This is a genomic window from Paenibacillus sp. OK060, assembly GCF_900101205.1.
GTDB classification, from domain to species: Bacteria; Bacillota; Bacilli; order Paenibacillales; family Paenibacillaceae; genus Paenibacillus; species Paenibacillus marchantiae.
In genome coordinates, this window is sequence record NZ_FNFR01000005.1 from 1 (window position 1) to 230,686 (window position 230,686).

At 46.9% G+C, this 230,686-nt stretch carries 203 protein-coding genes, 2 tRNA genes, 1 other RNA gene, 1 pseudogene and 2 other annotated features (1 of these 209 cut by a window edge); of the genes and pseudogenes, 22 read left to right on the plus strand and 185 right to left on the minus strand.

Annotated features, from left to right (window positions below; all coding sequences use genetic code 11):
- Window positions 1-170 (plus strand): IS3 family transposase (locus tag BLS14_RS18635; protein WP_143021565.1); only part of this gene is annotated, 170 nt, incomplete at its 5' end.
- Between the two features lie 130 nt (window positions 171-300).
- Here BLS14_RS18635 and BLS14_RS18640 read toward each other — a convergent pair.
- Window positions 301-783 (minus strand): NucA/NucB deoxyribonuclease domain-containing protein, encoded by a 483-nt coding sequence (locus BLS14_RS18640; RefSeq protein ID WP_079696176.1) that lies wholly within the window; start codon window positions 781-783, stop codon window positions 301-303.
- A 112-nt stretch (window positions 784-895) separates the two neighbouring features.
- Window positions 896-2,044, minus strand: coding sequence for a sensor histidine kinase (locus tag BLS14_RS18645; protein WP_090953417.1), 1,149 nt, complete (start codon window positions 2,042-2,044; stop codon window positions 896-898).
- Window positions 2,045-2,347: 303 nt separating this feature from the next.
- Between BLS14_RS18645 and BLS14_RS18650 the strand changes: the two genes are divergently transcribed.
- Together BLS14_RS18650 and BLS14_RS18655 are read left to right on the plus strand one after the other, a co-directional pair.
- Window positions 2,348-2,536: a DUF6199 family natural product biosynthesis protein gene (locus BLS14_RS18650; protein WP_053784205.1), complete on the plus strand. Its 189-nt coding sequence runs from the start codon at window positions 2,348-2,350 to the stop codon at window positions 2,534-2,536.
- A gap of 144 nt (window positions 2,537-2,680) precedes the next feature.
- Window positions 2,681-3,883, plus strand: a complete 1,203-nt coding sequence (locus tag BLS14_RS18655) for an MFS transporter (RefSeq protein ID WP_090953419.1) — start codon at window positions 2,681-2,683, stop codon at window positions 3,881-3,883.
- 72 nt (window positions 3,884-3,955) lie between these two features.
- Here BLS14_RS18655 and BLS14_RS18660 read toward each other — a convergent pair whose 3' ends face one another.
- The 24 genes from BLS14_RS18660 to pyrR form a co-directional block, all read right to left on the minus strand.
- Window positions 3,956-4,285, minus strand: a complete 330-nt coding sequence (locus tag BLS14_RS18660) for a DUF1904 family protein (protein ID WP_063567881.1) — start codon at window positions 4,283-4,285, stop codon at window positions 3,956-3,958.
- 171 nt (window positions 4,286-4,456) lie between these two features.
- Window positions 4,457-4,579, minus strand: a complete 123-nt coding sequence (locus BLS14_RS18665; protein ID WP_079696179.1) for a sporulation protein YjcZ — start codon at window positions 4,577-4,579, stop codon at window positions 4,457-4,459.
- Between the two features lie 116 nt (window positions 4,580-4,695).
- Window positions 4,696-5,376 carry a hypothetical protein gene (locus BLS14_RS18670; protein ID WP_176854624.1) on the minus strand — a complete coding sequence of 227 codons (681 nt, stop codon included), beginning with the start codon at window positions 5,374-5,376 and terminating at the stop codon, window positions 4,696-4,698.
- A gap of 171 nt (window positions 5,377-5,547) precedes the next feature.
- A complete protein-coding gene (locus BLS14_RS32660; RefSeq protein WP_157258415.1) occupies window positions 5,548-5,718 on the minus strand; it encodes a hypothetical protein in 171 nt (56 codons plus the stop codon).
- An 81-nt stretch (window positions 5,719-5,799) separates the two neighbouring features.
- Window positions 5,800-7,356, minus strand: coding sequence for a hypothetical protein (locus tag BLS14_RS18675; RefSeq protein ID WP_072734467.1), 1,557 nt, complete (start codon window positions 7,354-7,356; stop codon window positions 5,800-5,802).
- Between the two features lie 238 nt (window positions 7,357-7,594).
- Window positions 7,595-8,017 carry a hypothetical protein gene (locus BLS14_RS18680; protein WP_063567878.1) on the minus strand — a complete coding sequence of 141 codons (423 nt, stop codon included), beginning with the start codon at window positions 8,015-8,017 and terminating at the stop codon, window positions 7,595-7,597.
- Between the two features lie 139 nt (window positions 8,018-8,156).
- Window positions 8,157-8,354 (minus strand): hypothetical protein, encoded by a 198-nt coding sequence (locus BLS14_RS18685; protein ID WP_063567877.1) that lies wholly within the window; start codon window positions 8,352-8,354, stop codon window positions 8,157-8,159.
- A gap of 187 nt (window positions 8,355-8,541) precedes the next feature.
- Window positions 8,542-9,774 carry a beta propeller repeat protein gene (locus BLS14_RS18690; protein ID WP_090953422.1) on the minus strand — a complete coding sequence of 411 codons (1,233 nt, stop codon included), beginning with the start codon at window positions 9,772-9,774 and terminating at the stop codon, window positions 8,542-8,544.
- 23 nt (window positions 9,775-9,797) lie between these two features.
- Entirely contained in the window at window positions 9,798-10,166 is a 369-nt protein-coding gene (locus BLS14_RS18695; RefSeq protein WP_072734468.1) for a hypothetical protein, read from the minus strand.
- A 243-nt stretch (window positions 10,167-10,409) separates the two neighbouring features.
- Window positions 10,410-10,483, minus strand: a tRNA-Ile gene (locus BLS14_RS18700).
- Between the two features lie 56 nt (window positions 10,484-10,539).
- A tRNA-Met gene (locus BLS14_RS18705) sits at window positions 10,540-10,613 on the minus strand.
- A gap of 71 nt (window positions 10,614-10,684) precedes the next feature.
- Window positions 10,685-10,849, minus strand: a complete 165-nt coding sequence (locus tag BLS14_RS32665; RefSeq protein ID WP_162842468.1) for a hypothetical protein — start codon at window positions 10,847-10,849, stop codon at window positions 10,685-10,687.
- 132 nt (window positions 10,850-10,981) lie between these two features.
- The gene (locus BLS14_RS18710; RefSeq protein ID WP_063567874.1) at window positions 10,982-12,436 is read right to left on the minus strand and encodes an ABC transporter substrate-binding protein; all 1,455 of its coding nucleotides are present in this window, start codon (window positions 12,434-12,436) and stop codon (window positions 10,982-10,984) included.
- 21 nt (window positions 12,437-12,457) lie between these two features.
- Window positions 12,458-13,321, minus strand: coding sequence for an ABC transporter ATP-binding protein (locus BLS14_RS18715; RefSeq protein WP_063567873.1), 864 nt, complete (start codon window positions 13,319-13,321; stop codon window positions 12,458-12,460).
- 2 nt (window positions 13,322-13,323) lie between these two features.
- A complete protein-coding gene (locus tag BLS14_RS18720; protein WP_090953424.1) occupies window positions 13,324-16,230 on the minus strand; it encodes an ABC transporter permease in 2,907 nt (968 codons plus the stop codon).
- A complete protein-coding gene (locus BLS14_RS18725; protein WP_072734471.1) occupies window positions 16,230-17,345 on the minus strand; it encodes an efflux RND transporter periplasmic adaptor subunit in 1,116 nt (371 codons plus the stop codon). The genes BLS14_RS18720 and BLS14_RS18725 overlap by 1 nt, the downstream gene beginning before the upstream one ends.
- Complete coding sequence (locus tag BLS14_RS18730; protein ID WP_240321573.1) at window positions 17,308-18,246, minus strand: ABC transporter ATP-binding protein; 939 nt, start codon at window positions 18,244-18,246, stop codon at window positions 17,308-17,310. Before BLS14_RS18730 ends, BLS14_RS18725 begins: the two co-directional genes overlap by 38 nt.
- Before the next feature lie 271 nt (window positions 18,247-18,517).
- Window positions 18,518-19,159 carry an orotate phosphoribosyltransferase gene (gene pyrE / locus BLS14_RS18735; protein ID WP_062326374.1) on the minus strand — a complete coding sequence of 214 codons (642 nt, stop codon included), beginning with the start codon at window positions 19,157-19,159 and terminating at the stop codon, window positions 18,518-18,520.
- Complete coding sequence (gene pyrF, locus BLS14_RS18740; RefSeq protein ID WP_064636479.1) at window positions 19,156-19,896, minus strand: orotidine-5'-phosphate decarboxylase; 741 nt, start codon at window positions 19,894-19,896, stop codon at window positions 19,156-19,158. Before pyrF ends, pyrE begins: the two co-directional genes overlap by 4 nt.
- A gap of 112 nt (window positions 19,897-20,008) precedes the next feature.
- The gene (gene carB, locus BLS14_RS18745) at window positions 20,009-23,227 is read right to left on the minus strand and encodes a carbamoyl-phosphate synthase large subunit (protein WP_090953427.1); all 3,219 of its coding nucleotides are present in this window, start codon (window positions 23,225-23,227) and stop codon (window positions 20,009-20,011) included.
- Between the two features lies 1 nt (window position 23,228).
- Entirely contained in the window at window positions 23,229-24,371 is a 1,143-nt protein-coding gene (gene carA / locus BLS14_RS18750; RefSeq protein ID WP_053784194.1) for a glutamine-hydrolyzing carbamoyl-phosphate synthase small subunit, read from the minus strand.
- Window positions 24,372-24,777: 406 nt separating this feature from the next.
- Entirely contained in the window at window positions 24,778-26,082 is a 1,305-nt protein-coding gene (locus BLS14_RS18755) for a dihydroorotase (RefSeq protein WP_072734473.1), read from the minus strand.
- 126 nt (window positions 26,083-26,208) lie between these two features.
- Window positions 26,209-27,120 (minus strand): aspartate carbamoyltransferase catalytic subunit, encoded by a 912-nt coding sequence (locus BLS14_RS18760; protein WP_090953848.1) that lies wholly within the window; start codon window positions 27,118-27,120, stop codon window positions 26,209-26,211.
- A complete protein-coding gene (gene pyrR, locus BLS14_RS18765; RefSeq protein ID WP_072734474.1) occupies window positions 27,120-27,683 on the minus strand; it encodes a bifunctional pyr operon transcriptional regulator/uracil phosphoribosyltransferase PyrR in 564 nt (187 codons plus the stop codon). Before pyrR ends, BLS14_RS18760 begins: the two co-directional genes overlap by 1 nt.
- A gap of 703 nt (window positions 27,684-28,386) precedes the next feature.
- On the opposite strand from pyrR, the gene BLS14_RS18770 reads away from it, so the two are divergent.
- Complete coding sequence (locus tag BLS14_RS18770; protein ID WP_090953429.1) at window positions 28,387-31,062, plus strand: YhgE/Pip domain-containing protein; 2,676 nt, start codon at window positions 28,387-28,389, stop codon at window positions 31,060-31,062.
- A 153-nt stretch (window positions 31,063-31,215) separates the two neighbouring features.
- Here the strand turns inward: BLS14_RS18770 and BLS14_RS18775 are convergent, their stop codons facing one another.
- The 9 genes from BLS14_RS18775 to BLS14_RS32670 all read right to left on the minus strand — a co-directional run bounded on the left by BLS14_RS18775 (window position 31,216) and on the right by BLS14_RS32670 (window position 37,919).
- The gene (locus BLS14_RS18775) at window positions 31,216-32,517 is read right to left on the minus strand and encodes a DUF6080 domain-containing protein (protein ID WP_090953431.1); all 1,302 of its coding nucleotides are present in this window, start codon (window positions 32,515-32,517) and stop codon (window positions 31,216-31,218) included.
- 24 nt (window positions 32,518-32,541) lie between these two features.
- A complete protein-coding gene (locus BLS14_RS18780; protein WP_231952438.1) occupies window positions 32,542-32,862 on the minus strand; it encodes a DMT family transporter in 321 nt (106 codons plus the stop codon).
- Window positions 32,849-33,139, minus strand: a complete 291-nt coding sequence (locus BLS14_RS18785; RefSeq protein ID WP_090810048.1) for an EamA family transporter — start codon at window positions 33,137-33,139, stop codon at window positions 32,849-32,851. Before BLS14_RS18785 ends, BLS14_RS18780 begins: the two co-directional genes overlap by 14 nt.
- Before the next feature lie 26 nt (window positions 33,140-33,165).
- Complete coding sequence (locus BLS14_RS18790; RefSeq protein WP_079696187.1) at window positions 33,166-33,798, minus strand: HAD-IB family hydrolase; 633 nt, start codon at window positions 33,796-33,798, stop codon at window positions 33,166-33,168.
- A 32-nt stretch (window positions 33,799-33,830) separates the two neighbouring features.
- The gene (locus BLS14_RS18795) at window positions 33,831-34,745 is read right to left on the minus strand and encodes a decaprenyl-phosphate phosphoribosyltransferase (protein WP_371121651.1); all 915 of its coding nucleotides are present in this window, start codon (window positions 34,743-34,745) and stop codon (window positions 33,831-33,833) included.
- A gap of 184 nt (window positions 34,746-34,929) precedes the next feature.
- A complete protein-coding gene (locus BLS14_RS18800) occupies window positions 34,930-36,183 on the minus strand; it encodes an LL-diaminopimelate aminotransferase (protein WP_063567860.1) in 1,254 nt (417 codons plus the stop codon).
- Between the two features lie 109 nt (window positions 36,184-36,292).
- Window positions 36,293-37,276: an RluA family pseudouridine synthase gene (locus tag BLS14_RS18805; protein ID WP_090809957.1), complete on the minus strand. Its 984-nt coding sequence runs from the start codon at window positions 37,274-37,276 to the stop codon at window positions 36,293-36,295.
- A complete protein-coding gene (lspA, locus tag BLS14_RS18810; RefSeq protein ID WP_024628399.1) occupies window positions 37,269-37,763 on the minus strand; it encodes a signal peptidase II in 495 nt (164 codons plus the stop codon). The genes BLS14_RS18805 and lspA overlap by 8 nt, the downstream gene beginning before the upstream one ends.
- 9 nt (window positions 37,764-37,772) lie before the next feature.
- Window positions 37,773-37,919: a hypothetical protein gene (locus tag BLS14_RS32670; RefSeq protein ID WP_157258414.1), complete on the minus strand. Its 147-nt coding sequence runs from the start codon at window positions 37,917-37,919 to the stop codon at window positions 37,773-37,775.
- Window positions 37,920-37,983: 64 nt separating this feature from the next.
- Between BLS14_RS32670 and BLS14_RS18815 the strand changes: the two genes are divergently transcribed.
- Window positions 37,984-38,721, plus strand: a complete 738-nt coding sequence (locus BLS14_RS18815; RefSeq protein ID WP_090953432.1) for a TraR/DksA C4-type zinc finger protein — start codon at window positions 37,984-37,986, stop codon at window positions 38,719-38,721.
- Window positions 38,722-38,733: 12 nt separating this feature from the next.
- On the opposite strand, the gene BLS14_RS18820 is transcribed toward BLS14_RS18815, so the two are convergent.
- The 37 genes from BLS14_RS18820 to BLS14_RS19000 form a co-directional block, all read right to left on the minus strand.
- A complete protein-coding gene (locus BLS14_RS18820; RefSeq protein WP_063567857.1) occupies window positions 38,734-39,090 on the minus strand; it encodes a DUF5665 domain-containing protein in 357 nt (118 codons plus the stop codon).
- Between the two features lie 229 nt (window positions 39,091-39,319).
- Window positions 39,320-42,418 (minus strand): isoleucine--tRNA ligase, encoded by a 3,099-nt coding sequence (gene ileS, locus BLS14_RS18825; RefSeq protein ID WP_090953434.1) that lies wholly within the window; start codon window positions 42,416-42,418, stop codon window positions 39,320-39,322.
- Window positions 42,419-43,012: 594 nt separating this feature from the next.
- Window positions 43,013-43,304, minus strand: a binding site (T-box leader).
- Window positions 43,305-43,362: 58 nt separating this feature from the next.
- On the minus strand, window positions 43,363-43,872 hold the full coding sequence (locus BLS14_RS18830) for a DivIVA domain-containing protein (protein ID WP_063566974.1): 510 nt from the start codon (window positions 43,870-43,872) through the stop codon (window positions 43,363-43,365).
- Between the two features lie 241 nt (window positions 43,873-44,113).
- Window positions 44,114-44,896, minus strand: coding sequence for a YlmH family RNA-binding protein (locus BLS14_RS18835; RefSeq protein ID WP_063566975.1), 783 nt, complete (start codon window positions 44,894-44,896; stop codon window positions 44,114-44,116).
- Window positions 44,897-44,912: 16 nt separating this feature from the next.
- Window positions 44,913-45,182: a YggT family protein gene (locus BLS14_RS18840; RefSeq protein WP_301290087.1), complete on the minus strand. Its 270-nt coding sequence runs from the start codon at window positions 45,180-45,182 to the stop codon at window positions 44,913-44,915.
- Window positions 45,183-45,189: 7 nt separating this feature from the next.
- On the minus strand, window positions 45,190-45,657 hold the full coding sequence (locus BLS14_RS18845) for a cell division protein SepF (protein ID WP_063566976.1): 468 nt from the start codon (window positions 45,655-45,657) through the stop codon (window positions 45,190-45,192).
- Window positions 45,648-46,349: a YggS family pyridoxal phosphate-dependent enzyme gene (locus tag BLS14_RS18850; protein WP_072734481.1), complete on the minus strand. Its 702-nt coding sequence runs from the start codon at window positions 46,347-46,349 to the stop codon at window positions 45,648-45,650. The genes BLS14_RS18845 and BLS14_RS18850 overlap by 10 nt, the downstream gene beginning before the upstream one ends.
- 6 nt (window positions 46,350-46,355) lie before the next feature.
- The gene (gene pgeF, locus BLS14_RS18855; protein WP_072734482.1) at window positions 46,356-47,249 is read right to left on the minus strand and encodes a peptidoglycan editing factor PgeF; all 894 of its coding nucleotides are present in this window, start codon (window positions 47,247-47,249) and stop codon (window positions 46,356-46,358) included.
- 51 nt (window positions 47,250-47,300) lie between these two features.
- Window positions 47,301-47,654: a YlmC/YmxH family sporulation protein gene (locus tag BLS14_RS18860; RefSeq protein ID WP_063567037.1), complete on the minus strand. Its 354-nt coding sequence runs from the start codon at window positions 47,652-47,654 to the stop codon at window positions 47,301-47,303.
- Window positions 47,655-47,889: 235 nt separating this feature from the next.
- A complete protein-coding gene (gene sigG, locus BLS14_RS18865; protein WP_063566979.1) occupies window positions 47,890-48,672 on the minus strand; it encodes an RNA polymerase sporulation sigma factor SigG in 783 nt (260 codons plus the stop codon).
- A gap of 111 nt (window positions 48,673-48,783) precedes the next feature.
- Window positions 48,784-49,506: an RNA polymerase sporulation sigma factor SigE gene (gene sigE, locus BLS14_RS18870; RefSeq protein WP_017687308.1), complete on the minus strand. Its 723-nt coding sequence runs from the start codon at window positions 49,504-49,506 to the stop codon at window positions 48,784-48,786.
- Window positions 49,507-49,517: 11 nt separating this feature from the next.
- Window positions 49,518-50,498 (minus strand): sigma-E processing peptidase SpoIIGA, encoded by a 981-nt coding sequence (spoIIGA, locus tag BLS14_RS18875; RefSeq protein ID WP_090953850.1) that lies wholly within the window; start codon window positions 50,496-50,498, stop codon window positions 49,518-49,520.
- 253 nt (window positions 50,499-50,751) lie between these two features.
- The gene (gene ftsZ, locus BLS14_RS18880; protein WP_063566980.1) at window positions 50,752-51,864 is read right to left on the minus strand and encodes a cell division protein FtsZ; all 1,113 of its coding nucleotides are present in this window, start codon (window positions 51,862-51,864) and stop codon (window positions 50,752-50,754) included.
- Between the two features lie 150 nt (window positions 51,865-52,014).
- On the minus strand, window positions 52,015-53,298 hold the full coding sequence (ftsA, locus tag BLS14_RS18885) for a cell division protein FtsA (RefSeq protein ID WP_063566981.1): 1,284 nt from the start codon (window positions 53,296-53,298) through the stop codon (window positions 52,015-52,017).
- 293 nt (window positions 53,299-53,591) lie between these two features.
- Window positions 53,592-54,359: a cell division protein FtsQ/DivIB gene (locus tag BLS14_RS18890; protein ID WP_063566982.1), complete on the minus strand. Its 768-nt coding sequence runs from the start codon at window positions 54,357-54,359 to the stop codon at window positions 53,592-53,594.
- A 58-nt stretch (window positions 54,360-54,417) separates the two neighbouring features.
- Window positions 54,418-55,701 (minus strand): UDP-N-acetylglucosamine 1-carboxyvinyltransferase, encoded by a 1,284-nt coding sequence (gene murA / locus BLS14_RS18895; protein WP_063566983.1) that lies wholly within the window; start codon window positions 55,699-55,701, stop codon window positions 54,418-54,420.
- 17 nt (window positions 55,702-55,718) lie between these two features.
- On the minus strand, window positions 55,719-56,624 hold the full coding sequence (murB, locus tag BLS14_RS18900) for a UDP-N-acetylmuramate dehydrogenase (RefSeq protein ID WP_063566984.1): 906 nt from the start codon (window positions 56,622-56,624) through the stop codon (window positions 55,719-55,721).
- Between the two features lie 148 nt (window positions 56,625-56,772).
- Window positions 56,773-57,882, minus strand: coding sequence for an undecaprenyldiphospho-muramoylpentapeptide beta-N-acetylglucosaminyltransferase (gene murG / locus BLS14_RS18905; protein ID WP_063566985.1), 1,110 nt, complete (start codon window positions 57,880-57,882; stop codon window positions 56,773-56,775).
- A gap of 7 nt (window positions 57,883-57,889) precedes the next feature.
- On the minus strand, window positions 57,890-58,987 hold the full coding sequence (gene spoVE / locus BLS14_RS18910; RefSeq protein WP_090953437.1) for a stage V sporulation protein E: 1,098 nt from the start codon (window positions 58,985-58,987) through the stop codon (window positions 57,890-57,892).
- 48 nt (window positions 58,988-59,035) lie between these two features.
- Entirely contained in the window at window positions 59,036-60,457 is a 1,422-nt protein-coding gene (gene murD, locus BLS14_RS18915) for a UDP-N-acetylmuramoyl-L-alanine--D-glutamate ligase (protein ID WP_072734483.1), read from the minus strand.
- Window positions 60,458-60,460: 3 nt separating this feature from the next.
- Window positions 60,461-61,429 (minus strand): phospho-N-acetylmuramoyl-pentapeptide-transferase, encoded by a 969-nt coding sequence (mraY, locus tag BLS14_RS18920; protein ID WP_064636441.1) that lies wholly within the window; start codon window positions 61,427-61,429, stop codon window positions 60,461-60,463.
- Window positions 61,430-61,441: 12 nt separating this feature from the next.
- Window positions 61,442-62,854 carry a UDP-N-acetylmuramoyl-tripeptide--D-alanyl-D-alanine ligase gene (murF, locus tag BLS14_RS18925; RefSeq protein ID WP_090953852.1) on the minus strand — a complete coding sequence of 471 codons (1,413 nt, stop codon included), beginning with the start codon at window positions 62,852-62,854 and terminating at the stop codon, window positions 61,442-61,444.
- On the minus strand, window positions 62,854-64,341 hold the full coding sequence (locus BLS14_RS18930) for a UDP-N-acetylmuramoyl-L-alanyl-D-glutamate--2,6-diaminopimelate ligase (RefSeq protein WP_090953439.1): 1,488 nt from the start codon (window positions 64,339-64,341) through the stop codon (window positions 62,854-62,856). Before BLS14_RS18930 ends, murF begins: the two co-directional genes overlap by 1 nt.
- Window positions 64,342-64,471: 130 nt before the next feature.
- On the minus strand, window positions 64,472-66,436 hold the full coding sequence (locus BLS14_RS18935) for a stage V sporulation protein D (RefSeq protein ID WP_090953441.1): 1,965 nt from the start codon (window positions 66,434-66,436) through the stop codon (window positions 64,472-64,474).
- A gap of 93 nt (window positions 66,437-66,529) precedes the next feature.
- Window positions 66,530-68,860 carry a penicillin-binding transpeptidase domain-containing protein gene (locus BLS14_RS18940; RefSeq protein WP_090809942.1) on the minus strand — a complete coding sequence of 777 codons (2,331 nt, stop codon included), beginning with the start codon at window positions 68,858-68,860 and terminating at the stop codon, window positions 66,530-66,532.
- Window positions 68,861-68,910: 50 nt separating this feature from the next.
- Window positions 68,911-69,339, minus strand: coding sequence for a hypothetical protein (locus tag BLS14_RS18945; protein ID WP_063566991.1), 429 nt, complete (start codon window positions 69,337-69,339; stop codon window positions 68,911-68,913).
- A gap of 27 nt (window positions 69,340-69,366) precedes the next feature.
- Entirely contained in the window at window positions 69,367-70,317 is a 951-nt protein-coding gene (gene rsmH, locus BLS14_RS18950; RefSeq protein ID WP_063566992.1) for a 16S rRNA (cytosine(1402)-N(4))-methyltransferase RsmH, read from the minus strand.
- Between the two features lie 18 nt (window positions 70,318-70,335).
- Window positions 70,336-70,773 carry a division/cell wall cluster transcriptional repressor MraZ gene (gene mraZ / locus BLS14_RS18955; RefSeq protein WP_017687291.1) on the minus strand — a complete coding sequence of 146 codons (438 nt, stop codon included), beginning with the start codon at window positions 70,771-70,773 and terminating at the stop codon, window positions 70,336-70,338.
- Between the two features lie 275 nt (window positions 70,774-71,048).
- Window positions 71,049-72,314: an adenosylhomocysteinase gene (locus tag BLS14_RS18960; RefSeq protein ID WP_063566994.1), complete on the minus strand. Its 1,266-nt coding sequence runs from the start codon at window positions 72,312-72,314 to the stop codon at window positions 71,049-71,051.
- Window positions 72,315-72,359: 45 nt separating this feature from the next.
- Window positions 72,360-73,991, minus strand: coding sequence for a bacillithiol biosynthesis cysteine-adding enzyme BshC (gene bshC, locus BLS14_RS18965; protein ID WP_090953443.1), 1,632 nt, complete (start codon window positions 73,989-73,991; stop codon window positions 72,360-72,362).
- A 155-nt stretch (window positions 73,992-74,146) separates the two neighbouring features.
- Window positions 74,147-75,910, minus strand: a complete 1,764-nt coding sequence (locus BLS14_RS18970; RefSeq protein WP_063566996.1) for an ABC transporter ATP-binding protein — start codon at window positions 75,908-75,910, stop codon at window positions 74,147-74,149.
- A 17-nt stretch (window positions 75,911-75,927) separates the two neighbouring features.
- Window positions 75,928-76,809, minus strand: coding sequence for an ABC transporter permease (locus tag BLS14_RS18975; protein ID WP_371121656.1), 882 nt, complete (start codon window positions 76,807-76,809; stop codon window positions 75,928-75,930).
- Between the two features lie 47 nt (window positions 76,810-76,856).
- On the minus strand, window positions 76,857-77,789 hold the full coding sequence (locus BLS14_RS18980; RefSeq protein WP_063566998.1) for an ABC transporter permease: 933 nt from the start codon (window positions 77,787-77,789) through the stop codon (window positions 76,857-76,859).
- A 189-nt stretch (window positions 77,790-77,978) separates the two neighbouring features.
- On the minus strand, window positions 77,979-79,676 hold the full coding sequence (locus BLS14_RS18985) for a peptide ABC transporter substrate-binding protein (protein WP_090953445.1): 1,698 nt from the start codon (window positions 79,674-79,676) through the stop codon (window positions 77,979-77,981).
- Window positions 79,677-79,827: 151 nt separating this feature from the next.
- A complete protein-coding gene (locus tag BLS14_RS18990; RefSeq protein WP_063567000.1) occupies window positions 79,828-80,202 on the minus strand; it encodes a DUF3397 domain-containing protein in 375 nt (124 codons plus the stop codon).
- Window positions 80,202-81,164, minus strand: a complete 963-nt coding sequence (locus BLS14_RS18995; RefSeq protein ID WP_090953448.1) for a ketopantoate reductase family protein — start codon at window positions 81,162-81,164, stop codon at window positions 80,202-80,204. The genes BLS14_RS18990 and BLS14_RS18995 overlap by 1 nt, the downstream gene beginning before the upstream one ends.
- Before the next feature lie 144 nt (window positions 81,165-81,308).
- Window positions 81,309-81,959 carry an RsfA family transcriptional regulator gene (locus BLS14_RS19000; RefSeq protein WP_063567002.1) on the minus strand — a complete coding sequence of 217 codons (651 nt, stop codon included), beginning with the start codon at window positions 81,957-81,959 and terminating at the stop codon, window positions 81,309-81,311.
- Window positions 81,960-82,276: 317 nt separating this feature from the next.
- Here BLS14_RS19000 and BLS14_RS19005 point away from each other — a divergent pair, with 317 nt between their 5' ends.
- Window positions 82,277-82,513 (plus strand): DUF2626 domain-containing protein, encoded by a 237-nt coding sequence (locus BLS14_RS19005; RefSeq protein WP_053781237.1) that lies wholly within the window; start codon window positions 82,277-82,279, stop codon window positions 82,511-82,513.
- A 181-nt stretch (window positions 82,514-82,694) separates the two neighbouring features.
- On the plus strand, window positions 82,695-83,774 hold the full coding sequence (locus BLS14_RS19010; RefSeq protein ID WP_090953450.1) for a coiled-coil domain-containing protein: 1,080 nt from the start codon (window positions 82,695-82,697) through the stop codon (window positions 83,772-83,774).
- Here the strand turns inward: BLS14_RS19010 and BLS14_RS19015 are convergent.
- Both BLS14_RS19015 and BLS14_RS19020 read right to left on the minus strand, forming a co-directional pair.
- Window positions 83,766-85,046 (minus strand): extracellular solute-binding protein, encoded by a 1,281-nt coding sequence (locus tag BLS14_RS19015; protein ID WP_090953452.1) that lies wholly within the window; start codon window positions 85,044-85,046, stop codon window positions 83,766-83,768. The genes BLS14_RS19010 and BLS14_RS19015 overlap by 9 nt on opposite strands.
- 221 nt (window positions 85,047-85,267) lie before the next feature.
- Window positions 85,268-86,602, minus strand: a complete 1,335-nt coding sequence (locus BLS14_RS19020; protein ID WP_024628438.1) for a PhoH family protein — start codon at window positions 86,600-86,602, stop codon at window positions 85,268-85,270.
- Window positions 86,603-86,755: 153 nt separating this feature from the next.
- On the opposite strand from BLS14_RS19020, the gene BLS14_RS19025 reads away from it, so the two are divergent.
- Complete coding sequence (locus tag BLS14_RS19025) at window positions 86,756-87,451, plus strand: YhcN/YlaJ family sporulation lipoprotein (RefSeq protein WP_064636421.1); 696 nt, start codon at window positions 86,756-86,758, stop codon at window positions 87,449-87,451.
- 7 nt (window positions 87,452-87,458) lie between these two features.
- Here BLS14_RS19025 and BLS14_RS19030 read toward each other — a convergent pair whose 3' ends face one another.
- The 6 genes from BLS14_RS19030 to BLS14_RS19055 all read right to left on the minus strand — a co-directional run bounded on the left by BLS14_RS19030 (window position 87,459) and on the right by BLS14_RS19055 (window position 93,232).
- Entirely contained in the window at window positions 87,459-87,911 is a 453-nt protein-coding gene (locus tag BLS14_RS19030) for a pyridoxamine 5'-phosphate oxidase family protein (protein ID WP_063567005.1), read from the minus strand.
- A gap of 99 nt (window positions 87,912-88,010) precedes the next feature.
- Window positions 88,011-89,072 (minus strand): LCP family protein, encoded by a 1,062-nt coding sequence (locus tag BLS14_RS19035; protein WP_063567006.1) that lies wholly within the window; start codon window positions 89,070-89,072, stop codon window positions 88,011-88,013.
- Window positions 89,073-89,162: 90 nt separating this feature from the next.
- Window positions 89,163-89,459, minus strand: a complete 297-nt coding sequence (locus BLS14_RS19040; RefSeq protein ID WP_053781242.1) for a YlaH-like family protein — start codon at window positions 89,457-89,459, stop codon at window positions 89,163-89,165.
- Window positions 89,460-89,770: 311 nt separating this feature from the next.
- Window positions 89,771-91,612: a translational GTPase TypA gene (gene typA / locus BLS14_RS19045; protein WP_063567007.1), complete on the minus strand. Its 1,842-nt coding sequence runs from the start codon at window positions 91,610-91,612 to the stop codon at window positions 89,771-89,773.
- Between the two features lie 177 nt (window positions 91,613-91,789).
- Complete coding sequence (locus tag BLS14_RS19050; RefSeq protein WP_063567008.1) at window positions 91,790-92,284, minus strand: hypothetical protein; 495 nt, start codon at window positions 92,282-92,284, stop codon at window positions 91,790-91,792.
- A 288-nt stretch (window positions 92,285-92,572) separates the two neighbouring features.
- The gene (locus BLS14_RS19055; protein WP_063567009.1) at window positions 92,573-93,232 is read right to left on the minus strand and encodes a TerC family protein; all 660 of its coding nucleotides are present in this window, start codon (window positions 93,230-93,232) and stop codon (window positions 92,573-92,575) included.
- Between the two features lie 105 nt (window positions 93,233-93,337).
- Between BLS14_RS19055 and BLS14_RS19060 the strand changes: the two genes are divergently transcribed.
- Entirely contained in the window at window positions 93,338-94,039 is a 702-nt protein-coding gene (locus tag BLS14_RS19060) for a TerC family protein (protein ID WP_090953454.1), read from the plus strand.
- A 130-nt stretch (window positions 94,040-94,169) separates the two neighbouring features.
- Here BLS14_RS19060 and thiI read toward each other — a convergent pair whose 3' ends face one another.
- The 6 genes from thiI to BLS14_RS19090 all read right to left on the minus strand — a co-directional run bounded on the left by thiI (window position 94,170) and on the right by BLS14_RS19090 (window position 99,094).
- The gene (gene thiI, locus BLS14_RS19065; RefSeq protein ID WP_090953456.1) at window positions 94,170-95,414 is read right to left on the minus strand and encodes a tRNA uracil 4-sulfurtransferase ThiI; all 1,245 of its coding nucleotides are present in this window, start codon (window positions 95,412-95,414) and stop codon (window positions 94,170-94,172) included.
- 6 nt (window positions 95,415-95,420) lie between these two features.
- On the minus strand, window positions 95,421-96,569 hold the full coding sequence (locus tag BLS14_RS19070) for a cysteine desulfurase family protein (protein WP_090953458.1): 1,149 nt from the start codon (window positions 96,567-96,569) through the stop codon (window positions 95,421-95,423).
- 174 nt (window positions 96,570-96,743) lie between these two features.
- Window positions 96,744-97,505, minus strand: coding sequence for a lytic transglycosylase domain-containing protein (locus tag BLS14_RS19075; protein WP_090809936.1), 762 nt, complete (start codon window positions 97,503-97,505; stop codon window positions 96,744-96,746).
- Between the two features lie 242 nt (window positions 97,506-97,747).
- Complete coding sequence (locus tag BLS14_RS19080; RefSeq protein WP_371121652.1) at window positions 97,748-98,167, minus strand: hypothetical protein; 420 nt, start codon at window positions 98,165-98,167, stop codon at window positions 97,748-97,750.
- Window positions 98,168-98,201: 34 nt separating this feature from the next.
- Window positions 98,202-98,420: a DUF1540 domain-containing protein gene (locus tag BLS14_RS19085; RefSeq protein ID WP_064636410.1), complete on the minus strand. Its 219-nt coding sequence runs from the start codon at window positions 98,418-98,420 to the stop codon at window positions 98,202-98,204.
- Between the two features lie 167 nt (window positions 98,421-98,587).
- Window positions 98,588-99,094, minus strand: coding sequence for a YpuI family protein (locus BLS14_RS19090; protein ID WP_063567014.1), 507 nt, complete (start codon window positions 99,092-99,094; stop codon window positions 98,588-98,590).
- A gap of 288 nt (window positions 99,095-99,382) precedes the next feature.
- Between BLS14_RS19090 and BLS14_RS19095 the strand changes: the two genes are divergently transcribed.
- Window positions 99,383-101,260, plus strand: coding sequence for a S8 family peptidase (locus BLS14_RS19095; RefSeq protein WP_090953460.1), 1,878 nt, complete (start codon window positions 99,383-99,385; stop codon window positions 101,258-101,260).
- Between the two features lie 96 nt (window positions 101,261-101,356).
- Here the strand turns inward: BLS14_RS19095 and BLS14_RS19100 are convergent, their stop codons facing one another.
- Both BLS14_RS19100 and BLS14_RS19105 read right to left on the minus strand, forming a co-directional pair.
- A complete protein-coding gene (locus BLS14_RS19100) occupies window positions 101,357-101,614 on the minus strand; it encodes a hypothetical protein (protein WP_064636406.1) in 258 nt (85 codons plus the stop codon).
- Window positions 101,615-101,698: 84 nt separating this feature from the next.
- Window positions 101,699-103,219 carry a MocR-like pyridoxine biosynthesis transcription factor PdxR gene (locus tag BLS14_RS19105; RefSeq protein WP_072734498.1) on the minus strand — a complete coding sequence of 507 codons (1,521 nt, stop codon included), beginning with the start codon at window positions 103,217-103,219 and terminating at the stop codon, window positions 101,699-101,701.
- A 109-nt stretch (window positions 103,220-103,328) separates the two neighbouring features.
- Between BLS14_RS19105 and BLS14_RS19110 the strand changes: the two genes are divergently transcribed.
- Window positions 103,329-104,558 (plus strand): aminotransferase-like domain-containing protein, encoded by a 1,230-nt coding sequence (locus tag BLS14_RS19110; protein WP_090953462.1) that lies wholly within the window; start codon window positions 103,329-103,331, stop codon window positions 104,556-104,558.
- A gap of 237 nt (window positions 104,559-104,795) precedes the next feature.
- Here the strand turns inward: BLS14_RS19110 and rnpB are convergent.
- The 30 genes from rnpB to BLS14_RS19260 all read right to left on the minus strand — a co-directional run bounded on the left by rnpB (window position 104,796) and on the right by BLS14_RS19260 (window position 142,579).
- Window positions 104,796-105,205, minus strand: an RNA gene (gene rnpB / locus BLS14_RS19115) — RNase P RNA component class A.
- An 81-nt stretch (window positions 105,206-105,286) separates the two neighbouring features.
- Window positions 105,287-106,402 (minus strand): Nif3-like dinuclear metal center hexameric protein, encoded by a 1,116-nt coding sequence (locus tag BLS14_RS19120; protein WP_090953464.1) that lies wholly within the window; start codon window positions 106,400-106,402, stop codon window positions 105,287-105,289.
- Complete coding sequence (locus BLS14_RS19125) at window positions 106,378-107,136, minus strand: tRNA (adenine(22)-N(1))-methyltransferase (RefSeq protein ID WP_063567019.1); 759 nt, start codon at window positions 107,134-107,136, stop codon at window positions 106,378-106,380. The genes BLS14_RS19120 and BLS14_RS19125 overlap by 25 nt, the downstream gene beginning before the upstream one ends.
- 184 nt (window positions 107,137-107,320) lie before the next feature.
- The gene (gene rpoD / locus BLS14_RS19130) at window positions 107,321-108,460 is read right to left on the minus strand and encodes an RNA polymerase sigma factor RpoD (RefSeq protein ID WP_053781258.1); all 1,140 of its coding nucleotides are present in this window, start codon (window positions 108,458-108,460) and stop codon (window positions 107,321-107,323) included.
- A gap of 43 nt (window positions 108,461-108,503) precedes the next feature.
- Entirely contained in the window at window positions 108,504-110,324 is a 1,821-nt protein-coding gene (gene dnaG / locus BLS14_RS19135; RefSeq protein WP_090953466.1) for a DNA primase, read from the minus strand.
- A 47-nt stretch (window positions 110,325-110,371) separates the two neighbouring features.
- Window positions 110,372-110,839, minus strand: coding sequence for a YaiI/YqxD family protein (locus BLS14_RS19140; RefSeq protein ID WP_371121653.1), 468 nt, complete (start codon window positions 110,837-110,839; stop codon window positions 110,372-110,374).
- 228 nt (window positions 110,840-111,067) lie between these two features.
- Window positions 111,068-113,143, minus strand: a complete 2,076-nt coding sequence (gene glyS / locus BLS14_RS19145; RefSeq protein WP_090953468.1) for a glycine--tRNA ligase subunit beta — start codon at window positions 113,141-113,143, stop codon at window positions 111,068-111,070.
- Window positions 113,136-114,023, minus strand: coding sequence for a glycine--tRNA ligase subunit alpha (gene glyQ, locus BLS14_RS19150; RefSeq protein WP_063567023.1), 888 nt, complete (start codon window positions 114,021-114,023; stop codon window positions 113,136-113,138). Before glyQ ends, glyS begins: the two co-directional genes overlap by 8 nt.
- Before the next feature lie 408 nt (window positions 114,024-114,431).
- The gene (gene recO, locus BLS14_RS19155; protein WP_063567024.1) at window positions 114,432-115,184 is read right to left on the minus strand and encodes a DNA repair protein RecO; all 753 of its coding nucleotides are present in this window, start codon (window positions 115,182-115,184) and stop codon (window positions 114,432-114,434) included.
- 33 nt (window positions 115,185-115,217) lie between these two features.
- The gene (locus BLS14_RS19160; RefSeq protein WP_079696207.1) at window positions 115,218-115,358 is read right to left on the minus strand and encodes a YqzL family protein; all 141 of its coding nucleotides are present in this window, start codon (window positions 115,356-115,358) and stop codon (window positions 115,218-115,220) included.
- A 104-nt stretch (window positions 115,359-115,462) separates the two neighbouring features.
- Complete coding sequence (gene era / locus BLS14_RS19165; protein ID WP_063567025.1) at window positions 115,463-116,362, minus strand: GTPase Era; 900 nt, start codon at window positions 116,360-116,362, stop codon at window positions 115,463-115,465.
- A 41-nt stretch (window positions 116,363-116,403) separates the two neighbouring features.
- The gene (locus BLS14_RS19170; RefSeq protein ID WP_063567026.1) at window positions 116,404-116,817 is read right to left on the minus strand and encodes a cytidine deaminase; all 414 of its coding nucleotides are present in this window, start codon (window positions 116,815-116,817) and stop codon (window positions 116,404-116,406) included.
- Window positions 116,818-117,105: 288 nt separating this feature from the next.
- A complete protein-coding gene (locus tag BLS14_RS19175) occupies window positions 117,106-117,477 on the minus strand; it encodes a diacylglycerol kinase family protein (RefSeq protein WP_063567027.1) in 372 nt (123 codons plus the stop codon).
- A complete protein-coding gene (ybeY, locus tag BLS14_RS19180; protein WP_063567028.1) occupies window positions 117,477-117,974 on the minus strand; it encodes an rRNA maturation RNase YbeY in 498 nt (165 codons plus the stop codon). Before ybeY ends, BLS14_RS19175 begins: the two co-directional genes overlap by 1 nt.
- A gap of 33 nt (window positions 117,975-118,007) precedes the next feature.
- Complete coding sequence (locus BLS14_RS19185; protein ID WP_064636393.1) at window positions 118,008-120,257, minus strand: HD family phosphohydrolase; 2,250 nt, start codon at window positions 120,255-120,257, stop codon at window positions 118,008-118,010.
- 15 nt (window positions 120,258-120,272) lie between these two features.
- Window positions 120,273-121,244, minus strand: coding sequence for a PhoH family protein (locus BLS14_RS19190; RefSeq protein ID WP_090953470.1), 972 nt, complete (start codon window positions 121,242-121,244; stop codon window positions 120,273-120,275).
- A 6-nt stretch (window positions 121,245-121,250) separates the two neighbouring features.
- Complete coding sequence (gene yqfD / locus BLS14_RS19195) at window positions 121,251-122,444, minus strand: sporulation protein YqfD (protein WP_090953472.1); 1,194 nt, start codon at window positions 122,442-122,444, stop codon at window positions 121,251-121,253.
- Window positions 122,441-122,734, minus strand: a complete 294-nt coding sequence (gene yqfC / locus BLS14_RS19200; protein ID WP_024628472.1) for a sporulation protein YqfC — start codon at window positions 122,732-122,734, stop codon at window positions 122,441-122,443. Before yqfC ends, yqfD begins: the two co-directional genes overlap by 4 nt.
- A 172-nt stretch (window positions 122,735-122,906) precedes the next feature.
- Window positions 122,907-123,524, minus strand: a complete 618-nt coding sequence (locus tag BLS14_RS19205; protein ID WP_064636387.1) for a hypothetical protein — start codon at window positions 123,522-123,524, stop codon at window positions 122,907-122,909.
- Window positions 123,525-123,537: 13 nt separating this feature from the next.
- Window positions 123,538-124,548, minus strand: coding sequence for a flotillin-like protein FloA (floA, locus tag BLS14_RS19210; RefSeq protein ID WP_162493573.1), 1,011 nt, complete (start codon window positions 124,546-124,548; stop codon window positions 123,538-123,540).
- Between the two features lie 162 nt (window positions 124,549-124,710).
- The gene (locus BLS14_RS19215; protein WP_090810045.1) at window positions 124,711-126,033 is read right to left on the minus strand and encodes an NfeD family protein; all 1,323 of its coding nucleotides are present in this window, start codon (window positions 126,031-126,033) and stop codon (window positions 124,711-124,713) included.
- Between the two features lie 336 nt (window positions 126,034-126,369).
- A complete protein-coding gene (locus BLS14_RS19220) occupies window positions 126,370-126,813 on the minus strand; it encodes a GatB/YqeY domain-containing protein (protein ID WP_053781272.1) in 444 nt (147 codons plus the stop codon).
- A gap of 15 nt (window positions 126,814-126,828) precedes the next feature.
- A complete protein-coding gene (rpsU, locus tag BLS14_RS19225) occupies window positions 126,829-127,002 on the minus strand; it encodes a 30S ribosomal protein S21 (RefSeq protein WP_005547957.1) in 174 nt (57 codons plus the stop codon).
- 189 nt (window positions 127,003-127,191) lie between these two features.
- Entirely contained in the window at window positions 127,192-127,551 is a 360-nt protein-coding gene (locus BLS14_RS19230; RefSeq protein WP_024628477.1) for a histidine triad nucleotide-binding protein, read from the minus strand.
- A gap of 203 nt (window positions 127,552-127,754) precedes the next feature.
- The gene (locus BLS14_RS19235) at window positions 127,755-128,093 is read right to left on the minus strand and encodes a hypothetical protein (protein WP_063567035.1); all 339 of its coding nucleotides are present in this window, start codon (window positions 128,091-128,093) and stop codon (window positions 127,755-127,757) included.
- A 423-nt stretch (window positions 128,094-128,516) separates the two neighbouring features.
- Entirely contained in the window at window positions 128,517-131,936 is a 3,420-nt protein-coding gene (locus BLS14_RS19240; RefSeq protein ID WP_090953474.1) for an AAA family ATPase, read from the minus strand.
- Window positions 131,933-133,117 carry an exonuclease SbcCD subunit D gene (locus tag BLS14_RS19245; protein ID WP_090953476.1) on the minus strand — a complete coding sequence of 395 codons (1,185 nt, stop codon included), beginning with the start codon at window positions 133,115-133,117 and terminating at the stop codon, window positions 131,933-131,935. The genes BLS14_RS19240 and BLS14_RS19245 overlap by 4 nt, the downstream gene beginning before the upstream one ends.
- A gap of 71 nt (window positions 133,118-133,188) precedes the next feature.
- Window positions 133,189-137,508 carry a helicase-exonuclease AddAB subunit AddA gene (addA, locus tag BLS14_RS19250; protein WP_090953478.1) on the minus strand — a complete coding sequence of 1,440 codons (4,320 nt, stop codon included), beginning with the start codon at window positions 137,506-137,508 and terminating at the stop codon, window positions 133,189-133,191.
- The gene (addB, locus tag BLS14_RS19255; protein WP_090953480.1) at window positions 137,505-141,008 is read right to left on the minus strand and encodes a helicase-exonuclease AddAB subunit AddB; all 3,504 of its coding nucleotides are present in this window, start codon (window positions 141,006-141,008) and stop codon (window positions 137,505-137,507) included. Before addB ends, addA begins: the two co-directional genes overlap by 4 nt.
- Before the next feature lie 194 nt (window positions 141,009-141,202).
- Window positions 141,203-142,579: a class I SAM-dependent rRNA methyltransferase gene (locus tag BLS14_RS19260; protein ID WP_090953854.1), complete on the minus strand. Its 1,377-nt coding sequence runs from the start codon at window positions 142,577-142,579 to the stop codon at window positions 141,203-141,205.
- A 546-nt stretch (window positions 142,580-143,125) separates the two neighbouring features.
- On the opposite strand from BLS14_RS19260, the gene BLS14_RS19265 reads away from it, so the two are divergent.
- A complete protein-coding gene (locus tag BLS14_RS19265; RefSeq protein ID WP_090953482.1) occupies window positions 143,126-144,127 on the plus strand; it encodes a Na/Pi cotransporter family protein in 1,002 nt (333 codons plus the stop codon).
- Between the two features lie 53 nt (window positions 144,128-144,180).
- On the opposite strand, the gene BLS14_RS19270 is transcribed toward BLS14_RS19265, so the two are convergent.
- The 18 genes from BLS14_RS19270 to gpr form a co-directional block, all read right to left on the minus strand.
- Entirely contained in the window at window positions 144,181-144,615 is a 435-nt protein-coding gene (locus BLS14_RS19270) for an NUDIX hydrolase (RefSeq protein WP_064636374.1), read from the minus strand.
- A gap of 112 nt (window positions 144,616-144,727) precedes the next feature.
- Complete coding sequence (mtaB, locus tag BLS14_RS19275; protein WP_090953485.1) at window positions 144,728-146,074, minus strand: tRNA (N(6)-L-threonylcarbamoyladenosine(37)-C(2))-methylthiotransferase MtaB; 1,347 nt, start codon at window positions 146,072-146,074, stop codon at window positions 144,728-144,730.
- Between the two features lie 2 nt (window positions 146,075-146,076).
- Entirely contained in the window at window positions 146,077-146,841 is a 765-nt protein-coding gene (locus tag BLS14_RS19280; protein WP_063567294.1) for a 16S rRNA (uracil(1498)-N(3))-methyltransferase, read from the minus strand.
- 138 nt (window positions 146,842-146,979) lie between these two features.
- Entirely contained in the window at window positions 146,980-147,657 is a 678-nt protein-coding gene (locus BLS14_RS19285; protein ID WP_063567293.1) for a site-2 protease family protein, read from the minus strand.
- Between the two features lie 3 nt (window positions 147,658-147,660).
- Window positions 147,661-148,626: a 50S ribosomal protein L11 methyltransferase gene (gene prmA, locus BLS14_RS19290; protein ID WP_072734511.1), complete on the minus strand. Its 966-nt coding sequence runs from the start codon at window positions 148,624-148,626 to the stop codon at window positions 147,661-147,663.
- A 161-nt stretch (window positions 148,627-148,787) separates the two neighbouring features.
- Window positions 148,788-149,180 carry a hypothetical protein gene (locus tag BLS14_RS19295; RefSeq protein WP_072734512.1) on the minus strand — a complete coding sequence of 131 codons (393 nt, stop codon included), beginning with the start codon at window positions 149,178-149,180 and terminating at the stop codon, window positions 148,788-148,790.
- On the minus strand, window positions 149,173-149,352 hold the full coding sequence (locus tag BLS14_RS19300) for a YfhD family protein (RefSeq protein ID WP_024628492.1): 180 nt from the start codon (window positions 149,350-149,352) through the stop codon (window positions 149,173-149,175). The genes BLS14_RS19295 and BLS14_RS19300 overlap by 8 nt, the downstream gene beginning before the upstream one ends.
- 270 nt (window positions 149,353-149,622) lie before the next feature.
- Window positions 149,623-149,991, minus strand: coding sequence for a hypothetical protein (locus BLS14_RS19305; RefSeq protein ID WP_063567301.1), 369 nt, complete (start codon window positions 149,989-149,991; stop codon window positions 149,623-149,625).
- Between the two features lie 151 nt (window positions 149,992-150,142).
- A complete protein-coding gene (gene dnaJ / locus BLS14_RS19310; protein WP_063567290.1) occupies window positions 150,143-151,264 on the minus strand; it encodes a molecular chaperone DnaJ in 1,122 nt (373 codons plus the stop codon).
- Between the two features lie 129 nt (window positions 151,265-151,393).
- On the minus strand, window positions 151,394-153,238 hold the full coding sequence (dnaK, locus tag BLS14_RS19315) for a molecular chaperone DnaK (protein ID WP_063567289.1): 1,845 nt from the start codon (window positions 153,236-153,238) through the stop codon (window positions 151,394-151,396).
- 157 nt (window positions 153,239-153,395) lie between these two features.
- Entirely contained in the window at window positions 153,396-153,971 is a 576-nt protein-coding gene (gene grpE / locus BLS14_RS19320) for a nucleotide exchange factor GrpE (protein WP_063567288.1), read from the minus strand.
- 39 nt (window positions 153,972-154,010) lie between these two features.
- A complete protein-coding gene (gene hrcA / locus BLS14_RS19325; protein ID WP_062328691.1) occupies window positions 154,011-155,042 on the minus strand; it encodes a heat-inducible transcriptional repressor HrcA in 1,032 nt (343 codons plus the stop codon).
- 254 nt (window positions 155,043-155,296) lie between these two features.
- A complete protein-coding gene (locus BLS14_RS19330; protein WP_063567287.1) occupies window positions 155,297-155,767 on the minus strand; it encodes an N-acetyltransferase in 471 nt (156 codons plus the stop codon).
- Window positions 155,768-155,884: 117 nt separating this feature from the next.
- Window positions 155,885-157,069 (minus strand): radical SAM family heme chaperone HemW, encoded by a 1,185-nt coding sequence (gene hemW, locus BLS14_RS19335; protein WP_024628499.1) that lies wholly within the window; start codon window positions 157,067-157,069, stop codon window positions 155,885-155,887.
- 323 nt (window positions 157,070-157,392) lie between these two features.
- Window positions 157,393-159,207, minus strand: coding sequence for a translation elongation factor 4 (gene lepA, locus BLS14_RS19340; protein WP_076211672.1), 1,815 nt, complete (start codon window positions 159,205-159,207; stop codon window positions 157,393-157,395).
- A 146-nt stretch (window positions 159,208-159,353) separates the two neighbouring features.
- Complete coding sequence (locus tag BLS14_RS19345) at window positions 159,354-159,713, minus strand: hypothetical protein (protein ID WP_063567285.1); 360 nt, start codon at window positions 159,711-159,713, stop codon at window positions 159,354-159,356.
- Window positions 159,714-159,767: 54 nt separating this feature from the next.
- A complete protein-coding gene (locus tag BLS14_RS19350; protein ID WP_064636355.1) occupies window positions 159,768-161,063 on the minus strand; it encodes a stage II sporulation protein P in 1,296 nt (431 codons plus the stop codon).
- 160 nt (window positions 161,064-161,223) lie between these two features.
- Window positions 161,224-162,225 (minus strand): GPR endopeptidase, encoded by a 1,002-nt coding sequence (gene gpr / locus BLS14_RS19355; protein ID WP_063567283.1) that lies wholly within the window; start codon window positions 162,223-162,225, stop codon window positions 161,224-161,226.
- 175 nt (window positions 162,226-162,400) lie between these two features.
- Here gpr and rpsT point away from each other — a divergent pair, with 175 nt between their 5' ends.
- Window positions 162,401-162,673: a 30S ribosomal protein S20 gene (rpsT, locus tag BLS14_RS19360; protein WP_024628504.1), complete on the plus strand. Its 273-nt coding sequence runs from the start codon at window positions 162,401-162,403 to the stop codon at window positions 162,671-162,673.
- 166 nt (window positions 162,674-162,839) lie between these two features.
- Here the strand turns inward: rpsT and holA are convergent, their stop codons facing one another.
- The 3 genes from holA to BLS14_RS19375 form a co-directional block, all read right to left on the minus strand.
- Window positions 162,840-163,856 (minus strand): DNA polymerase III subunit delta, encoded by a 1,017-nt coding sequence (gene holA / locus BLS14_RS19365; protein WP_090953487.1) that lies wholly within the window; start codon window positions 163,854-163,856, stop codon window positions 162,840-162,842.
- A gap of 258 nt (window positions 163,857-164,114) precedes the next feature.
- On the minus strand, window positions 164,115-165,374 hold the full coding sequence (locus BLS14_RS19370) for an anti-sigma factor family protein (protein WP_090953489.1): 1,260 nt from the start codon (window positions 165,372-165,374) through the stop codon (window positions 164,115-164,117).
- The gene (locus BLS14_RS19375; RefSeq protein ID WP_024628507.1) at window positions 165,371-165,919 is read right to left on the minus strand and encodes an RNA polymerase sigma factor; all 549 of its coding nucleotides are present in this window, start codon (window positions 165,917-165,919) and stop codon (window positions 165,371-165,373) included. Before BLS14_RS19375 ends, BLS14_RS19370 begins: the two co-directional genes overlap by 4 nt.
- 349 nt (window positions 165,920-166,268) lie before the next feature.
- Here BLS14_RS19375 and BLS14_RS19380 point away from each other — a divergent pair, with 349 nt between their 5' ends.
- The gene (locus BLS14_RS19380) at window positions 166,269-166,571 is read left to right on the plus strand and encodes a hypothetical protein (protein WP_053781298.1); all 303 of its coding nucleotides are present in this window, start codon (window positions 166,269-166,271) and stop codon (window positions 166,569-166,571) included.
- A gap of 620 nt (window positions 166,572-167,191) precedes the next feature.
- Here BLS14_RS19380 and BLS14_RS19390 read toward each other — a convergent pair.
- The 3 genes from BLS14_RS19390 to BLS14_RS19400 form a co-directional block, all read right to left on the minus strand.
- Window positions 167,192-170,053, minus strand: coding sequence for a ComEC/Rec2 family competence protein (locus BLS14_RS19390; RefSeq protein ID WP_090953491.1), 2,862 nt, complete (start codon window positions 170,051-170,053; stop codon window positions 167,192-167,194).
- Window positions 170,054-170,157: 104 nt separating this feature from the next.
- On the minus strand, window positions 170,158-170,679 hold the full coding sequence (locus tag BLS14_RS19395) for a deoxycytidylate deaminase (protein WP_063567278.1): 522 nt from the start codon (window positions 170,677-170,679) through the stop codon (window positions 170,158-170,160).
- A 95-nt stretch (window positions 170,680-170,774) separates the two neighbouring features.
- Window positions 170,775-171,362: a ComEA family DNA-binding protein gene (locus BLS14_RS19400; protein ID WP_256336590.1), complete on the minus strand. Its 588-nt coding sequence runs from the start codon at window positions 171,360-171,362 to the stop codon at window positions 170,775-170,777.
- 186 nt (window positions 171,363-171,548) lie between these two features.
- On the opposite strand from BLS14_RS19400, the gene comER reads away from it, so the two are divergent.
- Window positions 171,549-172,394 carry a late competence protein ComER gene (comER, locus tag BLS14_RS19405; RefSeq protein WP_063567276.1) on the plus strand — a complete coding sequence of 282 codons (846 nt, stop codon included), beginning with the start codon at window positions 171,549-171,551 and terminating at the stop codon, window positions 172,392-172,394.
- Here the strand turns inward: comER and leuS are convergent.
- The 17 genes from leuS to spoVAC all read right to left on the minus strand — a co-directional run bounded on the left by leuS (window position 172,375) and on the right by spoVAC (window position 189,499).
- Window positions 172,375-174,819, minus strand: coding sequence for a leucine--tRNA ligase (gene leuS / locus BLS14_RS19410; protein ID WP_090953493.1), 2,445 nt, complete (start codon window positions 174,817-174,819; stop codon window positions 172,375-172,377). The two genes, comER and leuS, sit on opposite strands and share 20 nt — an antisense overlap.
- 71 nt (window positions 174,820-174,890) lie before the next feature.
- Window positions 174,891-175,157 (minus strand) — a binding site (T-box leader).
- 98 nt (window positions 175,158-175,255) lie between these two features.
- The gene (locus BLS14_RS19415) at window positions 175,256-176,212 is read right to left on the minus strand and encodes a phosphotransferase family protein (RefSeq protein ID WP_090953495.1); all 957 of its coding nucleotides are present in this window, start codon (window positions 176,210-176,212) and stop codon (window positions 175,256-175,258) included.
- Between the two features lie 178 nt (window positions 176,213-176,390).
- Window positions 176,391-177,161, minus strand: a complete 771-nt coding sequence (locus BLS14_RS19420; protein ID WP_063567273.1) for a class I SAM-dependent DNA methyltransferase — start codon at window positions 177,159-177,161, stop codon at window positions 176,391-176,393.
- A gap of 139 nt (window positions 177,162-177,300) precedes the next feature.
- Entirely contained in the window at window positions 177,301-178,206 is a 906-nt protein-coding gene (locus BLS14_RS19425; protein WP_090953497.1) for a CvfB family protein, read from the minus strand.
- Window positions 178,203-178,550, minus strand: a complete 348-nt coding sequence (gene rsfS, locus BLS14_RS19430) for a ribosome silencing factor (protein WP_024628517.1) — start codon at window positions 178,548-178,550, stop codon at window positions 178,203-178,205. The genes BLS14_RS19425 and rsfS overlap by 4 nt, the downstream gene beginning before the upstream one ends.
- Before the next feature lie 22 nt (window positions 178,551-178,572).
- Entirely contained in the window at window positions 178,573-179,139 is a 567-nt protein-coding gene (gene yqeK, locus BLS14_RS19435) for a bis(5'-nucleosyl)-tetraphosphatase (symmetrical) YqeK (RefSeq protein ID WP_090953499.1), read from the minus strand.
- Window positions 179,123-179,713, minus strand: coding sequence for a nicotinate-nucleotide adenylyltransferase (locus BLS14_RS19440; protein ID WP_090953501.1), 591 nt, complete (start codon window positions 179,711-179,713; stop codon window positions 179,123-179,125). The genes yqeK and BLS14_RS19440 overlap by 17 nt, the downstream gene beginning before the upstream one ends.
- 14 nt (window positions 179,714-179,727) lie before the next feature.
- On the minus strand, window positions 179,728-180,021 hold the full coding sequence (yhbY, locus tag BLS14_RS19445; RefSeq protein ID WP_063567269.1) for a ribosome assembly RNA-binding protein YhbY: 294 nt from the start codon (window positions 180,019-180,021) through the stop codon (window positions 179,728-179,730).
- Window positions 180,022-180,337: 316 nt separating this feature from the next.
- Entirely contained in the window at window positions 180,338-181,201 is an 864-nt protein-coding gene (aroE, locus tag BLS14_RS19450; RefSeq protein ID WP_090953503.1) for a shikimate dehydrogenase, read from the minus strand.
- 41 nt (window positions 181,202-181,242) lie between these two features.
- Window positions 181,243-182,370 (minus strand): ribosome biogenesis GTPase YqeH, encoded by a 1,128-nt coding sequence (yqeH, locus tag BLS14_RS19455; RefSeq protein ID WP_024628522.1) that lies wholly within the window; start codon window positions 182,368-182,370, stop codon window positions 181,243-181,245.
- Window positions 182,367-182,894 (minus strand): YqeG family HAD IIIA-type phosphatase, encoded by a 528-nt coding sequence (locus BLS14_RS19460; RefSeq protein WP_064636329.1) that lies wholly within the window; start codon window positions 182,892-182,894, stop codon window positions 182,367-182,369. Before BLS14_RS19460 ends, yqeH begins: the two co-directional genes overlap by 4 nt.
- Before the next feature lie 109 nt (window positions 182,895-183,003).
- Complete coding sequence (locus BLS14_RS19465) at window positions 183,004-185,217, minus strand: transglutaminase TgpA family protein (RefSeq protein WP_090953505.1); 2,214 nt, start codon at window positions 185,215-185,217, stop codon at window positions 183,004-183,006.
- Window positions 185,214-186,449, minus strand: coding sequence for a DUF58 domain-containing protein (locus BLS14_RS19470; protein WP_063567300.1), 1,236 nt, complete (start codon window positions 186,447-186,449; stop codon window positions 185,214-185,216). The genes BLS14_RS19465 and BLS14_RS19470 overlap by 4 nt, the downstream gene beginning before the upstream one ends.
- A 15-nt stretch (window positions 186,450-186,464) precedes the next feature.
- Window positions 186,465-187,421 carry an AAA family ATPase gene (locus BLS14_RS19475; protein WP_063567266.1) on the minus strand — a complete coding sequence of 319 codons (957 nt, stop codon included), beginning with the start codon at window positions 187,419-187,421 and terminating at the stop codon, window positions 186,465-186,467.
- 207 nt (window positions 187,422-187,628) lie between these two features.
- A complete protein-coding gene (spoVAE, locus tag BLS14_RS19480; protein WP_053781314.1) occupies window positions 187,629-187,979 on the minus strand; it encodes a stage V sporulation protein AE in 351 nt (116 codons plus the stop codon).
- A 3-nt stretch (window positions 187,980-187,982) separates the two neighbouring features.
- A complete protein-coding gene (gene spoVAD / locus BLS14_RS19485) occupies window positions 187,983-188,999 on the minus strand; it encodes a stage V sporulation protein AD (protein WP_063567265.1) in 1,017 nt (338 codons plus the stop codon).
- The gene (gene spoVAC, locus BLS14_RS19490) at window positions 188,996-189,499 is read right to left on the minus strand and encodes a stage V sporulation protein AC (RefSeq protein ID WP_063567264.1); all 504 of its coding nucleotides are present in this window, start codon (window positions 189,497-189,499) and stop codon (window positions 188,996-188,998) included. Before spoVAC ends, spoVAD begins: the two co-directional genes overlap by 4 nt.
- Window positions 189,500-190,115: 616 nt before the next feature.
- On the opposite strand from spoVAC, the gene BLS14_RS19495 reads away from it, so the two are divergent.
- Window positions 190,116-191,189 carry a M42 family metallopeptidase gene (locus BLS14_RS19495; RefSeq protein WP_063567263.1) on the plus strand — a complete coding sequence of 358 codons (1,074 nt, stop codon included), beginning with the start codon at window positions 190,116-190,118 and terminating at the stop codon, window positions 191,187-191,189.
- 150 nt (window positions 191,190-191,339) lie between these two features.
- Here the strand turns inward: BLS14_RS19495 and BLS14_RS19500 are convergent, their stop codons facing one another.
- Window positions 191,340-192,047 (minus strand): metal-dependent hydrolase, encoded by a 708-nt coding sequence (locus BLS14_RS19500; protein WP_090953507.1) that lies wholly within the window; start codon window positions 192,045-192,047, stop codon window positions 191,340-191,342.
- A gap of 251 nt (window positions 192,048-192,298) precedes the next feature.
- Here BLS14_RS19500 and BLS14_RS19505 point away from each other — a divergent pair, with 251 nt between their 5' ends.
- A complete protein-coding gene (locus tag BLS14_RS19505; protein ID WP_063567261.1) occupies window positions 192,299-192,928 on the plus strand; it encodes a YfbR-like 5'-deoxynucleotidase in 630 nt (209 codons plus the stop codon).
- 52 nt (window positions 192,929-192,980) lie between these two features.
- Here the strand turns inward: BLS14_RS19505 and BLS14_RS19510 are convergent, their stop codons facing one another.
- Both BLS14_RS19510 and BLS14_RS19515 read right to left on the minus strand, forming a co-directional pair.
- Window positions 192,981-193,733 carry a response regulator transcription factor gene (locus BLS14_RS19510; RefSeq protein WP_256336592.1) on the minus strand — a complete coding sequence of 251 codons (753 nt, stop codon included), beginning with the start codon at window positions 193,731-193,733 and terminating at the stop codon, window positions 192,981-192,983.
- A gap of 11 nt (window positions 193,734-193,744) precedes the next feature.
- Window positions 193,745-195,625: a cache domain-containing sensor histidine kinase gene (locus BLS14_RS19515; RefSeq protein WP_090953512.1), complete on the minus strand. Its 1,881-nt coding sequence runs from the start codon at window positions 195,623-195,625 to the stop codon at window positions 193,745-193,747.
- 176 nt (window positions 195,626-195,801) lie between these two features.
- On the opposite strand from BLS14_RS19515, the gene BLS14_RS19520 reads away from it, so the two are divergent.
- The 5 genes from BLS14_RS19520 to BLS14_RS19540 all read left to right on the plus strand — a co-directional run bounded on the left by BLS14_RS19520 (window position 195,802) and on the right by BLS14_RS19540 (window position 200,440).
- Window positions 195,802-197,103, plus strand: a complete 1,302-nt coding sequence (locus BLS14_RS19520; protein WP_072734530.1) for an ABC transporter substrate-binding protein — start codon at window positions 195,802-195,804, stop codon at window positions 197,101-197,103.
- Window positions 197,104-197,217: 114 nt separating this feature from the next.
- Window positions 197,218-198,090, plus strand: coding sequence for a carbohydrate ABC transporter permease (locus BLS14_RS19525; protein WP_072734531.1), 873 nt, complete (start codon window positions 197,218-197,220; stop codon window positions 198,088-198,090).
- On the plus strand, window positions 198,091-198,915 hold the full coding sequence (locus BLS14_RS19530; protein ID WP_072734532.1) for a carbohydrate ABC transporter permease: 825 nt from the start codon (window positions 198,091-198,093) through the stop codon (window positions 198,913-198,915).
- A 103-nt stretch (window positions 198,916-199,018) separates the two neighbouring features.
- Complete coding sequence (locus BLS14_RS19535) at window positions 199,019-199,444, plus strand: Rrf2 family transcriptional regulator (RefSeq protein ID WP_063567255.1); 426 nt, start codon at window positions 199,019-199,021, stop codon at window positions 199,442-199,444.
- A gap of 138 nt (window positions 199,445-199,582) precedes the next feature.
- Window positions 199,583-200,440, plus strand: coding sequence for an SDR family oxidoreductase (locus tag BLS14_RS19540; protein ID WP_090953514.1), 858 nt, complete (start codon window positions 199,583-199,585; stop codon window positions 200,438-200,440).
- Window positions 200,441-200,633: 193 nt separating this feature from the next.
- Here the strand turns inward: BLS14_RS19540 and BLS14_RS19545 are convergent, their stop codons facing one another.
- From BLS14_RS19545 to BLS14_RS19655, 23 genes and pseudogenes are all read right to left on the minus strand, one after another.
- Window positions 200,634-201,170, minus strand: coding sequence for an RNA 2'-phosphotransferase (locus tag BLS14_RS19545; protein ID WP_072734534.1), 537 nt, complete (start codon window positions 201,168-201,170; stop codon window positions 200,634-200,636).
- A gap of 84 nt (window positions 201,171-201,254) precedes the next feature.
- Window positions 201,255-201,713, minus strand: coding sequence for an Imm48 family immunity protein (gene imm48, locus BLS14_RS19550; RefSeq protein ID WP_256336596.1), 459 nt, complete (start codon window positions 201,711-201,713; stop codon window positions 201,255-201,257).
- Between the two features lie 117 nt (window positions 201,714-201,830).
- The gene (locus tag BLS14_RS19555; RefSeq protein ID WP_090953518.1) at window positions 201,831-203,072 is read right to left on the minus strand and encodes a helix-turn-helix domain-containing protein; all 1,242 of its coding nucleotides are present in this window, start codon (window positions 203,070-203,072) and stop codon (window positions 201,831-201,833) included.
- A 182-nt stretch (window positions 203,073-203,254) separates the two neighbouring features.
- Window positions 203,255-208,948 carry a S8 family serine peptidase gene (locus BLS14_RS33485; protein WP_090953520.1) on the minus strand — a complete coding sequence of 1,898 codons (5,694 nt, stop codon included), beginning with the start codon at window positions 208,946-208,948 and terminating at the stop codon, window positions 203,255-203,257.
- Between the two features lie 723 nt (window positions 208,949-209,671).
- Window positions 209,672-210,169: a hypothetical protein gene (locus BLS14_RS19565; protein ID WP_090953856.1), complete on the minus strand. Its 498-nt coding sequence runs from the start codon at window positions 210,167-210,169 to the stop codon at window positions 209,672-209,674.
- Window positions 210,170-210,172: 3 nt separating this feature from the next.
- Window positions 210,173-210,553, minus strand: coding sequence for a hypothetical protein (locus BLS14_RS19570; protein WP_090953522.1), 381 nt, complete (start codon window positions 210,551-210,553; stop codon window positions 210,173-210,175).
- Window positions 210,554-210,766: 213 nt separating this feature from the next.
- Window positions 210,767-211,240 (minus strand): SMI1/KNR4 family protein, encoded by a 474-nt coding sequence (locus BLS14_RS19575; protein WP_090953524.1) that lies wholly within the window; start codon window positions 211,238-211,240, stop codon window positions 210,767-210,769.
- A gap of 14 nt (window positions 211,241-211,254) precedes the next feature.
- Window positions 211,255-211,617 carry an HNH endonuclease signature motif containing protein gene (locus BLS14_RS19580; protein ID WP_090953526.1) on the minus strand — a complete coding sequence of 121 codons (363 nt, stop codon included), beginning with the start codon at window positions 211,615-211,617 and terminating at the stop codon, window positions 211,255-211,257.
- Between the two features lie 292 nt (window positions 211,618-211,909).
- Complete coding sequence (locus BLS14_RS19585) at window positions 211,910-212,353, minus strand: hypothetical protein (protein ID WP_090953527.1); 444 nt, start codon at window positions 212,351-212,353, stop codon at window positions 211,910-211,912.
- 12 nt (window positions 212,354-212,365) lie between these two features.
- A complete protein-coding gene (locus tag BLS14_RS33225; protein ID WP_256336597.1) occupies window positions 212,366-214,360 on the minus strand; it encodes a DNA/RNA non-specific endonuclease in 1,995 nt (664 codons plus the stop codon).
- Window positions 214,361-214,520: 160 nt separating this feature from the next.
- Window positions 214,521-214,994, minus strand: a complete 474-nt coding sequence (locus BLS14_RS19595; RefSeq protein WP_090953529.1) for an SMI1/KNR4 family protein — start codon at window positions 214,992-214,994, stop codon at window positions 214,521-214,523.
- Between the two features lie 408 nt (window positions 214,995-215,402).
- Window positions 215,403-216,661: pseudogene (locus BLS14_RS19600) on the minus strand (IS110 family transposase).
- Window positions 216,662-216,795: 134 nt separating this feature from the next.
- Complete coding sequence (locus BLS14_RS19605) at window positions 216,796-220,176, minus strand: HNH endonuclease signature motif containing protein (protein WP_090953530.1); 3,381 nt, start codon at window positions 220,174-220,176, stop codon at window positions 216,796-216,798.
- A 2-nt stretch (window positions 220,177-220,178) separates the two neighbouring features.
- Window positions 220,179-220,613: a DUF4280 domain-containing protein gene (locus tag BLS14_RS19610; protein WP_090953532.1), complete on the minus strand. Its 435-nt coding sequence runs from the start codon at window positions 220,611-220,613 to the stop codon at window positions 220,179-220,181.
- A gap of 15 nt (window positions 220,614-220,628) precedes the next feature.
- Complete coding sequence (locus BLS14_RS19615) at window positions 220,629-221,144, minus strand: hypothetical protein (RefSeq protein WP_090953534.1); 516 nt, start codon at window positions 221,142-221,144, stop codon at window positions 220,629-220,631.
- Window positions 221,144-222,250: a pentapeptide repeat-containing protein gene (locus BLS14_RS19620; protein ID WP_090953535.1), complete on the minus strand. Its 1,107-nt coding sequence runs from the start codon at window positions 222,248-222,250 to the stop codon at window positions 221,144-221,146. Before BLS14_RS19620 ends, BLS14_RS19615 begins: the two co-directional genes overlap by 1 nt.
- Window positions 222,251-222,287: 37 nt before the next feature.
- A complete protein-coding gene (locus BLS14_RS19625) occupies window positions 222,288-223,703 on the minus strand; it encodes a phage baseplate assembly protein V (RefSeq protein ID WP_076288032.1) in 1,416 nt (471 codons plus the stop codon).
- A gap of 21 nt (window positions 223,704-223,724) precedes the next feature.
- Window positions 223,725-224,360 carry a hypothetical protein gene (locus tag BLS14_RS19630; protein ID WP_090953537.1) on the minus strand — a complete coding sequence of 212 codons (636 nt, stop codon included), beginning with the start codon at window positions 224,358-224,360 and terminating at the stop codon, window positions 223,725-223,727.
- A gap of 32 nt (window positions 224,361-224,392) precedes the next feature.
- A complete protein-coding gene (locus tag BLS14_RS19635; RefSeq protein WP_090809865.1) occupies window positions 224,393-225,166 on the minus strand; it encodes a DNA and RNA helicase in 774 nt (257 codons plus the stop codon).
- Between the two features lie 31 nt (window positions 225,167-225,197).
- The gene (locus BLS14_RS19640) at window positions 225,198-227,849 is read right to left on the minus strand and encodes an Hsp70 family protein (RefSeq protein WP_090809863.1); all 2,652 of its coding nucleotides are present in this window, start codon (window positions 227,847-227,849) and stop codon (window positions 225,198-225,200) included.
- Window positions 227,850-227,881: 32 nt separating this feature from the next.
- Window positions 227,882-228,571, minus strand: a complete 690-nt coding sequence (locus BLS14_RS19645; RefSeq protein ID WP_063567935.1) for a hypothetical protein — start codon at window positions 228,569-228,571, stop codon at window positions 227,882-227,884.
- Between the two features lie 7 nt (window positions 228,572-228,578).
- The gene (locus BLS14_RS19650) at window positions 228,579-229,871 is read right to left on the minus strand and encodes a normocyte-binding protein (protein ID WP_090809861.1); all 1,293 of its coding nucleotides are present in this window, start codon (window positions 229,869-229,871) and stop codon (window positions 228,579-228,581) included.
- Window positions 229,871-230,686 carry the final stretch of a SpoIIE family protein phosphatase gene (locus BLS14_RS19655; protein WP_090809859.1) on the minus strand. 1,029 nt of this gene lie beyond the right edge of the window, so the window shows 816 of its 1,845 coding nt (coding positions 1,030-1,845); its start codon lies off the right edge, out of view; the stop codon is at window positions 229,871-229,873. Before BLS14_RS19655 ends, BLS14_RS19650 begins: the two co-directional genes overlap by 1 nt.

Here is a 230,686-nt window from a genome sequence, read left to right on the forward strand (position 1 = left end):
TTGGCATTATGAAGTCAGAATTTCTCTATCTTAATGAGTTTGAAAGTCTAGATGACTTCAAGCAAGAACTAGCACAATACATCGATTACTACAATGACAAACACATTAAGTCAAAATTAAAAGACATGAGCCCGGTACAATACCGAATTCATGCCATACAGGTTGCATAAAAATATTTGTCTAACTTTAAGGGGTCACTTCAATCAACGTCTGGTTTTATTTTTGCCTTTTACTTTACACCACACTCTTTCAAAGCCAAGGCATTTCTCCATCAATTACTTTCTCATTCATAGTCCGTCGTTATTTCACCACAAACTTTACTCGTGTTCCATCCGGATATGTACTTAGCTGGTTTCCCACCCATGAGCCTGCACCACGATTATCTTTGGGACTAATATATTGGATATCCGCACCCGCTCCGCCTTCCGCACACATCGCCATTGGCCATTCATCCCGATCTTTCCCCTTTTTGACCGGAACACCTTTGAGGGACAAATCCCGATTACCTTCAGCTCCACTGCGATCAATGGTGCATACATCCGAATGTCCTGCCTTGATGGCCTTCTTGATATGATTGGCCGTTTCGGGATAGCGCTCGGCCGGGAATGTGATGGTATGATCTACGCTCCCCTTGCTTCCTCCAAATTGGGACGGTATATCCAGAGACCATTCTCCCCCAACCCATGCATAGAGAGCTACCATTAACATGGCCACCAGCGTCAATATCTGCTTTTTAAATCGTTGCTTGCCCTTGCTCCTTTTACTTCTGCGTCTTTTACTCATGCTGTTTCTCCCCCATTCAACACTTGCATTATACCAGAACGCCAGTTCGCTAAACAATATAAAAAAACATAAAAAAACAGCCGACACTTCCCGGCTGTTCGTTCTGTATAGACTACCCTACGTTAGGAATCGCCTGTTGTCGAAGTAAAGGCAAGGTTACCTCAAACTTCGTACCTTTCCCCTCGGTACTCTCCACCGAAATTTGACCATCCATCAATTCGAGCAACTCTTTGCAGATGGTGAGTCCAAGTCCGCTGCCGCCAAATTTGCGTGCATGAGAGATGTCTGTCTGCGTGAATGCTTCAAACAATTGATTGATTTTATTATCTGGAATGCCAATGCCGGTGTCATGTACAGTGAATACCAGAATAACGGTATCCCCTCGCCGCTCCTCAACGTCCATCTGTAATTGCACTTCACCTTGTTCCGTGAATTTAATGGCGTTGCTGAGCAGGTTATCCAGCACTTGTCGGAGACGCAGAGGATCACCTGTGAGTACATCAGGAGTAGTCAGATCCGCATGACAGAGCAAGCGAATTTGTTTATTCTGCGCCGCAGGTTCATGCGTTTTAATAATCTGTTGAATCAGCTTTAACGGCTGAAATTCGATTTGCTCCACTCTCATTTTCCCTCTGCCCAGCTTGGCCATATCAAGACTATTGTTGACAATGTTCAGAAGAGCCTCCCCTGACTGGCGCGCAAGCTCCAGGTACTCTTTTTGCTCCTCACTGTTGTCACCCATGCCCACAAGTTCGATCATGCCCATAATCCCGTTCAGCGGCGTGCGAAGTTCATGGTTCAGCTTCCCAATGAACTCCAGCTGTCCCCTACTGTTCATTTCTGTCAGCGAAGCTGCCATACGTAACTGCTGCTCAGCATATTTTCGCTCCGAAATATCGTATTGAATCCCTACAAAAAACAAACATTCCCCTGAATCATCGAAAATCGGATCAATATTCAGTTCATTCCAGAATTTCTGTCCATGCTTCGTATAGTTTAGAATCTCTGTCTTGATCGACTGATGCTTCTTCAATGCTTCGCGAATTTTCTGTACGGTTTCCGGATCCGTATCCGCCCCTTGCAGGAACCGGCAATTCTGTCCAATCGACTCTTCCGCACTATATCCGGTTAATTCACTAAAATATTCATTTACATACATTAGCGGAAAATCAGGCAAGGTAGCATCGACTACGGTCACGGAAGATTTAATCTTAGAAATTATAAATTCCCATTGTATAGCGAGTTGATTGTATTTAGTCATGCTTCCTCCTTCATCTCACCAAACTTTGTTGCGTTGTGTTCATGCTCCTAATGCAGCTATCGATAACCCGATGGTATGTGATTATATAAAAACAATATAATTAATTGTAACATAGTTATTCAAGCCATGTGTTCCTTGGGTAATATCTGATTAATACATTCACAAAACTTATCATGTCATCAGGAGGGTCACTCATGAAATTTTTATTAATCGTTATTATTATTATTTTGCTTGTTTTCTTCTTCTCCAGACGTAAGCGTTAATTTTGAGCCGGTCATGTAAAATGAGGAAGGAAGATCGGGTATGAGAACCCTCTTTTTTATATTCATGACACTTTGTATCATTAATTTGTGCTTCCCGAAATTTGGCTGGTACTTGCGTTATGGCTGGATTTCTCGGGGAGAGGCTGAGCCCAGCAGACCGTATATGGCGATGACCAGAATGACCAGTCTGTTGATGCTGCTTATCGCTTTTACGCTAGTTGTGGCTTGAATTATAGAAACCAGAACGGCAGCTATCCCTTGGGACAGCTGCTTTTTTGCTGCTTCAATGACGGGAAAATGACAACTTTGTTTGTGGTGCGTTTGCAACGATACCCGTAATATATAATTAACGTTGTGGAAAGGACACCTTAGCATGAACATCGCATTTTATCCATATTGGGCTGCCAAAACGCTGCTTTCTCTCATTAATGTTATATATATCATGGTTATCACGACGTTTATTTACGGTCAGACCGGGTCTGTCCTTTACGCTGCGCTGTTTCCATTCATTCAAATGTCAGCTCGTATCGTCGCAGGGTTCACTGCACCACTGCTTGTGAACCGTTTCGCATTCTCCAGGCTGATTATTAGCATTCCTTTAGCCAAAACATTGATGATAACCGGAATCGCCATCGCATTTACCGATCTCACTGCTCACATTCCTCTTCTGCTGGTGGGAATAGCGATCCTCTCGTTCCTGGACGGATGGGAATCTCCATTAATAAACACATTAACTCCACGATTGGTTCAAGGAGAAGATCTGGTGAAGGCGAATAGTTTTCTCTCATTCTCTACTCAGACCGTGACGATCATTGGATATGCGATGACAGGATTCATCGTTATGCACTGGGGGGCTTCACAAACATTCTGGGCGGCTACAAGCTTATCCTGGGCTGTCCTGCTTCTAATGATTACGATCAGTTCACTTACCCGCGATATGCAGGAAAAAGTCGAGAAATCCACTTCCAGATGGGATGTATTAAGGGAAGGTTGGCTTATCCTTTGGAAAAATCGATCGTTGCGCCTGATAACGTTCATGGATCTGGTTGAAGGTCTTGCTGGCTCCATCTGGATCGGTGCTATCACGCTTGCTTTTGTGAAAGAAGCTTTGGGCCAAGAGGAAGGTTGGTGGGGACTTATCAACTCCAGCTATTCTGCCGGCACCATTCTTGGGGGAATTCTGGCCATCGCCTTGGCCACTCGCATACAAAAGCACTTGATCTCCAGTATGGCCATAGGTTCTCTTCTCTTCAGCTTACTGACCATCGCATACGGTTTAAACAGCCTTCCTTGGCTTGCTCTGTTATTGTGTATGCTTATGGGTCCTGCTTATCAGATCCGCGATATTGCTCAGCAGACGGCTTTTCAGACCCGTGTGCCCATCGAATCACTGACCAAAGTAAACGCAGCACATGGAATTATTCTCTCAGCTTCCATGAGCATATCTACGGTAATCTTCGGTCTGATTGCTGATCAAATGGGGATTCGGCTAGTATATTTGATTGGCGGTGCCTTATTCATCGTATCCTCCCTGTGCTCTTTCCGGTTAAATCGAATTAAAGAGCAAAATGATTGAATCAAAAAAAGACGAGCACATATCTGCTCGTCTCTGCTGCATCCGAACATCATCGGTGCAGCCATTTTATTCTCAATCCAATCGGTAATCTGTCAACGGCTTGCCTTGTTTATAATACAGCGCTGGTGACAGTATATTGAAGAAAATATGCACATCAGGCAAATCCGCTTCTTCCAAAATAACCTGCATTGAGGAAGCGATACGATTATGAATCTCCTGATCACGTTGGAACATCAAGATCTCTACTGAAGCCGGAGAAGGAGTAAGGGCTTGTACGTCATGACGCTCTGCCTTCATTCTCTCCCGCGGGATATTGGTAATCAACGCAAATTGCTCCGTGATGCGAGGTACAACTTCCTCCAGCTGAGGTCCTGTGAATCCTTTAAAACGAATAAACGGCATTGCTATCCCTTCAATCTCTATTATTAGTCTCTTATGTGATTTTAAGCACATTGTTTTCGGTTGTCAAATCTCTTTCATCATATCATTTTTTTCATAGAAACGCAGAAAAGCCCCGCTGAAGTCTCAGCGGAGCATACACGCAACCAGGGTCTCACCTTGTTCTACAGCGGCTTACAGCCAGAAAGATTTAGTGATGATTACGAGCAGGATGAAGAGTACGAGAATTGCGCTTGTGGAAGTCCATCCGCCAAATCCACCAACATTGCCGCCACAACCGTATCCAACTTCACTCATTTGATTGGCCTCCTTTGAATTTCAAGGTATGCCATAACATATGTCGATTCTAACATGAATGACCGGGCTATACGGCAAGCTAACCGGCCCAATCATTGTGTATTCTGTTAGTTGAATTATGCCGAAGGAATGACTTGGATGTTGATGTTCACATCATTTCCTGATACTTCACGATAGAAGTCTGCTGTATTTTGCTGCTCCAGGACAATCAAACGAGTACGTGTATCGTTTCTGGACGCCAAAACCACTTGACCATCCGGGGCAATACAATAAGCGATTGGAATTGAAATTTCACTGTTACGATATGAACCGTCCGCATGGCTGGTCCCCATAACAATGCATTGATTTTGTATCGCCATCTGCCGCGCTTCTTCAACCCACTCTGTATACTGCTCTTCACTGAACATCCCCACACCAATGGAATGCATAATCAAATCCACTCTACCAATATTCTCGTTGCGAAATCCTTGCAGTACCAGTTCGTCACATAACAATGTGCTTATGGTCCAGTCCTGTTCCTTAATTACCTCAGCAGCGGTATACTTCGCTTTCTCCAATACAGTCTCCCCAGCCTTGTTAATAATGATCGCACGGTCCTTGGGACGTTCATCCAACCTGCGATGACCTGATACAATCATCGTTCCATATACAGCCGCCAGACGGCTAGCCTCTTCCACGTTCTGATTCAGATAGCCTTCAGGAAAGAACAACACATCCGCTTCTGGATGTTGTTTCAATTCCGCTTCCAGCTGCAGCAATTGTTGTTCCAACCTGGGTTGTCCAATAATAATCTTCAACGTTTATCCCCCATTCATGAATAAAAGCCGGTTCATACCTGTATCAGGTATGAAACCGGCTTAAAGGTTGTACACGCAGGATTCCTGCTCACCGCACTTCGCTTCAAGAGTAATTGTCTTTGGCATATCGTTACGTCTAACAATTACTTTTACAGTTTAAATGATATGTAGTTAGGAATTTCTGTGTTCAATTCTATCATAAATCTCCTGCCCGTCATAACCTCGATCTGTGGCTATATCTTTGGCAAAAAGTACCATATCACCAGTCGCAGCTGAATTTGCGCCCAACGCTCCCACAACCGCCGCAAGTGGATACAGCAAAATGGTCAGAACCTTCTTCATGTACTCATCTCCTCTTCCGTATACAGGAAATTTTTGTGTGATCATCCTAATAATACGATGAAAAGAAGTAAGTTTCAATCTTTATAGACACTCGAAGCTTTTCAACAAATCTATTGCTTCCTCATGATCAGGTTCCAAAGCCAGTACTTTCCGTGTGTAAGCCAGTGTTTCTTCTTCCAGTTCAAGTTCATAACAACACACAGCCAAGTCGTACAGCACAGCTGAGTTCTGTTTTCTCGAATCAGTACCTAACGACAGCTCCAGAAATCGCTTGGCGTCCTCATACATATACATCCCATATAACAGCTGACCTACAAGAAACGCCACATCTCCTAGCCGCTCCATTACATAATATGAAGACCACATGATGTGGATTCCAGACTGAATATCAAGCATTTCCTCATCGCTTGCATCCGGTAGAAGGTTCGAAATCCGGTTGGCACTATGAATCAAAAACTCAGCATCATATCCGCCCAGACGCCAGAACGGTATAATCTGCTTCAATTCCATCCGCTCTACCTGATGATCCATCCATTCTTTCATACTGAAGAAATCATCGGGTCCAAAACGTTCAACAAATCGGTGATACGCCAGACGAGTGTTTATGTACCCCAGTGGTTCGTCCACCATCAACATACATCCAACGTTCAGATCTTTATAATGATGTGTTGTGAAACGAGTGTGGGCTCCTTGCTGTTCCAATACATATTGAATGGCATGATAATTTGCCGTTAAAGAAAAACTTCCATGAAGTACAAATTCAGGAGGCTCGGCAAACTTCCAGTTGTCCAGTCGATGGTCACCTTTGTCCGCAGTAATTAACACATATCCTGAATCTGATAACCTATTCAATCGTTCGAGACAGGACAGACCGATTGCCGGGAACATAATGTGCGAATCCTCCAACTCTTCCTTGTACAGAGCGATAAGCCCTTGATACGGATAGTCTTCTGCACTGTACTCAGGTGCACGGCGGTATTCATAACTCAGTATCATGTTTTTCAGCAACTCGGCAGGCTCCGAATGAAGAGCAGATTCTGGAGATTGGAGGAGTATGTCACACTCGTATATCTCACCCTCACCGACATAAATTAATTCCTGTGGAATGCTGTCAAAAAAGTAATTGGCAATCAACAGCAAAGGTTGCTTCAGATCGCCCGGTCGAATAACTGTATCCGCCACTACCAGATTCAACTCGGTGTCCTCTATCGCGTCAAAACGTGCGAAATCCAGTATTCCTTGGTCAATAAAGGATTGCATGGACGGATGCTCTCTCCAGCCCAATACATTATCTTCGACCAGATCGGTCATTACATATCGAAAAGCTGGCAGCTGCACGCCTGCAAAATCTTTCAACTCTGTCAGTTTGAACAGAATTTGGTGCGCCAAGCGGCCTACGCCCGCTCCAAGTTCCAGAATGGTCACTGTCTCGGCCGTCTTTCCTTTGCTGGCGAGATCTTGAAGAAAACCAAAAATCATCTCGGCATACGCCATTGCAATCATGGGGTTACTCGTAATATATTGCGGAACCTGATTCTCGGTCCAAGCGTGCAGCCCTTTCTGTTCATAATATGCCCGCTGCCAGTCCCATACCGGAGCTTCACTGAAGCGGAATCGTTGTCCTTCGTTTTGCATCATTGGTTGAAAACCTGCTTTCCATTCATAATTTCATCGACATTTCGGAATTTCCATTCCATCTTCTCATAGACCGTTCCCTTAATCTCTAACGCATTATATCATAAACGATGCCTGATCCAATGAAGTGCTAAACCACACTCCTGTAAAATAGAAAAAACCTGCCTTTCTCAAGGCAGGCAATGCTCGTTAATACATTTATACTCCTTCTATAACGAACTGTTGGCAAGGGCGCTCAACGTTAGTCCGAATATACGGCTCCATCAAAGTTCTCAGGTCCTACACGGATCGTACCCAGCAAGTTAGAGCTGATAAATGCAGTGTACGTCAACTGAGGTGTTATTGGTGGATTGAAATCATCCGCTGAGAACGTAATGACCTGAGGAGCCAGAATGCTCAAGCTGAACGTAGACGTTGCAGAATAGATGACAGGATCCGTTGCTAAGGTCCCTCTGACAATTGTTATCGTTACACCTACGAGGGCTAATGGAAGCTGCACTGATACAGTTCCTTTGAATTGTACCCGTGGGTTTGCACCAGCACCAGCTGTTTGCAGACCAATCTGACCAAACAGTTGAGGAGTATTGATTACGAGAATCGGGATAGCAATGGAGTTCGCCAAACTCGCATTCTGCGATGTTCTAGCATCAAGAAATTGACTCATGAAATCTACCTCCTTCTGTCGGGGATATGATAGTATATGTGAGATTTGAGATATGGCATGGACAGACACTGATATTTAGAAAAAAGGGCATATGAAAAAGACACTGCCCGTATTGCTACGGTAGTGCCTCCAGAATTTCTTAATCGAAGTTATGTTCGTTTTTCTCCAATCTCTCTTTTAATAATCGAATCTCTTGCTTCAAACCTGAGATTTCCTCCCTTAAACCAGATCTTTTTATTGCCATTGAAAACACAGCATATAAAATCAGACCTACCAAACCAATGAAAATAAATATAGTTAAAATCCCTACAAAACCCACAGCACTAGCACCATTCATAACTTTAAATTGTCACCACCTTTATAACATATATTTTAACAATGATACCATATATTTATTTTATCAGCTTTGTTTGCAATTTCGTTAGCATTCGCCTGCCATAAAAAAGCTCTGCTAGCATTATGCTAACAGAGCTTTCTCACAGTGAATTATTAAGTAATTCCCTCATCACTTTAAAGTAATCTAATCAACTTCCAAAGTAAACGTCCAATTTTCCAGTGGGCGGAGTGGTTGCCATCCAAACTGCAGCCAAATTATCGGGAGCATACGTTGTAGCGGTGATATAATCACCAATTAATACGGTAGGCACCGGTGAATTGCCGTTGGGGTTAAACGAAGTCGTTGTGAGTCGGCGATTCGCAAAGGTAGCTCCTCCGTTAAACGATTCAGCAACAAACACATCTAAAAGAAACCCGTCAATCTGATTGGAATAATAAATAACCCTTACAGTTCCTGTGAATGGCGATACAGTAATGGAGGGAAAGAAATTTTGAGAACCAACAGGGGCTCCAGTAATGCTTACGGGATCTGACCATAGAAGCCCATCCGGTGAGCTGCATAGGAAAATGTCGGTGTATCCATTCCGCGCATCATTCCAGGTTGCATAGACTTTACCACTAAAGGTTCCATTGGATATGTCAGCTCCCAAGCTCAGGTTCGTCTGCACGCGAAAAGCATAATTCGTGACAGGTAAAGGAGATGGGGCAGGGACAACAGAAGCAATCCATGTGGATTGTCGTTCAATTGGCGGCTGGAACGTAGCCCCTCCATCGTAGGAGATGCGAAGCAGTGCGTACGGACTATCCGGCCCTGTAGTAATATATCCTGCATATACCTCACCAGTAAAACCTATAGCTATAGAACTTCTGTCATGGAAACCTCTTGGGCTTGAAATTCGGCTCGGAATCTCCCACGTTGTCCCCTGATCTAATGACCTTTGCAAAAATGTGGACGAAGCCAATGTAGCAAGAGGGGTGTACCCCACATACGCATTCCCCCGATAAGGGCTTCCAGGTGTTCGATCCACTGCTATAAACGGCTCATCATTATGAACGATAAGGCCATATCCCTTGTTCACAAACACGGGAGGAGTCCAGGTCACTCCATCATCCAGGGATGTGTAACTGATGATTGTACCGTCATTATCACCGTTAAATATGTGAACTGTCACTATAAACGTACTCGGAAATGTGTAATCAATGGTTGGTGCTTCAGCGCCTGCATACCCGGCAGGCTGCTGCATAGTTGTCGTTGACCATGTCTGTCCACTGTCAGTAGAACGATAAACGCCGATAAGTGTAGGTCCTGTACTTGTGTCAACAGCAACCGCACACATGATATTCGGAAGTAACTCGTTGGAAGCAATCGAGGGTTCAAATTGGTTTCCACCGAGTGCTCCTGTGATATTTACAACGGGCAAGTACCTCATCTCCATTCCAAAGATTAAGGAATATTCGTAAACCGGTCAATTAATATCATTTCTGACTGTAAAACACGTTGAATAATATTACCTGTAGAATCAATACCATATGCATGAATAATCGTACTTGTAGCACTAAAGAAATCTGCTTGGACTTCATAAAATGCTGCATCGTTTAGAGCATAAATCAAGGTCCGAGATGCCTGGGGGCCTACTTGAAATAAATCGTGCCCAATTGGAATTCTGGCATTTTGAGTAGTGTCCCATTTAAACACTTCTATCTCTATATTTACAGGAATATTAAGAGAATCATTTAAACAAGTCACAAGAATCTGAGTAGCCACACTTCCACCTGTTGGCGAATTGTAGATCAACCCTGTAGAGTTTGGCAATCGAACTATCCCTCCTCTTTGAACCACAGATTAACTACACTATTTGTACGCCCCTATCATTTAAAGTAGTACGGATTCTTTGTTGAAGGGGAAATACAACAAAAAGCCTTGATGAAGCAGCAACGAATGATGATGCTCATCACCATCGAACTTTTGCAGGCTTTATTCCAAGGCTCAGTTAATATCAGTTTTGAGTTTATAACAATAGAAAAAAACCCTTGCTACGCAAGGATTTCGAGAGAATGGGCCCTACAGGACTCGAACCTGTGACCAATCGGTTATGAGCCGACCGCTCTAACCAACTGAGCTAAGGGCCCTGAACAAAAATGTATAACGTTCAGATGATGGCTGTGAATCATCCAGTAAAACTAAATTGCGGGGGCAGGATTTGAACCTGCGGCCTTCGGGTTATGAGCCCGACGAGCTACCGGGCTGCTCCACCCCGCGTCAGTAAGAAATATTAAAACAGCGACTTAATTAATATACACCATACCTGCCCCACATGTCAAGGGGTAATGTTAGGGAATGAAGCGAACGCCATACCGCCCCTTTTTTGAACGATATACTTCCACTTCAGCTGGCTCGTTATGACCGTAAATCCAACCATCCTGCTCCATCCGTTTTGCAAGACACCCTGCCTGAAATTTGGTTGTATACAATTTGCTGAAATATACCCAGTGCATTCCACTCGTCCTTTCTTGAAGTCATCATTCATCCCTGCTTTTGTAGAATACCCCAATTCCATAAAAATAGCCGCCGAAGATATAAATCTCCAGCGGCTGCATCTATGATTTTTTTACAAGATCATCTAACTTTTATTGAAATGTGGCTTTAGGGTTCTTTTTCAATTTCTCCAGCATCTCGTTCCCTTTGGCTGCCCATTCACCAAGCGCTTCTTTTGGTGTTTTTTTGTTCGCAAGAACTTGATTGAAGTATTCCATACCCTTGTCACTTACTTGCCACAGGTTCGGCATTTTTTGATACATTTTATCCAAGTTCGTATTGGTCGGAGGTATAGGTTTCAGTGTATAGAACGCCTGGATATTGTAATCCAAGCCATCCTTCGGTTTAATAAAGCTCTTCCGTGAAACCATCTCATAACTGCTGCGAGCTTTGATTTTCGCCCAGTCTTCACTGTTCATATACTTAATCAATTCCCATGCATCATCAGGGTTCTGAGCTGAACTATTAATGGCCATAAGATTGCTCAGATAAATGTTGCCTCCGATTTCAGGAGCCTCCGGATGAACTGGAGGTGTAACAACATCCCAGTCTACCTTCGTAAAGTCTTTCATTTTATCTGCATTTTTATTGGCATCAATCAACTGATTAATGTAGCTGTAATCTCCAATCACCATGGCTGTTTTGCCACTCAGGAACAGATCACCCTGAAGCGGATTATAACGTCCACTCTCATCCTGACTATCCTGCGGTTCGTCTCCTTTAGGGATGACTTTATCTAAGGCGAGCTTGCTTATCGTGCTCCATACTTTCTCCCATTGAGGAGAATCTACAGTCATTTTTTCCGCTTTGTCATCAAAAATTTTCAGCTGCAAAGAGTTATAATACTGGGACATCGTATAGTATGGAGAACCGCCTTGATAGGTACTGAAAGAGAAACCAAATACATGGTCTTTTCCTTCACCTTTGGTAAGGCGTGTACCCAGGTTGAAAATATCATCCCAAGTCATATTATCCGTTGGAGGCTCCACGCCTGCTTTCTCAAACATACCCTTGTTATAGAACAAAGCGGAAGAGGAGAACGTTGGTGTCAAAGCGTAGATGCTCTGATCTCCCAAATCCTTAATTCCTTCGAGAACACTTGGCACAATATCCGTAGTATCAAACTTGTCTTCCTGCATCAGTGGGTCCAGTTGTTTCACCATGTTTTCCTGAATCAACGACTTGACTGTCGCCGTATCCGCCACGATGACATCTACCGGGTTATCCCCTGTCATAATCTTCTTCAAGCTTTCCATCGTATCCGGAATGTCCTTCTGCTCTTCCTGGTTACCATAGCCATACATGCTGCCCTGATCTACCGCAGGTACAACTTCAATCGTTATATTTGGATGTGTCAATTCAAAAGCATCGGTAAACTGCTGACGGAAATAGCTGTCATCCTGGCCACCCCATAACGTCGCTACACGCAATACACGCTGCTCGTTATCCTTGGACTCACTCGCTGTACAACCCGCAAGCAGCGGCAATGCCAGACTAGCTGTAGCCAACACGGCCAGCACTCGTTTTCCCCAAAACCTGTTCTTCATCTCCCAATTCCCCCTCTAAAATTATCTTGGCGGTGTAATGACAATACGTTCACCGTCAAATTCCAATGTGGCACGATTATCAATGGACAGCGCCTCCAGATACTCCTTGGGCACCTGAAGTCGTCCCGCCCGGTCGATAATGACAAAAGCTTCATGAATATCCGGGGCTCCTGCCTCCGATAAGCCATGTTCGTCATCCAGATTCGGATTACGTTTCACAAACTCGGTGCTGGTCAAGCCGTCCCGAATCGCCACGATCCGGTCCACCTTACCAGCAAGGGTTAGATCATGAGTAACAATCACAATCGTGACCCCGAGTTCCTTGTTCATTTTACGAAAAATGCCCATGATGGTATCACATGTCTCTGAATCCACCGAACCTGTCGGCTCATCGGCAAGCAGCAGCTTGGGGCGATTTGATAGCGAGATGGCAATCGCTACCCGCTGCTGCTCACCACCGGATAATTGATGCAGCTTGTTGTGCATCCGATCCTTCAGTCCAACCCACTCCAGCAGCTGCATGGCATATGCGCGATCGCGCTTGCCTCCCAAAATCATGGGCGTTTCCACGTTTTCCAGTGCTGTAAGGTATGGCAGCAGGTTACGGCCGTTATTTTGCCAAATGAACCCTACGGTATGACGTTTGTACTCCACCAATTGGGCGTCTGTCATTTTCAGCAAATCCCAATCCCCGACAACGGCTGTACCGGCTGTTGGACGATCAAGTCCACCCAGAATGTTGAGCAATGTGGATTTACCACTACCACTGTTACCGATAATGGCCATCATTTCACCTTGATTGACAGTCAGATTGAGACCTTGAAGGGCAACGACTTCCACATCGCTGGATTTAAAAATTTTGACAAGTCCTTCGCATTGGATCACGTTTACCTCTCCTCTCCCATTTTGACTGCCTGGTGAACACGCAGCCTGCGGATTTGCCACAGCAGCATCGTTGCTCCAATGATCAGCATGACCACGGTCACGCCGTACAGTTGCAACATATCTTTCTCTTCAAATACAATTCGGAACGGAGGTACCTGTGCGGACACATTATCTGTCGTTTGCAGGAAGGGCAGGAACAGACGGCTGGATACCTGACCAATGCCAATACCGAGAATGATGGACAGACCCGCCGTGAACACCTGCTCCAACAGCAACATACCGCTCAATTGTGCCCGGGATAACCCCATCGCCCGCAGGACACCGAACTGTACTACACGCCCGGATAGATTGAAGAACCAGTACAGAATGTATCCGATCAGGGAAATAATCACCGAGACAAGGAATCCGAGACTCAGTATGCCGAACACCCCGCCTCTTGACGGATGTTTGCCCTGGGATACCAGCTCTGTACGCACATCGCGCACAGACGATAATTCAATGCCTTCAGCTGCAAGTTTCTCCATCAAAGGAGCAACTTTGGCATCCGGCTCCATCTTCAGCCAGACCTCATATGGAATCAGAGGCACCTGATCATAGATGTAATCCAGATTGGCAATGAAAAACGGCATTTGATCCGGGTACTGGGCAGGCCAGTAAGGTATAATGCCAAACACAACAAATTCAATCGCCTGACCCTGTACACCAATGGAGACGAGGTCTCCGGTTTTGAGCTTGAATTTGTCTGCAAATTTGGAAGAGATCAATACGGCCCCTTCATATTTTCCAAGCAAGTCAAGGTACTTATAAGGATGAGCCGGGAACAGATCGTTGCGGAACCACGCCACTTGGGCAAAATCCACATTGTCGATCCCCACCAGCATTCCCTGTCCACCTGATTTGCCAGAGACAATAATGTTGCCTTTCGTTTGCAGCACTCTCGCTGCATGTTCGACACCATTCAGGCTGCGGAACACTTCAAAAGGTGGCTCGGAATAGATCATCTTCGTGGGTTGTGAAGTACCACCGCCCCCACCTGATCCACCTCCGCCGCCGTTACCGCCGCCTCCAGAACCACCGCCACCGTTTCCTCCACCCTGTCCACCGCCTGAACCTCCGTTTTGTCCGGAACCCGTTGGCTTAACCTCAGGTGTGCCTTCCCATACCGTCTGCATAATAACATCCGAACCATAGCGATATAACGTGCGCTCGGTTGAGTTCAGATCAATGGTACGAGCCGCCGCCGAGTTATACACACCGAGTCCGAGTGTCAATACAAGCAGGATCATCAAAGGATAATAAGAAGATGATGAACGTGAAAGCTGCGTCAGTGTCAGATACAGTGGAACCGGGAGAAACTTGCGCCCGATCAGCTGAATCAACTTCAAAATCCACGGGAACAACCGTAAGAAGAACAGTCCCAGTGCAAAGATCGCGAGTGCCGGTACAAAGAACAGAAACGGCTGTACCTGAAGCTGATCTGTCGTCATTCCGGTCTGGAACGTCAACATTTGCCGTTCATAGAACAAGTAGTATCCATATCCGGCGAGCCCCAACAGCGCGATATCCAGGAACCAGCGCTGCCATACCGGTGCACGATCTGTTCGTGCTTGCCGCCGCTTAGCCGACACAATCGTGGCCCGCGCATAGGTTACTGCCGGAATGAGCGAGGCTATGATTGCCACCAACACGGCGATAAGGCCGAGCAGGATGGCTTCTTTTGATATTCCGATCGGAATGGATTTCCGATCCACGAACGACAGAAATCCGCTCGCTGAACCGATGCTTTTCGCCATAAACCATCCAAGAAACGGGCCAATGACAAGAGCAATCGCTCCCAGGAATATACCTTCAAGCAGATAAAGAGAGAAGATCTGCCGGGCAGAAGCTCCCCGACTGCGCAGAACCGCAATGTCACTCTCCTGCTTCTGTAACGACTGTCTGGCATTCATGGCAATAAAATAAAAGACCATCGCAATCATCGGTGCTGCCAGTGTGAACAGCATGGTCTGCAATTGCAGACTCTGACTGCGGAATTGTTTCAGCAGATCCCCGAAGGTGATGTCCACTTTCGTATCCTTCAACCGCTGATACAGATCGATATCCAGCCTTTCCAGCACAGAGGTCAATCCCGAGAGCTGGCTCGTTTGAATCTCTTTCAGATCAAATGCATAATACCAACGTGAATTCTGAAGAGGGATCCCTTTTTCCTTTAACAAAACATTATTAAATACCGATTCATCCACATATAGTCCGTTCATCATACCGTCAAATCCCTGTACCCAATACGGGCTGCTAGGATCATCGGCTTTGAAAGAACCTATAATCTTCACACGCAACGTAATATCGAGACCGCTGTAAATTGGATATTCCAGAACATCTCCGATATGCAGATCGTTACGATACATGCCCTCTTCCAACATGACCGCTTCAATCGTATCGTCCTTGACCTGGTTGCCCGGCTTCACTCCCGCAGAATAATTAACCTGTGCATCCAGGCCTGTCATCGTCCCCAGACTCATGCTGCGGACCCGGCTGGCATCCACTTTCGTTGGGTCTTCCGGGTTCACTTCCGTGCTGCGGATGGAACGGGAGTTCACATACGTATGAAAAGGAAATCCAATGTCACGGGGCACATCCTCGCGAATATATCGATCCACCTCTTCCAGACCACGTGTGTCTGTCTTCACACCACCAGGTGCCTGGTAACTCATGAGCAACGAGCCGGCTGGCAGTCCCTCACTGTTATCCTGCAGCGTCTGGGCCACGACCCGCTTCAGCGCACCATCGGCATACATCGGAATACTAACGGTGAACGCTACCGCCACAATCAGTCCGATCAGTGTGCTGAACGTCATCCAGCGAGTGTTCCACATTTTGCGGAACAACAGTCGAAGCAATGGCAGCCCCATTAGCGGCCCACTACTTTCTGTCCAACGGTCAGACCTTTCAGAATCTCCACATCCGTGGATGTCTGCTGCCCAACTTCTACGTCCACTTCACGCTTGCTTCCATCACTCTCCACCACTTGCACGTACGTTCTTGAACCGATGGAGCGCAGAGCGGATACTGGAATGACAATCGCGTTCTCTGTTCGCTGCGTGACAATCGATACCGTTAGAGGTGTACCGCGTTCAACCCCTTTGGGCATTTTCGCCAGCGAGACGATAACATATTGATCCAGGCTTTCTTTCGCTGGAGGCGTTCCGCCTTCCCCCGAACCTCCGCCATTACCACTTCCAGTACCCGATGCTTGGGCAACAGGCATCACTTTAACTTTGCCAGCCACTTTGCCTGCGCCATTAATGTCCACATCCGCCTTCATGCCAGCCGAGAACTTTTCCAAATCTTCCTTGGCAAACGTAGCTGCGACAACCAGGTTGGATGTATCTGCTATGGTCGCAATCGGGTCATAAGCTTTGACAGCCGCACCCTTCTCCACCTGCACAGCAATGACTGTTCCACCGAATGGAGCGGTCAAAGTGGCTTTACCCAACTGATCCTCCAGATCGGCGAGTTCCTGACGAAGTTCTTCAAAGGCAATCGTGGACTCTTCGAACTCTACCGGGTCCATCTCATCCCGTTTGCGAAGCGTTTCCTTCATTTGCACTTCCGATTTGCGAATCTGCAGGTTTTTGGCCCGGATTTCCTTTTCCACGCTCTCTACATCAAGAACAGCGAGAAGTTGACCTTTTTTCACTTTATCCCCTGGTTTTACATTCAACTCTTTGATATGCATACCGTCCAGCGTAAAATACACCTTTTCTTCCCGCTGGCTCATCATCTTGCCGCTTCCGCTTACTTTCTTCTCCAGCGTCTCTGTCCGAACTTCATATTCCGGCTTCTTGGAGATCGTTGGCGGTGTAATTGGCGGAAGTACTTCTTCCTCTGTCTCAGCCGGCAGCAAAGAGCAGCCGGACATCGTTGCAGCCACTATCGCACTAAGCACAATAAGCGCTGCGCGTTTCCCCCTCTTCGGAGCGGCCCCTTTACTTGATAAATCTGCCGTCCGCCATTTCATAAACATGGTCCGCAACCTCCAAAATCGTAGGATCGTGTGTAGTCATACAGATCGTTACTTGTTCAACTTCAATAATATTGCGAAATACAGCCATAACCTGTGCTCCCATTTTGGAATCGAGTTCAGCTGTCGGCTCATCCGCGAGCAATAATCTCGGTCTGTGGGCTATCGCCTTGGCGATGGCCACCCGCTGCTGCTCTCCCCCGGACATCTCGAATGGACGGTGCTTGACCCGTTTGGTTAGTCCGACCAGATCCAGACAATGACCTACCCGGTCCTTCCATTCCGAACGCGGCACGTCCGCCATGCGCAGCGACAGCTCTACATTTTCCCAAGCAGACAACAAGGGCATAAGCGCATACGCCTGAAAAATAAAACCAATTTCTCTGCGCCGCAAAGCGGTCCGCCGCCGGTCTCCCCAATCCTGAAGAGGCTGGCCGGAGAACAGAATGTCTCCACTGGATGGCTGATCCAGCCCACCCAGCATATTGAGCAGCGTCGTTTTCCCTGAGCCCGACCGCCCTTTCAACATCACCAGCTGTTGCGGGTTCACTTCCATATCGATGCCTTTGAGCACATGAATAATACGGCTACCCGTCTGGAAACTGCGATGAACATTGCGAACCTCCAGCACAGGTCCTTCATATGGAGGCAACAGATCCTTCTTGGAGGGCTTGGACTTCACTTCAGGTTCAGCTGCTGCAACCGCAACTTCCTCTTGGCTTGTTTCATTGGTTATGTCGTGCGGGTCGATGGATGTATTCTGCGGTTCACTTATGTATGCCGATTCCTCCTGCCCGACTGGTTCCTGCTGCTCCGTGAGTCCGACCGCACTGTCCTCGCCTGACTGGCTCTTGGCAGGTCTGATTTTGGAAAATAAATTCTTCATGCCAGCAATCACGCTCATCCTTTCTTCATATCCCGTTCACTTCATCAAGACACTAAAAATAGAAATCTATTCCATACTACACTGCATTATAAACGACGGATCACAACTAAAAGTTACAAGCTTTTTACAACGTTCCAGTGAAAAAGTTAATATTTTGATGAACAAACGAAAAAAGCACCCCAAAGTGCGGGATGCCTCTTGAATATTCAATGTATTTGCCTCTATGGCGGCAATCATTACAATTTTGATACCGTTCACAATCAAACTGTTCAGTCGGGTGTGAATGATATTATTTACCAAATGAAGAAGGATCTTCACGCCAGGATTTGAGCAGTTCAAAATCACTCTCCTGGATTGTACCCTCAGCCAAAGCCACATCCATCAGAGCTGTGTAATTGGACAGGGTTTGCAGCGGAATTCCCGCTTCTTCAAAAGCTTTAATGCCTTTGTCGAGCTGATAGCTGAAAATCGCCAGTACAGCCAATGGGGTCGCCCCGGCTACACGTACTGCTTCAGCGGCTTTGATTGAACTGCCACCTGTCGAGATCAGGTCTTCAATGACAACAACCTTCTGCCCCTCAGTGATCAGTCCTTCAATCAGGTTCTCTTTGCCATGTCCTTTGGCTTTATCACGAATGTATGCCATCGGCAGATTCAGCTTTTGCGCCACCCAGGCAGCATGCGGGATACCCGCGGTTGCTGTACCTGCGATGACTTCTGCATCGGGATATTGATCACGAATGATCGCAGCAAAGGCTTCAGCAATGTCGTTACGAATCTCGGGATAAGACATCGTTAGACGGTTATCACAATAGATTGGTGATTTGATGCCGGATGTCCAGGTAAATGGCTGCTGCGGACGCAGCGCCACCGCTTTAATTTTCAACAGTTGGGAAGCAATATGGTTAGGAATCTCAGTAAGTTCGATCATGCGTTCAACATCTCCTTCAAAATGGTTTCTGCCGCTTCACGTGGATTGGGAGCGCCCGTAATTGGTCTGCCTACAACAATGTAATGGCTGCCTCTGGCAATGGCTTCACCTGGCGTCAGGACACGAGTCTGGTCTCCGAGGCCACTTCCCGCTGGGCGGATGCCTGGTGTGACCGTGTGAAAATCACTGCCACAGGCTGCGCGGATCGCCGGTACTTCCAACGGGGAAGCAACGACGCCATCAAGACCTGCCTCATGGGCCAGTCCTGCATAACGGACTACTGCTGCCTCAACGCTGCCCTGGATGCCGATCTCGGCATTCATCGTTTCCTGGCTGGTACTGGTCAGCTGGGTAACCGCAATAATCTCAGGTCTACGCAAGGATGGGTCAGCAGCCAGAGCCGCCTCAGCACCTTCACGAGCAGCACGCATCATGCTTGTACCACCAGCTGCATGCACATTGAACATATCCACTCCCAGACGGGTGATGCTTTCAGCACCCCCACGAACCGTGTTTGGAATATCATGCATCTTCACGTCAAGGAATACCGAGTACCCCTTCGACTTCAGCTCGCGAATGAAGTCCGGGCCAGCGGCGTAGAACAGCTGCATGCCCACCTTCAGATAACAGGGAATGCCTTCGAGGGCCTGTACCAATTCCTGTGCTTGCTCTGCTCCGGGATAATCGAGTGCCACCATCAGACGGCCAGCCATTTCGTTGAAATTCGGGTGATTCATATTCCAGCGCTCCTTCCAAAAGCTTGATTTTTCCGTTTTTTGCCCGATATAAAGGACATCCCGCCAGCCCGAAGGCTGACTGATGTCCTTGATCAGTGACAAATCGTCTTATTTATTTTACAAGAGCTGGCATAGCCTCAGAGGAGAAGTTGATCGTTTGCAGCATGATCAACAGGGCACGGATCGTATCCAGTGAAGTCATACATACAATGCCGTTCTCTACCGCCTCACGACGAATACGGAATCCGTCACGCTGCGGGGTTTTGCCTTTGGTCAGCGTATTGAACACAAAGTTTGCTTCGCCGCTACGGATCATATCGAGAATGTTCGGCGAACCTTCACTTAATTTGTTCACCGTCGTCACCGGAATGTTCGCTGCTTCAAGCGCAGCTGCCGTACCTCCGGTAGCCATGATTTTGTATCCCAGTCTATAGAAACCTTCAAGCAGTGGAACAGCTTCCTCTTTGTCTTTGTCCGCTACCGTTACCACGATTGCTCCGGTGGCCGGGATCTTCATGCCTGCACCGATAAGACCTTTGAACAACGCTTTAGCGTAATTCGGGTCACGGCCCATAACCTCACCTGTGGATTTCATCTCAGGTCCAAGCGTTGGTTCCACACGACGCAGCTTCGCGAAGGAGAAGACCGGAACTTTTACGGAAACATGATCCGATTCAGGCCATAGACCGTCGACATATCCGAGGTCTTTCAGCTTCACGCCCAGAATGGCTTGTGTTGCCAGGTTCGCCATCGGAATGTTAGTTACTTTGCTCAGGAAAGGTACTGTACGGGATGAACGCGGGTTCACCTCGATGATGTACACTTGACCCTTATGGATAACAAACTGGATGTTAACCAAACCGATCGTTTTCAGTTCTTTTGCAATCTTGATTGTAATCTCTACAATTTTCTCTTTGAGATCCTGGGACAGGTGCTGTGGCGGATAAACCGCGATGGAGTCACCGGAGTGAACCCCTGCGCGCTCGATATGCTCCATGATACCCGGAATCAATACCGTTTCACCATCACAGATCGCGTCAACCTCAACCTCTTTACCCATCATGTAACGGTCGATCAGGACCGGATGCTCCGGGTTGATTTTAACCGCCTGTTCCATATATGTCAGCAATTCTGCATCGGAGTATACAATCTCCATCGCACGACCTCCGAGTACATAGGAAGGGCGAACCAGTACCGGGTAACCCAGACTTTGAGCCGTTTCAACCGCATCATCTACCGAAATGACTGTTTTGCCTTTTGGTTGTGCAATTTCCAGACGGGAGAGCAAACGCTCGAACTTCTTGCGATCCTCTGCCTCATCAATGTTTTCCAGATCTGTTCCGAGAATCGTTACACCAGCGGCACGTAGTGGTGCTGCCAGGTTGATTGCTGTTTGACCACCAAACTGTACGATAACACCTACCGGCTGTTCCTGTTCGATAACGTTCATTACATCTTCGAAGAACAGGGGTTCAAAGTACAAGCGATCCGATGTATTAAAGTCCGTAGACACCGTCTCCGGGTTGTTATTGATGATAACTGCTTCATAGCCTGCTTTTTGCAGAGCCCATACCGCGTGTACTGTGGAGTAGTCAAACTCAATCCCTTGACCGATCCGGATTGGACCAGAACCAAGTACGACTACTTTTTTCTTATCTGAAGGAATGACTTCATTCTCAGTTTCGTAAGTAGAGTAGTAATATGGCGTTGTTGCTTCAAACTCAGCTGCACATGTATCTACCATTTTGTAGACTGGGCGAAGGTTTTCCTCTTCACGACGTGCTCTGATTTCAGCTTCTTTCGTCAGCGTACCTCCTGGTTGACCTTCAGCCCGCAGCTCAGCAATGGCACGGTCTGTGAAGCCAAGACGCTTCGCTTGATACAAGGTTTCGGAGGACAATTCGGATTCCTCACGAATGCGATCTTCGAAGCTGATCAGCCCTTCGAGTTTATCTAGGAACCACCAGTCAATCTTCGTCAGATCTTGAAGCTGTTGCAATGTATAACCTCTGCGGAATGCTTCAGCGATCAGGAAGATACGCTCATCGTCGGCTTTGACCAGACGCTCATTCAGCGTTTCTTCATCCAGGGTTTCGGCATCTTTCAGATACAGACGGTGTACGCCGATTTCCAGGGAACGAACAGCTTTATGAATTGACTCTTCGAATGTACGGCCAATCGCCATAACTTCGCCTGTCGCTTTCATCTGTGTACCCAGTTTGCGGTTCGCTGAGATAAACTTGTCAAACGGCCAGCGTGGGATTTTGCTCACGATATAGTCCAGTGTTGGCTCAAAGCATGCATATGTTTGGCCCGTTACCGGATTCACGATTTCGTCCAGTGTGTAACCCATGGCAATTTTGGCAGCCATCTTAGCAATCGGATAGCCCGTTGCTTTGGAAGCTAGTGCCGAAGAACGGCTTACCCGTGGGTTAACTTCGATAACATAGTATTGGAAGCTGTGCGGATCAAGCGCAAACTGTACGTTACATCCACCTTCGATGTTGAGGGCACGGATGATTTTCAGGGAAGCTGAGCGCAGCATTTGATATTCACGGTCAGACAGCGTCTGGCTTGGCGCCACAACGATACTGTCACCTGTATGAACACCTACCGGGTCAAAGTTTTCCATGTTGCAGACTACGATACAGTTATCGTTCTTGTCACGCATAACCTCATACTCGACTTCTTTCATGCCAGCAATGCTTTTCTCCACCAGACATTGCCCGATCGGGCTGTAACGAATTCCTGCTGCTACGGTTTCGCGCAGTTCTTCTTCGTTCGCACAGATTCCGCCGCCTGTTCCACCAAGCGTGTAGGCTGGACGGACGATGATTGGATAACCAATCTCATTCGCAAAATCAAGTGATTCCTCAAGTGTTGTTACGATTACACTCTCGGGTACAGGCTGTTCCAGTTCACGCATCAGATCACGGAACAAATCACGATCTTCCGCTTTCTCAATGGATGTGAGCTGTGTTCCGAGCAGTTTGACATTCTCACGCTCAAGGACGCCAGCACGTGCCAGTTCCACAGCCATGTTCAGACCCGTTTGACCGCCAAGGGTTGGCAGCAAACCGTCTGGACGTTCCTGACGAATGATTTGCGTTACAAAATCCAGTGTAATCGGTTCAATGTACACTTTATCAGCCATGTTGGTATCCGTCATAATCGTAGCCGGGTTGCTGTTGATGAGTACAACTTCCACGCCTTCTTCTTTCAGTGCCTGGCATGCTTGTGTACCGGCATAGTCGAACTCGGCCGCTTGACCGATGACGATTGGACCTGAACCAATCACCAGGATTTTTTTGAGATCTTTGTTAATCGGCATGTTATTGTGCTCCTTTCACTGCGGCTGCCAATACGGCTTGACGCGGCTGTTGCGGGTGAGTAATCTTGTGCTCCCGAATCATCTCGATGAAGCGGTCAAACAGATAGCTGTTATCATATGGTCCTGGCGCTGCTTCCGGGTGATACTGAACGGAAAACGCCGGGAATGTTTTATGTTTCAGACCTTCAATGGTCTTATCATTATTGTTGATATGTGTCACTTCAAGCTCCGTATTTTTCACGGATTCTTCGTTTACGGTGTAACCGTGGTTCTGGGATGTGATGAAGCAACGTCCGCTCTCCAGTTCTTTAACCGGGTGGTTTCCGCCGCGGTGTCCAAACTTGAGTTTCTCTGTATCGGCTCCTGCCGCAAGTGCGAACAGTTGGTGCCCCAGGCAGATTCCGAAGATCGGATATTCGCCGAGCAGTTCACTGATCATTTTAACCGCGTGAGGAACGTCTTTCGGGTCCCCAGGGCCGTTGGACAGCTGGATGCCATCCGGGTTCATGCGGCGGATTTCGTCCGCTGTTACATCATGCGGAACTACGACAACGTCACAATTACGTTTGCTGAGTTCACGCAAAATCCCTGTTTTTGCACCGTAGTCAACCAATACAATGCGTTCAGCCGTTCCCGGGCTGTTGTAAACATGTTGAGTAGATGTCATAGGAACCTGGTTACGCAGCTCAGCGATGCTGGTGTCTCCCATCATCTCCAGCAACTCTTCCACAGGTTTCGATCCTGTTGTGAGAATTCCTTTCATTGTGCCGTGGTGACGAATCCGGCGAGTCAGCATCCGTGTATCAATCTCGCTGATTCCTACGATGCCATACTCTTTAAGCAAATCGTCTACGCTGTATTCCGCACGCCAGTTACTTGGTGTCGGCTCATGACGACGTACCACAAAACCATGTACGAATGGACGAATCGACTCGAAGTCGTCACGCGTAATGCCGTAGTTACCAATCAGTGGGTACGTCATGGTTACGATTTGACCGCAATAAGAAGGATCCGAAAGCACCTCTTGATAGCCTGTAATTCCCGTATTAAAAACGACCTCACCTGTTGTTTCACCTTCAGCACCGAATGCTTTCCCGGTGAACAGTGTGCCGTCTTCCAACAATAATCTTGCCTGTGCCTGCATCCCATTTCACTCCTCTGTGTTTATCAGGTCAAATGCATTTCGTTGAACGTGGGGTGCGTGCCACAATGGCGGTGACTTCGTGGACAGAAAACCCTTCGATCGCTGTTATCCCCGGATTACTTTTTATCATTTTTTCAAATGATGTAATCCGGTGATAAAGGCGAACGCTTCGCTTCTTCGGGTCTTTTCTGTCCACTTCGTAAGCTACTGTGGCGCGCCCAAGTTCAAAACCATACATTCGACTTTGCTTTGTTTCGTATGTTTGACTCTCGGCATGGTCTGCCTTGAGTTAGTTGTAAAGATGTTATGGTGTATAGGTTGTAGATTTAGAGTTATAAAGCCTTGTTGTTTTAAAAGAATTAAAGAGGAAAAGCTTATTGATTTATTGATCTAATAAGTTACTGATTTACTGTTGTACCGTGTTATTCCACACGCTTTTGCCGTCCACCCATGTCTGTACCGGCCATCCTTTTAGCTTCCAGCCTGTGAATGGTGTGTTTCTTCCTTTGGTTGCGAACGTTGCAGGATCAACCGCTTTTTCCTCGTTCAGGTCAATCATCGTGATATCCGCTGGTGCTCCCTCTTCCAGCTTGCCAGTATCCAGTCGGAATACCCGTGCCGGATCTGCTGTCATGCGTTTCACGAGGAAGTCCAGGCTCCAAAGCCCTGTTTCCACAAACTTCGTGTACAACAGCGGGAAAGCCGTCTCGAATCCAACGATACCGAACGGTGCCAGCTCCATACCTTTTGCTTTCTCTTCTTCGCTATGCGGCGCGTGATCGGTAACGATCATATCCAGTGTTCCGTCCAGCAAACCTTCGATACAAGCTTGCACGTCGCGTGGTGAGCGTAGGGGCGGGTTCATCTTCCAGTTGGCATCCATACCTGGGATATCCTCATCCGACAATACCAGATGGTGCGGACATACCTCAGCAGTTACTTTAATACCGATGGACTTCGCCAGGCGAATCAAGCGAACCGACTGCTCCGTACTTACGTGGCAGACGTGGTAGTGAACTCCCGTTGCTTCTGCAAGCAGGATATCACGGCCTACGTGGATGGCCTCGGATTCATTAGGGATACCTTTGATACCATGACGCTTCGAAAACTCGCCTTCTGTCACATATCCGCCAACTACCAATGAGTCGTCTTCGCAGTGAGCGATGACTGGCATATCCATACTTGCTGCGAGGCTCATAGCATCTTTCATCATTTGAGCGTTTTGTACGCCCACCCCATCATCCGTGAATCCAATCGCACCCGCTTCTTTCAATGCGGCGAAATCCGTAAGTTCACGTCCAAGCTCGTTCTTCGTAATAGCTGCATAAGGCAGTACTTTAACCAGGTCGGCTTCTTTGGCTTTATCCAAAACCAACTTAACGACATCTGCGCTGTCGGTTACCGGTCTTGTGTTTGGCATACATGCAATCGTTGTAAAACCACCTTGTGCTGCCGAACGGGCACCCGTCTCGATCGTCTCTTTATGCTCGAATCCAGGTTCACGCAGATGCACGTGCATATCAATCAAACCGGGAATGACCAGTTTGCCTGAAGCATCGGTTACGCTATGCGCTGATTGCTCTGCTTTCAGTACCGCTTCGTCTTCCACTCCAGCGATCTTTTGAATTTTTCCTTCATCTATAATGATCGTTTTCCGTTCAAGTTCCCCTTGATGATTCAAGATGTTCGCGTTCTTTATAATCTGTAGCATAATTGCCCTCCGCTTCGGTTCTGTCCGACTTGCCAGACAAGCCGGGTGATTTTCTTTATCGTGTACCCTCACATTGCTCTATAAGAACTTCCGTCCCGTCAGCCTATGACCCACAGCCAGACCCTGTTACAGTTTCATCGCACGTTCCATGACCGCCATGCGGATTGGAACACCGTTTGCCATCTGCGGGAAGATCCGCGATGCTGCGCTCTCCACTACCGCGTCATCTACCTCGACATTTCGGTTCACAGGAGCAGGGTGCATAATGATTGTGCTTGGTTTCAGGCGTGATGCCCGTTCTTCCGTCAATCCGTAGTGTTCGCGATAATCCTCAGCCGAAGTAATCAGGCCATGTTTATGACGTTCCAGTTGAACTCGGAGCATCATGATTACATCCGCATCGAGTGCTTCTTCCAGACCTACATAAGGCGCGTGTTCTGCGAGCTCCGGTGCCTGCATCGTTTGCGGTGCGCAGAAGCGCACATCCGCACCAAACTTTTGCAGTGCCCACAGATTGGAGCGAGCTACCCGGCTATGCAGGATGTCTCCGATGATCGACACACGCAAACCTTTCAGCTCACCGAAAGCCTTCCGCATCGTGTAGAGATCCAACAACGCCTGGGTAGGGTGCTCGTTATTCCCGTCTCCGGCATTCACCAGTGGAACATTCACTTTCTGAGCCAGTTGTTGCAGAACACCCGAAGGTTTCAACCGAATCACTCCTGCGTCAATGCCCATGGACTCCAGTGTGCGTACCGTATCATAGATGGATTCACCTTTCTCCACGCTTGATGCAGCCGCCGTGAAGTTCAGTACTTGTGCACCCAGACGTTTTTCTGCCATCTCAAATGAGAAGCGAGTACGCGTGCTGTTCTCGAAGAACATGTTGGCTACGAAGTGGGATTCCAGTATAGGAACCAGTTTCTCCTTCTGCGCTTCCCAGTGTGCTGCTCTGTTCAGAATGGAGTCGATCTCATCGCGGCTAAGGTCCTTAAGGCCAAGCAAGCTCCGGTCCTTCAATGCTAGTTGTGTAATCATCATGCCTGTTCCCCCCGGTTCTGAATGATCTTGACTTCGTCCTGTCCGTCCGTTTCTATCAGTGCAACCTCGATCTCCTCTGATTTAGAAGTCGGCACATTCTTGCCGATAAAATCAGGTCGAATCGGAAGTTCCCGGTGTCCGCGATCTGCGAGAACCGCCAGCTGAATGTTCTGTGGTCTTCCACAATCCATCAGGGCATCCATCGCTGCGCGAATCGTACGTCCGGTATAGAGCACATCATCGAACAAAATCACTTTTTTGTTATGAATTGAAAGTGATTCAGGTGTCATCGTCAACAGTTCCTTGCGATTCGCTTTATTCTCTTCCAAGCGATCATCGCGATAAGGGGTCACATCGAGTTCTCCCCAAGGGATCGGTGTACCTTCGATTTCTTCAATCTTGGCGGCGATCCGTTCTGCGAGGTATACACCCCGTGTTCGAATTCCGATAAGTACACAACCCTCAATACCTTTGTTTTTTTCCAAAATCTCATGGGCAATCCGTGTTAATGCGCGGCGGATCGCGGTTTCATCCATAATGACATGTGTCTCTGTGCTCATGCGTTCAGCCTCCTCAGGATTTACCTTTCAGATCATGGCCCCGTGACGAGGAGAACAAAAAAGACTCCTTGCCGTGTTCATTGGCAAGGAGTCTCCGAACTTCAGACCGCTCTGAAGAAAGTTTACTCTCGGGATGCATCGCTTGATTTGCCGCAGCAAAAAACGATGTATCGTTCACGTTACCTTGCCAGTCTCACGGGACTGATTTAAAGGTGCTATTCATGTCGTTCATATTGCAGGACCTCACAGGGTTCTGTACTCAATATGTCCGTTTGTCTTCATGAATTATGACAGAAAGACAACCCTCTGTCAACACCTCAACATCACAGGCGAAATTCCTCTACTGTATTCCCTTAGAATCAGCAGTTCGGCTGAAAAACATCCAAACACATCACATTTCATTCGTTATTCATAATTATACAATAATTCTGTATATTTATCCATAGGCAATTGCGGAGAATCTTACAGCCAAAATAATCCTCTGACTATACTCAACGTTGGGACAGAGTCTAATTTTAGAGTTCAACGTCCAGAAACACGGAATACATGAAGGCTCTGCATTAGTACCCAGCGAAATGGGTAAAGTTTATAAACATGAAACAATTCATAGATGCTTCAATAAAGCCGATATACATAAGGATTTACAAATACGCGACATAGAAATAAGATAAGACCTACATTTATTTACATTTAGGAGGAAGTTATGCGTCACATTTGGCAAGTTTACAAAACAGACTGGTTGCATATTTTGAAGGTTCCCACAGGTATTTTTCTAATTGTGGCTATTATTTTACTACCCGGGGTGTATGACTGGGTCAACGTGAAGTCCGTATGGGACCCATACAGCAACACCCAAGGGATCAAAATTGCGGTGACAACCGAGGACAAGGGTGCAACTGTTGCAGGAACTAATATCAATATTGGAGACGAACTGGTGTCCAGCCTGAAACAGAACGAAAAGCTGGGATGGACTTTTGTGGGCCAGGCTGAGGCTGATCGTGGTGTGCAAACAGGAGAGTATTATGCAAGCCTGCTCATTCCTGGGGACTTTTCAACCAAAATTACAGGTATCGTTGACGGGAAGCTGGAGCGCCCAGAGGTAATCTATACCGTTAATGAGAAGGTTAATGCCATCGCTCCAAAAATCACGGGTTCCGGTGTATCTGCGATAACAACACAAATCAATGAAAATTTCACTGAAGCCGTCAGTCAGGCTGTTCTAACCAAATTGAAGGAAGCCGGAGTTGAGATCAATGCCCAGCTTCCAACTTTGCGCAAGATGGAGAATGGCATATTCACGCTGGAGAAAAATCTTCCGGATATACAAGCTGCAGGTCAAAAGGTACTGGAAGTAGAAAAAGCCATGCCTGGTATCGTAAAAGATGCTCAAAAGATCGTCGAGATCGAAAAAAAACTGCCTGAAATCAATGAAGCCGCAAAGTATGTGCTCAAGGTGCAGGAGTATTGGCCACAAATTAATGATGCAGCATCCGAGGTTTTGGCTATTCAGGGGCGTATTCCCGATATTCAAAAAGCCGTAGAACGTATTCAAGAAGTGGATGCAAACTTTGGTCAGGTATCAGGTGTCATCCAAACGGCCCTGGATAAAACCGACAAGGCTCTGTCTATCGTAACGGCCGCAGAGCAAGATCTGGATAAAGTATCCCAAATCGCTGGTAACGGGATTGAGCTGGCCGAAGGCTTAAATCACTTTGTGGATTCCAGTGAAGAAGCATTTCAGGCTATAGGCCCGGCGATTCGGCAAAACCTGCTGCTGGTGCAGCAAATCTCAAACGCTGCATCAGACGTATTTGGGCAATTGCAGAATACAGATCTTAATAACCTGCCGACAGCAGAAGATCTGGACCGGATCGCTGCCCGTTTGGGGATTGCAGTAAGACTCGTCGACAGTATGGCAGAACTACTGGGCAAAATCGACAACTTACTTCCAAACCATCCACTTGCTAATAAAATTACGCAGCTGAACACCATTTTAGATAAACTTCAGCTGCAAATCCGCCTGACAGGGATTATCAGTGATGCTCTGCGTCGTAATACAACTCCGCCCGCAGACGTCATCGCCCAGTTAAATGCTCTCTCCAAGGACATTAGCAGCGGCATTGGCAATATCATGAACACCTACGAGAGCGAAATATCGCCGGCTCTTGCGGCTGGTGCGGATAAGCTGAGGTCTATCCTTTCCACTTCAGCAGATACACTACAGGGAGCAAGAGATCGAATTCCGGATATCGCGGACATTCTTGCGTCAGCCAAAGAAGGGATTACGTTTGGGCAGACTGAATTGACAAAAATCCAGAGCGAACTGCCTCAAATACAATCTAAGATTCATGAGATATCGGAGACACTCGCGAATAAAAGTGAAGGCTTCATCCAAGCTTTGAACACAGTATCTTCATTAATTCGAAACGATCTGCCCAAGCTGGGGACCAAGCTGAATGAAGCGGCTGATTTTGTTCGGAACGATCTGCCCAATGCCGAGAAACAGATAGGCAAGGCATCCGATTTTGTACAGAACCAGCTTCCGGAGGTCGAACAAGGAGTACATCGTGTTGCCACGCTTGTACGTGATGATTTGCCAGCATTGGAAAGTGCCATCAGCAAGGCAGCAGACAAACTTAGAGAAGTCGAAGGTAATAACCAGTTTGCCGAGCTCGCCAAGCTTTTGCGCGGCGACATTGAAGAAGAGAGTGCTTTCCTAGCAAGTCCGGTGAAAATCAAGGAACAACAGCTTTACCCGATTCCGAATTACGGATCAGCCATGTCACCATTTTATGGCGTGCTGTCCTTGTGGGTCGGCTCAACGCTACTGATTTCCCTGCTTCGTGCCGAAGCTGAGAATCCAGAAGGCAAGTTCCGGGGATACGAGTTGTATCTTGGACGTCTTGCCACTTTTCTGACTATTGGATTGCTTCAAGCGATCTGTGTCAGCCTGGGAGATATATTGATCCTCGGCACCTATGTCGCAGATAAAGTGTGGTTTGTCTTGTTTGCCATGCTGGTGAGTGCCGTATTTGTCACCATAACGTACACCCTGCTGTCCGTTTTTGGGAATATCGGAAAAGGGATCGCGATCATCTTCATGGTGTTTCAGTTCTCCAGCTCCGGCGGTACGTTTCCAATCAGCATGACATCGCCCTTTTTCCAGGCATTGAATCCGTTCATGCCCTTCACGTATGCGATTAGTCTACTGCGTGAGTCGGTCGGCGGCATCTTGTGGTCGACTGCCATCAAGGATATTCTGTGGTTGTGCATGTTCATCGCGCTGAGTCTCATCGTTGCTCTCGCTTTGAAACGTCCACTCAGCAGTCTCACCAAACGTTCAGCCGAGAATGCCAAGAAGACCAAAATCATAGCTTAAAATCGTCCGTGAGACCCTCTGCGTAATCAACGCAGTGGGTCTTTTGTTTATACCAACATGCACATATCGAATGAATCATACCAAACAAGACAAGGCCATTGGATTTAAAGTCCAATGGCCTTGTCTCATTATAAAGATAATTAAAATCTCTGATTATTTCACTGTACGTTCCTGTTCCAACTGATCATAGGACTGCTTAATGGTTGTTAAAGTTTCTACATGACGGTAGATGTTGTTGCCTGCGGTGACGAGAATACATACCATGATCAAGCCTATTAGCACTTTTTTACCCAGCCCCTGACGAAGACCGATGACGAAGCCCCCACCGAGGAGGAAAAACGCAAACAGATAGTGTCCTGCGTACAGGTACATATCGTATTGAAATACCGCCAGCCCGAAACCAACAACGATATGAAGTAAAAAGGCAAACAGAATATATGGCACAAGAGTCCACACTTCCCGTTCACGGATGCCTTTGAAAAACCCAGTAAGCGCCAGCAACAGGATAAATATACCCGTAAGCTGAACATAGATCGGATTGGAACGGGTCAAATCTGTTACAAACGCGACCATACCCGGGTCCAGCAAATGCACTTTCGGTGACAGCATCGGATTAATCGTTAGCAAACTTAGAGCTTTCCAATGAGCTGCGAACTGGAATGGAGTGGCATAGCTTGTTCCCCCATTTTGAATGCCAAGCAGCCAGTTACTGACCCAACTGCGACCGCCAAACGCGATGTATTGGATTCCTGTCAATACTACGATGAAGGCAACGGCCAGTGCCATAATCCCGATATACTTTTTCCAACCAGACTTGTTACGCCACGTACGCAAATTGAAAAACATGGCTGCCGCAAATGGTACAATGTTGGTCGACGTCAGTCCGAAGTTGATGGATGCCAGCAGCGCATTCGGGATGTAACGGACATCTTTCCGTTCACGGGTGTATTGCATATACAGCACAGAGAACAGGATAACAAACTGTACGTACGGATACGAATCCGGAATCAACGCGGTAAACATCAGATAGGAGCTGAAACCGAACAATAAAGCGAAAAGTAACGGTGTGGTGATTTGTTTATCTTTTTGATTTAAAAACAGAAACACCAGCACAACCGAACCCGCATTCACAAGGGACTGCAGGACAAGAAAGAACCAATTCCCGCCCAGCAATTGAGCACCTGCTTCAAGCGTGACCGCTAGAAATGAAATTAACGGATGAATAACCGAAGAACTGTTGCTTCCGTAATACATGGAAGGATCGAAGTTAAATAAATTAAGTGGAAACTGCGTCGTACTAAATGGCGTGTATGACCCAAGTAGCTCTGCGTGATTCGCAATGTACGTCACGTAAGGTCCATTCATGAGAGCGTAAAAAAGAGCAAAACCCGCAAACAGGCCAAATGCCGTCCAATTGGTCCTGCGATTATAAAATATGTAGTCCAAAAATTTCATGCATTCACATCCAGTTTCATTATTCTAGAAAACCAATAAACACAACCCGCCCATAATACAAGTGACACCGATCCAGCGCAAAGGACCCACTGCTTCCTTAAAGGCAAACCGCGCTATAATGAGCGTCCACACATACGTTAACGCATTGGCTGGCAGCACAACAGTTAAGGGAAGAAATTTCAACAATACAATGTTCAGCAGCGCACCTGTACCATAGAATCCTAGCCCCATTAAAACATGCAGCTTTTTGCGGCTGGTAGCGTAGGCTTTCAAACCCGCTCCCCCCATCGCTCCACACAGGGTCATTGCAATTAATACAGCAATCATCCAGCTATCGATCAACACTGGTCAACGTCACCCCAATTCCAAGCAGCACAACAGCGGCCAACTTCTGCACCGTAATTTCTTCTCCTAGCAAAAAGTATCCATAGATCAGCGCAAACACATAGCTTGCACACATCAAAGGATAGGCCACAGACAGCTTTTCCAAAGCAAAAGCCTTGATCATCAAAATGGCACCCAGCCCATAACAGAGAAAGCCGATGCCCAGATAGATCCACTCGGTCAGCCCCCACTTCCAGAACAATTGGCCTGTCGCTGTAAGAAAAGCGGAGACCAGCATCAACAGCTTGCCTGTATGGCGCCCTTTTATCTCCCCCACGACAATGCCTCCATCTCTGGCACGCGCTTGTTAATAAAGTATCGCTGACTCACCAACTGCATCACTGGAAGATCTGATAAGGAGTCGGAGTAGGAGCAGGATTGATCATAATCAATCACCATCTTTTTCTCATCCAGATAGGCCTGAATTCGACGAACCTTCTCATCCCCTTTGCAATTGCTGCCATCAATCCTACAGGTATAGCCATTCGAGTGACGAACCAGATCGGTACCAATGACATGATCCACCCAGGGAAAGTTTTTAAAATATTTCATATAGGCATGCGGAGATGCGGTCACCAGCAATACATGATAGCCTGCTTCCTTACGGTGCTGCATCTCTACACTTGCCTCCGCAAAAATGGCAGTACGCAATCGTGTATCAAAAAAATGCTCCAGATCATTTTCGGACATGCGTTCAATGCTTTTGAAATAGGAACGTTTGACACGCTCAACCGTCATCAGACCTGCCTTGAACAGCGCGGTATGAAATGCAATTACAGGCAATCTCCATACCTGCCATGGGTAACGGCGAACGCCGTAATGTACAAACTGAAACATGGAATCTCTGCGTATAATCGTTTTATCAATATCAAAGATGGCGATTTTCGTGCTTTTCACCCTGATCCCCTCTACCTTCCAGACTCAAACTTTTATTCAAAAATAGCAAAAATCGAAATAACACTTATGACATACAAAATGACCGTGATCAAGATGGGCTTGTCCTCAAATAGAACTCGATCTGGGGAACCACCTTGGTTCTTCATATGAATCAGATACAGATAGCGGAACATGCCGTATATAACCAAAGGAATCGTCCACATTAAATGAATGGTACGATCGGATGTGAACGTAAAGAGCGAATAGCTAATAATGGTCGCCGTTGTGACAATGGTATTGAACTGATCCAATAACGTTATCGAGTAGTTATCCAATACTTTACGGTGTGAACCAGTATTTCCCTCAAGCAGGGTGAGTTCATTCCTCCGTTTGCCGATAGCCAGGAACAGGGACAGCAGCATCGTACAGATGAGGAACCACGGCGTAAATGGCACATGGATCAGGACACCGCCTGCAATCGCACGAAGCACAAATCCAGCCGCAATGGTCATCATATCCAAAATAACGAGATGTTTGAGTACAAATGAGTACGACACATTCAATAGGAAATAAACAATACATAATACTCCGAATAATGGGTTCATCACGAAGGCTGTCCCGACGGAAAGAATTAATAACAGAATTCCGAACAACAAGGCGTGAGCCGGGTTGACCTGTCCAGAAGCAAGGGGACGGAACATCTTCACTGGATGCTGACGATCTCTGTCGCGATCTACATAATCGTTTAAAATATAAACGCAGCCTGCAACAAGGCTAAATAAAATAAAACCTAGCAAAGTCGATAGAATGGTCTCCGTCCGAATCTCCTCAAAAGAAAAAAGTAGCGCGGCAAACAACAGCAAATTTTTGGTCCATTGTTTTGGTCTCAATAGTTTAAGCAAGCCTGAAACGGTATTGCCTGTCCCTGCAGCAGGTGTGGACACGGTATTGGTACGAGATGATAACAATTTCCATAACTCCCTTCAAAAGCAACTTCTGACTATAATAAATAACGTAAAGATCTAATCATATGTTGCTTGTATAATTTTGTAAAGGTATTACAGGGAGAAATTATATTTTTTTGCATAAAAAAAGAGACCGTTTCCGGTCTCTTCTTTCTTTACTTTACATCATTATGATTATGTGAATTAATTAAAATTCGAATTGCACGTCGCTCAGGCGGCGTTTAATTTCAGCGATAACACGTTTCTCTTCTTCTTCCCCTTTAGCTTCAAAGGTAACGGAGAAACGAACAAAGTTACCTGCATCATCCCAAGGCACCGAAGAGATCAGTTTCTCACGGATCAGGAACTGGGAGAAGTCTTCGCCTGATTCAAAGCGGCGACCTCCGACAATACCTTTTGGAGCTTCAACATAAAGGAAGAAGGAACCTTTAGGTTTCTCAGCCTGAAAGCCCAGCTCGTTCAGTGCAGCTACCAGCAGGTCGTGACGACGGGAATATTTCTCGGCGATTTTTTCCGTGATTTCCGGGTGGTTCAATCCATAAGCAGCAGCCTTTTGGATCGCGATGAACTGACCAGAGTCATTGTTGTCTTTCACGTCGCTGAATGCTTTGACAACAAGCGGGTTACCTGCAACAAAACCAATTCTCCAACCTGTCATGTTGTAGGACTTGGACAGGGAGTGTAATTCCACGCCCACATCCTTCGCACCAGGTACAGACAGGAAGCTGAACGGTTTTTTGCCGTCATAAGTCAATGCTGCGTATGGAGCATCATGTACAACGACTACGCTGTATTTCTTCGCCCATTCAACCACTTCCGTAAAGAACTCCACGGTAGCACTCGCGCCCGTTGGGTTATTCGGATAGTTCAGATAGAGCAACTTTGCACGTTTCGCGATATCTTCCGGAATAGCCGACAGATCTGGCAGGAAGTTGTTCTCCTTGGTCAATTGAATGTTGAACACTTCACCACCCAGGTATTTGGTGTGTGTACCCATAACCGGATACCCTGGCACCGTCATAATCGTTACATCACCTGGATTGATGAAGCAAGAAGGCATCATCGCCAAAGCTGGCTTGGAACCGATGGAATGCACGATTTCAGTTGATGCATCGATACCTTCAACATTAAATACATTTTTCAGGTAAGCAGCTGCCGCTTCCTTGAATTCAGGAATACCGTTATCCGCGTATCCACGGTTTTCAGGTTTGGAGGCTTGCTCCGCCAATGCAGCTACGATGCCTGCATCTGCCATCTCGTCTGGTTCACCTACGCCGAGGTCAATCAATTCTACATTGGGAAAATCCTTTTTAGCCGAAGCTTTGGCACGTTTGATTTTCTCGAATTTATAGATGTTGGTGTCTTTACCATAGTTGGAGCCGCCAATACGGTCGGCAAAATTAGTCTGAATGTACGTTTCCTGATATTTATCGATACTCATGATTTTGTTCATCTCCTCATTTGACGCAAATTTCTACACTTTAATATGAAGCATTTGCGCGTTCAAAACCATGGACAAATTATCCGAACATTTGTACTTTCTCGAGCTGTCAGCGGCTACGCAGTGAGGCTAGAACATCTTCCATATCCTGCGGAAGCGGAGCTGTAAATTCAAGGTATTCTCCGGTCGTTGGATGTACAAAACCGAGAATCGCAGCATGCAGGGCTTGTCCCTGCATTTTGATTCCTTTGTTACGACCATACGTCGGATCTCCAACAAGCGGATGACCAATGAACTTCATGTGAACACGAATCTGGTGGGTACGCCCTGTCTCCAATTTCAGTTCCAACAACGTGTAGTCATTGATGCGCTCCGTGACGGTGAAATGCGTAACCGCATGTTTACTGTTACGCTCTGTAACGGTGTACATTTTGCGATCATTGGTATCTCGACCAATGGGTGCATCAATCGTACCCTGATCATGGCTAAGATGCCCATGAACGAGTGCAATATATCGTCTATTCACACTATGCTCTTTGAGCTGAGCAGCCAGCGAGGCGTGAGCACGATCATTTTTGGCAGCCATAATTAGACCTGATGTGTCCTTATCAATCCGATGCACAATACCGGGACGCAGCTCGCCGTTAATGCCTGAGAGATCTTTACAGTGATACATCAGTGCATTAACAAGTGTTCCTGACGTATGCCCTGGTGCTGGATGTACAACAAGGCCACGCTGTTTGTTAATAACGATCAAATCACTATCTTCATACACCACTTCAAGCGGAATATCTTCAGCAATAATCTCCACAGTCGTCGGCTCAGGGATCAGAAGCTCTATCAGATCACCTTCAGATAATTTGGTGTTAGCTTTGACTTTAACTCCGTTCACCGTTACGAATCCGTCTCCGATCCACAATTGAACTTGGGAGCGCGATACGTTATCCATGGATTCTGTAATATATTTGTCAATTCGTTCTTTTTTATGTTCAGCGGCAACCGTCCATTCCATACGATCATTGCCATTCAAGAGTTCATCGTCATGCGTTGACGTATCTCCGTTATTCTGTTCTTCATTTTGCGTTTTACTCATGATGTTCATTCCCTTCGACCTTTGCGGCTGCTTTCTCGCGCCGTCCTTCAAGCAACGTTTCTACAATAATCAGTACCACACCGATACAGATCGCCGAGTCGGCTATGTTGAAAATGGGAAACGTATAGCTACCAAAATTAAGCTGGATAAAATCGACCACTTCTCCGGTCAAAGCCCGATCCAGGAAGTTACCAATGGCTCCCCCAAGCACCAAACTAAGCGCCACGGGCAGCAATTTGTGCGGAGTATCTTTTACCTTTTGCAAATACCAAACCAAAGCCACCACGACAACCAGTGTAACTACAATAAAGAACCAGCGTTGATCCTGCAAAATACCAAAAGCTGCACCTGAGTTACGATGTGATGTGATGACAAAGAAATTGCCAATCACCGGAATTTCATCTCTAAGTTCCATCCGGGTTGCAATTAGGAACTTCGTTCCCTGATCGACTAAAAATACGATAAAAGCGAGGATATAATACACCACGTTTGTTTGTCACTCCGTTCTTGTCTTTTCCAAACGATACCAGGCTTTACGCCAGACTTGTTCATTGTAGCACAGCTGTTTGGAAATCGTCCACGACGCGGTTAGCCCCAGCCCGGATGGCAAAAACGATAACATTTCCCTTCTGTAATTCTGCACGAAATGGTACATCCTACAACAGAGTTAAAATCCGGAGTCCATACGGAACAGAAAGGGGAAAATGATGTCACATTTCACTGCTAAACAACTGCAATCGTTACGTTCCCAACTGATAACCGAAAAGCGTGACATTGAACATAGACTGGAGCAAAACGAACATTATGGTCTTGGTGATTCCATGAAGCTTCAAACAGGTGAATTATCACCGATTGACAATCACCCAGGTGATGTAGCTACCGAGATGTATGAGCGCGAAAAGGATATTTCTCTGCTGGAGCATGATGAATTTCAACTGGAGCGCATCGATTCTGCCCTGCATTCCATCGAAGAAGGCCATTATGGAACTTGCGCCATGTGTCAGCAACCTATCCCCTATGAACGCATGCAAGCTGTTCCTTACACCAAATACTGCAAAAAACATCAACCGGAAACCGTTGTCTCCGAAAATCGTCCTATCGAGGAAGAATTCCTCGCTCCTGCCTTTGGCCGCACAAGCCTGGATGAACGTGACGACCAGAACGGCTTCGACGGCGAAGATGCATGGCAGATTGTTGAAAGTTGGGGCACCTCCAATACTCCGGCTATGGCTGAGGGACGCGACATCGACAGTTATGATGTTATGGCGATTGAAGCCACTGACGAAGTGGAGGGCTGCGTTGAGGCATATGAGAGCTTTGTCGCAACCGATATCTACGGCCATGACGTGTCCATCGTACGTAATCGGCAATATCGACAGTACCTAGAGAACCGTGAAGGTGATGGTCTGTTAGAACCAGATGTCGAGTCAGACGACTCATATTAACCCACGGGTAAACTAATAAGTGTTCAATTCCAGCTGTCGCTGCACAATCCGTACAATATCTGCGATGTAATCACCCACGATGGGCAGATTAAGCGCACCAAGCACTTGTAACACGTAAATGATCGTTGCTGCAAAAAAAGTAAAACCGATGGCGATTCCCACGCCCCTTGCGGCGCCGGACAACAGATTAAGTCCGATCAGCTTCCACGGCCGGTTCAGTAATTCCGTATACTGTGCGATTCGTGAACGTTCGAGTTCATTCGCGAGTCGGTTAGTGAGTTTGTGAAGTTCTTCAATCTTGTCCTCCGCATTCTTGGAATGCGTCGTGGATTCTGAATTAGATGGCGATTGGGTATCCTGTTCGTTCATAATTTACTCAGTTCCTTTGATGTATATAGAATGTCTGCACAATAGAAATCATTGCCCATTTGCTGAAAAACCAAACGAGCCAGGATACAGGATTGATCTCCTGCATCTGAGGCTCGTTGGCATGTCTGTCTCTATATACTGTCCTATTTGAAATAGAGTTACTCTATCCCCGTTAAAGTCTGACAAAGCAATCCTTTCTCCAGGAACGCCTTACGTGAGAATTACTGTATTACCCCTCGATATAAACACCGATGGCTTTGCCTCCGGCTTCAATGCGTTGCATCGAATCATTCGTTCCGAAGGTAACTTCGGTAACGAGCACATTCTCACGCAGCACATGATCAAAAGCCTGAATCGCTTCTTGTAAAGCAGAGTCTACATCCAGCGTCAAACGTACTCTTTTCTCAATCGGTAGATCCAGCTTCTTCCGTGTGTCTTGAACTGCACGAATGACTTCACGGACCCAGCCTTCCTGTTCGAGTTCTGCTGTGATCTCCGTATTGAGAGCTACTGTCAGACCATAGCCGGATGCCGAGGCAAAACCGGATTTGGCTTGTTTCTCCACCAGCAGTTCTTCACCCGTCACTTGCAGCTCTTCGCCTTCAGGTGAAACGACATTCAGAAGATTTTCTGTCACCACTTTACGCGTCTCATCTGCTGACATTCCCTTGAAGAAGTTCTGCAGGAAGCCTACGTTTTTACCGTATTTTTTACCCGCCACTTTCAGGTTCAATTTCAAAGTGAAATCAACGAAATCCGCATCATCATGCTCGGTACGAATCGTTTTGACATTGATCTCATCCTTGATGATCTCTTCATAACTTGCCAGATCGAAGCCTTTATCCAGGGAAACGATCAGTTCAGACAACGGTTGACGTGTCTTGATACCTGTTTCGTTACGGACGTTACGGGCAAGTTCAACGATTCGGCGTGCTGTCTCCATATCCTGCTCCAGATCCAAGTCAATCAACGTTTCATTGGCAACCGGATAATCATCCATATGCACACTCTCACCAGTAGTCAGGTTCAGATAGATATCTTCTGCAAGCATTGGTGTGAATGGAGCCACCAGCTTGGCTGTAGTCACCAGCACTTCGGTAAGGGTACGGTAAGCGTCCAGTTTGTCTTCTGTCAATCCGCTGCCCCAGAAACGGTCACGGGAACGACGAATGTACCAGTTACTGAGTTCATCTACAAACGCTTCAATGGCTTTGGAAGAGTTCAGATAGTCATTAACAGCCAGCGCTTTTTCTACAACGAGAATCAGGCTGTTCAGTCTTGACAAAATCCAGCGGTCCAGGTTGTGTGATGACAATTTAAACGGATGCTCCTGTGGATCAAATCCATCAATTGTAGCATACAGCGTCAGGAATGCATGGGTGTTGACCAGCGTATCCACCATTTTGGATTTCGCTTCGCCCACGATGCCTTTGGAGAAACGTTTGCTGTTCCACGGTGCGCTGTCAGACAGCAAAGCCCAGCGGAATGCATCTGTACCGTATTCTTCGATAACTTCCCAAGGATCGATAACGTTGCCTTTTGATTTGGACATCTTTTGTCCGTTCTCATCGAGAACGTGGCCTGTTGCCATAACTGCTTTGTAAGGTGCTTTGCCTGTCAAAAGTGTAGATACGGCCAGCAAGCTGTAGAACCAACCGCGTGTCTGATCAATTCCTTCACAGATCATGTCTGCCGGATATTGCTGTTCGAATATTTCTTTATTTTCAAATGGATAGTGCTGCTGGGCAAACGGCATGGAGCCGCTGTCGAACCAGACATCGATCACTTCCGGTGTACGTTTCATTTCATATTTGCCACAAGAGCTCATGACTTTGACGTCATCTACATACGGCTTATGCAGCTCCAGATTCTCAGGCACGTCGCCAATGGCACGAGCACGCAGTTCAGCGATGCTATGCGGAGCGAATTGTTCACCTGTCTCTTCGCACACCCAGATGTTCAGTGGCGTTCCCCAGTAACGGTCACGGCTGATATTCCAGTCTACGAGATCTTCAAGGAACTTCCCGAAACGCCCGTCACGAACGTGGCCTGGGTACCAGTCTACTTCACTGTTATTGGCGATCAACTGATCCTTGATTGCTGTAGTTTGGATAAACCAGCTGTCCATTGCATAGTACAGAAGTGGTGTATCACAACGCCAACAGAACGGATAGCTATGCTCATATTTTTCTTTGCTGAACAAACGTCCTTTTTCAGACAAGTATCTTACGATATCAATATCGCAATCCTTAACAAAACGTCCGGCAAAATCAGTTACCTGTGGCACAAACTTACCTTCCAGGTCCACCATGTTCACAAAGCTGATGCCATGCTCACGACATACACGATAGTCATCTTCACCATGTGCTGGTGCCATGTGTACAATCCCTGTACCACTTGCATCGGTTACAAAACCTGCACCCAGGATGATATTTGCTTTCTCAGCCTGTACGTAGTTAAACGGAGGATCATACGTTTTGCCAACCAGGTCAGAACCTTTCAGGGCACCGATGATTTCATACTCCCCTTTGGCATCCTTCATGACTTTCTCAACAAGATTAGTCGCCATGATGTACACTTCGTTGTCCTGACGAACACGGGAGTAGTCCATATCCGGGTTCACGGCAAGCGCAACGTGTGAAGGCAATGTCCAAGGGGTCGTTGTCCAGGCAAGCACGAATTCGCCGCTGTCATTCAGCTTGAATTTGGCTGTAGCACTGAGGTCTTTCACGTCTTTATACCCTTGCGCTACCTCATGGGAGCTAAGTGTAGTCTGACAAGACGGACAGTAAGGACTCACGCGGTGACCGCGATACAGCAGACCTTTTTCATGAATCGTCGCCAGAATGTTCCACACACTTTCGATGTAATTGTTGTCGAGTGTGATATACGGATTATTCATGTCGGTCCAGTAGCCGATACCTTCGGTCAGATCGCGCCATTGTTGTTCGTATTCGAACACGCTCGCTTTACATTCGTTAATGAATTTCTCCACACCATAATCTTCGATTTCCCACTTATGGGAGATGCCCAGCTTTTTCTGAACACCCAGTTCTACAGGCAGACCATGTGTATCCCAGCCTGCTTTACGAACGACGCGGTAACCCTTCATCGTGTTATAACGTCCCACAAAATCCTTGATTACCCGTCCCAATACGTGACCGATATGCGGTTTACCGTTGGCTGTAGGCGGCCCCTCGTAAAATACGAAGTTCGGCTTACCTTCGCGGTTTTCGATGGATCTTTTGAATGTATTCTCGGTTTTCCATTTGTTTAACACACGTAGTTCTCTGGCACGTGCTTTCTCTTTGACGTCAACTCGTTGCATGATAATCTTCCTTTCAAGTATGGATTGTGGACCGTCCACAAAAAGCGTTTCAATCCCCCTAAATCCCCCTTACCAAGGGGGACCCCATAGGCGCTCCGCCCTCTGGACACCCGGAAAGGGTCGTCTTTGGCGGGAGCTACGGCGGCGTTGGCGAGGGTGTGTATGTTGGAGTCGGCCCTCATGCGGCTGTCCCCTTCGGGAACGCCGCAGGGCCTTACCGCGAGAAGGGAGTTGCCGGACGCTTCGCTCTTCCGGCGGTTGGCTCTCTTCTTGAGGCACCTTCGGGCCTCATGGGCGATCGCCTTGGCGAAACCCCGGTGCCGGACGCTTCGCTCTTCCGGCGGTTGGCTCTCTCCTTGAGGCGCCTTCGGGCCTCATGGGCGTTCGCCTTAGCGAACCCCAGTGCCGGACGCTTCGCTCCTCCGGCGGGCTGGCTCTCTCCTTGAGGCACCTTCGGGCCTCATGGGCGTTCGCCTTGGCGAAACCCCGGTGCCGGACGCTTCGCTCCTCCGGCGGTTGGCTCTCTCCCTGAGGCACCTTCGGGCCTCATGTACGTTCGCTACTTTTTTTGGACACAAAAAAACCTCATCCCTGGAAAGGGACGAGGTTGTGCTCGCGTTACCACCCTAATTCTGTTCATCACAAACCACATCCAATATAAATTGGGTATGCTCTGTCATCAACAGCGCTTATGCCCCGCTTAACTACAGCAGGGTGCCGATATAACGTTCGGCTCACGGTTTCGCTTACACACGGCCAATCCTTCACCGCTTCAGCGTCACTTCTCCGGGGAGATATTCGGCTATAACTCATCCATTGGCTTGCACCAAACGCCAACTCTCTGAGGGATGAGATCATAACGTACTGAACCCGTCATGGAATCACTATTCATTATGAATATAGTTATAGCCTCTTTACAGGCAAAAGTCAACCAGGCGGATAGACTAATAAATTTCCTTCATTTCCCGCTCACGGTCACGGACTTCCTGCTCCCGGCTCTCCAGCGCTTCCCAACCATCCTGAGTCAACAATTCAAGCTGTGCTTCCACAAGTGTACGGAAACGGGCACGATAGATAGACGCCTGCTTTTTCAGCTCTTCGACTTCCAAAGCAATTTTGCGTGATTTAGACAAAGATTCGTTTACGATCCGGTCCGCATTTTTCTCGGCTTCCTTCACGATCAACTGTGCTTCTTTTTTCGCATTGTTCTTCACATCATCCGCAGCTTCCTGCGCAATGATGATCGTTTTGCTCAGCGTCTCTTCAATCGTTGCAAAATGATCAAGCTTCTCCTGAACGGACAGCAACTGATTGCTCAGCTCTTTGTTTTCGCGAATGACGCCTTCATAATCTTTGATGACTTGATCCAGGAATTCATTGACCTCATCCTCGTCATACCCGCGCAAACGTCGGGAAAATTCCTTGTTGTGTATGTCCAGCGGCGTTAATGGCATGCTGTCCACCTCCTGTAAAAGTTCCTTCCCGGACTGAGAAGGTTTGCAGCATATGGGTTCCACCCAAGGGGCCGTATATGTGATGCCTAATCCTGGCACTAACACGGAATGCAGGATCAGACTCTGATCCTTTGGCGGTCCTATCAACCTTTGCACTTTAATGTATATCGGAAACACCGAATGTTTTTTGCACCTTTACCTTAAACATTTCGACAAGAAAGCGGGTTTTCCTGCAACACTCTTAGGCAAATTTGCCGATTTTTACGCGGCAGCGTCCCTTTTTGGTCAACCCATCCTGTTCCATCACCTTGAATCGACCAAATCCTTGAATGGATACCACATCTCCCGCTTTTAGCGCTTTGGACGGATCTTCCTCCACTTTCCAATTCACCCGACAGCGGCCAGCCTTGATCGGAACGAGAACTTTACTGCGGCTAAGCCGATACACATCTGCACAGATTCCATCCAAACGCAGGGAAGCCACGGTAATGTCCATCGTCTCCAGTTTGCTCTCGGACCATTTCAGCTGATCCAGTGCCAACAACTCCGTAAACACATGTACTCGATGCACCTGATTCAGTTGAAGCGATAAAAAAGCGCCGGTTTCCGACGCCACCACAGTATGGCACCCGTCCTCCAGCACTTGAATATCACCGATCTTGCCACGTTTCATGCCAAGCCCGAGCAGGGCACCCATATAGTCCCCATGCTCCAGCTCTTTGATTTTCTGATCGTCAGACGTAATGCTCATGACCTGCATACCCATATCTTCATCGTCCAGATATCGATAATCCGGTGCAATCAGCGCACGCTTACGTTCAGCTGTTTCATAACCACCATCCAGACGAATCTGTACATCATCTCGACGGTTCACAAGCGTTTGTAAAATAAAGGCCTGTCTGGGGTCAAGAAAGTCAGTTAGCTTCATGTCATGATACTTACCTGCACGTTCAACCCAGTCTGAGGCTTTATCCACAAAATCGCGCTCGTCATGACTAAAATGCTCGTAAATTTCACCGCTCATCTATGTTCACCCTACCTTAATATACAAAGTATCGGAGGATGGAGATCAGCCCATTAAGCGCGAGTTGAAGAACGATCAACGCCACAATCGGTGAAATATCCAACACACCGAACAAAGGCGGAATAAATCGGCGGAAAGGTCTTAAATATGGTTCTACAAACTTACCTAGCCATTCACCGATGAAGCTCTCCCGTGCGTTGGGAAGCCATGACATCAATATGTAGACAATGACCATGTAAAAGTAAATCTGGTATAACGTGTACAACACGCTTTCAATCTGATACAAAAGTGGCTCACCTCATTCTGTTATAATCTTGCTCGCTGTCAGCCAGTATTTCCGTAATTGATCCTTGAATTTCAACCGTATCTGGCGTACAGAGAAAAATGTTGCCGCCAATTTTTGAAATCCCGCCTCCCAGTGCATACACTGTGCCACTCAAGAAATCAATGACGCGAAGTGCTTGATCCTGACGCACCCGCTGCAGGTTAACTACAACTGTACGATGGGAGCGCAGATGGTCAGCAATCTCTTGTGCTTCGTCATAAGAACGCGGTTCATAAAGGACGACTTTAACATTTTTCTGGGAATGAATGCTCACCACATTATTACCCCTTTGGTTTCTACGTTTGTCTAGACTTGAGGTTTCAGCTTCCTGCTGATCAGGATCATGTTCCTCTTGTGCCGCCATACGCTCACGTTCCACAATCTCTTCCTCTTCCTGAAGCCCGAGGAAATTCATAAACTTATTCATTACGCCCATTGCGAACCCTCCTCTTTTCCTACGAGAATCGATCCAAGCCGAACCCAGGTTGCCCCTTCTTCAATCGCCACTTCAAAATCATTGGACATGCCCATCGACAACTCGGTCAATGGCTCCGCTGTCAAAGCTTGTCCATTCAAATGGTCTCTAAGCTCACGCAGTCCGCGAAATACGGGACGTGTAAGCTCCGGATCTTCCTCATGGGGTGCCATGGTCATCAGGCCGATGACCTTCAGGTTGTTGAACGAACTGATTTCACGCAAAAAGGAACTCGCCTGTTCAGGCTGCAAGCCATACTTGCTTTCTTCACCCGAAATATTCACCTGCAATAGTGTTTCCACCTGGATGCCAAGAGACGCCGCCTTTTTATCCAACTCCTTGGCCAGGGACAAACGATCCAGTGAATGTATGTAACGGAATTTACCGATGACGTCCTTCACCTTATTCGTCTGTAAATGACCGATAAAATGCCAGGTTCCCTGCTGACCGAATGCTTCCCATTTTGCTTGTGCATCCTGCCAGCGGTTTTCGCCAATATGCTCAAGACCGTGGTCCAGCACAGCTCCCGTTGTTTCAAGTGAGACGTATTTCGTGACAGCAATCACATTCACATCTTCACGTTGACGGCCACTGCGCTGACACGCGGCTTCGATCTTCTGATTTACCAGTTGTATACGCTCCTCCAATGACACAGAGGGTCACCTCTCTTCCAGCCCAATCCAGCTCGCCATTCTCCCGGTAATGCCATTTTCTTTACGATACGAGAAAAATAGCTCGGGATTGCAGCTTGTACACCAAGTTGTACATTCGATATGATCCGGCAATATTCCTGCTTTCATCATAATGTGTCGATTGCATTCTTTCAAGTTTAACATCGTTTTGCCATTTGTGGCAGGCCGATATACTTGATTAGATGCAGAGTTCTTGTATTCATCATTACCCGAGGAGTGGTCCAACCAAACCCGTACATGCTGCATAACCGCTTCATCCACTTCATAACAGCAATCCCCAATGGAGGGACCTATTGCAGCATGGATATCCTGTCTGCGACTTCCGTATTCCTGCTCCATCTTTTCGACCATCGATTCGGCTATACCGGCAACAGTACCTTTCCATCCGGCATGAGCAAGCCCCACCGCTTGTTGTACGGGGTCATAGAAATAAAGGGGTACACAATCTGCATAAAAGGAAGTCAGCAGCACACCAGGCACATTGGTGACCAAACCATCCGTATCCTGTAATGCAGACTGTCGATCCAGCAAACCTTTACCCCGCTCTTCAGCCGTGATTACAGCAACATGTTTACCATGTACCTGTTCTCCACAAGTCCAGGATTCCAAAGGGAAACCCAGCTTTTCAGCCACAAGTTTGCGATTACTCAGCACGTTAGCCGGATCATCACCCACATGATAGGCACAGTTTAGACTGGCGTAAGGTGTGCTTCCAACACCACCCTGCCTTGTCGTAAAACCGGCTTTCATATGCTTAAACTGCAATTTCCACGGCTCCACATATAATAACAACGGGTCAGGACCCCAATTTGAGTTCTGGCTTCCCGACCGTATTTCCTTATCCAAAATAAACGGTTCCATCTTCTCACCTCACAACTTCCAGTGTACCAAATGAACCCCGTTCTGTCTCGGTTATATCGTTCGACGCTGGTTCCGATTCAACCGTTCAATACGTTCCACCCGGTCCACCCGGCCGTTCTGCTCGTCATACAAGCGGGCTTCACGGTCACGCTCATCGTAGTTATTTTCCTTCATTTCATCCATTTTAACCAAAATCACATCCGAACCGATCTTCACAATGTTCCTCCAAGGGATGATTAGATCCGTTCCCCCGCCGAATAGCCCCATAAAACGGCTGTAACCTGGCACAACAATTGCTTCAATTCGTCCCTGCTTCAGATCCAGCTCCAAATCGCTAATCTGACCCAGACGTTTGCCATCCGTAATGTTAATAACATCTTTGGTTTGAAAATCCGAAATTTTCATCCCGCTACCGACCGGTTCACCTGTATTCACTTTCATTTGGTCCCGCCCCCCGATTAATCCGTTCTGCCCGTTCTCCGCTTCTATACAATATATGTTTCATACGCAAAAAATGTCCTCTTTTTCGAAGGAAAGGCAATGGAACAATTCCAAATCCCTCTGATGTCGAAATCCAAAAAGCAAAAAGACGATCAAAGGGATATTTCTTCCCTTTGATCGTCTCCTGGCTTACCCCTTGTTACGACTTAACATGTTTCTGCATTTGTTGTATCGCTGATTTCTCCAGACGGGATACCTGCGCCTGGGAAATGCCAATTTCATCAGCCACTTCCATCTGGGTTTTCCCTTCGAAAAACCGCATCGACAGAATCATTTTCTCCCTTTGACCGAGACGGTGCATCGCTTCACGCAGTGCAATTTCCTCAATCCAGGACACATCCTTGTTTTTGTCATCACTGATCTGATCCATCACATAGATCGGATCTCCACCATCATGATAGATCGGTTCGAAGAGCGAAACCGGGTCCTGAATGGCATCCAATGCAAAAACCACATCTTCCTTCGGCACATTCAGTACCTCAGAAATTTCAAATATCGTCGGTTCACGGGAATTTTTATTCGTCAGGCTGTCACGCACCTGAAGTGCTTTATAAGCAATGTCCCGCAAGGAGCGAGATACCCGAATTGGGTTATTATCGCGCAGGTATCGACGGATTTCACCGATAATCATCGGCACCGCGTAGGTTGAAAATTTGACATTCTGGGATAAATCAAAATTATCAATGGCTTTCATCAGGCCGATACATCCAACCTGGAACAGATCATCGACAAACTCTCCCCGATTGTTAAAGCGCTGAATGACACTGAGCACCAGGCGCAGGTTGCCATTCACTAATTTCTCTCTTGCTGAGCGATCATGGTGTTGCTGTAGGGAATGAAACAATTCCCGCATTTCTATGTTGGTGAGGACAGGCAATTTTGCGGTGTCCACGCCACAAATCTCGACTTTGTTTCGGGTCATCGTGACTTACCTCCCAAGGAGAAACATTAATGTACATTATCTCCGGGGCAGGCTATTTTATTCGCACTTGGCATCCTTGCCATTAATACCCATTATGAAAAATGCTCCTGTTCAGACCATCTTGTTGAACTCCTTTCGGAGTCTTTTAATGATTCTTTTTTCGAGACGAGAGATATAGGATTGGGAGATTCCAAGCAGATCGGCGACATCTTTTTGTGTCTTTTCCTCCCCATCCGTCAAGCCAAAACGAAGCTCCATAATCATTCGCTCACGCTCGGTTAATTTTTCCAATGCTTTATGCAAAAGCTTCCGGTCTACCTGTTCTTCGATATTCCGATAGATTGTATCGTTCTCTGTACCGAGTACATCGGATAATAATAGTTCATTTCCATCCCAATCAATATTGAGTGGTTCATCAAAAGAAACTTCTGTACGAATTTTACTGTTACGTCTCAGGTACATCAAAATTTCATTTTCTATACAACGGGAAGCATAGGTTGCCAGTTTAATTTTCTTTTCCGGGTCAAATGTATTAACGGCTTTAATCAACCCGATCGCACCGATGGAGACCAAATCCTCGATATTGATACCTGTATTTTCGAATTTGCGTGCGATGTATACCACCAGTCGCAGGTTCCGTTCAATCAGCATGGCACGGATCGCGGAATCCCCTGAAGACAACTTTTGCAACAAAAATTCTTCTTCTTCACGTGTTAATGGGGGCGGTAGCGCCTCACTGCCTCCGATATAATAAATCTCTTCACTTTTCAAACCAAGCAGAAATAATAAACGATAGTACTGCAGCTGCGCCACCAGTTTCCATTTTACAAGCATGTACGTTCCTCCTATACCACATTCAGCGGCTTTTCTGTTGCTCCCGCAGAGATAGCCGTAGACTGCGCAGAAGCAGCGTCTTGCACAAGCTCAGGGTGAATCACGGCCTGGTATTTTCCATCGGATGACAGTACGCCCCCGTCCAACCCTATTAATACCTTTGTCGTCTCATAACACATCTCATCCATCGTTACCTTCACCCGGTCTGGCTTCATCGCCAGCATAAACGCAGTTCCTTTGTTAATGCCTCGATAGGGTACAAGCCTTAAACGATCCTGCCAGTGGAAATCCTCCTGATCGAGCTCCATGATAAGGTTGTCCGGCGCCTCATCCTTCAACCTGCCCTTCCATGCAGCAGGCAGCATGTCTTGCCATAACGATACCTCCATTACCATGACGGGCATACGTGAAAGGGGGTCTGTGAGTTGATTTCCTGTATCCAGAAGGCCTGTACAAGAAATAGTCACATCATCAATAAAAACCTCCACTTTACCCAAGTACGTTGTCATTCGGTCTGTTTTTCGTTTCGTGCTCTGCACGGCTTTGAATAGAAAAAGCACGGCAAAAAAGACGACAAACGTGAACCAGAAGGCAATTTTCAAATCAAAAGACATTCCACCTGATGCCGTAAACCAAATGCCGTTGAACAATTCCCCAGAGCTTTGCAACATGTAGTGCACACCCAGAATTCCCCCTGCGGCGACAAAATTGATTACATAGAAGGTACCCAAGGTCCTCATAAATGCCTGAAGACCCTTAAACCCAAATGCAATACTCAGCATCACCAGAGACAATCCAAACTTGATCAAAAAGGTGAACATAAAATCAAACTCCGGTACAAACATCATGACTACGTACAGCGCACCCACGATCGCGGACAGCAACCATCTCCACCAGACCAGCTTCGTTTTGCGCATCCAGGCCGTCAGTCCGATGAGTGCACCGTCAATACACAGGTTCGTCAAAAAAATAAGATCCACATATACAACCACATTCTTCACCTGCCTGCGCGCAACATATCGAAATAACGTTATCCCGATATTCATGAGCATATTCACAAGTATAAGGAGCTCACTTTTCAAAGTCTGTCTAATCATGGGGGGATCGTTCCAACTTTTTTTGTCGGAATTGCTCAGACCCGTTGTTCAGAATTTGTTCAATACGATGTGATAGGATAATAAAAAACAAAAAGACCCGGTTACTCCTATCAGGAGTACCGGGTCTTCATTGAAATCTATTGGAGTATTAATCGTTGTTATTATTGCGTGAACGATTGCGCAAAAATGTCGGAATATCCAGCTGATCATTGCTCGGCTGATTTCCGAAAGGACGCAGGTTCGGCGAACGGTTATCCGCAGGCTCACTTGCTGGAGCAGGTTTGCGTCCAGGTGGAGGCGAAGCAGGCTTGTCCTCAAATCCGGTCGCGATAACTGTAACCTTGATCTCCTCTTTCAGATCCTCATCAATGATGGCACCAAAGATCATGTTCACTTCCGGATCGGAAGCTGAAGTAACAATCTCAGCTGCTTCATTGACTTCATACAGGGACAGGTTAATGCCACCCGTAATGTTCATGATGACACCACGTGCACCTTCGATGGACGTTTCCAGCAAAGGACTCATGATGGCTTTACGAGCTGCTTCAGCTGCACGGTTCTCGCCAGTCGATTCACCGATACCCATCAGCGCAGATCCACGCTCGTGCATGATCGTTTTGACGTCTGCAAAGTCAAGGTTGATCAGACCCGGTACAGCGATCAAGTCAGAGATACCTTGTACCGCTTGACGCAATACATTATCTGCTTGACGAAACGCTTCAAGCATTGGGGTCTTTTTGTCTACAATCTCAAGCAAACGATCATTTGGAATGACGATCAGCGTGTCCACTTTTTCCTTGAGAGCTTCAATACCTTGCTCTGCATGGCTGGAACGTTTACGTCCTTCAAATGTGAACGGGCGTGTTACAACACCCACGGTAAGTGCGCCGCACTCTTTGGCGATTTCGGCAATAACCGGAGCCGCACCTGTACCCGTACCGCCGCCCATACCCGCTGTAACAAATACCATGTCTGCACCTTTCAAGGTGTTCATGATCAAGTCGCGGGATTCTTCCGCTGCTTTTTTACCTACATCCGGGTTGGCGCCAGCGCCAAGACCACGGGTTAATTTATCACCGATTTGCAATTTATGCTCGGATTTCGCGAGGTGCAACGCCTGAGCGTCCGTATTTACCGTAATAAATTCTACACCTTGTACACCGTTTTCGATCATACGGTTGACTGCATTGCTTCCGCCGCCGCCTACACCGATGACTTTAATTTGAGCCAAGCTCTCCATCTCGAAATCAAATTCCAACATATTATTCCATCTCCCCCTCAATGTGCATGGATGGCCCGTCCAATTTTTGATTGAACCGAATCAATTTCATATATCGACGAACGAAAGCGTTTATTTTAGAACCAGCGCATTCAAACGGCTTCAAGAATTGTATGAAATGGATTCAACCTGTTATATAAATTCGCTGAACATATTTTTCAGCCGTTCGAACAGACCTGGTTTTTGCTCCGATTCCTGGGCCGCATTCGGCTTAGGACGGTTGGTCGGTTTTTTGTTGTTATTATTGTTGTTGTTATTTCCACCGCCGTTGTTGATCGAGGGACGAATACGCAAACTGCGGATTACACTGTGCAAAATGCCGACTCCGCTCGTGAAGCCAGGGTCACGCACACCGATATAATCCGGCACCGCAACTCGTACCGAAGCAGCAAGCTCATGCTGAGCTACCTGCAGAACACCCGGCATAGAGACCGTACCTCCCGTTAGTATATAACCTCCAGGAAGATCATTGTAACCAAGACGCTTCACTTCTTGAGAAATCATCTGGAATATTTCTTGAACCCTCGGTTCGATAATAGCCGCCAGATCCTCTTGAGAGAATTCCTTGTCTACGTTGCTGCCGATCCGTGTTACTTTGAACATGACATCCGCAGCAGCATCATCCAGCCATGCGCAGCCATATTTCAATTTTACCTTTTCGGCTTGATCTGTTAATGTGCGCAGACCATAGGCAATATCATTCGTTACAAACTCCCCACCAATAGGTAGCGTTGAAGTTGCAACGAGACTGTCTTCTTCGAAGATGGCGATGGTTGTAGCCCCTGCTCCGATATCAACAAGCACGGAACCCATCGTTTTTTCATCCTTGGACAATGCCAGCTGACCTGCTCCAAGTGACATGAGTACCAAATCACTTACTTTCAGACCCGCTTTTTCCACGCAGCGCAAAAGATTATGTATCGCGGTTTTTGCACCCGTAATGATGGTCGCCTCTACTTCCAGACGAACACCAATCATACCACGGGGGTCCTGTATGCCCTCCAAGCCATCTACAACATACTGCTTGGCTACAACATCAATAATTTCCCGTTCCGGTGGAACCGCAATCACTTCGGCTGCTTTCAACACCCGCTCCATGTCTTCTTCTCCGATTTCACGATCCTCGTTAGATACTGCCACGACACCGTGACTGCTCATCAGTCCGATATGATTTCCCGAGATTCCAACATATACTTCGGATATTTGAATACCTACCATACGTTCTGCATGATCCACTGCATTACGGATCGATTGCACCGTCTGATCGATATCTACGATTACACCTTTGCGAATTCCCTCCGAGTCGGCAGATCCAACTCCAATAATATTAAAGGTTCCATTATTCATTTCCCCAATAATAGCGCGAATTTTGGATGTACCGATGTCCAAACTAACAATGATGTCATTGTTGCTCAAGTCTGTGGCACCTCCTGACTCCAAATAGTAAAATACGTTCGGGTTTAAACACTCTTAAAATATATTCAACACACTTTAGGCTTTCCCTCTTTTTTCTACAATTTTTTTGGGTGCCAAGATCTGGTTGCGAGACATAAAACCTTGAAGAAAAAAGAAGGAGGCAACTCAAGTGCCATAAGTTCAAGTGTATCATTTTTTCTTCGTCTCAGAAAGAACAACTTTCATTGGATAAAAGGGGCTAAACCCCGATCCCGCCTGGTTTTGAATACTTCTCTACCGAATAAAGGCGGAAATCAGGGAGTTGCTCCTGGTTCAGCATCTTCTTCCGGGTTATCCGGAATGAAAGGCACGTACGTATCAGCCTCTAGCATCGTGATTTTCCCTGGCCGTTCCGTCTCAATGACCTGGTTAAGATACTCTACCTTATCGGACAATAGAGAAACAGTTGTAATCACTTCAAACTGTGACTTGGTATACATCCGAATCTGATCCGGGAATGAAGGTGTAGGATTCGGAATAATCTCTGAAATATCCGTCGTTAGTTCATTCGGGATCTTGGCCAACGCTTCACTCAGCTTGGCCTTGAGCGGATCGTCCGCCTTCCACTGGGTCAAAATCGGTTTCTCAACCGCAACGCCAATGGTGGCAGGAACCGTTAAGCTTGTCCCGCTTGCCAGTATGGCTTTTAGCGTACCGTCAGAACCAAGTTCATACGCAACCGTTGGATATTCCTGCACCTTGATAAGAATAGTACCCGGAAATTGTTTATCCACAGTTACGGTTGATATAGCCTTGATCGTTTTCAGTCGCTCAATCACATCAGCAGAGGTTGTCCCAAAAAACTGTTCGCCCTCCTTCAGACCGCTTTTCTCCAGCAGTTCCGAAGTTGTTGTGTATACATTACCCGTAATCTCAATTGCCGAAATCCGACTCATCGAAGAACGAAAAAAAAGTACAGCAAGTAATACAATAAAAAGAAGTAAAAGAATAAATACGATTTTACGGCTTGTGTTTCGTTTGGGCCGATTCTTCTTCAGAACCGGAATTTGACTTTTAGGCATAGGTCGCGCTCCACAAAGCCTCCGGCCCCCTTCCCTTAAGAAGGGGACTCAAAGGACGTTAATTGGCAAAATCCAGCTGCTTCGAAACGGGGGACTGTCGCTCAACCGAAGCTCCAAGACTCTGAAAGAGCTTCTCGATACGATCGTACCCTCTATCAATATGATGTACTTGCTCCACAACCGTTTTTCCCTGGGCAGCAAGGCCAGCAATGACTAGTGCTGCACCTGCACGCAGATCGGTTGCTTCCACTGTAGCCCCGTACAAACGGGGAACGCCACGGATAAATGCTGCATTCATGTCTACCGAAATATCGGCTCCCATGACATTCAGCTCATCCACATGTTTGAACCGACCCTCGAATACCGTTTCCTTCATCACACTGAAACCGTCTGCCAGACTGAGCAGCACCATAATTTGCGACTGCAGGTCTGTTGGAAATGAAGGATACGGAGAAGTCACAATGCGGTCTACTGATTTGGGACGGCTCATACAGCTCACCGTCATTATATCATTGCAGACTGTGATTTGAACACCAGTACGCTTCAACACATGTATAAGGGAAGTAAGATGAGCCGGATTGCAGTGTGTAAGCGTTACATTCCCTCTCGTTGCTGCGGCTGCAATCATCACCGTTCCTGCAACGATCCGATCAGGTATAATTTCGTAAGAACAAGGCTTGAGTTTCTCCACACCATTAATGGTGATCGTATCCGTTCCAGCACCGATAATCCGTGCACCCATTGCATTCAGAAAATGTTGCAAATCCTGTATCTCAGGTTCTCTGGCTGCATTAAATATCGTTGTTGTACCCTCAGCCGTAACAGCAGCCATCATAATATTTTCTGTGGCTCCTACACTGGGGAAATCCAGATGAATGTCTGTACCCACCAGCTTGCGCCCGCGGCATATGATCTGCTGATCCAGCTCTTCAATCGAAGCTCCGAGCGTCTCAAGGCCCCGAAGGTGAAGATCAATTTTACGTTCCCCAATGGCACAGCCACCTGGCTGGTACACGGATACTTGCCCAAACTTAGCCAGTAATGGTCCCATTAAAAAAATGGAAGAACGCATCTGCTTCATGAGATCCTCAGGCACATCATATGACCGGATGGACGATGTATCTATCGTCACTGTTCCCTGTTCATGCCGACACGTGCATCCAAGTCGTTCCAGGATATACAGCATCACTTCAATGTCCAGCAAGTGTGGAACGTTGTGCAGCGTAACTTCTCCGTCTGCCAACAAACTTGCGGCCATAATCGGTAAAGCGGCATTTTTTGCTCCATGGATGCGTATGGATCCTGAGAGGGGTTTCCCGCCTTCAATCACCAATTTGTCCAATGTATCACCTCCGGGGTTTACCGTTCACCCACTACGAAGACTTCCGGTACCAGGTTAATACCGTTTTGAGATGATATAGTGTTCTGAATCTGCTGCATTAGGGTGATAACGTCCTCTGCTGTTGCTTGGCCTGTATTGACAATGAAATTGGCATGCATGGTGGATACCTGTGCGCCTCCTTGAGTCATACCCTTTAGCCCCGCTGCTTCAATCAGGCGGGCGGCATGATCACCAGGTGGATTCCGGAACACGCTGCCAGCACACGCCATCTGCAGTGGCTGTGTACGGCGTCTACGGTCTTTATAAGCGGCCATCGATTCCGAAATGACTTTGCGTTCTCCCTGCTGGAGTGCAAATGTAGCCTCCAGCACGATACCTCTCCGGTCATGAAGAACAGAGTGGCGATAGGCAAATTCCATGTCCTCCTTGCTGTAACGTACCAATTCCCCTGTCTCCAGTACAATCTCAGCGGATTGAAATATCCGTGACACATCCGATCCATGGGCACCAGCATTCATATATACGGCTCCGCCGACCGTTCCGGGGATGCCGCTACCAAATTCCAAACCGGTCCACTCTTTCTTTGCAGCAACAACACTGAGTTTAACAAAGGAATGTGCCGCTCCGGCAGTTACCCCGCCCTCGTGAAATTCGGCATAATCAAAGCCTTCTCCCGGTTTCACGACAACTCCGCGTATTCCCTTGTCAGACACCAACATGTTTGAACCCCGTCCAAGCTGCATCCATGGGATCTGATGCTTGTGCAGCAATTGAATGAGATTGATCATCTGCTCCTTGTTTTCCGGTATGACCAGCGCATCTGCAGGACCGCCGATCTTCCATGTGGTGTATTTGGCTAGCGGCTCGTTTTCAAGAACTTTGCCGACATTGTTCTGGGATAGTAACGATATCCACTGCTGCATATTAACATCCTCCTTTACTTCAAAACCGATGAGCACGGCAGTTTTCGTTGCTGCAAGCCGTGTTGCGGCGCCATGGAACGATTGTCACGATTTATAGGGTATCTTATGTCAGTCCCGCCGTGTGTGTGACAATCGCCCAAAACGCACTTTAACGCCCTGCAGCAAGACGCCGAATCTCGCTCACAAGCACCTCGGCTGCATCAGGTTTCCCCAGTTCCCTGGAGGCTTCCGCCATCCTTTTGCGCGCCGCTTCGTCATTCATAATTCCAGCAATCGCTTTATATAGCGCCTGGCCTGTCAGATCCTTCTCCAGCATCGTAAGCGATGCACCACCGCCCTCAAGTGTACGAGCATTCGCCTCCTGATGATTATTCGTCACGTTAGGTGACGGAATCAGAATGGATGGAATACCCAGAGATGTAATCTCGGCAAGGAATGATGCCCCAGCACGATTTACAATCAGCGACGTGCATGCAAGAACCTCAGGCATGTTGTGTACGTAGGGCAGCACATGCAGATGATTTGGCATCGTTCCAAGGGAACTGCGAATCGCTTCACGCGTTTCATCAAAATAAGAATCACCAGTCACGTAGACCACGTGCACATCTTCAAGCTTGGCCAGCATCGGTGCCATATCCACCATGGCTTTATTGATTGCTTTCGCACCACGGCTACCACCAACCACAAGAACAACTCGGCTGTCCATCGGTACACCCAGTGTCGCAAAACCACGATCACGGCTAGCTTGAGCTACCGTTGTAGCCCTTGGATTGCCGGTATACACAACCCTTTTGGCTCCAGAGAATGCTTTCTCCGAACCCTCAAAACTAACAGCTACCGTGTCCACATACCGGGTAAGGAACTTGTTAGTTAACCCGGGAATGGCATTCTGTTCATGAATGACACTTGGAATACCAAGTTTGGCTGCTGCATATACGACAGGCCCACACACATAGCCCCCCGTACCGATGACAACATCGGGTTTGAATTCCTTGAGCATTTTCTTGGCTTTGCGAACACCTTGCAGAAATCTCATCACAGTCTTCACGTTGTCAAAGGACAATTTCCGGCGAAAACCTGTAATGTCAATCGATTGAAACGGAATATTCTCTTGTGGCACCAGTTTACTTTCCAGTCCACGGGTACCACCGATATATAAAAATGTCGAGTCGGGATTCTCCGCCTCACATTGCCTTGCTATAGCAACGGCCGGATAGATATGCCCACCGGTACCGCCGCCGCTTAGAACGACTCGCATCGTACATTCACCTCGCATAACGGGATAAGTTCAATAATATGCCTAGCGCTGTCAACATCAAGGTCAGAGATGAACCGCCATAGCTGATGAGCGGGAGCGTAATCCCCGTAACCGGCATAAGCCCGATCACGACACCAATGTTGATAATGACCTGCACAGCCACCATACCCACAATGCCTACACCCAGAAGGCTGCCAAAAGCATCCGGTACCGTCATCGCTACGCGCATCCCTCTCCACACCAGGACCAGAAACAGCAATAATACAATCATTCCACCAATGAAGCCTAGCTCTTCTGCCAAAATGGAAAAAATAAAATCCGTTTGTGGCTCGGGTACGTAGCTGTATTTTTGTCGACTCATACCCAGCCCCAAGCCCGCAAGTCCTCCAGGGCCGATCGCATATAAAGATTGAATAATCTGATATCCGGCACCAAGTGGATCAGACCACGGGTCCAAAAAAGCCGTTATTCGCTGCAATCTGTAGGGAGCTGCCGCAATCAGTCCGGCAAACCCTGCTATACCGCCGAGGGCAAGCAGTGATAGATGTTTCATCCGTGCTCCTGCTGTGAAAATAATCAGCATCGATGCACCCATCATCACGGTGCCTGTCCCCAAATCGGGCTGAAGCATAATAATACCAAAGGCCAAACCAATCAAGCCGAGCGGTGGCAGAAGCCCCGTCGTGAACGTTTTGATTTTGCCAGGTTCCTTGCTTAACCAGTGAGCGAGAAACAGGATCATACCCAGTTTCATGAATTCTGAAGGTTGTATGCCGAACGAGCCAATGCCCAACCAGCTTCGTGCCCCTCCCCGAACCACTCCGATGCCAGGAATCAGCACCGCAATCAGCATTATAAAACAGGCAACCAGTATAGGCTTTGCATACTTTCTCCAGACCCGGTAGTCCACATTTGCCGTAACAAACATGGCAGCAAGTCCAAGTCCGGCGAACAGCAGCTGTCTTTTGACAAAGTAAAATGAATCACCGTAGTCATGAAAAGCAAGCACCGAGCCCGCACTGTATACCATAATAATGCCGATGGCAAGCAATGCCAGAATACAAATTAGGAGCCAGAAATCCGGCGCCGGTCGCGTCTGTTTCATCAGGAGGCCACCCCTTGCATGGAAGTAGGGGCTTTTCCACCCCCCTACTTACAAGTTATGCGCCGCCTCTTTAAAAATGCGTCCCCGCTCTTCATAGGAAGGAAACATGTCCCAGCTTGCACACGCCGGTGATAACAAGACCACATCACCTGGAGCTGCAAACTGTGAAGCTTCCTGCACGGCAGCGGTTAACGTCCGAGCAGCGTCCTCCTCATTATCGACGACCTTAATTTGCTTTAATCCCGCCAGTTCCGCGACCTTGGCAATTTTCTCTCGTGTCTCTCCAAGAGCAACCACAGCTTTCACGCGCTCCTGGAATAATGGCAGCAATTCCATCATGTCTGAACCACGATCCAGTCCTCCGGCAATGAGCACGACCGGTTCCTTGAAGGAGTTCAGCGCCATTACGGTTGCTTTGGAGTTGGTCGCTTTGGAATTGTTGTAATAGCCCGCTCCATTATGTTCAAGTACATATTCAAGACGGTGTTCAACCCCCTTGAAGTCAGCCAGAGGCGCAGCAAGCACAGATGGATCGGCTCCAGCGGATACAGCAATAGCTACTGCTGCCAAGGCATTTCCCACATTAAATCGTCCTGGTATTCCGATGTCTTCCACATCAATAATGACATGATGGTTGCCCTCACCGTCTGCATAGATTACCTGGCGCTTCACATCATCCTCTTCCCCATCCACGTATGGAGGATCGGCATATACCCCTGCTTCAAGCTTCTCTGTCAGCGAGAATGGGAGCAGTCTTGCTTTAATATAAGGAACCAGTCCGCGACATACCGGGTCATCCCAGTTCAGGATAGCTACATCCTCCGGTTGCTGGTTGGAGAACAATTTGGCTTTGGAAGCCACATAATCATCCATGTCCCCATGGTAATCCAAATGAGTCTCCGCCACGTTTAGCAAACTTGCAATGCGTGGACGGAAATCGGATGTGCCTTTCAGTTGGAAACTGCTAAGCTCCACCACCATCCAGTTATCCGCAGAAGCCTGCTCTGCCGCCTCACACAATGGCGTTCCAATATTACCGGCAACGATTGGTTTCAAACCGGCAAGCTCCAACATGTTGCCTACCCACGTTGTTGTGGTTGTTTTCCCGTTAGAGCCCGTGATCCCGATCATAGGCGCAGCGCATAGATGGTAAGCTACCTCCACCTCAGTCACCACTTCTATGCCTAAGGCAAGTGCCTGTTGCACAGGAGGTGCCTGATAAGGAATGCCCGGATTTTTGACTACAAGCTTCACATCACTATGAATCAGATCGTCCGGATGTCCCCCGCATACAACAGAAATTCCCAAAGCCTCCAATTCGGATGCTTCGGGACACTGTTCTCTCTCTTTTTTATCATTAACTGTAACGATTGCGCCGGCACGATCCAGTACTTTGGCGACCTGCACGCCGCTTTTGGCCAGTCCAAGCACGACCACTTGTTGTCCACGATATGATTCAGGATGATTCATTGTTTACAACCCCTTGTTGAGATAAAGTCCGAGAGCGGCCAAAACGGCACCTACCGCCCAAAAAGTAATGACAACTCGCCATTCCGACCAGCCACTCAGTTCAAAGTGATGATGAATCGGGCTCATTTTGAATACGCGTTTGCCACGAGTTTTGAAAGATACTACTTGAATGATAACGGACAGGATTTCGATGACGAAAATACCGCCAATGATGACAAAAAGAAGTTCTGTCTTCGTCACAATGGCGACGGCACCAATCGCACCACCAATTCCGAGTGAGCCTGTATCTCCCATAAACACTTTGGCCGGGTGTGCGTTGTATACCAGGAATCCAAGTACCGCACCAATCATCGCCGCCGCACATACCGCTGCTGGCATGGATGTTGCCTGCATCGCCACAATGGCAAATGCCCCAAATGCGATGGCGCTCACGCCGGACAGCAAGCCGTCCAGACCATCGGTAAAGTTAACTGCATTCGTGATGGCAAGCATCATGAATACCACAAACGGATAGTAGAACCATCCCGTCCAGTCGAAGGAGACTGATGTACCTGGAATCGATATGGCTGTGCTGTGTCCATTCTGGATAAGCAAATAGCACATCACTGCACTGAAAAACAACTGACCAATCATCTTTTGTCTAGCCGTCAGCCCCAGTGAACGTTTGAATACAATCTTGATGTAGTCATCCAGGAAACCAATCAGACCGAAGCCGAGTGTAGCCACCAGCAGGACGTAAAAGTCCGTATTTTTGACCGCTGAAAATTTCAAAAAGGCCAATGTGAACGCGAGTAAAATAACTACTCCGCCCATTGTAGGTGTTCCGCTTTTTTTCAGATGGCTCTGTGGCCCATCTTCCCGAACCTGCTGTCCGAACTTCATTCGACGCAGCAATGGAATCAAGAGCGGTGCAGCAATCACCGCCAAAATAAATGAAACACCGATTGTTAACAGTAATACCTGAAAATCCATGGGTTCACCCCTCTAGTCTACTCTATTCTGTAATGGAGCTATTTTTAGCGCTTCGACCACATCCTCAAGCTTCATGCCTCGGGAGGCCTTAAACAAGACAACATCTCTGGATTGGAGATTCTCCAGTAGATATCGGGTCAATTCTTCCTTGCTCTCAAAAGTGTGTACGGCTTCTGCTGGCATGTTTTGTCTTGCTCCTTCTGCGATACTCGCAGATAAAGGGCCATAAGCCAGCACCATATTCATTTTGTCGGGTGTAATATATTCACCGATTCCCCGATGGAGCTCATGCTCCTGAGGCCCCAGTTCCAGCATATCACCGAGCACGGCAACTTTGATCCGATACCCCTTAAGGCCCTCCAGCACATCCACAGCGGCTTTCATGGAGGTTGGACTAGCGTTGTAAGCATCATTGAGCATGGTCAAACCACTGACCCCGTTAATAATCTCGATGCGCATGCCGGTTAATTTCAAACGTGACAGTCCTGCTACAATCTGTTCAGCAGCCACTCCAAAATGACGGGCAACCGCTAATGCAGCAAGACAGTTGACCACATTATGTGTCCCCAATAATGGCAGTGTAAGAGCATCCTCTCCAGACTGCTTGGTTGTAAACGCAACCCCACTCTGTGCATTCATAATTCCAGTAGGATAATCATCGTTATCCGTCTGCAAGCCAAATGTATACCGTTGAAGTCCTTCAGGCAGCTTAGTCGCTGGCTCCGCCAGAACCTGCTCAATCAACGGTTCGTCGCCGTTGTATATCAGCAATCCACCTGGTTTCATGCCAGCAGCAATTTCAACTTTTGCCCGAGCAATCTCCAATCGAGATCCCAGTTGAAGTAGATGGGATTCACCAATATTCGTGATGATTGCGACATCCGGCTGGGCAATTAAAGATAATTCTTCAATCTCTCCTCGGCCGCTCATGCCCATCTCCAGAATTACGATCTCAGTGTCTGGTTCCATGCTAAGTACGGTAAGCGGCAAACCAATATGATTATTGAAATTGCCTTGGGTCTTATGCACTTTGAACGTGGTAGACAGAATGGCATCCACAATGTCCTTTGTTGTTGTTTTACCATTGCTGCCTGTAATGCCTACAACGGAGGCCTTGTTTTCTTTTAAATAGGAGGACGCAAGCTCCTGCAATGCAACCAGGGTATCCTCCACAATAATCACAGCACCTTGAGGTGCAGCTCCATGATCCTTTTGCCATAAAGCTCCGGCAGCGCCCTTCTCTACACAGGTTTGCACAAATTCATGTCCGTCAAACCTTTCGCCAACAAGCGGGATAAAGAGACTGCCTTGAATGGGCTTACGCGAATCTGTAAATACACCTTCAACACCAACATCACCATAAGCAGCAATGTCAGTTAGTGTTCCTCCACACATCTCGGCCAATTGTGCCAATGTTCTTTTTATCAATTGGATTTGCCCCTTATCGCTTCTTTCGCTATGATCCGATCGTCAAAGTCCGTCTTGGTTGTGCCGATGATTTGATAGGTCTCATGCCCCTTGCCCGCAATCAATACTACATCGGCAGGGCTTGCCATTTCAATAGCTTCATGAATCGCCTGGCGCCGATCCACAATCATCGTATAACAGTCAGGTTGAATGGCATCTTCAATCAAGCCCTGTTCAATATCCTTGAGAATCAGATCGGGATCTTCTGTCCGTGGATTGTCGGAAGTAACAAATACGATATCGCTATACTTCGCAGCAATTTTGCCCATTAGAGGCCGCTTCGTGCGATCTCGGTCACCACCACATCCAAATACGCAGATCACACGGCCTTCAGCAAATTCCTTCACCGTCCGCAATACGTTCTCCAGGCCATCTGGGGTATGAGCATAGTCAACAATGACTGCAAAAGACTGTCCTTCGTCAACAGCCTCAACACGTCCATCTACGCCGGGTACCGTTTCCAAACTACGTTTGATCTCCTCCAGCGGAATGTCTTCAACCAGAGCAGCAGCGATGGCAGCCATTGCGTTATACACATTGAATTTGCCTACCATGCGTAAACGAATATCAGTGCTGCCTCTGAATGTGTCTACATGGAAAGAAGTCCCCTGCGAGGTAATTGAAATCTGGGATGCGCGTACATCCGCATTTTCCTCCATGCCGTATGTAATGACTTCAGCTGCCGTTACAGATATAAAGTAAGCTGCAGCGGGATCATCTGCGTTGATTACTGCAAATTTGCGCTTGGAAGCATCCTCGGTATATCCGTTACCCAACCGTGCAAAGAACAGTCCTTTCGCTCCACGATATTCTTCCATGGAATGATGGTAATCCAGATGATCCTGCGTCAAATTGGTAAATACAGCCGTACGGAATTCCGTCCCCTTCACCCGACCTTGCTCCAAAGCGTGGGATGAAACTTCCATAACACAACAGTCCGTGCCTGCTTGAACCATATCATTCAGACTGCGCTGTAGATCAAGTGCTTCCGGTGTAGTACCTGACATCGGGTATGTGCGCCCGTCATAGCGCATTTGAATGGTCCCGATTAATCCTGTTTTTTGACCAAAGTCACTCATGATTTTTTCAATTAAATAGGTAGTCGTTGTTTTTCCGTTGGTTCCCGTTACACCAATCATATTCATCTTACGGCTTGGTGAGTCAAAAAAGGAATCTGCCAGTACAGCCATGGCGAAACGGCTGTCTTTTACCAGCAACTGCGGAACAGGCAGATCCAGCTCTCGTTCCACAACCAGAGCGACAGCTCCAGCGTTTACAGCCTTCTCAGCATAGTTATGTCCGTCAACCGTATGTCCTGGAAGACAGATAAACAGATCTCCCGGTTGTACCTGGCGAGAATCTGTCTGTAGGTTTTGACATTCTGTATTTGGCTCGCCAATGACACGGGCGGTTGTTAGCATTGATGAAAGTTGTTTTAAAAGCACATGAATAACCTCACTTTTTCCAAGTTTACTTCAATTTCAACAGTTCTCTGTAATCATTAATATCGTAAACACAGCCAATTAATGAAACGCAACTCAGTGCATTTTGTTGCGGTGGGGATCAAGAGCCCCATCAGGGCTCTTGTCCTTCCTCCTTGGTATGATCATGAATATCATTCAGAACATCACCCATATAGATGCGTATAGTAGAACCCTGATCAACCCGTGCTCCTGGTTTTGGAGCCTGGTTAATGACATATTTCCCACTGCCGGATTTGGCCAGCATAAAGTTCATATTCAGATCCTCATACAGGTCTTCGACCGTAGCTCCTGTCAGATCGGGAACCGTCACGATTTTGGTTTCTCCATACTTGTATACTTTGGCTACCTGATCCTTTCGAACCGGAACATTCATATAATGCAGCGCATCCTCCAGAATGTTCTGTACGATCGGTGCGGCAACCACGCCGCCGAACTGAATCCCTTTCGGGTTATCCACCGCAGTATACACAACAATCTGCGGATCATCCGCTGGAGCAAAACCGATAAAGGATACAATATGCTCGGTAGAGGAGTAACGTCCATTGATTACCTTCTGGGCCGTACCCGTTTTTCCGCCAACCCGGTATCCATCAATAAACGCCGGACGTCCCGTACCCTTGGCGACGACACTCTCAAGTGCTTCACGTACTTGCTTGGACGTATCTTCCGAGATGACTTGACGAACCAGTTCCGGCTTGGCCTCTTCCATCACTTCACCCGTTTCGGGATGAACCCAAGCCTTTGTAACATATGGCTTGTATAGTTTACCACCATTAATAGCTGCTGACACAGCCGCTACTTGCTGAATCGGCGTAACGGATACCCCCTGACCAAAAGCAGTGGTCGCAAGCTCCACAGGACCGACCCGTGACAGTTTGAACAGAATCCCGCTGGCCTCACCACTCAGATCTATGCCTGTTTTGGTGCCAAAACCGAAGTCTTTAATATAGGAGAATAATGATTCTTTGCCCAGCCTCTGACCCAGTGCAACAAATCCAGGGTTGCAGGAGTTCTCCACGACTTGGAGGAAGGTCTGACTTCCATGGCCGCCCTTTTTCCAGCAACGCAGGCGAGCGCCTCCAACTTCAACAAATCCGGGATCATAGAACTGATCCTGCGTCAGATTTACTTTTTTCTCTTCAAGTGCTGCTGCGAGCGTAATAATTTTAAACGTTGAACCCGGTTCGTACGTCATCCAGATCGGTAAATTCCGGTTGTATACATCGGCCGGATATTGCTGATAATCGGCTGGTTCGTATCCGGGTCTACTGGCCATGCCAAGGATTTCACCCGTCTTAGGGTTCATGGCAATAGCAAGCGCCGAGTTGGCCTGGAACTTGACCATAGCCTGATCCAGCTCGCGTTCCATGATGGACTGAATCGATTTATCAATAGTCAGCTTCAGGTTCAGACCATCCTTTGGTTCCACATACTTCTCAGATGAGCCCGGCATTAGCCTTCCGGCCGCATCGGACAAGTAGGACACACTGCCATTCAAACCGTTCAGCTTATCATCATACTTTTTCTCTACACCCGTTAAGCCCTGATTATCAATACCCGTAAAACCAAGAATATGAGCCGCCAGATCATCATAAGGATAAAAGCGTTTATTATCCTCAGCAACAACGATACCCGGAAGCTTCAAATCACGGATGTGCTGAGCTTTCTCCATCGTAATTTTGCGGCCACCGGGTTGTAGTCGTACAATTAGTTCTCTTTTCTTGATGGTTGCCAGCACTTTCTCTTCGGTCATCCCCAGCAAAGGAGCCAGTGCTCTTGCTGTTGTCTCCGCTTCCTTGACCTGGGCAGGAATCGCCATAATGGTTGGTGTGGTTATATTGTAGGCGAGAGAGGTTCCATTTCGATCCAGGATCTCTCCCCGTTTGGCTGAATAAGGAATATTCCGCCGCCAAGACTCTTCCGCTTTCGCAGAGAGTTCCGGTCCTTTCCCTAACTGTACATAAGCAAGCCTGATTACCAAGGCTGAGAATAACAGAACTAAAATCACTAAACTCCATAACAACCTACGCCGCAGATTTACGCTTGACCCCTTCACGAAAAGATCCCCCCACTCGTCCCAAAATCATGATTGTGTTCAATTCATGAATATTCAGGACAACCGGGGGTTAGAACAAGCTGTCTGTGATCTCTATGGAAGGGAAGCCCCGTCCGAAGTGTTACCAGACGATTTTGTCTCATTTGAAGGTGGATTTGTAGTATCCGTTTTGCCCGTTTCTTCGGTGTTCCCCGTTCCATCAGCTGCTCCCTGATTGTTAGTCTCGTCCCCTAATGCTGGATCAGAAGACTCAGGAGCTTCATCTGCTATACCGGTAACTGCCGCTTTGGCCGTCTGCAGCACAAGCTCAACCGTTCTCTGTTCGCCTGCCACCTGCTCCGTTTGCTTCACCACATATCCTTCACCTTTAACGGTTACGCCCACTTTCATGAGGGAGAGCACTTCAAGTGCATCTCGTAGAGATTCGCCAGTCAGATCAGGGATCTTCATTTTGCTGCTCTCTTCGGTCAAAAGGTAGATTCGTTGGCCAGGATTCATGGCTGCACCCGCCACAGGATACTGGCGAATGACATTTTCACCCTGACCAAGCGTCTCATAGGCAATTCCTGCGTTCAAAAGTTGGCTTCTAGCCTGTTTGGCTGTCTTACCTGACAGATCAGGAGCTTTAGCTTGAACGACCGGCGTTGTTTTTGACTTTTTGTCAGTGGTCTTTACTGTATCTTTGGGAACTCCCATGTATTGAAGGGTCTGGCTCACAATCTTCTTGAATACCGGAGCAGCTGCAGTACCGCCGCCAATATTGGCACCGTCAGGCTGGTCAATCACAATTAACATCGCGATTTTGGGATTATTTACAGGTGCAAATCCGATAAACGAAACGACGTCTTTGGATTTACTGTATGTCCCATTCACAACTTTTCTTGCCGTACCCGTTTTACCAGCCACACGGTATCCTTCGATATAAGCATTGCGCCCTGTACCAATCGTTTGGTCGGCTACAACCTGTTCCAGATACCCACTCACCAGTTTGGAAGATTCCTTGGAAATGACCTGACGAACGACCTTCGGCTTGATTACTTCTGATGTACCGTCATTCGGGTTAATAATTTCCTTTACCAGATGCGGTTCCATAAGTTTGCCGCCGTTGGCAATGGCCGAAATGGCTGCTACCTGCTGGATTGGCGTTACCTGTACGAGACCATGACCATATGCTGCTGTGGCAATTTCCGATTTATAAACCAGCGGCTTGATTGGTGAAGCCGATTCACTCGGCAGATCAATGCCCGTCTTTTTACCAAAACCGAATTGGTCTATGTAATGACGCAAACGTTCACCGCCAAGCATGTTATAGCCCAGATTAACGAACGCAATGTTACTTGAACGTTTGACACCTTCCAAGTAGGAAATCCGGCCATAGGCGTGACCGTTATCACTGATTGGGTAGCCACCGATATAGACTCGCTTGGATTCAAACGTAGCATTCGGATCAAACAGCTTCTCTTCAACCGCACCCGCCAGAGTAACAATTTTAAAAGTAGACCCTGGTTCATAGATGGATTGTATCGCATGATTGATAAAATTCTTCTGATCCGGCGTTTCCGCATACGTATTAGGATTAAAGGTCGGCCAATTGGCCATTCCTAAGATTTCCATCGTGTTAGGATCTGCTGCAATGACAGTCATGCTCAGTGGATTGTACTGGGCTACCGCTTCTTTCATTGCATCTTCGATGTAGTACTGAATTGTATCATCAATCGTCAGTTTCAAGTTACTTCCATTCTGCGGTGGAAGGTAGTTGTCCTGGGAATCAGGCAGCTTGTACCCTTTGGCATCCTTCTGATAGTTCAGATAACCATCTGTACCTGTAAGCTGTTCATCATACGAGACCTCAAGTCCGTTAACAGCCTTGCCATCACGGCTCATATAACCCAGCAAATGAGAGGCGAGCGTTTCTTCCGGATAAAATCGCTTCGACTCCTGTGTCATGACAATCGCGTTTTTAGCCTTGTAGTCATCCTGAAGTTTTTCGCGAAATTCGTCTACTTTAGCAGCGAGTTCAGGGCTAATTTTATACCCTTCACTGCGCACTTCACGTTGTTGAAAGAATGTCCCATCTTTCTTTTTGGCTGTTACAAGTGCGCGCATTTCACTCTCGCTTTTACCCAATAAACTAGATAATTTGTTAATAACCACATCTTCAATCCCAAGTTTATTAATCATCTCCGGGTTTACAGATACCGTGTAAGCAGGTGCATCTGTGGCCAGGATGTTACCATTGCGGTCTGTGATTGTCCCGCGACTGGCCTTGATGGTTTGTTCACGTTCGACCAAACCAGCTGCTCGCTCCTGCCAAATACCGCCATTAACAACCTGAATAAAGAATATGCGGGTTATTAATACAAGAAAAAAGAGGGTAATACATCCCCCTATAAGCAGCGTGCGCATCTTTATTCTTTTTACCATCGGTACACCTCTTTTGCTTCAGCACTTTGTATGGATTGATACAAAATGTTCTACTTATTTGCTGTATCCGAGGACGATTCAGTACCTGTCGAGTTCGTTGCACTTGTTGAGCGAGGTACAAAAATGACATCCTTACCGGAAGCCTCAACATAACCAAGTTTGCGAGCATTCTCGATGACCAGATTGTTCAGTTTTTCTTTCTCCACTTGCAGATCTGCAATCGTTTTCTCTGCGTCTCTCACATCAGACAACGTCGTCTGTGCCTGCTTATTCAGATCATAGATGTGAGCGTAACGCGACATCATTACACCACCCACAACAATGACTGCAACCAGAGTAATCAGATACAAAAATTTCTCGCGTGCCGGAAGACCGGTACGACGGGTCACCACTTTGGTAGTTTCCTTGTACCGCTGCTGGGCCACACGTTCTTGGGACGCTTTTTCTTTCACTGCCAGATTACCACGTGTATATGCCATACTCCGACTCTCTCCTCCGCTCTTGATTTACAGTTTCTCGGCTACGCGCAGCTTCGCTGAACGAGCACGGGAGTTTTCGGCCAGTTCCGTTTCCGTTGGAATCAGCGGCTTTCTGTTCACTAAACGCATGGTACCCTTACCGCCGCAAACACACAACGGAAAATCGGGAGGGCATGTACATTTCTCCAGATAACTGCTAAAAATCTGTTTGCAAATTCGGTCCTCAAGTGAGTGAAAAGTAATAACAGATACACGTCCGCCTGGTGCCAAGCACCGAACGGCCTGATGTAACGCTTCTTCGAACGCGCCCAGCTCATCATTAACCGCAATTCGCAATGCCTGGAAGCTGCGTTTTGCAGGATGTCCTCCGGTACGACGAGCCGCCGCCGGAATCCCTTCTTTGATCAATTCCACCAGTTCGCCAGTAGTCTCAATAGTGGATTGCTTCCTCTTTTCAATAATGACACGCGCAATTCGTCTAGAGAATTTCTCTTCACCATAGCGATACAAAATGCGGGCAATCTCCTCTTCCGGCCATTCGTTAACAATCTCTTTGGCGGTAAGGGATGCGTCCTGATCCATACGCATATCCAACGGAGCATCGTGATTGTAGCTAAATCCACGTTCTCCTTCGTCAAATTGCGGCGATGATACCCCCAAATCGTACAAAATGCCATCTACCTGTGGCACGCCATCTTTCATCGGTACATCCAGTTCTTTCAGTACCTGTTCGAGATCACGGAAATTGGTTTTCACCAATGTAATCCGCTCTCCATATGGAGCCAATTTTTCACGCGCGTTATCCAAAGCCCAATCATCCTGATCCAGTGCGATCAGACGTCCCCCTGGACCGAGCTTGGATGCAATCACGGAGCTATGTCCGCCACCGCCTAAAGTGCAGTCCACGTATATACCGTCCTGCTTGATGTTTAATCCCTCTGTTGCCTCTTCTTTGAGTACGGTTATGTGGTGAAACAACCTGCACCCCTCCTGACTTTATAGATCAAAATTAAAATCGACCAGCTTTTCGGCAATGTCGTTGAATGCTTCTTCGGATTGATTGAAATAACTCTCCCATATGCCTTTGCTCCAAATCTCCACCCGGTTCGACACGCCAAGAACAACGCAATCCTTGTCCAGCTTGGCATACTCTCTAAGATTGCCCGGCAAATTTACCCTGCCCTGTTTGTCCAATTCACATTCGGTGGCACCCGAGAAAAAAAACCGGGTAAACGCACGTGCATCGGATTTCATCAACGGCAGTGCTTTGAGCTTCTGTTCCATGACCCCCCACTCCTCCATGGGGTACACGAAAAGACACTGGTCCAAACCCCGTGTGACAACGAAAGACGGTCCCAGAGATTCGCGGAATTTAGCCGGAATAATAACCCGACCCTTGTCATCAATGCTATGTTGGAACTCCCCCATAAACATTGGCCCACTCACTCCTCACCCGTTTCTCCCACTTTGCCCCACTTTCCACCACCTAAGCATAATAGATTCGCACAAAAAAATCAAAACCCTTCTTACGGGCTTTACTTTTTTTTAATTTCCAACCGCAAAAAAACGTCTTTGATCCTGTCACTCAGGATCAAAGACGTTTCCCGTTTACGGGCAATCGCACGTACACCCGCATATGAGCCATATCATTAATAAACCATTTTAAACCCTTTGAAGCACTTAATCAGCTTGTAATTAATGGATGCCTCTTAGAATTTCCAGCTGTCCAGATATTTTTCCTGCTCGGCGGACAAAGAGTCGATGGCAATATTCAAGCTTTCTAGTTTGTAACTGGCAACCTGTTGGTCAATGTCATAAGGTACATTAACAACGGTTTTACCCAGTTCCGCATAGTTCTCGCTCACATAACGCAGACCCAGCGCTTGCAATGCAAACGTTGTATCCATAATCTCAGCAGGGTGTCCATCGGCTGCACCCAGGTTTACGAGGCGTCCTTCAGCCAGCAAATACATCTTACGGCCATCTTTGAAGCGATATTCTTCAATGTTGCGGCGTACGGTACGAATCGAATCGGAACGTTTAGCAAGTTCAGGTTTGTTTACTTCCACGTCAAAGTGACCCGCATTGCTAAGAATTGCTCCATCCTTCATCACATCGTAATGCTCTCCAGTAATCACATCTTTATTGCCGGTAACAGCGATGAAGAAATCACCCAATTTTGCAGCTTCTACCATCGTCATGACACGGAATCCGTCCATATGTGCTTCTACGGCTTTAATAGGATCAATTTCAGTTACGATGACATTTGCTCCGAGCCCTTTGGCACGCATCGCTACACCTTTACCACACCATCCATAACCCACTACAACTACGTTCTTTCCTGCAACGACCAGATTAGTTGTACGGATGATACCATCGAATGCAGACTGACCTGTACCGTAACGGTTATCAAACAAGTATTTGCAATAAGCGTCATTGACTGCAACCATTGGGAAACGCAATTGTCCTTCTTTCGCCAAAGCTTTCAAACGAATGATGCCCGTTGTCGTTTCCTCTGCTCCACCACGAATGGTGGCAGCTAGGTCAGGACGTTCAGATGCAATGATAGTGGCAAAGTCTCCACCGTCATCAATGATCAGATCAGGTTTCACTTCAAGTGCACGAAGTTGCAGTTCTTTGAACTCAACAGGGTCCGGATTATGTTTGGCATACACAGTAACGCCGTCTTCCACCAGAGCAGCACAAACATCGTCCTGTGTTGACAATGGGTTGCTGTGTGTAATCGTCACTTCTGCACCACCAGCTTGAATGACTTTCGCCAGGTAAGCTGTTTTGGCCTCAAGGTGAAGGCAAATGGCTACTTTCAAACCTTTAAACGGAAGATCCTGTTCAAATTGGCGACGAATGCGGTTTAACACCGGCATATGTGCTTCTACCCAATCAATTTTCAGATGACCTTCCGAAGCGAGTCCCATATCCTTAACGATACTGTTTTGCAATGCAGGGGTAGTCATTCCTCATCCTCCTCGATTATCTATTCCTTCTATTATAAAACGGCACTACAATGTGATCACTTGGTGTTGTCCACGGAATTCGTTCTGACTTTCAATCAGTTGTCCGATCCACTCGGTTCCATAACGGTTCAGGTAAAAGAGTACGTTATGTACTCGTTCCTGTGGTTTGTTCATGGGAAAGAGTGAGTTTTGCATCCCGTTCCAGTGTCTTAGACTCACATTGTGTTTATCTTTGATGGCTTTGTGGGTCTGCTGTTGCAGATATTGCATCTGTTCGCTGATCTTACCTACATTGGTATCTCCAATTCGGTCCAGACCAGGATGGATCTCTGTGATCTGATCAAGTAATGGACGATATAGATCGGCAAATGCTTGCTGAACGCGCTCGAATTGTTCATCGACCTGGAAGGTCTCCTGCTGTGCCAGCCATTGTTCCTTCTTATCTTCCATATGATATTGAACGTCCTGGAAAGAAAGACCGTACTGCTTCATATGTTTGTGATGAACATCTTCCAAAATGGTAAAGGACAGACGTGGAAGCAAGATAGGCATCTGCAGCCCAAACCGGCCAAACGCTTCACGTGTCAATCCCCAGTACGCGATCTCACCTTGACCTAAGATAACAGCCGCTACAGGTAAAATGGAATCTTGCATCAATGGCCGGGTCAATACATTGTTGCTAAACCGCTCGGGATGTTCAGCCAGTTCCTGAAGCAGTCGCTCTTCTGTAAATGAAACCAGACCTTTACGGTCGCTGTACAAGCCGTCTTTCAACATCAGAAGCAACCGTGCCCCTTCATGTATGTAAAACAGATTGGCCCCATCTTCCGCGACTTCAGCTGGCATGGCATATCCGGCTTGTTCCAATGCGGAGGCACCTTGTGCATATGCTTGGCGTAATGTCCCATTTTCACGAATCAAACGCTCAAATACAGGCTGCTCAAGCCTGCGCAAGTCTGGATCTGCAGCATCCATCAGAATAAGTCCACTGCTGCCAAACAATGCTGAGATTAACCGAGCAAACGCATCACTCAGATTCGAACTCGACTGATGAATTTCCGTAACCAGCTTCATCAAACCAGGTTTGTGCGCCGTATCTGGTAACAGATGCTCCACCTGCTTCAGCACGGTCATCCATTGTTCTGTTTCCACATGGACATAACTCACAGAATCCCTGCCTGCAAACCGCCCTTGTAACTTGATCTTCATCATGTCACCGTTGGCGTCAGGCAAGCATGTGTGGTTCACTTCATCCCAGTCATGGTCTTCGCCTGCAATCCAAAAAACGGGAACGACCGGCCGTTGTAGCCTGTTCTCCGCTTCCCGCGCAGCTGCAACTACACTTGCTGCTTTATAAATTACAAACAACGGACCTGTAAGCAGGCCGCTTTGCTGTCCTCCCGTAACAACCAACGCTTCTTGTTCCGCGAGACGTGTGATGGATTCATGGACTGCACCATGATCGTTCACACGTTTATTATATATACGTAGATACTCTGCCAGATGTTGACGAGGAATACGTGTGTTCTCCGATTGGTCTAGCCACTCGGCACGCGTATGAAGCCCCGATTCCCAGCGAATGTCATATTGGTAAAGGCCACGCGCAGCATCCCTTGAACAGACATAGTCTTCTGTAAGTCGCGTTCCGCTGCGGAGTGCCTCGGTAATACCTTTCATGAGGTCTGCCTCCTATTCTGCTTCAAAGAGCCTTTCTTGATTGTACCGAATGAGAGCCCTCTTCGTCAAAAGAAAGTGCATCAAAAAATAAAAAACCGCCGAACAAAGTCGGCGGTTTGATATTCATGGATAAGTCCAAATGAAAATTGTACTTTTTATACGTAAGGTTCTGCAACCCAGTGACCTTTGGATATCTCAATCAATTGAGCGTTCTGCAGGTTGTATGGATCATTTGCAGGACCACCAGATCCATTCTTAAGTGCTTGTTCTTCCGGCAGCAAAATGCGACGTTTGCTCGCTTCTACTTCCGGATCAGGTACAGGAATCGCGGACAGCAATGTTTTGGTATAAGGGTGAATTGGATTAGCATAAAGTTCTTCACTTTCTGCCAACTCCACCACTTTACCCATGTACATTACAGCTACACGGTCACTGATATGTTTAACCATGGACAAGTCATGTGCAATAAACAGGTATGTCAAGCCGAGGCGTTGCTGAAGTTCTTCAAGCAAATTAACGACCTGAGCCTGAATGGACACGTCCAATGCAGACAATGGCTCATCACAGATGATGAATTTAGGGTCTACAGCCAATGCACGGGCAATCCCGATCCGTTGTCTTTGACCACCTGAGAATTCATGTGGATAACGGAGTGCATGGCTAGGATTCAGACCTACAAGATCAAGCAATTCTTCAACGCGTCTCTTCCGCTCTGCCCGACTTGACGCCAGACCATGAATATCAAGAGATTCACCGATGATATCCATAACGTTGAAACGTGGGTTCAAAGATGCATAAGGATCCTGGAAAATCATCTGCATATCTTTACGCATTTCTTTCATCTTGCGCGGAGACAGCTTGTAGATGTCCGTTCCATTAAAGTTAACATTTCCGCCTGTTGGCTCATAAAGGCGCAGAATTGTACGGCCAGTTGTGGACTTACCACAGCCCGACTCCCCTACAACTCCAAGTGTTTCGCCTTCAAAAATATCAAAGCTAACATCATTAACCGCTTTTAGAATGTTGCCTTTGCCCAAGTTGAAGTATTGTTTCAGGTTCTTCACTTGAACCAGCGGCTTGTTGGCACCTTTGATAATACCAACTGGAGTAGGCTTTTCTTTTTTAGGCTCGTCCAGACGAGGGAGAGCATTCAGCAATTTAATCGTGTATGGATGTTGAGGATTACTGAAGATTTCAGCAGTTGTTCCTGTTTCAACAACTTCGCCTTCCTTCATAACGACAACACGATCACACATTCCTGCCACTACTCCAAGGTCATGCGTGATAAGCATGATCGAAGTTCCAAGCTTTTGCTGCATGTCTTTCATAACATCCAAGATTTGTGCTTGAATCGTTACGTCGAGTGCAGTTGTTGGCTCATCCGCAATCAGAAGGGATGGACGACATGCCAAGGCAATCGCAATCATAGCACGCTGGCGCATACCACCGGAAAATTGGTGTGGATAATGGTTCATACGCGATTCCGCATTTTTGATGCCTACAAGTTCGAGCATTTCCAATGCGCTTTTTTCAGCTTCTTTTTTGGACATATTCTGATGCTTGCGCAGTACCTCGGTAATTTGCTTACCAATTTTGATGGTAGGATTCAAAGAAGTCATTGGATCCTGGAAGATCATGCCGATATCTTTACCACGGATGGCTTCCATCTGTTTATCTGTCTTATTCAGCAGGTCCTGCCCGTGAAAAGTAATTTCTCCGCTTTTGACCTTCGAAGGCGGGGAGGGAATCAATTTCATGATGGTTTGGGCAGTAACACTCTTACCACTACCGGATTCACCTACGATCCCCAGCGTCTCTCCTTTGCCAAGTTCAAAACTCACATTTTTAACGGCATCAAACTCACCAGAACGCGTCGTGAATGACACACTCAGGTCTTTGACTGTTAAAATCGGCTCCATAATCCCACCTCCTATTTCTATTTACGTAATTTTGGATCAAGCGCGTCGCGCAAGCCGTCACCAAGCAAGTTAAATGCGAGCATTGTCATAACCATCAAACCTGCAGGGAACCACATCCGCCAAGGATACAGCGTCCAGCCTGTAAGTGCATCATTGATCATAGATCCAAGAGAGGATTTAGGTGCAGATACACCCAATCCGAGGAAGCTCAAAAATGCTTCTGCGAAGATGGCATTTGGGATGGACAATGTCAATGTAACGAGAATTGGTCCGACAGCATTTGGCAACAAATGACGGAAGAGTTGACGTCCAGTGCTTGCGCCCATGGAACGAGCAGCAAGGATAAAGTCTCTGTTTTTGAGTTGCATAATCTCACCACGCACAATCCAGGACATACTGATCCATCCTGTAATGGTAAGTGCAATGATAATCGTTGTCAGACTTGGCTCCAATACAACCAGCAACAGGATAACAACGAGCATGTATGGCAGGGAGTACAAGATCTCGGAAAACTTGTTCATGATGCCGTCAACACGTCCACCGTAGAAGCCCATAATGGCTCCATAAATTACCCCGATGACAAGGTCAATCAAAGCAGCAGCCAAACCTACAGTAAGAGACACACGTGCACCTACCCAGGTTCTTACCCATACATCACGACCCAGTTCATCTGTTCCGAACCAGTGTTCAGCACTCGGTGCAGCATTGGCATTCAACAAATCATTGGAATAATAATTATAGCTTGAGAACAACGAAGTTGGACCAATCATAGAGAAAATGACAACAAGGACTAGAACAGCCAAACTAATCATAGCGGCCTTGTTGGTTGCAAGTCTGTACATAGCGTCTTTGAATAGCGATACACTCTCTTGCGATTTCAACGCTGCCTGACTATCCAGGCCTGTGTTCGCCGTTTCATTATTGTTGTTATTCTTGCCAGACAACGTTATGCCCCCTTCCGGCTTTCTAGCTTAATTCTAGGATCAATCAACACGTAAGCGATATCTGTCAGGAAACGTGCAAGCATCAAGAGAATACCATAGAAGATTGTAATCCCCATGATCATCGTGTAATCACGATTCGTAATACTCTCTACAAATACTTTACCAATTCCACCAATATTAAAGATTTGCTCAATAACAACGGAGCCTGTGATAATATTTGCTGTCATCGGACCAACGTAAGTAACGACTGGCAGAATACCGTTCCGTAAAACGTGTTTAAACATGATAGCAGGCCATTTCAAACCTTTGGCTTTGGCTGTCTTGATGTAGTCTGCATGCAACACTTCCAACATGCTTGAACGCGTCAAACGTGCGATAAAGGCAATTGGAGATGCTGACAATGCGGCAACCGGAAGCACATAGTCGAGCGGGCCATCGAAGCCCATAACATTAAACCAGCCGAGTTTGAATGCAAAAACATATTGCACCAGGGATGCGAGCAAGAAACTCGGTACAGCAATCCCGATAACAGCCAGAATCATCGTAATATCATCAATCAACTTGCGATGGTACACTGCGGCAATAAGCCCCAACAAGACACCCACAACAATTGAGATAATAATCGCAAAGATTCCTAGCTTCAGCGATGCTGTAAACGTTTGAGTGATCATACCCGTTACATCTTGATTCAGGTATTTCATAGAAACCCCGAAATCACCTTTGATGATTCCACCCATATACTTCAGGTATTGTTCATACATCGGTTTGTCCAAACCATACTTCACTTCCAAAAGTGCCCGGATTTCAGGAGATACTTTTTTCTCGGATGTAAAAGGGTCACCCGGAATGGCCTTCATCAGGAAGAAGGTTGCTGATGCGAGTATGAAAAGCGATAGCAGCATAAATAGCAGTTTTTTCAGCACGTACTTAACCAACCCTTGCACACCTCCACAAACAATATTTTGTATACAAATCGATTGTAGAATTAGACATGAATAATGTCCAATCCATTTATCGGAAATTTCAAGAATTATAAGGAAAATCGGTGCACATACAAAAAAATCGGGATATATATGGAATTCCACATATATATCCCGAAGTAATCATATAGACTTCAGAACAACTTATTTCTCTTCCAGATATGCACGAGTGAAGTCAATAGCTCCACTGAAATCAAGTTGTATGCCTTTCAGGTAAGGCTTAGTCAAAGATACGTTAGTGTAGTAATAGATCGGCAATACGCCCATTTCATCTTGAATCAGGATTTTCTCAGCGTCAGCAAAAGCAGCCATACGAGTAGCTGGATCTGCAGATTTTACAGTCTCTTTAACATCTTTATCATACTGTTCGTTGCTGAATTTGGAATCATTGTTTGTGTTTCCAGTAGTCCACATTTCCAAGAAGTTGTACGGATCGTTGTAGTCAGCAGACCAGCCCGCACGAGCGATTTGGAAGTTTTGGTTTTGACGGTTCTCAAGGAATACGCCCCACTCTTGGTTTTCCGTTTTCACGTCAACACCAAGGTTTTTCTTCCACATATCAGCAACAGCAAGCGCGATTTTCGCGTGACCGTCACTAGTATTGTAGATCAAAGTTACTGCTGGCAATGTTGTGTAGCCTTCTTCTTTCATACCTTCAGCAAGCAATTTCTTAGCTTCTTCTACGTTCTCAGTGAAGTAGTCATCTTTGTGCTCATCACGGAATTCGCCGTTTTCACCGCGGATACCTGGAGGTACAAAGCCGAAAGCTGGAATTTGTCCACCTTGTGTTACTTTGTCAACGATCAATTGACGCTCGATTGACATTGCAAAAGCCTTACGGATTTTAACGTTGTTAAATGGAGCTTCATTAACGTTGAACTGGTAGTAGTAAGTACTTGCAATACCAGTAGCTTTAAACTCGTCCGGCAATTCCGCTTTTACAGAAGGAATTTGGTCGGAAGGAATTTCACCGTTAGGCGCGCCTGTGTAGTCCAATTGTCCAGACTTGTAAGCTTGCAGTTCGGAAGCACTGCTGTTTGTCAGGGACATGTTAATTTCAGACAATTTGATGTCAGAAGCTGCATGGTAGCTTTCGTTTTTCTTCACGACGATTTTTTGACCTTTAGCGTATTGATCCATTGTGAATGGTCCGTTAACGATCATGTTTTTGTAGTCTGTGAAGAATTTGTCATTCGTGTCAGCAGACTTGTGTACTGGGTAGTACGTGTAGAATGCTGTCAGACCCAAGAAGTAAGGTGTTGGGTTTTCCAACGTTACTTCCAGTGTGTGCTCATCAGTAGCTTTAACACCTACTTGAGAGAAGTCTGTGATTTTAGTACCTTTATATGTTTCGTCTTTGCTCAGGTTGTAACCCTCAGCACCTTTGATGTAATACAATTGGTAAGCATATGGAGAAGCTGTTTCCGGTTTCAAAGCGCGTTCCCAAGAACGTACAAAGTCTTCGGCAGTGATTGCATCACCGTTGCTCCATTTAGCATCCGGGTTCAGGTTGAAAACATATTTCAGACCATCTTCGGAAATTGTCCAGTCTTTAGCAACACCTGAAGCTTCTTTGCCATCAGGGTCGATACGCACAAGACCTTCATACAAGAATTTCAGTACAGTGTTGGTTTGGCTGTCTTTTGCTTGAGCCGGGTCTAACGTAGGAGGTTCAGCTGACAGGTTAATTTTCAGGACTTGATCTTTAGCAAGACCATTTCCTTCGGTTGCAGAACCAGTATCGGTGTTACCTGTGCCTTCGTTTTTCGATCCGCACGCTGCAAGTACGGTACCGAACGCCAAAATCAGCGTCAAAAGGACTAATAGACTTTTCCTTTTCATCTAACACTTTCCCCCTAAATTGATGTGGTATATGTTTATAGATTATACAACCACCGGTCAAAAAAATCTACATTACTTTTTCAGAAAGTAATGTTTTTTTCAGTTTTCGACAAAATCGACACATTTTTTAGCCCTTTTGCGTTATGTATCCTCACATCTGTTTCATGAAGTATCTAAATAATCCAAATATAGTAAACAAAACATACCCAAAACTCATTATGACAAAAGCCATGCGCCAAACGGCCCGGAACATTCTACCCCTATCGACCTTACCTTTGAGCCGATTTTGTGCACCTCCGATGAATCCAAGCGCTATTAGTATGAGTATTAGTGTTAAATAAAATCCAAAATTCGAATCAAATGTTAAGTTGAATAACGCCGATACAGAGAATATAAGGAATAAGGTTGTTACATCCATTGCCGAGCGCAGCGCCACACGCTTATCTTTTTTCCATCCATACATGATCCAATACACAAGAAAAAATGGAAAGAACGGCAGTATGCTCAGCACAATAAAAAATCCCATTAACTCACTCCTTCCGGTTGCATACCTTCAATCAGATGAAGCAGTACTTCATGCATCGGAGCGGACAGGCCACACCGACACGCCATGCTTACGATTTGCCCGTTAATGGATTGCACCTCCGTTTGTTGTCCATGCAGAACATCCGACAGCATGGAAGATGTATTTGAGGCTGTGGAACGACAGACGGAGAGGATTTGTTCCCACACATCCACATCAAGAAGTATTCCGCTTGCTCTGTATACCGCCAATGCCTCATCGTACAGCTGACGCATAAACACGATTCGCTCTTCCTTTGTAATTAACTCACCGTTAGGAATACGCCATATCGCGGTAAGAGGGTTAATGACAGCATTGATTAACAACTTCCTATAAATCAGCTTATCGATTTCATTCGACACTGTACAGCCAAATCCTGCCTGCTGCAAAAGTCCCTGTAAACGAATGGGGTCATTTTGATTCATTGGCGTTAGAGGTGAGATACGTACATCTGCACTTTTGCCCAACCAGGTCTCTCCTATACCTGCACGGATGACTCCATCTTGCTGACGTTTCGCCCCTTCTGTAGTTATGACGCTGTATATATTAGAATGCGGCATATTGGATTGCACATGATCCAGATGCCCAACCCCATTTTGGAAACATGCGATGTTGAGCACTTGCGTCTTCAATGAACCAATTTCACGTATAACATCAAGTATCGCTGTCTGTTTCACCATTAATAGTAGCCAATCTCCAGGTGAGTGTTGCCACACTCGGATTAACTCCGTAATCGGCTTGACCTGGATATGATCAGGCTTAATCTGGATGGTTTTCTCCCGTTCGATGACCTTAAATCCTTCTATACTCAGTTTATTTGCCTGTTCAGCCGTTCTGGTCCAAAACCGAACCTCGTTGCCTGCGTCCTGTAGCTTACCTCCATACAAAAGACCCAGTGACCCTGATCCTACAACGTCAATGATCATGCTGCATCCCTACCTCTGCTCCAATAGTTGCTTTCATCTATAATAGAACAAAAACAGCAAACAAAAAACCCATCATACCCGCCGTTATGTAACGGAGGTGTGACGGGTCCTAATCTAATGCTGATCATCAGATACAATTTGCTTTTATTCAATTCGTTCCAGATTCCCGTTGGCATCCATTTTGAATCTCGTTTTGAGTTCCTCTTCTTCTTCTGTCAGAAATGCGAGTCTGCGAGCACGATCCATAATCTGAATCAGTGCTTTATAATCGTCGTTTACAACACGATAATCAGTCTGTACTTCATTCACTTCCTTAGACAGACGATCATTCTCGCAACGCAGTTCATGAAGTTCATCCTCTTTTTCACGAAGCTCTTTCTCAAGCATCTTGAGCTGACGACCGTTTTCCTGCACAGTTCCCTTCCATTGCCGCAAGAATCGTATAACTGCATCAATGGATAGAGAATCTTCCGAAATACCATCCGCCTTGTACAGATTTTCTTCTGTATCCAGGGTGGACAAAGCTGCTACTTGTGGTCCAAGCAAAGCCGGTTGTTTGCGGAGATAACTCCGTTTTTGTCGTTGAGCCTTAGCATTGCTAATAGCAGACTCATACTTCTTGCGTACACAGCTGTTCCAGCGAAAACCGCAAGCGGCAGAAGTTCTGCCTATTTTTTCGCCAACCTCTTCAAAAGCAGCTAGTTGTGTACTTCCTTCCCGAATATGACGCAAAGTAACTTCAGCCAAAATCAAATCGTCCTCTGTACTCCAAGCATCCTGTCTCACTGCAGTCATGCTATAATACCCTCCTAACAACATCCTAAAATAACCGTCCCCATAACCGATTTCCCGGTATGTGAATTAGGTATAAAAGCTGCTTCATTCATTCTTATGCCTCTCATAGAGTTCATAGAATTGATTTCATACTAAAATGTATTTCCACATTTATGAGTACTCATACGTTACATATGCAAAACAAACCATACTTTAACTCTTTTAGGCCAAAAAAAAAGAATTCGCTTTCATATCCAATTTTGTTTACACCTTTTTCCTTTCCCGGTATAATGTTGTGTAGACAATCTATGATCGTACATAGGAGAGGAGGACTTACCGTGGCGCGCATGTTTCGGGTACTCGGGTTCTTCACGCTAGCGATTGGCCTGATGGCTTTTGCGGGAGACCTGGTCGAAATGGCTTTGCTTTTTTTCCTGCAGACTGCGTTTTTTGTCATTTTGGGATATTTGAAATTTACCGAACGTACGTACATATTGCTCTTCTGGGGTTATATGATCGTAACATTCACAGGGTTCAGCTACTGGACCGTATTCCAAATGGATTTGCCGCTCTAATCCGCCAGCAGCATCAAAGCGATCCGGCTAATGTCGGGTTGCTTTTTTGTCGTTTTCAGATTAAATGACTATACTTTGTGTTATGTAACCACTACGGATATTTCACGTATCTATTTCATATATTGTCTGGAAGAGATAAGCCTGTTCGCATCATATGTAGATATGGAAAGGAGAATGATGGGTGAAACGTCGATACGGCATTCCTGGCTTCATCGTATGTATTATATTTTTGATCCAGCTACCTTGGACTTATGCCTATGGAGAACCTTCATCTGAGGAAACACGCGAAATACTGCAACAAAGCCTATCCATCGTCGAAATCGATCATGAAATCGAACGTATTGCAGCCAAACAAAAACAGCTAGACGAACAGCGTCAGACGTTATCCATTCAACTTCAGGAACAGGAAGACCAGATACATACTCAGCAAGACCGAGCGGGTGCAGTTGTAAGATCCTACTATACCGGGGAGCGTGATAGTCTCTTGATGACGGTACTGGGGGCAAGATCCTTTAAGGACCTGTTCATTCTATACGATTACTATCAGATTATTATTGGCAGGGATCAGGCTGTACTGGACAAGTATCAGGATCGATATCGCACCATGCAGCAAACGTCTGCCCAGATTAATCAGACCTCTGCAGAACTGTCTGAACTCAAAAACAATCTTCAAAATCAACGTGAACGAGTACTAGCTTTGCAGAAAGAAGTGGACGGAAAAGTAGCTGCCAGCGGGGATGCTGCAGCCATGCAGAAGTTGATGGATGAGTTGACTATCTATTGGGAGAACATCGGCATATACGAGGTCAAGCGATATTTTAAAGCATTGGCATCAGCTATGCAGAACCTGCCACAGTTTATCCAGGAACAAAACGGAGGAATCTCCACTACCGGAACATCGTACACCATTCGAATTGGACAAGATGAGTTAAATACGTTTCTACGATCACAGAATCCGATCTTTGAAGACTTTGCCTTTCAGTTCGACAAAGATCGAATCACTGCTTCTGGGCAGCGTGATCAGTTGCAATTAAGCATTGAAGGCCATTATACGGTTGAGAATGAACCTCAGAATTCAATTCGATTTCATGTAGATAAACTTGTGTTTAATCAGTTAGAACTGCCCGATACCACACGTCGTATGCTGGAACGAGAATTCGATCTCGGATTTTACCCACAGAAGATTCTGTCGTTTGTCAAAGCCACAGAGGTATCCACAAGCGAAGGCATACTTGAAGTCAAGCTCGCCATTTCATTTTGACGAGCTTTGCAAGGCAATAATGCTTTTGACGTACTGATTAGCCGTGATCTCTCCCGCGAGAAGTTGTTGGATCTTCTTTTGAAAGGCAGAAGTTAGTATAGGACTTTCCGTCATAACAGCCTGCGAAGAGTCAGCTGGAAACCAGGATTTTACATCCGTCGTATTATACTTCGTTATTAGTTTCTGTGACTCAAGATCTAGTTCCTGTTGCTTTGCTGGTAAATAGTTAGCCTGTTGGTACCACTCCGATTGCACGGCAGAGGATGTCATCCCTTCAATCCAGCGGCTGGCCTCTTCCGCCTCAAGTGATCCAGCTGCGATAACAAGACTTCTTGATCTCAGCGGTTCTAACGCACTGAGAGCTATCTTCTCCGATGATTCCTGTTCGCCTGCCACGCCTTGATCTCCACTCAACAAACGAGACAGCAACGTTACTACCATAGGAACTCCCGTCTGCTCACCCGAAGAAGAGATCGTCGGATTCATTGATTCGACGTTAATATGCGACTGGATCTGATCTATCAACTGTATGATCTGTTTGTACGCCTCCGTTTGCGAAGAAGTTTGCGCTTTCTTAATTTTGTCGGGAGCCATGCCTGGATCAAACTGATTCAACCACGCACTTACCGCGTGAGGGTCATTTAAATTTATGCTTATTAAATCCGTTTCATCCTGCGTTGCTTGTTGTACAAGTTTGTTCCACTGTTCCTTATTTTTGGGTAAACCTGCCAAACCGGCTTCGTCCAGGAATGGAGAGCGAGCTGCAAGTACATAAGCGTCAAAATCAAACGGCATCCCCCATTGGTAACCATTCCACTCTGTCATTTCTCGTAAGCCTACCACAGTTTCTCCCAAAGACTTGGACAGTGTTGTACCATTCAACGGATACAGATGTCCTTTTTTGGCATGATATTGAACTTCCGCGCTATCCAGAAGAACGATATCTCCGCTTTCTCCTACCGAAAATTTATTATCAAGCACTCGCTTATATGTATCCGGCTCCAAATTCCGAAGACTGATTTCCACATGTTGAGAAGTTGCTACTTCATTAGCCATCTTTTTAAATGATTTAAAGTCGGTCTCAGACATCGAGACTACAATCTCTAGTGGGGCATGTTGGTCTTCGCTACGAGATGACGTGTTGGGAAATGCATCTTTTTCCTGATCTCGTTCCTGATTAAGCTGTGAACCTCTAAAATCAAAGCTGGGAGACAGAATCGTTAACGAAAGCAGCAGCACTGCGAACAAAACAACCTGGTGTCCACGCTTCATTAACTTCCCCTCCTTGCTCCCTAATTTTTTCCTGCAACACTCATTGTAACAAATAAGTAGTGCTCTTGTCCTATCCTGCCAAAAAACAGTTTTCCGATATTTTGCATACTTCGAGCATATCGAGTTCTGTGCAATAACTGATTTTTATTTTTTCAGCAAAAAAACCGGCTCGAAGAGCCGGTTTAATAGAAACATTTTCCGGGAAATAACTTTCCGTTACCTTACAATAAATCTGCTGCAAGCTGAGCCAACTTGGAACGTTCTCCTTTTTCCAGCATAATGTGTCCGCTGATTCCCTCTTGCTTGAATCGCTCCACAATATACGTCAGACCATTACTTGCTGAATCCAGATAAGGATGGTCTATTTGCTCAGGGTCACCCATCAAAATAATTTTACTGCCTTCGCCCACCCTCGATACAATGGTCTTCACTTCATGTCGAGACAGGTTCTGCGCTTCATCGATAATGATAAACTGTCCTGGTATAGACCTACCACGAATATAAGTGAGTGCCTCAACTTGAATACTGCCAAGACCCATCAAAATTTTATCAATGTCGCCTGCTTTTTTTGTATCAAACAAAAATTCCAAGTTATCATAAATCGGCTGCATCCATGGTCTTAGTTTTTCTTCTTTTTCACCAGGGAGATAACCGATATCTTTCCCCATCGGAACAACTGGACGAGCGATCAATAATTTTTTGTACTTATGATCATCCTCCACTTTAAGCAAACCTGCAGCAAGCGCCAACAAGGTTTTCCCTGTACCCGCCTTTCCTGTAATCGTGACAAGTGGAATATCATCATTCAGGAGCAGTTCTAGGGCCATACGCTGTTGCGCGTTACGTGCACTGATGCCCCATACATTATCATTACTCAGGAACAGTGGTTCCAACTTCGTTCCTTCTGTATTTACTTTGAGCAAAGCCGATTTATTGGTTCCCATCTCATCCTTGAGAATTACAAATTCATTCGGGTAAAGCGAATAAGACAACTGTAATGGTTTGATCGGTAGAAAGCGATATGTGTAAAACTCATCAATGACCGAAGGATGAACCTTGAGGGCAGTGTAGCCTGGATATAATTCACTGAGACCTGCCGTGCGATCTGATAAGTAATCCTGTGTGAAAAGACCGAGTACATCCGCTTTGATACGAACAAGCACATCCTTGCTGACCAGAACCACCTGTCGTTCAACGACCTCTTTCTCATTTTCCTCAATCTGATAATTCAGGGCGACGGCCAAAATCCGATTATCGTTGGACACTTCTCCAAACATTTCCTGTACTTTCACAAAACTACGATGATTCAGTTCCACTTTCAGATTGCCTCCATTAGCTAAAGGGACGCCACTGTGCAAATGTCCCAATTCACGCAACCCATCAAGAAGTCTCGATACATTACGGGCATTACGCCCAATTTCATCGGCATTTCTTTTTTTGGAGTCGATCTCCTCCAGTACAACCGCGGGAATGATTACCTCATGTTCCTCAAAGGCAAATATGGCATTGGGGTCATGCAGAAGCACGTTCGTATCCAATACAAAAATCTTTTTCATTCAATCCCCTCCAAAGCGGCGTCGTTAAAGGCATGGATAAGTTTGATCTTTCAGCAGCGACATGGACAATCATGCTCCCATACATAAATGTATTCGACTAGGACAAAATAATTGTCAACCATTCTGAAAAACTCCAGGAAAGGATGAACATTTATGAAATATTGGGTTTGCACGCTGCTTCTGATCTTTATACTTACAGGCTGCAACAGTTCTACACGTAATGCCTCGCAGCAACAAGGTCAGCATGCCAAAGGTTACGGAGGAAATGTTACAACTCAGCAAGACCAAAGGAAAGGATCTCACATGCTCAATACTCAGGAAGATCGGTTGCACCCTTCAGCTGTGGACCATCTGACCGAAAATACAGGTGAGGTTCATGAAAAAAACGTCATGGACAACACCAAGGCCGATCGGATGCCAAATGAAAAAAGGGTCACCCACCTCAAAACACTTGCCAAGCAAGTGGAAGGTGTCAAAGATGCCAACTGTGTCATTCTTGGAAATACAGCCGTAGTTGGCATTGATGTTGACGGTGAACTGGAACGTGCACGAGTAGGTACAATTAAATACTCAGTAGCCGAAGCCCTCCGCAAAGATCCGGAAGGTGTGGATTCAATTGTTACCGCAGATGCTGATGTCACCGAGCGTATTAAGGAAATCGGTGAACATATTCGTCAAGGTCATCCAATATCCGGTTTCGCTTCAGAACTAGCAGACATGGTGGGCCGGATCATTCCCCAACTACCCAAAGATGTCAAAGTCCGTCAAAATCCGGATGAACATGTTGAACGTGAACAACAAATGCAGCAGCTGCATTCTTCTGACAAAAGACAACAAAAAGCCCAGTGATCTCTCACTAGGCTTTTTTCATTGCAGTAAAAACCTGCTCATCTAATTTCTCAGCAGCACGCTGATCATATATTTTGACAAATTGAGGCACAGAAGATAGCTGGGCTCCATAAAAAAGGGCATTCCTTACCGCTTCAATGGAAATGTCGAAACAGCACATATTAAACGGAACATCCTGTAACGGATTTTGTCGTACGGAAGCACGTCCGTTTACCGCATACACCATCTCTTCTCCAAAAATGGTGACCGTAATAGCCGGATTCTCGATCATATTGTTCACGAGACGTGAACGATGATCAATCGCCACACGAAGGGTAGAAGCATTCTCCGCATAAATCCAGGAGATTGCTGTTGATGTCGGACCTCCAGATTCAATGTCCACGGTGCTCAAGAGCACAAAGGTTTCGTTCTTGAATTGCTGTAAAAGAGATTCAGTCAATTGTGTGACGGCTTCGGACATCCAACCAGCCCCCTAATCTTCTTTATGCAATTCTTGATTCGTTGTTGATGATATTATAGCATACCATCAAACTCGCTTCCAATCCCAAAAGAATGAATGTTACTCGGCTGTTGGAGATGCCGTTACTTTACCTGAAAGTGTATCCTGCAACGCCTGTTTGGCATTAGCCAATTCAGTTTCGTTGATATATACATATGGACTTCTCCACTCTCCGGTTACAGGTGTGTAGTGCACATCCGATTTGGAAATATTCCAATAGGTTGAAATGAAGTTCTTCATCTGCTCCGATTCCACGTCTGTTGTCATGTTATCGTCAACAGCGCCTATCACTTTACCAATCTTCGTTACGCCTCCCAGTGATTTCAACTGATCCAACATAGAATTCAACACTTGATTCTGACGTTTATTTCGGTCAAAGTCGTTGGATTCATCTGTCTTCGGCTTACAATTCGATTTACGGTAACGAACAAAATCAAGTGCTTCTTTTCCATCCAAATGCTGTGCACCAGCTACCAGGTTAATATCCGTGCCATCGGCCGTATCTTTGTAACACATGTTTTTATCCACTGTCACATCCACGCCACCTACAGCATTAACCGCATCACGGAACGCTTGAAAATTCAGTACCGTTGTATAATTGATATCCACATTTAGATATTTGCCCATCATTTCTTTCATTTGTTCCTCTGCATTTTTGCCAGAGGTTTTTTCTTGGGCTTTAAATTTAGGATAATAGGAATTTAATTTATTCGCCTTATATCCATCCAACTGAATACGGGTATCCCGAGGTAAAGATACAATGGTTGCCGTCTTGGTCTCCGGATTCAGAGAAGCTACCATAACCACATCCGATAGATACGTACCTGTTTCGGGACGGTTATCCGTACCTAGCAGCAACATCGTAATGGGTTTGGTTTTCGCTGACATTCCAGCCGGTACTGGCTTGTCAATGCCCGTATCAGCTACCTGATTGTATACCCAATAGAGATATCCGCAGCCTACCACAATTGCAATAACCAATAAACTTAAAATCAGTCTGCCAAAGGTTCGCATCTTTTTCTTCTTCTTTGGTTGCTTGCCTTTGCCGTTCTTCGATCCAGAAGCGCCGGATTGAGTCGGTGCCTGTCTCCGTGGAGGCAGTCCGTTCGAATTCGAGTTCATATCTTCAACACCTTTATCACATCTGTTTTGGCCTATATATAAGACAACCGCTTTCCCTAAGGAAAACGGATGGTCTATACTATACAGAATTTATGAGTTTCGAGCGGCAGCTTCCGCTTTTTTCTTTTGACGACCTTCAATAAAATAGCGCACTCTCACTAACAGCATCAAACCAACAGCCACCAGCAAACATTGAATAATTGGCAACTTGTCGATTTGAAAAACAAGAAGCATGAATGTGCCCATCGCCATCAATATATAGAGAACGATTTCCTTACCAAGTGGCAATTTCTGACGTACCCGAAACACCTTGTTATATACGTAAGTAATCAATACAAAGATGACGATGTAGGCTACGATCGGGTTTGATGCGAACCATGCTTGCATGCACAGCCAGCTCCTTTCGTGTTCATGCTAGATATAAGTTAACTGGTTGATGGAACCACACCAACAACATAAATTACAAAACTCTGCATGTGACCATTTCGGATTCGGATTGTTCTTTCGGTCGCTGTTATCCCCATATTTTTTTGATCCATTTCTCAATGGTAAAATCCGGGGATAAAGGCGAACGCTTCGCTCCTACAGAATCGATTCCGAATCCTCCACTACTTCAGCGGGTTGTAATCGACGTCGATGGTGTATATGTGTTCCATCAAACGTTAACTTATATCATTTATTTTAGTTGTAGTTAGGTGTTATTTTGTAGCCATTTTGCGTTGTTTTTCTGCACGCTCACGCTCGGATTTGTTCAGGATCTTCTTACGGAGACGAATAGATTTTGGTGTAATCTCACAATATTCATCTTCATTCAGATATTCAAGCGCCTGTTCCAACGAGAAGATAATCGGAGTTTTAATTTTAACCGTATCATCTTTACCAGAAGAACGAACGTTAGTCAGTTGTTTTTCTTTGCAGATGTTAACAACGATATCATTGTCACGTGTATGTTCACCAACAATCATACCTTCGTAGATTTCAGTACCCGGCTCCAAGAAGAGCGTACCGCGATCCTCAACGCCCATCATGCCATAGAACGTAGATGTACCAGTTTCAGTTGAGATCAGCACGCCTTGGTGACGTCCACCTACTTGACCGGATACTACTGGAGCGTAGCTGTCAAATGCATGGTTCATTACACCGTAACCACGAGTCAATGTCAGGAAGTTGGTGCTATATCCGATCAAACCACGTGCTGGAATCAGGAACTCCAGACGAACTTGACCACTACCTGTGTTGACCATGTTAACCATCTCTGCTTTACGTGCGCCCAGGCTCTCCATTACGGAACCCATGCTTTCTTCAGGGATATCAATCAACAAGCGCTCTAGAGGTTCCATTTTCTTACCGTCAACTTCTTTAACGATAACTTCTGGTTTGGATACTTGAAGCTCATATCCTTCACGACGCATATTTTCAATCAGGATACCTAAGTGAAGCTCACCACGTCCAGAAACGACAAATGCATCCGGGCTATCCGTTTCGTCAACACGAAGGGATACGTCAGTTTCCAATTCTTTGAACAAACGCTCACGAAGTTTACGGGAAGTTACCCATTTACCTTCACGACCTGCGAATGGACTGTTGTTCACGAGGAACGTCATTTGCAGTGTAGGCTCATCAATTTTCAAAACTGGAAGTGCTTCTGGGTTGTTCGGATCAGCGATGGTTTCACCAATGTTGATGTCCTTGATTCCTGCAATCGCAACGATGTCACCTGCTCCTGCTTCTTCCGTCTCAATACGTTTGAGACCCTGGAAACCGAACAGTTTCTCGATACGTGCAGTTTTGCTCTTACCATCACGCATAATAACCGTTACCGATTGTCCTTGACGGATCACACCGCGGTTAACACGACCAATGGCAATACGGCCAAGGTATTCATTGTAGTCCATCAAAGTAACGAGGAATTGAAGTGGTTCTTCAACATTTTCGGTAGGGTGTGGGATATGACTAACGATGGTATTGTAAATCGCCATCATGTTGTCATCCTGTTTTGCAGGATCATTATCCATGCTGGATGTTCCGTTCAATGCGGAAGCATATACAACAGGGAATTCAAGTTGTTGATCGTTGGCACCCAGTTCAATGAACAGGTCCAGTACTTCATCAATAACCTCAGTCGGACGAGCCGCTGGACGGTCAATTTTGTTTACAACAACGATTGGTGTCAGGTTGTGCTCCAAAGCTTTACGAAGTACGAATTTCGTTTGCGGCATACATCCTTCGTAAGCATCAACAACGAGCAAAACGCCGTCAACCATTTTCATGATACGTTCCACTTCACCACCAAAGTCGGCGTGTCCTGGTGTATCCACAATATTGATCAGGTAATCTTTATAGGTAATAGCTGTGTTTTTGGCCAGAATCGTAATACCGCGTTCACGCTCCAAATCGTTGGAGTCCATTGCGCGCTCCTGTACCGTTTCGTGATCACGGAAAGTACCGGATTGCTGGAGCAACTTGTCGACGAGCGTTGTTTTCCCGTGGTCGACGTGGGCAATAATCGCAATATTGCGAATGTGTTCTCTTGAATGCATGGTTTGTATCCATATCCTTTCCAATTTCAATTCTTATCTACTAAACTTCCCGCAAATTCGCAGGTTACTCACCCAAAATAAGCGTCGGTGATATCCCGACGCATGCCTATATCCCTTATATTATAGTTGATCATAGGTAAAAATCAAGATATTTCGCTTGAAAGACCACTGGGAATGTTACCAGCCTCTCCCTTGGCGTCCTCGGCCAAACAGCAACCACATCCCGCCTACAATCAAAATTACCGCCAGCACATAGATAATACCGGTGTGAAGCAGTGTAAATCCGAATAAAATAATTGAAAGGATGCCAACGCCCAATGCCACCGGAAGTACCATTGCGGGTCTTCGATGATCAGCCAGTGCATATTCAAGCAAACCAACGGCAATTCCAAGCAAAAAAGCAGGCCACAGGTTGCTCATCAATCCGCTGCCCCATGTATTCGTGATTCCGAACAACAGACCATAGACGGTTAATGTTCCTGCTGGAACGAGTGACCATGATGGCGTGAGCCTTGCATAATATAATGCATGAAGAGCAATACCAGGCAACAAGATGAGCAAAGGCCAGAAGTGCCGTCCAATAAAGCCAAACACACCTAGTTTACCGAGTAAAATTATTAAACCTGCAACAAAAATAAATATTCCGATTGCTTTTTCATTTCTCATCCTCATCTACAATCACCTCTTATAACATTTGGCTATGTACCCCGTAAGATAAACTATAAGCACACCATGATGACTGACTGTTCCCAGCCTTCTTCTAGTGTAGCCGATGTGTATGCAAAAAACTACACTTTATGTCGTACTTCGCCTCTCTCCATTATCCTGTATTACCCTAAAATGATCGGTCTATGACTTATTCAAGTTCACCCATTTCTTCTGAACAAATAAATACAGCAAAAAACTGCCCTTTACGGGCAGTTCGCCAGAAAATTCACATTTCCATTTGCTCAAATCAACTTACACGTTTCGACGAACAAACTTGTGCGCTCCTCCAATCGCAATTACAAGACAAGCCATAGCTACAGGCAGCAGTGTATGTGCCTCAGCTGCCAATCCACCGAGCCACTGTCCCAGCTTCGGATCATTCATCACCATCTCACCTGCTGTGAAGGCTAGAATACCTGAACCGGCAAATACCAGAATCGGAAACCGCTTCAACAAACCGACAATTAATCCGCTGCCCCACACCACAATCGGAATACTTATGGCAATTCCGATGACCGTGAGCGCCAAATCCCCATCCGCCAGCGCAGCAATCGCGAGAACGTTATCCAGACTCATAACAAAGTCAGCAATCAAAATCGTTTGGATCGCTTTCCAGGTCGTGGACGCCTTACGAATATGTACTTCATCTTCATTCTGAAGCAGCAGCTTGACAGCAATCCAGAGCAACAGCAAACCACCAGCCGCCTGAATAAAAGGAATACCCAACAGCAGCACAGCTGCAAAGGTTAACAAACAACGCAAAACAACCGCACCGAAAGCCCCCCACCATACCGCCTGCTTGCGCTGTCTCGCCGGCAAATCCTTGCTTGCAAGGGCAATAACAACCGCATTATCTCCACTTAGAACCAGATTGATCATTAATATTTCGGTTAGCAGCCATAGCGTATCCATGCTTCTCATCCCCCCACTCTAACTTGTATGTCAAAGTTGTCCATGCTATTCTTAAACGTTGAACAAGCTTTCTCAGGTTTGGATATATAGAAGGAGTGACATCGTATGGAGCTGTTTAGCCCCGCTTTTTGGCTAGCGTTGTTGAACGTTGTATTTATTGATCTAATTTTGGCTGGCGATAATGCCATCGTGATTGGTCTCGCAGCTCGAAATTTGCACCCTTCTGTGCAAAAAAGGGCGATTCTTTACGGAACAGGCGGCGCACTTTTGATTCGCATTGTAGCCACCGTGATTGTGCTCTGGCTGCTTAAAGTGCCATGGCTACTCCTTGTTGGGGGATTACTCCTGATCTGGATTGCGTACAAGCTATTGGCAGATCAAGGGGAAGAGCATTCGAATATCAAGGCTGGCAGTTCTCTCTGGGTAGCCGTGCGAACGATTGTCATCGCAGACGCTGCCATGGGACTGGATAACGTCATCGCCGTTGCTGGTGCAGCACAGCAGCACTTAGTGCTTGTTATACTCGGACTGCTGATCAGTGTACCTATTATCGTGTGGGGCAGTACGTTGTTTATCAAATTAATTAACCATTTCCCTTGGATCATTTATCTTGGAGCTATCGTGCTTGGGTATACGGCTTCAAACATGATCACAGAGGAGCAGCGTCTTGTACCTTTCTTCACTGAGCATCCGGCACTGAGAATCTTATTTATCGTTCTCGTTACTGCTGGTGTTGTATTTGCAGGATATCGCAAACGTGCAAGCAGCAATAAACCAGGTGGAGAACGGCAGCACTCCTATTCCTAAGCTTTATTAAATGGGATTCCCATCAAACACAACCATAAAAAAAGGACTGACCGATAATACATCGGCAGTCCTTTTTCTTCAAGAAGATAACATAGTCCTTATTATGTTATTCAATCCAGAATACGGTTCCTCAGAACCACTCTTCTTTCATGCCATTAACTTCATTCTGCTGATTGGTGACAATAAAGTTTTCACCTGCATGCAGCGTAATTGTTTCTGTCTGCTCCACCGCCTGCTCCACCCATTCCGGCAGTTGACTCATGGTTGCTTCAATCTTGTCCACAATGCGAAGATTCGGATTGGTGGATGGGGATTTCGGTACAAAAAGAGTACAACAGTCTTCATATGGCAGAATCGATATATCATACGTCCCGATCTGTTTGGATAAAGTTATAATTTCCTGTTTGTCCATCATGACAAGTGGTCGCAGCAGCGGCAGATCCGTCGCACGTCCAATGACATTCATGCTTGGCAGGGTCTGGCTCGCTACCTGACCCAGACTATCTCCGGTAATCAGTGCAAGCGCACGCTCACGTTCAGCCAGCTTGGTTGCAATACGTAACATGGAGCGGCGCATCAGTGTGATGATCAAGTTATCCTGTCCCAGTTGGGTAAATGCAGTTTGAATTTCCGTAAAAGGAACCAGATGCAGCTTAATTGTGCCTGCATGATCAGCAAGTGCACGCGCCAAATCAATGACCTTTTCTTTGGCACGCTGGCTTGTGAACGGATAACTGTAAAAGTGTACACATTCCACTTCCAGGCCTCTACGCATCGAAGACCATGCCGCTACAGGGCTGTCTATGCCACCCGATAATAACAGCATCGCTTTTCCATTTGTGCCAAGGGGGAACCCGCCTACGGCCGGAATCACCTCACTGAAGATATACGTACCCTGATCCCGAATTTCCACGCGCAGTTCAATGTCAGGTTGACGCACGTCGACGCTTAACTGCTGGAATTTCCGAAGAATCGGAGAACCTACCAGATGGTTCATTTCATGCGAAGAATTGGGGAACTCTTTCCAAACACGCCGTGCATTAACTTTAAATGTGGTACCGTCTTTGAATTCAGACTCTCTTTCATCCATAAAAGCAACGGCTGTCTCCACGATTTGGTCAGTCTCCGATGGGGTCACTTTAACCGGACTGATCGACATAACGCCGAATACTCGTTTCAGCACAGCGATCAGCTCTGTATGAGATTCGCCACCCAGATCAACATACAACCGTCCAAACTCCTTCCGCAGACTTGCACCTGGATAAGGTTTGAGCAGGGAACGTACCTGGGTGATGATTGTTTTTTCGAACCGGGCACGGTTTTTTCCTTTTAACATAAACTCTCCGAAACGGAGAAGCAGCATATCATATTTCATCTAAAATCACATCCGCCTTTCCAACGGGCGCAGCTGCGCCACCATCTGATGTAAAGCCTGCTCCAGCAGTGCCACATCTTCTTCTGTATGTTCATCTCCAAGACTAATACGCAATCCACCAGCAGCACAAGCATTATCCCTGCCCATGGCAAGCAATACCCTGCTGGGTTCAGCCGATCGCGAAGAGCAGGCAGATTGTGTAGAAACAGTTACTCCAAGCTGTTCAAGGGTATGCAGCGCCACTTCTGCCTTCATTCCAGGATAGGAAAAATGAACAATGTGCGGCGCACCCTCCTTACGACTATTTAACACAAGTCCGGCAATAGTATCTATGACCTCCATGATACGATCTCGCAAAATCGTTGTACGCTGTGCAAAGTCAGCCTGACGTTCCGCAGCGAGACGCATCGCCTTCGCCATACCCACAAGCAAAGGTACATTTTCAGTACCCGCTCTTAGTCCCTGCTCTTGGGAACCCCCTGACAGTAAAGGCGTTAGCTCGACTCCACTTCGTACGTAGAGAAGACCAGCTCCTTTGGGACCATGAATCTTGTGAGCAGACAAGCTGTAAAGATCCGCGCCCCATGCCGCAGGTTTAGCCTCCATCTTGCCAAAACCCTGCACACCATCTACATGAAAAAGCACCTTTGGTGCTTCCTTTTTCAGTCGTACACCGATTTCAGCAATTGGATGTATCGCTCCTGTTTCATTGTTCACATGCATCAGACTCACAAGCACCGTATCCGATCTTATGGCATCCACTACCTGCTGGGCGCTAACTAGACCATCGGAATCCACGGGAAGCCAAGTGACCTCCCATCCCCACTGTTGTAGCTGCACAAAACTCTCGTAAACTGAAGCATGTTCCGTTGCAGTTGTAATGATGTGTTTGCCCCGAGACTGATACTGTAATGCCGCCCCTTTAATGGCAAGATTGTTGCTCTCAGTTGCGCCTGAGGTAAATACGATTTCTTCCGGTTTCACATCAATTGCGGCGGCACAACCAGATCGCGCTCGGCGCAACAATTGATGGGCTCGCTCACCATATCCATGTATCGATGACGGATTCCCATATTGCGCCTCCATAATCTCGGCCATTGTACGAACGACATCCGGATGAGGAGGCGTCGTTGCTGCATAATCAAAATATTTCAAATGAGGTTCCCCTCCTTGTCTCTTCGTTGTGGAATCTACAGTGAGCATTGTAACACGATCCCCGCTCAACACAAAAAGACCAAACAGGAACTAAGCACATTTAAGACTGCTGTTCCCGCGTTTGATCTCTTCCTGGGCGTACTGTTGTGTTGCCATTTCTTTGGTCTATACCATTTATACCGAATATTTCGACTGTGCTTTCTCCACTTTGGAGATATAAGCTTGTGTTTCCGAAGGGAGGCGGTTAAGTACACTCATCAGTTCAGCGTCACTCGATACACCCAGACTCGAAACCCGTCCCGGTCCGGCATTATAAGCAGCAAGTGCCATCTTCACCTCGCCACCAAAACGCTGGAGCTGGAGAGAAAGGTATTTGGTTCCACCATCTATATTTTGAGCGGGATCGTAAGCGTTGCTTACTCCCAACCCTGCTGCCGTCCCATCCATCAACTGCATCAGTCCTTTGGCACCTGCGGAAGACACTACATTTGGATTGAAACCGGATTCTGTATCAATAACCGCCTTGATCAAAGATTCAGGCACCCCATATTTGGCGCTCGCTGAGGCAATCAAAGATTCAAAATCTGTAGGTACAGATGCACCCGAATCGACTGCTCCAGTATTTAACAGGGAAGATAAAGAAACCACATTACTGTTCGAGGAAGAAACAGAACTTGCATCCGGGTTATACATGCTGCCCAGTTGCAGCCACAACAGACCGTCACTGGATCGTTTGGAGATCGCAGCAGAATTCACTTCTTCGCCTACGGTACTAGTATTGTTCAAAGTATTTGAATTCGTCCCGAGCAGCCCGTCCATCATACTGGCAAAATCCACTGTTGAAGCGGAGTTTCCATCCGATGCATTTGTTTCGTTGAGACTATTGGACAATTGCAGTTCCAGCAACTGCCGCGACGCGCGCGGATCAATCTGCATGAGTTATATTCACTCCCGTATAATGTAAACGTAGATTATGACTTTATTCTACATTATTTTACAGGCAGGTTCCATTGTTTTCAAAAAAATAGACCGATTTTACAACTTCATTGCGTATATGCGAAAAAACCTTCTGCAATCCCCCCTTAAGTAAGGTGGAAGCAGAAGGCTGCAAATAACCAACTCATATCCAGTTCGGTTATCATTTTTTGTACTGATAATCAGATCATGTTTTTGCTTTATTAACGGGCGAATGGAATCATGAAGAAATAGCTAAGTGTTGCCACTGCGCCAAGTCCAATGGACCACGCACCCGCCGTTTTCCGGCCATTGACGTAAGCATAGTAACCAAGTACCGCTGCAGCTGGACCAAGGACAATGGACCACATAAATAAGGATGCGATACCAAAGGCCAGACCCATATATCCGGAGATTCGGCCAGTAGATTTCATGACACCGTCGTCATCTTCACGCTTCACAGGGGTATGATCGGTTCTTTCCGTAGGTTCTGTTCGAATAGAACCTGTTGGGGGCGCTACCTCTGCACCATACTCTTCCCTGTGGCTACGTCTTGGATAGTCTACACGCTGACGCTGCTTTTCATCTAACGGAGTCGTTTTTGGACGTTGCAACGGGTGATCATCTCTACGGTCATTATTCAATGCAAAGCACCTCCATATAAATGGGAATGACTGCTCATTTCGGTTTGAATGTGTGACAGCAAGTTGCAGATGAAGTACGGGCATGATCATGATGATCAGAATCAAAGGTCTCTCCGGCAAATTCCTCATGTAAGCGACGGGTGGCATGTTGGTCAATGTCAATCATGATGGCATCAGCCTGGCAGAAATTGTTTTCTCCCCAAAAGTGGCAGTTAGCAACACTGCATTTGACGATCGGCTTCTCTTGGCTCATTTTTATCACCTCGACATCTATTGTCTCCGCACCGTAAATCGGCTATTCTCCATCGAAATGCCAGATGATGACATGCTCCTTTATCCGCGATGCCAGTTGAAAGAACACGCAAAAAAACCGCCACAAGGGCGGTTTTGTCCAATTCGCATATAAGTTAAAAAATGTATTTACGCGTGATTGCGTTGATTTTGCATCCGACGCTGCGTGAGGTAGTCACTTTCATAAAAGGCCAGATCATCACGCAACTCTTCGTACGTTTTTGATATTTCAAGAATAACATCCCGTACTGCACGAATTGGCTTATCACGGAATCGGATCGCATCCTGACCAGTGTAAGCATATCTTCCATCTTCGGAGTAACATTCATTTTTAGGATAAAAAAAGCTGTTTATGCTTTGATGGTATGTGTTATAGAGAGCCTTTTCGGCAAAATCGACATCAAAATTGGCACGACGCAGCACAACGCCAAGTTTTTCGTAAGAAACTTCAGAAAAAACGAGCAAATGACGGAGATCCGAAAGAAATCCTTTGTAGAAGGCTGATGACTCCTCCGTCTGATTCTGATCCAGTTCAGGCAAGGCATTTTCATTCAAAAATTTTTCGATCCGATCGATAGCCGGTTTTAACTTTTCCCTAGTTGACTCACATGTTTTCTGTACATTGGCTGCTGACATAAAGGTAGCTCCCCCTTAAATAAGTCCTTACATATAGATCGGCCAACGGGAGATTCTCCCCTGACCTTGAATTCTCAGGTACTATCCTACCATAAAAAGATGACGAGCGGTATCCCTTAATCAGGCTTTCCCTTTCTGTCCCTGAACATGCCCATTACACACAGCTCACCTGATGTTCACCTGCATAAAAATAACCGCTTTTCCTAACGATAGATATATCCAGTGACAACGATGAAATCAGAGCACTGTAAGATGATTGTCAAAATAAACGAGGAGGTTCCATCCCCTATGTCCAGACCGAAATGGGTTAACTGGGCCATTGCCGCGGGTGCGGGCGCACTTGCCTTGACGCTTTTGCTTCCGACGTCCAATCGCCCTGTTCCTGCTCCAAGTGCCATGCCCGATTCTCCACACGAGGAGCATGCGAGCAAACAACGTCTTAAAGTTCAGGATGTAAAGTCAACCAATCTGCTGACCCGTGCGGATGCCAAACAACATCTTAACATCATGCTTGAGAAGACCTCCAAAATGAACGATGTGCAAATAAGTCAATACGTTAAAGAGCTACAACAAACACATGATCATATACGGTCTATTGATGTAATGAATACCAATGGATCTCGGAGTCGGCACTTTGACAAAACAGCAGCAAAAGGAAGCAAAATGGAACAGCAAAAGCTGGAACATTCTCTCGCCCTAGCCAAAAAAGCTGTGAGCAAACGTCAAAGCTTCGAATCTTCTTCCTTTCCTCTCGGCAAGGAAAAGTTTTTTGTTATGGCGCAACCTTCCAAGGATGGAGAACGTGCCGTCATCGCTCTGTTTAGCCAAAATGTACTGAATGCCGTGGAACAGCATCAGCGCAAAAATTTGCGCATGATCCCTTATCCGCGTGAAGGTAAATTCAAAATCGAGTCTGTGCACCCCGACACCCTTAAAGAAATCACTGTAAAAACAGGACATGATAATGCCAATGCCAGCCATTTTTACGAAAATGAAATCGTCATCCGTTTCCGTCAGGATCCAGGTGAACGGGATATGCGCATCATTAAATCTGACCTGCGGACGCAATCGGCACGCAAACTGGGATACACGTATGTTTTTCGGTCGGAAAATATGAATTATCAACAATTACATGCTTATTTCGAACGTAAATGGAATCCGCTGTATATGGAACCCCACTACATGTATTTAACCAATGAAACCGTACCTGAACAAAAAGATGTAACCGTGCCCAATGATATTTTGTTCTCCGACTACCAATGGAACCTGCCCGCCATTGAGACTAACCGTGGCTGGAATATTACGAAGGGCAACAAGGATGTTATCGTTGCCGTGGTAGACACCGGCGTCGATCTGACTCATCCTGATTTGAAGGGCAAGCTGCTGAAAGGTTATAACGTTGTCGATCCAGCGAGCAAACCACTTGATGACGTAGGACATGGTACACATGTAGCAGGCATCATCGGCGCTGTTGTGAATAACAACGAAGGTGTAGCAGGCATGAGCTGGTATAACAAGGTACTACCTGTTAAAGTGCTCGACAATTCGGGGTCAGGCACAACCTATGCTGTAGCAGAAGGCATCATTTGGGCCGCTGATCATGGAGCCAAGGTCATTAACATGAGTCTGGGTAACTACGCAGATGCCCAATTTCTTCATGATGCTATCAAATACGCTTTTGATCGCGATATCGTATTAATTGCAGCGACCGGTAACGATAATACGGAGCGTCCGGGATACCCTGCCGCTTATCCAGAAGTATTTGCGGTATCCGCTACGGATGCGGACATGAACAAAGCTTCCTATTCCAACTACGGGGATTACGTCGATGTGACGGCTCCAGGCTCCAGCATTGCAAGTACGTATCCGAACAACCAATATGCAGCCTTGTCCGGAACGTCGATGGCAAGCCCCCATGTAGCGGCACTTGCAGGCTTGATTCGCTCACTCAATCCTGATCTGACCAACACAGAAGTCATGGATCTCATGCGTCAAAGCGTCATAGATCTCGGAGACCCAGGTCATGACAAGTATTTCGGTTATGGTCAAATCGATGTATTTAAAGCATTGGAGGCGGCCTCTGGTAACAGTGCCCCACTCCAGTTCTGGCCACAACATGTGAGACAGCAAATGGATAATACAATGAAAAAGTACATCAAACAATAACCGTACACTGGATATAAAAAAACAAAAGCAGCTGCGCCCCGGGGCGTATGCTGCTCTTTGGTATGTTTACCTATTTCCCCGGGGCACCCGCTGCGACTAGCGCTTGCGAGAAGTTGTGCGGGATTTGCTTGATTTTTTCACGGATTTTTTCTTACCGTTGTGGCTTGAAACATAACAAGGATCTTCTTCTTTGACCACGACAGGATACATGTGATGATGGATCGGCACACAGTGATGTTTTTTGATGACTTCGATCGGGTGAATTACGGGTACGATTTGTGGGATGTAATAATCTTCAACAACCTGGATTGGGTCACAAACAATCGGACAAAGCGGTGGACAGAAATGGTTCATTTCAAACCAACTCCCTTTCAAGTGATACTATAACGTATTGCACTGGGTCCAATGTGGATTGGATGTATGTCCGTGTTCCAAAAATTAAATAAGCGGGAGCCTGTCCGCTTTAGCCCCACCCTGTTGAGGGGTAATGTTCTTAATAACCCTGCATAATACCCGTAGACCTTCACATAACAGCTCCTGATTCGTAACCGTGAAGCAGATCCGCAGACTCGCCGTATCCGTTTCCCCTACATAACAGGCAGAGCCAGGTAAAAAGGAAACACCTGCGGCAAGTGACTGGCGGTGCAGTTCACGCATATCCAAACCATCAGGCAATTGCAGCCACAAGTTTAGTCCACCATCAGGCAAAGTCCAGTACATCCCGGGAGAACCATGTTCCTCCAGTACCGTTGATGCGGCAAGAAGCCGGGAATATAACTCATCCCTCAATCGCGCTGTATACGCACTGTATTGATGCTGTATGAACGATTGCAAGGCCTTTTGTGTAAGCAGCGGACTCCCGAGATCCGCAGTGGATTTGGCTGCAACAAGTCGGGTGAGCACACTTCCGTCTGCAACCGCACACGCCACACGGCAGCCTGGAGACAGTACTTTGCTAAAGCTTTTGATATATATCACATGCCCCGTCCCATCCATGGATTTAATGGAAGCAGGGGGAGGATCACGGAAATACAGATCGGCGAACGGATCATCCTCCAGGATGAGACAATGATAACTTTGAGCAAGATTAAGCAGTTGCGCACGCCGTTTGGCACTCATCGTAATGCCTGTAGGATTGTGAAACGTAGGAATGGTATATATCAACTTGGGCGGGTATGTATCACATAACCGGGTTAACAGATCTATACGCATACCTTCGTCATCCATCGGCACCGTAATAATCTTTGCTCCTCTGCTTGTAAACACATCTATTGCTCCGGTATAGCTTGGTGCTTCCATGTATACGACGTCACCAGGACCAACAAACGTACGCGCGACAAGATCGATTCCCTGCTGGGTACCGCTCGTAATCAGCATCCGTTCGGGCATTACCCGCAAACCTCTTTCCGCAAAATGCCCGGAAAACGTCTGACGCAGTTCGCGATCTCCCTGAAAAGACCCATAGGCAGCCATGCGCTCTGGATGATCCGAGGAAAGCCGGTACGCACTATCGATAATCTCTCGGGTTGGCAACAATTCAGGCTGAATTGCCGACATATGCAGCTCATATCTAACTTGTGGAGATGCATCAAAATGTCTCCAGAGCTGAGCTCGGGGCAAATAATCCACAAGGGCCATCTGCCAGTTCCAAGGTGTGCTGGATTCATTTTTTGCATGAGTGCGGTGAGTCCTCTCCATATCCTCCGTTATCTCCAGCTCATGCGCCCCCCGTACATAACAACCCTTCCCCTGGGAACACGTAATTAGCTGTATGGCTTCAAGCTCGGCATAGGCTTTGGACACAGTGACCAGGCTGACGCCCAGATCTGTGGTCATTTTACGAACAGACGGCAGACGGGTTCCAGGCTCGATTAGTCCAGACCTTATTCGGTCAGCAAGTGTAAGGGCAATCTGAACATACAATTTGGTGCTGCTTCCCCGTTTCAATTCAATATGCACACATGCACCCTCCCAACTGTTATGATCAGCATTTTACTGTTATACTGCAGTCCGTCTATTATAGTTTATAATATCAGTATAACAGTGAATAACAGGAGATGAGAATAATATGAATATCCCTTGGTCCAAAATGGCACAAAATACCCCGTCCTCTGTCGTTCGCGACATGTTACAGGCTGCACAGGCGCCTGGAATGATTTCTCTAGCCGGCGGTTTACCTGCCCAGTCATCATTCCCGCTTGAAGCCATCCGTGACGCATACGAAAAGGTATTCATGGGTGGTTCAGCGGCTCTTCAATATGCAGAGACGGAAGGATTCCGACCACTACGTGCCAAAATTGCAGAACGTCTTGAATCCAAGGGCATTCCCGCTTCACCTGATCATATGCTTCTGACTACAGGTTCCCAGCAATCCATTGACCTGGTGTGCCGAATCTTGCTCGATCCAGGCGACAGCGTGCTAGTTGAATCACCAACCTATCTGGCTGCCCTTCAAGTCATTCATTCCTATCAGGCTGAGGCGCACGGTGTTGCCTGTGATGATGACGGAATGTTGCCTGAATCACTGGAGGAACAGCTGCAATTGCATCGTCCAAAGCTCGTTTACATTAACCCTACGTTCTCCAACCCGTCAGGTAAAGTATGGAGTCGCGCCAGACGTCAGCAAGCCGTAGACCTGTGCCGGAAATATGGGGTACTGATCCTGGAAGACGATCCTTATGGTGAAATCCGCTTTAAACCGGAACAACTAGATGCCCCTGCACTGGCGAAACTGGATGCGGAATCCTATGAGGGTCCATCCAATGTCATCTACACCAGCACATTCTCCAAAACAGTTGCTCCTGGCCTCCGCACTGGCTGGATACTGGCTGCTCCGGATGTTATCCAAATAGCTGCCCGCGCCAAACAGGGGGCAGATTTGCATTCCAGCAGCATCGACCAAAGAGCACTTCATGCACTACTGGAATCTTTCGATCTGGACGGCCATATTCGCAATATTTCACAGGATTATGAACAACGGATGAAAAAAATGACCACTCTCATGGCTGCAAAATCGTGGGAAGGTATCTCTTGGAACTCACCGCAAGGCGGAATGTTCCTGTGGCTGCAATTGCCTGAGGGCATGCTGGCCAGCAATCTGTTTACCTATGGAATTCAGGAAAGAGTATGTATTGTACCAGGGGATTCATTCTATGCGGGTACACCGGAACTGAACCGTATGCGGATCAACTTTACTCATACGGATCCAGATCTGCTTCCCGAGGCTGTAGAGCGTATGGATCGTGCCATTCAACGCTGGCATGCATCATTACAGTCAGACAGTGTAGTTACACTGTAACGAACTGTCATCCACTGTATCATTAGGAACAATTTCTCATTCCAACGAATAACACAAAAATAAGGCGTTAGACCCGAGAAAGCTCGAAGTCTGACGCCTTATTTATATGACCTGCAAGTGCAGGAATTCTTTTGAAGTTTAATCGCATCCTTCTGATCAGTCAGGCACATCAGGTACAATCGTTCTGTTTGCCCGTGACTGATAGTGGACTGCACTTGTTACAGTTTGTGTTGTAGTTAGGAAAGCTTACCGTAAGCCGGGTTCTGTGCTCTTCGTGGTTCAGACGGGAACTACCCTCCCACCACAAGCGACAATCATCTATCTAGGCCATACATTGCTGCACAGCTCAAGCGACCAACCTAGACACACCTCGGGCTAAGGCTGCCTTCTCCGAAGAGTCGACTGTGTCCCATTAGGTCTTGCTCCAGATGGGGTTTACCAGGAACGAAGTCACCAGCGTTCCTCGGGGTCTCTTACACCTCGGTTCCATCCTTGCCTGTGCCGGAAAATCCGGCCATCGGCGGTCCATTTCTGTGGCACTATCCTTCAACTCGCGCTGACTGGACGTTATCCAGCATCCTGCCCTGTGGAGCCCGGACTTTCCTCTCGTGGCAACGAAGGCCACCAGCGATTGTCTGTCAAGCTTTCCGAACAACATTACATAGTATACAGGCATTTTAGTTTACAAACAAGCTTAATCTTACAGGAAGCATTGAACTCGAGTGCTTTTAGATAAATTGGAATACTTCCGTATTTACCTCCGATGCAGTCACTTGCGTGTCATAACGTTTGTCTTCCAAACGTGAGCGCAGCCAATCCGCAGTTTTCGGTTTCATGATTTTCTCGGCATTATGCCCGGCGTCGATGATACACATACCCGCCATCAGCGCATCGTGAGCCGTATGATAATCAATGTCTCCAGTTACGATGACATCGGCACCTTTGAACCGTGCAGGAAGAGTATAACGGCTACCTGAGCCTCCAAGCACTGCTGCTTTTTTGATCTGCCGATTGAGATCGCCTACTACCCTAACGTATGGCACATCCAGTTGGGCCTTAACGACCTCCACCAGCTCACCGAGTGTCTTTGGTTGTTTGAGTGGTCCCAAGCGCCCCAGACCCAGCGTACGGCCTTTTAAATCCATTGCATACAGGTCATAGGCCACTTCCTCATACGGATGCGCCTTAAGCATTGCTTGTACAACCTTGCTGCGCAGACTCTGCGGTACAATGGTCTCAATCCGCATTTCCTCTACACGCTCCATCTGTCCCTCTGTACCGATGAAAGGTTGTGACCCCTCTCCCGGTACAAAAGTACCTGTGCCCTCCGTATTGAAGCTGCACTTGTTGTACTGCCCAATACTGCCAGCACCCGCTTCGAGAACCGCCTGGAGTACCTGCTCATGATGGGTACGGGGTACAAATACAGCCAGTTTGAACAAATGATCTGTATGTACATCCTCAAGTGATTCCTTGCTCTCCATTCCAATGGCCTCGGCCATCCAGTCATTCATGCCGCCTTCAGCCACATCCAGATTGGTATGACTAATGTACACCGCAATATCATGCTTGATTAACTTCTCGTACAGTTTCCCCATGGGTGTATCGGTATTCAATGACTTGACCGGACGGAAAATGATGGCATGGTGCGCAATAATCAGATTGGCTCCAATCCGAATGGCCTCGTCTACAACTTCGTTCGTAACATCAAGTGCGATAAGAACGTGCGTAATTTCCTTTTGCAAACTGCCAAGCTGAAGACCAATCCGATCGTCCGGCACAGCCAGATGTTTGGGAGCAAGCTGCTCCATCAATTGAATTACAGTTTGACCTTTGGCAAACATGAGAGTACCTCCTTCAAGTTCACAATAAGACGCTCCACCTCAGCCGCCTTGTCCCGAGAAGACTCCTGATCAGATTTGGAGATGGACTGCGCGACACTTTGCAGCTTGACAATTTCGCTCTCCCATTTGGCAAAAAACACATCCGTTGGACGGTCTGTTAAATAAGGCCCCATGCGCAGCAGCAAATCTGATGTCAATTCCACTCCGCCTTCAAGCGGACGTGAGCGATACACTTCCTCATTGGCAATCGGACTGAGTTCTTGCGGCATTGCTGTAATAATCTCGTACACTTTGCCATCTTCCTCAAGCAGCTGTTCTGCAACGACCACCCAGTGATGCTCCAACAACCAACGTCTGAGAATATCCTCACCAACATTAGGCTGCAAAATAAGAAGCTTGACCTCATCCAGTTTGGAGAGGCCACGGTCCAGAATGGAGGCAATGAGTGCTCCTCCCATACCGGCAATGGTGATAACGTCCACTTCTCCTGCAGAGATGACATCCAAGCCATCTCCACGACGTACTGTAATTCGTTCCTTCAGGCCTGCATCGCTGACTTGCTTGCGTGCAGCTTCATAAGGGCCTGGGTTGACTTCTCCGGCTACTGCACCTGCTGCTTTCCCGCTGCGTACTGCCGCAACTGGAAGCAAAGCGTGGTCTGAGCCAATGTCAGCCAAGCGGCTGCCTTCGGGAATTTGATCATGTATCCGCTGTAATCGATTCGAAAGTTTCATGAAGCACCTACACCATTCATTTAATTTATTGATTTGCATTGAACAACGAAAAGCGATAAAATGAAATCCAATAAAACATTTCAAGGATGAATTACCAAAACCAAGAAATTTAGATGTTCAATTTAAAAATAAAGGAGACCCCGCCGCCGCTAAAGCGTCTTGCGGAAAGTCTCCCATAGTGATGTTATTCGAGGAAATCTTTAAGCCGTTTACTGCGGCTAGGGTGACGCAATTTGCGAAGAGCTTTGGCTTCAATTTGACGAATACGCTCACGCGTAACACCAAATACCTTGCCCACTTCTTCCAGCGTTCTTGTACGTCCATCGTCCAGACCAAAACGCAGACGAAGCACGTTCTCTTCACGCTCAGTCAATGTATCCAGGACATCTTCGAGCTGTTCTTTTAGCAACTCATAAGCAGCAGCATCCGCCGGAGCCAATGCTTCCTGATCCTCGATGAAATCACCCAGATGGGAATCATCTTCCTCACCAATCGGTGTTTCCAGGGAAACCGGTTCCTGAGCAATCTTCGTAATCTCACGAACTTTTTCCACACTCAGATCCATCTCGGCAGCGATTTCTTCCGGTGTCGGTTCACGCCCAAGTTCCTGCAACAGCTGACGGGATACCCGGATCAGCTTATTAATCGTCTCCACCATGTGCACAGGAATACGAATCGTACGTGCTTGGTCCGCAATCGCACGGGTGATCGCTTGGCGAATCCACCATGTCGCATACGTACTGAATTTATAACCCTTTTTGTGGTCGAATTTCTCAACCGCTTTGATCAGACCCATGTTACCTTCCTGAATCAGATCCAGGAACAACATGCCACGTCCAACATAACGCTTGGCGATACTTACCACGAGACGAAGGTTAGCTTCAGCCAAACGACGTTTCGCTTCTTCATCCCCGTTTTCAATCCGTTTGGCCAACTGCACTTCGTCATCCGCAGACAACAAAGGTACACGACCGATTTCTTTGAGATACATCCGAACAGGGTCGTTGATTTTGATTCCTGGTGGAAGGCTCAGATCATCATCAAAGTGGAATTCATCGTCTCCCTCTCTGGTGTTGTTCTCGGAATCTTCACTAGGGCGAAGGGTTACCTCTTCATCATTTTCGTTCACGACATCAATACCCAGGTCACTCAGTTGTTCATAGAACTCATCCATCTGCTCTGCGTCTTGCTCAAACGGGGAGAGTTTTTCTATAATTTCCTTGTAGTTCAACGAAGCTCTTTTCTTACCTGATTCAATCAATTGATCTTTAACCTGATCCAGCGTCAATTCTGTTTCTAGTTCAGTATGCTGATCATTCGCCATAACTCGACTCCCTCCTCCCTAGAAACATCCAACATTCAGATGTTCACTGTCTCTCTAGGGCAATCATTTCAAGTACAATTTGTGCCGCGCGTACAGAATCACCTGCCCGCTCTGCAGCAATCATTTCTTCTTTTTTCAGATCGTACTCTTTCTTACGCGGATACTTCAGCACTTCCCTGATGCAATCGTCAAGTGCTTGAATACTCCATTCACCTGGACCATCCATCATTGAGATTGAACTGACCGTCTTTTCCAGTCGGTCGTCATGAAGTGAAGACATAAAACGGCTTATATCCGACGGTTTGCCTTGCGCATAATAGGCATATAGATAAGCAGCAATAGCTGCATGATCATCCAAGTTAAAAGCTTCACCAAGATGCTCATTCACGTAATGGGCAGCCTCATCATCCTGAAGCATCCAGGCGAGAAGTTTGCGTTCAGCAGCGTGATAAGCCGGCAACAGATTGGGTGTAGGCACCTGCCTATTTTGTTGCCTACCATTATTCCACCTTTTCGGGTTATTATCCCCATACTGGAGGTTATTTTTCATGGCCTCCCGTTCTTCATTACACTCCTGCTTCAGTGTTTCATAAGATACGTCCACTTCCGCAGCCAGTTCCCGAAGATATACTTCCCGTTCTGTAGGAGAAGACAATGGAGCAATAAGTTTCACCGCTTCCTTGGAATAAGCGATTTGTCCGCCGCCTTCTAGCAGTATATGGTTTTTTTTAAGGTTTATAAGCTTAAATTTTGTAGTCGTTACGGCGCCATCCACAATTTGGTTTCGGAACCGCTCGCCACCATGCTTTCGGATAAAATCATCCGGGTCGAGTCCATCCGGAATCAGAGCAATTTTGACCTGTAACCCAGCTTCCTCGAGTATAGGGAAGTTTTTGAGCGCCGCAGCCTGTCCAGCTCGATCACCGTCATAACATACAATGACTTCATCACACATGCCTTTAAGCATCAATGCCTGATTCTCAGTGAGCGCGGTACCCATTGCCGCTACACCATTCTGGATATCCTGATCCCAGGCGGAGATAACATCCCCATACCCTTCGAACAATATGGCCTGCCTTTGTTTGCGAATTGCATTTTTGGCATGATGCAGATTGTAGAGAACACGGCTTTTGTTAAATAACCGGGTTTCCGGTGAATTTAGGTACTTCGGTTGCCCGTCTCCCAAAATGCGACCTGCAAATGCAATCGGCTTTCCGCTCCTGCCGTTAATCGGAAACATCACCCTGTCTCGGAAACGGTCCACATAACCCTGACCTTCGTTTCGCTGTGACAGTAAACCACCCTTTTCCATCTCTTCAAGCGGAAATTCGCGCTTTTCCAGAAATTGTACCAAGGTATCCCAGCGATTAGGTGCATAGCCAATCTGGAATTGGTCAATGAGTTTGTCGCTAAACCCACGTGAGCGTAAATATTCCATAGCCACTTTACCGTGCTCTGTATTTTTCAATAAGAAATGATACAGCTTCGCGGTAAGCTCATATGCTTCCAATAAACGTTCGGTTTCTGGATTAACATGAGCCGATTCACGCCCCTGCCAGTCCCCCATTGAAATGTGGCTTTCTTCTGCCATCGTCTTGACGGCCTCGGGAAAGGATAACCCTTCGATTTCCATCCTAAATTTGATGGCATTTCCACCCGTGCCGCAACCGTAGCAATAGAAAATTTGTTTCTCAGGCGTAACTGTAAACGAAGGCGTCTTCTCAGAATGAAAAGGACAGAGGCCTTTCATATATTTCCCCTGTTTGGTCAGATGTACAAATCGGCTCACCGTATCGACGATATCATGCTGCTGTAACACCGATTCAATAATGCTTTCGGGTATACCGCCTTGTCCGGTACTCATCTTGGTCCACCTTCATCTCTTTAACACGTAAATATTATTCGATAAACTTACACATTCTCCTGCAAATCTTTCAAAAGTTTTGTCAGTTTATGTTGAAAAATTTCCCGATCCTGCTCTGTGAAAGGCTTTGGGCCTTTTCCATAATGTCCTCTTTTTCGTGCTTTGGCGGCAGTATGACGGGAATCCAGCATGAAATCAATGTCACGATCATTAAATTCACGACCACGAAATGATAAAACATAACAACGTTTGCCAAGTGCGAGCGCCGCCAGTCCATAATCCTGTGTAATGACCACATCGTATGGCTTGATGTGATTGGCAATGTAAAGGTCTGCACTCTGATCACTTCGATCTACCTGAACGGTGCGCACTCCTTCTCCGCCCTGAAGAAAATGATCAAATGAAGAAACCATCAACACAGGAACTTTGAATTGGAGAGCTGTTTCTGCGATCTCAGCCTTGACCGGGCAAGCATCACCATCCACAACAATGTGGCGTACATTCAACTCACTCAAAGCCAGACCACCCGGTTTCATAAAATAGCTGCATATTGTAATATACGACCCCAGCCAGTCAAAATCCTTCTGACCGGTCAATGGAAATCAAAGGCTAAAATACGGAACGGCTGTAAATATAAATTTTTCACAATCCGTTCCGTATATTTATACCCTCATATATCCTTCTTTAATACTGAATTTATGCTTTGCCGCAGATCTGTCCACTCGGAGCAGAAAAGGACGCGACTACCAGACCAATTTGGAGAAATCAGCAAAAGCTTTCAGATCACGGTCAATGGCTGCAAGCAATGCCAGACGATTCGCACGCACAGCCTCATCTTCAGCCATAACCATAACCGAATCGAAGAATACGGTGATAGCTTCCTTCCAAGCTGATGCAATCGCGAGCGCTTCAGCAGCAGCATGCTGAGACAATACCTGACGATATTCCTCATTGGTTTTGCTCCATGCTGCGTGCAGCTGGCGCTCTCCTTCTTCTGTGAAGAGTTCTGCATGTACCGAAGCATTGGATGCTTTGGCAGCCAGATTACCGACACGGTTGAAGGATTCGACAGTTGTTTTGAAGGCATCTCCCGTTTGGACAGCTGCCATGAGTGCCTCACCTTTTGGAACTACCGCGCTGATATCATCAAATCCGGAAGAAATCACTGCGTCCACAACATCATAACGAACCGTTTCCGACAACAGTTTTTTCACACGAAGACCGAAGAAGTCCTGCAAATCTTTACGAACCTCTTCATCCGCACGTTTCAACAGGTTCATCTGAGCATGCACTTGAAGTGCAACGCCGAATACATCGGACAATGTCAGCGGAAGATTGTGATCCAGCAAAATTTGTACGATCCCTGCTGCCTGACGGCGCAGCGCGTAAGGATCTTGAGATCCTGTAGGAATGATATTGATCGAGAAACATCCTACAATTGTATCCATTTTATCCGCAGCACTCACAATAGCACCAACGAGCGAAGCAGGAGATTGATCTCCAGCGAATCGTGGCTGATAGTGCTCAAATACCGCTTTGGCCACTTCTTCTTTTTCACCAGCTTTACGGGCATAATCCTCACCCATCACACCTTGCAGTTCAGGGAATTCTCCCACCATAAGTGTAACAAGGTCGAATTTGCAGATATCCGCAGAACGATTCACCGCTTCGGCTACATCGGCTGGTACTTGCAGCTTGCTAGCCAGACCATCCGCAATTTTGCGAATACGGCGAACTTTATCTCCAACCGTTCCCAGCTCTTCCTGGAAGACGATACTTTCCAGTTTCGACAATGCATCCTTAATCTCCAGCTTCTGGTCTTCCTCGTAGAAGAACTTGGCATCAGACAGACGTGCACGAAGTACCTTTTCGTTTCCTTTTGCAATGACATCCAGTGAATCGCTACCGCCGTTGCGAACCGTAACGAAGTATGGCAGCAATTGTCCATCATTATCAAGCACCGGGAAATAACGTTGATGCTCGCGCATGGAAGTAATCAATACCTCTTGTGGAATATTCAAAAATGAAGATTCGAATGTTCCGAACAGCACTGTTGGTGTCTCAACCAGGAACAGGACCTCTTCCAGCAAATCTTCCTTGATCGCAATATCCCATTTCTTCTCGGAAGCCAAAGCCTGGATCTGGGATACAATCATCTGCTCACGTTCTTTAATATCCGCAATGACATGCTCGGAACGAAGCACTTCCACATACGAAGCGGGATCTGAAATGATCGCCTCTTTTCCGAGGAAACGATGTCCACGTGTTACATTGCCAGACTTTACGCCTGCAACTTCCAATTCAATAACATCGCTGCCCAGCAGAGCAACAATCCAGCGAATCGGACGCACAAATTTGAAATCATACGAAGCCCAACGCATGAATTTCGGGAACGTCATTGCATGCAGTATAGCCAGCAAACCTTGACCAATTACAGATGAGGTTTCAACGCCTTTACTGCTCTTGGTCGCGTAGATATATTCCACGCCGCTCAGTTCCTTGAATGTAAACTGATCCGGTTCAACTCCCTGACTACGGGCAAATCCGAGTGCAGCTTTACTCCAGTTACCACTGTCGTCGAGTGCTATTTTACGGGAAGGTCCTTTAACTTCTTCCTCCACGTCTTCCTGTTTCTCGGCAACATCTTTGATCAAAACAGCCAATCGGCGCGGTGTGGCATAGGCATTCACTTCACCGTAAGAAATGCGGGATGCATCCAGCCATTTCACGACACGATCCTGCAGCTGTTCAATTGCTGCTCGCATGAAGCGTGCAGGCACTTCTTCCAGACCAATTTCAAATAACAGATCCTTAGACATGCTCAGCTCCCCCTTTCTTGATCAGCGGGAAGCCGAGCTTCTCACGCTCTTCCACATATGTTGCAGCCACTTGACGAGCCAGATTCCGGACACGGGTAATGTACCCAGTACGCTCCGTTACACTGATTGCTCCGCGCGCATCCAACAGGTTGAACGTATGGGAACATTTCAACACATAGTCATATGCCGGGAAAACCAGATTCTGTGCCATAGCCTTGTTCGCTTCCTCTTCATGCATGTTGAAGAGCGTAAACAACATTTTGACATCAGATACTTCAAACGTATATTTGGAGTGTTCGAATTCAGGCTGACGGAACACATCACCATATGTAATTCCGTCTACCCATTCCAACTCAAACACATTTTCTTTTTCCTGAATGTATGAAGCAAGACGCTCCATACCATACGTAATTTCAACTGCTACCGGATTCGTCTCGATTCCACCGACTTGTTGGAAATACGTAAATTGGGTGATTTCCATACCGTCCAGCCAGACTTCCCAGCCAAGACCAGCACAGCCGAGGGAAGGGTTCTCCCAGTTGTCTTCAACAAACCGAATATCATGTTTGAGCGGATCAATACCCAACTGTTTCAGACTTTCCAGGTAAATCTCCTGAATATTGTCTGGCGAAGGCTTGATAATAACCTGGAATTGATGATGCTGATAGAGACGGTTTGGATTTTCTCCATAACGACCATCCGAAGGACGGCGGGACGGCTCTACATAAGCTACTTTCCAAGGCTCGGGTCCAAGCGAACGCAAAAAGGTCATCGGGTTCATCGTACCTGCCCCTTTTTCCGTATCATATGGTTGAACAATAATACAGTTGTGCGCGGCCCAGAATTGTTGCAGCGTGAGAATCATCTGCTGAAAATTCATAATCATGCTCCTTTTCGATGGTTTGTGATGAACAAGCCTAGAACGGTACAGACAATAAAAAGCCCTCGTCCTACGCCTGTTATACAGACATAGGGACGAGAGCTATTCCCGCGGTTCCACCCTACTTGGCTTAGATATAAACAGAGATCCTGTTCATTCAAGCCCACTTTTCCGTGTCATTCATGCTCCCGAGTGCCGTTTCACAGACCGATTCAACCCGGCTCCCACCATCCCCGGCTCGCTCACACAAGATTAGTAAGGTCAACCGACCTCTTCTGCTCCTGAATGTATAAATCAAGTCTCCTACTTTCTCGTTCAATGCATGTCTCCAAAAGAGAAATTATAGTTCATAATATATAAAAATAAGTACGAAGTCAAGATATATTAGTTATTTCACATCAAGACGACTCAAATCCCGTACTTTTCCATTTGATCAAGAAAAGAACGGGATTTTAGATTCAAGCCAAGTTGATGATCCATAAAGGCCCGCATGATCTTTTTGATCTCATCCCGGGTGCCTTCGCTAACCGATATATTACCAAGCCTTTGCAGATCCAGCTGTGCAAACAGACGCAAGAGTTTCAACGCCTTCGGACTCACGGACATCGCCGGAGGATCAAAGTGTTTGCAAGCACGGCACAGAACGCCTCCAAGCCTTGGACTAACAAATAATTGCTCATCCGGACGCTCGTGACCACAAGAAATGCAATCATCCAGCTGAGGTCCGTACCCGGCTGCCTGTAATATTTTCATTTCATACAGGCTTGTGATGACGACCGGATCTTTCTCTTCCTTCAACGCCTGAAGACAGGCTTTCAACTGTTTGAACCAGAACGTACCTGTCTCTTCATCCTGCAACACACGATCCAACAGTTCACAAGCATAAGATGCATAGGAGGCCTTAATCAGATCTTCACGCAGCTCATGATAAGATTCGATGATCTCACCTGCGTTTAGTGTTCCCAGACCGGTGTTACGAAAATATACATATTGACCGTACGTAAATGGCTGCACCAGTGCAGCATGTCGGCTTTTGGGCTTTTTGGCACCGCGGACGAGTACCCCTACTTTCCCGCCGCTTTCGGTGCAAAGCGTAATGATTTTGTTTCCCTCGCCGTAGTCCATGCTGCGGATGACAATCCCTTCCACCCTGTATAGCATGCCTCGTCACCTAACCATTCCCGAATTAGCCAATTAACCTTCGGCTTCTTCATCTTCAATCACTTCCCTTGCAGGTTCCGACTCCTGTCCCACTGAGCTACATGCCTCGGCATACAACAGATAGGATTCCACATCCCCCGTCATCGCAAAAACCTTCCACGAAAAATCTCGCATCGGAATTTCATCCTCTCTTCGGAAATGACGTCTGCTTCTACCAGATAGGATGGAGTCTTGCAAGGTAAACTATGTGTTGCAATTACTGGATACAATTCCGACGATTAGTCGCGGCCAAAGCCAAGGTCACGCAGAACTCGATCCTGATTTCTCCAGTCTTTTTTCACTTTAACCCACAGATCCATGAAGATTTTGGAACCTAACAGGTTTTGAATATCATGGCGGGCACGTTTCCCCACTTCTTTAAGCAAGGCACCCTGTTTACCGATAATGATCCCTTTTTGCGAATCACGCTCCACAAAAATGACGGCAGAAATATAAACGACGCCGTTGTCCTGTACTTTCATATCCTCAATCGTGACCGCAATGGAGTGAGGCACTTCTTCACGCGTCATTTGCAAAATTTTCTCCCGAATCAACTCAGCACAAACGAACTGCTCCGGATGGTCTGTAACCTGGTCATCTGGATAGTACTGCGGACCTTCCGGCAAATACTTGCCGAGCTGCTCAAGCAAGGTACTTACGTTGCTGCCGAGCATGGCAGAAACAGGTACGATTTCAGCGAAATCATGCAGCTTGCGATATTCCTCAATCAGCGGAAGCAATGCTTCCGGCTCAATTTTATCAATTTTGTTCATGACAAGAATGACAGGCGTCCGCACATTTTTCAATTGTTCTGCAATATAACGGTCACCACCGCCCATGCCTTCCGAGGCATCGATCAGGAACAGAGCAGCTTCGACTTCTCCGAGCGTATTCAAAGCGGTCTGGTTCATGTAATCGCCCAGCTTGGATTGACGTTTGTGAATCCCTGGCGTATCCAGGAAAACGATTTGTTGGTGTTCCGATGTATAAACACCATGAATCTTATTACGAGTCGTTTGTGGCTTGTCCGACATAATCGCAATTTTCTGTCCAATGACTTGGTTCATCAGTGTGGATTTACCTACATTGGGACGTCCAATAATGGCTACAAAGCCGGATTTGAATGCTTGTTTTTTCATATGTTCCTCCTCAGGCGCCTAGGCCTGGAATATATTGGTTTTTACTTTTTAGCAGAGTTCAGATCAGATGGTCCAAAAGCCCATGGCAATAGTTCGGCAACTGTAGTCTCCTGCAGATCACCTTTCATGTTACCCAGAATAACTTTCATATCCGGTTCACACAGTTCATACATCACTTGACGACATACGCCGCATGGAGCAATCGGGCCGTCTGTATCTCCTACAATGGCAATGGCTTTGAAACTGCGTGGTTGCTTACCTCCTGCAATCGCACTGAACATGGCTGTACGCTCAGCACAGTTGCCTGGCGTATAAGCAGCATTCTCAATATTACAACCATGATGCACATGTCCCTCACTGTCAAGCAAAGCTGCACCTACACCAAAATGAGAATAAGGCGTATACGCTTTCGTACGTGCCTTAATTGCTTCTTGCATCAACAAATCATTATCCATAATTAATCTCTCCCTTAGGGTGTATATAAAGTTGCACTCAATGAGTTAAGTTCAACTTAAAAATATTTGCACTGGCCTCTCCGCTGTCAGAACAACCTTACGATCGCTGTTATCCCCGGATTTTATTGATTCCCTTTTCCAAAGTGAAAATCCGGTGATAAAGGCGAACGCTTCGCTTCTACAGGTTATTTCTGACCTCTCCGTTATTGTGCAAACCAGAAGTTCAACTTAAAAATGAGTCCAACTTTATAAGTTGTGTGTAATATTAAAATCAAAACAAAAACAAAATCACAGCAAACCCAGCCAGCTCATCACCGGCTTAATGAAAACGATACTCCCGATGATGACGGCGAACACCGCAGCCAGCAAAACTGCACCGGCCGCGGTGTCCTTCGCCGCTTTTGCCAGCGGATGTATATGCGGATGCGCCAGATCTACAGCAGCTTCCACAGCTGTATTCATCAGCTCCGTCACAAGAACCAGAAAAACGGCTGTCAGTACAAACATCCAGTCCGTTCTGGAAATCCCGAAAAAAAAGCCGGCTGCACACATCAAAATGGCGACTCCTGTATGAACTCTTACATTCCGCTGAGTCCGCAGCCCGTATACGATTCCTTCCGCAGCATTGCGGAATACCATCCCCCAGGAGCGCCTTTTCATTATCGTGTCAACCCGGCTTGAGCGAGTACCGCTTCCTGTTTGCCCATCATTTCGGCTTCGCTGGCTTCATCTTGATGATCATATCCAAGCAAGTGCAAGAAGCCATGAACAAACAGGAACCCGAGCTCACGTTCAAATGAATGCCCATATTCTTCACTCTGCAGGATGGTCCGTGGAACAGAAATAATAATATCCCCCAGAACATCCGGCATTTCTTCCATTTCTTCATCTTCGTCCAGTTCGTAGATGATATCCAGTTCCTCATCCACAGTCTCATTCATTGCAAAAGACAATACATCTGTTGGACGATCAATGCCGCGATAGTCACGGTTCAGCTCATGAATCTGCTCATCATCTACGAAAGTCAGGGCCACTTCCCCGTCCGCAACACCCTCTGCTTCCCCTGCAAGGTTCAGCAGCTGCTCCAGCATTGCGATCATCGGTTCGGTGATTTCTTTATCCTGTTGTTCATTATTCCATGCTAGGTTAAGACTCATTCTTTCATACTCCTGTCATCTCATATTAGCGAATCAACCCGCTTCAGGCGAGGTTGGCTTCGGTTTCTTCATTTCTTCCGGATATTCAATCCTGGAGTGGAATATACCCATGACGGTTTCCTTAAGGGTCTTGGCGACGATATCCAGCTCCCGCATTGTCAGATCACAGTCGTTAAACTGATGATCGTCCAGTCGACCTTTAATAATCTTTTCGATCATGGACTCCACTTGCTCTACAGTAGGCTTCCGCAAGGAACGGACCGCAGCTTCCACGCTGTCAGCAATACCAACAATCGCCGACTCTTTGGACTGAGCCTTGGGACCCGGATAACGGAAATCATCTTCCGTAAAATCAGGTTCCACTCCTGCTTCCTCAGCCTGACGCAGTGCTTTGTGATAGAAGTAATGCAGGAAGGTTGTTCCATGATGCTGCTCAGCAATGTCCCGAATAGGCCTCGGCAGCTTGTAGTCCTTCTGCATTTCCACACCATCGCGTGCGTGAGCCACGATAATGGACTTGCTCAGCTTTGGATCAATCGAATCATGCGGATTTTCCATATTGTTTTGATTTTCAATGAAATAAATCGGTCGCTTGGTCTTGCCAATATCATGGTAATACGAGCCCACCCGACATAACAACCCATTGGCACCGATCGCCTCTGCGGCGGCTTCTGACAGGTTTCCTACCATCACACTGTGGTGATACGTGCCCGGTGTCTCTGTTAAGAGTTTGCGTAGTAGCGGGTGATTGGGATTAGACAGTTCCACCAGCTTCAGCGCAGACAAGATGCCAAATGAGGTTTCGAAAAATGGCATTAGCCCAATAACCAATATGGCGGTCAGTACGCCTCCGGCAAACGCAAATCCAATGCCATAGAGCGTTGTCGTACGGTTCCAGTCACTTGAGTCAATCAACGCCAGCGTGAAGACTGCCATCGATCCGAACAGACAGACCATAATGGCGCCTTTCAGGATCGTAGACCGCTGACTTGCTCGATGGGTGGCGAAGATCGCAACAAACGATACCAACACCGCGAAGAATCCAAGTTCAAAGTCAAAAATCTGACCCTGATGTGTATTCAAAATAATGCTCGACAGCATGCCGATAATAATCGAGCAGACAAAGGCAAGCGATGTATCCAGCAGCAATGCAATTAACATTGCGCCTACGGCAACAGGAGCAAGAAAGCCTACGTATGAATTCTCACTGGTCTGGAGTATCGCTGTAACATGCATAACCACAATCGTAATAATAAATATGAGAACAAGCATCAGCAGCTGAGCATTATTATATTTGAAATGCGTTCCGCTGAATTGCTGAATATACATGAGAATCGCTGCCGACAACAGACAAGACAGCATAAGCAGTCCAAGCTGAGGCCAATAGTTCACTTCGTTTTTCAGCAAATCGTTCTCGCCCAGAAGGGTGTACATCTCCGGGGTAATCATCTCACCCTTGGCAACAAGCGTATCTCCTTGCTTGATAAAGACCGTTTGAGTGTTCTCACGAGCCTGTACTTTAGCTTCTTTTGTACCCTCTTCATCGTAGAAGCGGTTAGACGTTACCACAAGACGAGCAAGCTCCTGTACAACTTCACGCTGCGTACGCTTGCTTAGAGAGCTCACACTCACCATCTCGGCCACTTTGGCACGAGCTGTTGTAGCCTCACTAATCTGGTCGGTCATTAATCTGGAGACGATATCCCGAGCAACGGCCTTCATCTCCTGGATATCATCCGAAGTCAGACGTGAAATTTTGATATATGTCTCTTCGGGGATGCGGTAGCTTTGCTCCTGTACCACATTTCTGATCTCTTCCAACAGAGTTTCGGAGTATGTACCCGCTTTCCGGTTGTTGTTGATGAAATTGGAAACAAAATCTTTCTGACGCTGCGGTATTTCATCACGATAGATGTCAATCTTGTCCTGACTAGAAATCTGATCATCCTGATTCAGTCGATCAATACGATCAAGCAGAGTCGTCATCAGATTTTCGTTCCGCATCTGCACGATCTGAAACATCGGCTGTACACGTTCAGCGGCTTCTTCTTGTGCTTTCAGTGTAGCCTTGGTATTCGGGATCTGCATGGGCGCAGCAATATTCACTTCACTTCGTGTGCCTTCCTGAATATCATACCGCTCTGGGAGTAGCTTGGAAGCAAGACTCACGTAGAAGAGGATCACCAGAAACAAAAACAGAAGATAGCGTGCCCACACGCTATACTTCCATCCTGTAGCTCTATTTTGAAAAGATTTGCCTTTTGACAGTTCCTTCGAGGTCATCGAGACAATCCCTTTCTATTCTTGATTTTCTGCGGCGTGGTTATAGGCGACGATGATTTTCTGGACGAGGGAGTGCCGTACAACATCTTGCTCGGCAAAATAGACAAATCCAATCTCTTCCACTTGGCCCAGTATTGCATTGGCTTCCACAAGCCCTGACTTTTTGCCGCGCGGTAAATCAATTTGTGTCACGTCACCGGTAATAACCATTTTGGAACCAAAACCGAGACGAGTCAGAAACATTTTCATCTGCTCCGGTGTCGTATTCTGAGCTTCATCCAGGATAATAAACGAATCATCCAGTGTACGTCCCCGCATATAGGCAAGAGGTGCAATTTCGATCAAACCGCGCTCCAGTGCCTTCGCAGTCTGCTCTTGTCCCATAACATCGTACAAAGCATCGTACAGCGGCCGTAAATAAGGATCAACTTTTTCCTGAAGATCACCAGGCAAGAAACCAAGACTCTCTCCCGCTTCAACTGCAGGTCTTGTGAGCACGATCCGCTTGACGCTTCCTTCCTTAATTGCTGCCACAGCCAGGACAACAGCAAGATACGTTTTACCTGTACCGGCTGGACCGATACCAAATACAACATCACGTTTTTTTATTGTAGTTACATAGTGTTTCTGTCCAATCGTTTTAACACGGATCGGCTTACCACGGTACGTCGTTGTAATCTCGCCTTTGAACAGATCCAGAAGCTGGTCTGCACGCAGTTCCTTTGCAAGCTCAATAGCATACTTAACGTCCCTTTCGGTTAACACATATCCGTTACGTACCAATTGCAACAACACATCAAATAATTGTTCAAGCGATTCCACATTCTGGATGTTGCCATGGATCACAATCTCCGCTTCACGGGATGCGATCTGGGCGGGAATCTCGGATTCAATCAGTTTCAGAAAAATATCTTGGGGTCCAAAAAGAGATTGACCCTCTCCCGCACTTTGGAGGGAGATTCGTATGCTGCGTGTTTGCTCTAACAAATAGCCTCATTCTCCTTGACTATGGACTAACGGAAGTTCTTCCGCAATGCTTTCTTCCACTTCAAATAATACTTTCATATAAACTTTACCATTCTCTTTCTTCTCATGCAAAATTTTTTCGCTTAAAATTTTCGTTCCTTTGCCGTTTTTGGCGATAATATCGTTTCTTGCTCCTTCCAATCCTTTCGTTCTAGCCCATTCAATCGTATGCTGCTCCTCTTTTTCCCGAGTTTCCAAATCTTTCTCAGTCAGCCATCCCATGGGAAGTGTGAAGGATCTCCAGGTCAGCGGTTTATGATCACTTTCGGTATCAAATGTGGTAAAAGGCGTATTCCCGTATCCCCAGAGTTGTATCGCCCATTTTCCCAGCACAATGTAAAAACGTTCCTTGCTATCTCCAGTCATCGTGTTATGTTTCTGCACAAGAGGGACTTCGACTTGATATTCACGCCACACCAGTCCGCGCACTTCCCCTTTGGCTACAATGGTCTTTGTATTCTCTTCATCTCCCAAAATACCGGATATCAGTACCTGCCCCTTCTTGACACGCATGTCCTTCTGCACGACAGGGCGCCCCTGCTCAGCGTAAATTTGAGTGATTACAGCGTCTGTTTTACTGACCAGATGTCTCGGGTTCAGCAGCGGTTCACGCTTGGGCTGTGCTGACTCCACAACCTGGATGGTGATGGTTGTCCCTTCTTTGCTCACCCCAATCCAGGTTACATCTGGCAGAGCCAGCGCGAGCTGTCTGGAGAGCTTGTCCTGGCTTTGCAGCCGAAATCCCCACTGGAAGGGGTAGATGCCTTCTTTCTTTGCTGCCGCGAGCACTTCATCCGTGGGAATCGTCACATTGCCTTTCACTTCTACATTCCAAACCATTGATGATAACGCAAACAGAGCTGCTACAAAAAATAGCATGCCGCCTAGAAAGAACTTCCTTCTTAACAAACGGGCTGCAAAAAAAGGAAATCCACTCCGGTGTGTCACCTTTACCCGGCAGCCTGTCCGTTTCAGCAAAGGACGCAGCCTGAAAAAATGCGGTAGCAGAATATTCATTTCTGCCTTGCGTCCATCATGGGCACGCAGGTCCCATACTTCCAGTCCCTGCTCTGCCACCGTATTGATTAATGCTTCAATATCCCCCCCAGTGACCGTGATTCGGACTGCTCCGCGCAGTTTGTACAGACTGGGCTGCTTCATCCGTTCCCCTCCGCTCCATTCATATGAATATCCAGAATTGTTCCTTCAACAGCCACTTCATCCGGCAAAATATTGCGAATCATCAGTTCAGTTCCTTTGATCTCCAGCTGACCCTGTGAGAGAGCCAGAACGATGCGATCCGGTGTAAAATGAATGACACCACGATGATTCTCTATATACAATTGCTTTGTGCCGATCAGGGTTAACCGTGGCATATCGTAAAGCACGTCCTGCGGCAGATCCAGAACTTCACTGGTCCATCTGCGCAGCTTGCGGCTGATCCGGGTCATTCGAAGGTCTTCCCCCTTCCTCTACAGTTCAACTTATGCGCAGATTCCTGAAATTATGAAAACTACGGAACGTGTTAGATGTGAAAATAAAAAGAGACCGAGACAGAAAAAAGCCGTCGTCTGGATTTATGCTCACCAGAGACGGCTTTTCACTTATTAATATAATATAAAGTTATAGTTTTCCTCGTGTTCCAAAGGGTTGTTTAGAGCGCGGAGAACCGAGAACCTCTGCCCACAACACACCAGTACGAATGTCTTCCCGGCGGAGCTGGGACGGTCCGGACTCGCTGGATGAAACTTCATCCCAACTGGAGTCAGACACAACCGGTGTATTTGCAGTAGAGATACGATCGAGTCGCTCTCGAATTTCACGTTGTCGTTGCTCCATCACTTTCATTTGTTCTTCGAGGGAGTTTTCCATTCCACCCAGAGAACTCTGCCCTCCAAAGTCGTCATTCACAGGACGGGCAGATGTCGTTGCTGGCTGCGAATAGGTTTGATCATATCGATCATCGTACTGATCGTCATCATACCGCTCGTCGTATCGTTCGTCATACTGCTCATCATAGCGGGGATCTGAAGGAGCCGATGACTGCTGCGGTGCGGTATTTCCCCGCGAGCGATCATTCCGGTCCGAATCACCACTCCCTCCAAACGTAGGCATCCCGTTATTTGCACGCTTTTTGTTCGGATCAGCCGATTTGGCTGCTTTTCCAAGGAAGGAAAAGAGTGCAAAAGCGATGACTGCTACAATATACAGATTGTTAAAAATCCATTCAAATAGGCCCATATGCACTCACCGCCTATCTTCCGTTTTTGGAATCACCGTGATCGTTGGAGTTTGTATTTTCACCAGGTTTTCCTAATGTGTTGCGCATTTGAGTATCTGCTTCAATGTTTTTCAGGTTCATGTAGTCCATTACACCAATTTTACCGCTACGGAGTGCTTCAGCCATAGCAAGAGGTACTTGGGATTCGGATTCAACTACACGCGCTCTCATTTCCACTACGCGCGCTTTCATCTCTTGTTCTTGGGCTACGGCCATTGCGCGGCGCTCTTCCGCTTTTGCCTGTGCAATACGTTTGTCAGCCTCTGCCTGCTCCGTTTGCAGGAAGGCACCAATGTTTTTACCTACATCCACGTCCGCGATATCAATAGACAGGATTTCAAAAGCGGTACCTGCATCCAGACCTTTGGACAATACGGTACGGGAGATCAGATCCGGATTTTCCAGGACGTCTTTATGGGAATTCGAGGAACCGTTTGTACTTACGATACCTTCACCGACACGGGCAATAATCGTCTCTTCACCCGCACCACCGACGAGGCGGTCAATATTGGCACGAACCGTAACCCGCGCTCTTACTTTAACTTCGATACCATCTTTGGCTACCGCAGAAACAATCGGCGTTTCAATAACACGTGGGTTTACACTCATCTGTACGGCTTGCAATACGTCACGACCCGCAAGGTCGATCGCAGCAGCACGTTCAAATTCGAGTGGAATGTTCGCACGTTGTGCAGCAATCAGGGCGTTGACCACTCGGTCTACGTTACCACCGGCTAGGAAGTGACTCTCCAGTTGATTCATTGTCAATTGAAGTCCAGCTTTGGTTGCTTTAATCAGTGGATTTACGATCCTGCTAGGTGTTACACGTCTTAGTCTCATCGCTACCAGCGTGATAATCCCCACGCGTACGCCCGATGCAAGCGCTGAGATCCAGAGCATAACCGGGAAAAAGCTGAAGAATACGCTCAATACGATAATCGCAACTACCGCAATAAGCAAAACCGTAATCAAGGTTGGTTCCATAGTCAAAATTCCTCCATTTGCAATTTAATTTTTGTAAGAAACATGATAAAAACAGTGTGGAACTTTGCTGCTGTGCATTGATTTACACCACTCGACTAGCAGCCTCCGTAGAATGGTTATGTACATTGCCGAAGCTTTAATCAACTCCGGCAACAGAGCGGGTTACACCGGTAATGCTTGTTGAACCACAATCCGGGTACCTTCCGCTTTGATCACAATAATTGGTGTATCAATCGGAATGAAATCTCCATCCGACACCACATCGACACGCTCTCCGTTAAGTATCGCTGTTCCCGAGGGACGAAGTGGAGTCAAACTGATGCCCTGCAAACCGATCAACTCTTTGCGTTCTGTCGCCGAAGAGTATCCTTGATCAGCAGACAGCCTGTCACTTAATATGAATCGATTCCATATGCCTCGATCCTTAAACAGAATAACAACAATTGCAATGACTACCAGCGCGGCTCCAAAAGCAATACCTAACGATATAAATGCATCACTTGTATCATAGGCGGCTCGCACGACACCAGCGACAAGCGCAATCGATCCCAAAATCCCCAGAATACCGAAGCTCGGGATAAACATCTCGAGGATCATCATGATGAGTCCGACAGTGAATAACACCCATGTCTCCGCTCCGGCAAAACCGGCAATGTAGTTCCCTGAGAAATAAAGCACAAAGCACACGATACCAACAATACCAGGCACTCCGAACCCAGGTACAATCAACTCAATGATCACACCGGCTATTCCGAGGAATAGCAATACCGTCATGACGACAGGATTGGTGAGAAATGTGGATATGTTCTCTGCAGCTGTTCTCTGAACAGTGAACACATCATCCTGACTGTAACCAAGCCAAGCTGCAGCTTCTTCCGGCGTGTTGCTGATATGGTCCGCATAGCCCACTTTCAGCGCTTCTTCGGCCGAGAGAGCAATAATTTCACCTTTTTGCTTAGTTTTATTAATCTCAGGCATCTCCACGACCATGTTAACATCCGTCATTCCGGCTGCAATTTTGCCGTCACGGCCACTTTTCTCGGCCGCTCCCTGCATCTTGCTCTTCCAGAATGCAACCAGCTTCGGATCATCAACATGTTTACCCGTGCTGTCTACCATCGCTGCCGCACCAATCATACTCCCTGGCGACATTACGATCTTATCTGCATTCAAAGCCAGAAAACTTCCGGCCGAGGCAGCATCTCCACGGACAAATGCAACGGTTTCAACTGGGCTTTCCTTAATTAATGTACCCAGTTCTTCTGCCGTGTCGACACGCCCTCCCGGCGTATTGATATCCAGAACGATCAGGCCAGCATTCATCTCTTCTGCTTCTTTGAACCCGCGTTCCATAAACTTGCCAAGTCCCTGCTCGATTGGTTTATCCACCGGAATGATATATACGGCGCCACTTTTCTCAGCTGCATGCGCTGACGGTGATCCAATCCAGACAGGAAGCAGCAGCGTCAGTAGCATCATGAGCATCAATGGCCCCGTAAGCTTCTTCCGGCGCTTTCCCTTCACAAATAGTCCCCCCTTTTCCATTAATGTTATACTGTCCAGCTTATGGTATTTATTACGTACAATGCAACATTTCGTTTCAAAATCTTAAAATTATATTTGAAACCGGAAGCAATTGCAACATTTTAAATCCATAATCATATATATTATCCATTTAAAAGCAATATTTGTGAATTTCCATGAACAAATGAACGATTACTAATTACGTTTCAAATTTCTTCTGGGAAATGAGTACCGTATCAATGATGTAAACTGGAAAAAACACCCCCTGACAAGTCAGGAGGTGTTTATTGATTTGCTTTATTGCAGAAATTGTTGAACTGCTTGATTTACCAGTTTGCCATCCGCTTTGCCTTTGACTTTCGGCATAAGGGCAGACATGACTTTCCCCATCTCGGCTTTCGAAGAAGCACCGGTTTCCTGGATGGTCTGCTGTACAATAACTTTAATTTCTTCTTCGGTAAGCTGTGCGGGAAGGTACTGACTGAGTAATTCAATTTCCGCTTTTGCATTTGCCGCGAGGTCTTCACGGCCCGCTTTGTCAAATTCTTGGAGGGCATCTTTGCGCTGTTTGATTTCACGACTCAGAATATCAAGCACTTCGTTATCATCCAAATCTCTTTTCAAATCTATTTCAAGATTCTTGATCGTCGAACGAATCAACCGAATGTTGGAGAGCTTGAACTTGTCCTTGCTCTTCATCGCTTGCTTCATATCTTCGTTCAATCGTTCGCTAAGATTCATGTAGTTAAAATCCTCCTAAAACTTTCTCTTACGAGCAGCCTCGGACTTTTTCTTGCGCTTTACGCTTGGCTTCTCATAATGCTTACGTTTCTTCACCTCAGCCAATACGCCATCTTTTGCGATGGAACGTTTAAAGCGACGAAGTGCAGCATCAATAGTCTCGTTTTTGCGAACTTTAGTTTCAGACACCAGTTTTCCCTCCCTCCGACCAGACCGTCCAAGAGCAATAACACGGTTCATCACCTTTCATTATAGGCGAAAGGTAATAAAGGTGTCAACCTTAACGTAATGATCATTTATTTTATGTGAACTTCAGCTCCATATTCATGCCTTTTATACATATATGAATCAGTCCTGATTTAAAGTAACTTGGATCGTTTATTTGTGTGAGTCTGACAAACTTGTCAACACGCCAAGTCGGGTCCCACCAAGCAAATGATAGTGCAGATGATGAACGGTTTGTTCTCCATCCTTGCCGCAGTTATTAATCAGTCGGTAACCTGTTTCTTCCACGCCGAGACGCTTGGCCGCTTCCTGCGCAGCCAAATGAATCTCACCGATCAACGGCAAGTCTTCCGCCGTTACTTCATTCATGGAAGCAATATGTTTCTTGGGAATAACGAGTACATGGGTCGGTGCAGCGGGCTGGATGTCATGAAAGACGATGACATGGTCATTCTCCAGTACCTTATTGGAGGGAATGCTGCCCTCTACAATTTTGCAAAATAAGCAATCCATTGTTCATACCCTCCTTCGAATTAAAAATTATGTATACCCTACTATCATACCGGAACTGAAAACTCACGTCCAATTTAACCTGTTTCAATTCAATAATAATAGCAACAAAAGAACCTCTCACATCTCAGTGAAGTGCAAAGAATACACCGAAGATGTGAAAGGTTCAGTTTTCATTGGTAAAAGATAATGCTTTCAAGGCCCTATTAATAATAAGGTAACAAAGATAATGCAGTCAGGCCGACCAACGGAAGGACCAGCCTGTTAAACCGTCTGCGACCGTAACCATAATAAGGGTATGGGTAGCCATAGCCCGGGAAGAATCCCCGTGCATGAGCGGGATAAGTAACTGGCATCATATTGGGTCCCCAGTTTGCGTTTGCATGATTAACCACAGCTTCATGCCCCACGGGAACAGCCAAATAAATCATGTCATCATCCACATTTTCCACAATGCCATCATAATGGGCACCGTCATGCATCTGTATACATACATAGCGATGCATGTGTTCCTTACACAGTTTCTTCGCTTCTACCTTTTCCACGTTCGATCGCCTCCCGAATCTGTTCTGCTCTTCATCACCCTTTCATCGTATTCAGATCTGGGCGAAATGACACTATGAATGACAAGAGTTTCAAGATAAGGGCCTATTAAAAAAAGAAGCACCCCGTTGCAGTTTCCATGCGGAAGTCTGCTGTCGCGGACGTCTAACCAGGATTATTCCTGATCAGACGTCCGCCGGGGTGCTTAACATAAGTTTGTCGGCTTAACTGTAGTATAACAACAGGATGAACCTGTATCTGTGAGCTATCTCACTCAACTGTTACAACGAGTATATAAATGAGATTCAAACCAACAAAACTCAATCAATCAGGAGATTTCCCCCTCAGGAACAACCTTGTACGGCCGGTTCCTGAGGGCATCCCAATTGGGGTCATTCATTCGTATGTGTTCTGTGTTCAAGTTCCTATAATGTTTCCAATACTACGCGAGAGCCAGCTCCGGCCTCGCCCGCTGGAATAACTACAAGTTTGCGTGGCAAGCGTGCTCGCAGCTCCGGAACGTGGCTGATAATACCGACGGCAAGACGGTCATCATGCAATTTTTCTAACGATGTAATGACGGTATCCAGCAGTTCAGGGTCCAATGTGCCAAACCCTTCATCCAGGAAGAAGAATTGCAGCGGATACTGACCGCGCAGCTGAATCTGGGCAGACAGAGCCAGGGCCAGTGACAATGAGGTCAGGAACGTCTCTCCACCAGACAAGGTGGACACCGGACGTTTAACTCCACCGTTTGCATCGTCACAGATGACAAAGCCCCCGCCTGAATCCACCTCAAGTGAATAACGTTGTTTGGTCAGGAAGCGCAGACGCTGTGAAGCAGCCTGACTTACCTGCATCAGTTGTTCTTCTGCAATATACTCGACAAATGCATTACCTCTGAAAGCTGCTTGCAGTTTGCTAAGCATCTCACCTTGTCTGCTCACTTCTACCCGTTTGTTCTCCAACTCGGTCCAGCGAACGTGTCGCTGCTGCACATCTTCCAGATCCCGCTCTGCACGCGCCTTGGCTCTAAGAGCTGCTTCATCCTCTGCACGAGACAGTTTCAGTCGCTCTGAGCATGCCAACCATTGTTCCTCGGATACAACGACTCCGCCCAATTTTTGTTCCAGCTCACGCAATTGAGAAATAAGTTCACGATCACGCTCCCGATGCTGCTGAATTTCCGCGGCAAGACGCTCCGCTTCTTGGGAAGGGAGGGCTGCCTCCACAACATCATTCTCCGAATCAAATGGCGATTGTTCCATCAATTGCTTCCAGCGTTCCTGTGCCTGCTGCAAATGCTCTGCTGCCGAGGCTGCTGCTTGTTGAGCCATGACATCCTTCTTGGCCGATTCCTGTTTCAACACATCCGCTTCCTTGAAACGCTGTGCTGAATCGGCAGCAATTTTCCGTAGTCCATCCAGACGAGTCTGGGCCGCAGCAATCAAATCCTCGACCCGTTGCTCGCCAACCCATTGACGCAGACGTTCTTCCTTCTCGGCAAGCTGTTTGCTGTTGCCTTGCCATTCCGTTTGCCATTGAATCAGCTGTTTGTCCAATTCAACCAGCTTCTGCTGAAGGGACTGTACCAACTGTTCCTTTTCTTCAAGGAACGTCACGCTCTTGTTCAGCCGTTCCTTGATGTCTTCTGCGCGCGCGTCTCGCTCCTGCATCGCCTGGTGAAGGGCCATGGCCTGCTCTTGAACGATGCCGGGCAGTTCCGCGGCCCAGCGGCCGTGCAATGCGGCTGCGGCCGCCTCACTCTCGGCCAACCGGCGCTCTGCCTGGGCGAGTCCGGCTTGGCCGGCCTCCTGCGCAGCAGCCGCTTCCATGCGGCGCTGCTGCGCGCCCACAGCCGCCTGCTGCAACGCGGCGGCTTCCGCTTGCAGCGGCGCTGCGGCTGCGGCCAGCGCCCGCGCGGCTTCGCGCAGTGCGGCGGCACGCTCCGCCCAGTCCGCCGGGGAGCGCCCGTGTACGGGCGAACCGGCGGGCTCTGGCTTCGCAGCCGCAGGCGCGGCCTCGGCTGCGGCCGGGGCTTCGCCGGCCGCAGCGCCAAGCTGCGTCAGCAGGCTGCGACGTTCGTGCAGCTGCTGGCGCAGCCCAAAGCGCAGCTCCTGCAGCTCCGCGTGCAGGCTGCGCAGCAGTTCCAGGTCCGCATCGCCTGCGGGCGGACCTTCTCCCGGCGGCGCAGCCGGGAGCGGGTGGTGTGCGGAGCCGCACACCGGGCATGGCTCGCCGTCGCGCAGCTCGGCGCGCAAGGCGGAGGAGAGCCTGTGCAGCTCCTGCTCACGCATGGTTCCGCGCAGCTGCTCCTCCGCCCTGGCCAGCAGGCTCTGTTCGCGGCCAATGTCCTGCTCACAGGCAAGCAAGGCCTCAAGGCCCACTGCCGCCTGTTCGATCAGATGCTGACGCTGTTCACTCAGACGGGTCTCTTCCTGGGCAGCCAGCTTCAGCCGATCTGCCCCCTGTTCAGCCGACTGCTTATTGGCTTCCATCTCAGCCTTGTTCTGGCGCAATTGCTCCGCCGCAGTATCCAAACGATGCTTCAATTCCAGTGCAGCCTGCAGCTGTCTGCGTTCTTCGGACTTCACTTCATTCGGCTTCAGACTTTCCTGTAATTCTTCCCGCCGTTTGCGGCCGCGCTGCTGTAGTTCTTTTTCCTTCTCCAGCTGCTGTCCGATGACGCTCTGTTCAGCCTGTCCTTTGTCCAAAAACTGCTTAAGACGGGTACTATCCTCTCGTAGCCCATCCCGTTCCCGTTGCAACTCCTTGGCCTGTTCAAGCTGTTCCAATCGAAGCAGCAGCTTGGGTTCTTCCTCAGCCATCTGTACACGGGCCGTTTCGGCCTTCTCGGCTTCCAGTACAGACAGCCGTTCATGTTCCACCGCTTGCTGGTGAGCAATCCCGGCTGCATCCTCACGTAACTTCTGCTGTGCTGCTGCGTCACGCATCGTCTGCAATGAAGGCAGTATCGCGTCTGCCGCCCCGGCCAGTTTCAGCCGTTGTTCCCCAGCTTCGATCTGTGGTGCACGTGCTTTCAGCTTTTCGTGTTCCTCCATACGAGCCTGGCGTTCATGGCTTAACTCACGGACTTTACCGAGTTGCTCGGCTTCCTTCATCGCTTCATCAAGCGTTTTGCGTGACAATTCAGACTGTTTCACAGCAGCTTGAAGAAGAAGCTCCGTTTCTGCCAACGTCTCTTTGCTGGCATTCCCAAGCCCCTGCTGCTCCGCGGCCAATGACTGATGAACCATATCATTGTCCTTCACCCGACGGCTGAGCTTGATGGCAAGCTGATCTCCATACTTCTCCAGATGGAATAAACGTTGCAGCATCTGGCGTCGTTCACTGCCTTTCAGTGACAGAAACTCAGCAAATTTCCCTTGTGGAAGCACAACGGCCCGCGTAAAATCATCCATTTTCAACCCAATGACATCTTCAACGCATCGGTTCACGTCTGCCAGTTTATCAGCCAGCACCTGTTCCTCTCCGTTGACGGTCTCAATGAATTTGCTTATTGTGTTGCTTACCGATACCTCATTGTTTCGTTTGAAGCGTCGTTCCACCCGAAATCTTCTTGTGCCTTCCGCCGATACAAGTTCAAATGTAAAAGCTACGGACAACGAGTCCTCAGCGTGGTTCATGATTCCCTGGGTACCATTAACAGCACGTTCCACTTTTCCGTACATGGCCAGCGTAATCGCGTCGAGCAAAGAAGATTTCCCACTGCCTGTGGGACCAAAAATGCCGAACAGTCCCGTTTCCGTCAATACAGTAAAATCAATCTCCTGAGTCTCCCGATAACTTTGCAGACCTGCGACTTTCAATAAAATCGGCTTCAATTTCCCTCGACCTCCTCACGCACACCCGGCTCGTCCTCATCTACGAGTTCCAGGAACAGTTGAACCAGACTGTCTTCAGGTAATGCCCCACCTGTCTGACGCTGATAAAATTTGCGGAAAAGCTCATGTACCGGAAGCTCGGATCGTTGCTCCAAAAGCCCTGCGGCTGCCATCTCGGGATACACCGGACGGATATGGATGATCCCGTCATGCGACTTACGGAGCTGCTGAATTTCTTTCAGAGACATGGCGTCATCCAGCCATACTTCCATATCAATAAAAGCCTGAGGATCACGCCCTTCATCCAGCCACCGATAAACCTCAGCCAGACCGCCACGTGCCTTCCAGCGTACAAGGGGACGTCCGGAGGTCAACAGCACTTCTTCCACGTTTGCGGCGCCCCCTGGTGCCACATCAACCATGGTGACGGACTTACTCTGCCCCGCTTCGGAGAAACTGTAGGCCAGTGGAGAGCCACTATAACGAATCACACCTTCTCCTTTAACTGCCTGCGCACGATGGAGATGCCCCAGTGCTGTATATTGCGCACCTGTCGACAATGCAGAAGGGTCAACCGTATAGGCGCCCCCTATCTGAATGGGACGTTCCGAATCACTTTCCACTCCGCCCAGGACATAAATATGACTCATTGCCAAATTCACCGTATCCGGACGAAAAGAAGCAGCCAGACGCTGCATTAACATGCCAACCCGGCGACTGTATGCCTGGCGAAGCACATTCTCATCCCCATCCGTTGTCAGCAGTTCATTCAGTCGCGCTTCCGAGGGGTATGGCAATGCAGCAATCTGCGCAGTCTCTCCAGTTCTCTTCGCATGGATAGTGACTGCTTCTGAAGTAGGCATACCTACAAGTGTAATTCCCTGTCTGTTCACAAGTGGGGTTACCGAAGCCACTCGCTCCGGCTGATCATGGTTCCCGGCAATTACCACAAGTGGTCTTCCTTGTTCTGTCAGACGCGCCGCAGCCTCATAAAAAAGCTGTTCCGCAGATGCAGGCGGATTTACAGAATCATACACGTCTCCAGCCATCAATATGGCATCTGCCTGCTGCTCATCCGCGAGTCTAACAAGCTCATCCACAAAATCCTCCTGCTCTCGCAGCCGGCTCCGTCCCTCCAGCGTTTTCCCCAGATGCCAGTCCCCTGTGTGCAAAATACGCATCGTCCGTTCAACCCCTCTCTCAAGCAAAATCCGATGATACAAATTCTATCTGGCCGTTTTAAAATTTCACTTTATAGTTTCACAGCATGTCCGCCATCAAAAAAGTACAGCCACTTCCGGTCGACTTTCCGACCCAGAATATCTTCAATAGCCCGGCCATACAGCTCCAGCTGAAAGCGATAGTTTTCCGTCAGTTTGTCCAGTCCACCGCGATGCTCCAACACCCGGTCTGTCTTGTAATCTAGCAAAACAAGCTCGCCATCCACCTCATACAGGCAGTCAATAATCCCCTGTACTAGCACCGTCTCATTTTCTAGTGATGCCTGCATCTTACCGTCTTCTTCCAAAGTTTGTATCCCTGCATCTGGTGATAGACTATGAAGCCATTCGGCAGGAGAATGATGTGCCGGAAGTCCATAAATAAATGGAATCTCCCGTTTCATCCACTCTGCACGCAACAATTCTGTCCCAGGCTCTGTATTGAAAAATCCAGCCAGTTGATCAGACTCAATAACCTCTGCCTGATGGGGGAGCAAAATCTGGAGCTCAACTAACCGCAAAAGTGTCTGCTCAACGATTTGCGAATCAACGGGTGAACCATCTACAGGAAGATGCTGCATCAACGTATGATACACCGTTCCCCGCTCGGCTCCAGTCAATTGTTTCTCCTCCATGAATTTGGGACGACGTAGATGCAATTTAAAGGACGAGCCTCCATCCTTCACTTCACGGCCCTCATAATCCACAGAAGCCTCAGATTGTTCTTCAACTTCCTCCATCATCTGTAAAGACTGATGGTCTTGCATGGCTAGCAATGTTTTTAGTTCGGTAACCGATGTACTGGCAGCTACTTGCGTTGCTGCTTGATGAGGATACGCCCATGAAAGCCGTTTATCAACTTCACGAAGCAGCTGTACACCCTCTTGCTCACCTATTGTAAATACATCTTCCTCACTGATGTCTCGTAGTGTTGCATCTTGAGTATCCTCGACCATCTCTTCTTCAGTGGAGGAAGGAAACAGCTCCACAGGCTGAACGGCTTTTAGGGCAGCAATTCGATGTTTCCGCACTTCTGTCATGCCCTCTTCTTCACCAAGCGTCTGATCCACAAATATTTCCCGGGATACTTGATCAGCAGAAATGACGGAAATGCCCCAGCGTGATTCATCATCCACAAGACAGGCAGCATATGAATCAGTGCCTCCCGCAAGTTCACGCAGCAAAGCTGCGTCTGGATGTCTCATCAGGGATGGACCGATCCAGTCCAGATAACTCCGTCCGGCTGCAAGCAGATAGTCAGGCAATACCCGTTCCGGACTGTCCTTAATCTGAGACCAGGCCACTGCCTTTTTAACAACATCTTTTACCGTACCGACCAAAATCATTTTCTCTTTTGGACGGGTTAGAGCCACATAGAGCACCCGCATCTCTTCGGCAAGCAGCTCAAACTGGGCACGACGACGAATCGCCAGATTCGCCAAGGTTGGGTAGGCAACCCGATTCTCACGATCTACAAACCTCGGGCCAAACCCCAGCTCCTTATGCATCAGAAACGGCGAGTTCAGATCCTGCTGATTGAACATCTTGGATATACCCCCGACAAAAACAATAGGGAATTCCAAGCCCTTACTCCGGTGAATCGTCATGATGCGTACCGCATTGTCCTGCTCACCAGAACCACTTGCTACGGTGCCAAGATCTCCCCCGTTCTCACGTAGTCTGGATACATAGGTCAGGAAGCGAAACAATCCACGATTGGCCGTTGCCTCCTCATATTGCCGTGCGCGATCATACAGAGCCTTCAAATTACTTTGGCGCTGCATGCCTCCCGGTAGGCCGCCAACCCAGTCCAGGTAACCCGTTTCCCGGTACATGCGCCAAATGAGTTCACTCAAGCTGCCTTGTCTGGCTTCAAGTCGCCAATGTTCCAACTGACGCATAAATCGAATTAACTTTTGTTGCAGCTCTGTGCTGGTACCGTTGTCCCTATCCGCATCGTCGCTTATACGTCCACCCATACTTGCATCTATACCAGCATCCATAATCTCATCTTTATCTGCATGTACAGAGGTTTCATGTATACGTTCGATAACGTCTGCTTCGGCGGATACTGCCGACTCCCGTTGCCCCTGTTCCATTTCTGACCAGACTTCGGGCCATTGCAGCTGGATTGCAGATGAATCCGGATTCGAAGCTTTTTCACCATGCTGCCCGAAAACATTCAACGAACTTGAGAATGCTCCTGTAGCTGATATAACAGCATCATAGAAAGACTGTCGCTTGTCCCCAAGGCGAATCTGAGCCAGTTCCTCTTCATCCAGTCCGACAATCGGCGAACGAAGCACGGAAGCAAGCGGTATATCCTGCCTTGGATTATCCACAATCTGCAGCAAGGACAACATCACTTCCACTTCCGTCGCCTGAAAATACCCTTTGCTTTGCTCCCCTCCGGCAGGAATACCCTGCTGTCTGAATTCCTCAATCATGAGTGGAGCCCACATCAGGGCAGAACGCAGCAAAATAACAATGTCTCCATAACGCACAGGTCGCATGGATTTGAGGGCTTTATCATAAACGTTGAGGGGTGGGTTATCCGTATCTCCGACCATTTCACGAATACGGCGAGCCATGGCCCGAGCCTCCAGCTGAGCGGTTTCAAGCTCGGCACTCTCCAGCTCAGCAGAAGGTAACGCATCCCCATTCTCATCCGTGCTTTCCGTCAGATCAGGTCCTCCGCCTTGACGATCGATCAATATGAGTTCAGGTGTGTATGCCTCATCTCCAAGCGTCTCTGCCGGGAAAGTAGCCCCATAAGCGAGCTGAGCTCGTTCATCATAGGCAATCTCGGCTACCCCTTCATTCATGAGCTGCTTGAATAACATGTTGACCGAATGGACTACTTCTGCACGACTACGGAAGTTACGTGCAAGATCAATACGTCTTCCTGCATGCAGTGATTCTCTCTCTCCGTTCATATCCATATCCGAATTCGCTGCGTATTGACGGTACTTGTTCAGGAACAGACCGGGTTCAGCCAGACGAAAACGGTAAATACTCTGTTTTACATCACCAACCATGAATCGGTTTCCTGGATTTTCTCTGGAAATTAGTCGGACGATATCTTCCTGCACTGTATTGGTATCCTGATATTCATCCAGCAGAACTTCATCGAAACGTGCCCGGTATTCCATTGCTGCATCCGAAGGCATGGACAGCTCAGGGGTTGAATCTTCATGGCGCAAAATATGAAGACAGTAATGCTCCAGGTCACTAAAATCGACCTGACCGCGCTCCTGCTTGGCCTGTCGGTATCGCTCTCCAAATGCACTGACCAGCTTGGATAGCTCCTGCATTAGTGGTGCCGCCTGCTCCAGCTCCTGCCAGAAAGAAAACGCACTTCTTCCAAACAATGACCCTTTCAGGTCCGTCACGGCTTTTTTCGCAGCCTCACGAAGTTCCTTGACCTGTTCTTGTAACCCCGGGTCTGTCTGGTCCTTTTTGCAAGGCTTCAGCTTGCCAAAAGCTGCTGGCTGAAACACTTCAGGCAATCTTTCCCATGGCATGACCTCAACAGCTGACAGAAGCTCTTCGACCATTGCTAAATCTTCTTTCAATGTATCTGCATAAGGTTTCGGACCTTCCGGCTGCATCGATATGCTGATCCCTTGACGCAGCAGACCAGCCGCACCACTCAGGGCAAGAGCGGCATCACGCAAAATACTCTGAACCCATGCAGAATGTCCAAGTGCCTCGACACTTTCCACCTGAAAAGCAGATGCCATCTCTACAAGCCAATGATCCGGCCAAGAATGACTGCGTGAGAAATCATACAAACGCTGCACAAGTCGATGCATGGCATCATCGTTCCGTTCCCCACTGAACCAATCCACCAATTCACGGAATGTACTGCCTTCGTCTTCTTCCCCATACTTTTCCTCAAACAACTGCTCCAACAATTCCTGCCGCATAATTTCAGCTTCATTTTCATTCAGAATCCGGAAAGCCGGGTTTAGCGGTATTTGCTGATAATAACGACGAATGACTTCCATACAGAATGAATGCAGTGTCGTAATCGATGCTCGCCCGAGCAATGACAGTTGTTTGCGCAGATGTTCTTCGGCAGGTTGCTCTTCAAGTGCACGTTCCAGTGCTTCCCGAATCCGCTGCTTCATCTCAGCAGCAGCAGCTTTCGTAAATGTCGCAACCAGCAAACGATCTACGCTGAATCCACGGGAAGGGTCTGCAATCTTGCGAATAATCCGTTCAACCAATACAGCCGTCTTCCCGGAACCCGCTGCAGCAGCAACCAGAATGTCTTCTCCACTCTGTGAGATGGCACTCCATTGGTCATCACTCCAGAAGCTTCCCTCCGGTTTTGGCATATTCGTCATGATGTTTCCCCTCCTTTGCCATGAGACAGCATGTCCCAGATTTGCTGTTTGCCCGGTTTGGACAACAGATTATATTCATTACCTTCGATATTTTCATCAAATTGACAGACTGGCTTGTACGGACAGAAGGTGCATGCAACCTCCTGCTGGATACGGTAAGGTTCAATCGCGACATCCCCGTCCGTAATCCGGGTGCCAATCTCACGTATATTGCTGCGAACTGAAGCAAGCAATGTATCCCATTGCTCCGGCGTAGCTACAGCAGCGCTACTATAAAAGCTGCCATCCGCCTTAAGCGCAACTGGAATAATAGCTGAGTAGCCTTTGTCCAGGGTATTGTCCATTTGAGCGATCGCATCCCGATCCGAGAGCAGCAAGCCTTTCATTTTGAACCGTTTCAGCAGTTCTTGTCCTGCCTGCTCAGAAGTCATGCCGTTCGCGGATTGAAGCAACGGATTATGCACATGGAAATAGAGTGTTCCTCCAGGCATCGCCGATTCTCCAAGCCACTCCTCGGCAGCACTAAGCAGCACCTCCAAGTACGTGAGCATCTGTAATGACAGGCCATAATACACTTCATGCAGTTTGAGGTCGGTCTGGCTCGATTTGTAATCAATAACCCGCAGCAGCAGGCCGTTCTCTCCTTCGGCCACATCCACGCGGTCGATCCGCCCCACAATCTCCATCACACAGCCATTTTCCAATTCAAAACGAAGCGGTGGCAGGGGTTTACCTGGCCCAAAATCAAGCTCCAACCCAATCGGTTCAAAGCTTCCTCGTCTGGACTGTTCACCCAGAATAACCGACGCCCGGCTAACGATATCCTTCAGCTTGCGGAAGATATAACCATACCGTTTCGTGCTAAGCAAAATCTCTCCCTGCAACTGTGGTGCAATCTGCTCCACGGTGTGCTCCGCTTCCTTCCGACATTCATCCGGAGACAGACTGCCCCAACTGCGATTCTGCTCACGCAAACGCATGGCAAGCTGACTCAAGGCAGCATGGAACAATTGTCCTATATCAGGGGCTTGCAAGCGGTACAACTGGCGCTCTTTCAGTCGCAGCCCATGGGATGCAAAATGGGAGAACGCACACGCCACAAAACGCTCCATTCTGGAGACACTGGTCCTTACCTCTGTACCATATAATCTACGGCTGGTAGCCGTACGTAAAGGTAACGCCCGATTGCGATAAAAGACCGATCCAAGCAATTGTTTCAGCTGAGGTCTGCTTGTCTCCCGAGAGACATGCCAGTTATAGATCGCCCACCACATTTCAGGAATATCTTCTCCACGGCCCCATCTGCGCAACTGTCCGATGAGATAAGAGAGGCTCTGACCAGGATGAATAACATAAGACCAGTGCACCTCTTCAGCATTTGTAACCGGCGGCTGGGCAAGTAATGGCTGCTCATGTAGACCGAACATCTTACGTACATGTCGTACAATTTCTGAGGGTAGCAATGTTTTCCCTTCATCATCTGCAACGGGATAACTCAGCCATAACTGATTGCTCGCCGCTGTCAGGGCTGTATATATCAGAAAGCGTTCATCCAACATTTGTCTTGTTGCTCCTGGCCCAAGCCCCAAACCTCTCTCCGTCAACAGCAGCCGTTCCTGCTCAGTTAATACACCATCATCCTGAGGCACAGCAGGCAGTTCACCCTCTACTGCACCCAGAATAAATACATACTTGATACCCTGAAGACGTGTACGATCCATCGATCCAACCAACACTTGATCAAGCGCTGGAGGAACAAGTCCCAGCTTCAGTTCGGTTAACCCAGTCTCCATTAGCCCGGCAAATAAATCGATATCCAGCCGTTCGGCCCCCATCATATCAACCATCTGATCTAATAGATCAAGGACGGCACCCCACATTTGACGATGCTCTCTCGAACGTTCCGGATCACCCTGAGCCTTGGCTTCTGCAGACATCTGATCCAGCTTCCAAGGAATCTCGGCATCTTCCAGTAATCTGTAAAGCGCCGCACATTGGTCTTTAGCTGTCTTTGCCTTGCTCATTCGTTTCTCAAAAGCACCCAGTGGATCAACAATCACCGTACGACATTTTTCCATTAAGGACAGCATTTGTTCCCGGCCCCGGCTGCGGACATCCTGATCGTTGTCTTCCAGGGACAGGCTGGGTACATACTTCCATGGCTTGCCATCTGTCCAGCGGTATCCGTGAATTCCGCAAGCTAATATATAATTTTCGAGCTGGTCCATATCTTCACGTGTAATGGAACCGCCACGTGGGAGCAGCAGATCCGTTTTCACACAGCGAAATACATCCTCATAACGCCAGCGACGGCGAACGATATCGAGTGCTGAACGAATAAATTCCGATAATGGATGATGTAGTTCATTTCTTCTCCGATCCAGAAAGACAGGCACGCCATAATCCCTGAATAGAGGCTCAGCAATGTCGGCATATGTATCCAACTGACGAACGAGCACTGCCATATCTCCATAACGCGCACCTTCATCTTGCGCCAGACGACGCATCTCACGAAGTGCTCCTTCCATCTCAGCCCGGCGGTTCTCAGCGGCGTAAAGTCGGACACCCGCATCACGCCCCTCACTCTTCCAGCGGACTCTACGATCAAAGCCAGCCTCCAAATGCGCCAGTCCAGGACTGCCTTCATATCTTGGCAAAACTTCCAGTTGAAGCACGGTTGTCTCATTAAGAACACCCAGATCCTCAGCCATGCCTTTAAGACGTGCATATGCACTCGCTGTGGGATGGAACAGCTCCAGTTCTCCTGGAAGTGCGCCGTGGTCGTAAGCACGATCCAACGTCAATGCAATTGTGACGGAAGAAGCTTGCAGCATCAATCTTCCAATGACACTCATTTCCTGCGGGGTAAATCCCTGAAATCCATCGATCCAGATCTGTGCATCTTGCAGCAGCGTGCTCTCCGGCAACCGCTCTGTTAGTTCAGTCAACGTGTCTTCATCATCGATATATAGTTCGGTTAATTCCTTTTCATAATCACGGTATATAAGAAGCAAGTCATGCAGCTTGTCTCCCAGAATCGGTGCAGAAGAGGAAGTATTCCATGCGGAAAGTCCTTCTTCCAGTGAAGTGGGGTCAAGTTCATAACGTTTAAACTCACTGTATAGATCATTCAAGTCTCCGATAAATCCCAGCTGACTGCCTGATGCTGCAAACAGCTTCAATTCTTCCTTACGACGCTGGAGCACTTTGTAGAGCAGCATTTTTTTACCTTCAGCTCCAATGGGAATACGTGCAGAACCACCTGCCTCCTGCATTACCCGATAGGCCAATCGGCGAAAACCAAGCACTTCAGCACGCATGGTACCTTTTATAGCACCTGAAGAAACCAGTGACTGTTCGGTTCGAAACGAACTCTGTTCCGGGACCAGCAGAATCAGTGGTTTACCTTGCGGTTCCTTTTGTAGCAGGGATGTGATTTCCCGGGTAATCAGCGTACTCTTGCCGCTGCCTGCCCGGCCAATAACAAAGCTTACGGACATGTTTAATCCTCCAAACCATCACGAACAGATTTTAATTCCCAGTATAACATATCTGACTTGGTTCGGAACATACGTTTGCCACTATCCGGCAATTCCAGAGATCATATGCACGAGCATAGCAAAAAGCCCGCAGCTTATGAAAACTGTGGACTCTTTGCGTAAATGTATGTTCGACTTAAATGGAAATCGCTCGATTAATTCTTTTTGCTGCGCACTTCGAAGATGGCAAATTTCAGGTAATGACCTTCGTCTACGCCCAGAATTTGCGGGTGATCCTTACCGGCTGCTTTCCAGTCGATCAGACGCAGTACTTTGCCTGCATCTTCGGCTGCATCCGCAATGGTTTCCAGGAAGAGATCCGGACGCATGTGATATGAACAGCTTGCCGTTACCAGATACCCGCCCTCATTCACCAGCTTCATTCCTTGCAGATTGATATCCTTATATCCACGGCATGCGCCTTTAACTGCTGATTTCGTTTTGGCAAAGGCTGGCGGATCGAGGATAACCACATCAAATGTTTTACCACTGGCTGCAAGCGCTTTGGACGTATCCACTTTCTGTTCGCCAGCACGCGCACGTACGTTACGCTCATCGAGGCCTTTCACCTGCTCACGCAAGTATTGAAATGCATCCGCAACGACAAATTCGACCCGGTCAGTGAAACCGTTCAGCTCTACGTTAGTACGTGCACTTTCAATCGCATGCTCTGAGATATCAAGACATGTTACTTTTTTGGCTCCATATTTGCAGGCGTTCAATGTGAAGCTGCCTGTGTGTGAGAAACATTCCAGCACAGTAGCCCCATCCCAATAAGGGAACGTCACAACCTTGCCACTTTTATTCACAGGAAGCAACTGCTGCGTACCATCCTGCTCGGTCTGTTGGAGCGTAATGCCACTCTTGTAACCCCAACCCTTCATAAGTGGTTCGATGGCTGCACGATTCTCTCGCTGGTCAAAGAAGTACCCTGTCTTCTGGCCTTCTACGATATCCACTTTAATGAGCAATCCATTCTCCGTTACCGTGACATGACGCGGGCAATCCCCATACAATGGTCCTTTCGTCTGCTCCAAGCCTTCCAGTTCACGAATGGACACATCACTGCGTTCATAGATGCCTTCCGGCTGCATCACTTCAATTAGAGCTTGTACGATCGCTTCGCGGCAACGGTCCATGCCCAGTGTGAGCAATTGAACAACAAGGATGCTGCCAAAACGGTCAACGATCAGTCCTGGCAGGAAATCAGCTTCCCCATAAACGAGACGGTATGCCTCTCCATCCTGGATAAAACGCTCCCGGTGGCGCAAGCAATCGCGGAAACGCGCTGCAAAAAACGCGGTGTCCATCTGTTTAAACTCCAAAGGTTGATAGGCCACGACTCGAACTGTGATTTGAGATGCAGGATTATAGTATCCCGTCGCAAGATAGCGACCTTGGTGATTCAATACGTTGACCAGATCTCCCGGCTCGGGGTTTCCTTCAACAGAGGCAATTTCATTGTTATATATCCATGGATGTGCATGTTCAAGCCGCTTTTTGCGGCTGCGTTCCAGTGTAACTGATGGCAAGATAGATCCACTTCTTTCATAGTTAGTTGAAAAGATAGGCTTGGTGCAAGAGAGACCGCTGCGGTGATGGATTGGACTTCGATCGCTGTTATCCCCAGATTTTTCTGATTCCCTTTCTTGAAAGGGAAAATCCGGAGATAAAGGCGCACGCTTCGCTTCTTCAGTTCCAATTCCATCCCCTCCGCTGCGTTTGCAGAATCTCCGTATCTTTTGAATAGGGGTGCGGTAATTTTGGTATCCTCTTCTGAGATGAATCGGACTTTCAATCACTGTTTATCCCCAGATTTTTCTGATTCCCTTCTCGAAAGGGAAAATCCGGGGATAAAGGCGCACGCTTCGCTTCTACAGTTCCAATTCCATCCCCTTCGCTACGTTTGCAGAGTCTCCGTATCTTTTGAATTGTGGTGGTAATTTGGGTGACCGTTAAGGAAACTTATAGGTCTTTCAAACGCTGTTGAATCCAGAATTCCGTTAGCCTGTCATGGTTGTCCTTATTTACTCATAGGATGAGAATAAGGATATGCACGGAAGGAATGATGTTAACTCATGTTCAGAGATGTTGTGCTGCCCCTATTATATGGGCTTCTTATCTTTTTTGGCGGGATGAAGCTGATGGAAACAGCCTTACAGCGGATGGCCGGGCCCATGCTGGCTGGATGGCTGGGCCGAGCTACCTCTGCTCCCTGGAAAGGCATGGCTTTTAGCGCAGGCGCTACTGCCCTGCTGCAAAGCAGTACCGCCGTCACCGTACTCACTATTGGACTGGCGAACGCCAGATTAATTACCTACGGACGCACACTTGGTATTATTCTCGGTACCAACATCGGGACGTGCCTGACCACCGAGCTGGTCGGACTGCAGATCGGACGGGTTTCCCTGCCTCTGCTTGCCTTGTCTCTGACAGGCTGGGCCGTCTTTGTTGTGCTTGGTGAACGAAATCAGTTCGCTCCTGAACGCACGCGTCGGACGCTGTCTACCGTGCAATACAGCTTTCTCGCGTCCGCTGGATTTGCCCTCGTCATGACAGGCATTCAAGTAATGCAATCCATTGCCGTACCCCTGCGAAGTATGGGCGTATTCCAGTGGTTTCTGGATCGCTCAGCAGACAGCTTGTGGTGGGGCTTTCTGGCAGGTGCCTGCCTGACGGCCCTCATTCATAGCAGCGCAGCTGTCATCAGCATGGCCATTACGCTTGCAGCCACAGGAGTACTGCCTGTGGAGATCGGCATCGCCATTGTGATTGGGTCAAACGTAGGGACCTGTATCACCGCCGTGATTGCAGCCGCTGGAGGAGCATCCGCAGGCAAATTTGTCGCAGCCTCCCATGTCGTATTAAACATTGCGGGGGCGCTGCTATTTATGCCGCTGATCGGCCAGCTGCATGCAGCCTCGGCCTGGCTATCAGCGGAAAACGGGGCACAGATTGCGCATGCCCAGACCCTTTTTAACGTCACCAGTTCACTGCTTGCCTTGCCGTTCTGTTACTTGCCAATTTGGCACAAAAAACCACCGGTCTCCACCCCAGTGGCGAAGTCACCCGTGGCCTGATGCTCAAAACGCTCTCAACAAACAGTAGCGTTACGTCATTCAATAGAAAACAGCTATACGTTAATGCCTAATTTGTTCAGCGCCACTCGTAAAATGTCATCGTTATTATCGTATCCACTATGCTGCTGTCTAGACCAAGCTTCTTCCGGAGCGTACCAATCCACACCTTTGATTTCTTCAATCTGAGGCTGCAGGTCGCCGCTTTCCGCTTCAACGAGATAATAATGAACTTCCTTGTCCACCGGACCAAACTCTGCATGCTGATACGTATAGGAAATGATATCGACGGGTTCTACTATTCGGCCGACCATGCCTGTCTCTTCCAGAATCTCACGCAGTGCGGTCTGTTCCACCGTTTCTCCATCTTCCATTTTGCCCTTGGCGAGAGTCGTTTTGCCGTAGCGATCTACAATCAGTTGAATTTGAAGCTTTCCATCTTCTCCCGTGCGGTAGACGACTCCGCCTGCCGAAATTTCTTTTCTGTTCATGTTGCTCTCCCCCATTACGGAATTGTCTTCATCTTTTTTTTGGAAAAAGAAGGACCTCATCTCCACGGGTACGCTCCCCAAGGAAATGAAATCCTTGTTTCTGACGCCTCGATTACATCGCTGCGGACTTGAGATTTTCTTCCAACACACGAACCAGCGTAGCCTGGCTTTCATTCACACCCGCTTCGGTCACTTTGACACGGCATACCTTGCCGACCATATCCATCGAACCATCAAAGACCAGCTGAATGTAGTTGTCACTGTAACCGTGCAGTTTACCACTGCCTTCACGGCCCTTGGCTTCACCTTCAGGAATGACATCCAGTACTTGTCCCACAAACTGCTTGGCGTATGCCAGTTGCATTTGCTCGGATAGATCAATCAGTTCATGCACGCGTGCATTTTTGACTTCTTCATCCACCTGATCTTCCATACGTGCTGCCGGTGTTCCGGTACGCTTGGAATATGGGAATACGTGCATTTCGGAAAAACCAATTTTTTTCATCAACTCGTAGCCATTACGGAACATCTCATCCGTCTCACCCGGGAACCCAACAATAACGTCAGTTGTGATCGCTACATCCGGCATCGCTTCCCGAATGCGAAGCATTTTATTGTAAAACTCTTCGGTCGTATATTTACGGCGCATACGTTTCAGTACGGTATCATCGCCCGCTTGCAGCGGAATGTGGAAGTGGCGTACGAGTTTGTCTGAACGTTTGATCACATCCAGCATCCGATCATCAATCTGACTGGCTTCGATCGAACTGATCCGAATACGCTCCAGGCCTTCAACTTTGTCCAAGTCCCATAGGAGATCCGTCAGATCGTAATTCTCCATGTCATCCCCGTATCCACCAGTATGAATGCCTGTCAGGACAATTTCCTTGTACCCGGCGTGCACCAGTTGATGAGCCTGTTGGATGATGCTATTTGCTTCCCGGCTACGGGAAAGTCCACGTGACCACGGAATAATGCAGAACGTACAGAAGTTATTGCAGCCATCCTGAATTTTCAGAAATGCACGGGTACGATCGGCAAAATCCGGTACGTCCATCTCTTCAAATACCCGCGTTTTCATGATGTTGCGCACAGCATTGACGGGCTGACGTGATTCCTGAATTTCATTGACATATGGCAAAATTTTGTCCCGATCCTGTGTACCGATAACAAGATCCACACCAGGGATGTCCAAAATCTCTGCCGGAGAAGTTTGCGCATAACAGCCTGTAACGGCTACAATCGCATCCGGGTTGCGCCGAATGGCACGACGGATAATCTGGCGGCTCTTTTTGTCGCCGGTATTGGTTACTGTACAAGTATTAATCAAGTATACATCCGCTGTCTGTTCGTTAAAGTCTACCTGATCGTATCCTTCGTTTTTGAACAATTGCCAAATCGCCTCTGTATCATAAAAATTAACTTTGCAGCCTAAGGTGTAAAACGCCACGGATGGCATAATTACATTCCCCCCATTTCTCCGGATTCATATAAGACGCAAGTTAGCGCCGCCATTCCAGCTGTCTCGGCCCGCAAGATGCGTTTGCCCAGTCCAACGGATACAGCACCCGCCTGATCGGCTTCAATCGTTTCCCTCTCCGAGAATCCACCCTCAGGTCCAACAACGATCAACACTTCAGCACTCGCACCAGGTGCAAGCTGCTCCACAAACGGCTTCAATGCGTCTCTTAATTGCTTGCCGTTTTCCTTTTCATAACAATAACATACCAGACTGTAGCCCTCAAAAGAAGATAGCAGCCCTTTCCAGGAAAGTGGCTGCTCGACGGATGGAATGCGGTTCCGATGGCTTTGTTCAGCGGCTTCCTTGGCGATTTTCCGCCACCGCTCCAACCGTTTGCCTTCTTTCTTGGCATCATATTGCACAATCGTACGCTCAGACAGGAAAGGAACAAAGGAAACTGCTCCGATCTCTGTACATCTTTGGATGACCGTCTCCATCTTATCGCCTTTTGGCAAGCTCTGAGCCACGGTTACACGTATCCGTGCTTCATGGTCCATTTCGAGAGGTTCCACAATATTCGCTGTTACTTGCTGGGCTTCGATGCTTTCAATCTCCACCAAAGCTTCTTTGGAGTTTCCGTCACTGACAATCAGTTTATCTCCAGGTTTACCACGCATCACTTTGCCGATATGGCGCGCATCATCACCCGTGATGACTACGGAATGTTCATTAAACTGTTCTGCAGATACAAAATAACGCTGCATTCGTCTATCCACCCATTCTGTCCTGTTATGACTGGAATTCACCCCGCCTGATGGCAGGCGTGAATCCAATCGCCACAGATGATCATACAACTTTTATGTCTATCTGACCAGTATTTCAGCCCTAGAGGTACGTGTTGCTTATCGATATAATTCAATGATTAGTTTTGCCAGATCCACATACATCGTTTGTGCAAACTCATACAACGGTTGAATCGTCACATTTTGCAGCGGAGGTATAACCAAAATCAGCAGGAAGATAAAAATCGACCATTGCTCCACTCCTTGCAGCTTGCGACTGATAGATGGTGGCAATACGTCTTCAAGAATCCGATAACCATCCAGGGGTGGCAACGGTATAAGGTTAAACAGAAACAAGAAAAAGTTCGTCAGGTTAAAAATAGAGAAAAACATGGATATCGCTGTGAGCAATCGCTCATTTTCTATACTCCCCAGCGCTCCCGAACCAACCAATGAAGCGTAAATAATTGTACCGATAATCGCAAGCAGCAGATTGCTTAGTGGCCCTGCTGCAGAGACGATAACACCCATCAATCTTGGTTTGTCAAAGTTCGCCCGATTAACTGGAACGGGTCGTGCCCAACCGAAGCCAGCAATAACGAGCAATAGCACCCCAAACAAGTCAAAGTGTACGACCGGATTGAGGGTAACCCGGCCTAGCAGCTTGGCTGTTGGATCACCGAATTTGTTGGCAAAATAGGCATGAGAGAATTCATGGACCGTAAAAGCAATCAGGATCGTCAACAGGAAAAACGGAAGTTGATCCAGTGGATAACGAAAAAACGAGTTTAAATCCATCGGTTACCTCTTTCTGGCCACAAACGCGATCCAGTCCTCATCGCGATGAACCGAACTTATTTCGAAGCCGGAAGCAACGAGCGCATCATGGACAAGCTGCTCTTTATTTTTCCAAATGCCTGAAGTAATATAAACACCGCCAGACTCAAGCGCATGATAGACATCATCCACAAATAGCATAATAATTTCGGCCAAAATATTGGCAACAATAACTTTCACCGGAAGCTTCACGCCCAGCGCAGGGTCCTGACTGCCCAGAACAGACAGCAAATCACTCTCTTTCACCGTAATTTGTTGTGCCAGCCCATTCAGTTCTACATTTTCTTTGGCACTTGCTACCGCAACCGGATCGAGGTCAAGCGCAAGCACATGTTTTGCACCGAGATGAACAGCTCCAATGGCCAAGATGCCAGAGCCTGTACCTACGTCGATGACTTCCTCGCCACCCTGAATGACCGATTCCAGTGTACGTAGACAAAGCGAAGTGGTTGGATGTGTTCCCGTACCAAACGCCATGCCTGGATCAAGCTCAATAATTTTCTCATTTGGGCTTTCCGGCGTATACTCTTCCCATGTCGGTTTAATGGTTAGACGTTCCGAGACACGTACTGGCTTGAAATATTGTTTCCAGGCGTTTGCCCAGTCATTTTCATCCACTGTTCGAGTCTCAAAACGAACCTCCCCCGTTTGGATATCGAATTCGGAAAGCTGCGCAATGCGTGGACTCACTTCAGATTGCAATGCGTCCATGTCCGTACCTTCGGAGAAGTATCCTTTAATGACCGCAAAGCCTTCAGGAATATCATTCAAAGGAGACTCGTACAATTCGCCATACGTCGTATCCCGTTTTTTATTTAAAGTACCGGACTCTTCAATCGAGACCCCTCCAGCACCCGCTTCATGTAAAAAATTCGAAATCATCTCCACAGCTTCTTCTGTGGTATGTATTGTTAGTTCATGCCATAACATACTTCGTTTTTCCTCCTCATTTTTCAAGCATCCCAACTATTGTACTACACAAGCGAGCAGGAGTACAAAACCGCGGCAGTAAAGAAACAACAAAAACAGGATACCCGCAGCCTGACTGCTCGAATACCCTGTTTTAATTATGACTAAACTCGATTAACTTGTTAGCAAAAGCGTCCACCGTTCTGCGTAATCATCTCTGCAGCTTGCGGGAGAGAGTCACTGGATACGGATACGGTCAGCAAGATTTCTTGCTTGGACCTGCCTTCAGAGCCAGCATCCGGATCGTCATACACTTGTCCACCCGACAACACCTCGGTCTCATCGCTAATGAGGGAAAGTACATTCAGCTCACCACTGAATCCCCCAATCACAGCCATAGTCGAATTATCTGTGCTCTCAGGCGCTTCCAGATCCACTGAAGACGATGAGTCATTCAGACTCTCGATACTCAACTGGTTTGGGTGCAGCAATTCCAGAGCTCTGCGTGCAGATTCAGCCTCGGACCAGCTCGTAAACACCGCTTCGATAATCACTGCAGAGCGATCTTCAGTCATGAATCTCCCGACCCTGACGACGATCGGCCGCTTCACTGCGGCGCAAAGCCTCTATATCTTCATGATCCGCAGCTTCGGCACTGAATTCCACATCCTCATTTTTGGCGGACTGCATCCGCTTCATCTTTTCCGTTTTCGTTAAAATCTTGCCTGGACGTTCATGTTCTGCCATCGTTATGCTCCTCCTTCAAAATAGGTATCTATATAAAATGAACTAATACTTGTTACACTGTACCACTCCGACTGTAGTACCATCCTCCGATCGCTGTTATCCCCAGATTTCTTCATCTCCCTTCTTAAAGGGAGAAATCCGGTGATAGCGTATGCTTCCGAAGTAGCTTTCTTACGAAAGCTTTCAGGCGAACGCTTCGCTTCTTCAGATTGGTTCTACAATCTCCGTTAAAGTGTAATGCTCTGTCCATCTTATATAGATTTGGTGAAACTAAATCATACCGCCGGCTTGTTCGATAATGGATAGGGCACGGTGATGTACTGCCTCGTCAACGACGACGGTTAGTAGTACATCTCTGCCTGTCGGACCCTCTTGTCCGCCATCGCTCATACCGCTCGCAGAAGGATCTGCTGCAGCCATGATTCCCGCGCTGGCATTTGTGCCTAGAGCACCTGGTACCCAGGAAGAAAAACTGCCGGAAACACCCGGCGTATAGGATGCTCCACTTGGCCCGACACCCGCGTAACGACTGAATCGATTGATAGACAGGTCTTCCACTCGTAATGCCTCCAGTTTTTTGGCTGCCCCTTCCGCTTGCTCCGGGCTATGGAAATAAGCCAAAATATTTTTTTCGGTCATCCGGTTCACCTGCTTCCCTAGTTTCGGCACATCAGTAAACCACTGAATGCTCATGTCTGGTATCTTTCCGCAAGCGTGCCCATATTATGCAAAAAAGGACACCCTGCGGAAAAACCGCTGTGGTGTCCTTTTTTAAATTAATGATTAAGACTCAGTCTCCACGGAAGGCCCGTTTCACCCGGTCAAAGAAGGATTGCTCATGCTCATGAGTTTGTTCTCCATCCAGCGCAGCAATTTGGCGAAGCAGATCTTTCTGCTCGTCATTCAGCTTGCTAGGCGTAACTACAACGACTTTCACATGCTGATCCCCTTGCCCCATACCGCGCAGGCGTGGTACGCCTTTGCCTTTGAGACGGAAATACGTTCCTGTCTGTGTACCGGCAGGTACTTTCAGCTTCACTTTCTCGGACAGCGTCGGAATTTCAATCTCATCTCCCAATGCTGCCTGAGCGAAGGTAAGCGGAATTTCGCAATAGATATCATCGCCTTCACGCTCGAAGAAATCATGTGATTTCACACGGATGACAATATACAGATCTCCTGCTGGTCCTCCGCGCAGACCACCTTCACCTTCACCAGTCATACGCAATTGAGCTCCATCATCTACACCCGCTGGAATGCGAACATGAATTTTGCGTTGTTTACGTACTTTACCGCTGCCGCTGCACGTAGTACATTTTTCCTTGATAATTTGTCCCGAACCATTACAGTTCGAACAAGCACGACGGTTGACCATACGGCCAAACGGTGTATTTTGAACCACTTCCTGTTGACCACTACCTTGGCAGACGGAACAGGTTTCTGGTTTGGTTCCCGGTTTCGCACCTGAGCCATGACAAGTATCACAGCCTTCGGTACGAGGAATGGTAATGTCAGTTTCCTTACCAAATACCGCTTCCTTGAACTCAATCGTCATGGTGTATTGCAGATCGTTTCCCCGTTGCGGAGCATTTGGATCACGTCGTCCACCGCCACCGCCAAAGAACATATCGAAGATGTCGCCAAAGCCGCCGCCGCCAAAATCGCCACCGCCGCCGAATCCGCCCTGATTTGGATCAATATGACCGTATTGATCATACTGCGCCCGCTTCTGGCCGTCACTGACCACATCATAAGCTTCTTTAACTTCCTTAAACTTGGCTTCCGCGTCAGCAGCCTTGTTTACGTCAGGGTGATACTGACGGGCAAGCTTGCGGTATGCCTTTTTGATTTCCTCGTCGCTGGCATTTTTGCCGACGCCGAGTACCTCATAATAATCACGTTTTTCAGCCACTCTTCCACCCCCATATCATTCACCATATCGCACATCGTGACAAAAGGAAAGCCAAAGCACGGGAGCCCCGGCTATGACTTTCCCTTCGATCCGAACGTCACCGATGATTAATTCACTAGAAATCGTGAATTAGTTTTGTTTTTTATCTTCATCCACAACTTCGTAATCAGCGTCTACGACGTTGTCACGTTTTGCAGAACCTTGTTGCTCTTCAGCACCTTGAGCTGCTTGCTCTTGAGCTTGTGCTTGCTCATACAGTTTTACGGACAGTTGTTGAACGATCTCTGTCAATTCTTCTGTAGCGGCTTTGATGTCTTCCAGATTGTCGGAAGCCAGAACGCCTTGCAGTTTTTCTTTTGCAGCATTCGCTTTTTCAACTTCACCAGCGTCCGCTTTTTCGCCAAGATCTTTGATCGTTTTGTCAACAGAGTAGATCAGTTGATCTGCGCTGTTTTTCGCTTCAACGAGTTCTTTGCGTTTTTTGTCTTCTTCAGCATGCAACTCAGCATCTTTCATCATTTGTTCAACTTCAGCATCGCTCAGACCGCTAGAAGAAGTGATGGTGATTTTTTGAGTTTTGTTAGTACCTTTGTCTGTTGCAGATACGTTAACAATACCGTTAGCATCAATATCGAAGCTAACTTCGATTTGTGGAACGCCACGTGGAGCTGGAGGAATATCTCCCAGCATGAAGCGACCGAGGGATTTGTTACCCGCTGCCATCTCACGCTCCCCTTGCAGAACATGAATCTCAACGCTTGGTTGGTTGTCTGCATAAGTGGAGAACACTTGGGATTTGCTTGTAGGGATCGTTGTGTTGCGCTCGATCATTTTAGTGAATACGCCACCCGCAGTTTCAATACCCAGGGACAATGGAGTTACGTCAAGCAATACAACGTCTTTCACGTCACCTGTCAGTACGCCCGCTTGTACAGCAGCACCCAAAGCTACAACTTCATCCGGGTTAACACCTTTGTGAGGGTCTTTACCTGTAAGTTTTTTGATTGCTTCCTGTACTGCAGGAATACGTGTGGAACCACCAACCAAGACGATTTTGTCGATATCGTTAGCTGTCATTCCAGCATCGCTCAGTGCACGACGAGTTGGTTCAAGCGTACGCTCAACCAGACCAGCAGAGATTTCTTCGAATTTAGCGCGGCTAAGGTTCAACTCCAAATGTTGAGGAACGCCATCAGCCACAGTAATGAACGGCAGAGAAATAGTTGTAGTCAATACGCCGGAAAGTTCTTTTTTCGCTTTTTCCGCTGCATCTTTCAAACGTTGAACCGCTGCTTTATCTTTACTCAAGTCAATGCCTTGATCTTTTTTGAACTCACTTACGAGATAATCAATGATCACTTGGTCAAAGTCATCGCCACCCAGTTGGTTATCACCACTAGTTGCTTTAACTTCGAAGAAGCCGTCACCCAGTTCAAGGATGGATACGTCGAATGTACCGCCACCCAAGTCATATACGAGAATCGTTTGGTCTTCGGATTTCTCCATACCGTATGCCAAAGCTGCTGCTGTTGGCTCGTTGACGATACGCAGAACTTCCAGACCTGCGATTTTCCCTGCATCCTTTGTTGCTTGACGCTGGCTGTCATTGAAGTAAGCTGGTACTGTGATAACCGCTTGAGTTACCGTTTGACCCAGATAAGCTTCAGCATCGGATTTCAGTTTTTGCAGGATGATTGCAGAAATCTCTTGTGGTGAGTAGTCTTTGCTATCGATTGTTTCTTTGTGGGATGTACCCATATGACGTTTGATCGAGATGATCGTACGATCCGGATTCGTGATCGCTTGACGTTTAGCCGTTTCACCGACAACGCGTTCTCCATCTTTTTTGAAACCCACTACGGATGGGGTTGTACGTGCGCCTTCCGGATTTGGAATAACGACAGCCTCGCCGCCTTCCATAACCGCTACACATGAGTTTGTTGTTCCTAAGTCAATACCGATTACTTTGCTCATCGGAAAATTTCCTCCCTCGACAATTTAAAATGGATCAGATTGATCCTTATTTGTATTTGTTGTTCCTAATCGTGCTCTATGTGTGTACTAACCTTTATATTAAACTTCGGTGGCATCGTACAATCAAGAGTGAACTCATTTCATTCTTTAATAGAAATTATGAGCTAACTTTAACCATAGCCGGACGAAGTACTTTATCCTTCAGCATATAGCCTTTTTGGACTTCCTCGACAACGGTACCTTCTTCATACTCGTCGCTCTCCACGGACATAATCGCCTGGTGGAATTCGGGATTAAACGGTTGTCCTACCGTATCCATTGACGTCAGACCTTCATTGTTCAGCACAGTTTCCAGCTGACGGAAGATCATTTGGATACCTTTGGAGAAGGACTCGACTTCAGCACCTTCCGGTACAGTAGCCATGGCACGCTCGAAGTTATCAATGACCGGCACCAGTTCGGTGACCAGCTTCATCGAAGCGTATTTCGCCAGTTCTTCTTTTTCTTTTTGTGTACGACGACGGAAGTTATCAAAATCAGCTTGCGCACGGACAAAACGCTGTTGATGTTCCTCAGCTTCCGCCTTCAAACGTGCGATCTCATCTTGCTCCTGATCTGTCATCTCTTCCGCCTGCGCTTCTGCAGCTCCGGCTTCGTTGACAGGCTCCTGCTCCGCTGCTGTAGTTGCTTGCTGTTCCTGTTCTTCTGCTGCGAATGATTGCTCCTCTTTCAAGATGTTCACCTCCTTATAAGAATGAAATGGTTCATTCCCTTATTTGAAGCGATGCGTTAGCATGGCCGTCAAATCACGGGATAATGTATTTAAAATATGAATGACACGTGCGTAATCCATTCGCGTAGGCCCCAAAATTCCGATGGAGCCCAAAGCCTCTCCATCCAATGAATAGGATGCCGTTATCAGGCTGCAATTGGCGAAGGCTTCATGATCATTCTCGGTGCCTATTCGCACCTGAATACCAGATCCACCCTGCACGGGCATCATCAATTTCATGAGTGTTGGTGTCTCATCCAGCAGGTCAAGAATATCTTTTACCTTTTCAATATCTTTAAACTCAGGCTGGGTCAACATATTGGTGGCACCACTAAGGAACAGACGATTATCATGCTCGTTGTCAAAGGCACTGTTCAGCACCTGCATGACTTCCTCATAACGTGTAATATGCCGTTCCATCTCTTGCCCAAGCTCGGTGTAGAGACGAGACTTTAATTTGTAAATCGGCACGCCGACCAGCTTGCTGTTTAATAAACGAACTACATTCTCCATCTCCGCTACCGAAATTTCAGGTGGAATCTGAACTGTCTTGTTCTCTACCTGACCCGTGTTCGTTACGATGATGGCTACAGCCTCGCTTTCATTAAGCGGAAGCAGTTGAAAATGACGAAGTGACGTGTGGAAAACTTCCGGTCCAAGCAGGATCGAAGTATAATTCGTCATATGTGACAAAATGACTGAGGCATGCTGAATAACTTGTTCCATCACGTTCAGCTTTTCTGCGAAAAATGATTTCAGGTCGTCCAGCTCTTGCGGCTCCACCTGATTCCAGGGAACCAAATGATCGACATAATATCGATAGCCTTTGTGCGAAGGTATGCGACCAGCCGATGTATGCGGCTGTTCCAGAAAGCCCATATCTTCAAGGTCCGCCATTTCATTACGGATCGTCGCCGGACTGTATCCAACATCTCCCCTTTTGGAAATGCTCCGGGACCCTACGGGCTCAGCTGAACGGATATAGTCATCCACTATAGCGTTCAGAATCATTCGTTGACGCTCTGTTAACATGGTGAGTATTCCCTCCTTCTGACTGTACTGTCCCATGTCGTTAGCACTCCGGTTAGATGAGTGCTAAGCGGTAATACAAAAATACCAAAATGACGTGAGCATTGTCAAGTCAGTTTGATGAGTACGCTCATCTATTTATAGTATAGACCAATGTCTCCAAGACATAACAACTTTACTGTACATCTCATGAATTAAAAAGAACCGCAGGTGAGATAGAGTATACTCGGCTCAATTCCATACGGTTCATTCATTTATCAGGCTGAAATATTCAACTCTTTCAATACAGCAATCTCATCACAGCAATCCTGCTTGCTGCAATGAACACAGTCGGTCCATACTTTTTCCGGAAAAATTTCCTTGTTCACAACGGCAAAACCGTTTTTGAGAAAAAAGGACACCTCATATGTCAACGCCATGACCTTGGGAATTTGCTGTTTCTCCGCTTCCTCTACCAGCCGGTCCAGCAGCAGTGAGCCAATGCCCATGCCTTTGTGACCTTCGGAGATGCCGAGCGATCTGACTTCCACCAGATCATTTCCCAAACGGCAGAGAGATCCACAGCCTACAACCTGACCATTCACTTCTGCTACAACAAAGTGCTCCAGCTGCCGTTGCAGTACTTCCCGTGAACGCGGAAGCATGATCCCACGCTCTGCATAGCCCTTAATCATTTCAAATAATGGTTCAACATCTTCCGGTACGGCTTTTCTGCATATGGCCGACATCCAGCTCTCCTCCTATAAGAAGCTTTCCAGAGGAAAGCTGACTTCGTAGTTGTATAAATTACACGCTCTGTAAAATCAATATGAATAAATATACAACAGAGCGTATAGAATTTCAAGCTACGAATTCAGCGATATAGACCCGATAAACTCGGCGAAAACGTCATTTCCGAACAGGATGCCCTGTTCACTAAGCCGGAAGCCGTCTGGCGTCTTCTCCAGCAGTCCTGCATTCAGCATTTTGCCCAAAGGCTTCGCAAACACTTCCTCCATAGGCTCCCCGAACTGATCGCTAAACCGTGAGGATGAAGCACCTTCCAGCATTCTCAATCCAACCATCAGATAATCTTCCATTGCCTCGGCGCGGCTGATCTCAAAATGATCGAGACGCGGCAGACCTCCTTTGGAAGCTTCAACATACGGGTTTATACCTTTTATATTCATATGGCGTTCGCGGCCTACATATCCATGTGCACCTGCACCCAGACCGTAATAGTCCTCATTACGCCAGTACGTGATATTGTGACGGCTCTCGAAGCCGGGTTTGGCAAAGTTACTGATCTCGTATTGTCCGTAACCTGCTTCTTTCATACGCTTCATTAATAGAAGATACATTTGCAACTCATCGTCTTCATGAGGAAGCGGTAGCTGGTTCTTCTGATACAACGTATGGAAAAGAGTATTCTCTTCCACCTTCAGGCTGTATATGGAGTAATGCGGCAGATCCAGTTCCAGCGCTTTATCAATACTCTCGTTCAGCATCTCGACGGTTTGGTTTGGCAAACCAAACATGAGATCAATGGACAAGTTATGCAATCCAGCTGCTCGGGCATTCTCCAAACTGCGGTATACATCATCTGTATTATGAATCCGGCCAATACCTGTCAGCAGATCATTTTGAAAAGCCTGTACCCCAAAGCTGACGCGGTTCACTCCGCCTTCTTTCATAACTGCGAGTTTCTCCGCATCGGTGGTGCCCGGGTTAGCTTCCATTGAAAACTCAATATCATCTGCCCAATTGGGGAAATAGGTCTTAACGGACTTTAGGAATACGGCCATTTCGTCCGGTTTCAGTGCAGTCGGCGTACCGCCGCCCACAAATATGGTTTTGATTTCTCCTGGCGGATTCGCTTTAACCGTGTGTTCCATCTCCCGTTCCAGCGCTTCAAGGTACTGCATAACAGGCTGGTCCTTCAATACATAAGAGTTAAAATCGCAGTAGAAACATTTATTTGTGCAAAAGGGAATGTGAAGATACACCGCTTGGGGTGCACCTGTTTTCCGGCTGTGTGCTGCCAATGTCATGGCGAGTCCCCCTCTATTTGAAAAAAGGAAAGCCATCCGGCTTCCCTTTCAGCTTGGTTTATTGGTTATTCTGTGTTGTGCCTAAGTTTGCAAGCAAACGTCTTGCAATTCAATTTTGATACACACACTCAGTGTTGTACCCAAAAATGAATTATTAATCTAATTTGAATACACACATTCTGTGCTGTACCTCAAAAATCCGTTCATCCTTTCATACACAAATTATTGATGTACCGAAAGGGTTCACGTGACGTTTGCAAGCAAACGTCTTTTTAAACGCATTCTCCGATACACAAAATTTGATGTACTCAGAGATTGCGTTCTTAATCATCAATTTTCAGCACCGCCATGAATGCTTCTTGCGGCACCTCTACGTTACCAACCTGCTTCATCCGCTTCTTACCTTCCTTCTGCTTCTCAAGCAGTTTCCGTTTCCGAGAGATGTCACCGCCATAACACTTCGCAAGTACGTTTTTACGCATTGCTTTTACCGTTTCACGAGCTACAACTTTGGTACCTACAGATGCCTGAATTGGCACCTCGAACATTTGCCGTGGAATCAGCTCGCGCAGTTTCTCACAGACAATGCGTCCACGGTTATAGGCACGGTCACGGTGAACGATGAAGGACAGAGCATCCACCTGTTCGCCATTGAGTACAATATCCATTTTCGCCAGATTGGACTGACGGTAACCGGACAGCTCATAATCAAGGGATGCATATCCTTTGGTACCGGATTTCAGCTGGTCGAAGAAGTCATATACAATCTCGGACAACGGAATCTCATAGGTAATGGTAACCCGTGTTGTGTCCAGATATTCCATATTCACATATTCACCACGTTTATTCTGACACAGCTCCATAATGGTACCTACATAATCATTCGGTACGATAATGTCTGCCTTGACATATGGTTCCTCGACGTAATCAATCCGTCCCACCTCAGGATAGTTGGATGGGTTGTCGATTTTCATCACTTCACCATTCGTTAAGGTGACGTGATAGATTACACTTGGTGCCGTTGTGATCAACGGAATATTAAACTCCCGCTCGATCCGCTCCTGGATAACGTCCATGTGAAGCAGTCCAAGGAATCCGCAACGGAATCCAAAACCGAGTGCACTGGATGTTTCCGGTTCAAAGCTCAGAGACGCATCGTTCAACTGCAATTTCTCCAACGCTTCACGCAGATCAACATAGTCCGATGTTTCAATCGGATAGAGACCACAATATACCATTGGGTTAATTTTACGATAACCCGGCAAAGGTTCCGGTGTTGGATTTTTGGCATCCGTTACCGTATCCCCGACTTGTGTATCGCCTACATGCCGAATACCGGCAACAATAAATCCAACATCCCCGACGTTCAGCTCGTCCACGATGGTCATACGAGGTTTGAACGCTCCAACTTCAATGACTTCAAATGATTTACCTGTTGCCATCATTTTGATTTTAGAACCGGATTTGATTTTGCCGTCAACAACACGCACATATACGATTACACCTTTGTACGGGTCGTAGTGCGAGTCAAAAATCAGCGCTTTCAAAGGCTGGTCAGGATCACCAGTTGGTGCCGGAACACTTTTCACCACTTGCTCCAAAATTTCTTTGATTCCGATTCCTGATTTGGCCGAAGCCAAAACCGCATTACTTGTGTCCAAACCAATAACATCTTCCACTTCCTGCTTCACCCGTTCAGGATCAGCGCTCGGAAGGTCAATTTTGTTGATAACCGGTAAAATTTCAAGATTGTTATCCAACGCCAGATACACGTTGGCAAGTGTTTGGGCTTCAATACCCTGAGCCGCATCCACAACCAGCAGAGCACCTTCACATGCAGCAAGACTGCGTGATACTTCATACGTGAAGTCTACGTGTCCTGGTGTATCAATCAGATTCAATAAATACTCTTCACCGTCATCCGCTTTGTAAGTCAAGGCTACTGCTTGTAGCTTGATCGTTATTCCACGTTCGCGTTCAAGGTCCATTTTATCGAGAACCTGTTCCTGCATTTCACGTGACGTGAGCGCACCTGTGTGCTCCAAGATCCGGTCCGCAAGTGTTGATTTGCCGTGATCTATATGTGCAATAATTGAAAAGTTACGAATTTTACGTTGTCTTGCCCGAATGTCAGTCATTCCTTACCCCCAGAAACAGCCTAGTGTCAATCACATCATTATAACAGTTGATGCAGGGTGCATCAATCCCGCGTTGCCCCAACTTTATAATTATCGTCACAATTGCGAACTCCCAAGGGTATATTTTGCCTATATTTCATAACCTTTTATTCAGCGACTCCGCTAAATAAGGATACTACCCACTTCATTCCGTTATGGGACAGATTTTGAAGAAGACCTGCCGTTTTGTCAGCCAGCACGTCGACCGGTGCTTTGCTCTGCTCTGCGCCAAGCACTTGACTCGGTGACAGAACAGGTACGGCTGGGGGTTCTTTGACCTCCTGTTGTACCGCCGCGATCGGAACAGACTCGGCAGCCGGTGCCGCCGGCTCAGTTTTCACCACTGCAGGGTTGCCAGTCGAATCATCGCCCCTATTAAAGTTGCTGCCTGCCAGCTGCATTCCAAACAGCACACCCAGCAACATTAATAAACAGATGGAAAACAATCTTTTGCCGAATCTGGACACATTCCTCGCCTCCTGTTATATCTTCAATTCTTCTATTCTTCCATATCAGGAATACTAGCCACCTTGTGATGTCTTTTCCGCACTAGCTTTGTCCACCTTCTGATCATTCCAGTACACCTCTGCAATCATGTCGGCGAGTACTTTGGATGTCCGCTCCAGTTCAGCAGCTGTATTGTCGATGCCGCCAATCTCAATCAATATGCTGTTGGGAGAAAGCGTCTGGTTGTATTCACCATTGTTGGCCCCGCCGCCGTCCTTGCCCCATACGCCCCGAGATACCCCTGGATATTTCGCTTCCAGCTTCTTATGAATTTTGGCCGCAAAGGCCTCATTCTGCTGCCAGTTTGGATTTTCATGTCCTATAATAAAATATACTTTGGCATAACCCAGATTATTAATGGTCGTTGTTGTTTTGTTATGACGTTGTGAGTCACGGTGGATATCGATGAGATACGTAAGATCGTCATTTTGAGCGAGTGCAGTTTTCACCGTCTGACGAGAGTATTTATAGGAATAATTCCAGTTATAATCCTTCACCTTGGTCGGATAATCTTCCTGTGCATGCTCCACCCCAATCCCCAGCTTCTCCAAACTGTCGGATAAGTAGGTTCCCACTTGAAAAACATTGCCCGTCGATTTACCAGAAGAAGGATTGTCACTCTTTGTGCCCAAGAGAGGATTGTATCCTTCACGTGGATGGGAATGGTAGACAAGAATCGCTTTTTTTCCTGTCGTTGGTTTGCTCGGTTCATCTTTACCGCCACTCTTCGGTGGGGGATCACCCTTTACTTCACCATCACCCGGATTCTGCGGATCAGATGGATCGGGGTTATCCTGACCTGGTGGGATATGCTGCTCTCCACCTGATTTCCCTCCGCCTGCCGATGCCGTATCAATGAGTCCAGGACCCGGCTGATAATCTTCTGGAGCTTCAGCTTTTTCATTTCCCGAGCCCGGTCGCAGCAGTACGGGTTGATTGGAACCCATGCCAGGCATTTCTCTAGCGATCAGGCTTTTGGGGTCTTGCGGATTCACATTCGTCAGCAGTTGGAACACAAATGAAGTCAGATTTTCACCAGAAAATGCAGAGGCTTGTTCCTTCTGAGTTAGATGCGGCATTTCCATGCCGAGCATGTCCACAAAAAAGCTGCTTGATACGGCTCCCGCAAACCCTTTCATAGAAGAAACGGGTGAGCTATTCAAACGCTTCTCTGCCATGCCCCCTAGACCGAGTACAACAAAAAACAAAGCAGATATGATCATAAGCAACAACAACGTACGGCCCATGGCCAGCACGTGCAAACATCTCTTTTTCCATTTACCAATATTCCAGGCCAATATTTTGTTCATTGCTTCTGTCTCCTTCCCTGCTGGACAACGCTTATACTTCAACTCTATGAGCCTGCCAGATTTGATAGAACAGGAAAAAGAAGATTGCACAAAAAAAGAAAGTCCGATAGATTCGGACCTTCTTCACAGGAGTCTCAAGCATTTAAATTTCAAATGTTAATTAATGGGTGTAGGCAGCTACATTCTCAGCATTTACCGCATCATGGAGCGCTGCATTTAGACCTGTTGCAATAATATTGGCAATATCTTCGACAAATTCGTCGATTTCTTTGGGGGTAACGATCAGATCATGGCCTAGTGGCTCCAGTACCTCTTTTACCAAACTGAGACGGTCATTTTCGCCAATATCGTCCAGCATGCCCATAATCTGTTTCGTTTGGTCGGTCTCCTGCCGAAAATGAGTACGCATCATTTCGATGACGTTATTCACGATGGTCGACGCATAACATACGGTAGGTACACCGATGGCAATGCAGGGAACACCCAATATTTCACGTGTCAGTCCACGTCGCTTGTTCCCAATTCCTGAGCCAGGATGAATGCCGATGTCTGCCACTTGAATCGTTGTATTAACACGTTCGAGGGAGCGTGAAGCCAGCGCATCAATCGCAATGATTGCATCTGGTTTCGTTCGATCCACGATCGCTTGTACGATGTCACTGGATTCTATACCCGTTGTCCCCAGCACACCTGGCGCAATAGCACTGACTTCTCGATAACCGGGTGCAACCTGATCCGGAACCAGCTCAAAATACTGACGGGTAACCATCAGATTCTCCACTACCAGCGGACCAAGTGAATCAGGCGTGACGTTCAGGTTGCCCAAACCCACAATCAGCACCTTGGAAGTCTTGTTAATTCCCGCTTTGGCCAAAAAATCTTCCATCTCTCGCGTGAATTCTGCCGCCACCCGCTCCTGAAGATCGGTATCCCCGTTACGAAGCGATGGAACCTCCAAAGTGACATAGTGCCCCTTTACACGCCCAATTGCTGTAGCTGCTGCATCATCAAGCACATCAATACGTGTGATTTTGATACCGTCTTTCTCATCCACATCCTCCCGCAGCCCGGGAATCGTCTGTTTCTGCCCCCCCTGAGCCATCTCCTTAGAGTCAATTGCCAAGTCGGTACGAACTGCATAATTTTGCAAATCCAGTGTCATCTGTCCCTGCCTCCCTTACCGCATTTGAGCATATTGTGTGGGAAAATGGTGTGCTTTATGCAGCACCATCGAACATCATAGGAAAATCTGTTGCAATTTGCATGCCAGCGTGCTAGAATATTTTAAGTTGTGAAACGTTTGTATTCATGCAAATGCCTTACAGGAGGTGAATGTAATGCCAAACATCAAATCCGCTGTTAAACGCGTAAAAACGAGCGACAAGCGCCGCGCACTCAACGCTTCCCAGAAATCTGCACTCCGTACAGCTGTTAAAGCTGCTGATGCTGCTCTGGTAAGTAACGAAGTTGATACTGCAAAAGCTGCGATTCAAGCTGCTTCCAAAAAGCTGGACAAGGCTGTAACTAAAGGTCTGGTTCATAAAAATGCTGCAGCCCGCAAAAAGTCTCGCTTGGCGAAAAAACTGAACGCTCTTTCCGCACAAGCGTAAGAAGCGTTACTTATACGATCTAATGGAAAAATCCTGAACAGCACGAGCTTTCAGGATTTTTTAGTATCTGATTCTATAAGCACTCATTCAAACGGGGCGGCCTCTATTCCGATGATCTCACCATCAACGGAATAGAGGCCGCTTTGTGTTACAGTTATATCTAATTTTAAGCACCGAGCCTTAACAAGAAAAGCTCCAGTCCGAGCACTTTATCCACTGCCCCGGTCTTCATCTGATAATCCAGTTCACTGAGATGACTCAGTATTAGCCTCAAACGTTCTGCCTGAAACTTGCGAGCCTGTTCACCAGCAATTTTGACAGCATACGGATGCAGACCAAGCTGGCTGGCAATCTGCTGTTGGGAGTAACTCTGCTGCCCTAACTCTTTTACCTGGATCATAATTCGGAATTGACGGGCAATCAACGCTGCAATTTTGATCGGTTCTTCACGCTGCTTCAGCAACTCATAAAAAAGACCCAAAGCCTTCTCTAATCTCAAGTTAGCAAGCTCCTCCACCAACGCAAACACATTCTGCTCGGTACTTCGCGCCACCAGTGATTCGATATCCGCGCGTTTAATCGTGCCTCCGTTACCAGCGAACAAACACAACTTGTCCACTTCCGCAGATAACGTCTGCAAGCCTGTTCCTGCATAACTCACAAGCGTGTCAGCCGCTCCAGTCTCAAAAGATACATCCCGTTGCTTCGCCAGCTTTACAATCCAACCCAGCAGCTCTTCACCACTTAGCGGAGCGAACGCAAGGGCAACAGCTTGCTTCTTGGCTGCCTTGACTAGTTTTTTACGCTCATCCAGCTTATCCCCTTGGGCCAGAAACACAATAGTACTATAATCTGCCGGATTGTCCATATATGTAAGCAGCCGATCAATCTGGTGATCAATTTTGGAATCCTTGCCTGCTGTAAACAAATTAGCATCGCGAACGATAATGAGTTTACGTGGAACAAGAAAAGGAACCGTCTCCGCTTCTTCAATGACCACCTCCACAGGTGTCTCAGAGAGATCATATGGAATGATCGCAAATTCTCGGTGCTCTTCTTCAATTACCTGTTGTTTTAACATATCCGTAAATTGCTGTATCTGGTACTTCTCCGTTCCGTACAGCACATATACCGGAGCCGTTTCTCCATTACGTATTGCCTTTGTCGCACTCTTTACATCCATCACGGTGCCCCCTTATCCCTCTTATCCTACCAGAAATCGTGACAGACAACAAAGGGGCCTTACATCCGGTTAACGGATGAAGGCCCCCTGTCCTACATCTATATAAACGCTGACACCAACAATTCTAGAAAAAGCTGGTGCGCGGTCATACGACGTCAGTTATGCCAACTGAGATAGGACGTTGTTGTTACTTTCAATATATTCTTGATACAACAGAAATGTTCGGCAAGTCTTAAGGCCAAACGTATAATTTACAGCCTATTTACCAGAGGTCCCGCTTGAACCAGTGGACACATTAAACGATTTCTTCACTGTTGTCCCATCTTGATCTGTCTCGTAATTGAATACGGTGCTATCCTTGGACCAGCTCGCAGATTTTAGTGTACCCTCCACACTACGTTGCTCGACCAGATTAAGCACATCCGGGTCAGCGGCAGGTTTAGAGTAAATGCTGATCTGATCGCCGAGTAGCATGACCAGATAGGAGCCATCGGGTGACTTCCATTCTTTTGGAGTCTTCGTGGCAAGTGCACCTGAATCCGTGGCAGCCAATCCCTTATTTCCTCCCGCTGCATCCATGCCTGTCTCGGAATCAGGACTCGTCACGCCCTCCGTCGGCTCTTCTACCTTAACATCAGGCATATCCTGAGAAGTAGTGAATGATTGTGCATCCCCATTTTCAGGCTCCGTTGCTCCACTCTCAGTAGAACCTGCCGAAGGTCCGGTAGCAGCTCCTGAATCCTGACTTTTTTGCTGATCTGCACTCTTGGTACTATCAGCAGAATTGGAACTGGAAGGGGCGTTTTTCGTTGCATCACTCTTGTTCAATTCTGACCCAGTATCCGGCTGTTTAGAAGGTTGCTCTTCCTTCAATTCTGGTTCCTGCACCTTCTCTGAACCATTTTCTTCAGGACCAACCTCTTGAGCTTGTTTATCTTCAGCGGATGGCTGACTTTCCGAACTATCGACCCACACACTGTTATCGCTCTGTAGTGAGGAAGAAGAATCTTCATTGTTGATCTCTCTGCTCAGAGGATTTTGATCCTCATTCCCGCCTTCTTGGGTACTGCCCGTGCTCATTATCATTTCTGCATTTTCAATCTTCTCTGGCTGATATCCAAAAATGGCAACGCCCAGTACAACAGCGGCTGCTGCTGCGCCCATGGACATCCGGCCCGCCATAGAATTCAACCATTTTTGCTTCGGTTTCCGCTCACTTGAACGCTGTAAATTCTCAAATGCAGCAGGGACAGGACTCATTTCCTGTATTGTACTGCTTTGTTCCCTTTTCGCTTCGTCGATTGCATCCAGTTGCGGCATAATGGCATCAACCAGACTGAATCTCGGGGTTACCTGCGGCAAATCTTCCAGTTCTCTGGAGAGAGCTCTGAGCAAACTAAAATTTTCGGCGCACTCCGCGCATTGGGCCACATGCTGTAGCATCTGCGCAGTTTCCGCCTCGCCCAGATCATGATCCAGATACCGGTGCATCCATTCCACCACCTCTTCGCATTTCATCCTGTCACACCACCTTTCTGATACTCCTGTAGTAGATTCTGTAATTGCTGTCTGGCTCTAAATAAATAAGATTTAACCGTATTCAACGGAAGATCGAGGCAATCCGCAATTTCGTTATAGGATAAGTCCTGCAAATATCTTAGAACAATAACGGTACGATGATGCTCAGGCAGCTTGTTAATGGCATCCTGAATATCCTTTGCCACATATGTGGACATCACTTCGAATTCCACATCCTGATTGTCCTGAAAAACCATATCATGCTCGTCAATGGAGACGGAGGGCTTGGTTCTTCTGAATTTGTCAATACAGATATTCGTGACGATGCGCTGAACCCATGTCTTAAACTGGGCCTTTTCCTCATATGAATTAATCTTGGTGTAAATTCGGATCAACGCTTCCTGAGCAGCATCCAAAGCGTCTTGTTCATTATTTAGAATGTAATATGCGGTCCGATAAACATGCTGTTCAATGTCCCGCAATAGGGTAATTAGAGCGTCGCGATCGCCCGATTGAGCGGCTCTGATGAGTTCCGGCTCTACCACAAAGGATCCCCCTCTCCCTGCAACCTTACAGACGTGACCATCAATAAAATTGTTGCAAAGTTAAGTATTTTTTTTATTGCCATAACAAAATAACGGCTTATGTATTGGGGCCGCTGAAATCTTCTCTTAGAATAACAGAAATTGCATAACGAGTCATCAAGCCAGCTCAAAAGTCATTCCAGTACTTACACGACTCAATTTTATTACAATGGCATACATTATAGCTAACAACACTTATAGCATTGAAAATAAAAAAGTTCAAATTTTCTACAAATTTAAGCTCGTTTTAATGTAATTTTCATGAAAACAGTGTATTGTAAATTTACATTCATAACACGAGGTGATGAGCATGCCAGCTCTTGCAAAAATTCAAGCGTTAAAAGAACAAATGCCCAAAGAATATCAAAGCATATCCCATTTTGTGGAACATGCTTTGCAGTCTATTGATACCCTGGTTGAGGAACATCGGAAATACACCGCTGCACAGGCATTATACGGCGATAAAATCGTCGGATCGGAAGAACGCTTGTACAGAGAAACCGTGCTTGATGTACGAGCACAGCTCTTGCTGACGCTTGAGAAAACCGTAGAAGATCTGTTGCACAAAGGCGACAAACATTGGAGTAAACACTTCAAAGATGGCGTTGAATAATTCGTTGTTATAAGTCATTCCAAGATTAGCCCGCTTTCCGGCATTCTCCCCGAGGAGTATACCGGAAAGCGGGCTTTTGGTTTCATTCTTCGAGCAAATGATGTACTTCATACAAAAAATTAATAAATGACAACCAGTTGTAGATTGGGACTGTATAGATTTTATCTTTATTGAGCGAACATGATGAACACAGAAGTATTACGTATCTTTCACGAAATTTTACATTAATTTCACATAAACAGCATAATCAATCCCATTTTATAACTTAAAATAGAAAATATAGGCACGTAGAGGAGCGAAATCAGACAACTAACGGAAAACTGGACACTATTTAATAGTAATTCAAGTCGCAAAGACGAACTAGAACTCACAACGGCGCAACAAAATTTCTATGCAGATATGAGGCAGATTAAATGAATTTGAAAATCTTTTTAAAGTACTTCCTGGGATTTTTTCTACTCTGTAGTCTATTATTTATTGTATATAATATGATGATACGCCATAAAACTTGGGATCAAATCGATCACACGATTAACTTATTCAGTGCGACTATAATTAGCTTAATAGTTGGTATTTCAAAAGCAAGAGAGTAATCCATTTTAGCCAACTCCCACAGAAATTCATGAATCATCCATCGTCAACTTGTAGCGCACATCAATCTTCCCATCTTTGATCTTCATCTGAATCTCCCCCATTTGATCTGTTCGATAGATCTCTGTACCCGAATTTACAAGACGTTCAAGCACCCCAGGATTGGGATGTCCATATGTATTGTTGGCCCCAGCAGATATCACGGATGCAGATGCATTCCAGTACTGTAACCAAGCTTCCGTTGACGATGTTTTGCTACCGTGGTGTGCAACTTTTAATACGTCTATGGTAACAGGAACCTCATGATTCTCCCCCAAATGACGTGTAAACATCTCCTGAATAGTAACATCTACTAACGTAGCATCCGCATCGTACTGTCCAAACGAGGCTGAGAGCGATCCATCTTGAATCATATAGAGCAGATCCTGCTCCGCTGCAGCATCCATGTCTCCTGTGAACAATAATGAGGCACCTGCCATTTCCAGCATAAAGACAACCGAATCATGATTCTGATGTTCCGAGAAGGGCAATCTTTCTTCTGTATCCATCGCTTTCTCCAGATCCGGATATATAAAATGTAGTCTGGTCTCCCCATCCGGAGCGTAGGACATCCCTTGGCGAATGGCATATAACGGAATCTGCTTGTCTATAACGGTATCCAGCAATTTCTCGAAATTGGCTGTACCGCTGGTTGTCCCATTGAACATGAATCGTTCCACTGGAATCTGTTCGAGCACGGCCTGTAATCCACCAGCATGATCCTGATCGGCATGGGTTACGATTACGGCGTCCAGCCGATGAATGCCCCGCTTTTTCAATAAAGGAACGACCACCTTGGCCCCTACTTCGTATGGATCACGCCGTGTCTTCCAGGATTGTTCAGACTTCCCGAACTGGACCGTACCTCCACCATCGACCAAAATATGTTTGCCTTCAGGTGTTGTAATAAGTGTACTGTCCCCTTGTCCGATATCCAAAAACTGCACCACTCCTGTCCCCGCAGGCTGCGGTGTCTGGTATGCCCACCATAATCCCACCACAAAGCTGAGAGCCAGCAGCGCACACATCCATTTGTGGAAGACGTTCATCCGTTCACCAGAGTAAAAACCCGCCCCACGCGCAGCAAATGCACTGGTATATTCCGGCCAGGCAATACTTGCACTTAATGTTGTCATCGAACCCGGGCTAGCCTCACGTCCACCTTTGTTTAATCCTTGTGATGATACATTAGACAACCCAGACAATCCTAGAGCCGCTTTAGGCGTTCCCCCAACAAATCGGCGATCCAGCGGAGCCGTATCCTCTTCTGTGCCCTGAACTACAGGCTGGTCACCTCGACCACGATGAAGGACCCGCAGAAGCGCATAGAGAACGGCATAATATGCTGTTATCCACAGTAGCGATGGGGTAGCCCAGATCAGCACAAATCCAGGCAAACTGTTCATCCACTCCACACTTACAAAGGTCAATTTGTTCAACATAATAGCAATCCACGCCAATGGTTTAGCCAGAGGTATCCAAATGAACGATAAAATCAGGGCAACCGTTCCAAGAGGAAGTACAATGGCACTGATCAAAGATACAAGCAGGAAGTTTGCGACAAATGAAAGCAGTGAAAACTGGTTGAAATACAGAATCGTGACCGGAAAAGAAATGAGCTGTGCTGTTACCGTCACAGAAGCTGTTGCTGCAAGGCCCTTGGGCCAACTGCTAAATATCCGATTAATCAGTGGCATGTAAATCATCAGTCCAGCCGTTACAAGAAAAGATAGCTGAAAGCTCACGCTCAGTAAAAAATACGGGTTCCACCACATCATCAACAACGCTGCTGCACTGATCATCTGCAATCCATCCCTCGCAAGCCCGCGCCGCGCCATATACAAACCAATCATCGACATGATACCCGCACGAATGACTGATGGCGAACCGCCAGACAACAGTACATATGCAGGTATTAGCAGCAACACAATGGTGAGCGAGGTTTCTCGGGTTAACCTAAGCCATGATAAAAGGAGAAGCAGCGATGCCACATACACCGCGACATGTGTTCCGGAGATCGCCAATATATGAGTTAAACCAAGCTGTGAAAATTGTCCATATGTATCCGGATCGATATCATTAGCCATCCCAATAATCAGGCCTTTCATATACCCCGCATGAGGTTCGGGAAATATCTGTTCTACCGCTGCGCCAAGTTTATGCCTGACGATGTCATTCCACCGGAGGATATTGAGTTCCCCCAGCCCTTCCGGCGGAACGGTGGTTACCGAGCTGGCACCCTTCACTTTAAACAACCAATGGATATGAAGAGTCCTTAAGTAATTTCGATAGTCAAACCCACCAAAATTTCTAGCTTCGCTGGGAAGCGCAAGCGCACCCGTCAACGTGATCGTATCTCCTCGCTTCCACCCTGCTGCTACTTGCTGTTCTTCTTCCTCAGCCAGGCGAACTTGGACCATTAGACGTTCTCTCACGTTAGGCGCAGTTCGCGCTTCCGACGCTGGCGCCGAGGATGCATCGGATAGTGGAAGCATCGACGTGACCTGCATTTCAAAATCAGCCCGATCCCCATCTATGCGTACATCCGACATAAGGGTTCCTTCGAGTGTAGCTGCATAACCGTCCAAATCCTCGGCTGTCGTATGTGTGATATCGGGCAGACTACTCCGATTCCGCGCATCATTCCATTCCCAGTGCACAGCACCGCCAACGAGTGCTCCAATCAGTAACAAGATGGACCAACCGCGTATATCAATCCATCGTAGTAAAAGAGGCAGACAAACGAATGCTCCGATCATTCCCACGATCAAGGACCAACCCGATAATACACATGCCATCCCACTACCGCATAACCAGCAGACGGTAAATACGAGTAAAGGTCTACCTTTCATTTTCTTCCCCTCCTTTGTGTCACCCGTATGAACGCAGAAAAACCCCCGGCAGCTGATACAGCAACCGGAGGTTCTTCCCCGCAAATTTGAATATTATATTGGTTCTAGTCACTTACTGTCATCATCGTCTCCCGCGGAGGCTGGTAATTTTCCAGCTTACGAAACGTAATACCTTTTTGCTTCATCATATTTGTTACCTTGCCTGTGTCCTTGGGATACGGGCGATGAAACACGATTTCTGTAATACCGCTATTCGCGAGCATATTAGAGCAAGTCCAGCAAGGTTCATCCGTGACATATACAGAAGAGCCTTCACGGTCAATTCGATCGGTGAACAAAAGCAAATTCTGCTCCGCATGAATAGTACGAATACAGCGTTGCTTTTTAACCATTTCCTCCTGACCGTCGGTTACCACCAGCTCATATTCTTCCGAGATCATGCATCCTGCTTCAGAGCAGTCCGGAACCCCCATGGGCGCACCGTTATAGGCTGTTCCAAGCAGTTTCTTCCCCTGAACAAGTACGGCGCCAACATGGCGGCGTGAACAGCGGGAACGGGTAGAGACCATATATGCGATGTCCATGAAATACGTATCCCAGTCTTTGCGTACGTCTGCTGTGCTCATAACCGTTTCCCTCCCACATGATGAAAGTTGAACCCATACATCGTTCTTATGTCATTTCCAATTCAACTTATATCCTAATATTTAATATTGCGTGATTACCTGATCTGTACATAAGGAGCCATTTTCTCCAGCATCTTCATTCCGATTCCTTTCACCTTGGTCAGATCGCTGACTTTGGTAAAAGGACCATGGGAATTACGATAATCAATAATGGCTTGCGCCTTTTTCTCCCCAATTCCAGGAAGGTCCATAAGCTTCGCTGCCGGAGCTGTATTGACATCAATTTTGCCATTGTCGACAGCTTCATTGCTTACCAAAGCTTGGTTATTGTCTGGTGAAACAACCGCTGCCTCGGATTTCGTTTGTGTCCCATCAGTAGGAGTATCCGTTTGCTTAACTGCAACTGTCTGATCAGACACTTTCCCTGCTGCGGCATCAACCAGATTAGTCTCTACTGGGGCCTCTGTTGTTGACGATCTCTGTTCTGCATCGGAAGCCTTCGTTTGTTCCTGAACCAAAGTAGCCGACTGTACAGCAGGGGTTTCCTGCTCTATCGTCGGCTTCTCGGTGGCGAGCTGCATAGGTTCCCAGCCCGAAGGCGGCTGTTCACTTTTGCCCGACCATAATATCAGAATACATCCGACCACCGCCGCAGCAATGGTCATCCCCTTGTTCCATCTCATTTTCTTCCACACCTCTCCCTGGATTCAAAAAAATCTATTCTGAACACGGGCGGTGCTTCCGAACCGTTGGATTTGCCTGGTAAACCAAGCTGTACAATTTTCATGTCATGTGAAGCAGGTCCTGACGCATACACTAGAGGGAAAGAACTGCGCCATTACCGTAAAGCATGAAAGGAGGCCTGAACAATGAAGGTTGGATTTATCGGAACCGGCAGCATGGGCAGCCTGCTGATCTATGCCTTGATTCAATCCGGTGCACTTGAGCCACGGCAGATCGCCGCCAGCAATAGAACCCCTTCCAAAGTACGGCAGCTATCCCTACGTTACCCCGGTCTGCATGAATCACAGAGCAACCGGGAAACCGTCATCCGCAGCAATATCATCTTTTTGTGCGTGAAGCCACTTGAATTCAAACATGTCATTGACGACATCCTGCCTGTCGTGAATCCCAATCATATAATCGTCTCGATCACCAGTCCCGTGCAGCTGCGCCATCTGGAATCTTCACTTCCTTGCAAAGTCTCCAAAGTTATCCCCAGCGTTACGCACCAGGTCGGCAGCGGAGCGTCCCTGTGTATTCACGGTGAGCGAATGACTACCGAAGACCGCGCTGTGCTGGAAGGGCTGCTCAGTCATATCGGCAGACCCTATCAAGTGGATGAAGCCTGCACCCGGATCACATCCGACTTCTCCAGCTGCGGACCTGCATTCATATCGTTCTTTCTGGAGCAATGGATTGAGAGTGCCGTCAAGCTTACAGGCATCAAACGAGCCGACGCCTGCGCTCTTGCCGGCGAGATGCTCCTGGGAACAGGCAAGCTGCTCACCGAAGGAGGATACACCCCGCAAGAACTTCAGGCTCGCGTGGCTGTCCCTGGCGGCATCACCGCACAGGCACTTGCCCTGCTAAAGGTCAGTCTGAATGGGGTTTTTGACAGTCTGATCCAGACGACTCACGACAAATATGATGAAGATTTGTTGAAGCTGGATGAACTATTCAAAGCCGGTGAGATTAACCGGCAACAATATTAACGAGTTTGCCTGGAACGGCAATGACCTTGCGAATGGTCTTGCCTTCCAGTGCCTGTTTCACAGGTGCCAGTTCCATTGTAAAGTCCTGCATGCCCTGTGCGTCCAGATCCTTCGCGATCGTAGCACGGGTTACAATTTTGCCATTCACTTGAACAACAATCTCCACTTCGGCGTCCACCGTCATGGACTCATCATACTCAGGCCAAGCTACGTAAGAGATTCCACCTTCATGACCGAGACGGCTCCACAGCTCCTCTGCCATATGCGGTGCCAGCGGTGACAACAGCTGTACAAAGTTCTCCATTGCTTCACGCGGCAGCGTATCTGCTTTGTACGCATCGTTGATGAAGATCATCAACTGGCTGATCGCTGTGTTGAAACGCAGATGTTCCATATCCTCTGTAACCTTTTTGATTGTCTTGTGTGCAGTCCGCTTGAACTCATCGGTTCCACCATCTGCTGTGATCTTGTCATTAATTGCACCTGTATCTTCATTGATGAACAGACGCCATACACGTGACAGGAAGCGGTGCATGCCCTCAACCCCGTTAGCGTTCCATGGTTTTGTCGCCTCCAGAGGCCCCATGAACATTTCATACAGACGCAATGTATCTGCACCAAATTCATTGACGATCTCATCCGGGTTAATAACATTACCACGGGATTTACTCATCTTCTCATTGTTGGTTCCCAGGATCATCCCTTGGTTGACCAGTTTGTGGAACGGCTCTTTGGTATGCACCACACCCAGATCATACAGCACTTTATGCCAGAAACGAGCGTACAGCAAGTGAAGCACCGCGTGCTCTGCTCCCCCGATATACAGATCAACTGGCAGCCATTGCTGCTGTTTCTCCTGAGAGATCAGTTCCTTGTCATTGTGTGGATCAATAAAGCGCAGGTAATACCAGCAGCTACCTGCCCATTGTGGCATTGTGTTCGTCTCGCGACGTGCTTTCATTCCCGTTTCCGGATCTACGGTGTTAACCCATTCCGTAACATTCGCCAGTGGTGACTCTCCAGTGCCCGAGGGTTTGATCTGGTCAATATCCGGCAGCAGCAAAGGCAGTTGATCTTCCGGCACCGTCTTCATCGTTCCGTCTTCCAGATGCAGAATCGGGATTGGTTCACCCCAGTAACGCTGACGGCTGAACAGCCAATCGCGCAGACGATAGGTTACCTTGCCTTGTCCCTTACCGTTCTCTTCCAACCAGGCAATCATCTTCGCAATCGCTTCTTCGTTGTTCAATCCGTTCAGGAAATCGGAGTTCACATGCGGTCCGTCTCCGGAATACGCTTCTTGTCTCACGTCGCCACCCTGTACAACCTCGATGATGTCCAGACCAAACTGTTTTGCAAACTCCCAGTCACGAGCGTCATGTCCCGGAACAGCCATGATCGCCCCTGTGCCGTATCCAGCCAGAACATAATCGGCGATCCAGATTGGCACCTTCGCTCCGTTTACCGGATTGATTGCATAAGTTCCTGTGAACACACCCGTTTTGTCTTTAGCCAAATCAGTACGTTCCAGATCACTCTTGCGAGCAGCCTGTTCCTGATATGCCTTGATTGCTTCACGCTGTTCAGCTGTTGTAATGACTTCCACTAGCTCATGCTCAGGTGCCAATACAGCATAACTTGCACCAAACAAAGTATCTGCACGTGTCGTAAACACTTTAATAACTTCTTCATGACCCTCAATGGCAAAAGTAACTTCCGCCCCGGTCGATTTGCCGATCCAGTTGCGCTGCATATCCTTAATACTTTCCGACCAGTCCAGCTCTTCCAGGTCTTCCAGCAAACGCTCTGCATATTCTGTAATTCTCAATACCCACTGGCGCATCGGTTTACGAACGACCGGATGTCCACCGCGCTCACTCTTACCGTCGATAACTTCTTCGTTCGCTAGTACCGTTCCCAAAGCTTCGCACCAGTTCACAGGCACTTCATCTACATAAGCCAGGCCTTTATTGTACAACTGGATGAAGATCCATTGCGTCCATTTGTAATAGTCAGGGTCTGTTGTGCTGATCTCCCGATCCCAGTCATATGAGAAACCCAGTGATTTGATCTGGCGACGGAAATTGTCAATATTGCGGAATGTAATATCCCGTGGATGCTCACCAGTATCCAATGCATGCTGCTCAGCAGGCAGGCCGAAAGCGTCCCAACCCATTGGATGCAATACATTGAAACCGCGCATACGTTTGAAACGGGATACGATATCCGTTGCCGTATATCCTTCCGGGTGACCTACGTGCAGGCCTGAGCCGGATGGATACGGAAACATATCTAAGGCATAAAACTTCGGTTTAGCGGGGTCTTCACCCGTTTTAAACGTTTTATTGTCATCCCAGTATTGCTGCCAACTTTTCTCCATGTCTTGTGGCTTATAGCCGTGTTTCGGCTGTTGATTCTCACTCATCTATTGTTCCTCCTCTGGTTATTCGCTTTTATTGCAACAAAAAAACCTCAGCATCCCGTAGCGTTTGCAGCGCTAGGGACGAGAGGTTGAATTCCCGTGGTACCACCCTAGTTAGCGGACGATCGTGCTTCGTCATCCACTCCCTTTGGACCTGTAACGGCGGTTAACCGATGCGGATTTCCATTCCTGAACCCGAGTGTTAATCAGTCGGTTGCAAGATGGTGTAATCACCGCATTTCTCCAAGGCGAGTTCGTGAAATACTGTCAACCGACTTGCACCAAGCGCCGGCTCTCTGTCATGTACAGGATTCACTACTGATCCTTATCATCGAAATATGTATACGATATGATCGGAAACATTATATAAAAAAGCAGCATTAAAGTCAATATTACACTGTCTGTTGAGTATAAGCAATGCTACGCATCAGTATACACCTTAAGACGACTGGAATCGCTTGATTCCTTCTTCTAGATTATCAATCGACCACTGAATGTGTTCCTTGTTATCGTATTGACGATATGGACACTCGATTCTCAGCGCCAGATCAAAATACAGATCATATAAACTTCTTCTTTTTCGTTCACTGTCTGTTGTAACTGCTCTACCATATCCTTTGAGGAATCCCGGTGTATTATTAAAATGACTGAAATAGTGCTCCATTAAAGGATCTGCCCAAAGGGAACGTTCGAAATCGATAATGGCGGTGATTTTCCCCGCCTCTACAAATACATTCCCATCCCACAAATCCCAATGTACAAGCACAGGCTCTTTGACATCATCCAGCACATCCGATTTCTCTTGAATCAAACGCTCCAGTTCCTCATAACGAATCGAAAATTCCACACCCGCTGCTTTGCTATCTGCAAGCATATCATCCATTAGGCTCATGAAAGCTTCTTTCCACGTTGTATAATGCGATTTCTTTGAAGAAAAGTAACCAAACTTCTCTCCTTTAATTTCATTGATCCGACGATTGTATGCACCCAGCTGCTGCTCTATGGATTCCTGCTCTTCTGCACTGTACTGATCTTTGACTTTGTTATACGGCGTTCCTGGCATGTACTCCATAATAAAATATTCTGCCGGAACCAGGGTGAGCGATGGATCATAGGCCAATACCCGAGGAACGGGTACATCCTGAAGTTCTGCCGCGAGTCGTAGTGCTTCAACCTCAGCAACCATGACATGCTGTTCGCAGCGCATCAGCTTAATGCCATTAGAAGGAGCTATTTTGAGTACAACCTTCTGTCCGTCTTTCTTGGTAATAAAGTAAGCGTGGTTTGCCCACCCGTCAATCATCTCTTTGTATTCTTGGACACCTGTGTTAAAGTGCTGCTGCACAATTCTGTCTAATTGTTCGGAAGTAAGCCTTGTTTTGTATGTACTTTCCATTCTGCATCCCACCCAGAATTTAATTTTTCAGGATTCTACTAATTAGAAAACGTTTTCCATCCAACTATTATGGCTTCCTTTAACCCCACTGGCAATAACTTTTATTACATATAAAAAAACATTCTTATAAACAAAGAACTGCCCTTATACATCATAAGGACAGTTCTTTATCTTAATCCTATTTCACGGCTACATAGAATAGACGCTGTGCGCCTTCTCCCGCCTCTTTCCACTCAAAATCAGCATATACACGTACATCTCTGAAGCCAGCCTTCGTGAGCTCCAGCTTCATCCAGTCCGGATCATACGCACGCTGAACATGAACCTCTTCAAACCGTTGGTACATATCCTTGCCGCTCTCAGCCACACGCGAAAAGATACTTAGATGATGCTCAATCTCACACCGTTCATGATCCATATCACAGGTCCAAATATACGATACGGAGCGTTCGTCCAACACAAATGGTTGCTCCTCTTCGTATCGAATAAGGGTATTCGGATGATGTACATCGAACAGGAATGTGCCCTCCGGCTTTAGCATCTCGTAAGTACGCTGAAAGGTACGAACGATATCCTCTTTTTCAAGCAGATAATTCACGCAATCACAGAACGATATCACCGAGTCCACAGGCTCCGGCACTCTCCAGTCCCGCATATCCTGCTGCACCCAGCGGACACTGCCTTCCCGATATAAGCGGTGGCCTTGAGGCGTGGCCTCCATTTTACTGCGTGCAACAGACAGCATGTCCGCTGACAGGTCAATACCTGTAACTTCAAAGCCGGAGTTCACCAGTGGGATCGTAATTGAGCCGGTTCCACAGCCCAGTTCAGCCACACTTTTCGGCATGCCATGCCGTTCCCAAGCCGTTCTCGCAAACCTTATCCAGTCCGGATAAGGCATATCCTCCATTAATTCATCGTACACATAGGCAAATTTCCGGTAAGACATGTCAGGCACCGCACTTTCAATTTCATTTTCGAATCTCTTTTGAACAAAAGAAAAAGCAGGGGCGTCCGGAGTTCACCCAGCCTTGCCCTGCCTTTACTTGTGGATTCAAGCGTATGCTTGATCCATTCTACCCGTTTGTCTACTTGTCCTCGTTCTGATCCTGAAGTACAGACTCTGTCAGATAAGTCCAGTTTTCCTTTTGAGTTACCAGACCATCCTTCATCAGTTTGCCCAAGGCCCGCTTGAAAGCGGATTTACTGATACCAAAACGCTGCTTGATGATGTCCGGCGGGGTTGCATCCGAATACGGCATGCCGCCCGTAGGGCGCTCTTTCATGAAAGCAAGCAGTTTGTCTGCATCTTCGTTGCGACCAACCTCTTTGAGAGGAGACATTGCCAGATTGACACGTCCATCTTCACGGACCATAGTTACCCGGCAGTTTACCTTTTCACCCAGACGCAGCATCCGGTTACGCTCCGAGGAATGGATCATGCCAATGGCTCCAAATCCCAGCACTCCACCTTCAACAAGTACAAACGTACCCATCTGAAGTGTCTTGTACACCGTAGCTTCAACCCATTGATTAACCCATGAGGTTGGCGCATGGAAAGACAATGGTGCAAGCTCACGTTCTCCGGCCAATTTCGCACGCAAACGTCCCTGCTTGTCATGTTCCATAATAACAAAGACTTCATCGCCCACCTGGGGACGCAGCTCTTCCAATTCAGACAGCTCACGAATCGGGAGTAGCAATTGCCGCCCAAGCCCCATCTCGAGGAAACAGCCGAGGCGTGGGTGAATATCAGCCACAACCAGACGTGCCATTTCGCCAAGAGTGAGATATGGTTTTTTCATGGTTGCCGCCAGGCGATCTTCCGTATCAAAGAACAGAAAGACCTCCAGCGTTTCTCCAATTTTCACGTCCCGTGTGAGCTCCGTATAGTGAAGCAGTACATCTTCCGATCCTGTCGTCAAAAAGTAGCCAAATGGAGACACTTCACGTGAAACCGGCAAGTTGACGACTGTTCCTGCGATCAAACTCATACCGTTTCCACCACTTTGGCATCAGACCACAGTCGTTCAATGTTGTAATACTCACGCTCGTCACGGTGGAAGATATGAACAACCACATCACCCATATCCATCAATACCCAACGTGCCGAATCCATACCTTCGATGCCTTTGATGTTCACGCCGGCAGCATGCGCCTGTTTACGAATCTCTGTTGCAATCGCCTGTACCTGAGTATCGGAATTCCCGTGACAGATAACAAAATAGTCCGCTACCAGCGAGATGTTAATCAGATCCAGTGCTACAATGTTAGATGCCTTTTTATCGTCAGCGGCAGCAACCGCCATATTCATAAGTTCTTTCGATGATACTGTCATGAACCAACCTCCATAATCTAATCTATAAATGTGCAATCAAGTCATTCCGCGACAACATGGTCAAAGGGTAAATGACACGGCGCTGCGAGATCAACAAGCTGATCGTTGAGTCAAAACCGGCAATTAGACCTTCTTCCAGACTGAGCTCAGCCTGTTCGCGAATATGATTTACTCCCGGGAAGTCCCTTCCGGGTTCAATATAATCCGCAAGACATACCACTTTATCCAGCAGGCTCATGCCCACTCGACCCGAGGTATGCCAACGAATAGCATTAATAATTTCGGCATCATCGATGCCGTAGTCACGTTCAGCAACAAAAGCACCCACTTCGGAATGCCAGAGCTGCTTGTCATGCTGTAAAAGTTCTTGGTTCAATCCATTGTCACGGATGACCGCTTCCATCTCGGATACGGGCCAATACTTGGCCACATCATGCAATATGGCTGCCAAATCCGCTTTTACAGGATCAGCACCATATTTTTTAGCCAATAACACTGCCGACTCCATGACACCCAGCGTGTGTTTCCAACGCTTCTCTGGCATTTGACCGGAAACTGCGCGGATCAGTTCGTCACGGCTTAGTTCCATATAAACCGCTCCTTACAATGTATTGGTGCACCTCATCAGGAATCATGAAACGTACCGAATGACCTTTGGCAAGACGTCTGCGTACGGCTGTGGATGATATGTCCACCAGGGGCATCTCAGCCAACAATACCCGATCCTGTAACGCGTCTGGCAGGTCATCCAGATGTAACTGGAATCCCGGTCGCCCCACACCGATGAAGGTTAAACGTTCGGCGAGTTCTTCGATCTGTTCCCATTTGGGAAGATAGTTCACCATATCCGCTCCAACAATGAAATAAAATTCATGCTGCGGATAGCGGCGCCAAAGCTCCTTCATGGTATCAATGGTATAGGACACACCGCCAAGTTCCATCTCGATGCCAAGCACCTCATAATGCTGTACTTCTTTCACAGCCGCTTCCGTCATTTCGAGACGTTGCTGTCCCGACGCTCCGGCTCCGCGTTTATGAGGAGGGACATGGGAAGGCATGAACCAGATCTCATCCAGTGCATGCGAATCCCTGGCCACTTCTGCTGCCAGCAGATGCCCCATGTGGATCGGATCAAACGTACCACCCATGATGCCGATCTTCACCCCGTCACTCTCCCTTACCTAGGTAGTTCGATTTGTTTGTTATCGCGCGATTCTTTGTACAGGATGATTGTGTTACCGATGACTTGTACAAGCTCACTACCCGTTTCACGGGCAACTTCTTCGGCCATCTCTTTTCTGTCCTCGTCATTGTTGTTGAGCACTTGCACTTTCATCAATTCGCGCTTCTCAATCGCATCTTCGATGTGACGGAACAGGTGCTCATTCGTTCCCCCTTTGCCGATTTGAAATACAGGGGTCAGATGATGTGCCTGTGAACGCAAAAAGCGCTTTTGTTTACCGTTTAACATGAATACTCCATACTCCTTATGGTGAGCAAGCCTTAGCAACAGCACAATGTCTGCCCTAGGCCTGACCGTTCAATTATATTTTTACATTCATAAAACGAACTAACAAAGTTTACACAGTGTGACTACGATTGCAGTACCATCTTACGATCGCTGTTATCCCCAGATTTCTTCATTTCATTTATAAAGGGGGAAATCCGGTGAAAGCTTATGCTTCCGAAGCAGCTTTCCTACAGAAAGCTTTGAGGCGAGCACTTCGTTTCTTCAGATTGGTTCTGCACTCTTAGTCATCGTGTAATCTTGTTTTCATTTTACAATATCAAAAACTGTCTAACACAGCTCGCCGCATCGTCTCCACGGGAGCCGGGATGCCGAGCCAGTGCTCGAATGCTACCGCACCTTGGTATATAAACATACCAAGACCACCATGCACAGTACATCCACGCTGCCTTGACTCGCGAAGCAGGCGTGTTTCCAGCGGATTGTAGATAAGGTCGCTTACTGCTGCACCTGCTCGAATGAGTGCAGGGTCAACAGGTACGTCATCTACATGCGGATGCATGCCTGCTGCTGTCGTGTTAATCACGATATCAGCCGAAGCCAGTACCGCAGCAGCCTCTTCCATTCCACTACCCGTGATGTCGCCCAGTCCATGAGCCCGCAGATCGGAAGCAAGGGCTACGGCTCTGTCGGCAGTACGGTTAAGAATACTAATCTGTTCAGGCTTTTCCAAAGCAAGGGCGTATATCACACCTCTCGCTGCTCCGCCAGCCCCCAGTACAGCGATACGTTTGCCTGCGAGTTCAGGAACAGCTTCTTCCTTCAAGGAACGCACATAACCGATGCCATCCGTATTATACCCTGTCAGCTTGCCTTCTTCATTGACAATGGTGTTCACCGCGCCAATCATGCGTGCACTTTCATCAATGACATCAAGATACTGCATGACCTGTTCTTTGTGCGGAATGGTTACATTCACACCACGATACCCCAGCGCCACAATGCCTCGAATGGCTGATTCCAGCTGCTCGGGACGAACATGCAGTGGCATATACATTCCATTCACTCCTGCAGCCTGCAGAGCCGCATTATGCATAGCAGGCGATTTGGAATGTGCAATGGGATCACCCATAACGCCAAGCAGGACAGGGAGTGAAGGATTTGTTTTTTTCTGTTCCGACATACTTCCGCCTCCGATCTGGTGAAAATGCTGCTGTAATTACATTAGATCAAGGATGGGCGGATCAGTACACGAATACCTTTTGGAGCATGAACAGCTACAAGCGCCCCATTCTCACCGTTAACCTTAATCCAGCCCAGTCCGGAAATGAATACATCCGACTGACTACCACGTTTGATTCGGAACTCATGTCTGGTCCATTCAGGCATATCTGCTGCATCTTCACGTGTTGGTGGAGACAGCAACTCACCCAGATGGTCACGATACAAGTCGTCTGCACGTTCCAGCTTCGTCCGGTGAATATCAAGCGCAGTGCTGATAAAACAAGTGAAGGACTGACGATCTCCCTCTACAAAGTCAAAACGAGCCATGCCGCCGAAGAACAGCGTCTGACCAGAATTCAATTGATAAACGGCCGGTTTAAGCGGTTTTTCTGGCATAATGGCAGCCAGATCTTTACGGGATACAATCTCACTGAAACGCCAAGGGTATACAATTCCCGGTGTATCAATAATAGCTTTTCCATCGTCGAGTGGAATATTAACCATATCCAGCGTCGTCCCCGGATAACGGGATGTCGTGAGTTCCTGCTCGAGATCACTGTAATCACGAATCAGACGGTTAATCAGTGTGGATTTGCCCACATTGGTACCACCAACCACATATACGTCACGATCTCCGCGATACGTCCCGACAAGCTCAAGCAGTCGGTCGAAGCCCTGATTTTGCTTCGCACTGCACAGAACGACATCCACGGTGCGCAAACCTTGTTCTTTGGCCTGTTTTTGCACCCAGTTGCGAACCTTGTTCCAGTTGGTTACTTTAGGAAGTAAGTCCGTTTTGTTCACGGCTAGCAATACCGGATTGTTGCCTACAAAACGCTGCAAACCAGAGATGATACTGCCATCAAAGTCAAACAGATCAACGATATGGATGACAAGTGCATCCTTATCCCCGATTTTGCTGAGCAGGGCCAAGAACTCGTCCTGATCCACTGTAACGGATGATGACTCATTGTAATTTTTAATACGGAAACAACGCTGGCAAATGACGGGTTCACGATCCAACGCTTTTTCGGGGATGAATCCTGGTAATTCCGGGTTTTCCGTTTGCAGATGCACTCCGCATCCGCTGCACCTTACGGCAATATTGCCGTTATGCGGTTCTGTCATTTCTTCTTTTCCTCCTCAAGCCATAAGCCTTTCTTGCGCAAACTCGTTAGAGCAATCCGTTCCACGCGCCGATTGAAGCGGGTCATGAAGCCTTCATCTCCAATGGAGATCGGCAATACCAGAACCGTATAGAGTCCCAGTCGATTCCCTCCATAGACATCTGTAAGCATCTGATCGCCTACCACAATCGTTTTTTCAGGAGTTAACTCCATCATCTTCATTGCTCTACGAAACGGAACATTCGATGGTTTGCGTGCACTATGCACAAACTGGATATCCAGTGGCGTCGCAAACAGGGATACACGATTCAAATTGTTATTGGACACAATCATGAGCTGGAAACCAGCCTCTTTGACACGTGCGAACCACTCAATCAGTTCGGGCGTGGCATCAGGAGCTTTCGCCCCAACGAGTGTATTGTCCAGATCAGTTATAATTCCACGGTAGCCTTGAGCGTATAGCTCTTCCAGATTAATGTCAAAAACCGTGTCTACACGCAGCTTGGGCATTAACATTTCAAACAAAGAAGTCACCTCAGTTTCATACGACACACTATATCACAAATCCGTCTTTCCTGAAAATGCATACAGCGCCTCACGGTATAGGAAAAAAGGAAAAACGGGACGGGCGACATTACGCCCGTTCCGCTTTAAGTTCCTTACGCAGCTTCGAAGCAGTCTGATAGACGGCCTTCCAATCGTCTGCAGTTACAGACGCTGGACTATAGCGAGTCTGTTCAAACTTCGCTAAGAGTTCATGCAATGTCGCTGCTGCAGCTGGTTTCAGCTGGCTCCAGCGGGTTACCGATTCACGAAGTGTCTCATCCCCGCTTCGGGTCAATCCTTTGCGCTTCGCATAACGTATCCAGCGTTCGGTCTCTGCCACTACCTTTTGTTCAGGGGTTAACGGTCCACCTGTCCGCAGACGAAGCACGAAGAATCGAAGCGAGAGGCGATTTCGCCAGAACATATAAGCCACCCACAATACGATGATGGCTCCCGCAACCCAGATTACAAAAGTCGGGATGCTGGATGAAGCCTGCTCAGGCGCAGGAGTCTGCTCTTCCTCTTTTACCGGTTCCTCTTCAGGTTGTTCTTCAGGCTCATCTACCGGCTGTACATCCGGTTGTTCCGTGAGCAACGGCATGTCAAAGCCCGGCGTCGCTTCAACCGGAATCCATCCATACTCGCCAAAATAAACTTCAGCCCAAGAATGCGCGTCTGCATTCGTTACAGTGTAAGTTGTCTCGATCTCAGCCCCAGGTTGGCGGGGAGCCTGCATGTCTGAATTCAGCGAAAGCTGTCCAGGTGCGTACCCTTTCACCCAACGAGCGGGGATCCCTTCGGAGCGCGCCATCATAACCAGTGCAGTCGAGAAATAATCACAATACCCTTCACGAATGTCAAACAAAAATCCTTCAACAAAGTCACTGCTTACTTTTCGGGATAAATCCGGATTGTTTGTGTAATCAAAATTTTGTTGTAAATAGTTTTGCAGTAATGCCACTTTTTCATACGGCGTATTTGCCGATGCTGTAATTTCAGTGGCCAGGTCCGTCACCCGATCTGGGAATCTGGATGGCAGCTGCAGGTACATATCATCTGCCGGATTGCTCGTATACAGATCATCAAAAGATTTGGTACGAAGTTCATCTTCCACAATAACTGGCGCTTCCGATACAATCGTATACGTCTTTGGATATTGCGGTTGCTGACGGTCTGTTACGACATGAAGTTCTGCCTGCTCTGGATTCCATAACATCCGGTCTGAATTTGCCTCACCATTGACAGATGTGACTTTCGAGATGGAATAGGCTCCAAAGAGGATCGGATACACGTTATCATTCAACATCGTCACTTTCTGAGTGACTTGCTTGGTGGTTACATTTCCGGGTTCATCATTCTCCAGTGCTTGTCCCGCCTCAACATCCTCTGTCGCACCTCGTCCGCGATCATCCCAGCCTGTTCCCGTATACTCTGCCCGCGTCTCACCACGCCAGTAACTGCGCTCATTGGTAGTGACAGACATGACAGGTGTATAGTCGAAGTTAAACCCTCCGCCAAGCTGGTTGTCTTCCCTGCTGTACCCTGACTCGGTAGCTGTCGGAATGTCCAGTGTGCCGTTGCCTGTCTGACTCCCCGAACTTCCGGTGTAGTTACGCCACGCGGTATAAGGATCCGTCAAGGTAGGAGGAACTTCCGGCATATTCACACTGGCTACGATAATCAAAGAGAATATGATGGCAATGTTGGCCAGAATTTTGTAGGGATGTCGGATAATTCGCTTCCACCCTTGTGGATATTGCAGTTGGAAATTACGGAAGTGCTGACATACCAGCCATCCCATTCCTGCAAACATAACCCAGGCGATTTCAATCCAGAGTGGAAACTGGGTAAAGGAGTCGAGAATTCCCATCGAGATAATGTTAACGCCCAGAAAAACGAGAATTCGGCGCGTTGTAGTCACCAGGCGCAGGGCAGCTTCAAGCATCACCCACGCGCACAGGGAGAACCAGATGTAAGGTGCCAGGTGCAGCACAAATTGCTCTGTACGCTCCATTAACGTGCCGTAAGGAATATAAACGGTGTAATCGATTAATGTCTTATGCAAAATATATACAAGGACAACCGCCTTGATTATGGTTCGTATCATTATTTTGAAAGGCAGAATCACTTCCAGAATACTGACCGCTGCGAGCGTCCACAGCACCAATGAAGTGGTCTCGGTATACCAGGATTCCTGTGTGAATGATATCCACTGCATGCCAATCAGGAAAATCCAGAGTAACGAAGCCGCATGATACCAGGATCTTCTCCCCACTGTCAGCTCTTTGCCTTTAGTACTCATACACTACCTCCCCCCATAACCGTTGGAAGCTCCTGCAAATGGGAAACGGTAAAGGATCTTGTACCTCTTCCACGCAGCATCGCATTCCACTCGGAACTCCGGCGGGAATCAGTGGGTTCAATCAGAATATGACAAGGGGTCATCCCTCGTGTGTCGGCCCATCGGAGCAGTTCGAGAACTTTTTCATCCTTCTGGGGAGAAATCACTACAAAATACGCGCCTTGAGGAAACTGACGTGACATCTTCTCAACACCGGGCAGCAGCCGATTCTCTTGGCCGTTATATTGGATATCTACCAGATGATGAATCATCTTCTGCCGCTCCATCGGACTTTCACTGGGAGCAAAAAATGATGTCTTCTCCGACAGTGTCAGCAGCCCCATACCCATTCGTTCTCTAGTTCCATACTCCAGCAGCGAGGCAGCCGTGGACACAGCCAGTTCAAAGGCCTCACCATGTTCATAGCTGCCTGACAGCGCATCCAGCACCAGAATCGTTTTCGGAACCGACTCATGTTCAAATTCCTTGGACTTCCACGTTCCCGTCTTTGCCGTTGCATTCCAGTGAATGCGGGAAAGTCGGTCGCCATAAACGTAGTCACGCACGCCGTTAATCTGGGTCGTTTCCCTGCGCGAGCGGGTCAAGGCCGTCTGTGGACCGGATAACCGTGATTTGCGATCATATAGCTGCCAGTACGGGATAAATACCGTGCGCGGCAACACCCGGAATTCCCCTTTGGCTTTGAACGTTCCCCGATGCTCGATCAGACCAAAGATGTCCTCGCTGGCACATTCCGTTTCGGAAAAGACATACTTTCCCCGCTCCAGCGGCGGGGTTTGAAAAGACAATTCACCATACCCTCGCATGCTCGGAATGAGGCTTTCTTTGAAAGACCAGGATTCGCCGTTATGCCGATGCAGCATTTCGCGCACAACCACATAAGGAAGTGGCAGAAATCCCGGGATGTTCAGACTTAACTGCACCTGTACCTGGTCACCGGCATGCAGCAGCTCTTCATGATCCTGACCAGAAGAGAGCTTGCGCACGCCATGAGTACGACGTACACCGCTAAAACCAGCAATCGCAAGGTAAATACAAATCAGAGTCACCATCGACAGCAGCATCAGGGAGGTCTTCCCGCCCTGGAACAAAACATAAGCCAAACAGCACATCCACACCGCCGCGATGCTCCATACGCGGGGGTGGCGTATTCCCCTTCTGACTGTACTCAAAAGCGGCTTCATCAATTATTGCCCCATGGAGACGGGCACTCGAACCTGTTGAAGTACGGATTTTAATACAGCCTCGGAGCTCATGCTGTCCAGTCTCGATTCGGGACGCAGCACGATCCGATGGGAGATGACATAAGGTGCCATCGTTTTCACGTCATCCGGAAGCACGTAGTCACGTTCCTGCAAAAAGGCAAAAGCCTTCACGGCCATCATAAATGAAATGGCTGCCCGCGGGCTGGCGCCCAGCAGTACGGATGGGTGGGAGCGAGTTTTGCGAACCACATCAAGCAGATAATCCATGACCGGATCACCGATGAATACTTCCTTGATTTCCTGTTGAATGGCTGATATCTGATCCATATGGGTTACGGATTCAAGCCGATCAACAGGCTGACCCGACTGATGCTGCTTCAGCAACGTTTTCTCGATATCCTTGTCGGGATAACCCAGACTTATTTTCAACATAAACCGGTCCAATTGCGCTTCCGGCAATGTGTACGTTCCTTCAAAATCGATTGGATTCTGGGTTGCACAGAGCATAAATGGATGAGGCAGATCATACGTATCGCCATCTACCGTCACACTGCGCTCTTCCATGACTTCCAGCAAAGCGGACTGCGTTTTCGTAGTTGCCCGGTTAATCTCGTCTGCCAGCAAAATGTTGGTCATGACCGGACCCGGACGGAAGTAAAAGCGCTCGTCACGTGGATGGAACACGGATACCCCCGTGATGTCACTTGGTAAAATATCAGGATTACATTGAATGCGGCGGTACTCTCCGCGCATGGATTTCGATAACGCTTTAACCAACTGCGTCTTGCCTGTTCCTGGTACGTCTTCAATCAGAACGTGTCCGCCTGCAAGCAAAGCTGTGAGCAAAAGTTGAATTTCAAAGGATTTCCCCATTATGCATGATTCCAGATTAGAACGAACTGCTGATATGATTTGGATCGACTCTTTGCGCACAGGCATATGGTCTAACCTCCTAAAAAAGCATACAGATTTCCTTTTATTGTACATGATCCAAGGGCGCGAGTACACTCGAAGGAACTCATAATTTGTTTCCAGCCGTCAGATTCACCGCAGTTATCGCATGATTACGACAAAAAGAGGCTCGGATAGAAGTTATCCGAAGCCTCTGCTGATTCCATATATAATGGCTAGCTCTGCCATGCTCTGTTACCCTTTCGGCCGAACCACCAATGCCGCGAGAAAAGAAAAGATAATCGCTGAGGAAATACCCGCCGCGGTCAAATCGAATATCCCCGTAATGACACCGATCCATCCCTCTTTCTCCAGTTCCGTCAATGCCCCGTGCACGAGGGAGTTACCAAAACTGGTAATGGGGATGGAAGCTCCTGCCCCTGCAAATTTGACGAGTGGATCATACAGCCCAAACGCATCCGCAACCGCACCAGCCACAACAAGTGTACTCATCGTATGTGCAGGAGTCAGTTTGACACCATCCATCAGAAGTTGTCCCACGACACATATCAACCCGCCAACAATAAATGCCCATAAAAACTGCATCCTTTATCCCTCCTTTTCTATGGCTACGGCATGCGCAATACAAGGAATGCTCTCGCCCTGCTGATATGAAAGTGGAGACAACAATGCACCGGTAGCGACCACTAATACCTTATTGAGTTCACCCTTTTGCATCCGGTTCAAAATGTGACCGTAAGTCACCGTTGCAGAACATCCACAGCCACTGCCTCCAGCGACAACGTAAGGCTGCTTCTCCCGATCATAAATCATCAATCCGCAGTCATTGAAAACCGTCTGTTCCATGGGAATACCCTCTTTTTGCAGCAATTCTTTGGTAATGGGAAGTCCCACGGATGCCAGATCGCCTGTCACAATGAGATCATAATAACCGGGTTCCAACCCTGTATCCCGAAAATGGGAAACGATAGTATCCGCTGCCGCAGGCGCCATCGCGGATCCCATGTTAAACGGATCTTTGATGCCCATATCCATAATTCGGCCAATAGTCGCTTTGGTAACTACAGGACCTTCGCCAGTACGAGAAACCACACCACAGCCAGAACCGGTGACCGTATACTGCGCATATGGAGGCTTCTGGGAACCATATTCCGTTGGATAACGAAATTGCTTTTCCACCGTACAGTTGTGACTCACCGTACCCGCGAGTACATAATCCCCTGCACCCGAGTCCACAATGAGTGAGGCGAGAGCCAACGTTTCCATCGACGTTGAACAGGCACCAAATACCCCCAGATAGGGTACACCCAACTTGCGGGCAGAAAAGGAACTACTTATAATCTGATTCATCAGATCTCCACCAACAAAGAACTGAAGCTCTTCTTTTGTGATATTCGCATTGATTAATGCCATTTGGGAAGCCTGTTCAAGAAGCTTGCGCTCTGCCTTTTCCCAGGTTTTCTCCCCAATCTCCAAATTGTCATATACATAATCAAAATCTGATGTTAGAGGCCCTTTGCCTTCATCCGGTCCTACGACTGCCGATCTGCCGATAATCCGTGGACGGTTCTCAAATTGCCAGGTTTGTTGGCCCAGGCGTTTCATAGATGTCCACCTCCGAAGCCGAGGATGGCATATACAATCCCCACGATGAAGGCAGCAACGACACCAAACACGATAACTGAGCCTGCCAGCTTGAACATGTTGGCACCAACCCCAAGCACCAGTCCCTCGGCGCGATGCTCCAGTGCTGCCGAACACATGGAGTTGGCAAACCCGGTGACAGGGACAGCCGTTCCAGCACCCGCCCATTGTGCCATTTTATCGTAGACACCGAGGCAAGTCAGGATGACTGAAATGAGGATCATGACCGCAACGGTTGGACTGGCAGCTTCTTTCGATGTCATGTCAAACCCGGCCATAAACGCTTCCTGGATAGCCTGTCCAATGACGCAGATGAATCCGCCGACGAAGAATGCCTTAATACAGTTCGTCCAGATTGGACGGGCAGGCTCATGTTTTTTGGCGACTTTTTTATATTCCTGTTCACTGATGGACAGGGATGATGATGATTTTTTACTACTACCCTTAGTTTGAGCTGGCAAGATACAGAACCTCCCTTGAAATGAAAATAAGTCAACAGATGTGACTGCATGTACTGTGTGTAATCCTGTATTCATTGTTTGTTAAGGTTGGGAAAGTTATGTATCCGGCGAAAGACAGCATATGTTTCCAGCACGATTAAGCTGCCGAATGAGATGAGTCGCTCAGCGCCGGATCAGAGGTCTGTGAAATTTATAAATAAAGCAGAATGATCACGAGCAAAATAAAAAGGACGATACAAAGGATGGTTTCATTGCCTTCATCGGGTGGCGTCATCTATTGTCCCAGCTCCTTCCTGTTGTGAGGCAAGTGAAATTAGTGGGTCATTAAATACCTTATGGAATACTGGTTAAGCAAAACGGTTCCTTACTATATGCATATTCAATGCAGCTGCTTGGCGACTGTGCTTGGTGCGGATTTTATGGCCCGATGAAACATTAAACGAGCAACCATTCATGCCTGAGATACGTGACATAACCATGGACAATTACTTGCGCAAGGTTCATACTGTAGTGTGACCAGTGGTTAAATAAAACGTTCTTCTCTTCCGAAGGACAACAGTCCGGCAGCCGTTCTGCTGAGACCTGATCTACATACAAGCAGAGGAGTTGTCGACACATGAATCAAAAAACGTTGGAAATGTTTCGCACGTTAACGGAATTCCCTTCCGTTTCCGGGTTTGAACGCGAGCTTCGCGGATGGATGAAAGAACAAATGTCTCCTTATACGGATGAATTTGTCCAGGATCGCTTGGGCAGCCTCTTTGGCGTATTGCGGGGAGAGGAGTCCGGACCCAAAGTCATGGTTGCAGGTCACTTCGACGAAGTTGGTTTCATGACCACAGGCATTACGGAAACAGGCATGATCAAATTCCGCCCACTCGGTGGATGGTGGAGTCAGGCTGTGCTGTCTCAACGTCTGGAACTCATCACTCCGGATCGCCGGATTACAGGGGTTGTTGGTTCAACACCTACTCATCTACTCGATGAATCCCAGCGTAATAAACCGGTTGATCTTAACCATATGTACTTGGATATTGGTGCGGATAACCGTGCAGAAGCAGAGTCTTGGGGCATTCACCCGGGCATGCAGATCGTGCCGATCTGTGAGTTCACTCCGATGGCTAATCCGAAGAAAATTATGGCAAAAGCATGGGATAACCGTTACGGCGTAGGACTTGCACTTGAGCTAGTTGAAGCATTGCATAAAGAAAAATTGCCAAACACCCTTTATTGCGGTGCAACAGTCCAAGAAGAATTGGGACTTCGTGGTGCACGCACGGCTGCCAATCTGATTGAACCGGATATTTTCTTTGCACTGGACTGCAGTGCCGCGAATGATATGACAGGAGACAAACAATCATTCGGACATATTGGACAAGGCGCTTTACTACGTATCTTCGACCCGGGCATGTTCACCCATCGCGGTATTGTTGAATATGTTCAGGACACAGCATCAACAAATCAGATCAAAATGCAATATTTCATCTCTCCTGGCGGTACGGATGCCGGAGCGGTTCATTTGAGCGGTATCGGTGTGCCTTCAACGGTAATTGGCATCTGCGCCCGTTACATTCATACTTCTTCTTCCATCATTCATACGGATGACTATGATGCGGCAAAAGAGTTGCTCGTGAAACTGGTGAAGGGTCTGGATCAGACAACACTGAACACGATTATCGGAAACGCGTAACTTTTTCTATAAAAGATGCCCTGATTTTCAGGGCATCTTTTTTGATGTTTAGAACACGAAATCCGTCCTAAAGATGAAGGGGAAATTAAGATGTAGTGATGAATTGCAAAATGCCAGCCTCTGCATAAGCAGAAGCTGGCATGATTTGGTTTACAGAAATAAAGGGGAGAATGCAATCCAGGCCAAAATAAGAGCCAGCACAATGCACACATTTTCCACAACGGCACCATGTTTCGTGCCCGTACTCATGAGATTGATTCTTATACGCCACTTGAGTGGTGGCAATGGACGAATGCCGCGATTCGTCAACGAATCTGCCAATAGATGCATGACATAGGCTGTGCCTCCAGTTACCCAGATCTCAGGCCCCTGCAAATGAGTTGTACTGTAGAGCAACCCAGTCCATACGGCGGTTCCATATAATGTGTGTGTCAATCCCCTGTGGGTTAAGGTGGTACACAGCATTAACAGACTGCCAGCAATTAGATTCCATGGTGCGAATGCATGCCCATAGAATACAAGTCCCAATCCGATTGCAAACATCAACACTTTGCGCAGGGAACGGGATGGCAGGAAAGATACCATCGCAATCAGAATCGCGAGCAGCAGATTCCATGGTTTTGCCTGAACATAGAAGTACACAAATACGGCGACAGGCAGCAGAATTGTCTGTAACAGCCGAATGAGGCTGTTCGGCAACGCCTTGGATACCAATAGTGAATTGGGCTCATCAATGTCTGGTAGGAGCGAACCGATCAGGGCCACGGTAACCGCCGGTGCAGTCACGGACATGCCGGCCAATTGCAGAACAGAGAGGGATACAGTGGTCCCGATAATCAGGTGGGATCTTCCCATCATGGTGCAAAAACTTCCTTTCGAAGAAATAGGGAACATAAACTGCCCACTCCAGATTTTACAACGAAAACAATATAAGAACAATAGTTCGCATTTCTTAATTTACTTACTCCACACCGTGTAATTACGATGGGATCTATGGGCAGACTAATATGTGAACTGATTTTACCTTTACCTCATACGGCGTTAATCCTGTGTTAACATCACTGGTGTATAGTCGGTTCATACCCAACCAACAAAGGATGATTACTTATATGGGAATTCATACGTACTTTAGATCACTCAACGATCTCGAACGCATTATTCGTACGCCGGGGAAATTCAAGTTCGAGGAACACAGCGTATCCGCCCACTCCTGGAAAGTCGTGCAGTATGCCAAAACACTGGCCGATATTGAGGAACAGCATGGGGTCGCCATCGATTGGAAGAAGCTTTACGAAATCACCAGCAGTCATGATTATGGTGAAATCTTCATCGGTGATATCAAAACGCCGGTTAAACATTATTCACTGGAGCTTCGTTCGATGCTACAGCAGGTAGAAGAAGGCATGGTTGAGCATTTTATTAACGAAAATATTCCTGAAGAGTTCCAGCCGATTTTCCGTAGACAGCTGCGTGAAGGCAAAGACAATTCTGTCGAAGGACTTATTCTGGAAGTGGCAGACAAAATGGATCAGGTATACGAAGCGTTTGCTGAACTGCAGCGTGGCAATACAGAAAAGGAATTTATCGTGATGTACCGATATGCCCTGATCAAAATCAAAAATATTGACCTCCACTGTGTACACTATTTCCTCGAACATATTCTCCCCGACATCATTGAGGAAGGTAACCGCTCCCCATTTGATATCCGCCAAATCACAGAAGATGCTTTGTTACAATAATCAGCTCCAGTCATCGTGGTTCTTCAAGAGCCATGGACAGGGCTTTTTTTCGTTATTGTAACCTTTGGCGATACTCGCTGGGATACAGTCCTGTCTTGTTTTTAAAGATACGGCTAAAATAATGGGAATCACTATATCCCACCGCTTTACCTACTGTCTTGATATCCATATCTTCAAAGGCCGCGAGCATGCGTTTTGCTTCGTTGATTCGAAGCCCTGTCATGTATTTGAGCGGGGTTTCACCCGTCACCTTTTTGAAACACTTCCCCAGGTAATCTACACTAAAATGCATCTGTCCTGCCATGTCCTGCAACGTAATTTCATGCATATAGTTCTGTTTCAGATACAACTTGACTGCCTCTGCGATATCCTCCGGCTTCACCTGTTCATCCAAAATTGCACTGACATGTGCCAGCGAATCCTCTGCCTTGCCAAGCTTTAATTCCATCGCATCCAGCAGCGATCGAAGCTGTTCTTCTGCGAGGGGTTTAAGCAGATAATCCTCCACTTTGTAACTGATCGCCTGACGTGCAAACTCAAACTCATGATGGCCGCTCAGGATCACGATCTTGACATGCGGATAGGCAAAATAAAGATGTTTCGCCAGTTCCAGCCCATTCATGACGGGCATCTGAATATCGGTAACGACCAGATCAGGCACCGTATGTTCAATCAGTTCCAATGCTTCCTGTCCATTCCTAGCCTCACCTATAACCTCAAACCGTGTGCCCAGCTCGCTGAATTTCCGGGATACGTTACGGCGAATTAACGCCTCATCCTCCACAATAATAGTTCTATATGTCATCACCATGAGTTTTAACTGTGCTCCTTTCGAATGGAACCTCCAATCGTAATGCTGACGCCGCCAGAAGGTTTATTCGTAATATGCATATGTGCCGCGGAGCCATACCATAATTTGAGTCTGATCCAGATGTTTTTCAATCCCATCCCGTTGATCTCAAGTTCAGGCATACGCTCCCATTCCTGTGATTGTTGTATGTACTGCTGGATGAGCGTAAGCGCCTCGGGTTCCATGCCAGGTCCGTTGTCTTCCACTGTCATTAGCCAGGTTTCCTGCAAGGTGTCCAGCTTTCCAATAATATGCAGCTTCCAGGGTGGAGTATCACGTAGTCCATGTTTCATGACATTTTCCAGCAAAGGCTGAATCAGCAGCATGGGGACCTGAAGATTTTTCATCAAGTCCGGAACATGGAATTCATAAAGCAGATCATCTTCGAACCGAATTTTCATACACTCCAAATACCGCTCACAGTAGTCGATTTCTTTTTCCAATGCAACACCGCTTTTGTTCGGAGCCGAGATGTAACGCAGCATGGATGCAATGTGACCACAGAACGCAACGATCTGTTCATTCATGCCCTCTTCCGCCATGATGCTGATGTTCGTAATGTTGTTATACAGAAAATGAGGGTTCATCTGGGACTGCAACGCCAGCAACCTGGCATCCGTTTCCTGAGATTTGATCGCCAGCATGTCCTGAAAAGACTGCACAAGCTGTTGATTCAATTGGATAAAGGTATCATTCAACTCATCCATCTCACGGATGGAACCTGGAACTTCCAACTTGAACAACTGACCAGAGTCCTGACCCGTGGTCAGATCGTGGACGCCAGTTTTCTGAATAATGCGCTGCAAACGATGGAGCGGTAAGGTAACACGTTTGGAGATCAGGTATGAGAGGAGCAGAATAAGCATCAAGGTAGCTAAAGTTGCCCCCATGAACAGAAGAGCCATGCGATTCAAATTCGCAAACAGGGATTGTTTCGACTGCATCACAATAACCGTCCATCCGGTCTCCTGCGAGGTCGTGTAGGTCATCATTTGCTTCGAATTTCCATTGGGATCTACGACTCCTTGCATCGTTCCTGGTGAATATTGATCGTTTCGAATCAAGTTAACCACGTCGGAATGGGTTGCTGTTAACGGATGTTCATTGGACAAAAAAGGATATAAAAGCTCATTACGTTCATTCAATACATAGACGCTCAGATTTTCGTTCCCCGCTTGCACATCGTTTAAATGCTGGAACACGGTTCCTGCATCCTGCAAAATTTCCACTACTCCTTGCGAGACATAATTTCCATCCTTATACACCCGGGTAAGGGAAAGATATGGTTTACCTGACTCCCCCTGCCCTGTTGGCATCGGTAATGCCCCACCATCCAGTAAACTTATGACACGCCAGCCATTGCGCGCCCACGTTTCCTCGTACCACGGTCTTTGGGTCAGATCTACGGACAGCTGGCCATTGAACGCACCGGCACCCAGCATTTTACCGTTCACATCATAAATATTGGCTTGTTTGGCTGTGTTAGAGCTGCTAATGATCGCCAGAATGACATCAATCAGCGTTGTTGTATCCTTGTAAAACGCCGGGTCACTTGTCAGCGTCTGTTCATTGTCCTCCGCTGGAGATAAATAGTGACTGAAGTGCTCCTTGACCAGATTGGAATATACGATGTTCATGGAGAAATTATTCATTTTGACGATTTCCTGATCCAGATTGCCTACCATCGAATTCCCCAACTGTTTCTGCTGTTCGGCACTTCGACTACGAATGTCATTGGCAAGAAAAACATACAAGAGACTGGCCACAATCAATGAAAATACAATAAAGACTGCAGAGTAGTAGGCAAACAGACTTTGCTGAAGCGTTCTGAATCGGTACTTAACCATCTCACACCTCGTTATCGGATGATGTCTTGCAACTTACTCGAAAATGTCCACCCAACAGAACGCTTTTGTCTATTGAGCGCATTCTTCGTTCCGCGTAAAGTTATTCACATAAGAATACGCTTACATGAAGCGTTTCGGCAAGAGCTATTATTCTTTATTCCATGGGAGGTTCATTGATGAGAAAACGATTTCTATTATCCCTCGTAGGTGCGCTGTTGCTGTCCAGCCTGCTTCTTGCCGGGTGCAACTCCGGTGAAAGTTCCGAAGGTTCAGGGAAGGTAACACTAACGTTCGGAACAAGTCAGAGCGGCATTCCACGTACGGGTATCATGCAAACGATGGCTAAAGAATATGAGCAGGAAACGGGTGTGAAAATTGACTTTCAGGTGGTCCCTGATGCCCAGTGGCGTGACCTGATTAAGGTGAAGCTCGCCTCCGGCGAAGCTCCTGATATTTTTAATGTCGATGTGGATCCACTTAGCATGCCTGCCAACGTAAGACCTGAGGAAAATGCAATTGATCTGACCAATGAGGAATTTACAGGACGCATGTCCGAAGAGATTTTACCAACGGTTAGCTATAAAGAGAAGGTGTACGGGGTTTCTTTTGCACCATCAAAAATATGGTATGTGTACTATAACAAACGCATCTTTGAAGAGCTCGGCATCCAGCCGCCAACGTCCTACGCCGAGTTCAAGGCGATCAGCCAGAAAATCAAGGATAAGGACATCATTCCGTTCTATCAGGCTCCTGCCAGCGGATGGTATCAGGTGCTGCCTCTGTTCGAAACCGGTCCAAACTATGAGCAAGCTGCGCCGGGAACGTACGAGAAGCTGAACAACAATGAGATGAAGGTCGCGGATTTGACGCAGCTCAAGACGGTCATTGAACAGTTAAAGGAATTTGCGGATCTGGGTTACTTCGGCAAGGATTTTCTGTCCAACACGGTCGAGGCTGGCATTGAAGCCTTTGGTCAGGAGAAGGCAGCGATGCTACTTCGAGTTCCGGGCACCGAAAAGGAAGTGTCTGAGGCGTATCCAGACATGAAGGACAATATGGGATTTTTCGTGATGCCATGGGGCGATAATCAGACGATTGGTGTGAATCCGGGCGGTTCGGCTGCGATGTTTGGCAACAAAAACAGCAAGCACCCGGAAGAGGTACTGAAGTTTTTCCGGTGGATTACGGAGCATGATCATCTGCAGCGTGTATTCGATGGTGGTGAAGGCAATCTGACCATCTGCTGGCCTGAAATTGAACCGAAGCTGACACAGGACTATATCGATTATGAGAAAAATCATGAGAAAGGTACGGTCATGCAGGCCGCTGTGAAGTACATTGATCCGCAATGGATGGATATCGGCAAGGATCTCTCCGGCATGTTCGCCGGAGCCATGACCCCTGATCAGATTCTGCAAAATATTGATAAACGCCGGGCTGAGCAAGCCAAAGTGCTGAAGGATGAGGCGTGGCAATAACAGCGCGTATTCTGGGTAAACACATGAGGCATGTGGCTAACCACCATTATAATGCAGCGAGGTGAGGCACCATGCACTCATGCATTTTGGCAGGAAGGACAGGTGTAACAGTTTATGAATGTAAATAAGATATATCCTTGGTATTTCTCATCTGGAGCGATTGTGCTGTATCTGCTGTTCATCGTCGCTCCCGCCCTGCTGGGCATCTATTATTCCTTCACCGATTGGAACAGTTACAGTTCGGAGAAAAACTTTATTGGTCTGGAGCATTTCCGAACCATTCTGGCGGGTGATCCAACGTATTTACTTTTTATTAAGAATACAGTCCTTTTCACTCTGATTACTTCGATCGCCAAGACGGTTCTGGGCCTATTCCTAGCTCTATTGCTGGTCAGCGGTGTGAAGGCCGCCAATCTGCACCGGATGATCATATTTTCACCCCAAGTACTTTCGTTCCTGATTGTCGGCCTGGTCTTCAAAAGCCTGCTCGATCCCAACAACGGCTTCGTTAACGTGACACTGCGTTCGCTGGGGCTGGACGTTCTGGCCCAGAACTGGCTGGGCTCCCTTACTTGGGCAATGCCATCTATTATGGCGGTGGATACGTGGAAAGGCATGGGGTACATTATGGTGCTGTTCATTGCTGGACTGCTTGCCATTCCTCGCGATTATTATGAAGCGGCATCGATTGACGGTGCCGGCTTCTGGCAGAAACTGTTTCGAATCACGATCCCAATGCTGATGCCGACAATTACCATCGCCACGGTACTCAATATTACGTATGGGCTGCGGGTATTTGATGCGGTATATGTACTGACCAATGGTGGACCAGGCAACGCTACAGATGTGATTAACACAGCGGTGTATTCCTCTTTTGCTAAAGGCTATTGGGGGCTCGGCAGTGCATTATCCACGATTCTGTTTGTCATTATGGCGATCATCTCCTTCTTTATCATCCGCTTGATGAACCGAAAGGTGGAATACTAGATGCGAGTGAAAAAACGGCTGGTTTCCATCGGATTAAATGTACTCGCTTGGCTTCTTAGCCTGGTGGTCCTGATTCCTTTTGTCGTCATTGTGCTGAATTCATTCAAGTCCGATGCCGAAGCCAAAGTGCTCAAACTGACCCTGCCCGAGAAGTTCATCTTTGAAAATTATAAAATCGTCTATGAGCAGGGACACTTGGGTGGTTCCTTTTTCAACAGTTTGCTGCATTCAACGGCTTCTTCCCTTCTGCTGGTGTTTGTTGTGGCGTTCTCAGCCTTCACTTTATCGCGTAATTATTCGAAGTTAAGCAAGTTCCTATATTTCTTTCTTATTCTGGGCATTACGCTGCCATTGAACTACATTCCACTAATGGAGGTCATGAAGTCGCTGGGCATGATTAATTCGCATGTGGGCATGATTCTGCTCTATACCGCGATGGGCATTCCGATCTCGCTATTCATCACATATGCGTTTGTATCCAATATTCCAAAAGAACTGGATGAAGCAGCGATCATGGACGGATGCAACGGGATCAAGCTATTTCTCAGAATTATTGTGCCTTTGCTCACGTCCGTGCTGGTGACGGTATTTGTTCTTAATTTCCTGAGTGTCTGGAATGAGTTTACCGCCCCGCTCTACATGCTCAATACCGTCGAGATGTGGCCAATGACGCTCGCTGTCTATAACTTCTTCGGACAATTCAGTGCTCAGTGGAATCTGGTCAGTGCGGATATCGTGCTTACGTCCCTACCTGTATTGATTGTGTTCCTGATTGGGCAAAAATATATTGTGGGTGGTCTGACTTCCGGGGCGGTTAAGGGTTGAGATGTATCCGAAATGAGAATTCAATACACCGGGCTACTTTGAAATTCATCATTGACATCGTGTTTATTTGTAACTATTATAGTTACAACGGTGGTGATCATGCATGAAACAAATCAGTAGTCGCTTTTCCATTGCGGTTCATACGTTGTCCCTGGTCGCTGTTGTGCCCAATGAGTGCACGGGAGATTTTATCGCCAAAAGCGTGAATACCAATCCCGTCATTATTCGGCGGATTATGTCCAAGCTGAAACAGGCCGGCCTGATCGAGGTCAGACCCGGTGTCGGCGGTGCTTCTTTGTTAAAGGACCCCGCGGACATTACGCTTTTGGATATATATCGTGCACTTGAGGTTGTGGAGGATGGCGAGTTGTTTAACTTCCACAAGCATCCAAACCCAAATTGTCCGGTTGGCAGCATGATCGAACAAACCTTGCGCGCCGAACTTATTGAGGCTCAGTTAGCTATGGAGCAGCGTTTGAAACGTGTAACGATACAACAGATGATGGATCAGGTTCACGTCTCTGAATAAAAAAAGCTCATTACGAGCTTTTTTTAAACCTTTCGTTGTAATCACACCTGTTATAACAAATACGATTACATCCATTCATGTAGATTGACATTTCACATTTGTGTCGACACAAAACATACCTTATAGGAGGAAAATACAATGAAAATTTTAGTTACTGGAGCAACAGGTCACTTGGGTTCACTGGTCGTAGAGGCTCTGTTAAAAACGGTATCTGCTGGGGATTTGGCTGTAAGTGTACGCAACCCGGAGAAAGCGGAAGCATTGCGCGCTCAAGGTGTTGACGTTCGTCACGGTGATTTCGATCAACCGGAAACGCTGGAAAAAGCATTTGCAGGCTTGGATCGGCTGCTGCTGATCTCCACAGACGGTGACAATGAAACGCGTATTCGCCAACATCAAGCTGCCGTGCACGCTGCCAAGAAAGCAGGCGTTGGATTCATCGCTTATACCAGCGTTGTGAATGCGGAGAAAAACACCCTTTCACTTGCTGAAGTACATCGTGCCACAGAACAGGCTATCCGCGAATCCGGCATTGCTTATTCCTTCCTGCGCAACAACTGGTACCTGGAAAATGAAGCAGGTAGCGTTCAAGCAGCTACCCAGGGCGCACCTTGGGTGCATGCAACTAATGCCAGCCAAGTGGGCTGGGCTACTCGCAATGATTATGCGCATGCTGCCGCTGCAGTACTGACAGGTGAGGGACATGAAAATTCAGTATATGAGTTGTCTGGTAAACTTCGTACTCAAGCTGAGCTTGCAGCCATCGTTGGGGAAGTGCTTGGACAGGATATCAACGTGCAAAACGTGGATGATGCTGCTTACGCTGACATTATGAAAGGTGCAGGTCTGCCTGACTTTGTAGTCTCCATGCTCGTTGATATGCAGAGTGCCATCCGTGAAGGCGCACTGGCTGTAGAGAGCGATACATTGGAAAAATTGCTTGGCCGTTCAGCTCAACCATTGAGTGAGGGTGTAAAAACAATTGTAGGCAAGTAAGTCTAAATAGAAGAGAATAGAATGGATATCAAAAAGGGACACACCAACGAATGTTGGATGTGTCCCTTTTGGTGTTATAAAACAATCTTTAAAACGATATAGCAGTTAATCGGATAACTGTACATTGAACCGGTCCGATTGCGACTTGAATTCTCGATTTAGATATCGGTAGTCTCCATAACCGTTACATCGATCATTGCTCGATATATCGTGCCGGAATGTGATCGGCCAGCCAAATATTTTCGTTTCCATGATAGAAGAAAATACCTTCTTTGGCCGCTTGAGCCGCGTTAATTTTCAGTATTATTGGCTGGTCATCACGTCTTCGTCCCACCTGATTGGCGGTATCCATATCTGCAGATAGATGAACATACTGCCTCTGACGAGGCTGCAAACCTTGCTCCATAATGGAAGCAACCGACCGCAGTGGCGTGCCATGATAGAGTATCTCCGGTGGGTCGGCAGGTGTTTTGGATATCTTTTGCGGAGTCGAATGACCATATAATGCCCGGATGCGGCCAGAATGAATCTCATGTCTCTTTTTCTCAGAAGCTTGAATCATCTGCTCCAGATCCGCTTCCGTGACGTCTTTCCACTGTGGACTTTCATGTAAAGCCACCAGCAATTGCGGAATCTCCACCCAGCCCTCTTCGTCCAGCTCCAGCTCATACTCCCATGGGGCGTGACGCAAGGCGTATGAGAGCTCTTTACTTAACTTCATCAGATCCATTGCGATCATCTCCCAATTAAGTTAACAATTCATTAGACAAATACTGTCTGTACCACTACATGAAAGGGTGAACGCTCTGCTTCTTCAGGTTCTCTCCGGTTGTACTGCCGCCAAAATCTCCTGAATGTTGCGGGCGAGTCCCTCATCATCTTCCTGATTAAACTGGCGGTGTCCATCGATACCACGATGAATAATCGTGTTCATCACCGGATGAACTTCCCGATCGGAAGCCACCCGGATCAGATCATCGGCAAAATCTACAGCCTGCTGCTCACTATAGTTAAAAGGTTTAATCAGCATACGGATGCTCAGTGCATGAGCCTGTGGCTCCGCCAGCTGATCCCGATGAGTGATGCCATATACCGCACCAAATCCAAAAGCAGCAATCACCTGACGCTCCAGCTCTGTTGTCTGTTCCAAAGGCGTACCGATCAGTTCACATATTTTGTCCACCATCTGCTCCAACTCTGAAGCCGCCGCAGCCAAAATCACATCGTTAATATCGTCAGCGTTGATAAAATCAGTCATATTGTAATTCTCCATTTCTGAGCCGTATTGAATCCATTCTCTCAGACTCTATGAGAACATTGTATCGGAGATAGGGTGTTCCTTTCAAATCACCCATATGTCGTCGACACTTCTCTTACTCTCCTATTACCCTTAAATAAGTAGAGTCGCTTGGGATTTAAAACGATTTTTTGCGAGCCTGAGCGCCTTATCCTTTTCACCATGATTCATATAGTACTGGAACAATATCTCTTCATAACGTTCGGCAAGATATTGGGAACCAAGTTCACGATAATAAGGAAGAATTCGCTCTTCTATCATTTCATAATACGCTTGCTCCTGCCCTTGTAAAATGACAGACTGGAGTTCCAATTCCATATAACTTGCGTCTGCAACAAGTTTAGAGTTGTGCAAGGCTTTTAGAGACATGTCCAATAGCTTGTTTGCAGGAATGAGATTACCCAGTCTATTCGATTCTATGTAATTATTGAGTACCATCAGGTATAACGGTTGTTTCTCCGGTATAATATCAAGCGCTAGTCTATACCAGTAGACAGCATCCTCATATTGGTTTCGCCGATTATATTCATAACCCAGATTGTTCAGCAGCTTGGCTTTTCGGTCGGTAAGCCCACAATCATCACAAATCCGAATGAGATTCTCATATCTGCGTTTTGTCTCAGGAAAATCATGATACTCACGAGAATTTAGCTGAACTAGCATAATGGTTTCGGTATCAATAATCCGCACCATATTAAGAGTTTTCCGAAAATGCTGGATAGCTTTCTCAGCGTAATAGTAAGACGTAATATTTGAATATATCGAGTGATATGCCAGAGACAAATGATAAAAGTACTCATGATTCGTATATTTGGACTGATTGATTGAAGTTAATGTCTGGATTGATTTGGTATAGTGCCCTGTAAGGAAATAGTAAATCCCCATCACATGGTGATAAAAATAATGCTCATACGAATGCTCCGATTCATCCGGAATCTCCATCTCGGCTATAAGTCTTTCTGCTTCATCGATATCATTCATAAACAGGTAAAATCGGATCTGCAGCAAGTCATAAGATAAACGCAAGTCAGGTATACCTTTTAACGGTTCTTCTTCCAACTTGTCTTTGAGACGAATAGCTTCAGCTGTTCTCTGCATAATAATGGCCTCTTGCCATGAATCCAGGACATTGTTCATCTGATGATATCTTGTTACTTCCCTTGCCATATCAATGTACAATCGCTCACAGAGCATATCCATGATTTCCTGTGAATACTCTGTCATTCCCCGCTCAATTTTGCTCAGATGTGTGACTGAACAGATTCCTTTCACCAGTTCTCCTTGAGTTCGTCTATGTTTCTCCCGGTAAAATTTAATAATCTTCCCTTCAATCATCACTACACCTCTTTTTATCCATCGTTTTATTCCTAATTATAGGGATCGAATGTGGACTCTACCAGCATATATTGGAGACTTGCGTGCTCATGAAGAGAATTTCAGGATAGAAAGACAAGATGCAAACATGACAAAATAAGAGGCTCCCCCAATGCTGGAGGAACCCCTTATACTTGTACATCTTATTTGAGCAACGACAGTAAATTGTGAACCGTTTGAGCCGTTTCGGCACGTGTCGCATTGTTCTTTGGTTTAAATTCGCCACCCGTAGAACCTTTCATTACACCGAGCTCGGAAGCTTTAACGACAGCTTCCTTTGCCCAAGATGCAATGTTTGCTTCATCTGTATAACCAGTAGCCGACTTGGTATGGTTTGATTGGGTTTGGTATTCGTATGCTCTCATCATGAGCACTGCCATCTCTTCACGAGAAATAGTTTGGGTCGGAGCAAACGTATCATTAGCTATTCCCTGAACCAAACCTGCTTGATATGCAGCAGCCACGCTATCTGCGTACCAGGCATCCTTACTCACATCACCGAATGGCAATTTGTTACCTTTTGCCTCTAAGCCAAGGGATCTTACGATTAAAGCGGCGAATTCGGCACGAGTCGTTTGACCTTGTGGATCAAACGCAGTCTCTGTTTTGCCCGTCAGCACATGTTTCGCCGTAAGTGATTTGATTGCTTCACTTGCCCAATGCGTTGAAGCCACGTCCACGAACGATTTATCGTAAACCCATGGTGCATACGTGCCCATATGAGACACGTTGGAAGTGACGGTACCTTGCTGGGTATTTACAACCCCACCGGCATAGTCCCAATTATTATTAGTTGAATTTTCATTGTACATTCCAATGAGATTACCATTAAGATTCCTATTATAATTGAGTGTCAGCGTAACATCTTCCGGAAGTTTGGACAAAGATAACTTCTCACTCGAAACCTGAAGGTACAATTCGATCTCGTAAGCCGTACCTGCAATTGTCCATGTAAGGCCTTGTTTCGTTTCTGGTGCTTTCACATCTTGTTTCTTTATATCCAAAATGATCTTGCCTGCAGTAGCACCAGAACCTCCTTTTGATTGCAGTTCTTTTAATATGCTAGATGGAATGGTGAGTGAAATTACACCTTGCTCAGACAATTCAAGTGAATTCCTACCCAACAAGTCTCCAGCATTGACAGGCAACTCAATCTTTTTGCCGATCTTAATATCCACATTGGCTGTACCGTTTGTCGCAGCTTTCAAATCTTTTTCTGTAATGACCTGATTTGGGCTTGGATCTGGTTCTGTGGTTGGTGCAGGTGTTGGGACAGGTGCGGGTGTCGTAGAAGATCCGCCGCCACCATTATTACCGGAACCGCCGCCGTTATTACCAGAACCACCATTGTTCATTTCCTGAATTTTATTAAGGAAGTACCCTAAGTCTTTGTCACCAATTTGCAAGACGGGCTCCTTGGTAGAATGGTTAGTGGTCTTCCCAAAATTATTCATAATATAGGTAACTTCGGTGTCCCCTACATAACCATCCTGGTCAATGTCGGCTATTCCATCCGACGAATGATAATATTTCGTTACAAGTTCCATATCATAAATATCGATGGCTCCGTCCCCGTTGATGTCCCCTGCATAGGTGAAGTCAGCAGAGTTAAGTTTATTTACGCCATAATATTCTCCATTGATCGTCTTGCTCAGTACAACTCCTAATTCGGAAGGCAGATGCCCAGGAACCAGTGTATAAATGGTAGTCATTTCTCCCGTTGCCGGAATACCATCAATGAGAAACTCGCCAGACTTCTGCACGGTCCCCTCATATTTCTCTCCGGAAGCCGTTTCCGCATAAATTTCAATGCCCATCTTGGAGTAGTCATTCGCAAAATCCAAATACTCTCCATCGACCATAAAAGCTTCAGGACGTACAAAACCATACGTTCTTGAAGATTTGGAGATCACTTCATAGCTGTCCGTATTAAACGCGGTTAATGTTAATTTCTCTTCGTTTTCTTTCATGCCAACAGTAGTGTATTTCACTTCAAGCAATGGTACGTCGTTTTTCTTAAAATAAAATTCATCATTTGGTACGTCAAAGACAACATGGAACAAATCAAGATCACCTGTGATTCCTTCAAAGGACCCACCTGAAATGGATGCTTCAAAGCTGAGTTCTCTTTGGCCCACTACGGGATCACTAAATTTCACACTTGCACCTGTTGTATTAAGCAATGCCTGCAGTTCAGGGGTTGGCTCAATTCGGTTAAATTGTTCATAGTCATACAGCGTTTCCAGAGTAACCGAAATACAGTTTAGTTTCTCCACATTATTTAGTTGAATGGTCTGAGTAATGGTATCTCCTTTACGTACCTCGTCCTTGTCATATTTACTGGTCACATAAGGCTTCCCTTCGGCAATAAAACCATAGCGATGGTCCTTAACGGTATCTGCCGCTGTAGCCGCATCCATTCCGAACAGACGAAGTTCGTACCCTTCCTCATATTCTTCTTTGGTAATACCAAAAGATATGTTCCCTTCTTGGGAAACAAGCAATTCTCCGGAATAGAATGGACTGCCATTTTCATAGAAAATGACACGATTTGAAGATTGATCATAGGCAGTTATCCCATTATCAACAAATGTTTGGATCGTGGGATCGATGACTGTGCCATCATACCAAACGCCTTTTAGGCCTTCTCTTTCAGACAGCATACTATCATTGAGTTCATATACGCCCGGTTCAATACCCAAATCAATCTCTGGGGGTGTATTGTCTACAACAACCAATGTTTCATATTGATACTGCTTCTGGTCTGAATCGGTTGCAATGAATTCAAGTGTATAGTTCCCCTCAGGGACAAACCGTTCGATGTTGGAGACTTCTCCATTTTCAACAGGAAATACATAACCTTTGAAAATGTTCAACATCAGATATTCTATTCCCGGAAGCATTGACTCTGAATTCAATGTACCTATTAACCCTAATTCCTCGCCAGTTTCGCGATCCTTCAGCAATACATCTACCGAATCAATAGGGCTTCCCAACTGAATAGCACTCAGTGTAATACGATTCAGGAACTGATGGAAAGGAGTATCGTTTGTGATGGATGGTGGAATCAATTCCACTGAATTAATGCCCTTTTCGCTAATACGGATGGAGAATGGGATCTGAATATGATCCGCCGCATTTTCCGTATCCAGATATACATATCCTTCATATCGACCACTTGGCGTGTCCTGTGGTATATCCACTGTGACGGTCATGTCTTCCGTACTTCCGCCACTTACAGTAATTGAATCTGGAAGGTGAACATTTAAATTCATATCGTTTAACAGCTTCATGGAAGTGGTATACGTTCTAGCACTGTCTCCTTTATTCTCGATCTTAACTACTCGGCTGTCAGATAAGATCTCCTGGCCGTTTTCTTCCAGATATGCACTGTCAAATACAATTGAACCTGTAATTTCATCAATCAGAATGGATTCCTCATTTGAGAAGTGAATGGTTTTATCCTGTACTTTGGCAAATACGGATGTGTGGACTGCTCGATAAGGGTCTACACGACCTGCACCTACTTCATATACGGAATAATCACCATTCAGATCGACGGCTGTATTCATAAGAGCGGTCTTCACATCAAAAGGCGAATAATCTCCGTGTGCCTGCAGCATAAGTGCGCCAATACCCGCCATATGAGGCGTTGCCATGGATGTACCTGAAATTCGTGCATAGGCAATATCATCATTCGCACCTGTGTGATCGTTCACAAATACAGGGTAGGTCGAAAATACAGCTACGCCGGGGGCTACGATATCCGGTTTAATATCATTATTTACTGCAGCCGGGCCACGGGAACTGAAATCAGCCAGTTTATTGCCTTCCGTAACGGTTTCGCCCGTTGTGCCAAAAGTAATCTTCACGCCGTTCGTACCCTTAAGTTTTTCTCCTAGCTCTTTCATCATTTGGAATGTAGGAATATATCCATTCATATCACCCAAATAATTAGGGATTGTTCCTTCAACATTATTATAAATAATTGCGGCTGATGCCCCTGCTTTTCTTGCATTGACAATTTTGGAATCGAGTGCAATTTCCCCCCGAGCGATAAGGGCCACTTTACCTTGCACATCAATACCTTCAAAATCAGAAACATCACCAAGACCTGCAAATACTACATCATATGTTTTTCCTTCGAGAGTAGTTAGATCGTCTGTGAAGTCCTTACCAAACAAAGATAACTCCTCAGTATAAATTTCAGAAGGTGTTTCTTCTTCAGTTGCTGGTGTTTCCTCTTCTACTTCAGGTGCTTCTGCTGAGGGCGTTTCTTCTTCCTCTGCGGATGTTTCTTCTTCTGCTGTTGGAACTTCTTCAACTGCAGGTGTTTCTCCTACTGCCGTTTGCGCATCCGCTGCTGCTTCTGCTGCAGGCGTTTCTTCCTCCCCTGCGAATGCTTCTTCATCCACTATAGATGTTCCATCTTCTTCTACGGGAGCTTCCTCTTCCACTACAGATGATTCCTCATCCTCTGCAGGTGCTTCTTCATCTATCTCTCCCGCACTTAAATGGTTGTATACATCCAGAGTCACTGTAGCCGTAGGAAGGGTTATTGGAACGTCGGATGCACCGATCGTAATCGCCAACGCGCTGGCTCCCGGTGAACCTAATGTTCCTTCATTTGGACCATCGTTACCTGCCGCAACCATACTCACAACACCTTGCAGCATAGCATTGTTCAGTGCAATTGAAGAAGGATCTAGCGGATCATTCGTAGCAGCCCCTAAAGATAGATTGATAACATCAATTTCATCTTTAATCGCTTTTTCAATCGCGGCAATAATGCCACTCGTCTCACCACTTCCACCAGGACCCAGTACACGGTATACATACAAATCTGCGTCTGGAGCAACCCCTTTTACAGCATACCCTACGTCATTTTTGGCCTGTCCAGCTATTGTTCCCGATACATGTGTTCCGTGGGAAGTATAATATTCTTCTGCCGATACACCTTGTTCTTTATAGCCTGAATTTTCCCAATCTTCATAAGTCGTCTCCATGGGGTCAGCATCATTATCGATAAAATCCCAACCTTTAACGGTAGCCGGATCCACTTGTTTTGGATCCTCACCCGCATGGGCACGATACCCTTTATATGCACCTGTTAAATCCGGATGATTATAATCAATCCCTGTATCCAGTACACCGACCTTGATTCCCTTCCCTGTAATACCCTCTTCATGAAGTTTGTCGATGCCAAGATAAGGCACACTATCAGCCATTCGAGGTTGCATTCCACCTCCCGTGGCAAATTCACTTGGCGTGTCTGTCTCGGGTAGATCAAGAGCCACTTCCTGATCAGCCCACACTTTTTTTACTACACCCGATTTCATCAAATCCTCTACGGCTATGCCAGGGATGGTTAGAGCAACACCATTTAGTGCGGTTTCATACTCCTGAGTGATTTGGATCGAAGCAGCATCATAAGATAGATCTCTCTTTTGTTGAAAGGACTTCATGTATTGCTTGAATTGCTGATGATTTTGTTTCACTTTACTTGTCGCCGTAAGCTCGGACATCTTCTCATTGTTCAAAGCAGCCCGTTTCAAGGCGACCGCAGCGGGTTCACTTTTGAATTGGACAATCACGTTTACCAAATCTGAACTTTTAGTATTCACCTTGGCGTCAATAACTTCTCCATCCATCACTTGAAGCTGGTTTAGAGCTTGTCTTTCCTCCTTCGTTAGAGATTGCAGAATGGACTTAGCGCTTTCACTCGGCTGGAGAGCGCCATAGGCAGGCGCTGCATAAGCAGGCATGGAAAACATAGAAGACAACAAGACTCCTGTTGCTATAAAACCGGATAACAATCGGGCTGATTTTCGTTTCATTTCATACCTCCTGCGGTTTCCTATTAAGTTAGGATTATCGTATTCCGCAGCGTATGGAATGTAAATTGGGGTAATTGAGTGTGCTAATAGATTGAATCAATCTGATAATCTTCGAGAAAATTTACATATAAATAGACCGAATTATCTAATTTACATACTTTATTTTACAAATCCAGGATTCCGCTCTTTTATTTTAAGAAAACTTTGCGAAACAAGTATCTTTAGACCTAAAATCACTTTCGAAAATGGATAGTTTTTTCAGAAGGAAATTACTTTTTATGCTAATTTCTTATTACATTCAATACAAAACTTCTGAAAAAAAGCGCAAAAAAGCTCACATTATTCTTCTAAACAGAACGAGATATGTGAGCTTTTATGACCTTCCGAAAATTATTCTTATAATATCCCTTTCCCCTAAGTTACTCAGTTCTTCTTTCGTAATACGTTTAAGGGTGAGGTTAACTAATTCTTTACTTGTTATACTGTCATAACTAGATAGTATATTACCTTTGCATCTTACCTTAATGACATTATTCAACCGCATTAATGATCAGTAAGAAAGCGAAGAAAACAAAAAACAGGTCAATCATGGTGGTATCTGACCATAATTAACCTGTTTGATGTAACGGAATAGTGATATTTAGGTTATAAAATTAAAGTGTTGTATTGTACGATCTTGTATTAGTATTGTAAGTTGTTTAATAATCCGAACAAACCCATAAATTAATCAACATGTCCATTGTCAAGTGCATCCAAGGCTTCATCACTTATATCAAGTGGTTCCCTTTTAACTCGATTTGCAAGCGAAAGAAAATCAGTAGCACAAGCAACATTCAAATAACCTGCCCTTATAAAGAAATGGCCACCTCTTTCATATAGTTTTATTGCTGGCTCAAACAGATCTTTATTATCAATAGCAATTTGATTTCCTTCATCAATGAGTGCGTTTAACTCTAAATAACTGGTAACAATTTCTCTAACATAACTACTGTCAATCTCCTTTAGTATCTGTAATTCATCAACACTTACTTGTGACTTAGTTATCGAATTTGAAATGATAATAAAAGGATACCTACAAGGGCCAGGATAATTTTGAAAAAATATTGATGCTCTTCTTAAGTATTCTTTACTCAAATGAACATGTGATCTTGCTTCCTTGTTTCCAATACAACTCCAATCTATTGCAGAAATACGCTTAATTGCCTGATTAAAATTTTCCATCAATTATTTCGCTCCATCTTCTGTATTTTTATTGCCCAAGAACATTTTTCGAATAATATTCATATGCTCCAGGGAGTTCTCCACACTCTCGAAAAATTCCAGCGACTTCTGCAGGTCACGATGGACTTTTTCACGCGCCCACTTCTCACGGAAGTAACTCGGAATCTGCTCATAAGCAAGACTAATCTCCTTGTTCTGTTGTTCCAACTTCTTAAAGAAATCGGTCACCGAAGTCGATGTAGTCAGCTCTTTGGCGGCCGTCAGCATTTTACCAAGCATCGTCCATTTTGCTTCGTTCTCCTGCTGTTGGAGCTCGGTAAATCCGTTCGTAAATCGGTCCAGCAAATTGAATGCCGGTGGCTTGAAGGAGCCCACAACTCCCATCTGATTTAGACCTTAATTAAGCGTAGTGATCATTAATTTGGCATAGATAAAAAAGGCTCCCCCTACTCATGGTTCAAGTTGGAAAGAGCTTTTGAAAGTTTTAACAAGTGTATTGGTCAAGTTTTTAGGTGTTTGGTTTGTTGGATGTTTTGTACGATCTTGTTGTTGGAGTAGTAAATACCTGTGTAACAATAACAAGCTTAAGTATATTGTTTATTCAGTTAACATTGCCAAAAAATCTTTAAAACTATCCGCAACAACATAACTCACTGGATCAAATTCACCAGAATTTGCATGATCCCAGACACAAACATTAGGGGACTTCCTAGATTTACGAAAATCTAAACATAGAAAGTCACTAGAAAATAGAACAGCAACTGGTAACAACGCTACTCCTATCAAGTCCTCATCATCTATCAATCTCTCCTCAAATTGAGATTTTGTGGAATCTATATCAAATATTCCAAATTCATGTTTGGTCGGATCTTCAAGAATACACAAAAATCTAGTAATTAAGTAATTATGACCATCACAACTAAAAGAACGTCTTTCTGGAATGCCTCCATTATTTATTTTAATAAATTCTTTATAGTCTGAAGGCAACTCTACCCTCCAGAAACCTTCTTCTTTTGACAATAGCTGATCAGATGGTAATGGATAAATAATAGATTCTGCTCTCGTTTCCACAATTTTCCCCTCCCTTATCTTGGTGCATCTGCACACATTCCAGTTGATCTACCACCATTATGAGTAGTAATATTGTGAATACCAAAGGGAACTAATTGCATTTTCCCCGGTACTTCAGTGTGATGCCATGTATACGATCCGTTGTCAACCAATTTCATTATGTCTTTTGGTAGATTTTTATTCAACCAGTTAAACTGATCTGTGTCACCTTTCTTCCACAAATCTTTTGGAAGGTAATCTCTATGCACTACTACACCAGCCCCCTCAAAATCAGCAAAGCCGTAACGCATACCTTCTACTTTCTTCACTTCAATTTTAATAGACGTAGATGGGCTTGTGTTCATTTTGGACGGTATGATTCCACTTGTTATTTCCATTCCGTTCTTCCTATTGGAGCAGATTATTCTACAGTTGCGAGTAAATTATAAAAACACTGTAAGAAAGAGAACATAATAATAAAACAGGTCAATCATGGCGGTATCTGACCTGACCATAATTAACCTGTTTGATGTATCGGAATAGCGTTATCTAGGTTATAAAATTAAAGCATTTGATGTGCGTACAACCGAAATGAAGAAATCTTTATATAGGTATAACATGGGTTAACTGTGTTATTGGTTGAATGATGAGTTCATTCGGCACTGGGTAGCCCCCACCATTATTGATATTCTATTTTCTCATTCTACTTACTTCTTCAAACCACTCGTCGAAAACCTCGCTTGCACTCTTTGATAAATTGGTGAATTTTAAATCATAAGAATAAGTAGCCTCTAATTTATTCTTAATCACATCATAGGTTAATTTCATTTCTGTCGGCATTTCACGATTATATTTTTCAAACAAATTAATTATTTTTAGTAGGTCTTCGTTTCCTATTCTTAGCACCGCGTACTGCCTTTCCTCAGAAACGTCAATTTCACTATATATTTCATTGACTTTGTGCTTTTCAACAAAAACATCATTAATTTTATAAAATACATCCATTCCATATTCGCCTAACTCGTGGTAGCAACAAATATAAATAACATCTGCCCGTTTATCAACGTACTCTAAACAGATTGACACGATATCAGATTGTAACTCTGAAAAATAATCCTCAAATACTTTCCCCATTAATTAACCTCCCTAGTTTTTAATATTGGTGGTTTTTATTTTCCCATCAATAGAATACTTCACTTCAAAAATTGATGGGCGTAAAGCATCCCCATCATATTTAATGTTTACTTCGACCTTTACTTTTTTCCCTGCTTTAATTGCTTTAGCCCATTCATTTTCGAGAACTTTATACTTACTTAAATTCACATTACTTAATTGTGAAACAAGGTTATCAATTTCTGGTGAACCACCAAATCTATCCCCTGCCAAATGACCTGCATGGTCGCCTGGCTCTTTGCCTGGTGTATTTGCATCATGTGGTAATCTGCTATCCCTTTCAGTTAATTTTAAATCGTCAGCTGTAAATTTTTCAAGCCTTCCCTCACTATCAGTTTTATATAAATATTCATATTCACCTGTTTTATATGTTGCATTTGGCTTTAGCTTTCCATCTTTCATATGACTTCCATCACGTATAACATCATCAACTTGACTACCAACATTACCCGTCCCCTCAGTGCCTTCCAGTTTATCCTTCGGTTTATTTGTATTCTCCTCTGGTTTCTCCGGTTCGGATGATTTAGGCGGTTTAGTATCGGCTTGCGGTTTAACGTCGTCCTTGTTCTTAGATGGAGATGGCTTCCACGTATTCACTTCATTTGGCGTTTCATTTTTTTCTGGTTTCGTCTTTGGTTTCGTCTTTGGTGTCGTGCTTGGTTTCGACGTTGTCGTTGAATTTCCTTCATTCTTTTTCGAAGAAGATGAACTACCCGAACTTGTTTTCGACTTCGGCGGGTTCTCTACAGGCTTAGAGGTTGATCCTCCCCCACTGTTTGCTGTCTTTCCATTCCCCGAAGCCGTCTCACCTGTTTTGTTCGTCTTATTATTGCTCCAATGACTTCCTCCACCCGACACGATTCGCATCTTCTGACTTTCTTCCCAATACTTTTTCACAAAGCTCTTCACTTTGGGCACGATGGGCGAAGACGGGCTCGTGCTCACTTTGGGCGGCGTTATTCCACTTGCCTGCGGGATAGACCGGACCGGGCCTACAAGACCACCTGCCGAACCTCTCTTGTTCTTAAGATTAACTTGATTATCCTGACCTTGTAGCGTCGCATAATATTGATCGTATTCACCCCATAGTTCAGCAAAGGCTTGTTCGCTCATGGGAGCCTTGAGCCTCCAGGACAGATACTGCATTTCATCTAGGCTTAGCCCTTGAGCCTTCCAATAGTCATAACTTCCCAGTTCCTCTACCGTGATATGAGGCCTGCCAATATCGAAGGTGATATTCGCAAAATGGGGACCTACAAAAAGAATATTGTATTCCTCCGGGTTTTTCATCACTTTGTTGAAATAATCCAGCGAACTTTTCAGGTCCTGATCCGCCTGTTGTTTCGTCCACTTCTCCCGAATATAACCTGGAATTTCATAATATGTGGCACTAATTTCCTGATGCTGCTGATGCAACTTCTTGATCAGATCGAGAGGCGAAGTCGCTGTAGTTAACACTTTAGCGGCCGTCAGCATTTTACCAAGCATCGCCCATTTCGCTTCGTTCTCCTGCTGTTGCATTTCAGCAAAACCATTCATGAGTCGTTCCAGCAAATTCAGCCCTGAAGGCTTGAAGGAGCCTATCTTCGGTACACTCGCGATGAGACCCGTGGCCACGGCGGCGATACCAGCACCGACGGCGGTTTGAGCAGCAATACCTCCTAGCGCTCCCATGATCGGAATCATAGCAGTGATGGCCAATGCAGCTCCAGCCAACGATCCATCTTTCGGGTTCGTCGTTGATGCCTGCGTCACTCCAGCAGCTTCTGCGGCTGCTGCGGCCTGAGCTGCTTCGTACTCCTCAATCGGCATCAGCGGTGGCTCCGGCTCCGGAGGCAGATCCGCCACATGAACAGGCGCTTTGTTGCTGCCCTCCTGTTGCAATAGACCTGCTCGTAAGTTGGCCTCCCCGTCCAAAATGAAGCTACCACCCCCGCCAAGCAGCCATTGGTTATTTTCGACACGCAAAAAGCTCTCTCCAACTAATAATTCAAGCGGGAAAGAGCTTTAAAAGTTTATTAAGTGTTTGGACAGTTTAGTATTTAAAATTAATTACCTAAAAGTTGGGTTCATAAGCATTGCGTAGAGACTGCTCATCAATCACGTGCTAGCATGCACTAAAATAGCCTTACTCATTTAGCATCTCAAAAAATTCTGATACATTATGAGCTACACTTTGTGTCACAGGAGAAAACTCCTCTGACTCTTCATGAAACCAAATAACTACAGTAGGCTCTTCTGTTTCTCTGAAATCCAAACAAATAAAATCTCCTGAAAAAAGCGCTGCAATAGGAACTACATTCATTCCCACTAAATCTTCATTATCAGTTAATCTATCACCTATTTGTGTAATAATAACTTCAATGTCATACCATCCATTAATAGGATCAGACTCACTGTCATTCAATATACAAAGAAATTTCTCAATTATATATTCACGCTGATTATAACTAAACTTATTCGTGATTGGTACAGCTCCATTATTTCCCTTTATAAAATTCCTATAAGTTTCAGGAAATGAAACTCTCAAACTTCGCTCAACTACTTCTAGTAATTCATTGTCTGGCAATGGAAAAACAATTGTATTAACATCCACTTTCATTTCTTTCACTCCCACTAAAAAGTAATGTTTTCGCCTGTTTTCTCTCTCATTCTTAGATTTACAACCTCGAAATCTCAGGGTAATGGAAGGGTATTGGTTTAGAACCATATTTTTCTGAAAAGGCCAGTGACGGGAACAGGGCTTGGACTCGATTTTCCAAACTGTGGATGATACGTATGATCGCACAGTGGATCTCCACATCTTCCCTTGGGGTTTACCCTCCCATGTCACGCGGGGTCATTGCCCTTACATTCCTTCGTTCTACCTGCCAAGGAGTGGAGGCCGATTCTTGCTCCTAAACGGGGTCGTTGCCCTTATGGAATGGTGTTCTTCGGCTTCTCCGGTGCTTCAATTGTCTCGTTATACATCTGTGAACGAGTCGAGATTTCAGGCTATTGATTCTTTGAACTAAGCTGCAATCTGTTGTAACTGCGCTTGTCGTACAGGACCAAGAACTTCGTTTGCATTGTACTCTATTTCCTTCGTCCCCAGCGTGTGCAGGACGCGTATCAGTTTGCCGCAGAGCGCGATTAGCGACTGTTTTTTCTTCAGCGGATTTTGACTTCGTGTTGTGAAATACTTGTGAAGGGCCTTGAACTCCTCATTCTTAGCTACCATTGGCATGACGCAACGGAACAATAGGGCTCTTAGTCGAGATCGTCCACTCTTGGTAATGCCGCTTTTCTTTTAGATTCAAGCCCGCCAACCGGATGATTTGTTGTCCGTGGTCGTAATGACTCAGATCGCCAACCTCAGCCAGAAATCCTGCAACGGTAACCGCGCCAACGCCTGGGATATTCAACATCTGCGTCGTTCCCGGTATCTCACTCAAGATGTCCATGACCTGTTTCATGGTCGTTTCCACCTGTTTAGAGAAAAGCTCATACTGATCGAGCAAGCTCAGAAGCTCCAGTCTCGCAGCTCGTAACCCTTCGGTAAGCCCGATGAATATCCCGGCTGTCGCAAAGAGCTTTTCCGCTCTCTTGATACCGACTCCACGCTTCACTTCCGTTTTCCAGTGTGCGAGAACGCCTCTAGCGCCTGTAGAGACGATCTCTTCCGGTGTCGGAAACTGGCGCATTGTCATCAAGGAAGTTTTACCTTCCCAATCTTTAAACACGCTCAAATACTCTGGAAAATAGCGGTCGAACCAGTTATGCACACGGGCCTTGACTTGGTTTAAACTCACCATAACCTTCTACGGAAACTCATGAGGATGCGTAATTCGGCATATTCCATCGCCGGCAATTTGGGCTCCGAGTACTCCCGTTTCGAATTAGATCTGCAATGACTTTGGCATCCTTATAGTCACTCTTCGTCGGCGAGTTATCCTCAAGTTCCTTGCTCTTATTTACGTGATGCGGTTTCACAATGACGATCTTGATATCTCGAGCTTCCAGAAAAGCGGCTAGCGGAAACTAGTAGTGCCCGGTAGGCTCGATTGCGAAAACAATGTCCGTTTTCAGATGAACCTCCTGAAGTTCTTTCATCCATGTTACTAGCTTCGTTAACCCTTCCTGATTATTGTGGAACACGCAGTCTTTTCCTAATTCAATCCCGCGGAAATCTACCGCTCTAGCTACGTGAATCTTTTTGGCAATGTCTGCTCCTATGACTAGCGTACCTTCCGTAATTCGCGTAATACGTTGATTCTGTTTCTGTTTCATCTTATACTTCATTAGTGCGCCTCTTTTCGTATGTGGGTATTGTTCTTGTCCGGAACAACGATTCCCCAGTATACTAGAGGCGCATTTTTCATTCAAAGCTCAAATTACTTCATTACAGGAATGGCTCCTTATTGTTATCTTTTAGCATGCGCCCAACCACCTGGAGCTCTCCCACCCTTATGATTTATGGAATTATGTATACCAAAAGGTACTAACTCCATTCTACCGTCAATTTCAGAGTGATGCCATGTTGTTCCAGATGGACGTTTTCCACCTGGAAGTTGTGAATCAAGCCATTTGAACTGATCAGGGTCGGACTTCTTCCAATGATCTTTAGGCAACTGTAAAATAACAGGTTTCCCATCAATTTTTATGATTAAGTCAGCTTTCTCAAAATCAGGATGTCTTGTACCAGGTTTCATTGGTACATCAGGTATTTTTTCTAGTACTTTTGCTCGTTCTCTGATCAACTTAATTTGCTTTTGTGTTAGAGTATCTCCACCTGGTATATTTCTCCACTTCCAAGGAACATTTGAATTAACTTTCTCTGCATACACTGAAGCATAGTCATCCAATACTTCATCAAATTTTTTATTCCCTGATAAGAAATCATCAATGTTTTTTAAATATGGTGGTTTGCTACCACTTCCAGTATTCCCCGTCCCCTCAGTGCCTTCCGGATTATCCTTCGGTTTGTTTATATTCGGCTTCTCCTGCGATTTCTCCGGTTCGGATGATTTAGGTGTTTTCGTATCGGCTTGCGGTTTACCTTCGTCCTTTTTCTTCGTTGGCGGCTTCCAGGTATTCACTTCATTCGGTGTTTCTTTTTTTTCTGGATTCGTCTTTGGTGTCGTGCTGTTTTTCGACGTTGTCGTTGAATTTCCTTCATTCGTTTTCGAAGAAGATGAACTACCCGAACTTGTTTTCGACTTCGGCGGGTTCTCTACAGGCTTAGAGGTTGATCCTCCCCCACTGTTTGCTGTCTTTCCATTCCCCGAAGCCGTCTCACCTGTTTTGTTCGTCTTATTATTGCTCCAATGACTTCCTCCACCCGACACGATTCGCATCTTCTGACTTTCTTCCCAATACTTTTTCACAAAGCTCTTCACTTTGGGCACGATGGGCGAAGACGGGCTCGTGCTCACTTTGGGCGGCGTTATTCCACTTGCCTGCGGGATAGACCGGACCGGGCCTACAAGACCACCTGCCGAACCTCTCTTGTTCTTAAAATTAACTTGATTATCCTGACCTTGTAGCGTCGCATAATATTGATCGTATTCACCCCATAGTTCAGCAAAGGCTTGTTCGCTCATGGGAGCCTTGAGCCTCCAGGACAGATACTGCATTTCATCTAGGCTTAGCCCTTGAGCCTTCCAATAGTCATAACTTCCCAGTTCCTCTACCGTGATATGAGGCCTGCCAATATCGAAGGTGATATTCGCAAAATGGGGACCTACAAAAAGAATATTGTATTCCTCCGGGTTTTTCATCACTTTGTTGAAATAATCCAGCGAACTTTTCAGGTCCTGATCCGCCTGTTGTTTCGTCCACTTCTCCCGAATATAACCTGGAATTTCATAATATGTGGCACTAATTTCCTGATGCTGCTGATGCAACTTCTTGATCAGATCGAGAGGCGAAGTCGCTGTAGTTAACACTTTAGCGGCCGTCAGCATTTTACCAAGCATCGCCCATTTCGCTTCGTTCTCCTGCTGTTGCATTTCAGCAAAACCATTCATGAGTCGTTCCAGCAAATTCAGCCCTGAAGGCTTGAAGGAGCCTATCTTCGGTACACTCGCGATGAGACCCGTGGCCACGGCGGCGATACCAGCACCGACGGCGGTTTGAGCAGCAATACCTCCTAGCGCTCCCATGATCGGAATCATAGCAGTGATGGCCAATGCAGCTCCAACCAAGGATCCATCCTTCGGGTTCGTCGTCGAGGCCTGGGTTAATGCGGCTGCCTCTGCAGCAGCAGCCTGAGCCGCTTCGTACTCCTCAATCGGCATCAGCGGTGGCTCTGGCTCTGGTGGCAGATCCGCCACATGAACAGGCGCTTTGTTGCTGCCCTCCTGTTGCAGCAGGCCAGCTCGCACATTGGCCTCCCCGTCCAGAATGAAGCTGCCACCTCCACCAAGCAGCCATATCGCTTCCGATGCAGTGGCCTCGATCTTTCCGGCTGCAAGCAGGATGTTGCTACCCTGAATCGACAGATGTCCCGGACTATCCAATAGTACCCCCTGCTCATTCAAGGTAATCGTTATCCCGGATCCGGCTTGCAGCGTAACCTCCTCAGGCGACATGCCGATAGAGCTTCCGGCAGGATGGCCCCAGACTTTATGATCCGTCCCCTCGTTAGCAGAACGTTTGCCCTCCGAGATGGAATGACGAATGTATGCGCCGGACTCCAGGCTACTTGGAAAATATAATTCCACATGATCCCCGATCTCCGGCATCATGTATAATCCGCTATGTCCTTCCGCAGCATATGCTGGTGTGACCGGATAGGGAGATGCAGCCCCTTGCGCCATCGGGCCCTCGTCCATGGGTAGTTTGATCTGAACATGGTCATGAATCACGCGGACCACCTCACCATACAACGACAAGCCAATCAGGTCCGATAGGTCGCATCTAGGTACGCGAATGTGATCCTCGGGTACCATACGATAGATCGTCATGAGCAGCCCGGATTCCAGGCGTGAATTGGCATACACCACGGTTAGCTCCGTGCCATCCGGCAGTTCAACTTTGTCTCCAAGTGCATAGGTGTGTGCACTTTCCATCGTATACTGCAATACGCCTTGCGTGACCTTGGGACCCTGAATGATATATCGATCTTCCGTTCCGGAGCCACGCCAGTCAATTCCACCCAATTCTTTACGAACCTGATAGGGCTTGTCTTGTGGCCACTTCCACATCTTTCCTGCGGGCAAACCGATAAACAGCTTGGGTGATGCCGCCGTGATTTCGGGGACCAACACCGTACCGAATCGCGAGGCAAGCCGGCGCAGGAACATCCAATCAGTCTCTTTATATTGTAAAACAAGTCCACTCAATAGGGTATTTCCTGTAACCTGATCCATGACATCCGAATAGCGGTATGAATTCATAATGAACTGAATCAGTTCCTTGAACGTCCAGCCTCTGTTTTGAAAGGCTCGTTCCTCAATTCGGATATCCATTTGATACGAGTTGGACAAGGCTTCAAGCTCGAATCGATAGACCCCTCCCGACAAATGAACCGAGAGCGAGGTCATGACGCCATGGAACAGTCTTCTCACCGATCTGCCAGTTTCATCGACTTGCCTGAGCACGATTGATTCACCATCAGCCTGAACCTGAAGAATTCCAGGTCCATCCTCTTCCGGAAGAATGCCGCTGACATAGAGTTTCGCATGCTCGTTCACCTGGCGGGTAATTTGTACGCCCTCCAGCCACTGTGCACGATAAGGCCAATATAGACGAAGCTGTTCATATCCGATATGGTCCGGTTTCTTCTGCGTGATTTCACTCATCGTCAAAAGTCCAACTGCTGACCGTCATCCTCGATGACGATATCTCCACCATACATACACTTGTGCGTACAGTGACTAAGCAGCGCAGCCTTCCCTTCCACTTTGGTATCTCCCTTTCCGTGAAGCCAGGGCATGGTCAGCACGGGAACGCAATGCGCTTTCTTAACCCCATAGATATCAACCATCGTACTTGCCGCTACTGCTGGATTTAGTGGATTGGAACAGTTACCGAACGACCCAATATGGATGCCCGGAACATAATCCTCAACGGTCATCTTCGCTTTCCCCTTGATATATACGCCATGACTGAACGGGATTTTCAATCGTGTACGCTGTGTCCCGCAATTACATTTCAGAATTGCTCCTGCAACGACATAGCCTTTGGAGGCTTCTTCAGCCGTATGAATTTGGGCAGCTTGTTCTTGACTTTGTGCCATCGTAACCTCTCCTTTCTAATTGGTTTGCTCCAACTCCAACGGAATGAATTGCACTCCCGTGACATCTCGCCGAAGCATGCTCTCAGCCAATGCTAGATTGACAATGATTACGGTTTCGCGCATCTCCATCAATTGGAACAGAGGTACCTCAGGGAATTCTTGCTTTAGCACAATCCGCTCCAGACTTCCATCTATTCGCCTACAAGTATGGGGAGACAATACGTTTGCCAGCGCAGGGGGGTGAATGGCCCAATATGTCTCCTGGGTCATTCGCTCCTTGTCCGTTAATACGGTGGCCCTTCGCTTGAGATGGGGACAATACAATATAAGTGTTTCAAGCAATTGATCTGAAACCAATGGGACAGGCTGTTCCAAATAATCCGTATAATCCACATGGAATCCACTTCGCACATAAAGGTTAATCGCGGTATGCTCACTGCCCGAATCATGAAAAGCCTGATTCCAGACCCTGCGTTGCAGTTCTCCGACAGGCTCTGTCTCTACGCGGTGTATCCATCTGGGGTCAGCCATTAGACGAAAGTATCGGATAACCCTCGCCTCCTCTCGGCATCGTCAAAAATTGCCCCCTCCACATCAGCACCCTCCCATAACGTATCAGTCAGATTGGCTCCACGGAATATGGCTCCACGGAGGTGTGCCCCTCGGAAGTCAGCACCTGAAAGGTTTGCATTTTCGAAGTTAAGCGCATCGTACTCTGGCCCCTGAGGGAGTCCTTCCGGATGTCCCGTCTCCCCGATTACCTCCTTGAAAACAGCTCTTTCCAGAGAACAACCGCTGAAATCTGCCCCATATAGAATGCTTCCGGTGAAATCGGTGTTCTCCAGACTACAATTGCGCCAACGTGTCCCTATCAAGACACAGCGTTGAAAATCGGTAGAATGCATATCGATACGATCAAAACGGCTGTAACGAAAATCCAGATCGCTGCATTCCATTTTGCTCATATCCAGTCCCTGAAAGTGCGCATACATGACCTCCAGACCATCACTTTCTTCCAATGCTTCACCAATCTCCTCAATGCTCCTATTCCTTCGATCAAGACGAAACACGCACTCGCTGGCATCCAAGTATTCTCCCGCACGTACTTCGAATATCTGTTCCAGTTCCATAAGAGAGTTCCACTCAAAGTCCTCCAGCGCGCGACAGCTACGGCGTATGAAATGCACAATATAACGATTCACCAATGCCGCTTCCTGTAGCATGATTCGGTCCAGTTCTACCGCTGTAACGGTTCCTTGATAGCGAGGAAGTTCTTCTCTTAGTCTATTGAGCATCCGTTCAAGACACTCATAGGCCCAATGGAACGAATAGAACGAACGGATGGGTGCACGATCCAGCAACCATGAAGCATCGCATGCTTCGACCAGAACATTCATAGCTCCTCCAAGAAGTTCAGTTCGCAGCATAGAATATTGAATATAAGCGATCCGTCCTTTCGCTCCACGCTTTTGCACATCGCTGACTTCCTGAATCATAAACCTGAAATGACTCAAGAACTCGGCTGTCAATTCCGCATGCCTTGTATGCAGCGTATGCTGCAAATCATCCATAAGCTTGTCCCGCGCAGGTTTCACCTGATGGGTATAAAAATGTATTACAGATTCCTTGCGAACCATCGGAACTTCCCCCTCCTGCCCTTTCTGTCATACCATGCTAGTTGGCTTTCACTTCCGATCCACTCATTTTTGCCTGTCCATCCAATTTGAACGTTCCTCCTCCACCTTCGAGCAACAATTGCGAATCAGCAGATAATGTTATTTTCTTCCCGGCTTTGAGCGAGATATTACCCCCAGCAGACATCCGAACCTGCTGGCTTCCGATGATCTGGATGCCCTCGTCCCCGCTGAGCCGAATGAACACCTCGCCCTCTTTACTGCTAATGGAAATGGAATCTGGTGTCAGTCTGATTTCCTTTCCATAGGGCGTTCGGAAAATTTTATGGTCCGGTTTGTTCAATTGATTCGTTCCGGTTATCTGGTTATCCAGACGAGGTGCTCCTGTCGCGTAGGCCTCTTCTTCATTTTGCGTTGGAAAATAGACAGCGACTGGATCCCCCACTTCAGGCATGACATACCAACCTGTCTGCCCCTCTGCAATGTAAGGCGACTGATACAGCAGCCACAACGCTTCCTCTTCCTCCTGTTGTTCATCACAGTCCAGTTGCACTCTGACATGACCGCCATGTACTGAAAGGATACGACCAAGCAATGAGCTTCCAGCAATTAATGGATTGTAATATGTCTTTTGTCGCAGTCCTCTATGAAGGCTAAGTACATATTGGTGTTTTACGATCCCTCCCACAAGCTCGGTATATGCCTCAGTCACATATAGGCTCCTGCCCCGGAAAGTAATATGGTGTCCAAGCTCCATGACCTGGTCTGTCTCGATTTCGTATATAATGAAGTCCGATTCATTGACCTTTAACGTATCGTTTTCTGTAAAGTACATGAATGGCGTCATATTTTTGCGGATTGTATAGCGTGTATTGTCTAGGTCAATTGAATTTCCGTGCTCAAAGACGCCAAAATAAAATTTTGGGCTATCAAATTGGGCGGCAGGCATCAAGCTAGTGTGAAAGCGAGAAGCAAGTCTCCTGAGAAATGCCCAATCCGTTTCTTGATATTGCACAGCAACCTTAGCGATCTTGGCCCCGCCTGTTCCCTCATCAATTACATCAAGTCCCGGATAATGCTGATCCAGTTCCTTTAGTAAATCGGGCAACGTCATTTTGACATTTTGAAACGTTCGCGTCCTTTTTGTAATATCCATCCGGTATGTATGCGAGATAGCCTCCACTTGGAGCGTATATACACCTCTCACAACCTGCACTTCAACAGATAACGGAATGCCTTTGAACAACGGACTTTTGTTTCCATCCTCATCTTTTTGCCATACTTCAATGGAAGTATCACGGTCCGTTACATCGACATAGCGATCTTTCCATTCTTCGGACACCATACCCTTAAACACGAGCCGAGTGTGCTCATTCATCTTTTTGCGGATCGTAAGTTCTTGCAAATGCAGCAGTTCATATGGTTCAATAAGCAGATTCTCATAAGTCAGACTCATGTTCCCCATCTCCTTTCAGTCTCAAAGGATCGCAAGTGAGTTCAGAATCATCTCGCCAGGCTCCTGCCAATCCCTTTTTTCTTCATCTGTGCAATTAAATCCGTATACAAGAACGGACTGGTCCAAAATCGTAAAACCGATATGGTTGTAAATCTGATTATTCAACCCCTGTACGGAAAACTGGCAATAGCCCATGACATGTCCCATTTCTGTAGTACGAACGCCGTGTTTGTCCCATTGTCTGACAGGCTGCGTTCCGCGAACGACATTCGCCATCGTTTCGGTAAAGGAAGTCAGTTCCGCTTCCGAAATTCGATGCTCCAACCTGTTGAACGTAAAATTGACCGTGCCCGAGTCGTTCGTGTAGATCCATTCCGGCCGATGAGACGAAGGATACTTTATGCTCGCTTCCTTCTCTGAAATTAAACGCAACGAACGGGGAAGGGATATGCTTACCCTACTGTCGTACAACTCAGTGCGTTTTAGAAACACATTCTCCTTTCCAATACGGAGCCTCGCTGGTAGCTCTGCTGAATCAACAGCCTGGGATTTATATACCAATCTAACCGCCTCTTCTACTTCACCATTCTGATCATCCACTTCATTTCCACGTTGGCTATATAATATTGGAATCACTTTGCGATCAAGATATTCCATATGAAGAACACACTTCCTTTCCTTTTGATGAATCAATCCACAATCATACGATGCGGTCCGCCCACCGGCATACCCGAACGTCCCGTTCCCCGACCTGCATTCGCCAGTATACGATCCAGATATCGATGAATTTGCGCATTATCGTATTCTCTGTACTCCAGCCCCAATCGACTGGCAATGTGATGCAAAATGACGCTGCGCGCAACGGTTCCTTCATTGAGACACATCATGGCGAAGACCAGATCCTGGGGATCAGAGGTACCCGTTCGAAGCAATCTGTCGGCATAATCCTTCATGACAACAGGGGATAAGGTGCTTGCTTCCTCGGCTGCATAAGGGACATGAATGACATGCAGTGTGTTGAACTCCGTTGCCAAATCAGCAAAGGTCTGGTAGTCCCGCCGCAGCCGGGCCCCTTCCTTCAACTTGAATCGAGCCAGCTCCAACTCTCCAGATGTGCATGTTGTCTCTTCATCCAAAAGCAGTTCCGAATGGCTTATCGTCATGTCACTCACGGTTTCCTCCGCAGTAAACTGAAGCTTCACCACATTGACCCGGCCCGTAGCCTGGTATGCCAGTTCCATAGGCTCTGTCAGCATATAAAGCCTCCCTTTATGCAGCACCATTCCAGGGGAGACGACCAACTTGTCCGGGAACACTTCTACCTCTGCACCTGCAAGGATGCCGTCTGCATAACCACGATAATACAGTTCGATGTAGTCTCTGGGGAAATCGCGTAGCCCCTCCAACATGGATGTTTTCAGAATTCTTCCCTTGTTAAAATGCGGATACGAATATGTGAACATGAGCGGTGTCCCTCCTTTCTGCTCTTGGTCCTCACTTCATTCCGTCAAAGAAGTCGAGTTCAGACAAGTCTGTTTCAAATGGAAGCAGCTTCTGCGGCCCCAGATACAATCGTTCATTCCTGCGGGCAACCGGCAATACATGAAACCCCCAATGACGGTCATCTGGAAAAACAAAAAACTTCGTTTCTCCATTCACAATAGAATCCGTATCATCCTGCGGGATTTTATCTCCGTATTGATCCCGGATGTCTTCGTAGAGCACCTCTTTATAGGCATCCGGACGGTTGGCATAGACGAATTTCTGTCTCAGCTGACCATCGCTTCCGCTCAGGTACAACTCCACTTCTGCCGTCTCGAATGGACGGGAAATGCTGCCCGGAATGCCGTCACTCCGATCCAGACTGCTGATCAGCATTTTTTCACGTCCATTATGCGTGTAGGCACTTACGGTATAAGGAATTACAGCGGCATCATGCGTGATGTCGGCTTGAACGCTTCCTGTTTTGCGGGCACTCAGATAACGAATCGCCCCTCGAAGGCAGGCAAGTTTAAGATCAGGCACACGCCCTTCCGCAGGTTTTTGCCGAAACTCAATGCTTCTGCCTGGAACGAACTCTTTCAGTGCTTCCCGAAATACATCAATGCGGCAGGACTGACCTGTCAACTTGATAATCGAATATTGGCTCATCCGCCCTTGCCGATAGAAATCATCCAAAAACTTGCGAACCACCTCATAAATATCAGCCTTAATCAGCTGGGTAATTTCCTTGATATTAAACACCACATCGGGGAACTCATATTCATCCTTCAGTTCACCACTACGTTCCACGGACAGAAACCAACGTTCCATGGTCGTGATCTGCAGGTCACTATCCCCATCGTCCTCCATCTCCGAGTGGAATCGGTTACGTAAGATGCCTGTTTTGCGAAAAAATTGCTGCTTCATCTCTTCTGCGATTTCCCACAGAAAGTAGAAGTTGCCTCTCACCCGCAAATACTCATCTCGTGAACGATTCTCTCGACGCGCAAACGCGGTAGGGATGATATGTTCTGCCTCCTCATAGCGTTGTTCCAGCTTCTGATAAACGGACTTCACACCCTCTTCGTCCACCTGACGGAACACATCCGCACCCGGTGCCTCGATCAGGCTATCGATATCCGTCACCTGACGTCGTCCGCTATAGTAGTCGGCGAATATGATCTTCATGAACTGCATAATACGATAGGTAATGTTGTGACCTCCGAAGTTCGTGTCCCCATTTTCGTATGTAGTATGGATATCCAGCTTGTAAGCCATATGTCCGTCCTCGATCGTAAATGCACAAGATGACAAGTCAGTTGTTCCACCGCCACAATCAATCACGAGCGCATGATACGTCTGCCCTTCCATGAAAGCACCGCGTTCCATCCCGTCGGCAAGGGTGTTATAGAGCACAGCCATTCCCTCATCCAGCGCATATGTCTGCTCAATCCGATAATCCGGAAGCATCTCTCCGAACATCTGCAAAAATTGTGCTTTCATCTTCACGGGACTGGTAAAATGCACATGGCGAAACTTACACTTGAACTGATGCTCTGCCGTTCGGATGATGTAATTCATGTACGCACGCAGCAGATCCATACGAGAAACCATGGCCGCATTGCCATGAACATCGACGATCTCTTCCATTTTGTTGTAATTGTTCACCCAGCGCTTCATGCTGCGGAAGACACTCGCCCGGCTGCTGTACCCTCCCCGACGCATGCTTCGCAACGCTTCATAGCCGAACTCGTAACGAATGTTCGCTGGATCTGAGCACTCCGCGACACCGATGGCCGTAGGCAGAACCTCGATCCAGTCCGTGTCTTTGTATGTAGGATCGGGAAAAGCCACATAGTTAATGGCATCCATACGAACCCGCCCATTCAGTAAATCCTGGCTGCTTGGTGCCTGAATATAACCATTATGCAAATAGGCGCCTGCCGTCGTGTTGGAGGTGCCAAAGTCAATTGCAAGTACAGCGTCTGTCGGTTCGAGTTCCCGGATGTCCAGATCGGCCAGTGGAATTTGAGTATATTGAATATGAACCGGAGGAAGAGGCCTGCTAGAGTAATAGGTCTGATATAGATATTCCGAATCGCGTTTACGGAAAAAGAGAAGACTGTACTGTCTGTTTCCCGATCGTTTCCAGGTCGATCCACTTCCTGCAGTCAAATAAAAGGTTCCGGATATGGACTCGTCCTTAACCAGATTAAAGATGCCACACAGCTCCATACTCTCATTGACCAAAAGTACGTTGGATTCGGTTAAACCACCCGGTGCCGTGACTACGTACTGATCCAGCTTGTCCACTTTCAATCCTTCGTACAGAATCAGCCGCGCGGGCACACTAATACCTCCATCACTGCTCATAGGAGCCGTCATATGACGAGAAATGGCCTTTTGTATGCGCTCGAATCCGCCTTCCAAAGACTGATCGATCCACAATACATCGTCCGCTCCCAAAAATTTCAGAATAATCCGAATCAGTTCTTCACGCTCCGTGCGGGGCCCCAATCCCTCAACCAGTCGCTCCTTGTAACAAATATTCCGTAATTGAAATGTGGTCATGTCCATCAACTCTTCGCGCGTATAACGCATGGTTCCTCTGGCCCGTTCCCTGCCCGTGGCATCGGGATACAATCGGTATGAATAGCCGTTCATCTATACTTCCTCCTTACAACTGCTGATGCTGCTTAATATAGGGCAATACCGTCCTGTATCATCGTATAGTCCACATCCAGAATGCCAAAATGATGCCCCCAGTATATTTCCGTGTCAAAACGAACCGGCAGGAAGAGTTCAAGAATCAATTCCAGCTTCTCCTTCGCTTCCGTCCGTTCTACCTGACCAATATATAAGAGCAATTCATCCTTCTCCTCACAATTGGCATAAAGGGTTGAACGCGGGAACATCCGGACAAGAGTATCCCTCAGCAGATGAACGGCCTCTCCCGTATCGTACAGACGGAGCATATTGCAGGCGATCACTTCCTGTTCCTCCCGTCCGAACAACTCCAGTCGCCGCCGTATCCGTTTCCCGTATACACCCGAATGCATATCATTCAAAATGAAGCGAATGTAATACTCCCTTTTATTCATCCCCTGCATCAAATCCATATCCGCCAGAAAATGAATGACCAAATCAAAGAGCGTCTCCCGCAATTCCACCTGCTCTTCGTTATTGATATCGAACAAATCCCTGAAAATATCAAAAAAACGATAATACGGATTGACTTCAATCGTACGTTCCACGTCTGAAGCATTCAGGTTCGTATGACTTAATTCCATGTATGGCGAATATACACGTGCAGGAACAAAAGTTACGTCTCTCAGATCAGTTCCATTACGCTTGGCGCGAATAATCAGATCCCATATATAATTCATGTTGAGCTCACATCCATTCCCCTTCGCAGCGATATTCAGGGAAAGCCAACTGGATCTCGGATACCAGAAAGCTCAGCAAATCATCCAGAAAAATAGCCTGCTCTGGCTGAATTCCGTGTTTGCTGAACCTTAAAATCATTCGATGTTTATCTGCCTCAACACGGACATGATCGCTAACAAATCCATTAAGCGGGTACGTGATGCCCAGGGTAGGCCCAGGTGCCACCACTTTCACATCTTCCAGTTCCAATCCCTCCGCTGCCTGGAAAGCATGAACCATGCGGGCAATCTCCCCTTTGGATCGTACAGAGCGTCCTTCCTGACGCGCATATTTACCGGCAAACCCTTCCCGTTTGTTGTTGGAAAACAGCGGAAAGTCCATCCTCCCAATGCGGGTTGCGACGGGACCGGCTATTTTCAACACCGTCCATGAATCGGATTTCTCCAGCGGAGATACGATGGTGATATCTTCTTCCGATCTTTTGATATATCGAATATGCGATTCGTCTCCATCCACTAAATATCCGTGCTCAGTCCCTGTTTTGCGGAGCGGTAACACATGTTCATAATTGATGCGGTCCGAAGCCGGGACAGGGAATCCACCTGTTTTCATATCAAGCTGCTGAATATTCCAAAGGGGGATCATGTTCGTTCTTTTATATGACTCAAACTCCTCCAAATGGATTGAAAGTTCTTTGACCACATGCTGTTTGTCCCATGCATCTCCATCGTCCGAACCCACTAGAACACAATCAACGAATTTGAACACATAGGGTGCATTAATCGATTTCCATGGTAGGCTGTTTTTACGAAAGACCCGGTACAGTTCTTCAATTTTGGAGATATACGCTGTACTTGATTTCAACCGAACCGTTATGGCATGTCTGCCTTCACTCGTTACAATCTCCCCGCGGAATGTCCGATTACTTTTCAGCAGGGATTGGAGCTCCTGTTGCCCACATTCCATGTAGAACGTGAATAAATTCATCTCTTCCTTACGTGCCAGCGCATCTGAAGCCTCGCTCAAATAAACAGTCTGCGGTGCAACATCCTCCGGAAGAATCGGATACAGAAATTCATGAATGGGGTCCAAATCTTCCCGCGGACATAATGTGACATATACATCGTGGCGTTCCTCCAGCGGTACCACCTCGTCAAACACACGTTGCTCGATCTGTTTGTTTAGCGTCTCCTGATACTCCACCAGATTAAGAAAAACACCTGTCATGAGGTCTTTGAGTATGCGACGTTGTTCCAGATCCTCCATCTTGTTTAGACGGTCACGAATAATATCTTTCATCACGAATCTCCTTCTTCCGTTGCTTCCTGTTCATTCGCTTCTGCCTCGGTGGTGTCGGTGCTTCCTTTAGCCTTTGAAGCGGAATTAATGCTAGCATTGCTTGTCGTTTTCCCTGAAGAAGACCCGGAGCCAGAAGCATCCGCAGTCCCACTTCCGGCCGAAGAGGCATTACCCGCAGAAGAAGTACTTCCCACTGAATTGCCTGCGCTCATTCCTCCCGCATTCCCGGTCCAATCCGAGTTCAAACCAGACGTCTCTGTTGTTCCTAACCCTGCCGCATCCTGAGTAAGATCAACCGCCGGTACAGGTGGATTCAGTTTCTCATCCAGCTTATTTATTTTCCGCTCCATAGCCAGCACCCGTTCCAACATATCGATCTCCTGATAAATTTCCTGTGCCGAAGCATAGGCATCCATGGCGCCACTATAATCTCCGGCTTCATTGAAGCGGTCACCCTTCTGTTCCAGCGTATCAGCTTGAAGCTGTCTGGATTGGCGCTTGATATCCGCCCGTTTAGTTTCGGCCGTCTCCAGTTTGGTGGCAACTTCCTTCAGCGCTTCCTTATAAGCTGTTTCCGTAGCCGCTGTTCTGGCCCTTTTATACAAAATGATCGCTCCACTGTAGTCTCCGTTCTGGAGTTTTAGATCGCCCTCGGTGATCCAGTCTTGTACTTGCTGAAAGGTGGTCATCTGTTCCAAACGTTCCTGAATGACTTCACGGTTGAACATATTGTAGGACTCAGACAATTCCAGTGCTTTGGTGTAACTGGCGGTTGCCTTGGGAATATCCCCTTCTTTCAGATGAGCCTCGCCGTC

What these genes read in the sequence shown, in the direction of transcription:
- BLS14_RS18640 (WP_079696176.1), bottom strand. Translation starts at nt 783, where the DNA reads ATGAGTAAAAGACGCAGAAGTAAAAGGAGCAAGGGCAAGCAACGATTT.
- BLS14_RS18645 (WP_090953417.1), bottom strand. Translation starts at nt 2,044, where the DNA reads ATGACTAAATACAATCAACTCGCTATACAATGGGAATTTATAATTTCT.
- BLS14_RS18650 (WP_053784205.1), top strand. Translation starts at nt 2,348, where the DNA reads ATGAGAACCCTCTTTTTTATATTCATGACACTTTGTATCATTAATTTG.
- BLS14_RS18655 (WP_090953419.1), top strand. Translation starts at nt 2,681, where the DNA reads ATGAACATCGCATTTTATCCATATTGGGCTGCCAAAACGCTGCTTTCT.
- BLS14_RS18660 (WP_063567881.1), bottom strand. Translation starts at nt 4,285, where the DNA reads ATGCCGTTTATTCGTTTTAAAGGATTCACAGGACCTCAGCTGGAGGAA.
- BLS14_RS18665 (WP_079696179.1), bottom strand. Translation starts at nt 4,579, where the DNA reads ATGAGTGAAGTTGGATACGGTTGTGGCGGCAATGTTGGTGGATTTGGC.
- BLS14_RS32660 (WP_157258415.1), bottom strand. Translation starts at nt 5,718, where the DNA reads ATGAAGAAGGTTCTGACCATTTTGCTGTATCCACTTGCGGCGGTTGTG.
- BLS14_RS18675 (WP_072734467.1), bottom strand. Translation starts at nt 7,356, where the DNA reads ATGATGCAAAACGAAGGACAACGATTCCGCTTCAGTGAAGCTCCGGTA.
- BLS14_RS18680 (WP_063567878.1), bottom strand. Translation starts at nt 8,017, where the DNA reads ATGAGTCAATTTCTTGATGCTAGAACATCGCAGAATGCGAGTTTGGCG.
- BLS14_RS18685 (WP_063567877.1), bottom strand. Translation starts at nt 8,354, where the DNA reads ATGAATGGTGCTAGTGCTGTGGGTTTTGTAGGGATTTTAACTATATTT.
- BLS14_RS32665 (WP_162842468.1), bottom strand. Translation starts at nt 10,849, where the DNA reads ATGCACTGGGTATATTTCAGCAAATTGTATACAACCAAATTTCAGGCA.
- BLS14_RS18710 (WP_063567874.1), bottom strand. Translation starts at nt 12,436, where the DNA reads ATGAAGAACAGGTTTTGGGGAAAACGAGTGCTGGCCGTGTTGGCTACA.
- BLS14_RS18720 (WP_090953424.1), bottom strand. Translation starts at nt 16,230, where the DNA reads ATGGGGCTGCCATTGCTTCGACTGTTGTTCCGCAAAATGTGGAACACT.
- BLS14_RS18725 (WP_072734471.1), bottom strand. Translation starts at nt 17,345, where the DNA reads ATGTTTATGAAATGGCGGACGGCAGATTTATCAAGTAAAGGGGCCGCT.
- BLS14_RS18730 (WP_240321573.1), bottom strand. Translation starts at nt 18,246, where the DNA reads ATGAGCGTGATTGCTGGCATGAAGAATTTATTTTCCAAAATCAGACCT.
- pyrE (WP_062326374.1), bottom strand. Translation starts at nt 19,159, where the DNA reads ATGATCGAACTTACTGAGATTCCTAACCATATTGCTTCCCAACTGTTG.
- pyrF (WP_064636479.1), bottom strand. Translation starts at nt 19,896, where the DNA reads ATGAATCACCCGAATTTCAACGAAATGGCTGGCCGTCTGATGGTGGCA.
- carB (WP_090953427.1), bottom strand. Translation starts at nt 23,227, where the DNA reads ATGCCGATTAACAAAGATCTCAAAAAAATCCTGGTGATTGGTTCAGGT.
- carA (WP_053784194.1), bottom strand. Translation starts at nt 24,371, where the DNA reads ATGCAGGCACAGGCAAGATTATTGTTGGAAGACGGCACACTGTTCACC.
- BLS14_RS18755 (WP_072734473.1), bottom strand. Translation starts at nt 26,082, where the DNA reads ATGCTACAGATTATAAAGAACGCGAACATCTTGAATCATCAAGGGGAA.
- BLS14_RS18760 (WP_090953848.1), bottom strand. Translation starts at nt 27,120, where the DNA reads ATGATTACACAACTAGCATTGAAGGACCGGAGCTTGCTTGGCCTTAAG.
- pyrR (WP_072734474.1), bottom strand. Translation starts at nt 27,683, where the DNA reads ATGAGCACAGAGACACATGTCATTATGGATGAAACCGCGATCCGCCGC.
- BLS14_RS18770 (WP_090953429.1), top strand. Translation starts at nt 28,387, where the DNA reads ATGCGTCACATTTGGCAAGTTTACAAAACAGACTGGTTGCATATTTTG.
- BLS14_RS18775 (WP_090953431.1), bottom strand. Translation starts at nt 32,517, where the DNA reads ATGAAATTTTTGGACTACATATTTTATAATCGCAGGACCAATTGGACG.
- BLS14_RS18785 (WP_090810048.1), bottom strand. Translation starts at nt 33,139, where the DNA reads ATGCTGGTCTCCGCTTTTCTTACAGCGACAGGCCAATTGTTCTGGAAG.
- BLS14_RS18800 (WP_063567860.1), bottom strand. Translation starts at nt 36,183, where the DNA reads ATGAGTATCGATAAATATCAGGAAACGTACATTCAGACTAATTTTGCC.
- BLS14_RS18805 (WP_090809957.1), bottom strand. Translation starts at nt 37,276, where the DNA reads ATGAGTAAAACGCAAAATGAAGAACAGAATAACGGAGATACGTCAACG.
- BLS14_RS18815 (WP_090953432.1), top strand. Translation starts at nt 37,984, where the DNA reads ATGTCACATTTCACTGCTAAACAACTGCAATCGTTACGTTCCCAACTG.
- BLS14_RS18820 (WP_063567857.1), bottom strand. Translation starts at nt 39,090, where the DNA reads ATGAACGAACAGGATACCCAATCGCCATCTAATTCAGAATCCACGACG.
- ileS (WP_090953434.1), bottom strand. Translation starts at nt 42,418, where the DNA reads ATGCAACGAGTTGACGTCAAAGAGAAAGCACGTGCCAGAGAACTACGT.
- BLS14_RS18830 (WP_063566974.1), bottom strand. Translation starts at nt 43,872, where the DNA reads ATGCCATTAACGCCGCTGGACATACACAACAAGGAATTTTCCCGACGT.
- BLS14_RS18835 (WP_063566975.1), bottom strand. Translation starts at nt 44,896, where the DNA reads ATGAGCGGTGAAATTTACGAGCATTTTAGTCATGACGAGCGCGATTTT.
- BLS14_RS18845 (WP_063566976.1), bottom strand. Translation starts at nt 45,657, where the DNA reads ATGGGCGTAATGAATAAGTTTATGAATTTCCTCGGGCTTCAGGAAGAG.
- pgeF (WP_072734482.1), bottom strand. Translation starts at nt 47,249, where the DNA reads ATGGAACCGTTTATTTTGGATAAGGAAATACGGTCGGGAAGCCAGAAC.
- BLS14_RS18860 (WP_063567037.1), bottom strand. Translation starts at nt 47,654, where the DNA reads ATGAAAATTTCGGATTTTCAAACCAAAGATGTTATTAACATTACGGAT.
- sigG (WP_063566979.1), bottom strand. Translation starts at nt 48,672, where the DNA reads ATGACCCGAAACAAAGTCGAGATTTGTGGCGTGGACACCGCAAAATTG.
- sigE (WP_017687308.1), bottom strand. Translation starts at nt 49,506, where the DNA reads ATGCTTGTAAAATGGAAACTGGTGGCGCAGCTGCAGTACTATCGTTTA.
- ftsZ (WP_063566980.1), bottom strand. Translation starts at nt 51,864, where the DNA reads ATGTTGGAATTTGATTTCGAGATGGAGAGCTTGGCTCAAATTAAAGTC.
- BLS14_RS18890 (WP_063566982.1), bottom strand. Translation starts at nt 54,359, where the DNA reads ATGCCTAAAAGTCAAATTCCGGTTCTGAAGAAGAATCGGCCCAAACGA.
- murB (WP_063566984.1), bottom strand. Translation starts at nt 56,624, where the DNA reads ATGCAGCAGTGGATATCGTTACTATCCCAGAACAATGTCGGCAAAGTT.
- murG (WP_063566985.1), bottom strand. Translation starts at nt 57,882, where the DNA reads ATGCGAGTCGTTCTAAGCGGCGGCGGTACCGGTGGGCATATCTATCCG.
- spoVE (WP_090953437.1), bottom strand. Translation starts at nt 58,987, where the DNA reads ATGAAACAGACGCGACCGGCGCCGGATTTCTGGCTCCTAATTTGTATT.
- murD (WP_072734483.1), bottom strand. Translation starts at nt 60,457, where the DNA reads ATGAATCATCCTGAATCATATCGTGGACAACAAGTGGTCGTGCTTGGA.
- mraY (WP_064636441.1), bottom strand. Translation starts at nt 61,429, where the DNA reads ATGGATTTTCAGGTATTACTGTTAACAATCGGTGTTTCATTTATTTTG.
- BLS14_RS18940 (WP_090809942.1), bottom strand. Translation starts at nt 68,860, where the DNA reads ATGGTAAAAAGAATAAAGATGCGCACGCTGCTTATAGGGGGATGTATT.
- BLS14_RS18945 (WP_063566991.1), bottom strand. Translation starts at nt 69,339, where the DNA reads ATGGCATATACACGTGGTAATCTGGCAGTGAAAGAAAAAGCGTCCCAA.
- mraZ (WP_017687291.1), bottom strand. Translation starts at nt 70,773, where the DNA reads ATGTTTATGGGGGAGTTCCAACATAGCATTGATGACAAGGGTCGGGTT.
- BLS14_RS18960 (WP_063566994.1), bottom strand. Translation starts at nt 72,314, where the DNA reads ATGACTACCCCTGCATTGCAAAACAGTATCGTTAAGGATATGGGACTC.
- bshC (WP_090953443.1), bottom strand. Translation starts at nt 73,991, where the DNA reads ATGAAAGGTATTACCGAGGCACTCCGCAGCGGAACGCGACTTACAGAA.
- BLS14_RS18970 (WP_063566996.1), bottom strand. Translation starts at nt 75,910, where the DNA reads ATGGAGCCGATTTTAACAGTCAAAGACCTGAGTGTGTCATTCACGACG.
- BLS14_RS18985 (WP_090953445.1), bottom strand. Translation starts at nt 79,676, where the DNA reads ATGAAAAGGAAAAGTCTATTAGTCCTTTTGACGCTGATTTTGGCGTTC.
- BLS14_RS18990 (WP_063567000.1), bottom strand. Translation starts at nt 80,202, where the DNA reads ATGGGATTTTTTATTGTGCTGAGCATACTGCCGTTCTTTCCATTTTTT.
- BLS14_RS18995 (WP_090953448.1), bottom strand. Translation starts at nt 81,164, where the DNA reads ATGATCATTGACGTTGTAGGATCAGGGTCACTGGGTCTTTTGTATGGA.
- BLS14_RS19000 (WP_063567002.1), bottom strand. Translation starts at nt 81,959, where the DNA reads ATGACTGCAGTGAGACAGGATGCTTGGAGTACAGAGGACGATTTGATT.
- BLS14_RS19015 (WP_090953452.1), bottom strand. Translation starts at nt 85,046, where the DNA reads ATGAAGCGTGGACACCAGGTTGTTTTGTTCGCAGTGCTGCTGCTTTCG.
- BLS14_RS19020 (WP_024628438.1), bottom strand. Translation starts at nt 86,602, where the DNA reads ATGAAAAAGATTTTTGTATTGGATACGAACGTGCTTCTGCATGACCCC.
- BLS14_RS19025 (WP_064636421.1), top strand. Translation starts at nt 86,756, where the DNA reads ATGAAATATTGGGTTTGCACGCTGCTTCTGATCTTTATACTTACAGGC.
- BLS14_RS19030 (WP_063567005.1), bottom strand. Translation starts at nt 87,911, where the DNA reads ATGTCCGAAGCCGTCACACAATTGACTGAATCTCTTTTACAGCAATTC.
- BLS14_RS19035 (WP_063567006.1), bottom strand. Translation starts at nt 89,072, where the DNA reads ATGAACTCGAATTCGAACGGACTGCCTCCACGGAGACAGGCACCGACT.
- BLS14_RS19040 (WP_053781242.1), bottom strand. Translation starts at nt 89,459, where the DNA reads ATGCAAGCATGGTTCGCATCAAACCCGATCGTAGCCTACATCGTCATC.
- typA (WP_063567007.1), bottom strand. Translation starts at nt 91,612, where the DNA reads ATGCATTCAAGAGAACACATTCGCAATATTGCGATTATTGCCCACGTC.
- BLS14_RS19050 (WP_063567008.1), bottom strand. Translation starts at nt 92,284, where the DNA reads ATGAGGATGAGAAATGAAAAAGCAATCGGAATATTTATTTTTGTTGCA.
- BLS14_RS19055 (WP_063567009.1), bottom strand. Translation starts at nt 93,232, where the DNA reads ATGGATACGCTATGGCTGCTAACCGAAATATTAATGATCAATCTGGTT.
- BLS14_RS19060 (WP_090953454.1), top strand. Translation starts at nt 93,338, where the DNA reads ATGGAGCTGTTTAGCCCCGCTTTTTGGCTAGCGTTGTTGAACGTTGTA.
- thiI (WP_090953456.1), bottom strand. Translation starts at nt 95,414, where the DNA reads ATGAAATATGATATGCTGCTTCTCCGTTTCGGAGAGTTTATGTTAAAA.
- BLS14_RS19075 (WP_090809936.1), bottom strand. Translation starts at nt 97,505, where the DNA reads ATGCAGATTGATCCGCGCGCGTCGCGGCAGTTGCTGGAACTGCAATTG.
- BLS14_RS19085 (WP_064636410.1), bottom strand. Translation starts at nt 98,420, where the DNA reads ATGAGCCAAGAGAAGCCGATCGTCAAATGCAGTGTTGCTAACTGCCAC.
- BLS14_RS19090 (WP_063567014.1), bottom strand. Translation starts at nt 99,094, where the DNA reads ATGTCAGCAGCCAATGTACAGAAAACATGTGAGTCAACTAGGGAAAAG.
- BLS14_RS19095 (WP_090953460.1), top strand. Translation starts at nt 99,383, where the DNA reads ATGTCCAGACCGAAATGGGTTAACTGGGCCATTGCCGCGGGTGCGGGC.
- BLS14_RS19100 (WP_064636406.1), bottom strand. Translation starts at nt 101,614, where the DNA reads ATGAACCATTTCTGTCCACCGCTTTGTCCGATTGTTTGTGACCCAATC.
- BLS14_RS19110 (WP_090953462.1), top strand. Translation starts at nt 103,329, where the DNA reads ATGAATATCCCTTGGTCCAAAATGGCACAAAATACCCCGTCCTCTGTC.
- BLS14_RS19120 (WP_090953464.1), bottom strand. Translation starts at nt 106,402, where the DNA reads ATGTTTGCCAAAGGTCAAACTGTAATTCAATTGATGGAGCAGCTTGCT.
- BLS14_RS19125 (WP_063567019.1), bottom strand. Translation starts at nt 107,136, where the DNA reads ATGAAACTTTCGAATCGATTACAGCGGATACATGATCAAATTCCCGAA.
- rpoD (WP_053781258.1), bottom strand. Translation starts at nt 108,460, where the DNA reads ATGGCGAATGATCAGCATACTGAACTAGAAACAGAATTGACGCTGGAT.
- dnaG (WP_090953466.1), bottom strand. Translation starts at nt 110,324, where the DNA reads ATGAGTACCGGACAAGGCGGTATACCCGAAAGCATTATTGAATCGGTG.
- glyS (WP_090953468.1), bottom strand. Translation starts at nt 113,143, where the DNA reads ATGTCTAAGGATCTGTTATTTGAAATTGGTCTGGAAGAAGTGCCTGCA.
- glyQ (WP_063567023.1), bottom strand. Translation starts at nt 114,023, where the DNA reads ATGAATTTTCAGCAGATGATTCTCACGCTGCAACAATTCTGGGCCGCG.
- recO (WP_063567024.1), bottom strand. Translation starts at nt 115,184, where the DNA reads ATGCTATACAGGGTGGAAGGGATTGTCATCCGCAGCATGGACTACGGC.
- BLS14_RS19160 (WP_079696207.1), bottom strand. Translation starts at nt 115,358, where the DNA reads ATGCGAGATTTTTCGTGGAAGGTTTTTGCGATGACGGGGGATGTGGAA.
- era (WP_063567025.1), bottom strand. Translation starts at nt 116,362, where the DNA reads ATGAAAAAACAAGCATTCAAATCCGGCTTTGTAGCCATTATTGGACGT.
- BLS14_RS19170 (WP_063567026.1), bottom strand. Translation starts at nt 116,817, where the DNA reads ATGGATAATGATTTGTTGATGCAAGAAGCAATTAAGGCACGTACGAAA.
- BLS14_RS19175 (WP_063567027.1), bottom strand. Translation starts at nt 117,477, where the DNA reads ATGAAAAGGCGCTCCTGGGGGATGGTATTCCGCAATGCTGCGGAAGGA.
- ybeY (WP_063567028.1), bottom strand. Translation starts at nt 117,974, where the DNA reads ATGAGTCTTAACCTAGCATGGAATAATGAACAACAGGATAAAGAAATC.
- BLS14_RS19185 (WP_064636393.1), bottom strand. Translation starts at nt 120,257, where the DNA reads ATGACCTCGAAGGAACTGTCAAAAGGCAAATCTTTTCAAAATAGAGCT.
- yqfD (WP_090953472.1), bottom strand. Translation starts at nt 122,444, where the DNA reads ATGAAGCAGCCCAGTCTGTACAAACTGCGCGGAGCAGTCCGAATCACG.
- yqfC (WP_024628472.1), bottom strand. Translation starts at nt 122,734, where the DNA reads ATGACCCGGATCAGCCGCAAGCTGCGCAGATGGACCAGTGAAGTTCTG.
- BLS14_RS19205 (WP_064636387.1), bottom strand. Translation starts at nt 123,524, where the DNA reads ATGGGCCTATTTGAATGGATTTTTAACAATCTGTATATTGTAGCAGTC.
- floA (WP_162493573.1), bottom strand. Translation starts at nt 124,548, where the DNA reads ATGGAACCAACCTTGATTACGGTTTTGCTTATTGCGGTAGTTGCGATT.
- BLS14_RS19215 (WP_090810045.1), bottom strand. Translation starts at nt 126,033, where the DNA reads ATGCTCATGATGCTACTGACGCTGCTGCTTCCTGTCTGGATTGGATCA.
- BLS14_RS19220 (WP_053781272.1), bottom strand. Translation starts at nt 126,813, where the DNA reads ATGAATCTTAGCGAACGATTGAACGAAGATATGAAGCAAGCGATGAAG.
- BLS14_RS19230 (WP_024628477.1), bottom strand. Translation starts at nt 127,551, where the DNA reads ATGGATTGCTTATTTTGCAAAATTGTAGAGGGCAGCATTCCCTCCAAT.
- BLS14_RS19245 (WP_090953476.1), bottom strand. Translation starts at nt 133,117, where the DNA reads ATGCGTATTTTGCACACAGGGGACTGGCATCTGGGGAAAACGCTGGAG.
- addA (WP_090953478.1), bottom strand. Translation starts at nt 137,508, where the DNA reads ATGACGAATATGCCAAAACCGGAGGGAAGCTTCTGGAGTGATGACCAA.
- addB (WP_090953480.1), bottom strand. Translation starts at nt 141,008, where the DNA reads ATGTCCGTAAGCTTTGTTATTGGCCGGGCAGGCAGCGGCAAGAGTACG.
- BLS14_RS19265 (WP_090953482.1), top strand. Translation starts at nt 143,126, where the DNA reads ATGTTCAGAGATGTTGTGCTGCCCCTATTATATGGGCTTCTTATCTTT.
- BLS14_RS19270 (WP_064636374.1), bottom strand. Translation starts at nt 144,615, where the DNA reads ATGAACAGAAAAGAAATTTCGGCAGGCGGAGTCGTCTACCGCACGGGA.
- mtaB (WP_090953485.1), bottom strand. Translation starts at nt 146,074, where the DNA reads ATGCCATCCGTGGCGTTTTACACCTTAGGCTGCAAAGTTAATTTTTAT.
- BLS14_RS19280 (WP_063567294.1), bottom strand. Translation starts at nt 146,841, where the DNA reads ATGCAGCGTTATTTTGTATCTGCAGAACAGTTTAATGAACATTCCGTA.
- BLS14_RS19285 (WP_063567293.1), bottom strand. Translation starts at nt 147,657, where the DNA reads ATGGATTTAAACTCGTTTTTTCGTTATCCACTGGATCAACTTCCGTTT.
- prmA (WP_072734511.1), bottom strand. Translation starts at nt 148,626, where the DNA reads ATGTTATGGCATGAACTAACAATACATACCACAGAAGAAGCTGTGGAG.
- BLS14_RS19295 (WP_072734512.1), bottom strand. Translation starts at nt 149,180, where the DNA reads ATGACTGAAGATCGCTCTGCAGTGATTATCGAAGCGGTGTTTACGAGC.
- BLS14_RS19300 (WP_024628492.1), bottom strand. Translation starts at nt 149,352, where the DNA reads ATGGCAGAACATGAACGTCCAGGCAAGATTTTAACGAAAACGGAAAAG.
- BLS14_RS19305 (WP_063567301.1), bottom strand. Translation starts at nt 149,991, where the DNA reads ATGACCGAAAAAAATATTTTGGCTTATTTCCATAGCCCGGAGCAAGCG.
- dnaK (WP_063567289.1), bottom strand. Translation starts at nt 153,238, where the DNA reads ATGAGCAAAGTAATCGGTATTGACTTAGGAACAACAAACTCATGTGTA.
- hrcA (WP_062328691.1), bottom strand. Translation starts at nt 155,042, where the DNA reads ATGTTAACAGAGCGTCAACGAATGATTCTGAACGCTATAGTGGATGAC.
- BLS14_RS19330 (WP_063567287.1), bottom strand. Translation starts at nt 155,767, where the DNA reads ATGTCGGCCATATGCAGAAAAGCCGTACCGGAAGATGTTGAACCATTA.
- hemW (WP_024628499.1), bottom strand. Translation starts at nt 157,069, where the DNA reads ATGACATTGGCAGCACACAGCCGGAAAACAGGTGCACCCCAAGCGGTG.
- lepA (WP_076211672.1), bottom strand. Translation starts at nt 159,207, where the DNA reads ATGACTGACATTCGGGCAAGACAACGTAAAATTCGTAACTTTTCAATT.
- BLS14_RS19350 (WP_064636355.1), bottom strand. Translation starts at nt 161,063, where the DNA reads ATGAACAAAATATTGGCCTGGAATATTGGTAAATGGAAAAAGAGATGT.
- gpr (WP_063567283.1), bottom strand. Translation starts at nt 162,225, where the DNA reads ATGACACTGGATTTGCAAAATTATGCAGTTCGTACCGACTTGGCAATT.
- rpsT (WP_024628504.1), top strand. Translation starts at nt 162,401, where the DNA reads ATGCCAAACATCAAATCCGCTGTTAAACGCGTAAAAACGAGCGACAAG.
- holA (WP_090953487.1), bottom strand. Translation starts at nt 163,856, where the DNA reads ATGGATGTAAAGAGTGCGACAAAGGCAATACGTAATGGAGAAACGGCT.
- BLS14_RS19370 (WP_090953489.1), bottom strand. Translation starts at nt 165,374, where the DNA reads ATGAAATGCGAAGAGGTGGTGGAATGGATGCACCGGTATCTGGATCAT.
- BLS14_RS19380 (WP_053781298.1), top strand. Translation starts at nt 166,269, where the DNA reads ATGCCAGCTCTTGCAAAAATTCAAGCGTTAAAAGAACAAATGCCCAAA.
- BLS14_RS19390 (WP_090953491.1), bottom strand. Translation starts at nt 170,053, where the DNA reads ATGAAAGGTAGACCTTTACTCGTATTTACCGTCTGCTGGTTATGCGGT.
- BLS14_RS19395 (WP_063567278.1), bottom strand. Translation starts at nt 170,679, where the DNA reads ATGAGCACAGCAGACGTACGCAAAGACTGGGATACGTATTTCATGGAC.
- BLS14_RS19400 (WP_256336590.1), bottom strand. Translation starts at nt 171,362, where the DNA reads ATGAGATGGAACAAGGGGATGACCATTGCTGCGGCGGTGGTCGGATGT.
- comER (WP_063567276.1), top strand. Translation starts at nt 171,549, where the DNA reads ATGAAGGTTGGATTTATCGGAACCGGCAGCATGGGCAGCCTGCTGATC.
- leuS (WP_090953493.1), bottom strand. Translation starts at nt 174,819, where the DNA reads ATGAGTGAGAATCAACAGCCGAAACACGGCTATAAGCCACAAGACATG.
- BLS14_RS19415 (WP_090953495.1), bottom strand. Translation starts at nt 176,212, where the DNA reads ATGGAAAGTACATACAAAACAAGGCTTACTTCCGAACAATTAGACAGA.
- BLS14_RS19420 (WP_063567273.1), bottom strand. Translation starts at nt 177,161, where the DNA reads ATGTCTTACCGGAAATTTGCCTATGTGTACGATGAATTAATGGAGGAT.
- BLS14_RS19425 (WP_090953497.1), bottom strand. Translation starts at nt 178,206, where the DNA reads ATGAGTTTGATCGCAGGAACAGTCGTCAACTTGCCGGTTTCACGTGAA.
- rsfS (WP_024628517.1), bottom strand. Translation starts at nt 178,550, where the DNA reads ATGACAGTATCATCGAAAGAACTTATGAATATGGCGGTTGCTGCCGCT.
- yqeK (WP_090953499.1), bottom strand. Translation starts at nt 179,139, where the DNA reads ATGGAACTAAGCCGTGACGAACTGATCCGCGCAGTTTCCGGTCAAATG.
- yhbY (WP_063567269.1), bottom strand. Translation starts at nt 180,021, where the DNA reads ATGTTAAACGGTAAACAAAAGCGCTTTTTGCGTTCACAGGCACATCAT.
- aroE (WP_090953503.1), bottom strand. Translation starts at nt 181,201, where the DNA reads ATGTCGGAACAGAAAAAAACAAATCCTTCACTCCCTGTCCTGCTTGGC.
- yqeH (WP_024628522.1), bottom strand. Translation starts at nt 182,370, where the DNA reads ATGACAGAACCGCATAACGGCAATATTGCCGTAAGGTGCAGCGGATGC.
- BLS14_RS19465 (WP_090953505.1), bottom strand. Translation starts at nt 185,217, where the DNA reads ATGAGTACTAAAGGCAAAGAGCTGACAGTGGGGAGAAGATCCTGGTAT.
- BLS14_RS19475 (WP_063567266.1), bottom strand. Translation starts at nt 187,421, where the DNA reads ATGCCTGTGCGCAAAGAGTCGATCCAAATCATATCAGCAGTTCGTTCT.
- spoVAE (WP_053781314.1), bottom strand. Translation starts at nt 187,979, where the DNA reads ATGCAGTTTTTATGGGCATTTATTGTTGGCGGGTTGATATGTGTCGTG.
- spoVAD (WP_063567265.1), bottom strand. Translation starts at nt 188,999, where the DNA reads ATGAAACGCCTGGGCCAACAAACCTGGCAATTTGAGAACCGTCCACGG.
- BLS14_RS19495 (WP_063567263.1), top strand. Translation starts at nt 190,116, where the DNA reads ATGAATCAAAAAACGTTGGAAATGTTTCGCACGTTAACGGAATTCCCT.
- BLS14_RS19500 (WP_090953507.1), bottom strand. Translation starts at nt 192,047, where the DNA reads ATGATGGGAAGATCCCACCTGATTATCGGGACCACTGTATCCCTCTCT.
- BLS14_RS19505 (WP_063567261.1), top strand. Translation starts at nt 192,299, where the DNA reads ATGGGAATTCATACGTACTTTAGATCACTCAACGATCTCGAACGCATT.
- BLS14_RS19510 (WP_256336592.1), bottom strand. Translation starts at nt 193,733, where the DNA reads ATGACATATAGAACTATTATTGTGGAGGATGAGGCGTTAATTCGCCGT.
- BLS14_RS19515 (WP_090953512.1), bottom strand. Translation starts at nt 195,625, where the DNA reads ATGGTTAAGTACCGATTCAGAACGCTTCAGCAAAGTCTGTTTGCCTAC.
- BLS14_RS19520 (WP_072734530.1), top strand. Translation starts at nt 195,802, where the DNA reads ATGAGAAAACGATTTCTATTATCCCTCGTAGGTGCGCTGTTGCTGTCC.
- BLS14_RS19525 (WP_072734531.1), top strand. Translation starts at nt 197,218, where the DNA reads ATGAATGTAAATAAGATATATCCTTGGTATTTCTCATCTGGAGCGATT.
- BLS14_RS19530 (WP_072734532.1), top strand. Translation starts at nt 198,091, where the DNA reads ATGCGAGTGAAAAAACGGCTGGTTTCCATCGGATTAAATGTACTCGCT.
- BLS14_RS19535 (WP_063567255.1), top strand. Translation starts at nt 199,019, where the DNA reads ATGAAACAAATCAGTAGTCGCTTTTCCATTGCGGTTCATACGTTGTCC.
- BLS14_RS19540 (WP_090953514.1), top strand. Translation starts at nt 199,583, where the DNA reads ATGAAAATTTTAGTTACTGGAGCAACAGGTCACTTGGGTTCACTGGTC.
- BLS14_RS19545 (WP_072734534.1), bottom strand. Translation starts at nt 201,170, where the DNA reads ATGGATCTGATGAAGTTAAGTAAAGAGCTCTCATACGCCTTGCGTCAC.
- imm48 (WP_256336596.1), bottom strand. Translation starts at nt 201,713, where the DNA reads ATGGAGAATTACAATATGACTGATTTTATCAACGCTGACGATATTAAC.
- BLS14_RS19555 (WP_090953518.1), bottom strand. Translation starts at nt 203,072, where the DNA reads ATGATTGAAGGGAAGATTATTAAATTTTACCGGGAGAAACATAGACGA.
- BLS14_RS33485 (WP_090953520.1), bottom strand. Translation starts at nt 208,948, where the DNA reads ATGAAACGAAAATCAGCCCGATTGTTATCCGGTTTTATAGCAACAGGA.
- BLS14_RS19565 (WP_090953856.1), bottom strand. Translation starts at nt 210,169, where the DNA reads ATGGAAAATTTTAATCAGGCAATTAAGCGTATTTCTGCAATAGATTGG.
- BLS14_RS19570 (WP_090953522.1), bottom strand. Translation starts at nt 210,553, where the DNA reads ATGGGAGTTGTGGGCTCCTTCAAGCCACCGGCATTCAATTTGCTGGAC.
- BLS14_RS19580 (WP_090953526.1), bottom strand. Translation starts at nt 211,617, where the DNA reads ATGGAAATAACAAGTGGAATCATACCGTCCAAAATGAACACAAGCCCA.
- BLS14_RS19585 (WP_090953527.1), bottom strand. Translation starts at nt 212,353, where the DNA reads ATGGGGAAAGTATTTGAGGATTATTTTTCAGAGTTACAATCTGATATC.
- BLS14_RS19595 (WP_090953529.1), bottom strand. Translation starts at nt 214,994, where the DNA reads ATGAAAGTGGATGTTAATACAATTGTTTTTCCATTGCCAGACAATGAA.
- BLS14_RS19605 (WP_090953530.1), bottom strand. Translation starts at nt 220,176, where the DNA reads ATGAGTGAAATCACGCAGAAGAAACCGGACCATATCGGATATGAACAG.
- BLS14_RS19610 (WP_090953532.1), bottom strand. Translation starts at nt 220,613, where the DNA reads ATGGCACAAAGTCAAGAACAAGCTGCCCAAATTCATACGGCTGAAGAA.
- BLS14_RS19615 (WP_090953534.1), bottom strand. Translation starts at nt 221,144, where the DNA reads ATGGCTGACCCCAGATGGATACACCGCGTAGAGACAGAGCCTGTCGGA.
- BLS14_RS19620 (WP_090953535.1), bottom strand. Translation starts at nt 222,250, where the DNA reads ATGGTTCGCAAGGAATCTGTAATACATTTTTATACCCATCAGGTGAAA.
- BLS14_RS19625 (WP_076288032.1), bottom strand. Translation starts at nt 223,703, where the DNA reads ATGAGTCTGACTTATGAGAATCTGCTTATTGAACCATATGAACTGCTG.
- BLS14_RS19630 (WP_090953537.1), bottom strand. Translation starts at nt 224,360, where the DNA reads ATGGAATATCTTGATCGCAAAGTGATTCCAATATTATATAGCCAACGT.
- BLS14_RS19635 (WP_090809865.1), bottom strand. Translation starts at nt 225,166, where the DNA reads ATGTTCACATATTCGTATCCGCATTTTAACAAGGGAAGAATTCTGAAA.
- BLS14_RS19640 (WP_090809863.1), bottom strand. Translation starts at nt 227,849, where the DNA reads ATGAACGGCTATTCATACCGATTGTATCCCGATGCCACGGGCAGGGAA.
- BLS14_RS19645 (WP_063567935.1), bottom strand. Translation starts at nt 228,571, where the DNA reads ATGAATTATATATGGGATCTGATTATTCGCGCCAAGCGTAATGGAACT.
- BLS14_RS19650 (WP_090809861.1), bottom strand. Translation starts at nt 229,871, where the DNA reads ATGAAAGATATTATTCGTGACCGTCTAAACAAGATGGAGGATCTGGAA.